At 61.1% G+C, this 230,686-nt stretch carries 207 protein-coding genes and 1 pseudogene (1 of these 208 cut by a window edge); 80 read left to right on the top strand and 128 right to left on the bottom strand.

The window, feature by feature from the left end; all coding sequences use genetic code 11:
* The 16 genes from N8H74_RS14730 to N8H74_RS14655 all read right to left on the bottom strand — a co-directional run.
* Nucleotides 1-296, bottom strand: the 5' portion of a protein-coding gene (locus N8H74_RS14730) for a phage tail protein (protein ID WP_262148398.1). 88 nt of this gene lie to the left of the window's left edge; only the first 296 of its 384 coding nucleotides appear in the window; its start codon is at nt 294-296; its stop codon lies beyond the left edge, outside the window.
* Complete coding sequence (locus tag N8H74_RS14725) at nt 293-2,746, bottom strand: phage tail tape measure protein (RefSeq protein WP_262148395.1); 2,454 nt, start codon at nt 2,744-2,746, stop codon at nt 293-295. The genes N8H74_RS14730 and N8H74_RS14725 overlap by 4 nt, the downstream gene beginning before the upstream one ends.
* Nucleotides 2,747-2,874: 128 nt before the next feature.
* Nucleotides 2,875-3,456, bottom strand: a complete 582-nt coding sequence (locus tag N8H74_RS14720; RefSeq protein WP_217832603.1) for a phage tail assembly protein — start codon at nt 3,454-3,456, stop codon at nt 2,875-2,877.
* A gap of 179 nt (nt 3,457-3,635) precedes the next feature.
* Nucleotides 3,636-4,142, bottom strand: coding sequence for a phage major tail tube protein (locus tag N8H74_RS14715; protein ID WP_262148392.1), 507 nt, complete (start codon nt 4,140-4,142; stop codon nt 3,636-3,638).
* The gene (locus tag N8H74_RS14710; protein ID WP_217832605.1) at nt 4,142-5,308 is read right to left on the bottom strand and encodes a phage tail protein; all 1,167 of its coding nucleotides are present in this window, start codon (nt 5,306-5,308) and stop codon (nt 4,142-4,144) included. The genes N8H74_RS14715 and N8H74_RS14710 overlap by 1 nt, the downstream gene beginning before the upstream one ends.
* Nucleotides 5,309-5,310: 2 nt before the next feature.
* Complete coding sequence (locus N8H74_RS14705) at nt 5,311-5,493, bottom strand: hypothetical protein (protein WP_217832606.1); 183 nt, start codon at nt 5,491-5,493, stop codon at nt 5,311-5,313.
* Nucleotides 5,494-5,590: 97 nt separating this feature from the next.
* The gene (locus N8H74_RS14700; protein ID WP_262148390.1) at nt 5,591-6,013 is read right to left on the bottom strand and encodes a phage tail protein; all 423 of its coding nucleotides are present in this window, start codon (nt 6,011-6,013) and stop codon (nt 5,591-5,593) included.
* 73 nt (nt 6,014-6,086) lie between these two features.
* The gene (locus N8H74_RS14695) at nt 6,087-6,602 is read right to left on the bottom strand and encodes a DUF4376 domain-containing protein (protein WP_262148389.1); all 516 of its coding nucleotides are present in this window, start codon (nt 6,600-6,602) and stop codon (nt 6,087-6,089) included.
* A 30-nt stretch (nt 6,603-6,632) separates the two neighbouring features.
* Nucleotides 6,633-9,437, bottom strand: coding sequence for a phage tail protein (locus N8H74_RS14690; RefSeq protein ID WP_262148387.1), 2,805 nt, complete (start codon nt 9,435-9,437; stop codon nt 6,633-6,635).
* Complete coding sequence (locus N8H74_RS14685; protein WP_262148385.1) at nt 9,437-10,072, bottom strand: phage tail protein I; 636 nt, start codon at nt 10,070-10,072, stop codon at nt 9,437-9,439. The genes N8H74_RS14690 and N8H74_RS14685 overlap by 1 nt, the downstream gene beginning before the upstream one ends.
* Nucleotides 10,069-11,064 carry a baseplate J/gp47 family protein gene (locus tag N8H74_RS14680; RefSeq protein WP_262148383.1) on the bottom strand — a complete coding sequence of 332 codons (996 nt, stop codon included), beginning with the start codon at nt 11,062-11,064 and terminating at the stop codon, nt 10,069-10,071. The genes N8H74_RS14685 and N8H74_RS14680 overlap by 4 nt, the downstream gene beginning before the upstream one ends.
* Complete coding sequence (locus tag N8H74_RS14675) at nt 11,061-11,393, bottom strand: phage baseplate protein (RefSeq protein ID WP_217832611.1); 333 nt, start codon at nt 11,391-11,393, stop codon at nt 11,061-11,063. Before N8H74_RS14675 ends, N8H74_RS14680 begins: the two co-directional genes overlap by 4 nt.
* Before the next feature lie 15 nt (nt 11,394-11,408).
* A complete protein-coding gene (locus N8H74_RS14670) occupies nt 11,409-12,017 on the bottom strand; it encodes a phage baseplate assembly protein V (protein ID WP_262148381.1) in 609 nt (202 codons plus the stop codon).
* Nucleotides 12,018-12,020: 3 nt separating this feature from the next.
* Nucleotides 12,021-12,542, bottom strand: a complete 522-nt coding sequence (locus N8H74_RS14665; RefSeq protein WP_217832613.1) for a hypothetical protein — start codon at nt 12,540-12,542, stop codon at nt 12,021-12,023.
* A 72-nt stretch (nt 12,543-12,614) separates the two neighbouring features.
* On the bottom strand, nt 12,615-12,953 hold the full coding sequence (locus N8H74_RS14660; RefSeq protein ID WP_217832614.1) for a phage holin family protein: 339 nt from the start codon (nt 12,951-12,953) through the stop codon (nt 12,615-12,617).
* A gap of 525 nt (nt 12,954-13,478) precedes the next feature.
* On the bottom strand, nt 13,479-14,213 hold the full coding sequence (locus N8H74_RS14655) for an XRE family transcriptional regulator (RefSeq protein WP_262148534.1): 735 nt from the start codon (nt 14,211-14,213) through the stop codon (nt 13,479-13,481).
* Between the two features lie 210 nt (nt 14,214-14,423).
* Here N8H74_RS14655 and mutS point away from each other — a divergent pair, with 210 nt between their 5' ends.
* Both mutS and fdxA read left to right on the top strand, forming a co-directional pair.
* Nucleotides 14,424-17,003: a DNA mismatch repair protein MutS gene (gene mutS / locus N8H74_RS14650; protein WP_262148379.1), complete on the top strand. Its 2,580-nt coding sequence runs from the start codon at nt 14,424-14,426 to the stop codon at nt 17,001-17,003.
* 141 nt (nt 17,004-17,144) lie between these two features.
* On the top strand, nt 17,145-17,468 hold the full coding sequence (fdxA, locus tag N8H74_RS14645; protein ID WP_007908827.1) for a ferredoxin FdxA: 324 nt from the start codon (nt 17,145-17,147) through the stop codon (nt 17,466-17,468).
* 484 nt (nt 17,469-17,952) lie between these two features.
* Here the strand turns inward: fdxA and rpoS are convergent, their stop codons facing one another.
* The 8 genes from rpoS to N8H74_RS14605 form a co-directional block, all read right to left on the bottom strand.
* A complete protein-coding gene (rpoS, locus tag N8H74_RS14640; protein WP_217832616.1) occupies nt 17,953-18,960 on the bottom strand; it encodes an RNA polymerase sigma factor RpoS in 1,008 nt (335 codons plus the stop codon).
* Nucleotides 18,961-19,066: 106 nt separating this feature from the next.
* The gene (locus tag N8H74_RS14635) at nt 19,067-19,936 is read right to left on the bottom strand and encodes a peptidoglycan DD-metalloendopeptidase family protein (protein ID WP_217832617.1); all 870 of its coding nucleotides are present in this window, start codon (nt 19,934-19,936) and stop codon (nt 19,067-19,069) included.
* A 210-nt stretch (nt 19,937-20,146) separates the two neighbouring features.
* Nucleotides 20,147-20,782: a protein-L-isoaspartate(D-aspartate) O-methyltransferase gene (locus N8H74_RS14630; protein ID WP_177327338.1), complete on the bottom strand. Its 636-nt coding sequence runs from the start codon at nt 20,780-20,782 to the stop codon at nt 20,147-20,149.
* Nucleotides 20,783-20,823: 41 nt separating this feature from the next.
* The gene (gene surE, locus N8H74_RS14625; RefSeq protein WP_217832618.1) at nt 20,824-21,573 is read right to left on the bottom strand and encodes a 5'/3'-nucleotidase SurE; all 750 of its coding nucleotides are present in this window, start codon (nt 21,571-21,573) and stop codon (nt 20,824-20,826) included.
* Nucleotides 21,561-22,619 (bottom strand): tRNA pseudouridine(13) synthase TruD, encoded by a 1,059-nt coding sequence (gene truD, locus N8H74_RS14620; RefSeq protein ID WP_262148377.1) that lies wholly within the window; start codon nt 22,617-22,619, stop codon nt 21,561-21,563. Before truD ends, surE begins: the two co-directional genes overlap by 13 nt.
* Nucleotides 22,616-23,089 carry a 2-C-methyl-D-erythritol 2,4-cyclodiphosphate synthase gene (ispF, locus tag N8H74_RS14615; protein ID WP_064593803.1) on the bottom strand — a complete coding sequence of 158 codons (474 nt, stop codon included), beginning with the start codon at nt 23,087-23,089 and terminating at the stop codon, nt 22,616-22,618. Before ispF ends, truD begins: the two co-directional genes overlap by 4 nt.
* A gap of 43 nt (nt 23,090-23,132) precedes the next feature.
* On the bottom strand, nt 23,133-23,978 hold the full coding sequence (gene fghA, locus N8H74_RS14610) for an S-formylglutathione hydrolase (protein WP_217832620.1): 846 nt from the start codon (nt 23,976-23,978) through the stop codon (nt 23,133-23,135).
* A 65-nt stretch (nt 23,979-24,043) separates the two neighbouring features.
* A complete protein-coding gene (locus tag N8H74_RS14605) occupies nt 24,044-25,156 on the bottom strand; it encodes an S-(hydroxymethyl)glutathione dehydrogenase/class III alcohol dehydrogenase (RefSeq protein WP_217832621.1) in 1,113 nt (370 codons plus the stop codon).
* A 116-nt stretch (nt 25,157-25,272) separates the two neighbouring features.
* On the opposite strand from N8H74_RS14605, the gene N8H74_RS14600 reads away from it, so the two are divergent.
* Nucleotides 25,273-26,169, top strand: a complete 897-nt coding sequence (locus N8H74_RS14600; protein ID WP_217832622.1) for a LysR substrate-binding domain-containing protein — start codon at nt 25,273-25,275, stop codon at nt 26,167-26,169.
* On the opposite strand, the gene ispD is transcribed toward N8H74_RS14600, so the two are convergent.
* The 23 genes from ispD to rpsB all read right to left on the bottom strand — a co-directional run bounded on the left by ispD (nt 26,166) and on the right by rpsB (nt 52,300).
* Nucleotides 26,166-26,873 carry a 2-C-methyl-D-erythritol 4-phosphate cytidylyltransferase gene (gene ispD / locus N8H74_RS14595; protein WP_217832623.1) on the bottom strand — a complete coding sequence of 236 codons (708 nt, stop codon included), beginning with the start codon at nt 26,871-26,873 and terminating at the stop codon, nt 26,166-26,168. The two genes, N8H74_RS14600 and ispD, sit on opposite strands and share 4 nt — an antisense overlap.
* The gene (ftsB, locus tag N8H74_RS14590; protein WP_003222158.1) at nt 26,870-27,148 is read right to left on the bottom strand and encodes a cell division protein FtsB; all 279 of its coding nucleotides are present in this window, start codon (nt 27,146-27,148) and stop codon (nt 26,870-26,872) included. Before ftsB ends, ispD begins: the two co-directional genes overlap by 4 nt.
* Nucleotides 27,149-27,318: 170 nt before the next feature.
* On the bottom strand, nt 27,319-28,608 hold the full coding sequence (gene eno / locus N8H74_RS14585; protein WP_007954808.1) for a phosphopyruvate hydratase: 1,290 nt from the start codon (nt 28,606-28,608) through the stop codon (nt 27,319-27,321).
* A gap of 156 nt (nt 28,609-28,764) precedes the next feature.
* Nucleotides 28,765-29,610 carry a 3-deoxy-8-phosphooctulonate synthase gene (kdsA, locus tag N8H74_RS14580; RefSeq protein WP_262148371.1) on the bottom strand — a complete coding sequence of 282 codons (846 nt, stop codon included), beginning with the start codon at nt 29,608-29,610 and terminating at the stop codon, nt 28,765-28,767.
* A gap of 4 nt (nt 29,611-29,614) precedes the next feature.
* Nucleotides 29,615-31,246: a CTP synthase gene (locus N8H74_RS14575; RefSeq protein ID WP_262148369.1), complete on the bottom strand. Its 1,632-nt coding sequence runs from the start codon at nt 31,244-31,246 to the stop codon at nt 29,615-29,617.
* 274 nt (nt 31,247-31,520) lie between these two features.
* Entirely contained in the window at nt 31,521-32,849 is a 1,329-nt protein-coding gene (gene tilS / locus N8H74_RS14570) for a tRNA lysidine(34) synthetase TilS (protein ID WP_262148367.1), read from the bottom strand.
* 133 nt (nt 32,850-32,982) lie between these two features.
* Nucleotides 32,983-33,930, bottom strand: coding sequence for an acetyl-CoA carboxylase carboxyltransferase subunit alpha (locus tag N8H74_RS14565; RefSeq protein WP_217832627.1), 948 nt, complete (start codon nt 33,928-33,930; stop codon nt 32,983-32,985).
* A gap of 139 nt (nt 33,931-34,069) precedes the next feature.
* Nucleotides 34,070-37,591, bottom strand: a complete 3,522-nt coding sequence (dnaE, locus tag N8H74_RS14560) for a DNA polymerase III subunit alpha (protein WP_262148364.1) — start codon at nt 37,589-37,591, stop codon at nt 34,070-34,072.
* A gap of 75 nt (nt 37,592-37,666) precedes the next feature.
* Nucleotides 37,667-38,293: a ribonuclease HII gene (gene rnhB / locus N8H74_RS14555; RefSeq protein ID WP_217832658.1), complete on the bottom strand. Its 627-nt coding sequence runs from the start codon at nt 38,291-38,293 to the stop codon at nt 37,667-37,669.
* An 11-nt stretch (nt 38,294-38,304) separates the two neighbouring features.
* Nucleotides 38,305-39,435, bottom strand: a complete 1,131-nt coding sequence (lpxB, locus tag N8H74_RS14550) for a lipid-A-disaccharide synthase (protein WP_262148362.1) — start codon at nt 39,433-39,435, stop codon at nt 38,305-38,307.
* A 2-nt stretch (nt 39,436-39,437) separates the two neighbouring features.
* Complete coding sequence (lpxA, locus tag N8H74_RS14545) at nt 39,438-40,214, bottom strand: acyl-ACP--UDP-N-acetylglucosamine O-acyltransferase (RefSeq protein ID WP_217832630.1); 777 nt, start codon at nt 40,212-40,214, stop codon at nt 39,438-39,440.
* The gene (fabZ, locus tag N8H74_RS14540; RefSeq protein ID WP_003222142.1) at nt 40,211-40,651 is read right to left on the bottom strand and encodes a 3-hydroxyacyl-ACP dehydratase FabZ; all 441 of its coding nucleotides are present in this window, start codon (nt 40,649-40,651) and stop codon (nt 40,211-40,213) included. Before fabZ ends, lpxA begins: the two co-directional genes overlap by 4 nt.
* 106 nt (nt 40,652-40,757) lie before the next feature.
* A complete protein-coding gene (gene lpxD, locus N8H74_RS14535) occupies nt 40,758-41,813 on the bottom strand; it encodes a UDP-3-O-(3-hydroxymyristoyl)glucosamine N-acyltransferase (RefSeq protein ID WP_217832631.1) in 1,056 nt (351 codons plus the stop codon).
* Nucleotides 41,814-41,816: 3 nt separating this feature from the next.
* A complete protein-coding gene (locus tag N8H74_RS14530; RefSeq protein ID WP_007990260.1) occupies nt 41,817-42,320 on the bottom strand; it encodes an OmpH family outer membrane protein in 504 nt (167 codons plus the stop codon).
* Nucleotides 42,321-42,365: 45 nt separating this feature from the next.
* On the bottom strand, nt 42,366-44,756 hold the full coding sequence (gene bamA / locus N8H74_RS14525) for an outer membrane protein assembly factor BamA (protein WP_262148359.1): 2,391 nt from the start codon (nt 44,754-44,756) through the stop codon (nt 42,366-42,368).
* Between the two features lie 74 nt (nt 44,757-44,830).
* Complete coding sequence (gene rseP, locus N8H74_RS14520) at nt 44,831-46,183, bottom strand: sigma E protease regulator RseP (protein WP_262148357.1); 1,353 nt, start codon at nt 46,181-46,183, stop codon at nt 44,831-44,833.
* A 54-nt stretch (nt 46,184-46,237) separates the two neighbouring features.
* A complete protein-coding gene (ispC, locus tag N8H74_RS14515) occupies nt 46,238-47,428 on the bottom strand; it encodes a 1-deoxy-D-xylulose-5-phosphate reductoisomerase (RefSeq protein ID WP_262148355.1) in 1,191 nt (396 codons plus the stop codon).
* Entirely contained in the window at nt 47,425-48,231 is an 807-nt protein-coding gene (locus N8H74_RS14510; RefSeq protein WP_217832635.1) for a phosphatidate cytidylyltransferase, read from the bottom strand. The genes ispC and N8H74_RS14510 overlap by 4 nt, the downstream gene beginning before the upstream one ends.
* On the bottom strand, nt 48,231-48,986 hold the full coding sequence (gene uppS, locus N8H74_RS14505) for a polyprenyl diphosphate synthase (RefSeq protein ID WP_217832636.1): 756 nt from the start codon (nt 48,984-48,986) through the stop codon (nt 48,231-48,233). The genes N8H74_RS14510 and uppS overlap by 1 nt, the downstream gene beginning before the upstream one ends.
* Before the next feature lie 14 nt (nt 48,987-49,000).
* Entirely contained in the window at nt 49,001-49,558 is a 558-nt protein-coding gene (frr, locus tag N8H74_RS14500) for a ribosome recycling factor (protein WP_217832637.1), read from the bottom strand.
* Entirely contained in the window at nt 49,555-50,298 is a 744-nt protein-coding gene (pyrH, locus tag N8H74_RS14495; protein WP_011332683.1) for a UMP kinase, read from the bottom strand. Before pyrH ends, frr begins: the two co-directional genes overlap by 4 nt.
* A gap of 210 nt (nt 50,299-50,508) precedes the next feature.
* On the bottom strand, nt 50,509-51,372 hold the full coding sequence (tsf, locus tag N8H74_RS14490) for a translation elongation factor Ts (protein WP_217832638.1): 864 nt from the start codon (nt 51,370-51,372) through the stop codon (nt 50,509-50,511).
* Between the two features lie 190 nt (nt 51,373-51,562).
* On the bottom strand, nt 51,563-52,300 hold the full coding sequence (rpsB, locus tag N8H74_RS14485) for a 30S ribosomal protein S2 (protein ID WP_217832639.1): 738 nt from the start codon (nt 52,298-52,300) through the stop codon (nt 51,563-51,565).
* Between the two features lie 373 nt (nt 52,301-52,673).
* Here rpsB and map point away from each other — a divergent pair, with 373 nt between their 5' ends.
* The 3 genes from map (at nt 52,674) to dapC (ending at nt 57,472) form a co-directional block, all read left to right on the top strand.
* Nucleotides 52,674-53,456: a type I methionyl aminopeptidase gene (gene map / locus N8H74_RS14480; protein ID WP_217832640.1), complete on the top strand. Its 783-nt coding sequence runs from the start codon at nt 52,674-52,676 to the stop codon at nt 53,454-53,456.
* A 41-nt stretch (nt 53,457-53,497) separates the two neighbouring features.
* Entirely contained in the window at nt 53,498-56,200 is a 2,703-nt protein-coding gene (locus N8H74_RS14475) for a [protein-PII] uridylyltransferase (protein ID WP_217832641.1), read from the top strand.
* A 72-nt stretch (nt 56,201-56,272) separates the two neighbouring features.
* Nucleotides 56,273-57,472 carry a succinyldiaminopimelate transaminase gene (dapC, locus tag N8H74_RS14470; RefSeq protein ID WP_217832642.1) on the top strand — a complete coding sequence of 400 codons (1,200 nt, stop codon included), beginning with the start codon at nt 56,273-56,275 and terminating at the stop codon, nt 57,470-57,472.
* Between the two features lie 58 nt (nt 57,473-57,530).
* Here the strand turns inward: dapC and N8H74_RS14465 are convergent, their stop codons facing one another.
* Complete coding sequence (locus tag N8H74_RS14465) at nt 57,531-59,162, bottom strand: Na+/H+ antiporter (RefSeq protein WP_262148349.1); 1,632 nt, start codon at nt 59,160-59,162, stop codon at nt 57,531-57,533.
* A gap of 217 nt (nt 59,163-59,379) precedes the next feature.
* Here N8H74_RS14465 and N8H74_RS14460 point away from each other — a divergent pair, with 217 nt between their 5' ends.
* The 4 genes from N8H74_RS14460 (at nt 59,380) to N8H74_RS14445 (ending at nt 62,523) form a co-directional block, all read left to right on the top strand.
* Nucleotides 59,380-59,742: an ArsC family reductase gene (locus N8H74_RS14460; protein ID WP_003222107.1), complete on the top strand. Its 363-nt coding sequence runs from the start codon at nt 59,380-59,382 to the stop codon at nt 59,740-59,742.
* A gap of 31 nt (nt 59,743-59,773) precedes the next feature.
* Nucleotides 59,774-60,808, top strand: a complete 1,035-nt coding sequence (gene dapD, locus N8H74_RS14455) for a 2,3,4,5-tetrahydropyridine-2,6-dicarboxylate N-succinyltransferase (protein WP_217832644.1) — start codon at nt 59,774-59,776, stop codon at nt 60,806-60,808.
* A 111-nt stretch (nt 60,809-60,919) separates the two neighbouring features.
* Nucleotides 60,920-62,125, top strand: a complete 1,206-nt coding sequence (locus N8H74_RS14450; protein WP_262148346.1) for a cysteine desulfurase — start codon at nt 60,920-60,922, stop codon at nt 62,123-62,125.
* The gene (locus N8H74_RS14445) at nt 62,122-62,523 is read left to right on the top strand and encodes a SufE family protein (RefSeq protein WP_262148344.1); all 402 of its coding nucleotides are present in this window, start codon (nt 62,122-62,124) and stop codon (nt 62,521-62,523) included. Before N8H74_RS14450 ends, N8H74_RS14445 begins: the two co-directional genes overlap by 4 nt.
* A 78-nt stretch (nt 62,524-62,601) precedes the next feature.
* Here the strand turns inward: N8H74_RS14445 and tcdA are convergent, their stop codons facing one another.
* The gene (gene tcdA / locus N8H74_RS14440; RefSeq protein WP_217832647.1) at nt 62,602-63,420 is read right to left on the bottom strand and encodes a tRNA cyclic N6-threonylcarbamoyladenosine(37) synthase TcdA; all 819 of its coding nucleotides are present in this window, start codon (nt 63,418-63,420) and stop codon (nt 62,602-62,604) included.
* A gap of 224 nt (nt 63,421-63,644) precedes the next feature.
* Here tcdA and N8H74_RS14435 point away from each other — a divergent pair, with 224 nt between their 5' ends.
* The 4 genes from N8H74_RS14435 (at nt 63,645) to N8H74_RS14420 (ending at nt 68,891) form a co-directional block, all read left to right on the top strand.
* A complete protein-coding gene (locus tag N8H74_RS14435; RefSeq protein ID WP_262148341.1) occupies nt 63,645-66,236 on the top strand; it encodes a glycosyltransferase in 2,592 nt (863 codons plus the stop codon).
* A gap of 239 nt (nt 66,237-66,475) precedes the next feature.
* The gene (dapE, locus tag N8H74_RS14430; protein ID WP_262148339.1) at nt 66,476-67,627 is read left to right on the top strand and encodes a succinyl-diaminopimelate desuccinylase; all 1,152 of its coding nucleotides are present in this window, start codon (nt 66,476-66,478) and stop codon (nt 67,625-67,627) included.
* Entirely contained in the window at nt 67,627-68,436 is an 810-nt protein-coding gene (locus tag N8H74_RS14425) for a putative RNA methyltransferase (protein ID WP_217832650.1), read from the top strand. Before dapE ends, N8H74_RS14425 begins: the two co-directional genes overlap by 1 nt.
* Nucleotides 68,437-68,513: 77 nt before the next feature.
* A complete protein-coding gene (locus N8H74_RS14420; protein WP_217832651.1) occupies nt 68,514-68,891 on the top strand; it encodes a hypothetical protein in 378 nt (125 codons plus the stop codon).
* A 57-nt stretch (nt 68,892-68,948) separates the two neighbouring features.
* Here the strand turns inward: N8H74_RS14420 and N8H74_RS14415 are convergent, their stop codons facing one another.
* Complete coding sequence (locus N8H74_RS14415) at nt 68,949-69,158, bottom strand: cold-shock protein (RefSeq protein WP_217832652.1); 210 nt, start codon at nt 69,156-69,158, stop codon at nt 68,949-68,951.
* 236 nt (nt 69,159-69,394) lie between these two features.
* Here N8H74_RS14415 and plsB point away from each other — a divergent pair, with 236 nt between their 5' ends.
* From plsB to N8H74_RS14395, 4 genes are all read left to right on the top strand, one after another.
* On the top strand, nt 69,395-71,893 hold the full coding sequence (gene plsB, locus N8H74_RS14410; protein ID WP_217832653.1) for a glycerol-3-phosphate 1-O-acyltransferase PlsB: 2,499 nt from the start codon (nt 69,395-69,397) through the stop codon (nt 71,891-71,893).
* Between the two features lie 97 nt (nt 71,894-71,990).
* The gene (locus tag N8H74_RS14405; protein WP_262148334.1) at nt 71,991-72,677 is read left to right on the top strand and encodes a YbaY family lipoprotein; all 687 of its coding nucleotides are present in this window, start codon (nt 71,991-71,993) and stop codon (nt 72,675-72,677) included.
* A gap of 50 nt (nt 72,678-72,727) precedes the next feature.
* The gene (locus N8H74_RS14400) at nt 72,728-73,126 is read left to right on the top strand and encodes a YbaY family lipoprotein (RefSeq protein WP_217832655.1); all 399 of its coding nucleotides are present in this window, start codon (nt 72,728-72,730) and stop codon (nt 73,124-73,126) included.
* 27 nt (nt 73,127-73,153) lie between these two features.
* On the top strand, nt 73,154-73,843 hold the full coding sequence (locus N8H74_RS14395) for a DUF4197 domain-containing protein (RefSeq protein WP_217832656.1): 690 nt from the start codon (nt 73,154-73,156) through the stop codon (nt 73,841-73,843).
* On the opposite strand, the pseudogene N8H74_RS14390 reads toward N8H74_RS14395, so the two are convergent.
* The 3 genes and pseudogenes from N8H74_RS14390 to N8H74_RS14380 all read right to left on the bottom strand — a co-directional run.
* Nucleotides 73,840-74,274 (bottom strand): annotated as a pseudogene (locus N8H74_RS14390) (Fic family protein); the annotation flags it as partial. The gene N8H74_RS14395 and the pseudogene N8H74_RS14390 sit on opposite strands and share 4 nt — an antisense overlap.
* A 620-nt stretch (nt 74,275-74,894) precedes the next feature.
* Nucleotides 74,895-77,963 carry an efflux RND transporter permease subunit gene (locus N8H74_RS14385; protein ID WP_262148332.1) on the bottom strand — a complete coding sequence of 1,023 codons (3,069 nt, stop codon included), beginning with the start codon at nt 77,961-77,963 and terminating at the stop codon, nt 74,895-74,897.
* Nucleotides 77,964-77,969: 6 nt separating this feature from the next.
* Nucleotides 77,970-79,070, bottom strand: a complete 1,101-nt coding sequence (locus N8H74_RS14380; RefSeq protein ID WP_217832408.1) for an efflux RND transporter periplasmic adaptor subunit — start codon at nt 79,068-79,070, stop codon at nt 77,970-77,972.
* 94 nt (nt 79,071-79,164) lie between these two features.
* Between N8H74_RS14380 and N8H74_RS14375 the strand changes: the two genes are divergently transcribed.
* Nucleotides 79,165-79,800 (top strand): TetR/AcrR family transcriptional regulator, encoded by a 636-nt coding sequence (locus N8H74_RS14375; protein WP_262148329.1) that lies wholly within the window; start codon nt 79,165-79,167, stop codon nt 79,798-79,800.
* A 115-nt stretch (nt 79,801-79,915) separates the two neighbouring features.
* On the opposite strand, the gene N8H74_RS14370 is transcribed toward N8H74_RS14375, so the two are convergent.
* On the bottom strand, nt 79,916-80,695 hold the full coding sequence (locus N8H74_RS14370; RefSeq protein WP_262148531.1) for a class I SAM-dependent methyltransferase: 780 nt from the start codon (nt 80,693-80,695) through the stop codon (nt 79,916-79,918).
* Nucleotides 80,696-80,790: 95 nt separating this feature from the next.
* On the opposite strand from N8H74_RS14370, the gene N8H74_RS14365 reads away from it, so the two are divergent.
* On the top strand, nt 80,791-81,411 hold the full coding sequence (locus N8H74_RS14365; RefSeq protein WP_262148327.1) for an energy transducer TonB: 621 nt from the start codon (nt 80,791-80,793) through the stop codon (nt 81,409-81,411).
* Nucleotides 81,412-81,427: 16 nt separating this feature from the next.
* On the opposite strand, the gene N8H74_RS14360 is transcribed toward N8H74_RS14365, so the two are convergent.
* From N8H74_RS14360 to ppc, 6 genes are all read right to left on the bottom strand, one after another.
* A complete protein-coding gene (locus tag N8H74_RS14360; RefSeq protein WP_262148325.1) occupies nt 81,428-82,249 on the bottom strand; it encodes an isocitrate lyase/phosphoenolpyruvate mutase family protein in 822 nt (273 codons plus the stop codon).
* Nucleotides 82,250-82,281: 32 nt separating this feature from the next.
* A complete protein-coding gene (locus tag N8H74_RS14355) occupies nt 82,282-83,142 on the bottom strand; it encodes a DUF72 domain-containing protein (protein WP_262148323.1) in 861 nt (286 codons plus the stop codon).
* Nucleotides 83,142-83,450, bottom strand: coding sequence for a hypothetical protein (locus N8H74_RS14350; protein WP_217832403.1), 309 nt, complete (start codon nt 83,448-83,450; stop codon nt 83,142-83,144). Before N8H74_RS14350 ends, N8H74_RS14355 begins: the two co-directional genes overlap by 1 nt.
* 254 nt (nt 83,451-83,704) lie before the next feature.
* A complete protein-coding gene (gene tsaB, locus N8H74_RS14345) occupies nt 83,705-84,379 on the bottom strand; it encodes a tRNA (adenosine(37)-N6)-threonylcarbamoyltransferase complex dimerization subunit type 1 TsaB (protein ID WP_262148321.1) in 675 nt (224 codons plus the stop codon).
* Nucleotides 84,380-84,475: 96 nt separating this feature from the next.
* Entirely contained in the window at nt 84,476-85,126 is a 651-nt protein-coding gene (gene adk / locus N8H74_RS14340) for an adenylate kinase (RefSeq protein WP_217832401.1), read from the bottom strand.
* A 299-nt stretch (nt 85,127-85,425) separates the two neighbouring features.
* Entirely contained in the window at nt 85,426-88,056 is a 2,631-nt protein-coding gene (gene ppc, locus N8H74_RS14335) for a phosphoenolpyruvate carboxylase (RefSeq protein WP_262148319.1), read from the bottom strand.
* Nucleotides 88,057-88,270: 214 nt separating this feature from the next.
* On the opposite strand from ppc, the gene N8H74_RS14330 reads away from it, so the two are divergent.
* The 3 genes from N8H74_RS14330 (at nt 88,271) to N8H74_RS14320 (ending at nt 90,208) form a co-directional block, all read left to right on the top strand.
* Complete coding sequence (locus N8H74_RS14330) at nt 88,271-88,615, top strand: pilin assembly protein (RefSeq protein ID WP_262148317.1); 345 nt, start codon at nt 88,271-88,273, stop codon at nt 88,613-88,615.
* Between the two features lie 341 nt (nt 88,616-88,956).
* Nucleotides 88,957-89,361, top strand: a complete 405-nt coding sequence (locus tag N8H74_RS14325) for a DUF4398 domain-containing protein (protein WP_217832398.1) — start codon at nt 88,957-88,959, stop codon at nt 89,359-89,361.
* Nucleotides 89,362-89,416: 55 nt separating this feature from the next.
* Nucleotides 89,417-90,208: an OmpA family protein gene (locus N8H74_RS14320; RefSeq protein WP_217832397.1), complete on the top strand. Its 792-nt coding sequence runs from the start codon at nt 89,417-89,419 to the stop codon at nt 90,206-90,208.
* A 264-nt stretch (nt 90,209-90,472) separates the two neighbouring features.
* Here N8H74_RS14320 and N8H74_RS14315 read toward each other — a convergent pair whose 3' ends face one another.
* The 15 genes from N8H74_RS14315 to N8H74_RS14245 all read right to left on the bottom strand — a co-directional run bounded on the left by N8H74_RS14315 (nt 90,473) and on the right by N8H74_RS14245 (nt 107,061).
* The gene (locus N8H74_RS14315) at nt 90,473-90,802 is read right to left on the bottom strand and encodes a hypothetical protein (RefSeq protein WP_217832396.1); all 330 of its coding nucleotides are present in this window, start codon (nt 90,800-90,802) and stop codon (nt 90,473-90,475) included.
* A complete protein-coding gene (locus tag N8H74_RS14310; protein ID WP_217832395.1) occupies nt 90,799-91,713 on the bottom strand; it encodes an alpha/beta hydrolase in 915 nt (304 codons plus the stop codon). The genes N8H74_RS14315 and N8H74_RS14310 overlap by 4 nt, the downstream gene beginning before the upstream one ends.
* 146 nt (nt 91,714-91,859) lie before the next feature.
* Nucleotides 91,860-93,137 carry a flavohemoglobin expression-modulating QEGLA motif protein gene (locus tag N8H74_RS14305; RefSeq protein ID WP_217832394.1) on the bottom strand — a complete coding sequence of 426 codons (1,278 nt, stop codon included), beginning with the start codon at nt 93,135-93,137 and terminating at the stop codon, nt 91,860-91,862.
* Nucleotides 93,138-93,170: 33 nt separating this feature from the next.
* Nucleotides 93,171-93,725: a hypothetical protein gene (locus N8H74_RS14300; protein WP_217832393.1), complete on the bottom strand. Its 555-nt coding sequence runs from the start codon at nt 93,723-93,725 to the stop codon at nt 93,171-93,173.
* 103 nt (nt 93,726-93,828) lie between these two features.
* Complete coding sequence (locus tag N8H74_RS14295) at nt 93,829-94,542, bottom strand: TetR family transcriptional regulator (protein WP_217832392.1); 714 nt, start codon at nt 94,540-94,542, stop codon at nt 93,829-93,831.
* A 106-nt stretch (nt 94,543-94,648) separates the two neighbouring features.
* Complete coding sequence (lysS, locus tag N8H74_RS14290; RefSeq protein WP_262148313.1) at nt 94,649-96,151, bottom strand: lysine--tRNA ligase; 1,503 nt, start codon at nt 96,149-96,151, stop codon at nt 94,649-94,651.
* Between the two features lie 70 nt (nt 96,152-96,221).
* Nucleotides 96,222-97,317 (bottom strand): peptide chain release factor 2 gene (gene prfB / locus N8H74_RS14285; RefSeq protein WP_217832390.1). Its coding sequence is split into 2 segments (ribosomal slippage): nt 96,222-97,244 and nt 97,246-97,317, totalling 1,095 coding nucleotides; the frame shifts between segments, so codons are not numbered across the junction.
* A gap of 282 nt (nt 97,318-97,599) precedes the next feature.
* Nucleotides 97,600-98,601, bottom strand: coding sequence for a PleD family two-component system response regulator (locus N8H74_RS14280; protein WP_262148311.1), 1,002 nt, complete (start codon nt 98,599-98,601; stop codon nt 97,600-97,602).
* Between the two features lie 48 nt (nt 98,602-98,649).
* The gene (locus N8H74_RS14275; protein WP_217832388.1) at nt 98,650-99,660 is read right to left on the bottom strand and encodes a chemotaxis response regulator protein-glutamate methylesterase; all 1,011 of its coding nucleotides are present in this window, start codon (nt 99,658-99,660) and stop codon (nt 98,650-98,652) included.
* Nucleotides 99,657-101,966, bottom strand: coding sequence for a hybrid sensor histidine kinase/response regulator (locus N8H74_RS14270; protein WP_262148308.1), 2,310 nt, complete (start codon nt 101,964-101,966; stop codon nt 99,657-99,659). Before N8H74_RS14270 ends, N8H74_RS14275 begins: the two co-directional genes overlap by 4 nt.
* Nucleotides 101,963-102,646 carry a chemotaxis protein CheW gene (locus tag N8H74_RS14265; protein ID WP_262148306.1) on the bottom strand — a complete coding sequence of 228 codons (684 nt, stop codon included), beginning with the start codon at nt 102,644-102,646 and terminating at the stop codon, nt 101,963-101,965. The genes N8H74_RS14270 and N8H74_RS14265 overlap by 4 nt, the downstream gene beginning before the upstream one ends.
* The gene (locus tag N8H74_RS14260) at nt 102,643-103,935 is read right to left on the bottom strand and encodes a CheR family methyltransferase (protein WP_262148304.1); all 1,293 of its coding nucleotides are present in this window, start codon (nt 103,933-103,935) and stop codon (nt 102,643-102,645) included. The genes N8H74_RS14265 and N8H74_RS14260 overlap by 4 nt, the downstream gene beginning before the upstream one ends.
* On the bottom strand, nt 103,932-104,468 hold the full coding sequence (locus N8H74_RS14255) for a chemotaxis protein CheW (protein ID WP_262148302.1): 537 nt from the start codon (nt 104,466-104,468) through the stop codon (nt 103,932-103,934). Before N8H74_RS14255 ends, N8H74_RS14260 begins: the two co-directional genes overlap by 4 nt.
* Nucleotides 104,468-106,090: a methyl-accepting chemotaxis protein gene (locus tag N8H74_RS14250; RefSeq protein WP_262148300.1), complete on the bottom strand. Its 1,623-nt coding sequence runs from the start codon at nt 106,088-106,090 to the stop codon at nt 104,468-104,470. The genes N8H74_RS14255 and N8H74_RS14250 overlap by 1 nt, the downstream gene beginning before the upstream one ends.
* Before the next feature lie 248 nt (nt 106,091-106,338).
* Nucleotides 106,339-107,061, bottom strand: a complete 723-nt coding sequence (locus N8H74_RS14245; RefSeq protein ID WP_262148298.1) for a tellurite resistance TerB family protein — start codon at nt 107,059-107,061, stop codon at nt 106,339-106,341.
* A gap of 197 nt (nt 107,062-107,258) precedes the next feature.
* Between N8H74_RS14245 and N8H74_RS14240 the strand changes: the two genes are divergently transcribed.
* The 8 genes from N8H74_RS14240 (at nt 107,259) to N8H74_RS14205 (ending at nt 117,083) form a co-directional block, all read left to right on the top strand.
* Nucleotides 107,259-108,173 (top strand): LysR family transcriptional regulator, encoded by a 915-nt coding sequence (locus N8H74_RS14240; RefSeq protein WP_262148297.1) that lies wholly within the window; start codon nt 107,259-107,261, stop codon nt 108,171-108,173.
* Nucleotides 108,174-108,304: 131 nt separating this feature from the next.
* Nucleotides 108,305-109,762, top strand: a complete 1,458-nt coding sequence (locus N8H74_RS14235) for a gamma-aminobutyraldehyde dehydrogenase (RefSeq protein WP_262148295.1) — start codon at nt 108,305-108,307, stop codon at nt 109,760-109,762.
* An 83-nt stretch (nt 109,763-109,845) separates the two neighbouring features.
* Nucleotides 109,846-110,997 carry a putative ABC transporter substrate-binding protein YdcS gene (gene ydcS / locus N8H74_RS14230; RefSeq protein ID WP_262148293.1) on the top strand — a complete coding sequence of 384 codons (1,152 nt, stop codon included), beginning with the start codon at nt 109,846-109,848 and terminating at the stop codon, nt 110,995-110,997.
* Between the two features lie 151 nt (nt 110,998-111,148).
* Nucleotides 111,149-112,186 (top strand): ABC transporter ATP-binding protein, encoded by a 1,038-nt coding sequence (locus N8H74_RS14225; protein WP_262148291.1) that lies wholly within the window; start codon nt 111,149-111,151, stop codon nt 112,184-112,186.
* Between the two features lies 1 nt (nt 112,187).
* Nucleotides 112,188-113,123, top strand: a complete 936-nt coding sequence (locus N8H74_RS14220) for an ABC transporter permease (protein WP_217832377.1) — start codon at nt 112,188-112,190, stop codon at nt 113,121-113,123.
* Nucleotides 113,113-113,922: an ABC transporter permease gene (locus N8H74_RS14215; RefSeq protein WP_262148289.1), complete on the top strand. Its 810-nt coding sequence runs from the start codon at nt 113,113-113,115 to the stop codon at nt 113,920-113,922. Before N8H74_RS14220 ends, N8H74_RS14215 begins: the two co-directional genes overlap by 11 nt.
* 78 nt (nt 113,923-114,000) lie before the next feature.
* A complete protein-coding gene (locus tag N8H74_RS14210) occupies nt 114,001-115,425 on the top strand; it encodes a gamma-aminobutyraldehyde dehydrogenase (RefSeq protein ID WP_262148287.1) in 1,425 nt (474 codons plus the stop codon).
* Nucleotides 115,426-115,598: 173 nt separating this feature from the next.
* Entirely contained in the window at nt 115,599-117,083 is a 1,485-nt protein-coding gene (locus tag N8H74_RS14205) for an amino acid permease (protein WP_262148285.1), read from the top strand.
* 40 nt (nt 117,084-117,123) lie between these two features.
* On the opposite strand, the gene N8H74_RS14200 is transcribed toward N8H74_RS14205, so the two are convergent.
* Nucleotides 117,124-117,750, bottom strand: coding sequence for an RloB family protein (locus tag N8H74_RS14200; RefSeq protein ID WP_262148283.1), 627 nt, complete (start codon nt 117,748-117,750; stop codon nt 117,124-117,126).
* 2 nt (nt 117,751-117,752) lie between these two features.
* Nucleotides 117,753-119,006, bottom strand: a complete 1,254-nt coding sequence (locus tag N8H74_RS14195; protein ID WP_262148282.1) for an ATP-binding protein — start codon at nt 119,004-119,006, stop codon at nt 117,753-117,755.
* Between the two features lie 442 nt (nt 119,007-119,448).
* On the opposite strand from N8H74_RS14195, the gene N8H74_RS14190 reads away from it, so the two are divergent.
* Nucleotides 119,449-119,955 (top strand): Bro-N domain-containing protein, encoded by a 507-nt coding sequence (locus tag N8H74_RS14190; RefSeq protein WP_262148529.1) that lies wholly within the window; start codon nt 119,449-119,451, stop codon nt 119,953-119,955.
* Between the two features lie 101 nt (nt 119,956-120,056).
* Entirely contained in the window at nt 120,057-120,260 is a 204-nt protein-coding gene (locus N8H74_RS14185) for a hypothetical protein (RefSeq protein WP_217832370.1), read from the top strand.
* A 7-nt stretch (nt 120,261-120,267) separates the two neighbouring features.
* Here the strand turns inward: N8H74_RS14185 and N8H74_RS14180 are convergent, their stop codons facing one another.
* Nucleotides 120,268-120,453 (bottom strand): hypothetical protein, encoded by a 186-nt coding sequence (locus N8H74_RS14180; RefSeq protein WP_217832369.1) that lies wholly within the window; start codon nt 120,451-120,453, stop codon nt 120,268-120,270.
* Nucleotides 120,454-120,857: 404 nt separating this feature from the next.
* On the opposite strand from N8H74_RS14180, the gene N8H74_RS14175 reads away from it, so the two are divergent.
* Complete coding sequence (locus N8H74_RS14175) at nt 120,858-122,486, top strand: glucan biosynthesis protein D (protein ID WP_262148279.1); 1,629 nt, start codon at nt 120,858-120,860, stop codon at nt 122,484-122,486.
* 91 nt (nt 122,487-122,577) lie between these two features.
* Here the strand turns inward: N8H74_RS14175 and N8H74_RS14170 are convergent, their stop codons facing one another.
* From N8H74_RS14170 to N8H74_RS14160, 3 genes are all read right to left on the bottom strand, one after another.
* Nucleotides 122,578-123,684 carry an NADH:flavin oxidoreductase/NADH oxidase gene (locus tag N8H74_RS14170; protein WP_217832367.1) on the bottom strand — a complete coding sequence of 369 codons (1,107 nt, stop codon included), beginning with the start codon at nt 123,682-123,684 and terminating at the stop codon, nt 122,578-122,580.
* A gap of 268 nt (nt 123,685-123,952) precedes the next feature.
* A complete protein-coding gene (recJ, locus tag N8H74_RS14165) occupies nt 123,953-125,662 on the bottom strand; it encodes a single-stranded-DNA-specific exonuclease RecJ (RefSeq protein WP_217832366.1) in 1,710 nt (569 codons plus the stop codon).
* Between the two features lie 55 nt (nt 125,663-125,717).
* Nucleotides 125,718-126,260, bottom strand: coding sequence for a YaeQ family protein (locus N8H74_RS14160; RefSeq protein WP_217832365.1), 543 nt, complete (start codon nt 126,258-126,260; stop codon nt 125,718-125,720).
* A 146-nt stretch (nt 126,261-126,406) separates the two neighbouring features.
* On the opposite strand from N8H74_RS14160, the gene N8H74_RS14155 reads away from it, so the two are divergent.
* Nucleotides 126,407-127,606 carry a CaiB/BaiF CoA-transferase family protein gene (locus N8H74_RS14155; protein WP_217832364.1) on the top strand — a complete coding sequence of 400 codons (1,200 nt, stop codon included), beginning with the start codon at nt 126,407-126,409 and terminating at the stop codon, nt 127,604-127,606.
* A complete protein-coding gene (locus tag N8H74_RS14150) occupies nt 127,533-128,513 on the top strand; it encodes a TIGR02285 family protein (RefSeq protein WP_217832410.1) in 981 nt (326 codons plus the stop codon). Before N8H74_RS14155 ends, N8H74_RS14150 begins: the two co-directional genes overlap by 74 nt.
* A 174-nt stretch (nt 128,514-128,687) precedes the next feature.
* Here N8H74_RS14150 and N8H74_RS14145 read toward each other — a convergent pair whose 3' ends face one another.
* From N8H74_RS14145 to ffh, 12 genes are all read right to left on the bottom strand, one after another.
* Nucleotides 128,688-128,972, bottom strand: coding sequence for a DUF3509 domain-containing protein (locus tag N8H74_RS14145; protein ID WP_217832363.1), 285 nt, complete (start codon nt 128,970-128,972; stop codon nt 128,688-128,690).
* Between the two features lie 162 nt (nt 128,973-129,134).
* Nucleotides 129,135-129,542 (bottom strand): response regulator, encoded by a 408-nt coding sequence (locus N8H74_RS14140; protein WP_217832362.1) that lies wholly within the window; start codon nt 129,540-129,542, stop codon nt 129,135-129,137.
* A gap of 116 nt (nt 129,543-129,658) precedes the next feature.
* A complete protein-coding gene (locus N8H74_RS14135; RefSeq protein WP_262148273.1) occupies nt 129,659-131,029 on the bottom strand; it encodes a transporter substrate-binding domain-containing protein in 1,371 nt (456 codons plus the stop codon).
* Nucleotides 131,030-131,148: 119 nt separating this feature from the next.
* Nucleotides 131,149-132,558, bottom strand: coding sequence for a threonine synthase (gene thrC / locus N8H74_RS14130; RefSeq protein WP_217832360.1), 1,410 nt, complete (start codon nt 132,556-132,558; stop codon nt 131,149-131,151).
* Nucleotides 132,559-132,621: 63 nt separating this feature from the next.
* Nucleotides 132,622-133,926, bottom strand: a complete 1,305-nt coding sequence (locus tag N8H74_RS14125) for a homoserine dehydrogenase (protein WP_217832359.1) — start codon at nt 133,924-133,926, stop codon at nt 132,622-132,624.
* A 132-nt stretch (nt 133,927-134,058) separates the two neighbouring features.
* Nucleotides 134,059-134,790, bottom strand: a complete 732-nt coding sequence (gene dsbC, locus N8H74_RS14120; protein ID WP_217832358.1) for a bifunctional protein-disulfide isomerase/oxidoreductase DsbC — start codon at nt 134,788-134,790, stop codon at nt 134,059-134,061.
* A 149-nt stretch (nt 134,791-134,939) separates the two neighbouring features.
* Complete coding sequence (gene xerD / locus N8H74_RS14115) at nt 134,940-135,836, bottom strand: site-specific tyrosine recombinase XerD (RefSeq protein ID WP_262148270.1); 897 nt, start codon at nt 135,834-135,836, stop codon at nt 134,940-134,942.
* A 219-nt stretch (nt 135,837-136,055) separates the two neighbouring features.
* A complete protein-coding gene (gene rplS / locus N8H74_RS14110; RefSeq protein ID WP_217832356.1) occupies nt 136,056-136,406 on the bottom strand; it encodes a 50S ribosomal protein L19 in 351 nt (116 codons plus the stop codon).
* 45 nt (nt 136,407-136,451) lie between these two features.
* Entirely contained in the window at nt 136,452-137,204 is a 753-nt protein-coding gene (gene trmD, locus N8H74_RS14105; protein WP_217832355.1) for a tRNA (guanosine(37)-N1)-methyltransferase TrmD, read from the bottom strand.
* A gap of 3 nt (nt 137,205-137,207) precedes the next feature.
* The gene (gene rimM / locus N8H74_RS14100; RefSeq protein WP_217832354.1) at nt 137,208-137,744 is read right to left on the bottom strand and encodes a ribosome maturation factor RimM; all 537 of its coding nucleotides are present in this window, start codon (nt 137,742-137,744) and stop codon (nt 137,208-137,210) included.
* A gap of 5 nt (nt 137,745-137,749) precedes the next feature.
* On the bottom strand, nt 137,750-138,001 hold the full coding sequence (gene rpsP / locus N8H74_RS14095) for a 30S ribosomal protein S16 (RefSeq protein WP_065259645.1): 252 nt from the start codon (nt 137,999-138,001) through the stop codon (nt 137,750-137,752).
* 249 nt (nt 138,002-138,250) lie between these two features.
* The gene (ffh, locus tag N8H74_RS14090) at nt 138,251-139,627 is read right to left on the bottom strand and encodes a signal recognition particle protein (RefSeq protein ID WP_217832353.1); all 1,377 of its coding nucleotides are present in this window, start codon (nt 139,625-139,627) and stop codon (nt 138,251-138,253) included.
* A 210-nt stretch (nt 139,628-139,837) separates the two neighbouring features.
* On the opposite strand from ffh, the gene ccsA reads away from it, so the two are divergent.
* From ccsA to N8H74_RS14070, 4 genes are all read left to right on the top strand, one after another.
* Nucleotides 139,838-140,650: a cytochrome c biogenesis protein CcsA gene (gene ccsA, locus N8H74_RS14085; protein ID WP_217832352.1), complete on the top strand. Its 813-nt coding sequence runs from the start codon at nt 139,838-139,840 to the stop codon at nt 140,648-140,650.
* Nucleotides 140,651-140,662: 12 nt separating this feature from the next.
* Nucleotides 140,663-141,907 carry a transporter associated domain-containing protein gene (locus tag N8H74_RS14080; RefSeq protein WP_262148265.1) on the top strand — a complete coding sequence of 415 codons (1,245 nt, stop codon included), beginning with the start codon at nt 140,663-140,665 and terminating at the stop codon, nt 141,905-141,907.
* Between the two features lie 1,149 nt (nt 141,908-143,056).
* Nucleotides 143,057-144,763 carry a group II intron reverse transcriptase/maturase gene (ltrA, locus tag N8H74_RS14075; RefSeq protein WP_262148263.1) on the top strand — a complete coding sequence of 569 codons (1,707 nt, stop codon included), beginning with the start codon at nt 143,057-143,059 and terminating at the stop codon, nt 144,761-144,763.
* Nucleotides 144,764-145,023: 260 nt separating this feature from the next.
* On the top strand, nt 145,024-146,337 hold the full coding sequence (locus N8H74_RS14070; RefSeq protein ID WP_262148261.1) for an MFS transporter: 1,314 nt from the start codon (nt 145,024-145,026) through the stop codon (nt 146,335-146,337).
* Between the two features lie 89 nt (nt 146,338-146,426).
* On the opposite strand, the gene purT is transcribed toward N8H74_RS14070, so the two are convergent.
* From purT to N8H74_RS14045, 5 genes are all read right to left on the bottom strand, one after another.
* On the bottom strand, nt 146,427-147,608 hold the full coding sequence (purT, locus tag N8H74_RS14065) for a formate-dependent phosphoribosylglycinamide formyltransferase (RefSeq protein WP_262148260.1): 1,182 nt from the start codon (nt 147,606-147,608) through the stop codon (nt 146,427-146,429).
* Between the two features lie 100 nt (nt 147,609-147,708).
* Nucleotides 147,709-148,176 carry a preQ0 transporter gene (locus N8H74_RS14060; protein ID WP_217832348.1) on the bottom strand — a complete coding sequence of 156 codons (468 nt, stop codon included), beginning with the start codon at nt 148,174-148,176 and terminating at the stop codon, nt 147,709-147,711.
* A gap of 108 nt (nt 148,177-148,284) precedes the next feature.
* Nucleotides 148,285-148,494 carry a DUF1289 domain-containing protein gene (locus tag N8H74_RS14055; protein ID WP_217832347.1) on the bottom strand — a complete coding sequence of 70 codons (210 nt, stop codon included), beginning with the start codon at nt 148,492-148,494 and terminating at the stop codon, nt 148,285-148,287.
* Nucleotides 148,491-149,015: a gamma carbonic anhydrase family protein gene (locus N8H74_RS14050; RefSeq protein WP_262148258.1), complete on the bottom strand. Its 525-nt coding sequence runs from the start codon at nt 149,013-149,015 to the stop codon at nt 148,491-148,493. The genes N8H74_RS14055 and N8H74_RS14050 overlap by 4 nt, the downstream gene beginning before the upstream one ends.
* Before the next feature lie 46 nt (nt 149,016-149,061).
* Complete coding sequence (locus N8H74_RS14045) at nt 149,062-149,661, bottom strand: CoA pyrophosphatase (RefSeq protein WP_262148256.1); 600 nt, start codon at nt 149,659-149,661, stop codon at nt 149,062-149,064.
* A gap of 146 nt (nt 149,662-149,807) precedes the next feature.
* Between N8H74_RS14045 and N8H74_RS14040 the strand changes: the two genes are divergently transcribed.
* The 7 genes from N8H74_RS14040 to nagE all read left to right on the top strand — a co-directional run bounded on the left by N8H74_RS14040 (nt 149,808) and on the right by nagE (nt 158,362).
* Entirely contained in the window at nt 149,808-150,359 is a 552-nt protein-coding gene (locus tag N8H74_RS14040; RefSeq protein ID WP_217832345.1) for an NUDIX hydrolase, read from the top strand.
* Nucleotides 150,360-150,407: 48 nt separating this feature from the next.
* Entirely contained in the window at nt 150,408-150,914 is a 507-nt protein-coding gene (locus N8H74_RS14035; protein WP_262148254.1) for a L,D-transpeptidase family protein, read from the top strand.
* Between the two features lie 283 nt (nt 150,915-151,197).
* Nucleotides 151,198-151,938 carry a GntR family transcriptional regulator gene (locus tag N8H74_RS14030; protein ID WP_262148527.1) on the top strand — a complete coding sequence of 247 codons (741 nt, stop codon included), beginning with the start codon at nt 151,198-151,200 and terminating at the stop codon, nt 151,936-151,938.
* Between the two features lie 28 nt (nt 151,939-151,966).
* On the top strand, nt 151,967-153,073 hold the full coding sequence (nagA, locus tag N8H74_RS14025; RefSeq protein WP_217832342.1) for an N-acetylglucosamine-6-phosphate deacetylase: 1,107 nt from the start codon (nt 151,967-151,969) through the stop codon (nt 153,071-153,073).
* A complete protein-coding gene (locus tag N8H74_RS14020; protein ID WP_262148252.1) occupies nt 153,054-154,076 on the top strand; it encodes an SIS domain-containing protein in 1,023 nt (340 codons plus the stop codon). The genes nagA and N8H74_RS14020 overlap by 20 nt, the downstream gene beginning before the upstream one ends.
* A 33-nt stretch (nt 154,077-154,109) precedes the next feature.
* A complete protein-coding gene (gene ptsP, locus N8H74_RS14015) occupies nt 154,110-156,623 on the top strand; it encodes a phosphoenolpyruvate--protein phosphotransferase (RefSeq protein WP_262148250.1) in 2,514 nt (837 codons plus the stop codon).
* 23 nt (nt 156,624-156,646) lie between these two features.
* On the top strand, nt 156,647-158,362 hold the full coding sequence (gene nagE, locus N8H74_RS14010) for an N-acetylglucosamine-specific PTS transporter subunit IIBC (protein ID WP_262148248.1): 1,716 nt from the start codon (nt 156,647-156,649) through the stop codon (nt 158,360-158,362).
* 689 nt (nt 158,363-159,051) lie between these two features.
* On the opposite strand, the gene N8H74_RS14005 is transcribed toward nagE, so the two are convergent.
* Together N8H74_RS14005 and purL are read right to left on the bottom strand one after the other, a co-directional pair.
* Complete coding sequence (locus N8H74_RS14005; RefSeq protein ID WP_262148246.1) at nt 159,052-159,363, bottom strand: YqfO family protein; 312 nt, start codon at nt 159,361-159,363, stop codon at nt 159,052-159,054.
* Between the two features lie 5 nt (nt 159,364-159,368).
* Entirely contained in the window at nt 159,369-163,265 is a 3,897-nt protein-coding gene (gene purL / locus N8H74_RS14000) for a phosphoribosylformylglycinamidine synthase (RefSeq protein WP_262148244.1), read from the bottom strand.
* 285 nt (nt 163,266-163,550) lie between these two features.
* Here purL and mltF point away from each other — a divergent pair, with 285 nt between their 5' ends.
* Nucleotides 163,551-165,011: a membrane-bound lytic murein transglycosylase MltF gene (gene mltF, locus N8H74_RS13995; protein ID WP_217832336.1), complete on the top strand. Its 1,461-nt coding sequence runs from the start codon at nt 163,551-163,553 to the stop codon at nt 165,009-165,011.
* Nucleotides 165,012-165,139: 128 nt separating this feature from the next.
* Here the strand turns inward: mltF and pdxJ are convergent, their stop codons facing one another.
* The 8 genes from pdxJ to lptF form a co-directional block, all read right to left on the bottom strand.
* Nucleotides 165,140-165,883 carry a pyridoxine 5'-phosphate synthase gene (gene pdxJ / locus N8H74_RS13990; RefSeq protein ID WP_217832335.1) on the bottom strand — a complete coding sequence of 248 codons (744 nt, stop codon included), beginning with the start codon at nt 165,881-165,883 and terminating at the stop codon, nt 165,140-165,142.
* A gap of 46 nt (nt 165,884-165,929) precedes the next feature.
* A complete protein-coding gene (recO, locus tag N8H74_RS13985; RefSeq protein ID WP_262148242.1) occupies nt 165,930-166,619 on the bottom strand; it encodes a DNA repair protein RecO in 690 nt (229 codons plus the stop codon).
* 173 nt (nt 166,620-166,792) lie between these two features.
* Nucleotides 166,793-167,695 carry a GTPase Era gene (era, locus tag N8H74_RS13980; RefSeq protein WP_217832333.1) on the bottom strand — a complete coding sequence of 301 codons (903 nt, stop codon included), beginning with the start codon at nt 167,693-167,695 and terminating at the stop codon, nt 166,793-166,795.
* Complete coding sequence (gene rnc / locus N8H74_RS13975; RefSeq protein ID WP_217832332.1) at nt 167,688-168,377, bottom strand: ribonuclease III; 690 nt, start codon at nt 168,375-168,377, stop codon at nt 167,688-167,690. The genes era and rnc overlap by 8 nt, the downstream gene beginning before the upstream one ends.
* A 184-nt stretch (nt 168,378-168,561) precedes the next feature.
* Complete coding sequence (lepB, locus tag N8H74_RS13970) at nt 168,562-169,416, bottom strand: signal peptidase I (protein ID WP_217832331.1); 855 nt, start codon at nt 169,414-169,416, stop codon at nt 168,562-168,564.
* Between the two features lie 9 nt (nt 169,417-169,425).
* Complete coding sequence (lepA, locus tag N8H74_RS13965) at nt 169,426-171,222, bottom strand: translation elongation factor 4 (protein ID WP_262148240.1); 1,797 nt, start codon at nt 171,220-171,222, stop codon at nt 169,426-169,428.
* 172 nt (nt 171,223-171,394) lie between these two features.
* Complete coding sequence (gene lptG / locus N8H74_RS13960) at nt 171,395-172,456, bottom strand: LPS export ABC transporter permease LptG (RefSeq protein WP_217832329.1); 1,062 nt, start codon at nt 172,454-172,456, stop codon at nt 171,395-171,397.
* A complete protein-coding gene (gene lptF / locus N8H74_RS13955) occupies nt 172,449-173,570 on the bottom strand; it encodes an LPS export ABC transporter permease LptF (protein ID WP_217832328.1) in 1,122 nt (373 codons plus the stop codon). The genes lptG and lptF overlap by 8 nt, the downstream gene beginning before the upstream one ends.
* A 308-nt stretch (nt 173,571-173,878) precedes the next feature.
* Here lptF and N8H74_RS13950 point away from each other — a divergent pair, with 308 nt between their 5' ends.
* The 5 genes from N8H74_RS13950 (at nt 173,879) to rlmF (ending at nt 180,432) form a co-directional block, all read left to right on the top strand.
* A complete protein-coding gene (locus tag N8H74_RS13950) occupies nt 173,879-175,369 on the top strand; it encodes a leucyl aminopeptidase (protein WP_262148237.1) in 1,491 nt (496 codons plus the stop codon).
* A 60-nt stretch (nt 175,370-175,429) separates the two neighbouring features.
* Nucleotides 175,430-175,858, top strand: coding sequence for a DNA polymerase III subunit chi (locus tag N8H74_RS13945; RefSeq protein WP_217832326.1), 429 nt, complete (start codon nt 175,430-175,432; stop codon nt 175,856-175,858).
* Between the two features lie 8 nt (nt 175,859-175,866).
* Nucleotides 175,867-176,268 (top strand): DNA polymerase III subunit chi, encoded by a 402-nt coding sequence (locus N8H74_RS13940; RefSeq protein WP_217832325.1) that lies wholly within the window; start codon nt 175,867-175,869, stop codon nt 176,266-176,268.
* A 158-nt stretch (nt 176,269-176,426) separates the two neighbouring features.
* Nucleotides 176,427-179,273, top strand: a complete 2,847-nt coding sequence (locus N8H74_RS13935; RefSeq protein WP_262148233.1) for a valine--tRNA ligase — start codon at nt 176,427-176,429, stop codon at nt 179,271-179,273.
* Between the two features lie 127 nt (nt 179,274-179,400).
* Nucleotides 179,401-180,432 carry a 23S rRNA (adenine(1618)-N(6))-methyltransferase RlmF gene (gene rlmF, locus N8H74_RS13930; RefSeq protein WP_262148231.1) on the top strand — a complete coding sequence of 344 codons (1,032 nt, stop codon included), beginning with the start codon at nt 179,401-179,403 and terminating at the stop codon, nt 180,430-180,432.
* A 66-nt stretch (nt 180,433-180,498) separates the two neighbouring features.
* On the opposite strand, the gene N8H74_RS13925 is transcribed toward rlmF, so the two are convergent.
* The gene (locus tag N8H74_RS13925; RefSeq protein WP_217832322.1) at nt 180,499-180,780 is read right to left on the bottom strand and encodes an HU family DNA-binding protein; all 282 of its coding nucleotides are present in this window, start codon (nt 180,778-180,780) and stop codon (nt 180,499-180,501) included.
* 396 nt (nt 180,781-181,176) lie between these two features.
* Between N8H74_RS13925 and yejK the strand changes: the two genes are divergently transcribed.
* Together yejK and N8H74_RS13915 are read left to right on the top strand one after the other, a co-directional pair.
* Entirely contained in the window at nt 181,177-182,181 is a 1,005-nt protein-coding gene (yejK, locus tag N8H74_RS13920) for a nucleoid-associated protein YejK (protein ID WP_262148228.1), read from the top strand.
* Nucleotides 182,181-182,531, top strand: coding sequence for a glutaredoxin family protein (locus N8H74_RS13915; protein ID WP_262148226.1), 351 nt, complete (start codon nt 182,181-182,183; stop codon nt 182,529-182,531). The genes yejK and N8H74_RS13915 overlap by 1 nt, the downstream gene beginning before the upstream one ends.
* A gap of 43 nt (nt 182,532-182,574) precedes the next feature.
* Here the strand turns inward: N8H74_RS13915 and N8H74_RS13910 are convergent, their stop codons facing one another.
* The 5 genes from N8H74_RS13910 to N8H74_RS13890 form a co-directional block, all read right to left on the bottom strand.
* Nucleotides 182,575-183,510 (bottom strand): glutathione S-transferase family protein, encoded by a 936-nt coding sequence (locus N8H74_RS13910; protein WP_262148224.1) that lies wholly within the window; start codon nt 183,508-183,510, stop codon nt 182,575-182,577.
* 84 nt (nt 183,511-183,594) lie between these two features.
* Entirely contained in the window at nt 183,595-183,897 is a 303-nt protein-coding gene (locus N8H74_RS13905) for a GIY-YIG nuclease family protein (RefSeq protein ID WP_262148222.1), read from the bottom strand.
* A gap of 39 nt (nt 183,898-183,936) precedes the next feature.
* Nucleotides 183,937-184,407: a nuclear transport factor 2 family protein gene (locus tag N8H74_RS13900; protein WP_077571232.1), complete on the bottom strand. Its 471-nt coding sequence runs from the start codon at nt 184,405-184,407 to the stop codon at nt 183,937-183,939.
* A 120-nt stretch (nt 184,408-184,527) separates the two neighbouring features.
* Entirely contained in the window at nt 184,528-185,832 is a 1,305-nt protein-coding gene (locus tag N8H74_RS13895) for a CynX/NimT family MFS transporter (protein ID WP_262148219.1), read from the bottom strand.
* Complete coding sequence (locus tag N8H74_RS13890) at nt 185,822-186,481, bottom strand: FadR/GntR family transcriptional regulator (RefSeq protein ID WP_262148217.1); 660 nt, start codon at nt 186,479-186,481, stop codon at nt 185,822-185,824. The genes N8H74_RS13895 and N8H74_RS13890 overlap by 11 nt, the downstream gene beginning before the upstream one ends.
* A gap of 164 nt (nt 186,482-186,645) precedes the next feature.
* Here N8H74_RS13890 and N8H74_RS13885 point away from each other — a divergent pair, with 164 nt between their 5' ends.
* Both N8H74_RS13885 and N8H74_RS13880 read left to right on the top strand, forming a co-directional pair.
* Nucleotides 186,646-186,957 carry a type II toxin-antitoxin system MqsR family toxin gene (locus tag N8H74_RS13885; protein ID WP_217832315.1) on the top strand — a complete coding sequence of 104 codons (312 nt, stop codon included), beginning with the start codon at nt 186,646-186,648 and terminating at the stop codon, nt 186,955-186,957.
* Nucleotides 186,954-187,436, top strand: a complete 483-nt coding sequence (locus N8H74_RS13880; RefSeq protein WP_262148215.1) for a type II toxin-antitoxin system MqsA family antitoxin — start codon at nt 186,954-186,956, stop codon at nt 187,434-187,436. Before N8H74_RS13885 ends, N8H74_RS13880 begins: the two co-directional genes overlap by 4 nt.
* 64 nt (nt 187,437-187,500) lie before the next feature.
* Here N8H74_RS13880 and N8H74_RS13875 read toward each other — a convergent pair whose 3' ends face one another.
* The 4 genes from N8H74_RS13875 to N8H74_RS13860 all read right to left on the bottom strand — a co-directional run bounded on the left by N8H74_RS13875 (nt 187,501) and on the right by N8H74_RS13860 (nt 191,664).
* Nucleotides 187,501-188,265, bottom strand: coding sequence for an amino acid ABC transporter ATP-binding protein (locus tag N8H74_RS13875; protein ID WP_003221897.1), 765 nt, complete (start codon nt 188,263-188,265; stop codon nt 187,501-187,503).
* A gap of 12 nt (nt 188,266-188,277) precedes the next feature.
* Nucleotides 188,278-189,375: an amino acid ABC transporter permease gene (locus tag N8H74_RS13870; RefSeq protein WP_217832313.1), complete on the bottom strand. Its 1,098-nt coding sequence runs from the start codon at nt 189,373-189,375 to the stop codon at nt 188,278-188,280.
* A gap of 10 nt (nt 189,376-189,385) precedes the next feature.
* Entirely contained in the window at nt 189,386-190,567 is a 1,182-nt protein-coding gene (locus tag N8H74_RS13865; protein WP_217832312.1) for an amino acid ABC transporter permease, read from the bottom strand.
* A 65-nt stretch (nt 190,568-190,632) separates the two neighbouring features.
* Nucleotides 190,633-191,664, bottom strand: coding sequence for an amino acid ABC transporter substrate-binding protein (locus tag N8H74_RS13860; protein WP_217832311.1), 1,032 nt, complete (start codon nt 191,662-191,664; stop codon nt 190,633-190,635).
* A 467-nt stretch (nt 191,665-192,131) separates the two neighbouring features.
* On the opposite strand from N8H74_RS13860, the gene N8H74_RS13855 reads away from it, so the two are divergent.
* The 5 genes from N8H74_RS13855 to N8H74_RS13835 all read left to right on the top strand — a co-directional run bounded on the left by N8H74_RS13855 (nt 192,132) and on the right by N8H74_RS13835 (nt 197,368).
* Complete coding sequence (locus N8H74_RS13855) at nt 192,132-192,788, top strand: alpha/beta fold hydrolase (protein ID WP_217832310.1); 657 nt, start codon at nt 192,132-192,134, stop codon at nt 192,786-192,788.
* 137 nt (nt 192,789-192,925) lie between these two features.
* Nucleotides 192,926-194,377, top strand: coding sequence for an ATP-dependent RNA helicase RhlB (gene rhlB, locus N8H74_RS13850; RefSeq protein ID WP_262148526.1), 1,452 nt, complete (start codon nt 192,926-192,928; stop codon nt 194,375-194,377).
* Between the two features lie 124 nt (nt 194,378-194,501).
* On the top strand, nt 194,502-195,446 hold the full coding sequence (locus tag N8H74_RS13845; RefSeq protein WP_262148212.1) for an ornithine cyclodeaminase family protein: 945 nt from the start codon (nt 194,502-194,504) through the stop codon (nt 195,444-195,446).
* Between the two features lie 59 nt (nt 195,447-195,505).
* Nucleotides 195,506-196,633, top strand: a complete 1,128-nt coding sequence (locus tag N8H74_RS13840; protein ID WP_262148210.1) for an FAD-binding oxidoreductase — start codon at nt 195,506-195,508, stop codon at nt 196,631-196,633.
* Nucleotides 196,634-196,726: 93 nt separating this feature from the next.
* Nucleotides 196,727-197,368: a PAS domain-containing protein gene (locus N8H74_RS13835; protein WP_217832306.1), complete on the top strand. Its 642-nt coding sequence runs from the start codon at nt 196,727-196,729 to the stop codon at nt 197,366-197,368.
* 81 nt (nt 197,369-197,449) lie between these two features.
* Here the strand turns inward: N8H74_RS13835 and N8H74_RS13830 are convergent, their stop codons facing one another.
* The 6 genes from N8H74_RS13830 to N8H74_RS13805 form a co-directional block, all read right to left on the bottom strand.
* Nucleotides 197,450-198,226 carry an ABC transporter substrate-binding protein gene (locus tag N8H74_RS13830; protein ID WP_262148207.1) on the bottom strand — a complete coding sequence of 259 codons (777 nt, stop codon included), beginning with the start codon at nt 198,224-198,226 and terminating at the stop codon, nt 197,450-197,452.
* A gap of 278 nt (nt 198,227-198,504) precedes the next feature.
* Entirely contained in the window at nt 198,505-198,957 is a 453-nt protein-coding gene (moaE, locus tag N8H74_RS13825; RefSeq protein ID WP_262148206.1) for a molybdopterin synthase catalytic subunit MoaE, read from the bottom strand.
* Between the two features lie 3 nt (nt 198,958-198,960).
* Nucleotides 198,961-199,203 (bottom strand): molybdopterin converting factor subunit 1, encoded by a 243-nt coding sequence (gene moaD / locus N8H74_RS13820; protein WP_262148204.1) that lies wholly within the window; start codon nt 199,201-199,203, stop codon nt 198,961-198,963.
* Complete coding sequence (gene moaC / locus N8H74_RS13815) at nt 199,200-199,673, bottom strand: cyclic pyranopterin monophosphate synthase MoaC (protein ID WP_217832302.1); 474 nt, start codon at nt 199,671-199,673, stop codon at nt 199,200-199,202. Before moaC ends, moaD begins: the two co-directional genes overlap by 4 nt.
* Nucleotides 199,674-199,812: 139 nt before the next feature.
* Nucleotides 199,813-201,207, bottom strand: a complete 1,395-nt coding sequence (locus tag N8H74_RS13810) for a PhoH family protein (RefSeq protein ID WP_217832301.1) — start codon at nt 201,205-201,207, stop codon at nt 199,813-199,815.
* A 348-nt stretch (nt 201,208-201,555) separates the two neighbouring features.
* Nucleotides 201,556-202,680, bottom strand: a complete 1,125-nt coding sequence (locus N8H74_RS13805) for a polysaccharide deacetylase family protein (protein WP_262148202.1) — start codon at nt 202,678-202,680, stop codon at nt 201,556-201,558.
* Nucleotides 202,681-202,856: 176 nt separating this feature from the next.
* On the opposite strand from N8H74_RS13805, the gene yaaA reads away from it, so the two are divergent.
* From yaaA to N8H74_RS13725, 16 genes are all read left to right on the top strand, one after another.
* On the top strand, nt 202,857-203,636 hold the full coding sequence (yaaA, locus tag N8H74_RS13800; RefSeq protein WP_262148200.1) for a peroxide stress protein YaaA: 780 nt from the start codon (nt 202,857-202,859) through the stop codon (nt 203,634-203,636).
* A gap of 808 nt (nt 203,637-204,444) precedes the next feature.
* A complete protein-coding gene (locus N8H74_RS13795) occupies nt 204,445-205,761 on the top strand; it encodes a UDP-glucose/GDP-mannose dehydrogenase family protein (protein WP_217832298.1) in 1,317 nt (438 codons plus the stop codon).
* Between the two features lie 94 nt (nt 205,762-205,855).
* Nucleotides 205,856-207,337, top strand: coding sequence for a mannuronan synthase (alg8, locus tag N8H74_RS13790; RefSeq protein WP_217832297.1), 1,482 nt, complete (start codon nt 205,856-205,858; stop codon nt 207,335-207,337).
* Between the two features lie 35 nt (nt 207,338-207,372).
* On the top strand, nt 207,373-208,542 hold the full coding sequence (locus tag N8H74_RS13785) for an alginate biosynthesis protein Alg44 (protein ID WP_217832296.1): 1,170 nt from the start codon (nt 207,373-207,375) through the stop codon (nt 208,540-208,542).
* Between the two features lie 18 nt (nt 208,543-208,560).
* A complete protein-coding gene (algK, locus tag N8H74_RS13780; RefSeq protein WP_217832295.1) occupies nt 208,561-209,964 on the top strand; it encodes an alginate biosynthesis TPR repeat lipoprotein AlgK in 1,404 nt (467 codons plus the stop codon).
* Nucleotides 209,961-211,442 carry an alginate export family protein gene (locus N8H74_RS13775; RefSeq protein ID WP_262148195.1) on the top strand — a complete coding sequence of 494 codons (1,482 nt, stop codon included), beginning with the start codon at nt 209,961-209,963 and terminating at the stop codon, nt 211,440-211,442. The genes algK and N8H74_RS13775 overlap by 4 nt, the downstream gene beginning before the upstream one ends.
* Nucleotides 211,443-211,468: 26 nt before the next feature.
* Nucleotides 211,469-213,055, top strand: coding sequence for a mannuronan 5-epimerase AlgG (gene algG, locus N8H74_RS13770; protein ID WP_262148194.1), 1,587 nt, complete (start codon nt 211,469-211,471; stop codon nt 213,053-213,055).
* A gap of 10 nt (nt 213,056-213,065) precedes the next feature.
* Nucleotides 213,066-214,517, top strand: coding sequence for an alginate O-acetyltransferase (locus tag N8H74_RS13765; RefSeq protein WP_262148192.1), 1,452 nt, complete (start codon nt 213,066-213,068; stop codon nt 214,515-214,517).
* Nucleotides 214,518-214,525: 8 nt separating this feature from the next.
* Complete coding sequence (locus tag N8H74_RS13760; protein ID WP_262148190.1) at nt 214,526-215,650, top strand: mannuronate-specific alginate lyase; 1,125 nt, start codon at nt 214,526-214,528, stop codon at nt 215,648-215,650.
* A 132-nt stretch (nt 215,651-215,782) separates the two neighbouring features.
* A complete protein-coding gene (locus N8H74_RS13755; RefSeq protein WP_262148189.1) occupies nt 215,783-217,348 on the top strand; it encodes an MBOAT family protein in 1,566 nt (521 codons plus the stop codon).
* 10 nt (nt 217,349-217,358) lie between these two features.
* Nucleotides 217,359-218,534, top strand: a complete 1,176-nt coding sequence (locus N8H74_RS13750) for an alginate O-acetyltransferase (RefSeq protein WP_217832289.1) — start codon at nt 217,359-217,361, stop codon at nt 218,532-218,534.
* Nucleotides 218,535-218,548: 14 nt separating this feature from the next.
* Complete coding sequence (locus N8H74_RS13745) at nt 218,549-219,205, top strand: alginate O-acetyltransferase AlgF (protein ID WP_262148187.1); 657 nt, start codon at nt 218,549-218,551, stop codon at nt 219,203-219,205.
* Nucleotides 219,206-219,310: 105 nt separating this feature from the next.
* A complete protein-coding gene (locus tag N8H74_RS13740) occupies nt 219,311-220,762 on the top strand; it encodes a mannose-1-phosphate guanylyltransferase/mannose-6-phosphate isomerase (protein ID WP_262148185.1) in 1,452 nt (483 codons plus the stop codon).
* Nucleotides 220,763-221,003: 241 nt separating this feature from the next.
* On the top strand, nt 221,004-221,468 hold the full coding sequence (locus tag N8H74_RS13735; RefSeq protein ID WP_217832286.1) for a multidrug transporter: 465 nt from the start codon (nt 221,004-221,006) through the stop codon (nt 221,466-221,468).
* Between the two features lie 35 nt (nt 221,469-221,503).
* Nucleotides 221,504-222,328: an SDR family oxidoreductase gene (locus N8H74_RS13730; protein WP_262148184.1), complete on the top strand. Its 825-nt coding sequence runs from the start codon at nt 221,504-221,506 to the stop codon at nt 222,326-222,328.
* A 249-nt stretch (nt 222,329-222,577) separates the two neighbouring features.
* Nucleotides 222,578-223,858: a hypothetical protein gene (locus N8H74_RS13725; RefSeq protein ID WP_262148182.1), complete on the top strand. Its 1,281-nt coding sequence runs from the start codon at nt 222,578-222,580 to the stop codon at nt 223,856-223,858.
* Here N8H74_RS13725 and N8H74_RS13720 read toward each other — a convergent pair.
* The 4 genes from N8H74_RS13720 to N8H74_RS13705 are packed head-to-tail and all read right to left on the bottom strand — an operon-like array spanning nt 223,846 to nt 228,630.
* Nucleotides 223,846-224,703 (bottom strand): HlyD family secretion protein, encoded by an 858-nt coding sequence (locus tag N8H74_RS13720; RefSeq protein WP_262148180.1) that lies wholly within the window; start codon nt 224,701-224,703, stop codon nt 223,846-223,848. The genes N8H74_RS13725 and N8H74_RS13720 overlap by 13 nt on opposite strands.
* Nucleotides 224,704-224,713: 10 nt before the next feature.
* The gene (locus N8H74_RS13715; RefSeq protein WP_015096751.1) at nt 224,714-224,914 is read right to left on the bottom strand and encodes a DUF1656 domain-containing protein; all 201 of its coding nucleotides are present in this window, start codon (nt 224,912-224,914) and stop codon (nt 224,714-224,716) included.
* Entirely contained in the window at nt 224,904-227,096 is a 2,193-nt protein-coding gene (locus N8H74_RS13710; protein ID WP_262148178.1) for an FUSC family protein, read from the bottom strand. Before N8H74_RS13710 ends, N8H74_RS13715 begins: the two co-directional genes overlap by 11 nt.
* A 34-nt stretch (nt 227,097-227,130) precedes the next feature.
* Nucleotides 227,131-228,630 (bottom strand): efflux transporter outer membrane subunit, encoded by a 1,500-nt coding sequence (locus N8H74_RS13705; protein WP_262148176.1) that lies wholly within the window; start codon nt 228,628-228,630, stop codon nt 227,131-227,133.
* Nucleotides 228,631-228,902: 272 nt separating this feature from the next.
* On the opposite strand from N8H74_RS13705, the gene N8H74_RS13700 reads away from it, so the two are divergent.
* The gene (locus N8H74_RS13700; RefSeq protein ID WP_217832279.1) at nt 228,903-229,871 is read left to right on the top strand and encodes a LysR family transcriptional regulator; all 969 of its coding nucleotides are present in this window, start codon (nt 228,903-228,905) and stop codon (nt 229,869-229,871) included.
* Nucleotides 229,872-230,066: 195 nt separating this feature from the next.
* Nucleotides 230,067-230,537 (top strand): hypothetical protein, encoded by a 471-nt coding sequence (locus tag N8H74_RS13695; RefSeq protein WP_262148173.1) that lies wholly within the window; start codon nt 230,067-230,069, stop codon nt 230,535-230,537.
* Nucleotides 230,538-230,686: the final 149 nt, after the last annotated feature.

Below are 230,686 nucleotides of genomic sequence, written 5' to 3'. Positions count from 1 at the left end.
ATGTTGTTGATCCGCCACAGGCCCCAGTTGCGACCGATGCCGTCAATTAATGGCAGCGGTGTGCGCTGGGCCTGCAACGCGCGCAACTCATCGAGCCGGGCCATTGCTACGGCGTACATCGACTTGCCGGTGATGGTCAGGGTTTCCGCTTTCTGGCCGAGTTGGTGGGACTTGGGTTTGCTGTTGAGTATCTGCAATTCGATCCAGCCGCCCTCGGACTTGCGCCCCAGCGTGCTGTAGGCGAAATCCCGGGACAGGCCGAAGATGAAACTGCCCAGTGCCATTTGTTGTTTCATGTGGCGACTCCGTCGGTGAGGGCTGCGTCGCGGCGGGTGGCGAGGGCGTTGGTTGGCATGACCTGCCCCAATTGCGCCATCGTCGTTTGTACGACCAGATTCGCCAGGGCCTGGGCACTCGCCAGATCCTGCCCCTGGATCTGAATCGTCGAGTTGAACGTGACCGGCTGGCTGTTGGCTTGCGAGGAAACAGGCGTCGGGCTTGAGGTGGCGATCAGGTCTTTGCTGACCTGTGCAGGCGAGCTGAGTCGGTCAACCTGATTTCCCAGTTTGTCGCCCAGTGATGCACCGATCTCCCCTCCGGCCATGCTCCCGAGCCAGCCACCGATCATGGTGCCCACACCCGGCAGAATTAAGGTGCCCAACGCGGCCCCGATAGCGGCACCGGCGGAGGATCCGGCCAGCGAAGCGCCGGATGACACAACCGAGCGGGTATCGCCCTGCATGACGCCAGTGACCATTTCATAACCGGCGCTGAGCAGGCGCAGCGGCGGCGCCTTTTTGGCCAGCAACGCGCCAGCCTTGGCGACGGAGCCGGACAACGGTGCTGCGGGCGGCGAACTGACGCGCGATGATCCGGCAAATGCCGTCATGGTCGCGGGCCACTCAAACGGCTCGCTGACAACGGGGCTCTGCGCGACGACATCAGCACGATCACTCCGGGGCAGACGGGCACGCCTGCGTCTGGACCCGGACTTGATATCGACCCAACGCGGTTTCAGCCTTGCCCCCTTCTGTTCGGAAGACGGTTTCTGGCCGGACGTCTTCCTGGAAGGTTTGGCAGACGTCGGATCTTCAGGAGTCGTGCCAGCATCGCTTTTTGGAGGATCATCCTCTGTGATCCACTTGCCGAGTCCCCTCGGCAATTTAGCCGCTGCCGACTTCACCAGCCTGCCAGCGAAGTTATCGAATGCCTTGCCAAGCACGGCCGTCACGATCGCCATGAGCCCAGCCGCCGCAACGGCCAGCCCCGCTGATGTCTTGGGGTTGGACTCGGCCATTTCGGCCATTCCATTGACAGCCCCGGCCAGCGAATCCACAGCGCCGGTCGGATCCGGCATCAGTGCGGTTATCAGCCGATTGATGCTTGCGTCGAGCACATTCCAGCTTCGCTGAGGATCATTGGCTGCAGTGTTGGCGGCGCGATCAATCGACCCGCTGTAGGCGGGTGTCAACGGGTCCATTGCGGCTGAAGGCTTGAGCAGCGACAACGGTTTCTGTGGATCTTCGGCCTTCTCCAGCCACTGTCTTCCCCCGCCATCACCGCTGACCAGCGACTTGAGGTTACGCCGTGCTGATTCTCCGGGTACCGGCGTCGACGAGCCCTCGAGCTTGCCGACGCCCACCAGCGAAAACGCTTTCTTCAGATCGTCGGGCTTGTCCAGCAGCTTGCGTACACCCTCATCACCGTTGAACAGTGTCTTGATGAGGGCGGACTGTCGTTCTACCGGTTGCTGCTTGAGTGCCTCCAGCGCCTTGACCAGGTTGTCCGGCACGTTTTCAGTCAACTTGCCGGGATCAAGTCCCAGCGACTTCCAGGCCGACTGCTCGGCAGTCGAGCCATTTGTGCCTTTGGCCAGTGCCCCGCTGATATTCTTTACCGTGGCACCGGCACCGGACTTGTCCATGTCGGCATTGAGTAATGCGGCCGAAAGGGCTGCGGTCTGCTCAGGTGCAATACCGGCTGCCTTCGCAGATTCGCCGGATTGCTGAACCACGGAGCCGATATCCGCTGCCGTCGCTTTAAGACCGCTGTTGCCCAGAAGATAAGTAGCGTCCGCCAGGTGCTGGCCCTGGTTGCGGTCCAGCTTCAGCGAAGTTCGCCAGGCGGTCAGCATTTCCGCCGAAGCCTTCAGGCCAATCCCGAAGGCCGAGGCATTGATGGCCGCGTCACGGGCAAAATCCAGCAGCGCCTGTTGCTGGTCTTTCTCCTTGAGACCAGCACCGATACCGGATGTGGCCGCCGAATATTCGACTTGCGCCAGATCCACGGCCGTTGCCCCACTCTTGGCGACTCGCTTGTCAGTGGCCATTTGCAGGTTGGCGACCGACATGGCGTTGAGATCGCTGCCCAGACCCGGGATTTGCCGCAACTGCGACATCGCCGAGTCCAGCGCCATGCGCGACTGTAAGTAACCGGGAGGGGGCCGTTGCTCGACTTCGGCCGTAAGTTTCGACTTCGGCTCACTGACCGGTGCGGCGACGGAGGCCGGTACCGGTGCGCCGGACCTGAAAAGCGACTGCTGGGATGCCAATACCTCGCGAAGCTTGACCTGTTCCTTGATCAGCAGACGGATGTCCTGGCTAGTGGTCACCAGCGTCAGCGTCAACTCCGCCAGCGGCTTTGCGAGTACGTCGGCCCCTGACAGTCCACCGACCAGGCCAGTGTCGCTGAATCCGGCGCTGCCGCTCATGGTGCTCAGCATGAGCCCATACTTTGTCTCTGCCATGCCGCTCTACTCCTTTTTCACGCCAAGGCGAGTGATCGCTATGTCGTAGCGGCGCAACGCCTTTTCGGCGTCCCATTCCAGAATTTCCGCCTCACTTACCGGGTAAATGAGCGGCACGATATCGAGGATTACTTCGATGTCGCGTTCCGAAAGTAGGCCGCCGGCTGGTTTAAAAAATCGTCGATGCGCACCTGTAGCTGGGTCCAGTCCGGGACGCTCAACAGGGCCAGATCGGGGATCATCAGGCCGGTGCAGTGGGCGGTGATGAACTCGGCGCGTTCCTTGGCCGTTTTCAGTTTCTTCATCACTTTGGTGGCACGCAGCACCGGCATTTCCAGGCTCAGCGAAGTGAGCGTGCGACCGGTCACGGCGAGCGGCTGCAGCAGTTGCACCTGATCGGGATCGTCCGAACGCTCTGCGTCTTCAACCTGCTCGAGAAAGTAAGACGCCGGACGAGTCGACATTTCGTGTACGTATTGAGCGATGCTCACGTAGTCCGGGCGTTTGAGCTGGTCGAGTTCCTTGACCGACAGCCCGGTGGCGAGCAGCGCCAGTTCGAAGAACTGATCGTCCTCGTCATCGCCCGCGCGATCCAGCGCGTCTTTCTGGGCGGCGTAGAACAGCGGCTTGAGCTGGATCTGTTCGATCTGCGAACCGTCGTCACCGGTGATCGGCGACAACAGATCATGCTTGGGTGGCATCCACGACATGAATGAATTCCTTGGTAATTCCTGGGGGGTGTTGCTAAACATCGGCCAGTCACACTGGCCCGATGTGAGAGCGGACTTGCTCACGAAGGCGGCATGTCAGATGGATGAGTTTCGACTGCTACACCGCTTTTGCGGGCAGCCCGCTCCCACAGGGTCAAGTGTCTGGCTTGCCTGCAGCGTTACGGCATCAGCACCGCGCGGCGGGCATCGCCGAGGATATCGACGCCGTTGAGGACGAACTTCTGGGTACGCACATCGATGTCAATCACTGGCACGCCGTTTTCCAGGCGGTTGTAGGTGCGGCAGGACAGTTCCAGGTTGGTCTTGGGTTTCTCACCCATTTTCAACGCGGTTTCTTCCAGGGATTTCAGCTTGCCGCCGACGGTGTGATAGGTGAACCAGGTGTTGCCGTCCTGATCCTGACCGGCTTCACGTACGTTCAGCAGAATGTCGTCGCCGAGCTTCACACCCAGTGCGAGCATGACTTCTGCGCCCAGACCTTGCAGGGTCAGCTTGGCGCCGAGGGCTTTGCCGCCCTTGGCCATCTCTTCGACGATGAAACGGCCACCACGCATCTCTTCCATATCGAATTCGATTTTCGGCGGAGTGAATTCTTCCACGGTCGCCGACAACGGCAGGCCTTGCAGGGTGGCCGCGATGGCCTGTCTTACGCAGTTGGTAAACATTAGAGAACGTCCTCCAGGAACTGCTCGATGATTTCATCGCGGGCGTTGAGTTGATAAACCATGTGTTCGTTCGGCGCGTAACGGCCGTAGTCGATGACCACGTACCAGGTGCCGTTCTTGTACTTCTCGACGCTGTTCAGTTCCGGGTGCAGGTACACGCTGCCGCCAGGAATGGTTTCGTCGGCGACCAGGGTTTGCAGCCAGTCGTTGATGCGCTTGACCTCCTGATCCATGAAGGACTTGGTCAGGTTCTTGGCCATGGCTTTCTGGCCGGCCTTGACCAGCTTGCGGCTGATCGCGTCTTCGAGGCCGACGTAGCTGATGAACTTGCCGGTGATCGAGCGGTTACCTAGCAGCGAGAAGCCGCCCAGCACGGTGCGGGCGTAGTAGCTGACGCCGTAGCGGTTGAGCAGGTCGCCCTCGGTGGAGGTGTCGAGAATGTTGTATTCAACGACCCGCGAGACGTCCTCGGCGTAGGTCACCTGGTTGCCCGGGCTCTCCCATTGCTTGACCTTGGCCAGCGCGGCAATCGCCAGGCTGGACGGCGACAGGAAGACGTTTTTCTTCGCCGCTTTGGAGTACACGGCCGGCATGTTGTGCACCACCAGGCAACGGTCAAAACCGAGGTCGGCACCGCCCAGTTCCTGACTGTAGGTCACCTGATCGGCGACCGAGGCGTCCTTGCCGTCCAGCACCACACGGGCCTTGATACGCTTGCCGAACGAAGCGAACTCGCTGGCCACCGCTTTAGTGCCGGTGAAACCCGGCGCGCCGATGATGGTCAGGTCTTCCGGGACGCTGCCCAGTGCGGCCAGACCGAGCTTGCGGCCAGTGGCCGGCTCAATGCCGCCGATCACGTTGTTGACGGTATCGGCCGGGGTCGCGCCCGCCTCGACGATCACCACGTACACCGGCACCTTGACCACTTTGAGGATCTGGTAGACCGCGTGATACAGGGTGCCTTCCTCGGCGCCGGTCGGATCCAGCAGCGCGTGGGTGGTGAAGCTGTTGATGCGGAACGGTGCGTTGCGCGGAATCAGCGGATCGGCTTTCGGCGCGGTGCCGACCAGCCCGATGACGTTGTCACCCAGGCCACCCATGGCCTCGGGGGATTCAGTGGCATTGACGGTAATGCCGTTGTGCTCGAAGTTCAGAACCTCAGCCATGTTCAGTCAGCCTTCTTGGCAGCGGCCTTTTTGGCCTGGGTGGATGTTTTCAATTCAAGTCGACCGGCGCTGTGCAAGGCACTGGCCTCGACATCGAGCAGATCGAGTTCCTGGCCGACGCTCGACCAGTGACCACCCCCGGTGGGGAATGGAACGAGCACGGTGTAGGTTTGGCGGGTTGCCATTTGGGTTTCTCCAGAGACGAAAAAGCCCCATGTTTTGAGGACGGGGCTAAGTGACTGATCAGCGGTTAAGAAAACGCCCCGACGATGCGGGGCGCTTTTATTCGGGCAGGCTTGCGAACCATTCCGGCGCAGCCGGCCGGTGTTCGCTCAAGGGCAGCTCCCCGCCCACAGGCCAGATACGAAGTACGCGTCGGTACGTCTGCAACTCGATGTATTGCGCCGGGGTCAGCAGAGTGGGCCAACGCTCCACCTCATCACGGTAACGGGCCACAGCACTATCGGTGGCTGCAAGTTGCATGTTGCGCCAGGAGCGCTCATACATCTCCAGTTCGGCAGGCGTTGGTCCCGGCCGGTCAACCAGCACCGGATAGCCCTCTTCATTCATGACAATCATCTTGCCGACAGACAGTCCGTTCAATAGCTCAAGCCAATACTCACGCGAGATTTCAACTACATCGCTGGGCATTTCTGTATGGATGGAGGGGTCGTAAAAACCGCCAGTGGATGGTGAATAAAACATATGTTCTTCCTTGTTTGATACAAACCACCCGCTGGGGTGGCTAGATATGAAAACGCCCCACGGTGTGGGGCGTTTATTGATGCGCTGTAATCGGTTTGATCGGGGGCGAGGCCGGCCAACCTACAGTGAGCATTTCATCTAGATACGTTCCCGCCTCAAGGGCTAGGAGCAAATCCAGTTCGCGATCGAAGCAGGCTTGGACATGGCTGCGCACAGCAGTGGCGATTTCGAGAATGCGAGTCGCATCAATTTCGACAAAGCCATTGGCTGTCTTGAAATTGCAGCGATATTCAGGATCAACGACTGCCGACAACCCCATTCCGGCGATCAATGTTTGACTGTCGCGAGTTGTTTCGATGGGTATTGATCCGACAACGATGCCGAGCCCCTCTCGACGATATCTCTCGGATGCAATTACTTGCGAAGGGGTCAATTGCGGATCGGCCGAAGTCGACTCCAACATATAGTTCAAATAGCGTTGATCCTGCGGATCAACCACTCCGAGATTTGCGTAATGTCGTTCATCTTGAGGACAAGAGAACACCGCGATGATCTTCGTTTGCTCCTCGTCAGAAAACATGACGTTCATGCGTGATATTTCTTCCACTCGGCTCACCACTTAAAATCTGTAACTATTCGTCGTAATAGCAAAGGCACTAAAGGTTCCAGCGCTGGTTAGTCGATAAAACAGCGTTTGCGGCGACAACAATGGAACGTCCAGAAATGAGCCACCGCCCGCCCCTGAAAAATTCACAATGAAGGTCTGAAGGCCTATCGCTGCGGATGAGCCGGCAAGCGCCAGGCTGTATCCGTTAGCCGACACCGAACCTTGGAAGTTTCCGGAAACCGACTTGGCATTCAATGGGACAGCAGTAGAAATCGATAACCCCGTCAGGCTCGTAACCTGCGCTGTTGTCGAAAACACTTGTGCGCCATAAAACACCTGACGATCAACCTGCTCCGCTACTGCAAACTGACCACTGGCATTAGTCGGCAAAATGCTGATAAGCGCGGAAAATGTATATCCATCAGGAGCGACGCCCGCCAGCAGCTTCGGAACGATTGCAGTGGTGGCATTGACGGCGATAATGCCGGTGGATTTGGAGACAGGATTGTAAAGCGCGTACATCGCAACAAATCCACTGACCGGTGCTGCTCCAGCATCCATCGCCCCCAATCCCTTGACCGGAGCTACCAGGTTGATGGTCTGGTTGAAGTTGGAGATAACGACCTTTTTCCCGTTCACATCTCCGAGAACCATCCCGGAAGCTGTAAACCTCGCGTCAGGGGCCGCAACCGGAATCGAGACCCGAGCGTTTCGAATATCCCCTGCAATGGATCCATTCAAAGAAAGCTGTTGCAGCTGTTCAGAGAGCGCAGCGATATCGATGTTTCCCTGATTGATCGGCGCGTTCCAGGCCTTGATGCACCACATGACGGCAATGTTTCGAGGCCTCGACCGCATGAAGTCGACCCCCACATAAGCGGTTCCAGGCGTTTGTACACCGTCCATCGTCAATTGGGTCGTCGTGGCAGTGGCCGTCACATAGGCTGTTACCGGCTCGACGACCGCCGGTGCGGTGTCATAATCAAGTCCAAGAATCCTTACATGATTGAGATTGTTCAGGTTGGGAATTGGCAGATTGACACCGTCGCCATCACCGTAAGTTGCGGTACCTACTTGCCAGCTACCAATCGCCCGGCCTGAGTCAGTGCCGCGCCCATGATCCCAACCTCGAAGGAATTCACCCCGCGAGTCTGGCAGGCGGAAGTTACCTGCCCCCTCATCGCCCTTGTTATAGACAGTACCAAGAAACGCCGCCAGATCCGGATACGTCGCAATGCTCTGCACACTGCCATCCAGCTCCAGAAAACCGGGTGGAACGATACCGGTTGGAAACGCCATGACAGCGCCCACCGGAACGGCGGATCCAAGCCGTTGCACTTCCTTGACCAGAGCGGCCACATCGATGTTTCCCTGATTGACCGGGGCGTTCCAGGCCTTGATGCACCACATGACGGCGATGTTGCGCGGACGGGTTTCCGTCGACGTCCGCGCTACTCTAGAAGCATCAAAAGAAACAGCGTGATAGGCCTCCTTCTGAGCAACCTGGTTGGGTGAGAAGTTCTTATTGCCCTTCGCAAAGACACCATCAGTCGAGGTGACGTCAAGATAGCCATCAAAGATGCCGGTGATGTTCTGCAAGCTATCGAGTTGAGAGCTACCAGCGGCACGCCCGGCATCCACCCCACGTCCATGATCCCAACCTCGCAAGAATTCCCCACGCGCTTCCGGCAAGCGGAAGTTGCCCGCACCCTCATCCCCTTTGTTGAACTTGCCAGCCAAATAGGCGCTCAAGTCCGGGTAGGTCGCGCTGCTTTTGACGCTGTTATCCAGCTCGAGAAAACCCGGCGGCGGCGTGTCGACAGGGAACGCGACAATCGACCCCACCGGCAACGCCGAAGCCTTGGCGATCAGCGCCTCGACTTCAGCCTTGGTGTAGGAATCCTTGATGCCGAAACCGGCCAGGGTGTCGGGATTCGCCCCCGCCGTGGCCCGGCCATATTCGTCAACGGTCAGGCTCTTGTAAGAACCGGCGGCAATCCCGGTACGCCCGGCCAGCATCTTGAACGTCAGCGCAGTGGTGCCGAGGGTGATCGGCGCATTGGTGGTCAGGTGCCAGAGCGAATCACCGTTCGCCGTACCCTCCTCCACCATCACCGTCAGGCCAGGGGTGACCTTGGCGCTGACGTTGGCATCGTTGGCACGCAGCCAGCCGCCATTGGCAACGACCCACAGGCCGTTGTCCTTGGCCAGGGTCTGGTTCGGCAGCAGGACGCGGTCGCCGGCAATCACTGCCACACCGTCGATCTGCTGGGCACCGTTCAATACGACGTTGCTGGTAGCAGCAACGCGAACCGATTGCTTGCCATCGAGTTTGCCGAGCTCTTCGGCGAGATAACTCATGACCCAGGCGCGGGTGGCTTTCACGACGGTGTCGTCGATCAGCAAGGTCACCAACGAAGCATTGCTGGTCTCGAAAATCGAGCGAATATAAAACTCTTTGCCCGACCCCGACGTCGCCAGCACCGGCTTGAACGACTCCGGGTATTTGACGATGGCGTAGAGAATCCCGGTGTCGGTCCACAGCCCCGCTTCACGCACATACCAGCCGCCGACATCCGGCGGAATGGTCACTTCAGCGAGCAGCCAGCTCGGGTTTTTCTCGTCCTGGAACAGTGCATTGAGCGGGCCGCGCCAGACTTCGCGCTTGAGCGCGGTGGCGGTGGCCGCCGGGTTGTAGACTGCGTCGTCGCCATCGCCGACGGAAATCTGCGTCAGCTTGATCGGCACGCCCGCCGCCTTGCAGGCGGTTTCGTAGGCAATCCCTGCGTTGGTGAGCAGGGTGTAGTAGTCAGCCATTAGGCCCCCTGAGGATAAATAGTGGATGTTTCGACGGTGTACAGACCGGCCGCCATGAACGCTTCGCCCGAGGTTTCGAGCCCTTCGATGGCCACCGGATAAATCGTGGTCAGCTCACCGCAGACTGTCGCGGCGCCGATGACGTGACTGCCGAAAGCGCTGAGGCCGACCGACACCGAGAGAATGTCGCGCTCGCTTTTGGCGTCGGCCAGGCGACGGTCGAGACGGGCATCGATGAGTTCGCTGTAGGGCAGATCGGTGAACGCGCGCACGGAAAAGCTGTAAGGCGCGCCGGGCGGTGTCTGTTCGTACCAGGCACGGATTTCCGGGCGCAGTTGCAAACCCTTGGCCGCGTTTTCCAGTGCCTTGCGAGTGCCGGCCTGGCGCGCGGTGGGCCAGGCCAGTTCGACGGTCAGGCGTTTTTCCGTTTCCGGCGCGTCGCTGCTCCATTCGGCAACGCCGCGATCCGCCGCGAGATACGGCAGAAACGCGACCGGAGTTTGCTGCGGGTTCATCAGCTCGGGAAACGGCGGCGCGATGCGATCGAGCAACGCGCCGAAACCCAGATCGAGTCCTCGCTCCAGTGCCGAGCTGTTGGCCGGCAATAAGGTCGGACGCTGTGCCTGATCACTCATAGCGTCTGCACCTCGACCTCGACCGCCGTGCAATACGGCGCCTGGAACGCGCTGGTGACGATCGGCTCCAACGGCTCGAGAATCTGCAATTGCACGGCGCCGGCGCTGTGCAGGGTGTAATCGATCCAGCTCGGGTCGACCCGACCTTCCAGGCGATGGCAACTGTCGGCGTAGGCCTGCAAATGCTGCTGCGCGGCGACTTTGGTCAGGCCCGAATCGGGGCCGGAATTGATCTTCGCCACCACGCGGATCTTGTAGCGCTGAATCTCCGCGCCCTGCACGGTGACCAGATCGGTTTCCGGTCGCACATCCGGTCGGGCGAAGTGCTGACGGACGCCGTCGAGCAGCGCGGCGGACGGCGTACCGTCGGCCTCTCGCGAGAGCACGGTGACCCGCACTTCGCCGGGCGCCGTGCGGCGACCGTTGCCGTCCTTGACCTGCGCGGCTAGGCCGTCCGGGTCAAAGGTGTAGGTGACATTCACCACGCCGGCGTCGGTGGATTCGACTTTCACCGTCGGACGTTCGCCAAGGGTGAAGATCTCGCGGCGATACTGCATACGCGAACCCGCCGCCGGTGCGTGGGGTGCCAGGTAATAGCGCAGCCGCGCGTCATCGTCGCTTTCGTAGATGGCGGGTACAGGCGGGAACGCTGCCGGATCACCGGGATCGAGCAACTGCCGTTCCAGGCCCATGTCCGCCAGCCGCGCATCAAGATTGCTGCCGGTCGCCCACCACGCCAGCATCTGCTTGATCCGGGCGTTGTATTTGCGTTCGTGGGTTTGCAGCCGCACACAGAAAGCCTCGAGCGCCAGCGTCAGCAGTTCGCTCTCGCTTTCCAGGCTGGTCTGCAATTTCGCCGCGTTTTGCGGTGAGCGGGCACCGACGTATTCGACGACGAAGGTCTTGAATTCGGCGAGCAGGTCTTCGAACGCTTCGACGGTAATCAGCGCAGGCTCAGCCAACTGATTCTGGCCGGGGATCAACATGCTCATGTCACTACCTCGAAAGTCTGTTGACGGTTTTTCCAGGTGCCGGCGAAACGCAGCAGCAGACCGGCACCCTGGCGGGTGGCGACGATCACCTGCGGCAGGAAATCGTCGATGCCGTTTTGCGGGTTGTAGAACGCCTGCGCCGCATGGCTTTGAGCCAGGATCAGCAGGTCATCGCCCAGGTTCTGCCCCAACAGCGTAGGGATCAGCGAGCCATACAAGGGGCGTTTCTGCCGGGTGCCCAGCGGTGTGGTCAGGGCGTGGGTCGCGCGCTGCACGAACTGCAGCCAGTCGTCGACCGTGGCCCCGGTGTCTCTATCGATTCCGATCATGGGAAGGCTCTTGAATCAGGGGCTGATGACGCGGCCCTGGTGATCCACCAACGGGCCGCTGAAGTGGACGCCCGAGGCGTCGATCGTCAGGCCGACCGCGCCCAGTTGCAGGCTGATCGCCTGCGGGGTCATTGCCAGTCGCGCCGGGCCGATGCTCAGTTCCAGCGCCTGGCGCGAACCGCTGAACGCCGCCGGACCGTTCTGCCAGTGCAGAATGTGCGTGGCGTCGTCGTAGCCGCTTTCGCTGCCGTCCTGATGAACCCGACGGGTCAGCGTCGGTATCGTTGAAGCCGGAGGAAAACGATCGCTGTTCAAACCGAACAGCGCCACGCTCTGCGCGCCGCTTTCGCCGCTGCCGTAGTTGAGCAGCAGGCATTGCTCACCCGCCGTCGGGATTCGCGACTCGCTCTGGGCACCGGCGCTCGGGTTGAAGAACTTGATGGACGGCGTGAGCAATCCACCATGGCTGACCTTGCAGGTGTTGGTCGCGGGGTCGACCTCCTGACAAATGCCGATGCGACAGAAACTCTCGGCGCGGCGGTGCAGGTCCTCGATCTCCGCTTCCATCTCGGCGAGCCGTTCGATGATCGGTCCCAGTTGCATCTGGATAAGCGAATCGAACACGGTTCAACCCTCCAGCGGGGTGTATTGATCGGGATCGTCGATGTCGCTGACCTCCCAGGTACGGGCAAATTTCGGGATGCCGAGCGGGTCGTCGAGCAAGGTCGGGCCAAGATAGAGGGTCTGGTCGAACGTCAGGGTCCAGGCCTTGTACGACTGGTCTGCGCGCAGAAATACTGATGGCAGACCGTCAAGGTTCATCGGCAAATCGCATTGATCGCCGGCCAGCCCCCAGCGGTTGTCGGTGACCAGATTCTTCAGGGCCGCAATCAGGTCGCAGGCCGCGAACGCCGTGGCAGCAACCGCCGGAATCACTTGCAGTGACACCGTCAGCACATGGGCAATTCGTCCATCGGCGGCGCGTGCGCCCTGGGCATTACGATCAAAGTCGATCAACACCCAGGCCTGATTGCCGGGTGCCGAAAAGTCATCGTGGTTGCCAACCTGCACGTTCAGGGCGGCGGTGTTGCGCAAGGTTGTCGCCATCGCCGTGAACAGCTGCGAAGGCTGCTGGATCGGTGCGGGCATGCTTGACCTCCTTTTCAGATGTCCACGCACAGCCCCGCTGCCGAGGTTGCAGCGAGGCTGGAAAATGTCGGGTTAGGGTTGATCGTGGGGTGGCAGTTCGCTAACGCCGATGCGCTTGGCAGCCCAGCGTTCGTATAGGCCGATGGCCACGTCGGCGCCGGCCATCGCGGTCAGGCAGCCGAAAGCGCCGGCCGCCCAGATCGACATGCCGGCGGCGTACAACAGCATGATGGCCGAGACGCCGCAGATCATGCAGGCGCCGGAGCGCAGCGCCAGACGCCGCAACAGCGGCCAGCCCCGGGCGCCTTCCTTGTCGGCGCGCCACATTTCGCCGGACACCCCGCCCACTACCGCGAGGAGGATGACCAACCAGATCGGCATGTCCGCCAACGCTTGTTGCTCGTTTGTCATGTCACGCCTCCTGGGGGTGATTGATGAGTGATGGATGATGGGTTCAATCGGTTTCTCTTGAGGTAGGCATTCCAAAAAGCCCGGCTGAGAAACCGGGCTTTTCAGTAATGCGCTCCTTCGCCTTCCTTTCATCCTTTAAACCGAAAGGAAGCTGACTTTTCGGCGCTACTGGCGCGGTACGAGTCCATTCAAATTGTTTTTCCGACCGCGGTCCCTGCCCGCCGGATAACTGCTCTCGGTGCTTTACGCTGCACACCCGGGTCAGTTGCCAACCCTCTGAACCGTTGAGGCCGGTTCATCGCTGCCTGTTCTTGTGGAACTAAAGAGCTTTCTTGCCAGCCGCTTTGTCGAGCGGCTTGGCGGCAAGAATATGCATGGATGCATATACAGTCAATGCATAAATGCATTTATTTATGCATGACAAATGCACGAGCGCATGGAAGGCCCGCCAATCAAGGCGTCGAGGATTTTCGCCAGGCGAAAAAAAACCCGCCGGTGGGCGGGTTTTGTCTGAAAGCGGTGGGGTTATCGGGCGTACATGCCCCACCAGAAGACGTGACCGAGGATGACGATCTGCTCTTCCTGGATTTCCTGGAAGCTGTAGTCCTCGTCCGGATGCTCATCGCGATTGAAACTGCGCAGGCGAATGCCGGTGGGCAGGCGATAGAGTTGCTTCACCCGCAGCTGACCGTTGTGGTTGATCGCATAAAGGTCGCCATCGACGATGTCGCCAATCCCGCACTTGCCGGCATTGACACCAACCGTGGCACCGTCACGCAGGACCGGCAACATGCTGTTGCCGCGCACGGTGACGCATTTGGCCTGGTCGAACTGCACCCCGTTGTGGCGCAGGCTGCGCTTGCCAAAGCGCAGGCTAGAGCGTTCGCTCTCTTCGATAACGAATCTTCCTGATCCAGCAGCCAATTCAACCTCACGAAGAAAGGGCACCGACACCTCGTCGTCATCGACAGGCGTGTCGTCGTCCCACAGGCTTATGTCCTTGAGTTCGGCATGCACATCATCACGCCCGGCACCGGCCGCTTGCGCAACATCCGCGCGCCCGCGCAACTGATCGGTGCTCACGGCGAAATACTCGGCGATCTTCGAGATGTGCTTGTCCGAAGGATCGACGATCTTCCCGCTGAGAATCCGCGAAAGTGTGGATTGAGGCACGCCGGTGCGACGGTGAAGCTCCGTAGGGGAGATCCCGTGCTGGTCGAGCAGCGCTCTTAATACGGTAGATACGTTGCGTTTTTGCATAACGCGCATAGTGCTTGAAGTTTTTTCGGAAGACAAATGCTGATTTGCATAAAGCGTGCATAAATACGCATTTTGCAGCAGAAACATGTCAACCGACCACGATGCCTGCGTCCAACAGACCGCCCATGGTAATCTTGCGCCCATCGCGGAAATGCCCGGCCACTGCCGCGCTTTTGCCCCACACCTTTCAACGAGTTTCCTGACAAGCCGATGAATAAAGCCGTCTCCGATCTGTCCTCCCACACTCCGATGATGCAGCAATACTGGCGCCTGAAGAATCAGCACCCGGATCAGCTGATGTTCTACCGCATGGGCGACTTCTACGAGATCTTCTATGAAGACGCGAAGAAAGCGGCCAAGTTGCTGGACATCACCCTGACCGCTCGCGGGCAGTCGGCGGGGCAGGCGATTCCGATGTGCGGGATTCCGTATCACGCGGCGGAAGGTTATCTGGCGAAGCTGGTCAAGCTTGGCGAGTCGGTGGTGATCTGCGAGCAGGTCGGCGACCCGGCCACCAGCAAAGGGCCGGTGGAACGTCAGGTGGTGCGGATCATCACCCCGGGCACGGTCAGCGACGAGGCGCTGCTCGACGAGCGTCGCGACAACCTGATCGCGGCGGTGCTGGGCGATGAGCGTCTGTTCGGTCTGGCGGTGCTGGACATCACCAGCGGCAACTTCATCGTGCTCGAGATCAAGGGCTGGGAGAACCTGCTGGCGGAACTGGAGCGGGTCAACCCGGTGGAACTGCTGATCCCGGATGACTGGCCAAAGGATCTGCCGGCGGAAAAACGCCGTGGGGTACGTCGTCGTGCGCCGTGGGATTTCGAACGCGACTCGGCGCTGAAAAGTCTCTGCCAGCAGTTTTCCACCCAGGACCTGAAAGGTTTCGGCTGCGAGACCCTGACCCTGGCCATCGGCGCCGCCGGTTGCCTGCTGGCCTACGCCAAGGAAACCCAGCGCACCGCCCTGCCCCATTTGCGCAGCCTGCGCCACGAGCGCCTGGACGACACCGTGGTGCTGGACGGCGCGAGCCGCCGCAACCTGGAACTCGATACCAACCTGGCGGGCGGTCGCGACAACACCCTGCAATCGGTAGTCGATCGCTGCCAGACCGCCATGGGCAGCCGTTTGCTGACCCGCTGGCTGAACCGTCCGCTACGTGACCTGACCGTTTTGCTGGCACGCCAGACATCGATCAGTTGCCTGCTTGACCGCTATCGCTTCGAAAGTCTGCAGCCGCAGCTCAAGGAAATCGGCGATATCGAACGGATCCTCGCGCGAATCGGCCTGCGCAATGCCCGCCCGCGCGACCTCGCTCGCCTGCGTGACGCACTGGGCGCCCTGCCTGAGCTGCAAGTGGCAATGGCCGACCTGGAAGCGCCGCACCTGACCCGACTGGCGACGACCACCAGCACCTACCCGGAACTGGCTGCGCTGCTGGAAAAAGCCATCATCGACAACCCGCCAGCGGTGATCCGCGACGGCGGCGTGCTGAAGACCGGTTACGACAGCGAACTCGACGAGCTGCAATCGCTGAGCGAAAACGCCGGCCAGTTCCTCATCGACCTGGAAGCCCGGGAAAAGGCCCGCACCGGCCTTGCCAACCTGAAGGTCGGCTACAACCGAATTCACGGCTACTTCATTGAACTGCCGAGCAAGCAGGCCGAGTCGGCTCCGGCCGACTACATTCGGCGCCAGACCCTCAAGGGCGCGGAGCGCTTCATCACGCCGGAACTCAAAGAGTTCGAAGACAAGGCGCTGTCGGCCAAGAGCCGCGCGCTGGCCCGCGAGAAGATGCTGTACGAGGCGCTGCTGGAAGATCTGATCAGCCAGTTGCCACCGCTGCAGGACACCGCCTCGGCGCTGGCCGAGCTGGACGTGCTGAGCAACCTGGCCGAGCGTGCGCTGAATCTCGACCTGAACTGCCCGACGTTCGTCAGCGAGCCGTGCATGCGCATCACCCAGGGTCGCCACCCGGTGGTCGAGCAGGTGCTGACCACGCCGTTCGTGGCCAACGACCTGAGCCTCGACGACAACACGCGAATGCTGGTGATCACCGGTCCGAACATGGGCGGTAAATCCACTTACATGCGGCAAACCGCGCTGATCGTGTTGCTGGCCCATATTGGCAGCTTCGTACCGGCGGCCAGTTGCGAACTGTCGCTGGTGGACCGGATCTTCACCCGTATCGGTTCCAGCGACGACCTGGCCGGCGGACGTTCGACCTTCATGGTGGAAATGAGCGAAACCGCCAACATTCTGCACAACGCCACCGAACGCAGCCTGGTGCTGATGGACGAAGTCGGGCGCGGCACCAGCACCTTCGACGGTCTGTCGCTGGCCTGGGCGGCGGCCGAGCGCCTGGCGCATCTGCGCGCCTATACGCTGTTTGCCACTCACTATTTCGAGCTGACCGTGCTGCCCGAAGCCGAGCCGCTGGTAGCCAACGTGCATCTCAATGCAACCGAGCACAACGAGCGCATTGTGTTCCTGCACCATGTACTGCCGGGGCCTGCGAGCCAGAGCTATGGCCTGGCGGTGGCGCAGTTGGCCGGCGTGCCGAGCGAAGTGATTGTGCGTGCCCGCGAGCATCTGAGTCGTCTGGAAGACACCGCCCTGCCCCACGAGGCGCCGAAACCGGTCAAGGGCAAACCGGCCGCACCACAGCAGAGCGACATGTTCGCCAGCCTGCCGCATCCGGTACTGGATGAACTGGCCAAGCTCGATCTGGATGACATGACCCCACGTCGTGCGCTCGAAATGCTCTATACACTAAAGACACGGATCTAACGCATACGGCTTCAAGCTGTTAGAATCTCGCGCGGTTTGGGTGCTGCAGGCTAATAGCCTGGCCTGCAGACATCACTCCCGAACCTGGCGACCCCAACCGTGAAGGGGCTCCGCTGCCGCCGCCTGAGGAGAAAATTAGAAATGACCTTCGTCGTCACCGACAACTGCATCAAGTGCAAGTACACCGACTGCGTAGAAGTCTGTCCGGTGGACTGCTTTTACGAAGGCCCGAACTTCCTGGTGATTCACCCGGATGAGTGCATTGACTGCGCCCTGTGCGAACCAGAATGCCCGGCCGTTGCGATTTTCTCCGAGGACGAAGTCCCGGAAGAGATGCAGGAGTTCATCCAGCTGAACGTCGAGCTGGCCGAGATCTGGCCGAACATCACCGAGAAGAAAGAATCGTTGCCCGATGCCGAAGAGTGGGATGGCGTCAAAGGCAAGATCAAAGACCTCGAACGCTGATTCGTCCGCCGTTCTCGAAAAGGCCCCTTGCGGGCCTTTTTGCTTTTCTGCAGGCAAAAAAAAGGGGCGGTTTGACCCGCCCACATTTTTCCCTATTCCCTGTGTTCCTTTTCATCGTCCTGATGAATCGCCTCCTGCGATGTCCATTCCCCTCATCCTTGAAGGGCGTGTCTGTCCGTCGACACAACCCAGATACTAAAGAGTTCCCTGCCGGGAGCAACGGGCCAAATCCACCGAAGTGCACCGTCACAAGGGCTTAACATTAAAAAATAATCATATAAATCAAATAATTACAAAGAAGCACATGCTTCAATGGACGTCTGCCGCAGTGTAAAAATAGCGAACACTTACGAAAGAGTAAGCCAGGGCTTACAACGCGAGACTACAACGCGGCGACCGTAAAAAATCCGCTTGCCACCCATCCAGGCGCAACAAAAAAGCCCCGAACCAGTCGGGGCTTTTTGTGGGCGGTCATTTGAGGCGCTTACTGGAACAGCGACTCGCTCGACAGGCCATTCTTCTCGAGAATTTCCCGAAGGCGCTTGAGGCCTTCCACCTGGATCTGTCTCACCCGTTCCCGGGTCAGGCCAATCTCCAGACCTACATCCTCCAGCGTGCTGCTCTCGTGGCCGCGCAGGCCGAAGCGGCGCACCACCACCTCGCGCTGCTTGTCGGTCAGCTCCGACAGCCATTGATCGATGCTCTGCGACAGATCGTCATCCTGAAGCAGTTCGCACGGATCGGTAGGACGATCATCCGTGAGGGTGTCCAGCAGGGTTTTATCCGAGTCCGGACCCAGCGAGACGTCGACCGAAGAAACCCGCTCGTTCAGGCCCAGCATGCGCTTGACCTCGCCTACCGGTTTTTCCAGCAGGTTGGCGATTTCTTCGGGTGAAGGTTCGTGATCGAGCTTTTGTGTCAGCTCCCGCGCAGCCCGCAGATACACGTTGAGCTCCTTGACCACATGGATCGGCAGCCGGATGGTCCGGGTCTGATTCATGATCGCGCGCTCGATGGTCTGACGAATCCACCAGGTCGCGTAGGTCGAGAAACGGAAACCGCGCTCGGGATCGAACTTTTCCACCGCCCGGATCAGCCCGAGGTTGCCCTCTTCGATCAGATCCAGCAGCGACAGCCCCCGATTGACGTAACGCCGGGCGATTTTGACCACCAGCCGCAGGTTACTTTCAATCATGCGCTTGCGCCCGGCGGGATCGCCACTTTGCGACAGACGCGCAAAATGAACTTCTTCCTCCGGGGAGAGCAATGGGGAAAAGCCGATTTCGTTGAGATACAACTGCGTGGCATCGAGTGCCCGCGTGTAGTCGATGTACTTGTGTTGTTTAAGTGAAGCGGAGTGTTTGGATTTGGAACGAACGGAAGGTGAAGGAACCCCTTCATCATTCGACATCGAATCCGAAGCGAAGTCGGTCTCCATAAGGAGAACCTCATCGTCGATGTCAAACTCCGGCACTTCTTTACTGAGAGCCATTGTTATAGTCCTTTGGTGAGTTCGACCCCAAGCTCAAGCGACGCCTTTATCCTTGGCAACGCTGGAGCCTGTCCCCTCTACGCGACGGAACAGGCTGGCCTTCAAATCAACGTCTTGGCAGGAACTGCAGCGGATCTACAGGTTTACCTTGTCGGCGAATCTCAAAATGCAGTTTCACCCGGTCTGTACCCGTTGACCCCATTTCGGCAATTGTCTGTCCGACCTTGACCTGCTGCCCCTCCCGTACCAACAGCCGACGGTTGTGTCCGTAAGCACTGACGTAGGTTTCGCTGTGTTTGATGATGACCAATTCGCCGTAGCCCCTTAAGCCACTCCCGGCGTAAACCACCGTCCCATCAGACGCAGCTAAAACAGGCTGTCCCAAATCTCCGGCGATATCAATTCCTTTATTCAAACTACCGTTTGAAGAGAATTTACCAATCAGAATGCCATTAGATGGCCATCCCCAGCCGGTCGGGGCCGGGCCTGGTGGAGGCAATGGAGCGGGTGCCGGCTTGTTGGCGACGGACGGTACAACCGCCGCAGAACCGGTGGTTGTGGTGGTTGTCGTGCCATTCGCCTGGCGCCGGATTACCGTGGTTTTACTGGACGAAGACGGCGAGGAACTGGTGCTACTCACCACGGCAGCCGGCGTTGAATCGGTGCGACCGTCGAAGCGAATTGTCTGACCCGGATGGATCGTATACGGCGTAGGAATATTGTTCCGGGCAGCGAGGGCTTTGTAGTCCCAGCCGTAGCGAAACGCGATCGAAAACAACGTATCGCCCTTACGGACTACATACTGCCCGGTCGTCACCGTAGGACGCTGGGCCACCGCGTTGTTGCGATCGACCACGCGCACGTTACTCGATTTGGTGCTGGAGCAACCGACCAGCAAGGTGCTCAAGACAAGGCCAGTCACCAGGCGCTGAAAGCTCGTGTTACCCATACGCTGCGCAATGACTGTGAGACTCACCCGCCGCTCCCTTTGTGGTGGCTGAAAATTGTGAAATGCCGCAATCGGGCATGCAGTGTTGCAAGTATAACCGGCCAGACCAGCTTCACCTTTAATGAAGCCTTTTCCTTCGCCGCACACGTTTGCTCTATATAGATGAACTGTTTAAGCAAACTTCGCCGCTGTAAGACAAAGGCACTCGAAAGGAATTCAGCGCCCTTGAATAAATGCTCAGGCCAGCGGCCCGTTGAGCAATGGAACGAAGCGCACCGCTCCCAGAACGTGTCGGGAAAAACCGTGCTCTTCGCGCACGATCAGCATCAACTGTTGCACTTCACCGGAGCCCACCGGAATCACCAGGCGCCCGCCCGGTGCCAACTGGTCAAGCAAGGCCTGAGGCACATCGGTAGCCACTGCGGTCACGATGATGCCGTTGTACGGCGCCAGCGCCGGCCAGCCTTCCCAGCCATCGCCCCAACGGAAGACTACATTGCGCAGGTTCAGCTCGACCAGGCGCTCCTTGGCGCGATCCTGCAGCACCTTGATCCGCTCCACCGAAAACACCCGCTCGACCAACTGCGACAACACGGCAGTCTGGTAACCGGAGCCAGTGCCGATTTCCAGCACCTTGTCCAGCGGCCCGGCCTCGAGCAACAACTCGCTCATGCGCGCGACCATATAAGGCTGGGAGATGGTCTGGTTATGGCCGATCGGCAAGGCCGTGTCTTCATAGGCACGGTGCGCCAGCGCTTCATCGACGAACAGATGACGCGGCGTGCGACGAATCACCTCCAGCACCTTGGCGTTGGACAGGCCTTCTTCATACAGACGCTGGATCAGGCGCTCGCGCGTACGCTGGGAGGTCATCCCGATGCCGCTGCGCAGCCTGTCGTCTTGTTCACGAGCCATTAGTTGAGGCCCTCCAGCCAGCCGTCGAGCGTTCTGAAGGCATCATTGAAGGTGCGATCGAGCTGCAACGGAGTGATGGAAACGTAGCCCTGCATCACCGCGTGGAAGTCTGTGCCCGGACCGCCATCTTCGGCATCGCCGGCGGCAGCAATCCAGTAACCGGCCTTGCCGCGCGGATCGACCACTTTCATCGGCGCTGCCGCGCGGGCGCGGTGACCGAGACGCGTCAGGGCAATGCCGCGAATGTGATCGATCGGCAGATTGGGAATGTTCACGTTCAGCACCGTGCGCGGTGGCAGATCGAGCCCGGCGTGGGCCTCGACCAGTTTGCGCGCAAAGTGGGCGGCGGTGGGCAGATTGTCGACCTGACGCGAAACCAGCGAGAAGGCAAACGAAGGACGCTCGAGGAAGCGTCCTTCGAGGGCGGCGGCCACGGTCCCGGAATACAGCACGTCGTCGCCCAGATTGGCTCCGAGGTTGATCCCGGAAACCACCATGTCCGGTTCGCGCTCCAGCAAACCGTTAAGCCCCAGGTGCACACAATCGGTCGGCGTGCCATTGAGGCTGATGAAGCCGTTGGCCAGGTATTGCGGGTGCAGCGGACGATCGAGCGTCAGCGAACTGCTGGCACCGCTCTTGTCCTGTTCCGGGGCGATAACCACGCACTCGGTGTAATCCGCCAGCGCAGCATAAAGCGCGGCAAGACCGGGTGCGGTTACCCCATCGTCGTTAGAAATCAGAATACGCATGGGCTGTCCGTCTGCCCCACCGGCACCAGATCAACGAGTTCGCGCACCAGTACGGTGGCGAAGCATCCAGCCGGGAGGACGAATTCCAGTTGCAGAATGTCAGGCTCGGGATAATGCCACGTCAACCCGCCAATGGGCAGACGCAGGATGCGACGTTCGTGGCTCATACCGGCATTAATCAACCAATCGCGCAGATCCGCCTCGCGTGCGGCAATTTCCTGCTCCAGATCATGGACAACCCCGGTCGCCGGCGAGTCACCTTCGCCCCACTGAGGACCGGTCGGATGCAGGTCGAGAATCGCCAGGCGCGGGTCGCTGCACTCGGCTTCACCGGCAGGAAAAAAGCTGCGGCTGTCAGTGAATGCCAATAGATCGCCAACCTGCGCACGTTGCCAGGTGCCATCGGCGACACGCGCGGCCAGCACCTGATTGAACAGAAAACTGCGCGCCGTCGACAGCAGGCGCGAGCGCACATTGCGCTGCTCCGGCAACGCTTTGCGCGCCGCCCACGAACGGGCGTCGACCACGTTGCCGCCGTCATGACCAAAACGCTGGGCGCCGAAATAATTCGGGATGCCTTGTTTGCGGATCAGTTGCAGACGCTCTTCGATCGCGGCCTTGTCGCCCGCGAACTGGGTCAGACGCAAAGTGAAGCCGTTGGCCGAGTGCGCACCGCGTTGCAGTTTGCGCTTGTGGCGAGTGGTCTTGAGGATCTTCAGCGTGTCGTTTTCCGCCGCCGACAGATCCGGATCCGCCTTGCCCGGCAGTTGCACGCTGAACCATTGCCGGGTCAGCGCCTGGCGATCCTTGAGCCCGGCGTAACTGACCGTGCGCAGCGGCACGCCGGCAGCCCTGGCGATCCGGCGCGCGGCCTCTTCAGTATTCAGGCCGCGTTTTTCCACCCAGATCCACAGATGCTCGCCATCGCCGCTGAACGGGATATCAAGCACTTCATCGACCTGGAAATCTTCGGCGATGGCTTTCAGTACCGCTGTGCCGAGCGCGTCACCATAGGCCCGGGGGCCAAGCAATTGCAGTTCATTCATGCGCGTAGCAACAAGGCAACGGAATGTACGGCGATGCCTTCTTCGCGACCGACGAAACCGAGTTTTTCGGTGGTGGTGGCTTTGACGTTCACTTGATCCGGTTCAACTTGCAGATCGGCGGCGATCAGCGCGCGCATCGATTCGATATGCGGGGCCATTTTCGGCGCCTGGGCAACAATGGTGTTGTCGACATTGCCGACTTTCCAGCCCTTGGCGTGAATCAGGCTGACGACGTGGCGCAACAGCACACGACTGTCGGCGCCCTTGAATTGCGGGTCGGTGTCCGGGAAGTGCTTGCCGATATCACCCAGCGCCGCCGCGCCGAGCAAGGCATCGCTCAAGGCGTGCAGCAGGACGTCACCGTCGGAGTGAGCGAGCAGCCCGAAGCCGTGTGCGATACGCACACCACCCAGAGTAATGAAATCGCCTTCAGCGAAACGGTGCACATCATAGCCGTGGCCAATACGCATAAAAAAACGCCCCGATTTTTGTCAGGGCGTGATTCTACCTGCATTAGCCCCGAAGGGCTTGTGCGTGATGCTGCAAGTGGTCGTCAATGAAGCTCGATATGAAGAAATAGCTGTGGTCGTAGCCCGGTTGCAGGCGCAATGTCAGCGGATGACCCGCCTGTTTGGCCGCCTGTTGCAGGGCTTCGGGCTTGAGCTGGGTGGCGAGGAAATCGTCGCGATCACCCTGATCGACCAGCAATGGCAACTTTTCGTTCGCCTCGGCGATCAACGCGCAGGCATCCCATTCGCGCCACTTCGAACGGTCTTCGCCCAGGTAGCGGGAGAATGCCTTTTGGCCCCACGGGCAATCCATCGGGTTGTTGATCGGCGAAAACGCCGACACCGACTGGTAACGCCCCGGATTGCGCAAGGCGCAGACCAGTGCACCGTGCCCACCCATGGAGTGCCCGCTGATGCTGCGTTTGTCCGATGCGGGAAAATGCGCCTCAACCAGTGAAGGCAATTCCTGCACGACATAGTCATGCATCCGATAGTGCCGCGACCAAGGCTCCTGCGTGGCGTTCAAATAGAAGCCGGCACCCAGGCCAAAGTCCCAGGCACCGTCCGGATCACCCGGCACGTCGGCGCCGCGCGGGCTGGTGTCGGGCGCTACGATCATCAGCCCAAGCTCAGCAGCCATGCGCATGGCGCCGGCCTTCTGCATGAAGTTTTCGTCAGTGCAGGTCAGGCCCGACAGCCAGTACAACACCGGCAGCTTGCCACCCTGCTCCGCCTGCGGCGGCAGGTACACGGCGAAAACCATGTCACAACCCAGCACGTCGGAACGATGACGATAACGCTTGTGCCAGCCGCCGAAACTTTTCTGACAGGAGATGTTTTCCAGACTCATGTAAAGACTCCTACGCGACCGCGGCAACAGGCCTACAAAGCCTGCCGCCATGGAGACGCGATTGATCAGAAATGAATGACGGTACGGATGCTCTTGCCTTCGTGCATCAGGTCGAATGCCTTGTTGATATCTTCCAGGCCCATGGTGTGGGTGATGAAAGTATCCAGCGGGATTTCGCCGCTCTGGGCCATGTCGACGTAGCTTGGCAATTCGCTGCGACCCCGCACGCCGCCGAATGCCGAACCGCGCCAGACGCGGCCGGTCACCAACTGGAATGGACGGGTGGCGATTTCCTGGCCGGCACCGGCCACACCGATGATGACCGACTCGCCCCAACCCTTGTGGCAGCATTCGAGGGCGGCGCGCATCAATTGCACATTGCCGATGCACTCGAAAGAGAAGTCGACGCCGCCGTCAGTCATGTCCACGATCACTTCCTGGATCGGACGATCGAAGTCTTTCGGGTTTACACAATCGGTGGCACCCAATTGCCTGGCGATCTCGAACTTGGCCGGGTTGATGTCGATGGCGATGATCCGCGCAGCCTTGGCTTTTACCGCGCCGATCACTGCCGACAGACCGATGCCGCCCAGACCGAAGATGGCTACGGTATCACCCGGCTTGACCTTGGCCGTGTTGATCACCGCACCGATGCCGGTGGTCACGCCGCAACCGAGCAGGCAGACCTTTTCCAGCGGTGCGTCCTTGGAAATCTTCGCCACGGAGATTTCCGGCAGTACGGTGTACTCGGAGAAGGTCGAAGTCCCCATGTAGTGGAAAATCGTTTCGCCCTTGTAGGAAAAACGCGAAGTACCGTCCGGCATCAAACCTTTGCCCTGGGTCGCGCGAATCGCCTGACACAGGTTGGTCTTGCCCGACTTACAGAATTTGCATTGGCCGCATTCCGGGGTGTACAGCGGGATAACATGATCACCGACAGCTACCGAGGTCACGCCTTCGCCAATGGCTTCGACGATTGCACCGCCCTCATGGCCGAGGATCGACGGGAAAATCCCTTCCGGATCCGCGCCGGACAGGGTGTAGGCGTCCGTGTGGCAAACCCCGGAAGCCACCACACGCAGCAACACTTCACCGGCCTTGGGCATGGCGACATCGACTTCTACGATTTCCAGCGGCTTCTTGGCCTCGAAGGCAACGGCGGCGCGCGACTTGATCATGCTGACTCTCCAGTGAATCCATTGAATAAAAAACCAGACAGGGAGTGTAGTCCAGCGCTGCCTGGTGAATAATCCGGACAAAAGCAAAACATTATTGCCATACAGGGATAATCTCGATGTCCGAAAATCGCTGGGAAGGCATCGACGAATTCGTCGCCGTCGCCGAATGCAGCCAGTTCACCGCCGCCGCCGAACGACTTGGGGTTTCTTCCTCGCACATCAGTCGCCAAATCGTACGACTGGAAGAGCGCTTGCAGACACGACTCCTGTATCGCAGCACCCGGCGAGTCACGCTGACCGAGGCCGGCCAAACGTTTCTGCAACATTGCCAGCGCTTGCAGGATGGGCGCGAAGAAGCGTTGCGCGCGGTCGGCGACCTGACCAGCGAACCGAAAGGCATGCTGCGCATGACCTGCGCCGTGGCCTATGGCGAACGTTTCATCGTGCCGCTGGTGACCCGGTTCATGGGGCATTACCCGCAACTGCGCATTGATATCGAGCTGACCAACCGGCAACTGGATCTGGTGCATGAAGGCCTGGATCTGGCGATTCGCCTGGGACGATTGCAGGACTCACGGCTGGTGGCGACCCGATTGGCACCGCGACGGATGTACTTGTGTGCGTCGCCTTCCTACCTTGAACGGTACGGGCGCCCACACAGTTTGTCGGAGCTGAGTCGGCACAACTGCCTCATCGGCAGTTCGGACCTCTGGCAACTGGAACAGAACGGGCGGGAATTTTCCCAGCGCGTCCAGGGAAACTGGCGCTGCAACAGTGGGCAAGCGGTGCTCGACGCGGCGTTGCAAGGCGTCGGGTTGTGCCAGTTGCCGGACTATTACGTGCTGGAGCATTTGCACAGCGGTGCGTTGATTTCCTTGCTTGAGGCGCATCAACCGCCGAACACGGCGGTGTGGGCGCTGTATCCGCAACAACGCCATCTGTCACCGAAGGTGCGCAAACTGGTGGACTTCTTGAAGGAAGGATTGGCTGAGCGGCCGGAATACCGGATCTAGCGGCGATTCGCCCAGCGCTGGCGCAACCACTCCAGATCCTCAGGACGGGTGACCTTGAGGTTATCCGCCCGCCCCTCGATCAGACGCGGCGCCATGCCGGCCCACTCCATCGCCGAGGCTTCATCGGTGATCACGGCATCGGCCACCAGACTGTCCGCCAGCGCCCGGTGCAACGCACCGAGGCGGAACATCTGCGGGGTATAGGCCTGCCAGATCACACTCCGGTCAACGGTTTCGACCACTCGACCGTGCTTGTCGACCCGTTTCAGGGTGTCTCGCGCCGGCACGGCCAGCAGGCCTCCGACCGGATCGTCGGCGAGTTCGGCCAGCAGCCTGTCGAGATCATCGCGGCTCAGGTTGGGACGGGCCGCATCGTGCACCAGCACCCAATCGTCATCGTCGGCACCTTGGGCATGCAGATGCAGCAAGGCGTTGAGCACCGAGGCAGAACGTTCGGCACCACCTTCGACCCGCTGAATACGTGGATCGCTGACGCAAGCCAGGTTCGGCCAGTAGGGATCGTCAGCGGCAAGACTGACCACCAGGCCCTTGAGGCTCGGGTGATCGAGGAAACAGCCGAGGCTGTGTTCAAGAATTGTGCGCCCGCCCAGTTGCAGATATTGCTTGGGACGGTCCGCGGCCATACGGGCACCGACGCCCGCGGCAGGAATCACGGCCCAGAAGGCCGGCAGGGAATCGATCATTGGGCCAACTGGTAAAGGGTTTCACCGTCCTTGACCATGCCCAGCTCATGGCGAGCCCGTTCTTCGACGGTCTCCATGCCCTTCTTCAACTCGCTGACTTCAGCGTCCATCACCCGGTTGCGCTCCAGCAGGGCTTCGTTCTCGGCGTGCTGATCGGCGATCTGCTGATTCAGCTCGGCGACTTGCGCCAGACTGCCATTGCCCACCCACAGGCGGTATTGCAGACCGGCCAGCAGCAAGAGCAAAACGAGAAACAACCAGTAAGGACTGCGCATCGAATATCAGGTATCCAGTGAAAAAAGACAGCCACGCAAAACTTTGAAACGTCTGATAGCACGAAGCCTGGAAGATCCAGGCTTGTGCATATAAGGCATCAGATTAGTGGCAAATCCATCGCTGTCACGACTTTTCCGACACAATCCGGTGTCTTTTTACCATTTACAACTTAGCCGCGGAACTCGCTGCGACCGTTGTACTTGGCCTTGCCATTCAACTGCTCTTCGATACGCAGCAGTTGGTTGTACTTGGAAACGCGGTCGGAACGGCACAGCGAACCGGTCTTGATCTGGCCAGCCGAAGTGCCCACGGCCAGGTCGGCAATGGTCGAATCTTCGGTTTCGCCGGAACGGTGCGAGATCACGGCGGTGTAACCGGCAGCCTTGGCCATCTGGATGGCTTCCAGGGTTTCGGTCAGGGTGCCGATCTGGTTGAACTTGATCAGGATCGAGTTGGCGATCTTCTTGTCGATGCCTTCTTTCAGGATCTTGGTGTTGGTCACGAACAGGTCGTCGCCCACCAGTTGGGTCTTCTCGCCGATCTTGTCGGTGAGGATCTTCCAGCCAGCCCAGTCGGACTCGTCCAGACCGTCTTCGATGGAGATGATCGGGTAACGCTCGGTCAGGCCTTTGAGGTAGTCGGCGAAACCTTCAGCGGTGAACACCTGGCCTTCGCCGGACAGGTTGTACTTGCCGTCTTCGAAGAACTCGCTGGCTGCGCAGTCCAGCGCCAGGGTCACGTCGGTGCCCAGCTTGTAACCGGCGTTGGCCACCGCTTCGGAGATCACTTTCAGCGCGTCTTCGTTGGAAGCCAGGTTCGGCGCGAAACCACCTTCGTCACCGACGGCAGTGCTCAGGCCACGGGCCTTCAGCACGGCTTTGAGGTGATGGAAAATCTCGGTGCCCATGCGCAGACCTTCCGAGAAAGACTTGGCGCCCACCGGCTGAACCATGAATTCCTGGATGTCTACGTTGTTATCGGCGTGCTCGCCACCGTTGATGATGTTCATCATCGGAACCGGCATCGAGTAGACACCCGGGGTGCCGTTCAGATTGGCGATGTGTGCGTACAGCGGCAGGTCCTGGTCCTGTGCAGCAGCCTTGGCGGCAGCCAGGGACACGGCGAGGATGGCGTTGGCACCCAGGGTCGCCTTGTTTTCAGTACCGTCGAGCTTGATCATCGCGTGATCCAGGGCTTTCTGGTCGCTTGGGTCGGTGCCCAGCAGCAGATCGCGGATCGGACCGTTGATGTTGGCTACCGCCTTGAGCACGCCCTTGCCCAGGTAACGGCTCTTGTCGCCATCACGCAGCTCCAGCGCTTCGCGCGAGCCAGTGGAAGCACCGGACGGCGCGCAAGCGCTGCCGATGATGCCGTTATCGAGAAGCACGTCCGCTTCCACGGTGGGATTGCCACGGGAGTCGAGGACTTCACGACCTTTGATGTCGACGATTTTTGCCATTGTTGTAAACACTCCAAAGTTGACGAAAACGACGCAGCTAGAGGAAATCTTTTTGCCGTCGGCAAGAGGTGTGCAGCGGGCAGCTTGCAGACGACAACGCTCATGCCCGAGGGCATGAGCGACAAATCGTGCGGTACTTTACCGGAGAAATGAGGTTTACGCGGTCTCTACCGTCGGAAAACTCTTCACCAGTTCGTCCAAAGCCTTGAGCTGGGCCAGGAATGGCTCCAGTTTGTCCAGACGCAAGGCGCAAGGGCCATCGCATTTGGCGTTGTCCGGATCCGGATGCGCTTCGAGGAACAGCCCTGCCAGCGACTGGCTCATGCCAGCCTTGGCCAGATCGGTGACCTGGGCGCGACGGCCGCCGGCGGAGTCGGAACGACCGCCTGGCATCTGCAGCGCGTGGGTCACGTCGAAGAACACCGGGTATTCGAACTGCTTCATGATGCCGAAGCCGAGCATGTCGACCACGAGGTTGTTGTAGCCAAAGCTCGAACCACGCTCGCAGAGGATCAGCTGATCGTTACCCGCTTCCACGCACTTGTTCAGGATGTGTTTCATTTCCTGAGGCGCGAGGAACTGGGCTTTCTTGATATTGATCACCGCGCCGGTCTTCGCCATCGCCACGACCAGATCGGTCTGACGCGACAGGAAAGCCGGCAGCTGGATGATGTCGCAGACTTCAGCGACGGGCTGAGCCTGTTCCGGCTCGTGGACGTCGGTGATGATCGGCACGCCGAAGGCTTGTTTGATGTCCTGGAAGATGCGCAGGCCTTCTTCCAGGCCAGGACCGCGATAGGAGGTCACAGAAGAACGGTTGGCCTTGTCGAAACTGGCCTTGAACACGTAAGGGATACCGAGTTTCTCGGTGACCTTCACGTACTCTTCGCAAACCTGCATGGCCATGTCGCGGCTTTCCAGCACGTTCATGCCGCCGAACAGCACCATGGGTTTGTCGTTGGCAATCTCGATATCGCCGACGCGGATGATCTTCTGTGCCATCGGGTTACGCCTTCTTCTGGTGTTGAGCCAATGCTGCCTTGACGAAACCGCTGAACAGCGGATGGCCGTCACGCGGAGTCGAGGTGAACTCTGGGTGGAACTGGCAAGCGACGAACCATGGATGATCCGCAGCCTCGACCACTTCAACCAGTGCGGCGTCAGCCGAGCGACCGGAGATTTTCAGGCCGGCTTCGATCAGTTGTGGCAGCAGGTTGTTGTTCACTTCGTAACGATGACGATGACGCTCGACGATCACGTCCTTGGCGTAGCAGTCATGCACCTTGGAACCGGCTTCAAGCAGGCATTCCTGAGCGCCGAGACGCATGGTGCCGCCCAGATCGGAGGCTTCGGTACGGGTTTCGACGGCACCGGTGGCATCTGCCCACTCGGTGATCAGACCCACGACCGGGTGGCCGCTGGCGCGGTCGAACTCGGTGGAGTTGGCGTCTTTCCAGCCCATCACGTTACGGGCGAATTCGATAACCGCCACTTGCATGCCCAGGCAGATACCCAGGTAGGGAACCTTGTTCTCGCGAGCATATTGGACGGCAGTGATCTTGCCTTCCACGCCACGCAGACCGAAGCCGCCCGGCACCAGAATCGCGTCGACACCTTCCAGCAGAGCGGTGCCCTGGTTTTCGATGTCTTCAGAGTCGATGTAGCGCAGGTTGACCTTGGTGCGGTTGGTGATGCCGGCGTGACTCATCGCTTCGATCAGCGACTTGTAGGCGTCCAGCAGCTCCATGTACTTGCCGACCATCGCGATGGTGACTTCGTGCTCCGGGTTCAGCTTGGCATCGACGACCTTTTCCCACTCGGACAGGTCGGCGCCATTGCATTGCAGGCCGAAACGCTCGACGACGAAATCGTCCAGACCCTGTGCGTGCAGCACGGCCGGGATCTTGTAGATGGTGTCGACGTCTTCCAGAGAGATCACCGCACGCTCTTCAACGTTGGTGAACAGAGCGATCTTGCGACGCGAGGACACATCCACCGGATGGTCGGAGCGGCAGATCAGCACGTCTGGCTGCAGGCCGATCGAACGCAGCTCTTTAACCGAGTGCTGGGTCGGCTTGGTCTTGGTCTCGCCAGCGGTGGCGATGTACGGAACCAGGGTCAGGTGCATCAGCATCGCGCGCTTGGAACCGACTTCCACGCGCAGTTGGCGGATGGCTTCGAGGAACGGTTGCGATTCGATGTCGCCGACCGTACCGCCGATTTCCACCAGGGCCACGTCGGCATCGCCGGCACCCTTGATGATGCGACGCTTGATTTCGTCGGTGATGTGCGGGATCACCTGGATGGTTGCGCCCAGGTAGTCACCACGGCGCTCTTTGCGCAGCACGTGCTCGTAGACACGGCCGGTGGTGAAGTTGTTGTTCTGGGTCATGGTCGTGCGGATGAACCGCTCGTAGTGGCCCAGGTCCAGGTCGGTCTCGGCGCCGTCGTGGGTGACGAACACTTCACCGTGCTGGAACGGGCTCATGGTGCCCGGGTCGACGTTGATGTACGGATCCAGCTTGAGCATGGTGACCTTAAGCCCCCGCGCCTCCAGGATGGCCGCCAATGAAGCCGAGGCAATGCCTTTCCCCAATGAAGAAACAACACCGCCCGTGACGAATATGTAGCGCGTCATGAAAAACCCTAGAAGTCTGCGTTAAAGCGGTCAGTGCCGCCGGGGAAAGCGAAGGAAGGCCGAAGCCCCCGATCACCTGCATTAATCACAGTGCACCTTTCAAAAAAACCGCCGCGTTGGGACAGACCGGAAGTGAAAACACCGGTACGTTGCTCGCTACACATTTTTTGGAATCGCCCAGCAAAGACTGCTTGGTAATCGGCAACTCCTGCAATTCAGGCGAATCCACAGAAGTTGTATCAAGAAGGGAGCGTAGTCTACCGGAATGCCCCTTTCATCTCAAACCTTGATCTTCACCTGTTGGCTGCCAATGCAATTTCCAGCCGTCCTGCGCAGAGCCGTCGAGCCCCGGCAGGTTCGCCACGGCAAGCAATTCCTCGCCACGAAACAGCAGCGGCAATCTGCCACGGACAAACGCCGGCACCGCGCGCTCATTGAGCAGGCGCTTGAGGTCACGATGACCACGGCCCGCCAGCTCCAGCACTTCACCGCCCTGTCGATAGCCGATGTGCAGCGGCCCGGCAGGAGTCTGACCGCTGAACATGACATGTCCGTTATCCGGCAGATGCAACGGCTGTGAAGGATCGCGCCATTCGTCGTGAATCTGCGGTGTCCGCAACCAGTGACCGCTGAGCCACCACACCCGACCGGCGCCTCGGTGCAACTCGCCATCGGCCAGCCGCCACACCGGCGCGGCATCGCTCGCGGCAGCGACGAGATCAGTCCAGCCCGACCAGTGGTCGGTGTCCGGCAATCGGGTCAGCGGTTCCAGCCAGTGACTCAGCGCGTTGCGTTGACGGGCAGCGGACAATCCGGCGAGCGCTGCAAGTTCCAGGGAGGGCACCCCGAGCCAGGCGAACCCACTCGGCGTGACGCAGCGGGCCAGGTCGATCTGCGCCAGCTCATCGAGCAGCTCTTGCGCCTCCCGCAGATGCGCGGCGCTGCGGGCCATGCTCGCCTGCGCCTGCGGCCAGCGCCCCGTCAGCGATGGCATCACCTGATGGCGCAGGTAATTGCGGGAAAACTGCCGATCCTGATTCGACGGATCCTCGATCCAGTGCAATTGATGGAACTGCGCATACGCTGCCAGCTTGGCGCGGGTGACGTCGAGCAAGGGCCGAACCAGACTGCCCTGCCCCAGCGCGCGCTGCGCCGGCATGCCGGACAGTCCCCGCACCCCGGCACCGCGCAACAGGCGAAACAGCAGGGTTTCCGCCTGATCGTCGCGATGCTGGCCGGTCAGCAGCACGTCATCGGCTTGCGTCAGCGAACTGAACGCGGCGTACCGGGCGTCCCGTGCGGCCCGCTCCAGACTGGCCCCCGCCTGCACCTGCACACGCACAACGTGCAGCGGCACTCGCAGCGCATCGCACACCGCCTGGCAATGCGCCGGCCACGCGTCGGCCGCCGCCTGGAGGCCATGATGGACATGGATGGCACTCAGCGCCGGCAGGGCGTGTGTTTGGGCGAGGTGGGCGAGCAGATGCAGCAGGACGGTGGAATCGAGCCCCCCAGAGAAGGCGACACGCCAATGCGTGGCGTTGCGCCAGGGCTTGAGATTCAGCAAGAGCCGGGAAGGCAGATCAATCGGGGACTGAGCCATATCTATCTCTTTGCCCAAATCAAATGTGGGAGCGGGCCTGCTCGCGAAGGCGTTTCAACATTCGACACATCGGTCGACTGTTATACCGCTTTCGCGAGCAAACCCGCTCCCACATTGGGTGTTGCGCGTTCGATCAGAGACCGTAGCTCATCAGACGCTCGTAACGACGGGCCAGCAGCGCGTCATTGTCGAACTTCTTCAGCATCGCCAGTTGCGCGCTCAGCTCGGCGCGGATCAGAGCGGCAGCAGCCGCCGGGTCGCGGTGAGCGCCGCCCAGTGGCTCGTCGATCACTTTGTCGACGATGCCCAGGCCTTTCAGGCGCTCGGCGGTGATGCCCATGGCTTCAGCGGCATCCGGCGCTTTTTCTGCGGTTTTCCACAGAATCGACGCGCAACCTTCCGGCGAGATCACCGCGTAGGTCGAATACTGCAGCATGTTCAACTGATCGCACACGCCGATGGCCAGTGCACCGCCGGAACCACCTTCACCGATCACGGTGGCGATGATCGGGGTTTTCAGGCGCGCCATGACACGCAGGTTCCAGGCGATCGCTTCGCTCTGGTTGCGCTCTTCAGCGTCGATGCCCGGGTAGGCGCCCGGGGTGTCGATGAAGGTCAGGATCGGCATCTTGAACCGCTCGGCCATCTCCATCAGACGGCAGGCCTTGCGATAGCCTTCCGGACGCGGCATGCCGAAGTTGCGGCGTACCTTCTCACGCACTTCACGGCCCTTCTGGTGACCGATCACCATCACTGGCTGGTCGTCGAGACGGGCGATGCCGCCAACGATCGCAGCATCGTCGGAGAAGTGACGATCACCGTGCAGTTCGTCGAACTCGGTGAAGATGTGGTCGATGTAGTCCAGGGTGTAGGGACGTTTCGGGTGACGTGCCAGACGTGCGATCTGCCAGCTGGTCAGCTTGCCGAAGATGTCTTCGGTCAGCGTCTTGCTCTTGTCCTGCAGGCGGGAAATCTCATCGCCGATATTCAGCGAATTGTCATTACCGACCAAGCGCAACTCTTCGATCTTGGATTGCAGGTCGGCGATCGGCTGTTCGAAATCTAGAAAATTCGGGTTCATAGGCGTCCGTCTTGGGTCGTGTCCCAAGTGAGCTTGGGCCGGCCGGTTGTCTATTCGCGCCCTACCTTAAGGGAGAGGCGCGCTGAGGTCGAGATTAAAAATTCAGGTTGCGGGCAGGCGAATTGATATCGCCTCCCGGTCAACGGTATTGGAGGAAGACGTTGTCTCTCCCGAACTGGTCACGCAAGGCTTGAATCAAGGTATCCGCCGGGTCTATCCGCCAGCCCTCGCCAAACTGCAGCAAGGTCTTGGCGTCCGGGCTGGTGTATTCCATGGTGACCGGGCATGCCCCGCGATGACGCTTGAGCAAATCACCCAACCAGCGTAGCTGATCGCCTTTCAGATCCTGGGTCTGCAACTTCAGACGCAGGCTCTCGGCCAGATTGGTGCGCGCATCTTCCATGCTCATCACCCGCTTGACCCGCAGGCGCAGGCCGCCGGAGAAGTCATCGTTGCTGACTTCGCCCTCGACCACCACCATCGCATCGGTCTGCAACAGCGATTGCGCGGAATGGAACGCATCGGCGAACAGCGACGCCTCGATCCGTCCGGAGCGGTCGTCGAGGGTGATGAACCCCATCTTGTCGCCCTTTTTGTTCTTCATTACCCGCAGGGCGATGATCATCCCCGCCACGGTCTGGGTATCCCGGGCCGGTTTCAGGTCGATGATGCGCTGGCGGGCGAAACGGCGGATTTCACCCTCGTATTCGTCAATCGGGTGACCGGTCAGGTACAGGCCCAGGGTGTCTTTTTCACCCTTGAGACGCTCCTTGAGGGTCATCTCCTTGGCCTTGCGGTGCGTGGCATAGACGTCGGCGTCTTCCTCGACAAACAATCCGCCGAACAGGTCGGCATGGCCGCTGTCGTGGGTGCGGGCAGTCTGTTCCGCCGACTTGATCGCCTCCTCCATCGCTGCCAGCAGCACGGCGCGGTTGCGGTCGATATTGGCCTGATAGGCTTTTTGCTCGTCATGGAAATACGGGCCGAGACGATCCAGCGCACCGCTGCGAATCAGACCGTCGAGCGTACGCTTGTTGATCCGCTTGAGGTCGACACGCGCGCAGAAGTCGAACAGATCCTTGAACGGACCGTCCTGACGCGCCTCGGTGATCGCTTCCACCGGGCCTTCGCCGACGCCTTTGATCGCGCCCAGGCCATAAACGATGCGGCCTTCGTCGTTCACCGTGAACTTGAACTCCGAAGTGTTCACGTCCGGCGCGTCGAGGCGCAGCTTCATGGTGCGCACTTCCTCGATCAAGGTCACGACCTTGTCGGTGTTGTGCATATCCGCCGACAGTACCGCCGCCATGAACGGCGCCGGATAGTGGGCTTTCAGCCAGGCGGTCTGGTACGAGACCAGGCCATAGGCGGCGGAGTGGGATTTGTTGAAGCCGTAACCGGCGAACTTTTCCACCAGGTCGAAAATGTTACCGGCGAGGTCCGCATCGATATTGTTCGACGCACACCCCTCGATGAAACCGCCGCGCTGCTTGGCCATTTCCTCGGGTTTCTTCTTACCCATCGCCCGACGCAGCATGTCCGCGCCGCCGAGGGTGTAACCGGCCATGACCTGGGCGATCTGCATCACCTGTTCCTGATACAGGATGATGCCGTAGGTCGGTGCCAGTACCGGCTGCAGGCCATCGTACTGGTAGTCCGGATGCGGATACGCCAGCTCGGCGCGCCCGTGCTTGCGGTTGATGAAGTCGTCCACCATGCCCGATTGCAGCGGGCCAGGACGGAACAGCGCCACCAGTGCGATAAGGTCTTCGAGGCAGTCGGGCTTGAGCTTTTTGATCAGCTCTTTCATGCCCCGGGATTCAAGCTGGAACACCGCCGTGGTTTCAGCCTTTTGCAGCAGGCTGTAGGTCGGTTTGTCGTCGAGCGGGATCAGCGCGATGTCCAGCGGCGCCTCGTTGACCTTGGCGCGATCGCGGTTGATCGTTTTCAGCGCCCAGTCGATGATCGTCAGGGTTCGCAGACCGAGGAAGTCGAACTTCACCAGGCCGGCGGCTTCAACGTCGTCCTTGTCGAACTGGGTCACCAGGCCGTCGCCGGCCTCGTCGCAATAGATCGGCGAGAAGTCGGTCAGCTTGGTCGGCGCGATCACCACACCACCGGCGTGTTTACCGACGTTACGCACCACGCCCTCGAGCTTGCGCGCCATTTCCCAGATTTCCGCAGCCTCTTCATCGACCTTGATGAAGTCGCGCAGGATTTCTTCCTGCTCGTAGGCCTTTTCCAGGGTCATGCCGACTTCGAACGGGATCATCTTCGACAGACGATCCGCCAGCCCGAACGACTTGCCCTGCGCCCGCGCCACGTCACGCACCACAGCCTTCGCGGCCATGGAACCGAACGTGATGATCTGGCTCACCGCATTGCGGCCGTACTTGTCGGCCACGTAGTCGATCACCCGGTCGCGACCGTCCATGCAGAAGTCGACGTCGAAGTCGGGCATGGAAACCCGTTCCGGGTTGAGGAAACGTTCGAACAGCAGGTCGTATTCCAGCGGATCGAGGTCAGTGATCTTCTGCACATAGGCCACCAGCGACCCGGCACCCGACCCCCGGCCAGGGCCGACCGGCACGCCGTTGTTCTTGGCCCACTGGATAAAGTCCATCACGATCAGGAAGTAACCGGGGAACCCCATCTGGATGATGATATCCAGCTCGAAATTCAGCCGGTCGATATAGACCTGACGCTTGGCGTCGTAATCCTCGGTGGTGTCCTTGGGCAGCAATATCTCAAGGCGTTCGTCGAGGCCATCGAACGACACCTTGCGAAAGTATTCGTCGATGGTCATGCCATCGGGGATCGGATAGTCGGGCAGGAAGTGCTTGCCCAACTTCACGTCGATGTTGCAACGCTTGGCGATTTCGACGGTGTTTTCCAGCGCGTCCGGCAGATCACTGAACAGCTCAGCCATTTCTTCGGCGCTTTTCAGGTACTGCTGATCGCTGTAGTTCTTCGAACGGCGCGGATCGTCCAGCGCCCGACCTTCACCGATGCACACGCGGGTTTCGTGGGCTTCGAAATCTTCCTGCTTGATGAAGCGCACATCGTTGGTCGCCACCAGCGGCGCGCCGAGTTTGTCGGCCAGGGCCACGGCACCGTGCAATTGCTCTTCGTCATTGACGCGGCTGGTGCGCTGGATTTCCAGATAGAAACGATCCGGGAACACTGCCATCCATTCGCGCGTCAGGGTCTCGGCCTCGCCGGGGTTACCGGCGATCAGGGCCATGCCGATCTCGCCTTCTTTGGCGGCGGACAGCATGATCAGGCCTTCGCTGGCCTCGGCCACCCATTCGCGCTCGATGATGATCATGCCGTTGCGCTGACCATCCATGAAACCGCGAGAGATCAGCTCGGTGAGGTTGCGATAACCCAGGGCATTCATCACCAGCAGGCTGATCCGGCTCAGCGGCGCATCCGGATCCTTGTTCGACAGCCACAGGTCGGCGCCGCAGATCGGCTTGATCCCCGCACCCATGCTGGTTTTATAGAATTTGACCAGGGAACACATGTTGTTCTGGTCGGTGACCGCGACGGCCGGCATGTTCATACCGGCCAGGGCCTTGACCAACGGCTTGATCCGCACCAGCCCGTCGACCAGGGAGTATTCAGTGTGCAGGCGTAGATGAACGAATGAAGCCGGCATAGTGATCCTGTCCAGTTACATAGAGACAACAAGGCCCGGATTGTACCGGGCCTCGAACAAAACATCAGCCTGCCGCTAAACCGGCGTCAGACCTTCCAGCGCTTCGTAAGCCTGACGCACCGGGGCGAACGAACGCCGGTGAATCGGCGTCGGGCCAAGTCGCGTCAGGGCTTCCAGATGAACGGGGGTCGGATAGCCTTTGTGGCCGCCGATGCCGTAACCCGGATAGATCAATTCGAACGCGGCCATCTCGCGATCACGGCTGACCTTGGCCAGAATCGATGCCGCAGCGATCGCCGGCACCTTGCTGTCGCCCTTGACCACCGCTTCGGAACGCATCGGCAGTTTCGGGCAGCGGTTGCCGTCGATCATCGCCAGCTTCGGCTGGATGTGCAGGCCGGCCACCGCGCGCTGCATCGCCAGCATGGTCGCGTGCAGGATATTCAGCTCGTCGATTTCTTCGACCTCTGCGCGGGCGATGCACCAGCTCAGGGCTTTTTCGCAGATTTCGTCGTAGAGTTTTTCGCGCCGGGCTTCGGTGAGTTTCTTCGAATCGTTGAGGCCGAGGATCGGCCGGTTCGGATCGAGGATCACTGCCGCCGTTACCACTGCACCGCACAACGGGCCGCGACCGACTTCATCGACGCCGGCCACCAGCTCTTCGACTTCGGCGACCAGGGTGAAATCCAGGCCCATCTGCATGCTTGTTTTGCTCATCGTGTTTGACCGATCAGGTTCAGGACGGCATCCGCCGCCTGATTGGAGGCGTCGAGGCGCAAGGTGCGGTGAATCTCGTCGAAGCCACGGGTCTGCTCCTCGCCCCCCTCGATCAGCGGCGAAAGCGTCTGGGCCAGCGCTTCGACCGTCGCATCATCCTGCAACAATTCCGGCACCAGCAGACGCTGGGCCAGCAGGTTCGGCAGCGACACGTACGGACTCTTGACCATGCGTTTGAGAATCCAGAACGTCAACGGTGCCAGACGGTACGCCACCACCATCGGTCGCTTGTACAGCAGCGCTTCGAGGGTGGCCGTCCCGGAGGCAATCAGCACCGCATCACAGGCCGCGAGAGCCAGATGGGATTTGCCGTCGAGCAGGGTCACCGGCAGATCGCGACCGGCCAGCAACGCTTCCAGTTGCGCACGACGCTCAGGATTGGCGCAAGGCATCACGAAACGCACACCGGGACGCATGGCCCGCAGGCGCTGGGCGGTATCGAGGAACAAAGCACCGAGACGACCGACTTCACCGCCACGGCTACCCGGCATCAGTGCCACCAGCGGCCCGTCGGAAAGACCCAGCTCGGCGCGTGCCGCACTGCGATCGGCTTCCAGCGGAATGGTATCGGCCAACGAATGCCCGACGAACCGCACCGGCACGCCCTTCTCTTCGTAGAATTTTGCTTCGAACGGGAACAGCGTCAGCATCAGATCGCAGCCTTCGCGGATCTTCAGCACACGCTTCTGCCGCCAGGCCCAGACCGACGGACTGACGTAATGCACCGTCTTGATCCCGGCCTGACGCAGCTTGAGTTCGATATTGAGGTTGAAATCCGGGGCATCGATGCCGATGAACGCGTCCGGCTTCTCGGCAATCAGCGTGGCGATCAGCTCTTTACGTCGCTTGAGCAGCTCGCGCAGCCGCCCGAGCACTTCCACCAGGCCCATGACCGACAGGCGCTCCATGGGAAAGTAGGAGGTCAGGCCTTCGGCCTGCATCAGCGGGCCGCCGACACCAATGAACTCGACCGCCGGGTGCTGTGCCTTGAGCGCCCGCATGATGCCGGCGCCCAGGATGTCGCCGGAAGCTTCACCCGCCACCAGCGCAATACGCAGATTGGCCATGATCAGCGGGTGATGCCGCGAGTCGACGACTGGATGGAGTCACGGAACACCGCGACTTCCGGGAACTGCGCGGCAGGTTCGGCCAGTTCCGCCAACGCCTGCTCCACCGTCAGACCCTGACGGTAAACGGTCTTGTAGGCGCGGCGCAGGGCATGGATCGCATCTTCGCTGAAACCGCGACGGCGCATGCCTTCGAAATTCATGCTGCGCGCCTCGGCCGGGTTGCCGAATACGGTGACGAACGCCGGAACGTCCTTGCCGATCGCCGTGCCCATGCCGGAAAAGCTGTGGGCGCCGATATGGCAATACTGGTGAACCAGGGTGAAACCGGACAGGATCGCCCAGTCTTCAACGTGTACATGCCCGGCCAGCGCTGTGTTGTTGACCAGGATGCAGTGGTTGCCAATCACGCTGTCGTGACCGATGTGGGCGTAGGCCATGATCAGGTTGTGGTCGCCCAGGGTGGTTTCCGAGCGGTCCTGAATCGTGCCACGGTGAATCGTCACACCTTCGCGGATCACGTTGTGATCGCCGATCACCAGGCGGGTTTCTTCGCCCTTGTACTTCAGATCGGGGGTGTCTTCGCCTACCGAGGAAAACTGATAGATACGGTTGTGCTTGCCAATGCGGGTCGGGCCTTTGAGGACCACATGCGGCCCGATCACGGTTCCCTCGCCGATTTCCACACCTGCGCCGATGATCGACCACGGGCCGACCTCGACACCCTCTGCCAGGACGGCCGACGGGTCGATGATTGCGCGAGGGTCAATCAAACTCATAGCTTGCGTTCCGCACAGATGATTTCAGCGGAGCAGACCGGCTTGCCATCGACCGAAGCCTGGCATTCGAATTTCCAGATCTGACGCTTGCAGCTGATGAACTTGGCTTCAAGGATCAACTGGTCGCCCGGCAATACCGGCTGGCGGAAGCGCAGCTTGTCGGAGCCGACGAAGTAATACAGGGTGCCGTCGGCCGGCTTCACGTCGAGCATTTTGAAACCGAGGATCCCGGCAGCCTGAGCCATCGCCTCGATGATCAGCACGCCCGGCATGATTGGATGCGCCGGGAAGTGACCATTGAAGAACGGTTCGTTGATGCTGACATTCTTGTAGGCGCGAATGCGCTTGCCTTCGGTGTCCAGCTCCACTACCCGGTCCACCAGCAGGAACGGGTAACGGTGAGGCAGGTATTCGCGAATCTCGTTGATGTCCATCATTTCGGGGGGAAGCCTATGTAAAGATTGGGAGCGCGACTGACGCGCACTCCTCTAGCAAATCAAGGAGGCAGTCCAGAGGCTGTGCACACTTGATATGGAAATGGTATCAGCCATCAGATGAAGCATTACCGCCAGGGGTCACTTCCCCTGCCTGCTTTTCCAGCTGTCGCAGACGTCGCGCGATGTCATCGAGCTGACGGATGCGTGCCGCGCTTTTGCGCCACTCGGCAGCCGGTTGCATGGCTGTGCCGGAGGAATAGGCGCCCGGCTCGGTAATCGAGTGGGTCACCATGGTCATCCCGGTCAGGAAAACGTTGTCGCAAATATCGATGTGCCCTACCAGGCCGACACCACCGGCGAGCATGCAGTGCTTGCCGATTTTGGTGCTGCCGGAAATCCCCACGCACGCGGCCATGGCGGTGTGGTCACCGACCTGGACGTTGTGGGCGATCTGGATCTGGTTGTCGAGCTTCACGCCATTGCCGATCACGGTATCCGCCAGGGCGCCGCGGTCGATGGCGGTGTTCACGCCGATCTCGACATCGTCGCCGATGGTCACGCCGCCAATCTGGGCGATCTTCTGCCAGACACCCTTCTCGTTGGCGAAGCCGAAGCCTTCCCCACCAAGCACGGCGCCGGACTGGATCACCACACGCTTGCCGATGCGAACGTCGTGATACAGCGTCACTCGGGGAGCCAGCCAGCCACCCTCGCCGACTTCACTGCGGGCACCGATAACGCAATGTGCACCGAGCGTCACGCCCGCGCCGATGCGGGCACCGGCCTCGATCACCACGAAGGGACCAATGCTGGCAGTCGGATCGACCACCGCGTCCGCTGCGATCACAGCGCTCGGATGGATACCGGCAGCGGATTTCGGTTTCGGATCGAACAGGTGGGAAATGCGTGCGTAAGCCAGATAGGGATCCGGCACCACCAGCGCATTACCGGCATAGCCTTCGGCATCCGCAGCCTTGAGCAGCAGCGCTGCCGCCTGCGAGCCCGCCAGGTATTTACGGTATTGAGGGTTTGCCAGAAAGCTCAACTGAGCTGGGCCAGCCTCCTGCAAGGTGGCCAGCCCAGTGATTTGCTGCTCGGGATCGCCACTCAGGGTGGCGCCGAGGAACTCGGCCAACTGGCCGAGCTTGATAGTCACGGTCATGGGTTACTTCAGCTGATTCATGCGCTCGATAACCTGGCGCGTGATGTCGTACTGAGGTTTGACATCGATCACTGCGCCACGCTCGAACACCAGGTCAAAAGCACCTTTCTTGATGACTTCTTCCACTGCGCTATCCAGTTTCGGCTTCAGTTGCTTGAGCATTTCGCGGTCGGCAACGGCTTTGGCTTCGTTCAGTTCCTTGGACTGGAACTGGAAGTCACGGGCCTTTTGCTTGAATTCCAGCTCCAGACGCTCACGCTCGCCTTGCTGCATCTTGTCGCCGCCCGCCATCAGACGGTCCTGAATGCCCTTGGCGCTGCTTTCCAGCGTCTTGAGCTTGGTCAGTTGCGGGCCGAACTTCTTCTCGGCATCCACGGCGTATTTCTTGGCCGCGTCGGACTCCAGCAGTGCCATCTGATAGTTCAGGACAGCGATTTTCATGTCGGCAAATGCCGGGCCTGCCACCAGTACGGAGGCCAGGAGAACCAATTGAGTCAACTTACGCACGATGTACTCCTACAAAATCCATTGTCGTTATCTTGGGTCCGACGCTTAGAACGTCTGACCGAGGGAGAATTGGAACACTTGAGTCTCAGCGTTATCCGGTTTCTTGATCGGTGTAGCCAACGCGAAGCTCAAAGGACCCAGTGCGGTGACCCAGGTCACGCCGACACCGACGGAGCTGGCCATGTTGCTGAAGCTGACGTCGTTGCACTGCGTATTGGACTTGGTGACACCGTTGGTGTTGAGAGTCTGTTCGCACTTGGAGTCAAACACGTTACCGACGTCCCAGAACACGGAGGTGCGCAGCGAGCGCTGATCCTTGACGAACGGCAGTGGGAACAACAGCTCCGCACCACCTTGAATCAGTACGTTGCCACCAAACGGCAGTGCGTCCTGATCCGGGTCGTTGATCGTACCGGCGTTACCTGTCGCAGCCTGGCCACGGCTAGGTGTACTGCGCGGACCCAGGGTGCTGTCCTTGAAGCCACGAACCGAGTTGAAACCACCAGCATAGTAGTTTTCATAGAACGGCAAGCCATCGGTCGAACCGAAGCCGTCGCCATAACCCAGTTCGGTATGCAGACGCAGGGTGTAGTTTTCGCTCAAAGGCGCGAACAACTGACCACGGTAGTCGACCTTGTAGAACGACAGGTCGCTGCCCGGAATGGTGGTTTCCAGAGTCAGGCTCTGGGAACGGCCACGGGTCGGCAGTACGCCTTTGTTCAGGGTCGACTCGGACCAGCCGGCCGAAGCCTTGAAGTTCAGGTACTGATCGCCTTCGCGGTTCACGAAGTCGAAGATCTCGTCGACGGTGTACTGACCGGTCTTGATCTTGTCCTGCTGAGCGGACAGACCGAAGGTCAGACGCGAAGTCTCGCTGATCGGGTAGCCCACGTTCACGCCGGCACCCAGGCTGTCCACCGCATAGCTTGCTACGTCGACGTCGAGGTCTTTGTAGTCGGTGGTGCGATAGAACGCGTTGTAACCCAGGCTCACGCCATCGGCGGTCCAGTAGGGGTCAACGTAGCCGAAGTTGTAGCGGCTCTGGTATTCACTGCGGGTCAGACCGACGCTGACGCGGTTACCGGTACCCAGGAAGTTGTTCTGGGTGATCGAACCACCGAGGATCAGACCGGCGCTCTGGGCAAAACCGACGCTGGCGGTGATCGAACCGGACGCTTGTTCTTCAACGGCGTAGTTCACATCGACCTGGTCGTCGACACCCGGTACAGCCGGCGTCTCGACGTTGACTTCCTTGAAGAAGCCCAGACGCTCAAGGCGGGTCTTGGACTGGTCGATCAGGTAGGTCGAAGCCCAGCCACCTTCCATCTGACGCATTTCGCGACGCAGCACTTCGTCCTCGGACTTGGTGTTGCCACGGAAGTTGATGCGGTTGACGTAGGCGCGCTTGCCCGGATCGACAGCAAACAGGATGTCGACGGTGTGATCGTCATCGTGTGGCTGAGGCACGCCGTTGACGTTGGCGAAGGTGTAGCCTTCGTTACCCAGTCGACGGGTGATCAGCTCGGAAGTGGTGGTCATCAGCTTGCGCGAGAACACCTGGCCTTTCTCTACCAGCAGCAGGGACTTGACCTGATCCTCAGGAACCTTCAGGTCGCCGCTGAGCTTGACGTCACGAACGGTGTACTTCTCGCCTTCGTTGACGTTGACGGTGATGTAGACGTGCTTCTTGTCCGGGGTGATGGACACCTGGGTCGAAGCGATATCCATGTTGATATAGCCGCGGTCCAGATAATAGGAACGCAGACGCTCCAGATCACCGGAAAGCTTTTCACGGGCGTACTTGTCATCGTTCTTGAAGAACGACAGCCAGTTGGTGGTTTTCAGCTCGAACAGGTCGACCAGGTCTTCCTCGGGGAAAACCGTGTTGCCCACTACGTTGATGTGCTGAATGGCCGCAACGGTACCTTCGTTGATCTTCACTTTCAGACCGACGCGGTTACGCGGCTGCGATACCACTTCGGTATCGACGGTAGCCGAATAGCGACCTTGTGCAACGTACTGGCGTTGCAGCTCGTTACGCACGCCTTCAAGCGTCGCGCGCTGGAAAATCTCGCCCTCGGCCAGACCGGATTGCTTGAGACCTTTCATCAGGTCTTCAGTGGAGATGGCCTTGTTGCCTTCGATCTCGATACTGGCAACCGACGGACGCTCGACGACCGTGATGACCAGAACGTTGCCTTCGCGGCCCAGCTGGATATCTTGAAAGAAACCGGTTTTGAACAACGCACGCGTGGACTCCACCAGGCGACGATCATCCGCCTGCTCGCCGACGTTCAACGGCAACGCACCAAAGACGCTACCCGCGGAAACCCGCTGGAGGCCGTTGACGCGAATATCAGAGATGGTGAAGGACTCGGCGTGAACTTCGGCGATCATCAATGCGGTAATAACCGCAGTTAGCAGCAGACGTTTCATGAAGTCCTTTCTTATTCCAACTGGCAATAAACAAACTGCCGCAAAATGCGGCAGATTCGCAATTCAGCGAAGCGTTACAGTCGACCCAGATCGTTGACCAGAGCAAGCAACATCACTCCGACCACCAAACTGATACCGATCTGTATCCCCCAACCTTGCACCCGATCCGACAAGGGACGACCACGCGCCCACTCGATCAGATAAAACAACAGATGCCCCCCATCCAGTACAGGAATGGGCAGCAAGTTCAGAACCCCCAGGCTAATACTCAGATAAGCAAGGAAATTCAGGAAATCAGCAACGCCCGACTGGGCAGAAGCGCCCGCCACTTTAGCAATGGTTATCGGTCCACTCAAGTTTTTTACCGAGAGCTCGCCGAACAGCATTTTCTTCAGTGAATCCAGCGTCAGGACGCTCATGGTCCAGGTACGACGCGCACCCTCGCCAATCGCCGCCAGAGGACCGTAACTGACCTCGCGGATCATTTCCGGTGGCCAGTCGACAGCCTTCACGCCCGCCCCCAGGTAACCGCTTGGCGACTTGCTTTCGCCGCGCGCCGCCAGCGTCACCGGGACGTCGATTTGAGCACCGTCGCGCTCGATGCGCAGCATGATTTTGGTATCAGGACGCGTACGAACGGCATCAACCACCTGTTGCCAGTCGTCCAGCGCCTTGCCGTCGAGGGACAACAGACGATCACCGGTTTTCAGCCCGGCCGCCTGGGCCGGCCCTTTCGGGTCGAGTTCGGCCAGTACCGGCGGCAATGCCGGACGCCATGGGCGAATCCCCAGAGAGCGAATCGGATCCGGTTCATCCGCGCCCTTGAGCCAGTGATCCAGCGCCAGCTCACGCGAAGAATCCGCCGTGGAGCCCTGCTCACGCACCAGCAATTGCAGGGAGCCGCTCTCACCCAGACGCCGTACCAGTTGCAGATTGACCGCAGCCCAGCCCGAAGTCGGTTCGCCGTCGATGGCGATGATTTCCTGGCCCGCGCTCAGGCCTGCCTTGGCCGCCATACTGCCGGATTCGACCGCACCGATGACCGGGCGTATCTGCTCGCTGCCGAGCATGGCCAGCACCCAGAAGAACACCAGGGCCAGCAGGAAGTTGGCAACAGGGCCAGCCGCGACAATGGCGATGCGCTGGCGGACGGACTTGCGGTTGAACGAAAGATGAAGCTGGTCGCTTGGCACTTCGCCTTCGCGCTCATCGAGCATCTTGACGTAGCCGCCCAGTGGAATGGCCGCGACAACGAACTCGGTGCCTTGCTTGTCGTGCCAGCGCAGCAGCGGCATGCCGAAGCCTACGGAAAAGCGCAGAACCTTGACCCCACAACGACGCGCGACCCAAAAGTGGCCGAACTCGTGAAAGGTGACCAACACACCCAAGGCGATCAGGGTGCCGGCAATCATATAGAGCGCGCTCATCTACTTTCTCCGCAAACCCGTTCAGTACCGCATGGAGCCAATGTATTGCAAAATCTATCGGCCGTTACGCTGCAACCATCGTTCAGCCAGCGACCGTGCTTTCGCATCCGCCGTGAACACGGCATCGAGATCACCCAGCGCGACCACTGGCTCGAGATTCAAGACTTCCTCGATGATACTCGCGATTTCAAGGTAGCGAACCCGTCCGTCGAGAAACGCCTCCACCGCCACTTCGTTGGCTGCATTCAACATCGCCGGTGCGCTGTCGCCCGCTTCGGCTGCCTGACGCGCCAGACGCAGGCACGGGAAACGATCCTCGTCCGGCGCTTCGAAATCCAGACGCGCAATCGCGAACAGATCCAGCGGCGCCACTCCGGAATCGATACGCTCCGGCCAGGCCAGGGCATTGGCAATCGGTGTACGCATGTCGGGATTGCCCAACTGCGCCAGTACCGAACCGTCCACATAGTCGACCAGCGAATGAATGACGCTTTGCGGATGAATGACCACTTCGACCTGGGATGGCTTGGCGTCGAACAGCCAACAGGCCTCGATCAACTCGAGCCCCTTGTTCATCATGCTGGCCGAATCCACCGAAATCTTGCGGCCCATGGACCAGTTCGGGTGCGCGCACGCCTGCTCAGGGGAAACATTGGCCAGTTCGGCCAACGGTGTCTGCCGGAAGGGGCCACCAGAGGCTGTCAGTAAAATCCGACGCACACCGACGGCGCCCAGACCTCGGGAAAAATCCTGAGGCATGCACTGGAAAATCGCGTTGTGTTCACTGTCGATGGGCAGCAGCACCGAACCGCTTTTGCGCACCGCCTGCATGAACAGGGCGCCGGACATCACCAGCGCTTCCTTGTTGGCCAGGAGGATTTTCTTCCCCGCCTCGACCGCTGCCAGGGTTGGACGCAAGCCAGCAGCGCCGACGATCGCGGCCATTACCGCATCGACCTCAGGCGCAGAAGCCACCTGACACAGCCCCTCTTCGCCCACCAGCACACGCGTCGACAGGCCCGCGGCCCGCAAGTCGTCCTGCAAACCGCGAGCGGCAGCGACTTGTGGCACCACCGCGAACTGCGGCACATGGCGCACGCAGAGGGCGAACAGCTCACTCAGGCGAGTGAAGCCGCTCAGGGCAAAAACCTGATAACGCTCCGGATGACGCGCGATGACATCGAGAGTGCTCAGACCGATCGAACCGGTCGCCCCCAGAACGGTGATCTGTTGCGGACGGCTCACGGTGCGGCCATCCACAGCAGGACGGCAAACAGCGGAACGGCCGCTGTCAGGCTGTCGATACGATCCAGCACGCCGCCATGACCGGGCAGCAGATTGCTGCTGTCCTTGATACCCGACTGACGCTTGAACATGCTTTCAGTGAGGTCGCCCACGACCGAAACGAACACAATCAATGCGGCACCCAGCAGGCCCTTGAACAATTGCGCCACCGTCCAGTCGCGGAACAGCGCGACCAGCGTGGTGATCACCAGGCTCAACGCCAGTCCGCCATACACGCCTTCCCAGCTCTTGCCGGGACTGACCAGTGGCGCCAGCTTGCGCTTGCCGAACGCGCGACCGGAGAAATAGGCACCGATATCTGCGCCCCAGACCAGCACCATCACCGCCATGATCAGCCAGTTACCCAACGGGTACTGTTTGATCTGCACCAGACCTTGCCAGGCCGGCAACAGGATCAACAGGCCAATGACCAGTTTGCTTGCCGCGCTGGACCAGCGTTCGCTGGAGCCCGGATACGTCAGCACCAGCCAGGTCGCCACCGCCCACCAGAGCACCGAAGCGCCCAGCACCCAAGGGGCGAGTCCGGGCAGGATGTACATGACGAACAGCATCAGGGCGACCACGGCGGCGTAACCGACGCGGAACGACTGGGCGGCGAACCCGGCCAGGCGCGCCCATTCCCAGGCACCCAGGGTCACGACCAGCCCGATGAACAACGCAAAACCGGAGCCTTCGAGCAGGAAAAACCCGCACAAGGCAATCGGCAGCAGGATCAGCGCGGTGATGATTCGTTGTTTAAGCATTAAACCCGGGCTCCAGCCTCGACCTGCTCGCTCGTTTTACCGAAGCGGCGCTGGCGCGAAGCGAAATCGGCCAGCGCATTGCGCATGGCATCGTGTTTGAAGTCCGGCCAGAACAGGTCGGAGAAATACAACTCGGCGTACGCCAGCTGCCACAACAGGAAGTTGCTGATGCGGTGCTCGCCACCGGTGCGGATGCATAGGTCGGGCAACGGCAGGTCGCCCGTCGCCAGACAGGTCTGCAGCAGGTCCGGGGTAATGTCTTCCGGACGCAGGTGCCCGGCCTGAACCTCACGAGCCAGGCGTTGTGCAGCCTGGGCGATGTCCCACTGACCACCGTAGTTGGCGGCGATCTGCAGGACAAAACGGTTGGCACCGGCGGTCATGGCTTCGGCCTCACGCATCGCGGCCTGCAACTCCGGATGGAAACGCGAGCGATCACCGATGATCCGCAGGCTGATGTTGTTGTCGTTGAGGCGCTTGGCCTCGCGACGCAACGCCTTGAAAAACAGGTCCATCAAGGCACTGACTTCATCGGCCGGACGCTGCCAGTTTTCACTGGAAAAGGCGAACAGGGTCAGCACCTCGACCTTGGCCTCGGCGCACACCTCGATCACCGCCCGCACAGCATCCACACCCGCTTTATGCCCGGCGACACCCGGCATAAAGCGTTTTTTCGCCCAGCGATTGTTGCCATCCATGATGATCGCGACATGGCGCGGCACCGCGGACGGCGCAGTCTGCTTGGTCTTGTCCATTAAAAGCTCGACCCTTATACGGCCATCAGGTCCTTTTCTTTTTCGTCGGTCGCCTTGGTGATCTGACCTTCGGCGTCCTTGATCAGCTTGTCGATCTCGGCACTGGCACGACGCTCTTCGTCCTCGCTGATTTCCTTGCCTTTGGACAGCTTTTTCAGCTTGTCCATGGCATCACGACGAATGTTGCGCACGGCCACGCGAGCGTCTTCAGCAGCGGCACGAGCCTGCTTGGTGAAGCCCTTGCGGGTCTCCTCGGTCAGCGGCGCCATGGTGATCAGCAGCAACTCGCCCAGGTTGGTCGGGTTCAGGTTGAGACCGGCGCTGCCAATGGCCTTGTCGATGGCGCCGAGCATGTTGCGCTCGAACGCGACGACTTGCAGAGTCTGGTTGTCCTTCACGGTAACGTTGGCGACACCGCTCAAAGGCGTGTCAACACCGTAGTAAGGCACCATTACGCTGCCCAGAATGCTTGGGTGCGCCTTGCCAGTACGGATCTGGCCGAAAGCGTGTTGCAGCGATTCCAGCGACTTGTCCATGCGCTGTTTAGCATCTTTCTTGATTTCGTTGATCATTGCTGGACTTCCTCGATCAGAGTGCCTTCAGCGCCGCCATGCACGATGTTCAGCAGGGCGCCGGGCTTGTTCATGTTGAATACGCGCAGCGGCATCTTGTGGTCGCGGCACAGACAAATGGCTGTCAGGTCCATCACACCCAGCTTGCGATCCAGCACTTCATCGTAGGTCAGATGATCGAACTTCTCGGCATGCGGGTCTTTGAACGGGTCAGCAGTGTAGACGCCATCGACCTTGGTCGCCTTGAGCACGACGTCGGCGTCGATTTCGATGGCACGCAGGCAAGCCGCCGAATCGGTGGTGAAGAACGGGTTGCCAGTACCGGCCGCGAAAATCACCACATCTTTGGAGTTCAGGTGGCGCATGGCCTTGCGACGATCATAGTGATCGGTCACGCCTACCATGGAAATGGCCGACATCACGATGGCGGAGATATTGGCACGTTCCAGCGCATCGCGCATGGCCAGGGCGTTCATCACAGTGGCCAGCATGCCCATGTGGTCGCCCGTGACGCGGTCCATACCGGCCTTGCTCAGCGCTTCGCCGCGGAACAGGTTGCCGCCGCCGATCACCAGACCGACCTGAACACCGATGCCAACCAGCTGGCCAACTTCCAGAGCCATGCGATCCAGCACTTTCGGATCGATCCCGAACTCTTCGGAGCCCATCAGGGCCTCGCCGCTAAGCTTGAGTAGAATGCGTTTATAGCGAGCCTGATAACCACTGCCCTGCTGAGCCATTGCGAATCTCTCCTGCGGCGTATTTTAAAAATTCTTTGCGAGCTGTTTTCAGCTGCGTTCACTCTAGCGTGGCGCTGCTTCAGCGCCATCGGAACATGGCTTTGTAAGTCAGTTCCAAGTGGAAACCAATTAAAAATTGGTAACCCTATCTGAAAAGAGGCTGCGCGCGTGAGCGGGCAGCCTCTTTCGGGCGACAGTTGAAAAACCGTCTTATTGCTTGGCGGCAGCCAGCTGGGCAGCAACTTCTTCAGCGAAGTTGTCGACCGGCTTCTCGATGCCTTCGCCTACTTTGAAGTAGGTGAAGGAAACGATTTCAGCGCCGCCTTTCTTGGCCAGCTCGCCGACCTTGATTTCAGGGTTCTTGACGAACGCCTGCTCAACCAGGCTTGCTTCAGCCAGGAACTTGGCGATACGGCCTTTGACCATGTTTTCAACGATGTTTTCAGGCTTGCCTTTGATCTTGTCTTCGTTCAGCTGCATGAACACGGCTTTCTCGCGCTCGATGGCTTCAGCCGAAACCTGCGAAGGCAGCAGGAACTCAGGGTTGCTTGCCGCTACGTGCATCGCGATGTCTTTGGCCAGCTCGACGTCGCCGCCTTTCAGAGCCACGACCACACCGATCTTGTTGCCGTGCAGGTACGAACCTACAACGTCACCTTCGATGCGGGTCAGACGACGGATGTTGACGTTTTCGCCTACTTTGGCAACCAGGGCTTCGCGAGCAGCTTCCTGAGATGCGATCAGCGGAGCAGCGTCGGTCAGCTTCTCAGCGAATGCTTTTTCAACGCTGGCAGCGACGAAGTTCTTGAAGTCGTCCTGCAGAGCCAGGAAGTCGGTCTGCGAGTTCACTTCCAGGATCACGGCGGACTTGTCGTCAGCCTTGATGGCGATAGCGCCTTCAGCGGCAACGTTGCCAGCCTTCTTGGCTGCCTTGATGGCGCCGGAAGCACGCATGTCATCAATGGCTTTTTCGATGTCGCCGCCAGCCTTTTCCAGGGCTTTCTTGCAATCCATCATGCCTTCGCCGGTACGCTCGCGCAGTTCTTTGACCAGCGCTGCAGTAATTGCTGCCATTTTCAAATTCCTCTTGGATAGGTTTTCAACCATTCCACCCGATCGAACGGGCGTTCAATTCTTCCCGAAACACCTTGTAGCTGCTGCACGTTACAGATGCTGTAGCTGCGCCGCCGACAAACGGTTTTCGAGGTGGCAAAAAGGGGGCCAAGCCCCCTTTTTGCTTACTGAGTCAACGCCAAAGCGTCAATTACTCAGCTGCAGCCTGAGTTTCTTCAGCTGCGAACTCTACGGTGCCGCCAGCAACATTGTTGCGACCACGGATCACGGCGTCAGCCATGGCACCCATGTACAGCTCGATAGCGCGGATGGCGTCATCGTTACCTGGGATGATGTAGTCAACGCCTTCCGGGCTGCTGTTGGTATCGACAACGCCGATGACCGGGATGCCCAGCTTGTTGGCTTCGGTGATCGCGATGCGCTCGTGGTCAACGTCGATCACGAACAGTGCGTCTGGCAGACCGCCCATGTCCTTGATGCCGCCCAGGGAGCGTTCCAGCTTCTCAAGATCACGGGAGCGCATCAGCGCTTCTTTCTTGGTCAGCTTGGCGAAAGTACCGTCTTCGGCTTGTACTTCAAGGTCACGCAGACGCTTGATGGAAGCACGGATGGTTTTGAAGTTGGTCAGCATGCCGCCCAACCAGCGGTGATCGACGTACGGCGAAGCGCAACGTGCTGCTTGTTCAGCAACGATCTTGCCAGCGGAACGCTTGGTGCCGACGAACAGAATCTTGTTTTTGCCCTGGGCCAGGCGCTCTACGAACGACAGAGCGTCGTTGAACATTGGCAGGGTTTTTTCAAGGTTGATGATGTGAATCTTGTTACGCGCGCCGAAAATGTACTTGCCCATTTTCGGATTCCAGTAACGGGTTTGGTGACCGAAGTGCACACCGGCCTTCAGCATATCGCGCATGTTGACTTGGGACATGATAGTTCCTTGATAAGTCGGGTTGGGCCTCCACGTATCCCAATGACCAACCATTGATCCGAGAATCAACGGCACCCAGGCCATCGTGTCGACACGTGTGTGGGTTAGTGCTCTCGGGGCTATCCCCGGAAAGCGGCGCATTTTATACCACAGCGAGGGCGCAAACGGAACCCGGAATCTGCAATCGCGTCAGGGACATGCGCGCCAGCGCCCTGGAACAGCCCCCTGCCCCGGCTTCATATAGACAGAAGCCATGCACGCAGGCGCGGATTTGCTCCTTCGGTCTGTTAGAATCGCGTTTTTCTCGGGTCGCAAAACGTACCGACGACCCTACCCGTATCAGCAAGCGCCGCCGAGCGCAGAGAGAGCCTGTATGACCGTCACCCTCAAAACTCCCGAGGACATCGCCGGAATGCGTGTCGCCGGTAAACTGGCCGCCGACGTGCTGGAAATGATCGCCGAGCACGTCAAGCCGGGCGTGACCACCGATGAGCTGAACCAGATCTGCCACGACTACATTGTCAACGAGCAACAGGCCATCCCTGCCCCGCTCAACTACAAAGGCTTCCCGAAGTCGATCTGCACCTCGATCAACCATGTGGTCTGCCACGGTATCCCGAACGACAAGCCGCTGAAAAACGGCGACACCTTGAACATCGACGTCACCGTGATCAAGGATGGCTACCACGGCGACACCAGCCGCATGTTCCACGTCGGCACTGTGCCGGTCTGGGCCGAGCGCCTGTCGCAGATCACCCAGGAATGCATGTACAAGGCGATCGAGATCGTCAAACCCGGCTGCCGCCTCGGCGACATCGGTGAAGTCATCCAGAAGCACGCGGAAAAGAACGGCTTCTCGGTGGTACGCGAGTTTTGCGGGCACGGGATCGGCAAGGTGTTCCACGAAGAGCCGCAAATTCTCCACTACGGCCGTGCTGGCACCGGCATGGAGCTGAAAGCGGGCATGACCTTCACCATCGAGCCGATGATCAACCAGGGCAAGGCCGACACCAAGGTACTGGGCGACGGCTGGACCGCGATCACCAAGGATCGCAAGCTCTCGGCGCAGTGGGAACATACCTTGCTTGTCACCGACACCGGTTACGAAATCTTCACCCTGCGCAGCGACGACACGATCCCGCGCGTATCGGCCTGATCCCGGAACCCGCTCCCAGCCTATAGAAGGAAAGCCAATCGATGCCGCAGGTGGATCCCGAACTCTTCGACCGTGGCCAGTTCCAGGCTGAACTGGCCCTGAAAGCGAGCCCCATCGCCGCCTTCAAGAAGGCGATCCGCCAGGCCGGCGAAGTGCTCGACGCGCGGTTTCGCAACGGCCGCGACATCCGCCGGCTGATCGAGGACCGCGCCTGGTTCGTCGACAACATCCTGCAAAAGGCCTGGGAGCAGTTCAACTGGAGCGAAGACGCGGATATCGCGCTGGTCGCAGTCGGCGGCTACGGTCGCGGCGAGCTGCATCCCTACTCCGACATTGACCTGCTGATCCTGCTGGACAGCGCCGACCACGAAATCTTCCGCGACTCCATCGAACGTTTTCTGACGCTGCTGTGGGACATCGGCCTGGAAGTCGGTCAGAGCGTTCGCTCGGTCGACGAATGCGCCGAAGAGGCCCGCGCCGACCTGACCGTGGTCACCAACCTGATGGAAAGCCGCACCATTTGCGGCCCCGAGCGTCTGCGCCAGCGCATGCTCGACGTCACCAGCACCGAACACATGTGGCCAAGCAGGGAGTTTTTCCTGGCCAAGCGCTCCGAGCAGAAGGCCCGCCACCACAAGTACAACGACACCGAATACAACCTGGAACCCAACGTCAAAGGCTCACCCGGCGGACTACGGGACATCCAGACGATTCTGTGGGTTGCCCGTCGTCAGTACGGCACCCTGAACCTGCGCGCCCTGGCCGGCGAAGGCTTTCTGGTCGAAAGCGAAAACGCCCTGCTCGCCTCCTCCCAGGAATTCCTGTGGAAAGTGCGCTATGCCCTGCACATGCTGGCCGGCCGCTCCGAAGACCGCTTGCTGTTCGATCATCAACGCACCATTGCCGGGCTGCTGGGGTTTGAAGGCGACGACGCCAAGCAGGCCGTCGAAAACTTCATGCAACAGTATTTCCGCGTGGTGATGAGCATTGCCCAGCTCAGCGACCTGATCATCCAGCACTTCGAAGAAGTCATCCTCGCCCCGGAAGACGAAGCGCCGCCACAGCCGATCAACTCGCGTTTCCAGTTGCACGACGGCTATATCGAGGCACGCAACGACAACGTGTTCCGCCGCACGCCGTTCGCCATGCTGGAAATTTTCGTGCTGATGGCCCAGCAGCCGGACATCAAGGGCGTGCGCGCCGATACGATCCGCCTGCTGCGGGAAAACCGCCATCTGATCGACGACGATTTCCGCAACGACATTCGCAACACCAGCCTGTTCATCGAACTGTTCAAGTGCAAGATCGGTATCCATCGCAATCTGCGGCGGATGAACCGCTACGGCATTCTCGGGCGTTATCTGCCGGAGTTCGGCTTTATCGTCGGGCAGATGCAGCACGACCTGTTCCACATCTATACGGTCGACGCGCACACGCTGAACCTGATCAAGCACCTGCGCAAATTGCAGTACACCCAGGTGTCGGAAAAATTCCCGCTGGCCAGCAAGCTCATGGGCAAGCTGCCCAAGCCCGAGCTGATCTACCTCGCCGGCCTGTATCACGATATCGGCAAGGGCCGGCATGGTGATCACTCGGACATCGGTGCGGTCGACGCCGAGGCCTTCTGCCAGCGCCATCAGTTACCGGTGTGGGACAGCCGACTGATTGTATGGCTGGTGCAAAACCATCTGGTCATGTCGACCACCGCCCAGCGCAAGGACTTGTCCGACCCGCAGGTGATCCATGATTTCGCCCAGATCGTCGGCGATGAAACCCGTCTCGATTACCTGTACGTGCTGACTGTGGCGGACATCAACGCGACCAACCCGACCCTGTGGAACTCCTGGCGCGCCAGCCTGCTGCGCCAGCTCTACACCGAAACCAAGCGTGCCCTGCGTCGCGGCCTGGAAAATCCGGTGGATCGCGAGGAGCAGATCCGCCAGACCCAGAGTGCGGCGCTCGACATCCTGGTGCGCGGCGGCACCGATCCGGACGATGTCGAGCAGTTGTGGGCGCAGCTGGGAGATGACTACTTCCTGCGTCACACCGCCGGCGACGTGGCCTGGCACAGCGACGCGATCCTCCAGCAGCCGGCCGACGGCGGGCCGCTGGTGCTGATCAAGGAAACCACCCAGCGCGAATTCGAGGGCGGCACGCAGATCTTCATCTACGCCCCGGATCAGCACGATTTCTTCGCTGTGACCGTGGCCGCGATGGATCAGCTCAATCTGAACATTCACGACGCCCGGGTCATCACCTCGAGCAGCCAGTTCACCCTCGACACCTACATCGTGCTCGACACCGATGGCGACTCGATCGGCGACAACCCGGCGCGGGTCAAGCAGATCCGCGACGGCCTGACCGAAGCCCTGCGCAACCCGGACGACTACCCGACAATCATCCAGCGTCGCGTGCCGCGCCAGCTCAAGCATTTCGCGTTCGCCCCACAAGTGACGATCCACAACGACGCCCAGCGTCCGGTGACGGTGCTGGAACTGACGGCGCCCGACCGTCCTGGTCTACTGGCGCGGATCGGCGGAATCTTCCTCGAGTTCGACCTGTCGCTGCAGAATGCCAAGATCGCCACACTGGGCGAGCGGGTGGAAGACGTGTTCTTCATCACCGACGCCCACAATCAGCCGCTGTCCGATCCGTTGCTGTGCAGCCGCCTGCAGGACGCCATCGTCGAGCAACTGAGCGTCAATCAGGAACCCGATATCAAGCTGTCGCGCTTAAGCATTTGAATTCACTCATTGACCCCTGCGGGAGTGGCCGGCCACGACGTGCGCCGGCTCCCCGCATTGAACGAGGCCCCCATGAATAACGCTCTGAACCAGTTGCAGCCCTACCCGTTCGAAAAGCTCCGCGCCCTGCTCGGCAGCGTCACGCCGAATCCGGACAAGCGCCCGATCGCGCTGTCCATCGGCGAGCCGAAACACCGCTCGCCAAGCTTTGTCGCCGAGGCCCTGGCGAGCAACCTGGAGCAGATGGCGGTGTACCCGACCACCCTCGGCATTCCGGCCCTGCGCGAAGCCATCGCCGCCTGGTGCGAACGCCGCTTCAATGTGCCGGGCGGCTGGATCGATCCGGCGCGCAACGTCCTGCCAGTCAACGGCACCCGTGAAGCGCTGTTCGCCTTCACTCAGACCGTGGTCAATCGTGGCGATGACGCCCTGGTGGTCAGCCCGAACCCGTTCTACCAGATCTATGAAGGTGCAGCGTTTCTCGCTGGCGCCAAGCCGCATTACCTGCCGTGCCTGGATGAAAACGGCTTCAACCCGGACTTCGACGCCGTATCGCCGGACATCTGGAAGCGCTGCCAGATTCTGTTCCTGTGCTCGCCGGGCAACCCGACCGGGGCGTTGATCCCTCTCGACACCCTGAAAAAACTCATCGCCCTGGCCGACGAACACGATTTCGTGATTGCCGCCGACGAGTGCTACAGCGAACTGTACTTCGATGAACAGACCCCGCCGCCGGGCCTGCTCAGCGCCTGCGCCGAACTGGGCCGCAAGGATTTCAAGCGTTGCGTGGTGTTCCACAGCCTGTCCAAGCGCTCGAACCTGCCGGGCCTGCGTTCCGGTTTCGTCGCGGGTGATGCCGAGATCCTCAAGGGTTTCCTGCTGTACCGCACTTACCACGGTTGCGCGATGCCGGTTCAGACCCAACTGGCCAGCGTCGCCGCGTGGAACGACGAAGTGCATGTACGCGCCAACCGCGCGCTGTACCGCGAGAAGTTTGACGCGGTACTGGAAATCCTCAGCCCGGTCATGGATGTGCAGCGTCCTGACGGCAGCTTCTACCTGTGGCCGAACGTGCAAGGCGACGATGCGGCGTTCTGCCGTGATCTGTTCGCCGAAGAACATGTGACCGTGGTGCCGGGTTCCTACCTGTCCCGCGATGTCGATGGCACCAACCCGGGCGCCGGGCGCGTGCGCATGGCCCTGGTCGCACCGTTGGCCGAATGCGTTGAGGCCGCCGAGCGCATCCGCGACTTCGTGATTCGTCGCAAGTAACCCCTGAGCGTTCCGTGCCGGGCAATCCGGCACGGAACAAAACAGCTCGCCAGATCATTCATTTGACCTGGCCCAGATTTGCCTCGCTCAGATCCAGTTCTCCCAGCACTTCACGCAACACGTCGTCACCGATCTGGTGCTGACGGCTGAGGCTGTACAACTCTAGGCGTTGCGCGCGCAGCGCCTTGAGCCGCAAGCGGCGCTCCAGCAGATCCATCTGGAAGGCCAACGCCTGGGCCTCGGCCGAGTCGTTGAACACCTCCAGTTGATGGCGGTATTCGGACATGATCCGCGCCTTCAACTCCGCCGCCAGTGCGGCTTGGGCGGCGTCTTGCGGGGTGAGTTCTTCGGTTTCCAGGGCATGGATCGCCGCTTCGGCTGTCTTGCGCCAGGCGTCGCGAATTTCCTGGCGACGCTGGTCGTCCGGGCTTTTCTGGATGCCGCGCAAGAGCAACGGTAAGGCAATGCAGGCCGCCACCAGCGACAGCAGAATCACCCCGGCGGCGATGAAGATCAGCAGGTCACGCTCGGGAAACGCTTCTCCCCCCATCAGCATCGGCACCGACATCACGCCCGCCAGCGTCACCGCCCCGCGCACCCCGCCGACGGTCAGCAGCCAGCAGGATCGGGCGGTCGGCACCCGAGTCAGCTCGCCCTTGCCGCGCACCCGGCGCAGCAACACCGACAGGCGCCAGATGCTCTGCACCCAGACAAACCGCAGCATCACCAGCGCCAGGAAAATCGCCACCACATCGAGACAGCGGTACAGCAGCGTCGGCCACAGCGACGGCTCATGGCTGACCACCGCCTTGATGATGTCCGGCAGTTGCAGACCGAGGAGCAGAAAAATCAGCCCGTTGAAGGCGAACTCCAGCAGCGACCAGACACTGCGATTGAGCAGGCGGGTGCTGGTCTGGCGTGGCAGCAGATCGAGCCAGCTCTGCATCATCCCCGCCGCCACCGCCGAGAGAATGCCCGAGGCGCCCAAGCGCTCGGCCAGCACATAAGCGGCGAATGGCAGCAGCAACATGAACACCACATGGGTCGCCGGATCGTCCCAGCCCCGAGCGATCATCCAGGCGCGCAAGCGGCCGACCAGCCAGCTCAGCGCGACCCCGACCGCCAATCCACCGACGGCCACCAGCACAAAGGTCAGGCTCGCGTTGGCCAGGGAGAAGACGCCAGTCACCGCCGCGACCAGCGCAAACTTGAAGGTCACCAGGCCCGAGGCGTCGTTCATCAGCGCCTCGCCTTGCAGCATGTGCATCAGGGGCGTCGGCAAGCGGTTCTGGGCAATCGCCGACACAGCCACGGCGTCGGTCGGCGACAGCACCGCCGCCAGCGCGAAGGCCACTGGCAGCGGGATCGTCGGCAGCAGCCAGTGAATGAAGTACCCGGCACCGACCACCGTGAACAGCACCAGCCCCACCGCGAGGGTCAGGATTGGCCCGCGCAGTTTCCAGAACTCACGTTTGGGCATGCGCCAGCCGTCGGAGAACAGCAGCGGCGGCAGGAACAGAAACAGGAACAGTTCGGGATCCAGCGCCACATGCAGGCCGAGGGTCGGCCAGGCCAGCAACGCGCCGGCGGCGATCTGCACCAGAGGCAGCGGCAGCGGGATGACCCGGCCAACCAGCCGCGAGACGCTGACCAGCATCAACAGGATCAGGACGGTGTAAGCGGTTTGCATAAAGCGGAAATCTCAGACAATCGACAGCGTTGAACTGCCATATTAGCGACTTAGGCTGAGCATGACCGTTGCACCTATGTCGCACGTTCTGAAACACCCCTCCCGCAAACACTCGCCGGTTAAAAGGAGGCAATTGAACCAGTGGCGCCGCGAAACCGTCCGGTCATGGCATAATCCGACACCTTTTTTCTCCAGCACCTGTAAAGGGGGCGATTCCTTGACCGTTTCAAGCAAAACGTTGCACCTTTTCGGCATCAAAGCCTGCGACACCATGAAGAAGGCGCGCACCTGGCTCGATGAACACGCTGTCAGCTACGACTTCCATGATTACAAGACTGCCGGCATCGACCGTGAGCACCTGACCCAATGGTGCGATGAACATGGCTGGCAAACCGTGTTGAACCGCGCGGGCACGACCTTTCGCAAACTCGATGACGAACGCAAAGCCGATCTCGACCAGTCGAAAGCCATCGAACTGATGCTCGCTCAACCCTCGATGATCAAGCGCCCGGTGCTCGATCTCGGTGACCGAACCCTGATTGGCTTCAAGCCAGATATCTACGCGGCCGCGCTCAAGTAAGCAGCCCGTCACCCTTTGTAGAGGTATTCACATGTCCAAATCCCTGTTCAGCCTGGCCTTCGGTGTCGGCACTCAAAACCGTCAAGGCGCGTGGCTGGAAGTGTTCTACGCTCAGCCGCTGCTCAACCCGTCCGCCGAACTGGTTGCCGCCGTGGCACCGATCCTCGGTTACAGCGAAGGCAACCAGGCCATCGCGTTCACCACCGCACAAGCCGCTCAACTGGCTGAAGCCGTGAAGGGCGTTGATGCCGAACAAGCCAAACTGCTGACCCGCCTGGCCGAAAGCCACAAGCCGCTGGTCGCCACCCTGCTGGCCGAAGACGCACAACTGACCTCGACGCCTGAGGCTTACCTCAAGCTGCACCTGCTGTCCCATCGTCTGGTCAAGCCGCACGGCGTAAGCCTGGCCGGGATCTTCCCGCTGCTGCCAAACGTGGCCTGGACCAGCCAGGGCGCCGTCGACCTGAGCGAACTGGCCGAGCTGCAACTCGAAGCGCGCCTGCGCGGCGAGCTGCTGGAAGTGTTCTCGGTGGACAAGTTCCCGAAAATGACCGACTACGTGGTTCCGGCCGGCGTGCGTATCGCTGACGCCGCGCGTCTGCGTCTGGGCGCATACGTGGGAGAAGGCACCACCGTGATGCACGAAGGCTTCATCAACTTCAACGCCGGCACCGAAGGCCCGGGCATGATCGAAGGCCGCGTCTCCGCTGGCGTGTTCGTCGGCAAGGGTTCGGACCTGGGCGGCGGTTGCTCGACAATGGGCACCCTGTCGGGCGGCGGCAACATCGTGATCAAGGTCGGCGAAGGCTGCCTGATCGGCGCCAACGCCGGTATCGGCATTCCGCTGGGTGACCGCAACACCGTCGAGTCGGGCCTGTACGTGACCGCCGGCACCAAAGTCGCGCTGCTGGACGAGAACAATCAACTGGTCAAAGTGGTCAAGGCCCGTGACCTGGCCGGCCAGACCGACCTGCTGTTCCGTCGTAATTCGGAAACCGGTGCCGTGGAGTGCAAAACCCACAAGTCGGCGATCGAACTGAACGAAGCGCTGCACGCTCACAACTAAGCAGCCTTGCACGACACCCGTGGGAGCGGGTTTACTCGCGAAGCCATCAAAAGCTTCGCGGGCAAGCCCGGCTTCCACAGGGTTCGGCGTCACCCACCGGGGCCTGACAGCATGATGATTCTCTCCCCCTGGCGCGCCGATTTTCCGGCCATCGCCGCCCTGCAACGGCAAGACCAGACTTATCTGGACAACGCCGCCACCACGCAAAAACCCCAGGCCCTGCTCGACGCGCTGGCGCACTACTACGCCAACGGCGCGGCCAACGTGCATCGTGCCCAGCATCTTCCCGGCGCCCACGCCACCCAGGCCTTCGAGGACAGTCGGCTGAAGGTCGGCCAATGGCTGAATGCCGATGACAGCGGGCAAATCATCTTCACCCATGGCGCTACCAGTGCGCTGAATCTCCTGGCCTATGGCCTGGAACACCTATTCAATCCGGGCGATGAAATTGTCATCAGCGCCCTGGAGCATCACGCCAACCTGCTGCCGTGGCAGCAACTGGCGCAACGCCGCAACCTGAAGCTGGTGATCCTGCCGCTGGATAGCGACGGCGTGATCGACCTCGCCGCCGCCCTGCGCCTGATAACCCCGCGCACGCGCCTGCTGGCAGTCAGTCAGTTGTCCAACGTGCTCGGCGCGTGGCAACCGTTGCCGGCGCTGCTGGCGATGGCCAAGGCGCAAAACGCGCTGACGGTGGTCGACGGCGCGCAAGGCGTAGTGCATGGCCGCCACGATGTGCAGGCCCTCGGCTGCGACTTCTATGTATTTTCCAGCCACAAGCTCTACGGTCCCGATGGCCTCGGCGTGCTGTTCGGGCGCAACGCGGCGCTGGAGCAACTGCGTCCATGGCAGTTCGGCGGCGAAATGGTGCTGGACGCCAATTACCACGACGCGCGCTTCCGTCCGGCGCCACTGGGTTTCGAAGCGGGAACGCCACCGATTGCCAGCGTGATCGGGCTCGGCGCAACCCTCGATTACTTGTCGGGCCTGGATCAGGACGCGGTGTCCGCCCACGAAGCGGCGCTGCATGACTGCCTGCTGCGCGGCCTCGCCGCCCGCGACGGCATTCGCCTGCTGGGCAAGCCGCAACTGGCGCTGGCGAGTTTTGTCGTCGAAGGTGTGCATAACGCCGATCTGGCGCATCTGCTGACCGAGCAGGGCATCGCCGTGCGCGCCGGGCATCACTGCGCCATGCCGTTGCTCAAGCGTTTCGAACTGGCCGGGGCGATTCGTGTGTCGCTGGCGCTGTACAACGATTCCGAGGATCTGGAGCGGTTCTTCGCCGCACTGGATCAGGCCCTGGAGTTGTTGCGATGAGCCTGCCGGTCGCCGCCCAAGCGCTGCAAACCTTTCAGGACGCCTCCGGCTGGGAACAGCGGGCGCGGTTGTTGATGCAGTTTGGCGATCGTCTGCCGGCGTTGAACGACGCGGACAAGTGCGACGCCAACCGCGTGCATGGCTGTGAAAGCCAGGTGTGGCTGGTGGGCGAACTGCACGACGGTCACTGGCAATTCAGCGCCGCCAGCGATGCGCGGATGATTCGCGGCCTGGTGGCGTTGCTGCTGGCGCGGGTCAACGGGCTGAGCGCCGCCGAGTTGCAACAGGTGGATTTGCCGGACTGGTTCAATCAGTTGGGGCTTTCCCGGCAGTTGTCGCCATCGCGCAGCAATGGCTTGAATGCGGTGCTGCAGCGGATGAAGGCGCTGGCTGGCTGACCGCCTTCGCGAGCAAGTCCATTGCCATGAGACTCCCGGGGGAGCGGGCTGGCTCGCGAAGGAGACTGAGCCGACCGCTCAAGCCTGAGGCTTGACCCGATCTGCTGGCCGCCGCACACCCGCCACCAGTTTATCCACAGCCTTGGTCGCCGCGACCATGCCGAACGTCGCCGTCACCATCATCACCGCACCGAACCCGCCGGCGCAGTCGAGCTTCACGCCATCGCCGACAAAACTCTTCTGCAAACAAATGCTGCCGTCCGGCTTCGGATAACGCAGTTGTTCGGTGGAGAACACGCACGGCACGCTGTAATGGCGGGTCACGGTGCGTGAGAAGCCGTAGTCACGACGCAGCGTGGAGCGCACTTTCGAGGCCAGCGGATCGTTGAAGGTGCGGTTCAGGTCGCAAACCTGAATCAGCGTCGGATCGATCTGCCCGCCTGCGCCGCCGGTGGTGATGATCTGGATCTTGCGGCGCTTGCACCAGGCGATCAGCGCCGCCTTGGCGTTGACGGCATCGATGCAATCGATCACGCAGTCGATGTTCGGCGTGATGTACTCGGCCATGGTTTCGCGGGTAACGAAATCCGCCACCGCATGCACGGTGCAATCCGGGTTGATCCCGCGCAGACGCTCGGCCATCACCTCGACCTTGGGTTTGCCGACGGTGCTGTCCAGCGCATGCAACTGGCGGTTGGCATTGCTGACGCAGACGTCGTCGAGGTCGAACAGCGAGATCTCGCCGACCCCGCAACGGGCAATGGCTTCCGCCGCCCAGGAACCGACGCCACCGACGCCGACAATCGCCACATGGGCGGCGCGCAGGCGCTCCAGGCCCTCGATGCCATACAAACGGGCGACGCCTGCAAACCGTGGATCTTCTGTACTCATGACCATTACCCCAAAAACCGGCGCGCATTATGGACGAGCCGGCGACAAGTTTTAAGCTTCAAACGACAAGTGTAAGAACTTAAGTCAAAGCGGATTGCCCAATGTCGGGCGTTTCCCTGTTCGGTGTACGACCAGTGAACCGCCGGTGTAGGATTCGCGCCCTTTGCATCTGTAACAGCCGTCCTGCCAACCGAACCTTCGTTCCACAGACTCCGGAACCCGAAACAGCTATGTCATCGCGTAAATTTGGTCTCAACCTGGTGGTGGTTCTGGCAATCGCCGCCCTGTTCACCGGTTTCTGGGCGCTGATCAATCGCCCGGTCTCCGCGCCGAACTGGCCGGAGCAAATCTCCGGTTTCTCCTATTCGCCATTCCAGCAGGGCCAGTTCCCACAGAAGGATCAGTATCCGACTGACGACGAAATGCGCCGCGACCTGGAGATCATGAGCAAGCTGACGGACAACATCCGCATCTACTCGGTCGATGGCACCCTGCAGGACATTCCGAAACTCGCCGAAGAGTTCGGCCTGCGCGTGACCCTGGGGATCTGGATCAGCCCGGACCAGGAACGCAACGAACGGGAAATCACCCGCGCCATCGAACTGGCCAACACCTCGCGCAGCGTGGTTCGCGTGGTGGTCGGCAACGAGGCGATCTTCCGCAAGGAAATCACCGCCAAGGAACTCAGCGTCCTGCTCGACCGCGTGCGCGCAGCGGTGAAAGTACCGGTGACCACCTCCGAACAATGGCACGTCTGGGAAGAACACCCGGAACTGGCCAAGCACGTCGACCTGATCGCCGCCCACGTTCTGCCCTACTGGGAGTTCATCCCGGTGGACAAGGCCGGTCAGTTCGTTTTCGACCGCGCCCGCGACCTGAAAAAGATGTTCCCGAAAAAACCGTTGCTGCTGTCCGAAGTCGGCTGGCCGAGCAACGGCCGCATGCGCGGTGGTGCCGATGCGTCGCCGGCGGATCAGGCGATCTACCTGCGCACGCTGGTCAACAAGCTCAACCGTCAGGGTTTCAACTACTTCGTGATCGAAGCCTTCGACCAGCCGTGGAAGGCCAGCGACGAAGGTTCGGTCGGCGCCTACTGGGGCGTGTTCAACGCCGCGCGCCAGCAGAAATTCAACTTTGAAGGCCCGGTGGTGGCGATCCCGCAATGGCGGGTGCTGGCGATCGGCTCGGTGGTGCTGGCGCTGCTGTCGCTGACCCTGCTGATGATCGACGGTTCGGCCCTGCGTCAGCGTGGCCGTACGTTCCTGACCTTTATCGCGTTCCTGTGTGGTTCGGTGCTGGTGTGGATCGGTTACGACTACAGCCAGCAATACAGCACGTGGTTCAGCCTGACGGTGGGTTTCCTGCTGGCGCTTGGTGCGCTCGGGGTGTTCATCGTGCTGCTGACCGAGGCCCACGAACTGGCCGAAGCGGTGTGGATCCACAAGCGCCGCCGGGAATTCCTGCCGGTGGTCGGCGACTCGGACTACCGCCCGAAAGTCTCGATCCATGTGCCGTGCTACAACGAGCCGCCGGAGATGGTCAAACAGACCCTCAACGCCCTGGCCAACCTCGACTATCCGGACTTCGAAGTCCTGATCATCGACAACAACACCAAGGACCCGGCGGTCTGGGAACCGGTACGTGACTATTGCGCGACCCTCGGCCCGCGCTTCAAGTTCTTCCACGTCTCGCCACTGGCCGGGTTCAAGGGTGGTGCGCTGAACTACCTGATTCCGCACACCGCCAAGGATGCCGAAGTGATTGCGGTGATCGACTCCGATTACTGCGTGCATCCGAACTGGCTCAAGCACATGGTGCCGCACTTCGCCGACCCGAAAATCGCTGTGGTGCAGTCGCCGCAGGATTACCGCGACCAGAACGAAAGCACCTTCAAGAAGCTCTGCTACGCCGAATACAAAGGCTTCTTCCACATCGGCATGGTCACCCGCAACGACCGCGACGCGATCATCCAGCACGGCACCATGACCATGACCCGTCGCTCGGTACTCGAAGAGCTGGGCTGGGCCGACTGGTGCATCTGCGAAGACGCCGAACTGGGCCTGCGGGTATTCGAAAAAGGCCTGTCGGCGGCGTATTACCACGACAGCTACGGCAAGGGTCTGATGCCGGATACCTTCATCGACTTCAAGAAGCAGCGCTTCCGCTGGGCCTACGGCGCGATCCAGATCATCAAGCGCCACACCCGCAGCCTGCTGCGCGGCAAGGACACCGAACTGACCCGTGGCCAGCGTTACCACTTCCTCGCGGGCTGGCTGCCGTGGGTCGCGGACGGCATGAACATCTTCTTCACCGTCGGCGCGCTGTTGTGGTCGGCGGCGATGATTATCGTGCCGCAACGGGTCGACCCGCCGCTGCTGATCTTCGCGATCCCGCCGCTGGCGCTGTTCGTGTTCAAGGTCGGCAAGATCATCTTCCTGTACCGCCGCGCCGTCGGCGTGAACCTGAAAGATGCATTCTGCGCCGCGCTGGCAGGACTGGCGTTGTCGCACACCATCGCCAAAGCGGTGCTGTACGGCTTCTTCACCAGCAGCATTCCGTTCTTCCGCACCCCGAAAAACGCCGACAACCATGGTTTCTGGGTGGCGATTTCCGAGGCTCGGGAAGAGTTGTTCATCATGCTGCTGTTGTGGGGCGCGGCGCTGGGGATCTTCCTGGTGCAGGGCATTCCGAGCAATGACATGCGCTTCTGGGTCGCCATGCTGCTGGTGCAGTCGCTGCCGTACGTGGCCGCGCTGATCATGGCGTTCCTGTCGTCGCTGCCAAAACCGGCTGCGGCGCCTGAACCGGCACCGGCGGTCTAAATCCTCACCGATGCACTAAACGGCGGCCAATGGTCGCCGTTTTGCTTTAAGATAACCGCCATTTTGCAGGGCTTGGCGTGATACACGGTCTTACTGACCGGACGGTATCCCTGCGGGAGCGGGCTTGCTCGCGAAGGCTTTGTAACATTCAACATCTATGTTGGCTGATTGAACGCTTTCGCAAGCAAGCCCGCTCCCGCATTAGTCCGCGCCCACATTCATGATTTCCGGAGTTTTCCATGACGGCCCACGCCGACCTTTCGCCGACCCTCCAACTCGCCATCGACCTGATCCGCCGTCCGTCCGTGACGCCGGTCGACGCCGATTGCCAGAAGCAGATGATGCAGCGCCTGGGCGATGCCGGGTTCAACCTGGAGCCGATGCGCATCGAGGATGTGGATAACTTCTGGGCGACCCACGGCCAGGGCGACGGCCCAGTGCTGTGCTTCGCCGGCCACACCGATGTGGTGCCGACCGGCCCGGTGACCGCCTGGCAGATCGACCCGTTCAACGCGGTGATTGATGAACACGGCATGCTCTGCGGCCGTGGTGCGGCGGACATGAAAGGCAGCCTGGCGTCGATGACCGTGGCGGCCGAGCGCTTCGTCGCCGACTACCCGAACCACAAAGGCAAGGTCGCGTTCCTGATCACCAGCGACGAAGAAGGCCCGGCGCACCACGGCACCAAGGCTGTGGTTGAACGCCTTGTCGCACGCAACGAGCGCCTGGACTGGTGCATCGTCGGCGAGCCGTCCAGCACCACCCTGGTCGGCGACGTGGTGAAAAACGGTCGTCGCGGCTCCCTCGGCGCCAAGCTGACCCTGCGCGGTGTGCAGGGCCATGTGGCGTATCCGCACCTGGCGAAGAACCCGATCCACCTCGCCGCCCCGGCCCTGGCGGAACTGGCCGCCGAGCACTGGGATCACGGCAACGACTTCTTCCCGCCGACCAGTTTCCAGATTTCCAACGTCAACTCCGGCACCGGCGCGACCAACGTGATTCCAGGCGATCTGGTGGCGTTGTTCAACTTCCGTTTCTCCACCGAATCCACCGTCGAAGGCTTGCAGAAGCGCGTCGCCGACATTCTCGACAAGCACAATCTGGACTGGCACATCGACTGGGCGCTGTCCGGCCTGCCATTCCTCACCGAACCGGGCGCGCTGCTCGACGCGGTGTCGTCGAGCATCAAGCAGATCACCGGTCGCGAAACCAAGGCGTCCACCAGCGGCGGCACCTCCGATGGTCGCTTCATCGCCACCATGGGTACTCAGGTGGTTGAACTGGGGCCGGTCAACGCGACCATCCACCAGGTCAACGAGCGCGTGCTGGCGGCCGATCTCGACGTGCTGACCGAGATCTACTACCAGACCCTGATCAAGTTGCTCGCCTGATGCTCGCGTGCCCGATCTGCAGTGAACCGCTCAACGCGGTGGACAACGGCGTGGCCTGCCCCGCCGGGCATCGGTTCGACCGTGCGCGCCAGGGTTACCTGAACCTGCTGCCGGTGCAACACAAGAACAGCCGCGACCCTGGCGACAACCAGGCGATGGTCGAAGCCCGTCGTGACTTTCTGAATGCCGGTCATTACGCGCCGGTGGCCAGGCGTCTGGCGGAACTGGCGGCGAGTTACGCACCGGCCCGCTGGGTCGACATCGGTTGTGGCGAGGGTTACTACACCGCGCAGATCGCCGAGGCCCTGCCGGATGCCGATGGCTACGCGCTGGACATTTCCCGCGAGGCGGTGAAGCGCGCCTGCAAACGCAACCCGCAATTGACCTGGTTGATCGCCAGTATGGCCCGGGTGCCGCTGGCGTCCGCCAGTTGCCAGTTTCTCGCCAGTGTTTTCAGCCCGCTGGACTGGGCAGAGGCCAAGCGCCTGCTCAGCGTCGGCGGCGGCCTGATGAAAGTCGGGCCGACCAGCGGCCATCTGATGGAACTGCGCGAACGCCTGTACGACGAAGTGCGCGAGTACACCGACGACAAGCATCTGGCGCTGGTGCCCGAAGGCATGGCGCTGGCACACAGCGAAACCCTGGAGTTCAAGCTGACGCTGGACAAGCCAGCGGATCGCGCCAACCTGCTGGCAATGACGCCCCACGGCTGGCGCGCCAGTGCCGAACGCCGTGCAGCGGTGATCGAGCAGGCCGAGCCGTTCGAGACCACCGTCTCGATGCGCTACGATTATTTCGTTCTTCAATAAACTTTTGGACTCGGGCGAGCAGCCCGGGACCGGCTAAATCCGCGAATGGATTTTTCAGACCCGCAGTGAGGACATCCATGCGCCAACCGGACATCGAGATTTACCTGAAAGACGCCGACGTCGACCACAAGGCCATTTCGGCCTGGCTCGACTCAGCACTGGGCGAGTGCAGCGAATGGGTGCAGAAAGGCCAGACCTGGAAGTGCAAGGCCGGCAACATCCCCGTGACCTGGCTGCCAAAAGCCGTGGGCAAGTGGAACAGCCTGTACCTGGAAAGCGACGAGACCCCATGGGACGACGACATCGCCTGCGCCCGCGCCGCGTTCGCCGCGCTGAACGTCGAAGTGCGCTGCGCACCGGGCACCTGGGTCGAGGAAGAAGGCGAGGAATCGGCCGATCGCTGGATTCGCATCAGCGCCGATGGTGAAGAAGAAATCACCTGGCGTACGAGCTGATTTCAGCCTCAAACAAAACCAATGCGGGAGCAAGCCTGCTCCCACATTGGTTTTGTGTTACAGGCCTACTACATCCTCGGCCTGCAAGCCTTTCTGCCCCTCCACCACCGCATACTCGACCCGCTGACCTTCAGTCAGCGAACGGTGGCCTTCGCCACGGATCGCGCGGTAATGCACGAAAACGTCCAGCCCGTCTTCGCGCTGAATGAAGCCGTAGCCTTTGGCATCGTTGAACCACTTCACGTTGCCGGTTTCACGTGTTGCCATCTGTTCATACTCCTTTTTTATTATTGAACGGGCTTTTCGCAGGAAAGCCTTGAGGAACGTCAGCCTGCGTCCGACGTCCATACAAGGGCCTCGGCGACAGACCGCCGAGTATATGACAGGCACGAAAAGTCTCAACAGGAGATTACTTCGCTGCTTTTTTGCCGATTTTCCATGAATCCGGCACACTATCGACCGCCCGAGCAAACGCTCGGTTTATCAACTCACGCAGAAGCCGTATGACCCGTTCCCCGTTCCGCCGTCTTGTGTTTGGCACCTTGCGCCGACTGTTGTATCTCTGGGTTCGCTCCGAGACGATCAACCAGTCGTCGTTCACCCTCAACCTCGACCGCAGTCGTCCGGTGTTCTACGTCCTGCAAAACCCTTCGCTCACGGATCTGGCGGTGGTCGACACCGAATGCACCAAGGCCGGCCTGCCGCGCCCGGTGCTGCCGGTATCGGTGGGCTCGCTGGTCGAACCGGCGGCGTTCTTCTACCTGACGCCGGATCCCGACTGGCTCGGCCGTCAGGACAAACGTGGCGCGCCGCCAACCCTGACCCGACTGGTCAGCGCCCTCAGCCAAAACGCCGCCGAAGACGCGCAGATCATCCCGGTCAGCGTGTTCTGGGGCCAGTCGCCGGACAGCGAATCGAGCCCGTGGAAACTGCTGTTCGCCGATAGCTGGGCGGTCACCGGGCGTTTGCGTCGGCTGCTGAGCATCATGATTCTGGGGCGCAAGACCCGCGTGCAGTTCTCGGCGCCGATTCACCTGCGCGAGCTGATCGAGCACAACAAGGGCCACGAGCGCACCGTGCGCATGGCCCAGCGGATCCTGCGGGTGCATTTCCGCAACCTGAAAACGGCGGTGATCGGCCCGGACATTTCCCACCGGCGCAATCTGGTCAAAGGCCTGCTCAATCAGCCGCTGGTCAAGCAAGCGATCCTCGATGAGGCCGAACGCGAAAACATCTCCGCCGAAAAAGCCAAGGCCCAGGCCCTGCGCTACGGCAACGAGATCGCCTCGGACTACACCTACACCGCCATCCGCTTCCTCGAAGTGGTGCTGAGCTGGTTCTGGAACAAGATCTACGACGGGATCAAGGTCAACCACATCGAAGGCGTGCAGAAGATCGCCCCCGGCCACGAAGTGATCTACGTGCCCTGCCATCGCAGCCACATCGACTACCTGTTGCTGTCCTACTTGCTGTTTCGCAATGGCCTGACCCCGCCGCATATCGCCGCCGGGATCAACCTGAACATGCCGGTGATCGGCAGCCTGTTGCGCCGTGGTGGCGCGTTCTTCATGCGCCGCACGTTCAAGGGCAATCCGCTGTACACCTCGGTGTTCAACGAATACCTCCATACCCTGTTCACCAAAGGCTTCCCGGTCGAATATTTCGTCGAAGGCGGCCGCTCGCGCACCGGGCGCATGCTGCAACCGAAAACCGGGATGCTGGCGATCACGATGCGCAGCTTCCTGCGCTCGTCGCGGATGCCGATCGTGTTTGTGCCGGTGTACATCGGTTACGAGCGCGTCCTTGAAGGACGTACTTACCTCGGCGAACTGCGGGGTGCGAGCAAGAAGAAAGAGTCGATCTTCGACATCTTCAAAGTCATTGGCGCGCTCAAGCAGCGTTTCGGCCAGGTAGCGGTCAACTTCGGCGAACCGATCAAACTGGCGGAATTCCTCGACAGCGAACAGCCGGACTGGCGCCAACAGGAGCTCGGCCCGCAGTTCAAACCGGCGTGGCTCAACGAAACCACCAACCGCCTGGGCGAAAAAGTCGCCCGGCACTTGAACGAAGCGGCGGCGATCAACCCGGTCAACCTGGTGGCCCTGGCGCTGCTGTCGACCACCCGCCTGGCGCTGGACGACCGCGCCATGGCGCGGGTGCTGGACCTGTACCTGGCGCTGCTGCGCAAAGTGCCATATTCGCCGCACACCACCTTGCCGGAGGGTGACGGACGGGCGCTGATCGAGCATGTGAAGAGCATGGATCTGCTGTCCGAGCAGAACGATGCGCTGGGCAAGATCCTCTATCTGGACGAGCAGAACGCCGTCCTGATGACCTACTACCGCAACAACGTGCTGCACATCTTCGCCCTGCCGGCGCTGCTGGCGAGCTTCTTCCAGAGCACTTCGCGCATGAGCCGCGAACAGATCCTGCGCTATACCCGCGCGCTGTATCCGTACCTGCAATCGGAGCTGTTCATCCGCTGGAGCCTGGACGAACTGGACGCGGTGATCGACCAGTGGCTGGAGGCGTTCGTCGAACAGGGCCTGCTGCGCTTCGAGAACGACGTGTACCTGCGCCCGGCGCCGAGTTCGCGGCATTTCGTGCTGCTGACCCTGCTGTCCAAGAGCATCGCCCAGACGCTGCAGCGCTTCTACATGACCGTCTCGCTGCTGCTCAACAGCGGCCAGAACAGCATCAGCGCCGAAGAGCTGGAAGACCTGTGTACGGTCATGGCCCAGCGCCTGTCGATCCTGCATGGCCTGAACGCGCCGGAGTTCTTCGACAAGAGCCTGTTCCGTCACTTCATCCAGACCCTGCTCGACCTCGACGTGCTGCGTCGCGACGAAGCAGGCAAATTGAGTTACCACGAACTGCTCGGCGAGCTGGCCGAAGGCGCGGCGAAACGGGTGCTGCCGGCGGATATCCGGCTGTCGATCCGTCAGGTGGCGCTGCATCGCAGCGAAGATGCGGCGGAAACAGCGAGTACGCCCGCCGTCTGAAACTTGCAGACAACTAACAGGGGAATACGCTTGTTCCCCTGTTAGTTGATTCATGAATTAATGGGCGCATTCAATTAATCGCGATAGGGATATCGAGATGAGCCTGTTAAATACACAGCCCTCCTCTGTAACTTTAAACTTCAGTTTGCCCCCGGAGTTTCAACCACCGTTCGACGGTAATAATGAAACGGTCGTCAGCGTCAAAGCCATCAATAGCAAATCCGTGGTCGCCGTTGATGAGTGGCGCCGCCCCAGACTCTTTGAGGCAGGCTGGAAGTTCCAATTCGTGCATCCTTACGACGATATCGGCGTCCGCTATCAAATCAACGTGCAGATGTTCCACAATCAACACCCCCTGTTGATCGAACAAGACTATTTCGTGATCGTCAATCAGGCGCCCTACCGCCAGACCATCCATCTGAGTCCAATCGGACTGTTATATGTAGAAGTGCAACAACCCGATACTTTTGCGACCGAAGAGGCCGTCACAGTCAGTTTGCATGAAGTCGCAGACCCCACTGTCGAACTGATACGGGTCATGCACGATGAACAAACGGCCAGCTCGTTTTATCTCAAGTACGATCCGCAAAAAATAACACCGGGAAAACGCTACGCACTGACCGGCATCGAAAGCCGCTACCACCAACAGATCACGGTCTCTCCGGGGCACGTCGAACTGGCGCCCGTTTCCCTCGGACAACCCGGAAGGCTGACGCAGAAACTCTCGCAATGGGCGCAAGCGCCCTTACGTTTGTTCACTGACGCTACGGCCAAAATCCGCTAGATTCGTGTTTGCGCCGGGACTCTTCCGGCGCAAACGTCTTTGAGGTCCCGATGAAAAAACTCACCCTTCTCGCCGCCGCCACACTGTTGAGCGCCTGCCAATCGACCACCCCTGCTGGCAAGGTCGGCCTCGACGGCGAAGTGTTCTACCTGCAACGCATCGCTTTGCCACCGAGCGCGACCTTGAGCGTGAGCCTGCAGGACGTATCCTTGGCGGACGCACCCGCCGTGGTGCTGGATGAGCAGAAAGGCCCGGTCAAAGGCCAGGTGCCGCTGCCGTTCCACTTGAGCTACGATCCCGCTCAGGTCAAGCCGGGCCACCGTTATTCGGTCAGCGCACGCATCGAAGTCAACGGCGAACTGATGTTCATCACCACCGAACACCACGCCGTACAACTCGATGGCAAGGATCCCCAGCCGCTGAAAGTCCGCGTCGACGCCGCCCGTTAATTCACACTCTGGAACAAGGAAGCCACCATGCTTCGCCCTACCCTTCGCTTCGCCGGCCTGTGCGCGGGCCTGATGATCTCCGCCAGCGCCCTGGCCCTGTCACTCAGCGACCTGTCACAAAACGACGCCACCGGCGGCCTCAAGGACGCCCTGACCCAGGGTGCACAACTGGCCGTCAAACAACTCGGCACCCCGGGCGGTTTCAGCAACAACCCTGACGTGAAGATCGAACTGCCGGGCAAACTCGGCAAAGTCGCCGGCAAGATGAAAGCCTTCGGCATGGGCGCCCAGGTCGACGAACTGGAAACAGCCATGAACAAAGCGGCGGAAACCGCTGTGACCCAGGCCCAGCCGATCCTGGTCGATGCGGTGAAAAAAATGAGCGTGGAAGATGCCAAGGGCATCCTCAGCGGCGGCAACGACTCCGCCACCCAATACCTGGACAAGAGCAGCCGCGAACAGATCCGCGCCAAGTTCCTGCCGATCGTCAAACAAGCCACCGACAAAGTCGGCGTGGCACAAAAGTACAACTCGTTTGCAGGCCAGGCCGCGACGTTCGGTGTTGTGGATGCCAAGAGCGCCAACATCGAAAGCTACGTGACCGAACAGGCGCTGAACGGCTTGTTCGAAATGATCGGCAAACAGGAAGAAACCATCCGCAAGAACCCGGCCGCTGCGGCGACGAGTCTGGCGAAGAAGGTCTTCGGGACGCTTTAAGCCGAAATGGCACGGAAGCGGGCTCTCTCGCTTCCGTTCTGTAAGCCGGTGGCCGAAGGGGCACGCAAGAAAAATACCCACTCGCGCCCCATCTTTCTCTTCTCGAAAATCTGCAACTCTACCAAACCGTTCAGGCTCGACACCGCCGTGTTGTAGCCGCAACCAAGATGCTCCCGCACATTGCTCGCCGTAAACTCCTTTGCCACCCCGCTCTTGGCAACCCGATGAACCGCACGCTGTTTTTCCGTCAGGCAATCAAAAAAGCCCGAACTCGTCAGCCATCGCTCAAAGTCTTCGGTGTACGCCAGACTTTTGCGGTAGACGTCAGCAAAACCACTCACCGCCCGCAAAATCACCGAGCACTGGAAGTCGATGAAATACGTCAGATCCAGTCCATCGGCCCCGCTATGCAGGTATGAAGATCCTTGCCGGGATTGCTGGTTGTCAGGTTGGCTTCATGGATTCCTGGTAGTTGTCCAGCAGACTTTAGATCGCTGCCCTCACCCTGGCCCTCCCGAAACGTCGGACCGCCCAGAGGGAGAGGGAACTGACCACAGCGGCAGTAAAGAATATGTACCCCCACCAAAACCCGGTCGGCTCGTAGGCCGCCTTAGTGGGCAAGCCCACTCCCAAAAGCAAAAGAAGCCTGAGAAACCCGCATCCGCTTCTCACCACTCAACACAATGAGCGTTAGCTCGAGTACCGCTTTTGATCTTGCCGTGCCGGCCCCTTCGGCAGGCTGAGTGGAGGGATTTATCCGGGGGTGGGAGCGCAGCGACCGTTTGGCGCAGCCAAACACATCGAGAGGAGGTGCAGCGAAGCAAACCGTAGGCGATGCCCCCGGATGGATCCCGGAACGAAGGAACTCCGAGCCTAGGCGAGGGGCCGAACGCCGCGGCCAAGCCTTTTGGGTTACCTTTTTGGCGTCTGAAAAAGGTGACTCGCCGTAAGGGCGAAACCGCCATCAGCACCACCCGAAGCAACGGATATGTACACTAAACACCCAAAGGCTGGTCGGCCCAGAGGCCGCCAAGCCCAAGCCCAAACCCATTCAAGAATCCCGACGAACCCTGAACCAAGCCGCATAAAGCGCCGGCAAAAACAACAACGTCAACGCCGTAGCAACAATCAACCCGCCCATGATCGCCACCGCCATCGGCCCGAAAAACACACTGCGCGACAGCGGAATCATTGCCAGCACCGCCGCCAGCGCCGTCAGCACAATCGGCCGGAACCTGCGCACCGTCGCCTCGATGATCGCTTGCCAGGGCTTCAAGCCAGCCGCGATGTCCTGCTCGATCTGATCCACCAGAATCACCGAGTTGCGCATGATCATCCCCGACAGTGCAATCGTTCCCAGCATCGCCACAAACCCGAACGGCTGACGGAACACCATCAGGAACAGCGTCACCCCGATCAACCCCAGCGGCGCCGTCAGAAATACCATCGCCGTGCGTGAGAAACTGCGCAGTTGCACCATCAGCAACGTCAGCACCACGACAATGAACATCGGCACGCCGGCATTCACCGACTTCTGCCCACGTTCGGAGTCTTCCACCGTACCGCCCACGTCCAGCAGATAACCGTCCGGCAGTTCGGCACGGATCGGATCAAGGGTCGGCATGATCTGTTTGACCAGCGTCGCCGGCTGCTCCTTGCCATAAATGTCGGCCCGCACGGTCACGTTCGGCAGACGATTGCGGTGCCAGATGATGCCCTCTTCGAAGCCATATTCCAGCGTGGCGATCTGCGACAGCGCCACGCTGCGACCGTTGTCGGTCGGCACCGCCAGGCTCGGCAGCAGCGACAGTTCGGTGCGTTCATGCACGGTGCCGCGCAGGAGGATCTCGATCAGCTCGTTGTCTTCGCGATACTGGCTGACGCTGGAACCGGTCAGCGAACTCTGGAGAAATTTCGCCAGATTCGCGGTACTCACGCCAAGGGCGCGGGCACGGTCCTGATCAATGTTCAGGTAGACGACCTTGCTCGGCTCTTCCCAGTCCAGATGCACGTTCGCCACATGCGGGTTCTCGCGCACCTTGGCCGCAACCTTGCGCGCCAGGGCGCGGACTTCCTCGATGTGTTCGCCAGTGATCCGGAACTGCACCGGATAGCCGACCGGCGGCCCGTTCTCCAGGCGCGTGACCCGCGAACGCAGGGCCGGGAATTGCTCGTTGAGCGTATCGATCAACCAGCTGCGCAGGGCTTCGCGCTCCTCGATGGTTTTCGCCAGCACCACGAACTGGGCGAAGCTGGCGGCCGGCAGTTGCTGATCCAGTGGCAGGTAGAAACGCGGCGATCCGGTGCCGACATAAGCCACGTAGTTATCGATGCCGGCGTGATCCTTGAGCATCGCCTCCAGTCGCTTGACTTCGGCAGTGGTATTGGCCAGCGAAGCCCCTTCCGCCAGTTTCAGATCGACCATCAATTCGAGTCGGTTGGAGGCCGGGAAGAATTGCTGCGGCACGAAGCGGAACAGCATCACCGAAGCAACGAACAACCCCACGGTCAGCAGGATCACGGTTTTGCGCCGCCGTACACACCACTCCACCAGACGGCGAACCCGCTGATAGAACGGTGTGCCATAAGGGTCCGGTTGGCCGTCGCCGGTGCCATGTTTGGCTGCATGAATTTTCGCCAGATCCGGCAGGAGCTTTTCCCCCAGATACGGCACAAACACCACCGCCGCCACCCAGGACGCGAGCAGCGCGATGGTCACCACCTGGAAGATCGAGCGGGTGTATTCGCCGGTGCCGGACTGCGCGGTGGCGATCGGCAGGAAACCGGCGGCAGTGATCAGCGTGCCGGTGAGCATCGGGAACGCGGTGCTGGTCCAGGCGTAACTGGCCGCCTTGATCCGGTCGAAGCCCTGCTCCATTTTGATCGCCATCATTTCCACGGCGATGATTGCGTCGTCCACCAGCAGACCCAGCGCCAGCACCAGCGCGCCGAGGGATATCTTGTGCAGGCCGATGCCGAGGTAATACATGCAGGCGAAGGTCATCGCCAACACCAGCGGAATGGTCAGTGCCACCACCATGCCGGTGCGCACGCCAAGAGAGAAGAAGCTCACCAGCAACACGATCGCCAGCGCTTCGACCAGCACCTGGACGAACTCGCCAACACCGGTTTTCACCGCCGCCGGCTGATCGGAGACCTTGCGCAACTGCATGCCGGCCGGAAGGTTTTTCTGGATGCGGGCGAATTCGATTTCCAGCGCCTTGCCCAACACCAGAATGTCGCCGCCGTCCTTCATCGCCACCGCAAGACCGATGGCATCTTCGCCCATGAAACGCATGCGTGGCGCCGGCGGATCGTTGAAACCGCGTCGAACGTCGGCGACATCGGAGATGCGGAAGGTGCGGTCACCCACCCGGATCGGGAAGTTGCGGATCTCGTCAACTGTCTGAAAATTCCCTGAAACCCGTAGCTGCAATCGCTCGCTGCCGGTTTCGAAGAACCCGGCGGTGGACACCGCGTTCTGCTCTTCCAGCGCCTGCTGCACCGCCGCCAGGGGCAGGCCGAGGGTGGCGAGTTTGACGTTGGATAATTCGACCCAGATTTTCTCGTCCTGCAAGCCCAGCAGGTCGACCTTGCCCACGTCCTTGACCCGTTGCAACTGGATCTGGATACGGTCGGCGTAATCCTTGAGCACCGCGTAGTCGAAACCGTCGCCGGTCAGGGCATAGATGTTGCCGAAAGTGGTGCCGAATTCATCGTTGAAAAACGGCCCCTGAATGCCCGGCGGCAGGGTCTGGCGAATGTCGCCGACCTTCTTGCGCACCTGATACCAGAGGTCGGGGATTTCCACCGAATGCATCGAGTCGCGGGCAATGAACGTGACCTGGGATTCGCCGGGGCGGGAGAACGACACGATGCGTTCGTATTCGCCGGTTTCCATCAGTTTCTTTTCGATGCGTTCGGTGACCTGGCGCGAGACCTCCTGCGCGGTCGCACCCGGCCAGCGGGTCTGGATCACCATGGCCTTGAAGGTGAACGGCGGGTCTTCGCTCTGCCCCAGCTTGGTGTAGGACAACGCACCGACGATCGCCAGCAGAAGCATCAGGAACAGTACGATCTGGCGATTACGCAACGCCCATTCGGAAAGGTTGAAGCGCATCGGGACTTACTCCTTGTCCGCCAGATTGACCACACGGTTGGAGCGATCCACGGGGCGTACCTGCTGCCCCTCGAGCAACACATGAACACCGGCCGCCACTACCCAGTCGCTGGCGTTCAGGCCTTCGAGCACCGGCACGGTTTTTTCACCGAACGGGCCGATGCGCACCGGGGTCTTCTTCAACGTATTGTTGGCGCTGACCACCCAGACGTAGGTCGCGCCGTTTTCCGCCGTCAGCGCCGAGAGCGGCACCGACAGCGGGACGACATCAGCGGTCTGCACGAACACCCGCGCGCTCTGGCCGAGTTCGACCGGCACCTTGCCGCTGGCGAAGGTGATGCGCGCGGCGAAGGTGCGGGATTTCGGATCGGCTGCCGGCGACAGCTCACGAATCTGCCCGGCAAAGCGCTGGTTCTGCTGCGTCCACAACTCGACGGAAACCGCCTGGCCGACCTTAAACCGGCCGAAGCTCTGCTCCGGCAGGCTGATCAGCACTTCCCGCTCGCCATCGGTGGCGAGGGTGAACACGGTTTGCCCGGCGGCCACCACTTGCCCGACTTCGACCGAGCGCTTGGCGACCACGCCATCCTGCGGCGCACGCAGCACGGCGTAGCTGGCCTGGTTGGTCGAGACGTTGAATTCGGCCTTGATCTGCTTGAGGCGGGCCTCGCCGGAGCGATACAGATTCTCCGCGTTGTCGTAGGCCGAGCGGCTGACCATCTGCCGCTCCATGAGGGTCTTGTAGCGATCGCGTTCGGCGCGCACCAGATTCAGATTGGCTTCGGCGGCGGCGACCTGGGCACGGGTGGCTTCCAGTTGCAGACGCACGTCCTGGGGATCGAGTTCGGCGAGCGGCTGATCGGCCTTCACTCGCTGGCCTTCTTCGACCAGTCGTCGGCTGACCTTGCCGCCGATGCGGAACGCCAGATCGGGCTCGTAGCGGGCGCGAACCTCGCCCGGATAACTTTCCATCGCCTGGGCCGAAGGCTCTGGCTGCACCACCATGGCCGGTCGCACGGCGACTTGCGTCACCTCTTCCTGACCGCATGCCGACAATAAAAACGCCAGACCGACTGGCAACGTAAAGGACAACGCATGGCGGAACATGGTGACAGACCTTTCGCTAATGGTGCTTGGAATAATTATACTGACCGGTATGTTATTAATAGCAAACTCACCAGTCCAGTATTAAAAGCGAAGAATGTCGAACAATCTTTCAGCTCCAAACGGCCCCGGCCGTCCGAAGGATCTGGTCAAGCGCCAGGCGATTCTCGATGCGGCCAAATCCCTGTTTCTGACTCAGGGTTACGCCAACACCAGCATGGACGCGGTGGCCACCGCGGCCGGCGTTTCCAAACTGACGGTCTACAGCCATTTCAACGACAAGGAGACGCTGTTTTCCGCTGCCGTGATGGCCAAATGCGAAGAACAATTGCCGCCGCTGTTCTTCGAATTGCCGGACGGCTTTGCCGTGGAAAATGTGTTGCTGAACATTGCCAGAGGCTTCCAGCAACTGATCAACAGCGATGAGTCGGTGAACCTGCATCGCCTGATGATGGCGCTGGGCAGCCAGGATCCGAAGCTGTCGCAGGTGTTCTTCGAGGCCGGCCCACAGCGCATGCTGTCGGAGATGGGGCAACTGCTGCAGCGCATCCATGACTCGGGCGTGTTGAACATCGACAAACCGCACAATGCCGCCGAGCACTTCTTCTGCCTGATCAAGGGCGCGGCGAATTTCCGGGTATTGCTGGGTTGTGGCGAGCCACCGACCGCTGAGGCGGCGGAGAGTCATGTCCAGGAAGTGGTGGGACTGTTCATGCGGGCGTATCGGCCCTAGAAGTCTCGCGGTGTTTTGCCGGACGCCTGCGCAAGCACGCCCGCCCGCCCCCCCCCCACGAGGATCTGTCTACATCACACATCCCCTGTGAGAACGGGCGTGCTCGCGAAGGGTCTCAGGCCTTCAGCGCCTTTTTCGGATAGATGTCGTACCGGCTGGATTTGCCGTCCAGCGCATGGCTCGGCTTCGGCCCTTCGATGCACGGCGCCTTGCGCGGACGCTTGACCACCACGCGATGACTCGCCAGCGCCAACGCGGCTTCCAGCAAGGCCGGCGCATCCGGATCATCCCCTACCAGTGGCCGGAACAGACGCATTTCCTTCTTCACCAGCGCCGTTTTCTCACGATGCGGGAACATCGGGTCGAGGTAGATCACCTGTGGCGGCTCGCCTTGCCAGTTGCGCATCACCTCGATGGAGTTGCCCTTGAGCAGCGTCATCCGCGCGACGATCGGCGCCACCTCGAAATCTTCCGCCGCCCGCGCCAGACCGTCCTCCAGCAGCGCACCGATCAGCGGCTGGCGCTCGATCAGGCTCATCTCGCAACCCAGGCTGGCCAGCACGAACGCGTCCTTGCCCAGCCCCGCCGTGGCATCCAGCACCCGTGGGCGTACGCCCTGGGCAATGCCGACAGCCTTGGCGATCATTTGCCCGCTGCCTCCGCCATACAACCGGCGATGGGCCGCGCCGCCCTCGACGAAATCGACCCGCACCGGCCCCGGTGCGTCAGGCCCCAGCTGTTGCAGTTGCAAACCCTGCTCGCCGACCTGCAAGGCAAACTCGCCGTCGGCCACCTGCAAAGGCAGATTCAGGCGTTCGGCCCACTGCTCGGCCTGCGCTGCGAACGTCGGAGCGAGGGCCTCGACATGGATGCGGCAGGCCGCAGGTTGCTCAATCATGGAAAACACGCTCAAAAAGTTAAGGATCGGCGAAAGCGGCCGATAACCCAATCAACGCGCATTTTGCCAGAGCTGAGCGTCGACCGAAAAAAATGTCAGGCATTCTCCCCACATCGATTGGCTACATCTCGCCCCATGGCGATTTCAGCCGTCAAAACACTCAAGCACTGAGCGGCGTCAGTCATCTGTGGCAGGATTTCTTTGCCCAGGCGATGGCCGAGCAGTCGAGTGATGTGGTTCCGGCCTGTGGCACGTTTCCGCCGGTCGATCTGGAAAGCCCTGAAGAACCGACCGTCGGCAGCGACCTGCACGCGCACATCGTCAGCCAGCGCGAGTGCGACGTGGTCGAAACCCAGGTGCGTCCGCCGGAGCCGTTGTTCCTGCCGATCGCCGAGTTCGAAATGGAGCTGGCCGACAAGCCGTTCCCGCCGTTCCCGCCGGAAGAGATCCGCGCCCAGCAAAAGCAGCAGGACTTCGACAGTGGCTGGGTTCGCCCGATCGTCCTGACCAACGGCCAGCCGGTTCCGGAGCCAGGCGCCGCGCCGCAGAAACGTCCGTTGTACCTGCCGATCGCCGAGTTCGACCTCGACCTGATGGAAAAACCCTTCCCGCCGTTCTCGCCGGAAGAAATCGCCGAGCAGCAGAAGGCTCTGGATTTCGACAATGGCTGGGTACGCCCGATCGTTCAGCAGAACCTGCGCATCGCCGCCTGAGCCTCGCAAACATCACTCAGCCTTTGAAAAACTGATTGGCCCGGGCGTACGGCATCGAACGCGAAGTGAAGCCGAACGTGCCCGACTGCTGGATTTCTTCCGCCGCGCGGAAAAACTCGCCGTAAGCCGCCAGGGCCAGCGCCGAGCCAGTGCTGACCCGCCGCACGCCCATTTCCGCCAGTTGCTGCACGGTCAGCTTCAACCCGCCGGACATCAGCACATTGACCGGTTTCGGCGCCACCGCGCGCACCACTGCCAACACTTCCTCCGCGGTTCGCAAACCCGGCGCGTAAAGCACATCGGCGCCCGCTTCGGCGAAGGCCTGCAAGCGGCGGATGGTGTCGTTGATATCAGGATTGCCGTGCAGGTAGTTTTCCGCGCGGGCGGTCAGCATGAAGGGAAACGGCAGTGTGCGCACGGCGGCGACAGCGGCTTCGATCCGCGCCACGGCATGCTCGAAGCAGTAGATCGGCGTCTCCTCCCGGCCCGTGGCGTCCTCGATGGAACCACCCACCGCACCAGCCTGGGCGGCGCGAATCAGGCTTTGCGCCGATTCCGCCGGTGCATCGGCAAAGCCGTTTTCCAGATCCACCGCCACCGGCAGATCCGTGGCCGCGACAATCGCCCGAACGTTGTCCAGGGTTTCATCGAGGCTCAGGCCACCATCGGGTTTGCTTTGGGAGAACGCGTAGCCGGCGCTGGTGGTGGCCAACGCCTGATAGCCGAGACTGGCGAGCATCTTCGCCGAACCGGCGTCCCACGGGTTGGGGATGACGAAAATCTCGCTGCGGTCGTGCAGGGCTTTGAAGGCTTCGGCTTTACGGGTTTGCGCGTCCATTGGCAGGCTCCTGAGCGGGAAACGACTCCGCGTCAGAGCAAGCCAAGTTGCTCGGCGGCGGGTTCTCTGTATAGCTCAGGCAGAGGCGCCAGGCCAGGCAAACGTTGCATCAGTTGTGCGTGAAAACGTTGCGCCAGTTTCGCCGCCAGCAGATTGTCGGCGGTGTGCAGGAAGATGTATGGCGTGCGACCGTCTTCGATCCACTCGGCGATTTTCGCCACCCAGGGCACCAGGAACGGGTCGTTGGCTTCCAGCTCCGGATGGCCGATGAAACGCACTTGAGGATGCCGGGTGAACGCCGCCGGACGAGTCGGGACACGGGGCTTTTTCGATTGCGCGTGAATCACCGAAGAGTCGGTGGACAGGCAACTGAACAATGCACGCGGATCCAGACAGATGCGCTCCACCCCGCGATCGAGCAGCAGGCGATTGAGCAGGCGTTCACTTTCACCTTTGGCGAAGAACTGGTCGTGGCGCACCTCCACCGCCAGCGGCCGATCAAGGGCATCGATGAACGCCGCCAGTTCCGGAAGACGCTGCGGGGTGAAGCTCTTCGACAGTTGCAGCCACAGCGGTGATACCCGCTCACCCAGCGGGCTGAGCAACTGGACGAAGGTTTCGGCGGCGGTCAGCTGATCGCGCAGGTCGCCACCGTGACTGATGTCACCGGGAAACTTGGCAGTGAAGCGAAAGTGTTCGGGCATGACTTCCGCCCAGCGCTGCACAGTGGCCGGCGACGGGCTGGCGTAGAAGGTCGTGTTGCCTTCCACGGCATTGAATACTTGAGAGTAGAGACCGAGGAAATCGGAAGTCCTGGCATCAGCCGGATAGAGGTACTCGCGCCAGGCGTTTTCGCTCCAGGACGGACAGCCGAGGTAGTAAGGCAAATCCATCAGATGTACAGATCGAGGCCCAGCACGTCTGCATCCCAATCGACAAAACCGGCGGTGCTCAGGTAGCTGGCGAGCGCCATGGCGACGCTTTTCTTCATCGCGCGGTGGTAGATCATGTCTTGTTGGCGGGCGGGCAGATTGCTCAGGCGTTGCGCCGTAGCCTTGGCGGCACGGGCAGCCAGTTGCTCCTCGGTGGGGAATTCCAGCTCGCCGTCGATATCGTCGACGGACTCATCCAGCGCCACATTGCCTTTGCGAGGCTTGCGCTTGATGGGATACGAATGAGTGGAAACGCCGTCTATACGCATAAAGTCATGCTCGGTATCGATGATGGCAATTTAGCGGCACCTGACCGACTTAGCAAATCGCCGAGTGATAACTAGAACACATAAAAGACAAAAGGTTTAAAGCGCGGGGTTAGAAACTGACGATTGGCAGGGCTTCAGCACTGGATCGCCCTGTGGGAGCGGGTCTGCTCGCGAAGGCGTCATTCCAGCCGCCATTGTGGGCGACTGATCAACCGTTTTCGCGAGCAAGCCCGCTCCCACTGGAGCAGGGGGAATCAGCGGGCCTTGGGGGTGGCGACCTTGTCACGCAGGTAAACCGGCTGGGCATCGTCCGCCGGAATCGCTTCACCGCGCGCCCAGGCGAAACGCGCCAGGGTCAGCAGGTCTTCGGCGTGGGGCAGCATGCCGGCATCCGAACCGGTCAGCGTCACGGCGAGGCGCTCGCCATAACCCCAACCCGTGCCCGCGCCGAACCAGTCGCCGTCGGCGTCGTCCGGCAATGCCGCGACTTCCGGGGGCAGCACCGCCTCGGCGCCCACCAGACGCATCTCCCCGGCCGTCTCGCGGTAGCAGCCCCAATACACTTCGTCCATGCGTGCGTCGATGGCCGCCGCGACCTGGCGTGCGCCATGCTCGCGATAGGCCCGTTGCGCCAACACCGCCAGGTTCGACACCGGCAGCACCGGCCGATCCAGGGCGAACGCCAGACCCTGCACCACGCCAATGGCGATCCGCACACCGGTGAATGCGCCCGGGCCGCGACCGAAAGCGATGGCATCCACCGCCTGCAGCGTGGTGCCGGCGTCGGCCAGCAGTTGCTGGATCATCGGCAGCAGTTTCTGCGCGTGCAGGCGCGGGATCACCTCGTAATGGCTCGTGACCTTGCCGTCATGCAGCAAGGCAACGGAGCAAGCTTCAGTCGCGGTGTCCAGGGCCAGCAAGGTGCTCATCGATGTGTCCGTAAATCAGGAAGGGAAAAAGTGCGCCAGTATAAACAACTACGGCCCGCAAGCGGGCCGTGGATGATGCAGCGGATCAGGTGTTTTTCAGCTCAGGGCTTCAAGCACCTTGGCGGTGATTGCTTCAACCGAACCGACACCCGGGATGTGGCTGTACTTCGGCTTGCCCGCGTGGCTGGCGGACAGCTTCTGGTAGAACTCCACCAGCGGCTTGGTCTGCGAGTGGTAGACCGACAGGCGATGACGCACGGTTTCTTCGGTGTCGTCCTTGCGCTGCACCAGCTCTTCACCGGTGATGTCGTCCTTGCCGGCGATTTTCGGCGGGTTGTAGACAACGTGGTACACGCGGCCGCTGGCCTCGTGAACGCGACGACCGGCGATGCGCTGGACGATTTCCTCGTCTTCAACAGCGATTTCGACCACGGCATCCAGCTCGACACCGGCAGTCACCAGGGCTTCAGCCTGAGGAATGGTGCGAGGGAAACCGTCGAACAGGAAACCCTTGGCGCAATCCGCTTGAGCGATACGATCCTTGACCAGCGCGATGATCAGGTCATCCGACACCAGACCGCCGGCATCCATGATGCTCTTGGCCTTGATGCCCAGCTCGGTGCCGGCCTTGACCGCCGCACGCAGCATGTCGCCGGTGGAGATTTGCGGAATGCCGAATTTCTCGGTGATGAACTTAGCCTGAGTACCTTTACCGGCCCCGGGAGCTCCCAGCAGAATGACGCGCATTAGATGTGCTCCTCAATTTTTTTATAGAAAGCTTTTACAAAACAAAGGATTCGCCACATCGGGCGAATCCTGGAAAACGGGTCGTGGCCGCCCAAACGGCCAAAGGCTGATCAAGATACACAGCAGGCTGCGCCCACACAAGACGCCAAAAGTCGGAGAAACCGGCGCCTGCCGCGACCTTGCGACGGGGTGACCCAAGTCGCAACCCCATCATTAACTGTCGCCTGACCGCACTTTTCCGACACCGATTAAACGGCACCCGCCGCTCATCGCGGATGCCGCGTCCCGGCCAGAAAACCTTAGCCGGTATTTCGCAAACCGGCGGCAATCCCCGCCACAGACACCAGCAACGCCTGTTCCACCGGGCTGCCCTGTGCGACATCCTGCTGTCGCGAACGGGCCAGCAACTCGGCCTGCAATAGATGCAGCGGGTCGAGATAGGTGTTGCGCAGACGGATGAATTCCAGGGTGTCAGGGCTATGTGCCAGCAGTTGCGACTGGCCAGTCAGGCCAAGGACGACGGAACATGCCTGCGACAATAGGTCGCGTAAATGCACACCCAAAGGTAACAAGTCCGACTCCACCAGTCGTTCGTCGTAGGACAGCGCAATGTCGGCGTCAGCCTTGGCCAGGACCATTTCCAGCATGTCGATGCGGGTGCGGAAGAACGGCCATTGCTCGCGCATCTGCCCCAGCAGTTCGCCCTCGCCGCGCTCCAGTGCCTTGCTCAGCGCGGTTTCCCAGCCGAGCCACGCCGGCAGCATCAGCCGCGTCTGGGTCCAGCCGAAGATCCACGGAATCGCCCGCAGACTCTCGATGCCGCCGGCACGGCGTTTGGCCGGGCGGCTGCCCAGAGGCAGGCGTCCCAGTTCCTGCTCCGGCGTCGACTGGCGGAAATACTCCACGAACTGCGGATTTTCCCGCACCACCGCGCGGTAGGCGCTGACACCGTCGGCGGCCAGTTCGTCCATCAAGTGTCGCCACTCGGGCGTGGGTGGCGGCGGTGGCAGCAGCGTTGCTTCGAGTACCGCCGCCAGGTACAGATTGAGGTTCTGCTCGGCGATGTCCGGCAGGCCGAATTTGAATCGAATCATTTCCCCCTGCTCGGTGGTGCGGAAGCGCCCCGCCACCGATCCCGGCGGTTGCGACAGAATCGCCGCGTGAGCCGGGCCACCGCCACGGCCGACCGTGCCACCACGACCGTGGAACAGCAGCAATTCGACTTGCTGCTCGCGGCAGATTTCCACCAGCCGCTCCTGCGCGCGGTATTGCGCCCAGGCAGCGGCGGTGGTGCCGGCGTCCTTGGCCGAGTCGGAGTAGCCGATCATCACTTCCTGCGGGCCTTGCAGGCGTGCGCGGTAACCCGGCAGCAGCAACAGCCGCTCGATCACCGGCCCGGCATTGTCGAGATCGGCCAGGGTCTCGAACAACGGCACCACGCGCATCGGGCGCAGCACGCCGGACTCTTTGAGCAGCAGTTGCACGGCAAGCACATCAGATGCGGCGCCGGCCATGGAGATCACGTAAGAGCCCAGCGAAGCCCCCGGCGCGGCGGCGATCTCCTTGCAGGTGGCCAGCACCTCGGCAGTGTCCGCCGAAGGTTTGAAGTGCGCCGGCAACAAGGGCCGGCGATTGTTCAGCTCACGGGTGAGGAAGCTGATGCGCTGTTCTTCGTCCCAATCCTCGTAGCGACCGAGGCCGAGGTAATCGGTGATTTCGGTCATCGCCGCGCTGTGCCGCGAGGAGTCCTGACGCACATCGAGACGCACCAGGAACAGGCCGAAGGTCACGGCCCGACGCAGGCAATCGAGCAGCGGGCCGTCAGCGATCACACCCATGCCGCACTCGTGCAGCGAGTGATAACACAGCTCCAGTGGCTCCAGCAGGTCGCGGTTGTTGTGCAGCACGTCGGCCGGAGCCGCCGTGGTTTGCGCCAGGGACGCATGCGCCCAGTTGCGCGTGGCACGCAAGCGTTCGCGCAGTTGCTTGAGCACGGCGCGATAAGGCTCGGCGCTGTCGCCGGCCTTGGCCTTGAGGGGATCGCTGGCCTGCTGCATCGACAGTTCGGCCGCCAGGTGGTCGACGTCACGCAGGTACAGATCGGCGGCCATCCAGCGCGCCAGCAGCAGCACTTCGCGCGTGACCGCTGCCGTTACATTCGGGTTGCCATCACGGTCACCGCCCATCCACGAGGCAAAGCGAATCGGCGCCGCCTCCAGCGGCAGACGCATACCTGTGGCGGCGAACAAGGCCTGATCGGCCTTGCGCATGTGATTGGGAATGGCCTGCCACAGCGAATGCTCGATCACCGCGAACCCCCACTTGGCCTCGTCCACCGGGGTCGGCCGGGTGCGGCGGATTTCTTCGGTGTGCCAGGCTTCGGCGATCAGCCGTTGCAGGGTGTTATGAATCTGCTCGCGCTCGGCGCTGGTCAGGTCGCGGTGATCCTGAGCGGCCAGTTGCGCGGCGATCGCGTCGTACTTCTGGATCAGCGTACGCCGCGCCACTTCGGTGGGATGCGCGGTCAGCACCAGTTCGATTTCCAGCCGCGCCAGTTGCCGGGCCAGGGCGTCGGCGCTGTGCCCTTCGTTGCGCAATCGGGCGAGCAATTCCGGCAGCACGCGGGACTCGAACGGCGCGGCCTGTGATTCTTCGCGGCGGTGGATCAACTGGTATTGCTCGGCGATGTTCGCCAGGTTGAGAAACTGGTTGAACGCCCGCGCCACCGGAAGCAATTCAGCTTCACTCAACTGATTGAGGCTGGCGCTGAGCTCGGCGTCCATCGAACCGCGCCGGTCGGCCTTGGCGCCCTTGCGGATCTGCTCGATCTTGGCGAGAAATCCCTCACCGTACTGGTCACGAATGGTATTGCCCAACAGCTCACCGAGCAGGTGAACGTCCTCGCGCAAGCGTGCATCAATATCGGTCATCAGCATTTCTCCAGCAGTCAATCCGGATGGCTTGAAACTCGGTGCATGGACCAGAGAGTGCCGCTCTACGGCGCTTCTTACAAGCAGACGACGAAGGGACTTTAAACCTTGTGGCAGAGAGCTAGTCTCAACAGTAAGCCGCACAACGGCTTGCCGCCGGCTCCGCCGGACACTCACCAAGGCCTGCCACCCGCAGGCGCGACATGAGGTCTTTATGAAAATCCGTGAACTCGCCCAGCATTGGGAAGAAAACGCCAAAGGTCGCCTGACCGACACCGGCTACACGATTCATCTGGATGTGGAAGCCGCCGCCCGCCTGGCGGCGATTGCCGAGATGTACCCCAAACGCCACCCCGAAGAACTGCTCGGCGAACTGATCGGCGCCGCCCTCGAAGAGTTCGAGGCGAGCCTGCCGTATGTGCAAGGTTCGACCGTGGTCGCCACCGATGAAGAAGGCGATCCGCTGTACGAAGACGTCGGCCCGACCCCGCGCTTTCTCGCCCTGTCGCGGCGTCATCTGCATGACTTGTCGGCCACTGAAGGCAAGCAGAAACACTGATCCAACCTGGATCGATCGTGGGAGCGGGCTTGCTCGCGAATGCGCTGTGTCAGCCACAATTTTGCGGGCTGACACTGGGTTTTCGCGAGCAAGCCCGCTCCCACACACGCCTCCTTAATCGCCCGCGCATACCGCTTCTCCCCGCCAAAGTTCCCGTTTTAGAGCCTTGTCCGTTCGGTCAAATTTTTTTGGGCGATGGGCCATCTTTTCTGAACTTTTGAAAAATGCCTTCGGTCGGAACAGGTAACCACGCCTGGAACGAGCGTTTCAAAAACGCGCTTACACATGACGCTTGCGGCTCCTCGACCAGGATGGATGCAGAAGTTTTCAGGAGATGCCTAATGGAGTTGAAGACCATGAAAAACCAAACCTCGTTCTCTCACCTGCGCGGTCTGAAACTGGCCGCACTGGCCATCGGCACCAGCTTCGTGCTGGCCGGTTGCGCCGGCAATCCACCGACCGAGCAGTACGCCGTGACCCAATCGGCGGTCAACAGCGCCGTCAGCGCCGGTGGTACTGAATTCGCGGCGGTGGAAATGAAGCAGGCGCAGGACAAGTTGAAAGAAGCCGAAATCGCCATGCACGACAAGAAGTATGACCAGGCTCGCCTCCTCGCCGAACAGGCTGAGTGGGACGCCCGCGTCGCGGAACGCAAGGCTCAGGCCATGAAAGCCGAACAGGCTGTGAAGGATTCCCAGAAAGGTGTTCAGGAACTGCGTCAGGAAAGTCAGCGCACCGTGCAATAAGCGCGCATCCCGACCGCAAGGCTGAAACTCTTATCGATAGAAAGGACGAACGAACATGCGTAAACAATTGATGATTCCCGCTCTTCTGGCCGCAAGCGTTGCCCTGGCTGCCTGCTCCACCCCGCCTAACGCGAATCTGGAACAGGCACGCACCAACTACGCCGGCCTGCAAGCCAACCCGCAGGCCAGCAAGGTCGCGGCCCTGGAAACCAAAGACGCCAGCGATTACCTGGACAAGGCCGACAAGGCTTATCTGGACAAGGAAGATCAGGCCAAGGTCGATCAACTGGCTTACCTGACCAACCAGCGCGTGGAAGTGGCCAAACAGACCATCGCCCTGCGCACCGCCGAAAACAACCTGAAAAACGCCGCCGCCCAGCGTGCCCAGGCGCGCCTGGATGCTCGCGATCAACAGATCAAGCAGTTGCAGGACAGCCTCAATGCCAAGCAGACCGATCGCGGGACGCTGGTGACCTTCGGTGACGTGCTGTTCGCCACCAACAAGGCTGACCTGAAATCCAGCGGTCTGGTGAACATCAACAAACTGGCGCAGTTCCTCCAGCAAAACCCTGACCGCAAGGTGATCGTCGAGGGTTACACCGACAGCACCGGTGCGGCCAACTACAACCAGTCGCTGTCCGAGCGTCGCGCGACTTCGGTGCAGGTGGCGCTGATCAAGATGGGCGTCGATCCGTCGCGCATCGTGACCCAGGGTTACGGCAAGGAATACCCGGTCGCGGACAACGGCAGCGTTTCGGGCCGTGCCATGAACCGTCGGGTGGAAGTGACGATTTCCAACGACAACCAGCCGGTGATGCCGCGTTCGGCGGTGAGTTCGGCGCAGTAATTCGCTGAGCCGGTAAACGAAAAAGCCCCGCCTGGGTTTTCAGGCGGGGCTTTTGTATTTGTAGGGTGAAGTGATCGGCTGGATTCTTGCGGTTCGTTGGCGACCGCAGCCCCTCTCCCAGCCCTCTCCCGAGGGAGAGGGAGCCGACCGATATACTTTTCAAAATCTGCATTCGACCTGCTCTTTCAGGTCGTCATATCCGTCACAAACAACCCGGTCAGTCCCCTCTCCCTCTGGGAGAGGCTTAGGGTGAGGCCAGCAGAGTTACGGTTGCAGCTTCTGCGGCGTCTCCTGCCCCATGCACCGCACAGCTTTCTTCTGCGCGTTGATCAGCACGCCAGTCAGGCCTTTCTGTTCGGTGTCGAACAGCACCAGCACGCCATCGATGCATTGGGCGACTTGCGGGGCCGGGTCCAGGGAGACTTTGTAGTCTTCGCCCGGGATGGTCTTGAGCATGGTGAATTCGTTGAGCAGCAGCGCATCCTCGGGTTTGGCGAAGTGCAGGTAGCCGTAGTACCACAGGGCGCCGACGGTGCCGAGGATGCTGCAGATGCCGGTGATGATCATCGGGATGGCGTTACGTTCTTCACTCATTGCGGGCTCTCTGGTGGTTCGTCTTCAGAATTCGGGGGTGACGGGTAATTGGGAATTTCGCCCAGGCGACGCAGGCCGTTGAAGTGTTCGGGGTCGTCGAGATAGCGCAGCATCACCTGGCGCCAGACCGGGTCGCCGAAGGTCTGCACATGGCCGCCACGGGTCAGTTGTAGCACGCGCGGTGGCGGCGCAGCTTGATACAGACGGATGCCGTTGGAAAGGGGCACGAGGGGGTCGTCGAGGCTGTGGAAGATCAGCTTCGGCACGCCGTTGAGCTGCGGCATCGCGTTGATCGCGCTGTCGCCGTCCGGCACCAGCCACGACAGCGGCACCTGAAACGGCCAGGTAAACCATGCCGTGCTCAACGCATATTGGCCGACGCTGCGGTAACTGGCGGGCACGCCGTCGAGCACCAGGGCCTTGAGCTGCTTCTGCCGTTCGGGATGTTGCACCAGCCAATGCACCGCCATCGCCCCACCGAGGCTCTGGCCCAGCAGAACCAGCGGCTTGCCTTTGACTTCCGGGGCCTGATCCAGCCAGGCGAACGCGGCGTCGATGTCCTGATAGATCGCCGGCAGCGACGGTTCGCCCTCGGACAGGCCATAGCCGCGATAATCCACCAGCAACACCTGATAACCCTGCTTGGGCAGCCACCAACTGCCGCCGAGATGCATCGGCAGATTGCCGCCGTTGCCATGCAGGTGCAGCACCGTGCCCTTGACCTCGACGCCGGGTCTGGCCGGCAGCCACCAGGCGTGCAGCCTCAGGCCGTCGGCGGTGGTCAGGGTCACGTCGCGATACTCGAGTCTGGCTTTTTCCGGGGTGAACAACTGGCCGGGCTCGGGGTAGAACAACAGCGAACTGCAACCGCCGAGGGTCAGGAGCAGGCAGACGATGCCGAGGATTCTCATCCGGTGAAACCTCGCAGATGGGGTTAAACACAGTCCACAAATGTGGGAGCGGGCTTGCTCGCGAAAAGCGGTGTCTCAGTCACCTTGAAGGGTGGAGGTCAGAACGCATTCGCGAGCAAGCCCGTTCCCGCAGGACGGTAAGTGGTTTACAGAATGTTGGAGTAATCCGCCTCGATCCGGTCCAGGCTCAAATGGTTGAGGAAGTTGGAGAAGCACATCCACGCCGACAGTGCGTTCAAGTCACGGAACTGGTCCGGCAGGTATTTGGGCGGCACGACCAGGCCTTCGTCCACCAGTTGTCGCAGGGTTCGCATGTCCTCCAGCGTAGTCTTGCCACAGAACAACAGCGGTATCTGCTCGAGCTTGCCCTTGCGCACGGCCAACTGAATGTAGTTGTAAACCATGATGAAGCCCTTGAGGTAGGACAAGTCTTTGGTAAATGGCAGACCGGTCGGCGTCGAACCACGGAAAACCCGACTGGCGTTGCCGTAGCTTTCCGCCATTTCGAAGCCCTGCTCGCGGAAGAACTCGAATACCTGCAAAAAGTCTGCGCCCTCCTCGACCATATGAATGGCGCGGGTGCGGTTGGTCAGCTTGCGCAGACGGCTCGGGTAGGAAGCGAAGGTGATGATTTCCATCAGGATCGCCAGGCCTTCCTGGGTCACCGTCGACGAGGGCGGGCCTTTGGACAGGAAGGTGCAGATGGGCTGATTGAGGCCGTTGAGCGTGGTGCCAACGTGTACCAGGCCTTCGTGGACTTCCAGCGCCCGCACGTCACGGTCGTTGAACATCGCGTCGGTGCGGATCTTGATGTAGTCGGCGCCCGCCGCCGCGTCCGCGACGATGCCATCGGACTCGAACACCCGAATGGTTTCCTCGGCCTCGCCGAACACCCGGTTCAGGCGGGTTTGCAACAGATGCACGGCGTCCTTGGCGGTGAGGATTTTCGGCTCGTCCTTCAGGTCACCACGGCCATCGATGTTATTCAGGTAATCGGACATCATCAGGCCAAGGTCGGCCAGGGTCGGATCACCAGCGTGGAACGCGTCGGACGCGGCGCCGTACAGTTCCTGGGAAATCAGGCCAAAGTCTTCGGTGCCGCGCGCTTCGAGCATGCGCACCACCATGCGGTATTCCTTGCACATGCGGCGCATGATCTGCCCGACCGGGTTGAACTGGCCGAGCTGGCGAGTGATGTCGCGTTCGATGTTCTGGAATTCCAGCTTGACCTTGCTCGAGTCGAAACTCAGCGGCCGGTTGAGGTAGTAATCGCGGTCCACCGCCGGCATTTCCTTGCCTTTGGCCTTGAGGAAGCCCTTGCGGATGCTCTCGTCCCACTTCACCGCATCCAGGACGCGGATCGGTGTCTGCGCCAGCACAATGCGATCGGACAGCGTGCGTATCGTCTGCTGGTAATCGTCCACCCGAAACTCCTGTAGAAAACGTGACGTACTGAATTATTTGGCGTTGGCCTGGCGCTGGTAACGCGCGGCTTCAACAAAGACATCGGAATTGGCCGGATCGTCGAGGTAAGCAAAGACCTTCTCGAGGCTGCTGTCGACCTGCACGCCGTCGCCATCGTCGGTCTGGAAGCCTTGGCCGTCGAGGGTTTTCTGGGCGATCGCCTGAGTGATCTGTTCGAGATCGAGGTTGTAGATCACCAGTTCGCGCTTATCGGTCAGCTCGAAACCGGCAATGATGAATTGCCCGCCAAAACGCGCCGGCACCTTGGCCGACAAGTACCAGCGGTTGCCATGCCGGGAAACCGTGAAGGGATAGGCCTCGCGCTCACGGGGCTTGGCGCGGAAATAGGTGACGGCCTGATAGCGGTCGTTGCCGATGCGGGCCAGTTCCAGGTTCATCGGCTCGCCCCAGGCATTGGTGCTCGCCCATTTGCCGAGCAGGCCCTTGGGCGCCGGGTCACTGGCGGCCAGCGGCTCCTTGAAGGTCACCAGGCAGCCACTGAGCAGCAGGAACGACAAGGCGATCAGCACGCCACGCCAGGCTTTCATTCGACACTCCCTATGATCAGTGGGAGTTGGCTTGCCCGCGAAAGCGGTGGAGTAGCCAACATCCATGCTGAAGCCTGCGCCCACCGAGGATATCCGTCCGTTATCAGACCGACGCCAGCACCAGATGCATGTAGCGCGTCAGAATGCCGAGCAGGTCCTGCTCGGTCACAGGTTCGGCGTCGTTGAGCAGGCCCTGATATTCCATCCGTCCGATAATCGCCGTCAACACTTTGGCATCCTGCTGCGGTTCCCGCGAGCCCAGAACCTGGAACAACTGGCAGGTGCCGTGGAGCAGAATCTGCTGGTGGGAACGCACCAGTACCGCCAGGCGCGGGTTAAGCAGCGCTTCCTGACGGAACGCCTGCTCGGCCATCAGATGTTCGCGCCGGGTGAGCAATTGCCGGTGGACATAATCGGCCATCAGCCGAGCGATGTCGTCTGCCAGTTGCGAGCGCGACTCCGGACTGCCATCGGCGCTGACCACCATCTCGCGCAGCAGGCCTTCGTTGTTGACCCACAGCTTGGCCATGTACTCCGCGCTGCGCTCGACGTATTGGGCGAAGGTATCGGTGAGCAAGTCATCGATGTCCTTGAAGTAATACGTGGTGGCCGACAATGGCACGCCGGCCTCGGCCGCCACCGCCCGATGACGCACGGCGCGCACGCCATCGCGCACGACAATACGCATCGCCGCATCGAGAATGTCCTGTCGACGCTGTTCGCTGCCCTGTCGGCTGGCCTTGCGGCCCTGGTACTGAACACTTTCAGCGACCGCAGTGGCGATACCCGCTGCACCTTCTTGAGCTATTGCACCCATCACGACAGGAATTCCTCTGTTTATTTCAAAATTAACCATTTGATACGTTTGTACCAGACAGGCAATAAAAAACCGCCTGTTGGAGGCGGTTTTTTTACTGAAACGCTTACGCTTGCGGTCGCATGTGCGGGAACAGGATCACATCGCGGATCGACGGCGAGTTGGTCAGCAACATCACCAGACGGTCGATACCGATCCCCTCACCCGCCGTCGGCGGCATGCCGTACTCCAGCGCGCGAACGAAGTCGGCGTCGTAGTGCATGGCTTCGTCGTCGCCGGCGTCCTTGTCGGCCACCTGCGCCATGAAGCGCTCGGCCTGGTCTTCCGCGTCGTTGAGCTCGGAGTAGGCGTTGGCGATTTCACGGCCGCCGATGAACAGCTCGAAGCGGTCGGTGACGTTCGGGTTGTCATCATTGCGACGCGCCAGCGGCGACACTTCGAACGGGTATTGGGTGATGAAGTGCGGCTGCTCCAGCTTGTGCTCGACCAGTTCTTCGAAAATCATCACTTGCAGCTTGCCCAGGCCTTCGAAGCCCAGCACCTTGGCACCGGCCTTCTTGGCGATGGCGCGAGCCTTGTCGATGTCGTTCAGGTCATCGGCGGTCAGCTCGGGGTTGTACTTGAGGATCGAGTCGAACACCGACAGGCGCACGAACGGCTCGCCGAAGTGGAACACCTTGTCGCCGTAAGGCACGTCGGTGCTGCCCAGAACCAGCTGCGCCAGCTCACGGAACAGTTCTTCGGTCAGGTCCATGTTGTCTTCGTAGTCGGCGTAAGCCTGGTAGAACTCCAACATGGTGAATTCAGGGTTGTGACGAGTCGAAACGCCTTCGTTGCGGAAGTTGCGGTTGATCTCGAACACTTTCTCGAAACCACCGACCACCAGGCGCTTGAGGTACAGCTCCGGGGCGATACGCAGGAACATTTCCATGTCCAGCGCGTTGTGGTGGGTTTCGAACGGCTTGGCCGCCGCACCGCCAGGAATGGTCTGCAGCATCGGCGTTTCGACTTCGAGGAAGTCACGGCTCATCAGGAAGCTGCGGATGTGGGCGATGACTTGCGAACGCACGCGGAAGGTGTCGCGCACTTCTTCATTGACGATCAGGTCAACGTAACGCTGACGATAGCGCTGTTCGGTGTCGGTCAGGCCATGGTGCTTGTCCGGCAGCGGGCGCAGGGATTTGGTCAGCAGGCGCACGGTGGTCATTTCCACGTACAGGTCGCCCTTGCCGGAACGGGCCAGGGTGCCTTCGGCGGCAATGATGTCGCCCATGTCCCAGGTCTTCACGGCGGCCAGGGTTTCTTCGGACAGGGTTTTACGGTTGACGTAAACCTGAATCCGCCCGGTCATGTCCTGAATCACCATGAACGAACCACGGTTGAGCATGATGCGACCTGCAACCTTGACCGGAATCGCCGCCTCGGCCAGCTCTTCCTTGGTCTTGTCCGCGTACTGTTTCTGCAGTGCGTCGCAGTAGTTGTCGCGGCGGAAGTCGTTGGGGAAGGCATTGCCCTTGGCGCGCTCGGCAGCAAGCTTTTCCTTGCGCAGGGCGATCAGGGAGTTTTCTTCCTGTTGCAGGGCTTGCGGATCGAGTTGTTGGTCGCTCATGTCTTTAAATTTTCCATCACAGGTTCGTTGCCCCCGCTACCGGCGGGGGACTTGAGGTCGGGCTGACGGCTTACAGCCCCGATTTCAGGCTGGCTTCCAGGTATTCGTCGATATCACCGTCGAGCACCTTGTCGCAGTCGCTGCGTTCGATGTTGGTCCGCAGATCCTTGATGCGCGAGGCATCCAGTACATAGGAGCGGATCTGGTGACCCCAGCCGATGTCGGACTTGCTGTCTTCCAGGGCCTGGGACGCGGCATTGCGCTTCTGCATTTCCAGCTCGTACAACTTGGCCCGCAGCATTTTCATGGCGGTGTCCTTGTTGGCGTGCTGGGAACGTTCGTTCTGGCAGCTCACCACGGTGTTGGTCGGTACGTGGGTGATACGTACGGCCGAGTCGGTGGTGTTTACGTGCTGACCACCGGCACCGGAGGAACGATAGGTGTCGATCCGCAGGTCTGCCGGGTTGATTTCGATTTCGACACGGTCGTCGATCTCTGGCGAGACGAACACCGCCGAGAACGAGGTGTGGCGACGGTTGCCGGAGTCGAACGGGCTCTTGCGCACCAGGCGGTGTACACCGATCTCGGTCCGCAGCCAGCCAAAGGCGTATTCGCCCTTGATGTGCACGGTGGCACCCTTGATCCCGGCGACTTCGCCGGCCGACAGCTCCATGATGGTCGCGTCGAAACCGCGTTTGTCGGCCCAGCGCAGGTACATGCGCAGCAGGATGTTGGCCCAGTCCTGGGCTTCGGTGCCGCCGGAACCGGCCTGGATGTCCAGGTAGGCGTTGTTCGGGTCCATTTCATGGCTGAACATGCGGCGGAATTCGAGCTTGGCGAGGTTTTCCTCGAGACGTTCAAGCTCGGCGACAACATCACCGACGGCGCCTTCGTCGTTTTCTTCGACGGCCATGTCCAGCAGGTCGCGGCAATCGCCCAGACCGCCGTTCAGTTCGTCGAGCGTCTCGACGATCTGCGCCAGCGCGGCACGCTCGCGGCCCAGTTCCTGGGCGTATTCAGGTTTGTTCCAGACACTCGGATCTTCAAGCTCGCGATTGACCTCGGTCAGACGCTCATGCTTTTGATCGTAGTCAAAGATACCCCCGAATAGTTTCGGAGCGCTCGGACAGGTCCTTGATGGTGTTCAGGATCGGGTTGATTTCCATGACAGGCAGCACTCGTTGGCGAACTTTTGAAAGCCGGCGAGTATAACGTAATCACGCTGTCACGGCAGCCCGTCTGGCGGTGAATGAGCCGAGATTGCAGCCCTCACCCCAGCCCTCTCCCGGAGGTAGAGGGAACCGATCGGGGGATATTCAAGCGTTGCGCCGACCTGAAATGGCTTTACCGAATCCATAATCGCCAAAATCTTTCAGGTCTCTGTTTGCCAAAAGACACTCCGCTCACCCCCTCTCCCTCCGGGAAAGAGCCGGGGTGAGGGATGGCCGTTACTCGATCCCGACCTGATTACGCCCATTGTTCTTGGCCTGATACAACCCGCGATCCGCCGCCGAGATCAGCAGCCGGCAATCGCTGCCCGCCTCCGGCACCATGGTCGCCAGGCCGATGCTGATGGTCAGGCTCGAACCTTCACCCGGGGTGTTGTGCGGGATTTTCAGCGCCGCCACGGTCTGGCGCAGTTTCTCCGCCACCAGCCGCGCGCCGCCCGGCGAGGTGTTGGGCAACACCAGGGCGAACTCCTCGCCGCCATAGCGGGCCGGCAGGTCCGAGGGGCGGGCGCTGGCGTCACGGATCGCGGTGGCGACCTTGCGCAAGGCCTCGTCACCTTCGACGTGGCCGAAGCTGTCGTTGTAGGACTTGAAGTAATCGACGTCGATCATCAGCAGCGACAACTGGCTCTGATCGCGCAGCGAACGGCGCCACTCCAGTTCCAGGTACTCATCGAAGTGCCGACGGTTGGACAGCCCGGTCAGGCCGTCGGAGTTCATCAGGCGCTGCAGCACCAGGTTGGTGTCGAGCAACTGCTGCTGGCTGACCCGCAACGCGCGGTAGGCCGCGTCCCGTTGCAGCAGGGTCATGTAGGAGCGCGAGTGATAGCGGATCCGGGCCACCAATTCGATGTTGTCCGGCAGTTTCACCAGATAATCGTTGGCGCCAGCCGAGAACGCCGCGCTCTTGATCAGCGGATCTTCCTTGGTCGACAGGACGATGATCGGGATGTCCTTGGTCGCCGGATGATTACGGTACTCGCGCACCAGGCTCAGGCCGTCGAGCCCGGGCATCACCAGATCCTGCAGGATCACCGTCGGTTTGATCCGCACGGCATGGGCAATGGCCTGTTGCGGGTCGGAGCAAAAGTGGAAGTCGATGTTCTCTTCGTTCGCCAGGCCGCGACGCACGGCCTCGCCGATCATCGCCTGATCGTCCACCAACAACACCATGGCGGCATTTTCGTCGGTTTTGATGTCATCGATCTGTAAGTCATTCATGGACGGTCACCTGAGTACTGCGGGGGCCAGGATTGCGGATATTTGCGTTCATTTGGGGAAAACCTCCAGCAATCGTGGCGCTATCTTTTCCAGTGGACGGATTTCTACGGCCGCGTCAATCGCTGCGGCGGCCTTGGGCATGCCGTACACCGCACTGCTTTGCTGATCCTGCGCGATGGTCAGATAACCCTGTTGGCGCATGAGCTTAAGCCCTTGTGCCCCGTCGCGTCCCATCCCGGTCAATAAAACCCCCACTGCGTCACCGTTCCAGTAACTGGCGACACTTTCGAAAAACACGTCGATGGAGGGACGGTAGATCTCGTTGACCGGCTCGGCGGTGTAGGCCAGCGTGCCGTTTTTCAGCAAACGGATATGGTGGTTGGTGCCGGCCAGCAGCACCGCGCCGCATTGCGGCGGCTCGCCCTCACGGGCCAGGCGCACATCGAGACCGCTGGCGCTGGCCAGCCATTCGGCCATGCCCGCAGCAAAGACCTGGTCGACGTGCTGCACCAGCACGATTGCCGCAGAAAAGTTGCGCGGCAGGCCCTTGAGCAGCACTTCCAGCGCTGCCGGGCCGCCGGCCGACGAGCCGATCGCCACCAGCCGCTGGCGCGAAGCGGAACTGCGCGGCGGATTGGGCACCGGGCGCGAACGGGCGGTCTTCTCGCCGATCAGCCAGCCGATGTTGAGAATCTTGCGCAGCAGCGGCGCGGCCGCTTCCTGGGCATTGCCGGCACCGATGGCCGGGGTGTCGACCACATCCAGCGCGCCGTGGCCCATGGCCTCGAACACCCGATGCACGTTCTGTTGGCGGTCGACCGTGACAATGACGATGGCGCACGGGGTTTCGGCCATGATCCGCCGGGTCGCCTCGACGCCGTCCATCACCGGCATGATCAGGTCCATCAGGATCAGGTCCGGGGTGTTTTCCGCGCACAGCCGCACCGCCTCGGCGCCGTTGCCGGCAACCCACACCACCTGATGCGCCGGCTCGAAGGCCAGCGCCCGGCGCAAGGCTTCCACCGCCATGGGCATGTCGTTGACGATTGCGATCTTCATGCCCGCGCTCCTCCGATGAGCTCGACCACTGCGTCGAGCAGGGCGTCGTCATGAAAACTGGCCTTGGCTAGATAATAGTCGGCTCCGGCGTCCAGTCCACGGCGCCGGTCTTCCTCGCGATCCTTGTAGGACACCACCATCACTGGCAGCGATTGCAGACGGTTGTCGCGGCGCAGCAACGTCACCAGTTCGATGCCGTCCATGCGCGGCATGTCGATGTCGGTGATCAGCAGGTCGAAATCCTCGGAACGTAGCGCGTTCCAGCCGTCCATGCCGTCCACCGCCACGGCCACGTCGTAGCCGCGATTGAGCAGCAGCTTGCGTTGCAGTTCGCGTACGGTCAGCGAGTCGTCGACCACCAGCACCCGTTTGCGCGCCGCTTCCGCCGCCTGATTGCCGTGGCGGGCAATACGTTCCAGGCGCCCGGTGTTGAGCAGTTTGTCCACCGAACGCAGCATGTCTTCGACGTCGACGATCAGCACCACCGAACCGTCGTCGAGCAAGGCCCCGGCGGAAATGTCCTGGACCTTGCCCAGACGCTCGTCCAGCGGCAGCACCACCAGCGTGCGCTCGCCGATGAAACGCTCGACCGCCACGCCGTAGATCGCATCGCGCTCGCGGATCACCACAACCTTCAGGGTCTCGCCACTGCTCTGGCTCGCCGGGCGTTGCAGCAACTGGCTGGCGGCGACCAGACCGACATGCCGGCCCTCGTGCCAGAAATGCTGACGACCTTCGACCTGGACGATGTCATCCGGTGCCAGATCGCACATGCGCTCGATGTGTGCCAGCGGGAACGCGTAGGCCTCGTCGCCGACTTCCACCACCAGACTGCGCACCACCGACAGGGTCAGCGGCACTTCCAGATGGAAGCGGCTGCCCTCGCCCGCCGTCTGCTCCAGCACCACTGCGCCACGCAACTGGCGGACCATGTGCTGCACCGCGTCAAGGCCGACACCACGCCCGGAGACTTCGGTGACCTTGTCGCGCAGGCTGAAACCCGGCAGGAACAGAAACGTCAGCAGTTCTTCTTCACTCAGTTGCGCAGCGGTTTCGGCCGGGGACAACTGCCGCTCGACAATACTGCGACGCACCTTTTCCAGGTCCACGCCGTTGCCGTCATCGCTCAGTTCCAATATCAGCAACCCGGCCTGATGCGAGGCGCGCAGACGGATCAGGCCTTCCTCGGGCTTGCCCTTGAGCAAGCGCTCTTGCGGGGTTTCGATGCCGTGATCGACCGCATTGCGCAGCAAGTGCGTGAGCGGTGCTTCGAGTTTTTCCAGCACATCGCGGTCGACCTGGGTTTTCTCGCCCTCGATCTCCAGCCGTACCTGCTTGCCGAGGCTGCGTCCCAGATCGCGGACCATCCGCACCTGGCCGGACAACACATCGGCGAACGGTCGCATGCGGCAGGCCAGCGCCGTGTCATACAGCACCTGGGCACGCTGGCTGGCTTGCCAGGCGAACTCATCGAGCTCGGCGTTTTTCTCCGCCAGCAACTGTTGCGACTCCGAAAGCAGGCGCCGGGCATCTTCCAGCGCCTCTTGGGCTTCCAGGCTCAGCGCGTGCTCGGTGAGATGGACGTTGAGACTTTCCAGGGCGCGCAGGCCGTTGTCCTGCATGCGTTTGAGGCGTTGCATGGTGGCCAGGTGCGGCTTGAGTCGCTGGGTTTCCACCAGGGATTTGCTCGACAGATCGAGCAGGCTGTTCAAGCGCTCGGCGGTGACCCGCAGCACCCGCTCGCCACCCTCGGTGGTGCGTTTGTTTTTGCGCGGCGCGGGCTCCGGTTCCGGCTCTGGCGGCCTCTCGATAATGGCTTCAACAGCCGGCGCCGGCTCAACAACGAGCGGTGGCGCCTGCAGTTGTAATTCGGCCATTGGCGGCGCACTCGGCACGGCAGGCACGCCCGGCGCCCCGGCCGGATCGAGCAAGCCGCCCATCAACGCCACATAAGCCTCGATGTCCGCCGCTTGCGGGCCATTGGCCGGGGTGGCGATGCGCATCAGCAGGTCGGTGCCTTGCAGCAGGGCATCGATATGTTCCGGACGCAGGAACAGCCGCCCTTCCTGGGCGCTGACCAGACAATCCTCCATCACATGGGCGACGCTGACGCCGCTGTCGATACCGACGATCCGCGCCGCGCCCTTGAGCGAGTGAGCGGCACGCATGCACGATTCCAGTTGATCGGCCTGGGTCGGGTTGCGCTCCAGCGCCAGCAGCCCGGCGCTGAGCACCTGGGTCTGGGCTTCGGCTTCGAGGCTGAAAAGCTCGAGCAGCGAGGCGTCGCGCATTTGCTCGGGGGTCATGTCAGGCTCCGGGTCACGGCGGACAGCAACTGTTCTTCATCCAGCCAGCGCAGGCTGCGACCTTTGAACGGTAAGACGCCACGGGTGTATTTGGCACTGGCCTGCGCGCCCGACCGGGAAGCTGCATCCAGAATCCGCTCGTCGATGGCGTGAATGCCGTCCACCTCGTCCACCGGCACCACCACCGGCCCGCCCTGGGCGGCGATGATCAGCATGCGCGGCATGATCCGTGCGCCCGTGGCCGGCGCGGCATTGCCATCAAGGTCGAGCAGTTCGACCAGCGAAAGACAGGCCACCAACGCACCACGCACATTCGCCACGCCCAGCAGCGCCCGCGAGCGCTGGTGCGGCAGCGAGTGAATCGCTTGCAACGGTGCGACTTCCACCAGACTGCGGGTCGCCAGACCGAGCCATTCTTCGCCGAGGCGGAACATCAGCAGCGAGCGAGTCTTCAGCTCGGTTTCGACGCTGGTCGCCACCGGGTCGCGCTCGTCCTGTTGCAACGCGTAACGGTCGAGCAGACGCGTGGCGGCGGCGGAATACACCGAGCAATTGCGGCAATGAATGTGGTCTTCCAGCAGCGGGCAGGACTTGTCGCCATGGATGCCGATACGGTTCCAGCAATCGTCGATGGCCCGGGCGTCTTCATGGGTGACGTTCAAGGTGTCGGACGGGATCATCGTTTACGCTCACTGTCGGCGGTGCGGCCGCTGCGGGCGGCGCGTTCCTGCAATCGTCTGGCACCCGCCGCGTCGCCCTGGGCCTGCAACAGCACGGCCAGATGCATCAACGCTTCGGGATGTTGCGGTTCAAGGTACAGGGCTTTGCGGTAGTAACCCTGGGCTTCGAGGACGCTGCCGGCAACGTCGCTCAACAAGCCAAGCCAATAGAACACCTGGGCCACCGGCTCATGGCTGCGCAGATACTGTTCGCAAGCAGCGCGCGCCTCGGCGCTTTTGCCTTCGTTGGCGAGTGCAGCGATGTTGGCCAGCAGCGTCGCGGCGTCCGGGTCCGGGTCCGGGCTTTTGCTGGTCGCCGGCAATGGCGTCACGGCGGCAAACGGACGACTGCGCACCGGTGCCGGCGGCGCGCTCGGTATCGGTTGGCGCAGAGGCAGCGGGGTTGGCGCCGGCATCGACGTCGCGGCAAAGGCCGGCATCGGCGGCGCAGGCTCGCTGTGACGACTGAAGGCGAACGACTGCGGGATACCGATTGAGCGCATGCCCAGGCGCCCCAGCAGACTGCCCTCGGCCGGGCCGATAAACAGCACACCGTCGACATGGGTCAGGCGCTTGAGCAGCTCGAAGACTTGTTGCTGGGTCGGTTGATCGAAATAGATCAGCAGGTTGCGGCAGAACACGAAATCGAATGGCGGTTCGTTGCCGAGCAAGGCCGGATCGAGCACATTGCCCACCATCCAGCGCACCTGCTCACGCACGCTGTCGTTGACCCGGTAACCGTCCTCCTGCGGCAGGAAATGCCGTTCGCGATACTCCAGATCCTGACCGCGAAATGAGTTCTTGCCGTACAGCGCCCGCCGCGCCTTGTCCACCGACAACGGGCTGACATCCATGGCATCGACCTTGAACTGATGGGGCTTGAGCCCGGCATCGAGCAGCGCCATGGCAATCGAATAGGGTTCCTCGCCGGTGGAGCACGGCAGGCTGAGAATGCGCAACGCGCGCATGTTGTTCAGCTCGGTCAGACGCTGGCGCGCCAGTTTGCCGAGGGTCGCGAAAGACTCCGGATAGCGGAAAAACCAGGTTTCCGGAACGATCACGGCCTCGATCAAGGCCTGCTGTTCATCCCGCGAGCCTTGCAGCAACTGCCAGTAATCATTGCCATTGACGCTCTGCGAGAGGGTGATGCGTTGGCGCACGGCACGCTCGATGATCGCCGGCCCCACCGACGTCACGTCGAGGCCGATGCGTACCTTGAGAAAATCGAAAAACCGCTGGTCGTCGCTCATGGCCGGGCCTCAAGCTGCGCCGGATCCAGCGGCGGCACCGGGAACAACAGCGCGCGCACAGCCTCATCCAGCAAGTCGTTGACCCGCACCCATTGCACCAGGCCTTGGGCGTCTTCGCGCACCGGCCCCAGGTACGGCGCCTGGCGGTTGTCGAGGCCATAGGGCTGAAACTCTTGCGGGTCGCAGCGCAGGGTATCGGTGGCCTGTTCGAGGATCAGCCCGAGCCGTTGTTCCGGCAGCGATTCGTCCGGGCGGTAATGCACCAGCACCAGTCGCGTGCTGGTGCGCGCCTCCGCCGACTGGCCGAATGTCAGGGCGCTGAGGTCGATCACCGGCACCACCGTGCCACGATAGGCGAACACCCCGGCGACCCAGGCCGGTGCCCGGGCAATCGGTTTGAGCGGCAGGCGCGGCAGCACCTCCGCCACTTCCGTGGCGCGCAAGGCATAGCGTTCGCTGCCGATGCGAAACAGCAGGAACAACGCCTTCTTCGCCACTGGCGCGACGTTGCGCTTGACGGTGATTTCGCTCATCAGACTTTGAATCGCGAAACGCCGCTGCGCAGGCCGACGGCCACCTGGCTCAGTTCGTCGATGGCGAAACTGGCCTGACGCAACGACTCGACCGTCTGGCTGCTGGCATCGCCGAGCTGCACCAGGGCGTGGTTGATCTGCTCGGCACCGGTGGCCTGGGCCTGCATGCCTTCGTTGACCATCAGCACGCGCGGCGCCAGCGCCTGCACCTGATGGATGATCTGCGACAACTGCTCGCCGACCTGCTGCACCTCGGCCATGCCCCGGCGCACTTCTTCGGAAAACTTGTCCATGCCCATCACGCCGGCGGACACCGCCGACTGAATCTCGCGCACCATCTGTTCGATGTCATAAGTGGCGACCGCCGTCTGATCCGCCAGACGCCGCACTTCGGTGGCGACCACGGCAAAACCGCGGCCGTATTCACCGGCCTTCTCTGCTTCGATCGCGGCGTTCAGGGACAGCAGGTTGGTCTGGTCGGCGACCTTGACGATGGTCACCACCACCTGGTTGATGTTGCCGGCCTTCTCGTTGAGGATCGCCAGTTTGGCGTTGACCAGATCCGCCGCGCCCATCACCGAATGCATGGTGTCTTCCATCCGCGCCAGGCCTTGCTGGCCGGAACCGGCAAGTACCGAGGCCTGATCGGCGGCGGTGGACACTTCGGTCATGGTGCGCACCAGATCCCGCGAGGTCGCGGCAATTTCACGCGAGGTCGCGCCGATTTCCGTGGTGGTGGCGGCGGTTTCAGTGGCGGTGGCCTGTTGCTGCTTGGAGGTCGCGGCGATCTCGGTCACCGAGGTGGTCACCTGCACCGACGAGCGCTGGGCCTGGGACACCAGCGCCGTCAACTCGGTCATCATGTCGTTGAAGCCGGTTTCCACGGCGTTGAACTCGTCCTTGCGGCCCAGGTTCAGGCGTGAACTCAAGTCACCGGTGCGCATGATGTCGAGAATCCGTACCAGCAGGTTCATCGGCGCCATGATCGCGCGCATCAGCAACAAGCCGCACAGACCCGCCGCGAGCACCGCCACCAGCAGCGAAACGAACATGCTGACTTTGGCCGCTGCCACGGCATCGTCGATCGCGTTCATGGCCTGATCGGCGACTTTCTTGTTCTCGCCAATGATGTCGTTGAGCTTCATGCGGCCGCTGATCCAGGCCGGCGTCAACTTGTCGTTGAACATTTTGAGCGCATCGGCTTCCTGATTGCGCTTGTGCAGGTCCAGAACGGCATCCTGAATCTGCATGTAAGTGTCGTGATCCTTCTCGAACGCCGCGAACTCGATGCGGTCCTCGTCGGTGGTCACCGTACTGCGGTAGTTGCCCATGTGCTCCTGGAGCCGGGCCTCGAACGTCTTGTAATCCGCCGCATCTTCGGCGCTGACGCCCTGGCCTTCCTTGAGCCCCAGCAGTTCCTGGGTCTGCAAATAGCTGTCGACCCAGGCGCCACGGATCATCGAGCTGTAATAGACCCCGGGAATCGCGTCGTCACGCACGCTGTTCTCACTGGCCTCGATCTTCAACAACCGCGAATACGAGACGACCACCATCAGCAGCATGATGGCGATAATCACCGCAAAGCTCGCCAAAATGCGTTGGCGCAACGTCCAGTTCTTCACAGTCATTCCTCGGGCACAGGTCGAAATGCGGGGGAGTATAGCTGAGGGCGGTGTTTCATTTATAAGACGTGTTGCCGCTCCTCACCTTCCCGACACAAGCGCCGGCAAGGCTCTGGGAGGGGACTGTCGGGCATGACGGGGAACGCTTGCCAGCGACGCAATGGCAAAAAGGGGCGATGTATTGGCCATCATCGGCCTCTCGGCTGCGCGGTGGCGGGCGCGTTGGCGTCCCGCCACGACGATGCAGGTCACGCAGAAGCCACTCGTACCTGCTTTTCCAGCTCGAGCTTCAACCCCGGCTCCAGCTTCAATTGCCGCGCCAGTTCGTCCAGATAGGACTTTTCCATGAAGTTCTCCTCGTCCACCAGCATCACGCTGGCGACGTACATCTCCGCCGCCATTTCCGGGGTGCTGGCGGCGCGGGCGACATCGGCTGGATCGAGGGGTTTGTTGAGTTCGGCGTGCAACCAGTGTTGCAGTTCCTGATCGTTGTCGAGCCGGGTGAACTCGCCTTCGATCAACTGACGCTCACGGTCGTCGATGTGGCCATCGGCTTTCGCTGCCGCGACCAGAGCCTTGAGAATCGCCTGGCTGTGTTGCTCGGCCTGCGCGGGCGGCAGGCGATCCAGGGTCTGCGGTTCGGTTTGCGGCGCGGTGCCTTTCTGGGCGTTCCAGTTGCCGTAGGCCTTGTAGGCAATCACCCCCAACGCCGCGAGGCCGCCATAGATCGCGACCTTGCCACCCACCTTGCGCGCCTTCTTGCTCCCCAGCAGCAGGCCCATGGCCCCGGCCGCCAGCGCGCCGCCACCGGCGCCGGAGAGCAGACTGCCGAGCCCGCCACTGCCGGAAGCCCCGCCGAGCAAACCGCCCAGGCCACCGGCAGCCGGTTTGTTCTGCGCCCCGCCAGCCTTGTCCTTCAACAGTTCCTGGCCAGACTTGAGCAATTGATCGAGCAATCCACGGGTGTTCATGTTCCGCCTCCAAACAGGGGTTATCCGGATCAACAAGGCCCTCAGACTAGTCCGAAAGTGCCCTCCCCCCACTTGTGAGTGTGCTTCCAGATGTTGCTCCAGCGGGTACTCGCAGCCTGCCGCTGAAAGCTCCCCACTCAAAAAACCGATATACACTCGCAGCAATCTATAAAAACCGCCCACCGGGTATTCCCTCCATGATGACCTTGCGTCAGATCCGTCACTTCATCGCCGTGGCCGAGACCGGTTCGATTTCCGCCGCCGCGCAAACCGCGTTCATTTCCCAATCGACCCTGACCCTGGCGATCCAGCAACTGGAAGAGGAAATCGGCGTCAGCCTGTTCAACCGCCACGCCAAGGGCATGACCCTGACGCACCAGGGACATCAATTCCTGCGCCAGGCGCACTTGATTCTGGCGACCGTGGACAACGCCAAACGCAGCCTGCAACAAAGCACCGATCAGGTTGCCGGGCAGTTGATCGTCGGCGTGACCAGCCTGGTGGCGGGTTACTACCTGGCGGACTTGCTCACGCGATTCCAGCGCGCCTATCCCAATGTCGAAATCCGGGTCATGGAGGACGAGCGCCCGTACATCGAGCACTTGCTGGTCAGCGGCGAAATCGATGTCGGGGTATTGATCCTGTCCAACCTCGAAGACCGCCATGCCTTGCAGACCGAAGTCCTGACCCATTCACCGCACCGTTTGTGGCTGCCGGCCCAGCATCCACTGCTGGAACACGACAGCATCAACCTCGCCGACGTCGCCCGCGAGCCATTGATTCAACTGAATGTCGACGAGATGGATCGCAACGCTCAACGACTGTGGCGTGGCGCTGGCCTGCAACCAAAAATCACTTTGCGAACCGCGTCCACCGAGGCTGTGCGCAGCCTGGTAGCGGCGGGTCTCGGCGTTTCGATTCAGCCGGACATGACCTACCGCCCGTGGTCGCTGGAAGGCGACATCATCGAAGCGCGGCCGATTGCCGACCTCAGCCAGACCCTCGATGTCGGTCTGGCCTGGCGTCGTGGCACCGCCCGGCCGGCGTTGGTCGATCCGTTCCTGACCGTCGCCCGCGAGCAGCCCAACGGCGGACGCAAGCCATCTATTTAATCGAATGCCACCTTCAGTATTTAGAATTTGTCGACCCCGCAGGCGCGCACTAGTCTTGCTGCATCTCATAAGACGGTCGGCTTCCGGGGCACGGGAGCCACATGACCACACAAGAAAAGAGAACACGGAAAATGGCTGGCGCGCAGACCCCGATGTGTACCGCGTTATTGATCGACGGCGAACTGGTCGCCGGCCAGGGTTTTGTCGAGCCGATCCTCAACCCGGCCACCGGTGAAGTCCTGACTCACATTGCCGAAGCCAGTACCGAACAAGTCGAAGCCGCGATCCTCGCCGCCCACCGGGCCTTTGCCGAATGGTCGCGCACCACCCCGCAACAACGCTCCAACCTGCTGCTGGATATTGCCGGCGCCGTGGAAAAACACGCCGATCACCTCGCCCGTCTCGAAGCGCTGAACTGTGGCAAGCCACTGCACCTGGCGCGTCAGGATGACCTGAGCGCCACGGTCGATGTGTTTCGGTTCTTCGCCGGTGCCGTGCGCTGCCAGACCGGCCAGTTGAGCGGCGAATACCTGCCGGGCTACACCAGCATGGTGCGCCGCGACCCGATTGGCGTGGTGGCATCCATCGCGCCGTGGAACTACCCGATCATGATGGCCGCGTGGAAGATCGCCCCGGCCCTGGCCGCCGGCAACACGCTGGTGTTCAAACCGTCGGAACACACGCCGCTGTCGATTCTGGCGCTGGCGCCAGCATTGGCCGAAATCCTGCCGCGCGGGGTGATCAACATCATCTGCGGTGGTGGCGAAGGGGTCGGCAGCCATCTGGTCGGCCACCCGAAAGTGCGCATGGTGTCGCTGACCGGCGATATCGTCACCGGCCAGAAAATCCTCCAGGCCGCCGCGAAAACCCTCAAACGCACTCATCTGGAACTCGGCGGCAAGGCCCCGGTGATCGTCTGCAACGATGCCGACCTGCAAGCCGTGGTCGAAGGCGTGCGCACCTACGGCTATTACAACGCGGGCCAGGACTGCACGGCGGCGTGCCGGATCTACGCCCAGTCCGGCATCCACGACAAACTGGTCGCCGAACTGGGCGCGGCGGTCAGCAGCCTGCGCTTCGCCGGCAAGCGCGACGCCGACAACGAAATCGGCCCGCTGATCAGCACTCGCCAGCGCGACCGCGTGGCCAGTTTCGTCGAACGCGCCCTCGGCCAGCCGCACATCGAACGGGTGACCGGCGCGGCGGTGCATTCCGGCGCCGGGTTCTTCTATCAACCGACATTGCTGGCCGGTTGCAAACAGAGCGACGAAATCGTCCAGCGCGAAGTGTTCGGGCCAGTGGTCACCGTGACCCGTTTCGATGAGCTGTCCCAAGCCGTGGACTGGGCCAACGACTCGGAATACGGCCTCGCTTCGTCGGTGTGGACGCAGAATCTGGACAAGGCGATGCAGGTTGCCGCGCGGCTGCAATACGGCTGCACCTGGATCAACAGCCACTTCATGCTGGTCAGCGAAATGCCCCACGGCGGCCTGAAACGCTCCGGTTACGGCAAAGACTTATCCAGCGATTCGCTACATGACTACAGTGTGGTGCGGCACATCATGGCCCGCCATGGCCAGCATCTCTGACTACGCTAATAACAAGCCGCTCACGGCATGCTTCACCGCGTTCACAACTGCCCCGACCATAATTTAAAGAAGAGGGATCAACCATGTTCGTGCACAAGACCGCACTTTTCAGTGCAATCACCACGGCCCTGCTGGCCAGCGTCAGCGTGCAGGCCGCCGAGCCGTTGAAGGCTGTCGGCGCTGGCGAGGGGCAACTGGATATCGTCGCCTGGCCGGGCTACATCGAACGCGGTGAAAGCGACAAGGCCTACGACTGGGTGACCGGTTTCGAGAAGGAAACCGGCTGCAAGGTCAACGTGAAAACCGCCGCCACCTCCGATGAAATGGTCAGCCTGATGGCCAAGGGCGGTTACGACCTGGTGACCGCGTCCGGCGACGCCTCGCTGCGGTTGATCGTCGGCAAGCGTGTGCAGCCGATCAACACCGCGCTGATCCCGAACTGGAAGAACCTCGACCCACGCCTGAAAGACGCGCCGTGGTACGTGGTCAACAAGCAGACCTACGGCAGCCCGTACCAGTGGGGTCCGAACGTGTTGATGTACAACACCAACGTGTTCAAGACCGCGCCGACCAGCTGGAGCGTCGTCTTCACCGAACAGAACCTGCCTGACGGCAAGCCGAACAAGGGCCGCGTGCAGGCCTACGACGGCCCGATCTACATCGCCGACGCGGCGCTGTACCTCAAGAGCACCAAGCCTGAGCTGGGGATCAAGGACCCGTATCAACTGACCGAGGAACAGTACAAGGCTGTGCTCGATCTGCTGCGCGCCCAGCAGCCGCTGATCCACCGCTACTGGCACGACGCGACCGTGCAGATGAGCGACTTCAAGAACGAAGGCGTAGCGGCGTCCAGCTCCTGGCCGTATCAGGTCAACGGGCTGACCACCGACAAGCAACCGATCGCCTCGACCATCCCGAAAGAAGGCGCCACCGGCTGGGCCGACACCACCATGCTGCACGCCGAAGCCAAGCACCCGAACTGCGCCTACAAGTGGATGGACTGGTCGCTGCAACCGAAAATCCAGGGTGATGTCGCGGCGTGGTTCGGTTCGCTGCCGGCGGTTCCGGCGGCGTGCAAGGAAAGCGAACTGCTCGGCGCCGAAGGCTGCAAGACCAACGGCTTCGATCAATTCGACAAGATCGCCTTCTGGAAAACCCCACAGGCCGAGGGCGGCAAATTCGTGCCGTACAGCCGCTGGACTCAGGACTATATCGCGATCATGGGCGGCAGGTAGTTCTCGAAAATAACGCGATCGGCTCCCTCTCCCCTCACCCGGAGGGAGAGGGAGCTAAAAGCGGAATGTCCGGCCCAACCCGGTCAGCTCCCTTTCCCCCTCGCCCCCTCCTGTCCACTATCGAACACGCGCTTCACCGGAGCACCGCACCATGACGCTTGCAGTCCAGTTCACTAACGTTTCCCGGCAGTTCGGCGAGGTGAAGGCCGTTGACCGGGTTTCCATCGATATCCAGGACGGCGAGTTCTTTTCCATGCTCGGCCCTTCCGGCTCGGGCAAGACCACCTGCCTGCGCCTGATCGCCGGGTTCGAACAACCGAGCGCCGGCTCGATCCGCATTCACGGCGCCGAAGCGGCCGGTCTGCCGCCCTATCAGCGTGACGTCAACACCGTGTTCCAGGATTACGCGCTGTTCCCGCACATGAACGTGCTGGACAACGTTGCCTATGGCCTGAAGGTCAAGGGCGTGAGCAAGACCGAGCGCCACAAGCGCGCCGAGGAAGCCCTCGACATGGTCGCCCTCGGCGGCTACGGCACGCGCAAACCGGTGCAATTGTCCGGTGGTCAGCGCCAGCGCGTGGCCCTCGCCCGCGCACTGGTCAATCGCCCGCGCGTGTTGCTCCTCGACGAACCGCTGGGCGCGCTCGATCTGAAACTGCGCGAGCAAATGCAGAGCGAATTGAAAAAACTGCAACGCCAGCTCGGCATCACGTTCATCTTCGTCACCCACGATCAGACCGAAGCACTGTCGATGTCCGACCGCGTGGCTGTGTTCAACAAGGGTCGCATCGAGCAGGTCGACACCCCGCGCAATCTGTACATGAAACCGACCACCACGTTCGTCGCCGAATTCGTCGGCACCTCGAACGTGATTCGTGGCGATCTGGCGCGCCAGCTCAGCGGCCACGAGCAACCGTTTTCGATTCGCCCGGAACACGTGCGTTTCGCCGCTGGCCCGCTATCCGAACATGAAATCGAAGTCAGCGGCCTGCTCCACGACATCCAGTACCAGGGCAGCGCCACGCGCTATGAACTGAAGCTGGAAAACGGCCAGACCCTGAGCATCAGCCAGGCCAACAACCAGTGGATCGACAGCAGCGCGCAACACCAGACCGGCCAGCGCCTCACCGCACGCTGGGCGCGGGAAGCAATGATCCCGCTGCACGACACCGTCCCGGGCGGGGTGTGACATGAGCACGCTCGCGATGACTCAATCGCCGCCGTTGCGCAGGTTTTCCAACCTGCTCTACCGCAAACCGAACCTGTACCTGTCGCTGCTGCTGGTGCCGCCGCTGCTGTGGTTCGGCGCGATCTATCTCGGCTCGCTGCTGGTGCTGTTGTGGCAGGGTTTCTACACCTTCGACGACTTCACCATGGCGGTCACACCGGACCTGACCCTGGCCAATTTCGCCGCGCTGTTCCAGCCGTCGAACTTCGACATCATCCTGCGCACCCTGAGCATGGCCGTGGTCGTGTCGATCGCCAGCGCCATCGTCGCGTTCCCGATCGCCTACTACATGGCCCGCTACACCACCGGTAAAACCAAGGCGTTTTTCTACATCGCGGTGATGATGCCGATGTGGGCCAGCTACATCGTCAAGGCCTACGCCTGGACGCTGCTGCTGGCCAAGGGCGGCGTGGCGCAGTGGTTCGTTCAGCACCTGGGACTGGAGCCGGTCCTGCAATTCATTCTGGGGATTCCCGGCGTGGGCGGCAGCACCTTGTCGACCTCGCATCTGGGGCGGTTCATGGTGTTCGTCTACATCTGGCTGCCGTTCATGATCCTGCCGATCCAGGCCTCGCTGGAACGCTTGCCGCCGTCGCTGCTGCAGGCCTCCGCCGACCTCGGCGCGAAACCGCGCCAGACCTTCATGCAGGTGATTCTGCCGCTGTCGGTGCCAGGCATCGCGGCTGGCTCGATCTTCACCTTCTCGCTGACCCTGGGCGATTTCATCGTGCCGCAACTGGTCGGCCCGCCGGGCTACTTCGTCGGCAGCATGGTTTATGCGCAGCAAGGGGCGATTGGCAATATGCCGATGGCCGCAGCGTTCACTTTGGTGCCGATTGTGTTGATCGCGGTTTACCTGTCCATCGTCAAACGCCTGGGGGCCTTCGATGCACTCTGAGAAAGCTTCTTCAGGCCTGAAAATCGCCGCCTGGGGCGGGTTGGTGTTCCTGCACTTCCCGATCCTGATCATCTTCCTCTACGCCTTCAACACCGAAGACGCCGCGTTCAGCTTTCCACCCAAGGGCTTCACGCTGCACTGGTTCAGCGTGGCGTTCGGACGTCCGGACGTGCTGGAAGCAATCAAGCTGTCGCTGCAAATCGCGGCCATCGCCACGCTGATCGCCATGGTGCTGGGCACCCTCGCGTCGGCGGCGTTGTACCGACGGGACTTCTTCGGCAAGCAGGGCATTTCGCTGATGCTGATCCTGCCCATCGCCCTGCCGGGGATCATCACCGGTATCGCGCTGCTGGCGACGTTCAAGTCGCTGGGGATCGAGCCGGGAATGTTCACCATCATCGTCGGCCACGCGACCTTCTGTGTGGTGATCGTCTACAACAACGTCATCGCCCGTTTGCGCCGCACCTCCCACAGTCTGATCGAGGCCTCGATGGACCTCGGCGCCGACGGCTGGCAGACCTTCCGCTACATCATCCTGCCCAATCTCGGCTCGGCGCTGCTGGCCGGCGGCATGCTGGCGTTTGCGCTGTCATTCGACGAAATCATCGTCACCACCTTCACCGCCGGGCATGAACGCACCCTGCCGCTGTGGCTGCTCAACCAACTGAGCCGCCCACGGGACGTGCCGGTGACCAACGTCGTCGCGATGATGGTGATGCTGGTGACGATGCTGCCGATCCTCGGCGCCTACTACCTGACCCGGGGTGGTGAGAGCGTGGCCGGCAGCGGCGGCAAATGAACACCTGACTAACACCGCCATCATCCCTTGCGGGATTCGGTTTCAGCAGAAAAATAAAAGTGCCAGTGAGGACAAACCATGCAAACCCAACTCTTGATCAACGGCCAATTGGTCAACGGCGAAGGCCCGGCGCAACCGGTGCTCAACCCGGCGCTCGGCGAAGTGCTGGTGGAAATCAACGAAGCCAGCGAGGCCCAGGTCGACGCCGCCGTGCGCGCCGCTGACAGCGCGTTCGCCGAGTGGTCGCAGACCGCACCGAAAGACCGCTCTCTGTTGCTGCTCAAACTGGCCGACGCCATCGAAGCCCATGGCGAGGAACTGGCGAAACTGGAGTCGGACAACTGCGGCAAGCCCTACAGCGCCGCGCTGAACGACGAGATCCCGGCCATCGCCGACGTGTTCCGCTTCTTCGCTGGCGCCAGCCGTTGCATGAGCGGTTCGGCCGGCGGCGAATACCTGCCCGGTCACACCTCGATGATCCGCCGCGATCCGGTCGGCGTGATCGCCTCCATCGCGCCGTGGAACTACCCGCTGATGATGGTCGCCTGGAAAATCGCCCCGGCCCTCGCCGCCGGTAATACCGTGGTGCTCAAGCCCTCGGAACAAACCCCGCTGACCGCGTTGCGTCTGGTTGAACTGGCGTCGGAAATTTTCCCGGCCGGCGTACTCAATCTGGTGTTTGGCCGTGGGCCATCGGTGGGCAGCCCGTTGGTGACCCACCCGAAGGTGCGCATGGTGTCGCTCACCGGCTCGATCGCCACCGGCTCGAACATCATTTCCAGTACCGCCGACAGCGTCAAACGCATGCACATGGAACTGGGCGGCAAGGCACCGGTGATCATCTTCGACGATGCCGACATCGATGCCGCCGTCGAAGGCATCCGCACCTTCGGTTTTTACAACGCCGGCCAGGACTGCACCGCCGCTTGCCGGATCTACGCCCAGCAAGGCATCTATGACAAGTTCGTCGAGAAGCTCGGCGCAGCGGTCAGCAGCATCAAGTACGGCGTGCAGAATGATCCCTCCACCGAACTCGGGCCGCTGATTACCGCGCAACACCGTGACCGCGTCGCCGGGTTCGTCGAACGCGCCGTGGCGCAGCCGCACATTCGCTTGATTACCGGCGGCAAGGCAGTTGAGGGCAACGGGTTCTTCTTTGAGCCCACCGTGCTGGCCGACGCTCAGCAGGACGACGAAATCGTCCGCCGCGAGGTGTTCGGGCCCGTGGTGTCGGTAACCAAATTCAACGACGAAGCGCAGGCGCTGGAGTGGGCCAACGATTCGGACTACGGCCTGGCGTCCTCGGTGTGGACGGCGGATGTCGGACGCGCCCATCGGATGTCGGCGCGCTTGCAGTACGGCTGCACCTGGGTGAATACCCACTTCATGCTTGTCAGCGAAATGCCTCACGGCGGTCAGAAACTGTCCGGCTATGGCAAGGACATGTCCATGTATGGGTTGGAGGACTACACCACGGTTCGGCATGTGATGTTCAAGCACTGAATCTTTAGCAGCTTCGCGGGCAAGCCCGCTAGGGCATCACCTCGGTTTCAAGGCAGAAACCGTCACCACGCATCACCAGGCATTCAAAACAATAACCACCGATCCGGGCGGCGCCTTTGCGCCCCGCCACGGTTTCGGCTATCCGAAATCTGCCGATTTCACGGAGCAACCCCATGAGTGCATCACCCGATCTCTCGAGCGCTGTCGCCGACAGCGATGCCGAACAACTGCGTCAACTGGGCTACACCTCCAACTTCAACCGCAGCATGAGCCTGTGGGAAAACTTCGCTTTGGGCTTCACTTATCTGTCACCGGTCGTAGGGGTTTATACCCTGTTCGGCCTGTGCCTGGCGGCGGGTGGCCCACCGATGTTCTGGGCCTACTTGCTGGTCGGTTGCGGCCAGTTGCTGGTGTGCCTGATCTTCGGCGAAGTGGTTTCGCAGTTCCCGATTTCCGGCGGCGTTTATCCGTGGGCACGCCGTCTGGTGGGCAAAAAATGGGCGTGGATGGTCGGCTGGATCTACTCCATCGCACTCTGCGTGACGATTGCTGCCGTTGCGGTCGGCGCCGGCCCGTACCTGGCCGCGATGATGGGTTTTGAACCGAGCAACAACACCAACATCGTCATCGCCCTGCTGTTGACCTTGTTCGCCACGCTGGTCAACCTCAGCGGCACCAAGACCCTGGCGCGGATCGCCATGTTCGGCTTCCTCTGCGAACTGGTCGGCGCGGTGATCGTCGGCGTGTACCTGCTGATCTTCGAGCGTCATCAACCCATCAGCGTGCTGTTCAACACCTTCGACATCAGCGTCGACGGCTCCTACCTGCCGGCATTCCTCACCGCCTCGCTGGCGGGAATGTTCCTCTACTACGGCTTCGAGGCCTGTGGCGACGTCGCCGAAGAAACCCCGAACCCGAGCAAGAAAATCCCGGTGGCCATGCGCATGACCATCTACATCGGCGGCATCGCAGCGATGTTCGCCTGCCTGGCGCTGATCCTCGCCGTGCCGGACATGCAAGCGGTCATCAACGGCACCGACAAGGACCCGGTCACCACCATCCTCAACAACGCCTTCGGCCCGGTCGGTTCGAAACTGGTGATGGGCGTGGTGATGATTTCCTTCATCTCCTGCGTCATCAGCCTGCAAGCAGCGGCGAGTCGTCTGCTGTACTCCTACGCCCGGGACGAAATGGTCATCGGCAGCCGACTGCTGAAAAAGATTTCTCCTACGACACAAGTGCCGGTTGCCGCGCTGTTCGTGTCCGGCGTCCTGCCGGCCCTGATCATCGCCCTCGGCTTCTTCCTGCAAGACGCCGTGGCGACCATCGTCAGCTTCGCCGCCATCGGCATCTACCTCGCGTTCCAGATGATCGTCCTGGCGGCTCTGTACGCTCGCAGCAAAGGCTGGAAACCGAGTGGCAAATTCACCCTCGGCGCCTGGGGCTGGCCGGTGAACATCGGCGCGCTGGTGTACGGCGTCGGCGCAATCATCAACATGGCCTGGCCCCGCACGCCGGATGCAGCGTGGTACATCAACTACGCGATGGTGCTGAGTACGGTAATCGTAATTGGGCTGGGGTTGGTATACATGTGGATTGGCAAGCCGTATGACCATGGGAAGGCGCCGGCTGGGGATGCTTGGAAAGTCGGGCGTTAAATAAAGTAACTGCCCGCAAGGATGCGGGCAGCGTTTGTGGCTAGATCAGTTGAGGCCTGGAAAGTGTTTCGAACTCATCCATCAATAGATGAATTTCGGTACTTGGATTGGGTTCGCCACTCAGAACGACATCCTCAAGCACTTTCGGCGCCTGAGCCCTCGCCACTCGAAATGGCTCACCCAGCAGTTGAGTGAAGTAGCTTGTGTTCCTGCCTTTTTCATATTTTTCCATATTCGGTTTTGCCCTCAGGCTCTTGGTAACCAATTCGCCCGGCGAGTTTTTCCCAACAGCTCGGAAAGGCTTGCGACTGAAACCAAAGTGCAGCAGAAGCCAGAACTCGAAACATGGATACGATGCGATGACCTTGATTCTTGGATGCGACTTCACCGCGTTCAAAGCACGCTCGAAACATGGGTGAGTATCGCGATCCAATACGCAGAAGACTTTGTCGAAACAGTCTTGGCGCACAATCGCCCGCTCAACGATTCCGCTCGGATGTGTAACACCGCAATGCACAATTTCAACCTGCGCTCTGGCCCGGAAGTAAAACGCAGCCTCCTCCAGATAGCGCTTCCCGGACTGGCTGTCTTCACACAACACCAACACCCGGGGTTGCGCCTTGAAACGGGACGCCTTGCGTTCAAACGACTTGCTCGAACTTCCCATCTTCAACCTCGCCTGAGCAGCGGTAACCCGCGATAACGACCTTCGAAATAGCGCTTCTCCACATCCTCGCTTTCCCGGCCTTCAAAGTCGTGAACGGAAAACAGACTCGTCGCGCCATGAGCATCACGCTCCGTTATCCAGAACTGATCCCGGCGAAGAATCTTTTCATTCATCAAGTGCGTGTCATGTGTGGTGAAGATCAGTTGCGTTTGCAGACCACTGTCGAGGTGTTTACCGATCAAGTCCGCGACGATTTCGGGGTGGAGACTGCTGTCCAGTTCATCGACACACAGAATCCCGCTGCCACCGGCCTGATTCATCATGAACCAGGGCAACCAGAAGCCGATCAGGTTCTTTGTGCCGCATGATTCTTCCGAAAAGTCGAATTGCGCAGCGCCCGAGACCGTGGAATGCGTAAGAGTCACTTTGTCCTTTTGCGCAGCTGCAAAAAACTCTTTCAAAGTCAGTTTTCTATTGTCCGGGCACACTGCTGCATCCTCTGAACTGAGGTGAATGGCCGATACCGGAATATCCAGTGCACTTAGAAAATCACGCAGATCGCCTGTGTGGTTTTTGACCATTTGCAGAAACCGAATCGAGGCTGTTGATAACCCCGGCATGTTGTTTTGTTCAATCACCAACAGACCCGATTGAAACCAGCCAAATGGTGCCCGCAACTGGTTCAGTTCTTCACTGCTGTTTGCCACGGCCTGCGCAATAAACAGCATTTTCGGATTGGTCAGCCGGCGCCAGGCGTTATGCACCTCCTTGCCACCTTCAAGGGTTTTACCAAAGATGTAATGGTCGCCATGCTCATCAAACTGGCGGTGATACAGAAGCGTTTCCTTGCCCTTGGGGTAGACGAGCAACTGCTCCTGAACAATTCGTCGCGCATTCAAACCGAGCACGAACCGATAACGCATCCCGTCCTGGATGAAGTCGTATTCAAAGACGCTGGGGGCCTCTTTAAGCGTGTCATCGAAGCGAAAGGCAGAAGCGGGAAGCACCTCGTCATTGGAACCGGCGGCAGTCGCCAGCAAGCGTCCCACGACACCCATCGCCCGGATCAAGGATGACTTGCCCGAAGCGTTAGGACCGTAGATGGCGGCGACCTTCAATAAGTCGGGAAGCTTTTCCGCGTGGACGGGTGATTTGAACGTGTTGCGCGTTTTGCTCAAACGGGGGCTCGCCGTCATGGACAAGGTTTGCCTGTCTCGGAACGAGCGGTAATTGGAAACTGAAAATTCGATCAGCATGGAGAAAACCTGCAGTTCATTCCTTGGATTCGAATAAATAAAGGAAAAAATGCGGCTCAGGTGCAGTCTCTCTGCGGGACATGCAAAAACAGGAAATTCCTACAGACGCCACCTTCGTGACAAACCATCAATTCCTACGAACTGCGTCGACAGAGTAGACTTGGCGCCGCTAGCGCCTGACCGATAGGCTTTATCCCGTCGCTGCCCAATCAGCGGCCCGGGGTCGAAGCCGGTACATCATCAATATGGCGCAACTGCGTCCTCCATAGAAACCGAGGCTTTTTGCCTTTCAGTTTCGCGTTATGGCGGACCGTGTGGCGCGGGCCTCTCGGCTTCCATGTTGATCGAGAATGTTCCGACTTCGAACGCCGCACGGTTCGCCACCCAAATCTTTCGAAGGATTAGTGGCGGCTCTCATTTCAACATGGAGTAGAAATTGACTATGCACGCGCCAAACTCACCAGCAACCCAGACGCACTTTATCCCTACTGTTTTCACCCGCCACAACCGCTTCCTCCACACTCTCCTGCTCGATCACCAAGCCTGGTTCTGCGCTCAGGATCTGGGCCGCATGATGGGCCATCCCTTGAACCCACGTGTCACCCTGAAACTCGACCCCGACCAACGCTGCACCGTCCAGCTGCGCAAGGACGGCGAAGTTGTAGAAACACCGATGGTCAGCGAATCCGGCGTTTACGCGCTTCTGGTCCACCATTTCATCCCGGAAAACCGCAACCTGCGCGAATGGCTGAGCAATGAAGTCATTCCGATGTTGCGAGAAACCGGCTCAACACCTGAGCAGAACGGCCCGAGTCTGAGTTCAGTGCATTGGGCCGGCGTCACCGTCCCGCTGTTGCACTGGCAACAACAGGCCTGGGTGAAATGGCGTGATATGCCTGAGTTGATACTCGGCCAGCAGCCATATCAGGCATCGGGGACGTGCAGCTGACGGCCTCACTTGGGCCAATGAAAAAGGGGGCGAACTCCAGAGTCCGCCCCCTTCAATGTTCACCCTCTACCTCGACCAATTTCTGACCGAGTCCCGAACAGATGCACAACGCCATCCCTGCACTACCGCCCATTCTCGAAATCATCCCGAGCGACGAGGGTTTTGCTGAAGACTACCTGCAAAAATTCCTCAAACAATGCGCGGTTGCCGAGCATCTGCACGCAATCAATGTCGGCCTCGCCGATGCTGATGCGGGTAAGTTGATTGATCTGGTTACCGTGAAAGCCAAATGGCTTTCACGGTAACCCTCTCTCAAAACCGCGAAACACTCCGCATCGCATCCACCAGATACCGCATCGCGATCCGGTCGCTTTCCGACAACTCCCGATACCGCTCCACCAGTTTCAGTTCATCAGGACTGAGCCGGCGCCTTCGCCGCACGTTTGAAAGGCAAGGAAAGATGCCCAGCATTTCGGTGATGCCTTGTACTTTTGCCATGGACGATGTCCTTCTCTGATACGTCAAGAATGTCTGGAAAACCGCATCGCCCTGCTCCTTTTCAGCAGCGATTTGAGCCCTACCGGCTGGATAAGTCGAACCGGTGATGCCCATAGGATAGAAATTAAATCGACGCTGAAAAGTGGTTTTTAGAGTAATTAGTCGAGAAAAGCAGAAATGCCCTCTAAATCAGAAAACCCTGTCGGATGTTTAACCGTAACGTCTTGTTTCATTGAGACACTTCGGCTTTGCTATCTACGAATTTTGCAAAGCCGGCGAACGGATTAAGCTAGCGGGCATCTGTGTATAGTCCATAGCGTTTGGCCGAAGGCTTGTCCGAACCGTAATTTCTGATCCAGTACGTGCCAGGAACGGCGCGGGATTGCTCACGACAGGTTGTATTTATGCACCGCAGGAATTTGCTCAAAGCGTCGATGGCCATTGCGGCTTACACCGGCCTCTCGGCCTCCGGCCTGCTCGCCGCCCGTGCCTGGGCCGCCGAGGGCGGTGCCGCCGACGGTGAAGCCCAGGCGTTCGATTTCGAAGCGCTCAAGCGCCAGGCCAAGCAACTGGCCGGCACGGCTTATCAGGACACCAAACAGGTGTTGCCGCCGACCCTGGCGACCATGACCCCGCAGAACTTCAACGCGATCCGCTACGACGGCGAGCATTCACTCTGGAAGGAAAACAAGGGTCAGCTCGACGTGCAGTTTTTCCACGTCGGCATGGGTTTCCGCCAGCCGGTGCGCATGTACAGCGTCGATCCCAAGACCCGCACCGCGCGTGAAGTGCACTTCCGCCCGAAACTGTTCAACTACGAAAACACTTCGGTCGACACCCAGCAGCTCAAGGGCGACCTGGGGTTTGCCGGCTTCAAGCTGTTCAAGGCGCCGGAGCTGGATCGCCATGACGTGGTGTCGTTCCTCGGCGCGAGCTACTTCCGCGCGGTGGACGCCACTGGCCAATATGGCCTCTCGGCGCGCGGTCTGGCCGTCGATACCTACGCCAAGAAGCGCGAGGAATTCCCTGACTTCACCAAGTTCTGGTTCGAGACCCCGGATCAGAATGCCACCCGTTTCGTGGTCTACGCCCTGCTCGACTCGCCGAGCGCCACCGGTGCCTATCGTTTCGACATCGATTGCCAGGCCGAGCGCGTGGTGATGGAAATCGACGCCCACATCAATGCGCGCACCGCCATCGAACAACTGGGCATCGCGCCGATGACCAGCATGTTCAGTTGCGGCACGCACGAACGCCGCATGTGCGACACCATCCACCCGCAAATCCACGACTCCGACCGCCTGGCCATGTGGCGCGGCAACGGCGAGTGGATCTGCCGCCCGCTGAACAACCCGGCGACCCTGCAATTCAACGCCTTCGCCGACAAGGATCCGAAGGGGTTCGGCCTGGTGCAGACTGACCACGAATTCGCCAACTATCAGGACACCGTCGACTGGTACAGCCGGCGCCCGAGCCTGTGGGTAGAACCTACGACCGCCTGGGGCGAAGGCTCCGTCGATCTGCTGGAAATTCCGACAACCGGCGAGACGCTGGATAACATCGTCGCGTTCTGGACACCGAAAAAACCGGTGGCCGCCGGCGACTCGCTGAACTACGGCTACAAGCTCTACTGGAGCGCCTTGCCACCGGTCGGCACGCCGCTGGCGCGGGTACACGCGACCCGTTCCGGCATGGGCGGGTTCACCGAAGGCTGGGCACCGGGCGAGCATTACCCGCCGGTCTGGGCGCGGCGTTTTGCCGTGGACTTCACCGGCGGCGGTCTGGAGCGCTTGCCGCAGGGCACCGGGATCGAGCCGGTGGTGACTTGCTCCAACGGCAAGGTGCAGGACTTCAGCGTGCTGGTGCTGGACGAGATCAAGGGTTACCGGATTCTGTTCGACTGGTATCCAACCAACGACAGCACGGATCCGGTGGAGCTGCGGCTGTTCATCCGCACCAACGACCGCACGCTGAGCGAAACCTGGCTGTACCAGTATTTCCCGCCGGCGCCGGACAAGCGCAAATACCCGTAAGGGTCTGAGACGCCGAGACGGCGTCGCTGCCTCCATCAAGCAAAAAGCCCCAACCATCACTGGCTGGGGCTTTTTGCTGTCTGGCGTTCACTCAATCGCGCAAATCAGACTCATGAATCGGCTGATCGCGATGGGTCGCCCGTTGATACTGAGCCGGCCAGGTCGCCTTGCGCCCGCCCAGGTCGTCATCGGCGTGCAGCGGCCAGTACGGATCGCGCAGCAGTTCGCGGGCGAGGAAGATGATGTCGGCCTGGCAGGTACGCAGAATGTGTTCGGCCTGCGCCGGCTCGGTAATCATGCCCACGGTGCCAGTGGCGACACCTGACTCCTTGCGCACCCGTTCGGCGAAGCGTGTCTGGTAACCCGGTCCGACCGGAATTTCCGCGTTCGCCGCCGTGCCGCCGGACGAGACGTCGATCAGGTCGGTCCCCAAGGCTTTCAGGCGTCGCGCCAGCTCTACGGTTTCATCCGGGTTCCAGCCGTCCTCGACCCAATCGGTGGCCGACACCCGCACGAACACCGGCAATTCCTCCGGCCATACCGCGCGCACGGCTTCGGTGACTTGCAGCACCAGGCGGATGCGATTTTCAAAGGACCCGCCGTACTGATCACGGCGCTGATTACTCAAGGGCGAAAGAAACTGGTGCAACAGATAACCGTGCGCCGCATGGACTTCCACGACTTTGAAACCGGCGGTCAACGCGCGTTTGGCGGCATCGACAAAGGCCTGGATGACCTCGGCGATCTGCCCCTCATCCAGTTGTTTCGGTTGTGTGTGTTGCGGATCGAAGGCAATCGGCGATGGCCCGACCGGGGTCCAGCCGCCATCGTCCGGTTTGACGCTGCCATGCTTGCCGATCCACGGGCGATGGGTGCTGGCCTTGCGCCCGGCGTGGGCCAGTTGAATGCCGGCCACCGCGCCCTGGGCGGTGATGAAACGGGTGATGCGTTGCAGCGGTGCGATCTGTTCGTCGTTCCACAAGCCAAGGTCTTCGGCGGTGATCCGCCCGTCGGCGGTAACCGCCGTGGCTTCCGTGAACACCAGGCCGGCACCGCCCACCGCGCGGCTGCCGAGATGTACCAGATGCCAGTCGTTGGCCAGGCCGTCGACGCTGGAATACTGGCACATGGGCGAGACGGCGATGCGGTTGGACAGGGTCAGTTGGCGAAGGGTAAAGGGTTCAAGCAGCAGACTCATGGGGCACCTCTCGAATCAGTGGGCAGGCTCCAGGGTTCTGTTTGAATAGTCGACGAGTGACAGGAAAAAGGTGCAGCACCCGCCCCCGCGGGCAAAAAATTCGACAAGACGTCACAAGGCCAATCAAGCAGTGCTTAGAGCCTAGTCGACATCCGGGGATGACGGAGGGTTCCGAGTGATTCGGTGTCTGAAATGCCGCTTTGGCAGGCAAGCCCACTCCCACCCGGCCGGTACATGACCTGTGGGAGCGGGCCTGCTCACGAAGGACTCAACGCGGTTCGATGTGGGCAATCATCAGTTGCACGGTTTCATTGCCGCGAAACTCGTTGAGATCGAGTTTGTAGGCCAGTTCCACCCATTTGATCGTCGGATTCGGCCAGATGTCGCGGTCGATGCCGAAGGCAATACCGTCGAGCTTCACCGAACCACACTCGCTCTTCAGCACCACTTTCAGGTGCCGCTCGCCGACCACCCGCTGCTCCACCAACTGGAACACGCCGTGAAACAGCGGCTCCGGGAAATGCTGGCCCCAGGGACCGGCGTGACGCAGGGCGCGGGCCAGTTCGAGGTGAAACTCCTCGACTGCCAGGGTGCCGTCCGACAGCAGGCGTCCGGTGAGGTCTTCTTCGCGAAGTTGCCTACGCACTTCGGCGTCGAATGCCTCGGCGAACAACGGAAAATTCTCCTGCGGCAAGGTCAGACCGGCCGCCATCGCGTGGCCGCCGTACTTGCTGATCAACTCCGGGTGCTGCGCCGCCACCACGCTCAACGCATCGCGAATATGGAAGCCCTGCACCGAGCGTCCCGAGCCCTTGAGCAGGCCGTCGCCAGCATCGGCAAAGGCGATGGTCGGGCGGTGATAACGCTCTTTCATCCGCGAGGCGAGGATGCCGATGACGCCCTGGTGCCATTCCGGATCGAACAGGCACAGGCCGAATGGCATCGACTCGACCGGCAAGTCCTTGAGCTGAGCCAGCGCCTCACGCTGCATGCCCTGCTCGATGGATTTGCGGTCCTGGTTCATGCCGTCCAGTTGCGCGGCCATTTCCCGCGCCAGCGTGGCGTCATGGGTCAGCAGGCATTCGATGCCCAGGCTCATGTCATCCAGGCGTCCGGCGGCGTTCAGGCGCGGGCCGACGATGAACCCCAGGTCGGTGGAAGTGATGCGCGAGGCGTCACGCTTGGCGACTTCGAGGATGGCCTTGATCCCCGGCCGCGCGCGCCCGGCGCGAATCCGTTCCAGCCCCTGATGCACCAGAATCCGGTTGTTGGCGTCCAGCGGCACCACGTCGGCGACGCTGCCCAGCGCCACCAGATCCAGCAGTTCGCCGATGTTCGGTTGCGGTTTGCTCTCGTACCAGCCGAGGCTGCGCAGACGCGCGCGCAACGCCATCAACACATAGAAAATCACCCCGACCCCGGCCAACGCCTTGCTCGGAAATTCGCAACCCGGCTGGTTCGGATTGACCAGCGCATCCGCCTGCGGCAGTTCATCGCCGGGCAAGTGGTGGTCAGTGATCAGAACCTTGAGCCCGGCACGTCTGGCGGCGGCCACGCCGTCGACGCTGGAAATGCCGTTGTCGACCGTGATCAGCAACTGCGGCTCGCGGGTCAGCGCGACTTCGACGATTTCCGGGGTCAGACCGTAACCGTATTCAAAGCGGTTCGGCACCAGATAGTCGACATGCGCCGCGCCCAGCAGGCGCAAACCGAGCATGCCCACGGTACTCGCCGTGGCGCCGTCGGCGTCGAAATCGCCAACGATCAGGATGCGCTGGCGCTGCTCCAGCGCCGTCACCAGCAGATCCACCGCCGCATCGATGCCCTTGAGCTGCTGGAACGGGATCAGCCGCGCCAGGCTCTTGTCCAGCTCCACCTCGGACTGCACGCCCCGCGCCGCGTACAGGCGGGTCAGCAGCGGTGGCAGGTCACCGAGAAATGGCAGGGTGGCGGGCAACTGGCGAGGTTCGATACGCATGGTGTGACAGGAGCTTCTCTAAAATATGTGGGATTTTTCCGGGAGTGATGCAGCCTCAGCCGCGCTCGCCCTGCAACCATTCCAGCTGCACTTCGTGCTGACCACGATCGTCGGTGACGAAGATCGTCCCTTCGCTAATCATCACGTCCCACTTGATGACGCGGGGCATGTCCTTGGCCAGGGTCTCCAGCACTTCCTGAGGAACAGCGGCGATGTTGACGTTCTTCAAGGTCTTGATCGCCGGGATCACCTTGCCTTCCCAGACCCGCAGGCTGCCGTAGGCCAGCAGGCTGGTGCGCTCGGTGCGACGCGAGCACCAGGTCAGGCGATCGGCGTCCGGCTGGCCGACTTCGATCCAGTGCAGGACACGGTCGTCCAGGCTCTTTTCCCACAATGCAGGTTCATCCACGTCCGACAGACCACGGCCAAACGACAGCAGTTCGTTGTACCAGAGGGCGTAGGCCAGCAGTCGCACGGTCATGCGCTCTTCGGTTTCCGAAGGGTGACGGGCGATGGTCTGCTTCACGGTCTCGTAGACGCCACGGTCGAGGTCGGTGAGGTTCAGTTCGTATTTGTAGGTGGTGGACGGCTGGGCCATGAACGGGCTTCTTGAGACGGGGAAAGTCGGCAAGTCTAACCGATGCCGTAGGCAATCAACGAATTGATGGCGATCAACCTTGCGCGACTGACAGCCGGCTATGTTAAAACGCTCTATCCGATCAGCCTTGTCCTACAGGATTTCCCATGCCGTTCGCCAACAAACCGCTCAGTGGTCTGAAAGTCATTGAACTGGGTACATTGATTGCCGGGCCGTTTGCCTCGCGCATCTGCGGCGAGTTCGGCGCCGAAGTGATCAAGATCGAGTCGCCGGACGGCGGCGATCCACTGCGCAAGTGGCGCAAATTGTATGAGGGCACCTCGCTGTGGTGGTTCGTCCAGGCACGCAACAAAAAATCCCTGACCCTGAACCTGAAACACCCCGACGGTTTGGCGATCCTGAAAAAGCTGTTGGGCGAAGCCGACATCCTGATCGAGAACTTCCGCCCCGGTGTACTGGAAAAGCTCGGCCTGAGCTGGGAAACCCTGCACGCACTGAATCCGAAACTGGTCATGGTGCGCCTCTCCGGCTTCGGCCAGACCGGGCCGATGAAGGATCAACCCGGTTTCGGCGCGGTCGGCGAATCCATGGGCGGGCTACGCTACATCACCGGGTTCGACGACCGCCCGCCGGTGCGCACCGGGATTTCCATCGGCGACTCGATCGCCGCGCTGTGGGGCGTGATCGGTGCCTTGATGGCTCTGCGTCATCGTGAGGTCAATGGCGGTCTCGGCCAGGTCGTCGATGTGGCGCTGTACGAAGCCATCTTCGCCATGATGGAAAGCATGGTCCCGGAGTTCGACGTGTTCGGTTTCATCCGCGAGCGCACCGGTAACATCATGCCCGGCATCACGCCCTCGTCGATCCACACCAGCGCCGACGGAAAGCATGTGCAGATCGGCGCCAACGGCGATGCGATCTTCAAGCGCTTCATGCTGATTATCGGCCGCGAAGACCTGGCCAACGACCCGGCCCTGGCGAGCAACGACGGGCGCGATGCCCGCCGCGACGAGCTGTACGGGGTGATCGACCGCTGGGTCAATTCGCTGCCGCTGCAGAGCGTGCTCGATCTGTTGAACCAGGCCGATGTGCCGGCCAGCCGGATCTTCAGCGCCGAAGACATGTTCAACGATCCACAATACCTGGCGCGGGAAATGTTCCTCCACGCCAGGCTACCGGACGGCAAACCCTTCAAGATGCCGGGCATTGTGCCGAAACTCTCTGAGACACCCGGCTCGTCCGAATGGGTCGGCCCCACGCTCGGTGAACACAATGCGCAGGTACTCCACGATCTTGGCTACGACGAGAAGCAGATCGCCCGGCTGCGCGAAGACGGAGCCATTTAAGCTGAAGCACCGGCAGCCCTCCGCCAGCAACCGCGCCCACCACTGGTGGACGTGGCGGTCGTTCGGCCTGCTTTTTCTGTTGATCCTGCCGGCCTGGGCCGAGGCTAAACCGACGCTGATCTGGCTGTTGCGCGACCTCCCGCCACTGACGATTTTCGAAGGCCCGAAAAAAGGCCAGGGGGTCGTCGATCAATTGCTGCCGATGCTGATTGCCGGCATGCCGCAGTACGAACATACCCTGATGCGGGTCAACCGCGCTCGCGGCATGCAGATGCTGCACGAAAACCCCTTCGCCTGTGACCCCTCGCTGCTGTGGAACAAGGAACGGGCGCAATGGATGGTCTTTTCCATTCCGGCGTTTCGCGCTGTCAGCAATGGTCTGGTGGTTCGTCAGAAAGATCGCGCAGTGCTGGAGCCGTTTCTCGTTGATGGCGAAGTCGACCTGAAGGCCTTTCTGGCAAACGGCGAGAGAAAAGTCGGCGTGGTGGCTGAACGCAGTTATGGCGGTTATCTGGATGAACTGCTGAAACAGGCACCCAGCGGTTCACTGACCCCACACTACGGAAATGACGCATTGCGCAATCTGCTGTCGATGCAACATCTGGGGCGCCTGCAGGTGGTCCTGGGCTACTGGCCGGAGATTCGCTATCAGGCGCTGCAGGCCGATATTGACGAAAACGGGCTGGTGTTCTTTCCGGTTCAGGGCACGGGCAAATACCTGTCGACCCACATCGCATGCACCGACACCACCCAGGGACGGCAGGCGATCCATGAAATCAACCACCTGCTGCGCACGCTGCCCCACGAGCCGGTGGATCAAAGCTATGCCGAATGGCTGGACCCGGACATGCGCACGGATTACCTGGAGCAGTCGCGGATATTCTTCGAACAACAGGCCGCGCAGTGAAATCCGGGCAAAAAGAAACCCCGAGAAGTGGGGAGACGACTCGGGGTTAAACGTGGCCTGTATCAAAGACCCGTAGCAGCAAGCGACAAGCACCGGAGCACAATGCTTGATCCTGCTGTTATGGGGTCTGACTGACCGGGATGCAGGAAGGTTCCCACAAAATACAAATCCGTTTCAGACAACCAGTGGTTGCTTGTCCCCGGCGGCGTTGCGCAGCGCTGCGATCACACAAGGCTCAAGCCGGCCTTCGGCAATCAGCACGTCTCGGTGCAGACCATCGACCACATCGGTCAGCTGGCGTTTGTCGCTCAACTGCGCTTGATTGAATTCGCGTTCCACCGCAATGGCACCGCTGCCGTTCCTCAAGGTGACCAGGCATTCGCCATGGGCACCGCAAGGGGTCAACGTCACCTGATACGGGCTTAGAGCCTCACCGAGCAATAGACTGATACTTTCCATCTCGATCTCCACTCATTAGTCCGAAAACAAAGTGCCTGGGGCGTGCTCACAGTAAATGACCACCGGCCCGAGAAGAAAGTTCTGATCGTCGGGCTGCACCCTGGAAAGACACCGTCCTGTCAGAGCATGCCGAGTGAAGATGACAGAAAAACAACCACGCCCTCAGACGCCGACGACCTGCACTCGTTGCTGCAGGTAAGTGTCCAGCAGCGCCCTCATCAGGACCGCCGACACCGGCGTATGCAACCAACCCAGCAAGTGCAGTTGATGATCCTGCAACAGCCTGCGCAGGTCACTGAGCAGGCTCGGCGCCACGTTGCCCAGCAGGATCACCGACTGCGTCGCCCGCTCCAGCGCCACATGGCGAATCAACGCCATGCCTTCCCCGCCCTTCAATTGCGGATCGCAAATCACGATGTCGACCGCCCCGCGCCGCTCCAGCGAGGTTAGCGCCGAGGTCAGGGTCGGCGCCGTCAGCACGTCATAAATGCCGATTGCATTGAGCATCTGATGCAGGGCCATCAACTGGAAGGGATTGGGTTCGAGAATCAGGACTTTAAGCGAGCGCATGGCGACCTCTGCAACGGCAAACGCGGCGTCTCACCGCAATTGGCGATCACTGTAGGGCAGCCAATCCGGGCCTCCCATCGGAAAAGGAGGTGCTTTGCATAGGAATTTTCTGATTTTCAAAGCAGACACTGACAACCGCTTTCCGCCCTGCGCTGGGTGATATCCGTCCAGCCTCCCACCAGCCCGCGTAACTCGCCGTCGGCACTGAAAAACGGCACCGTCCACTGATAGACCTCATGCACGCCGCTCTTGAACAGCAACTGGCGCGTGCTGAAACGCGTCTTGCGCGTGCGCAGCTGGATCATGAATTCACCGTGCAGCATTCGCGCGGTCGACTCCGGCAACGCGTCGACCTCGATCAACAGGCGTCCCTGCACCTGATCGAAACGAACCGACAACGCCTCCTCGTAACTTCTGTTGCACAGGATCAGACGCCCCTGCAAATCCCGCACGAACACCGGGTCCGGCATGGCGTCGATCAACGCGCGCTGAAATGCCAACTGGTCACTCAGGTTGCGCTCCACGTCACAGCGCTGCTTGACCTCGGCGGTCAGCCGACGGTTCCACAGCAACGACAACACCCCGAACACGCTGACCACCAGCATGCCCCAACAGCCCCATTGCGTAAGGCGTTGCCAGAGCGTCGGCACAGCAGCAGGCACGACGCCGCTCAGCCATTTCATGCGGATCGCGCGCAGTTCGCTGGCGTGGAACGCCTCCAGCGCCTTGTTAAGGATACTCAGCAGCTCGGGCTGGCCCTTACGCACGGCCAGGTGATCGGCCTCCCACTTGCCCTCGACCAGGGCACCGACCTTGAGCAGACCCGATGGATAGAGTTGGGCGCCCGTCTCGTTCTCAATGGTGGCGTAAGCCTCACCGCTTTCGACCAGCGCCCGGGCTTCGGCATAGGTCTTTACCGAACGGACTTCGATGGCGGGGTAATCGCGACGTATGGAATCTTCCAGTGCATGCCTGGCCGGAAGCACCAGTACCCGCTTGGCCAGTTGCTCCAGGGCGTTCACCTCGGGTGCCCCCCGGCGCCCGACGAACACCCAGCCAGCCCCGCCAAAGGCATGACTGAAATCCAGGAACGCCTTGCGCTGATCGTTCATCGCCAGGGTCGTGCTGATGTCCGCCGCTCCGCTCTCCAGGCGTTCGAGCATCTGATCGGTGGAAAACGATTCCTGATAGACGAATCGCAGGCCGGTCATGGCGCTGATGCGCCGCAGGACATCGTTGTTCAGACCGCTCCAGTGACCGTGTTCATCCAGGAACAGATACAGCGGGTATTGCACCGCCGCGACAGTCACCTCGGGGTGATCCCGAATCCACTGGTACTCCGCCTCATCCAGTTCGATCGGAGCGACGTTGAGTGGCTCCTGATCATGCAGCGCCAGTTGCGCGGCCTCGCTCCCGGGTGTTGCCCCCAACACCAGCACCAGACACAACCGGCCAAGCGTCGATTTCATTGCTCTTTCAAACAGCATTGCCACTTCCTTCGTGATGGAGTCACCCGTCCTTCAAGGGTGAAAACCCGAGCAGTGTGGCAGCAGAAACAAAAAAGCCCGTCAGGAGACGGGCTTCAAAATGTGACAGCTTTTCGGGCTTAAAGCGGCTTGCCGCGATTGCCATGCTGGCTGACAAAGGCCTGCACGGCTTTCAGCTCATTTGCCAGAACGGTGCAGCGCTCTTCTCTCTCAAACAAATCAGAAAGATGTGCAGGGAGTTCGAGAGCTTTTCCTACACCGGCCTTTTCCACCGCGTCAGGGAATTTGACCGGGTGGGCCGTTCCCAGAATCACCATCGGGATGTCCAGGCTGCGACGGCATTCACGCGCGGCCTTCACGCCGATGGCGGTGTGCGGATCCAGCACTTCACCGGTCTGGGCAAAGACTTCGGCGATGGTTTCGCAGGTTTGCGCATCGTCCACGGCCAGGGAGTCGAACAGCTTGCGTGCTTCGGTCCAGCGTTCCTGTTCGACGCTGAAGCCGCCGCCCTGCTTGAACGAGTCCATCAGCCCGGCAATCGCCGCGCCGTTGCGACCGTGCAGGTCGAACAGCAGGCGTTCGAAGTTCGACGACACCATGATGTCCATCGACGGCGACAGGGTGGCGTGCAGGGTTTCCTTGACGTACTGGTTGCCGCTCATGAAGCGGTGCAGGATGTCATTGCGGTTGGTGGCGACGATCAACTGGTTGATCGGCAGACCCATGTTGCGTGCCAGGTAGCCGGCGAAGATGTCGCCGAAGTTGCCGGTCGGCACCGAGAACGACACCGAACGCGCCGGGCCGCCCAATTGCAGCGCTGCGTGGAAGTAGTAAACGATCTGGGCCATGATCCGCGCCCAGTTGATCGAGTTCACCGCGACCAGACGCGTGCCCTTGAGGAAGCTCTGGTCGGCGAAACTCGCCTTGACCATTTCCTGGCAGTCGTCGAAGTTGCCTTCGATGGCGATGTTGTGGATGTTTTCACCGAGGATGGTGGTCATCTGCCGGCGCTGCACTTCGGACACACGGTTGTGCGGGTGCAGGATGAAGATGTCGACGTTTTCGCAGTGCTTGCAACCTTCGATGGCCGCCGAGCCGGTATCACCGGAGGTGGCACCGACGATCACCACGCGCTCGCCGCGCTTTTCCAGCACGTAGTCGAGCAGGCGACCGAGCAGTTGCAGGGCGAAGTCCTTGAACGCCAGGGTCGGGCCGTGGAACAGCTCCATCACCCATTCGTTGCCGTTCAGTTGGCGCAACGGCGCGACGGCGTTGTGCGAGAACACACCGTAGGTTTCTTCAAGGATCTTTTTGAAATCGGCATCCGGGATGCTGCCGGTCACGAACGGACGCATCACCCGGAAGGCCAGTTCGTGGTACGGCAGGCCCGCCCAGGAAGCGATTTCTTCCTGGGTGAAGCGTGGCAGGTTTTCCGGGACGTACAGACCACCGTCGGTGGCAAGGCCAGCCAGCAGGACGTCTTCGAAATTCAGGGCCGGTGCCTGGCCGCGGGTACTGATGTAACGCATGACTGACTCCAATGGACAGTGTTCGCAGCACCGGGCCACGCGGACCCGGTGCTCGATAACGGCTTAGTTCAGGGACTCGACACGGATCCGCACAACCGGACCGACCACACCCGCCAGCGCTTCGAGGGCGGCGATGGCGTCGTTGATGTGCTGCTCCAGCACACGATGGGTCAGCAGGATCATCGGCACCAGGCCATCGTGCTCCTCGACTTCCTTCTGCATGATCGACTCGATGTTGATGCCACGCTCCGACAGGATGCTCGCCACCTGGGCCAGAACGCCCGGATGGTCCTTGGCCTGGATGCGCAGGTAGTAAGCGCTTTCGCAGGCTTCGATCGGCAGGATCGGATGGGCCGACAGCGAATCCGGCTGGAAGGCCAGGTGCGGAACGCGGTTTTCCGGGTCGGAGGTCATGGCGCGAACCACGTCCACCAGGTCGGCGATCACCGACGAAGCGGTCGGCTCCATGCCGGCGCCAGCGCCGTAGAACAGGGTCGAACCGGCAGCGTCGCCGTTGACCATCACCGCGTTCATCACGCCGTTGACGTTGGCGATCAGACGATCGGCCGGGATCAGCGTCGGGTGGACGCGCAACTCGATGCCGGCAGCCGTGCTGCGGGCCACGCCGAGGTGCTTGATGCGGTAGCCCAGGGCTTCGGCGTAGTTCACGTCGGCGGTGGTCAGCTTGGTGATGCCTTCGGTGTAAGCCTTGTCGAATTGCAGCGGAATGCCGAACGCGATCGAGGCCAGGATCGTCAGCTTATGCGCGGCGTCGATGCCTTCAACGTCGAAGGTCGGATCGGCTTCGGCATAACCCAGCGCCTGGGCTTCGGCCAGCACGTCTTCGAAGGTGCGACCCTTCTCGCGCATTTCGGTGAGGATGAAGTTGCCGGTGCCGTTGATGATCCCGGCCACCCAGTTGATACGGTTGGCGGACAGGCCTTCGCGGATCGCCTTGATCACCGGAATGCCACCGGCCACGGCCGCTTCGAACGCCACGATGACGCCTTTCTCACGTGCCTTGGCGAAAATTTCATTACCGTGAACGGCAATCAGAGCCTTGTTCGCGGTGACCACATGCTTGCCATTCTCGATGGCCTTGAGTACCAGCTCGCGGGCAACGGTATAGCCGCCCATCAGCTCTATGACGATGTCGATCTCAGGGTTCGTGGCCACTTCGAAGACATCGTTGGTAATCGCAATACCGGTCGTCTGGAACTGAGGCTTTGGCGTGCGCATGGCAATTTGTGCCACTTCGATTCCACGCCCGGCACGACGAGCAATTTCCTCGGCGTTGCGCTGAAGTACGTTGAAGGTTCCGCCACCGACGGTCCCTAACCCACAGATGCCTACTTTGACCGGTTTCACTGTGAACTCCCCATAAAACGGCCGACACGAGGCCGGCCGTGAAAACAACCGCAGGTTCGCGGCTCTCATTGATGGCCCGGCAATGCTGCCACCGGACCACGCTCGTCAACGGCTGCCCGTGACGATGCGAATTTACTTCGCGCCCAGCGCCAGTTTGGCGACTTGTGGCGCAGGCTGGTAGCCCGGGATGACTTGTCCGTCAGCCAAAACGATGGCCGGCGTGCCGTTCACACCGATCGACTGACCGAGGGCGAACTGCTTGGAAACCGGGTTATCGCACTTGGCGGCCTTGATTTCCTTGCCGTCGACCATTTTGTCCATGGCCGACTTCTTGTCTTTGGAGCACCACACCGCTTGCAGTTGCTCGTCACCCGGCGAACCCAGGCCCTGGCGCGGGAACGCGACATAACGCACTTCGATGCCGCGCTTGTTCAGCTCCGGCACTTCGGCATGCAGCTTGTGGCAGTACGGGCACGTGGTGTCGGTGAACACGGTGATGTGGGACTTGGTTTCGCCCACGGCCGGATAGACCACGGTTTCGGCCACCGGGATCGCATTGATCAGTTTGGAAATGCCCAGGCGCTCGGTCTTCTCGGTCAGGTTGACCGGTTTACCGTCCTTGAGCTGGAACATGTAGCCCTGAACGATGTACTGGCCGTCGGCGCTGGCGTAGAGCACGCGGCTGCCCTTGAGCTTGACTTCGTACAGGCCCGGCAGCGGGCTGGCGGTGATGGTGTCCACCGGCACGTCGAGCTGGAGGTTTTCCAGGCTCTGGCGGATGGCTTTGTCGGCCGCATCATCGGCGACGGCAAAGGTGCTGACCAACGCAATGGCTGCGGCGGCGAAAATCTGGGTCAGACGCATGAGAACTCCTGAAGGCGGACAAATGGAACGATCAGAACGCCCGTGCCGGAACACCGGGTCATAACCGCCCATCGTGCAAACCGGCAAAGCCTAACACATAAGGCCTGCATGGCCGAATGCGCCTGTCGCAAGACTTCCGGCTTCCTGGTTCAGCCACGCGGGTGATGTTTGGCATGCAGGTCCTGCAACCGTGCCCGGGCGACATGGGTGTAAATCTGCGTGGTCGACAGATCGCTGTGCCCCAGCAGCATCTGCACCACCCGCAAGTCCGCACCGTGGTTGAGCAAGTGAGTGGCGAAGGCGTGGCGCAACGTGTGCGGCGACAGGGACTTGCCGATCCCGGCGACCTTGGCCTGATGCTTGATGCGGTGCCAGAAGGTCTGCCGGGTCATCTGCTCGCCGCGCAGGCTGGGGAACAGCACATCGCTGGGGCGCCCGCCGAGCAGTTCGCTGCGACCATCGCGCAGGTATCGCTCGACCCAGACAATCGCCTCCTCGCCCATCGGCACCAGGCGCTCCTTGCTGCCCTTGCCCATGACGCGCAGCACACCCTGGCGCAGGTTGACCTGCTCCAGCGTCAGGCTCACCAGCTCAGTCACCCGCAAGCCACAGGCGTACAGCACTTCGAGCATGGCGCGATCGCGCTGGCCGATGGCTTCGCTCAGATCCGGTGCCGCGAGCAGCGCTTCGACATCGGCCTCCGACAGGGATTTGGGCAGTGGTCGGCCCATTTGCGGCATGTCCACGCGCAAAGTCGGGTCGACCGAGATCAATTTTTCTCGCAGCAGATAGCGATAAAAGCCACGAACACCGGAGAGAAATCGCGCGGTGGAGCGGGGTTTGTAATTCTGCTCCAGACGCCAGGCCAGGTGATCGAGGATCAGCTCGCGACCGGCGTTGATCAGTTCCAGGTGTTTTTCCTGCAACCAGCCGTTGAACAGTGCCAGATCACTGCGATAGGCATCGCGGGTGTTATCGGACAGGCCTTTTTCCAGCCACAGGGCGTCGAGAAACTGGTCAATCAGCGGATGGTCGATGGCAGGCATGGGCACGCAAATAACGAGTGAACGGAAAATGGCGGTCAGTCTTTCACAGCGCGTCAATTCAAGGAACCGTTCTGTGTTGTCCGGGCCATCGATTCCCAACCCCACAGCCATCGAACGCAGTGACCCGATTCCGCATCATCCCGCGAAACCGGGATGAATAAATCGCAGGCAACAAAAAAGCAGCCCGTAGGCTGCTTTTTTCTGCATCGGAGACTGGGATTAAACCAGTTTTTCCTTGATGCGAGCTGCTTTACCCGACAGGTCGCGCAGGTAGTACAGCTTGGCTTTACGTACGTCACCGCGACGCTTGACAGCCATGCTGTCGATTTGCGGGGAGTAGGTCTGGAAAGTACGTTCTACGCCAACACCGTTGGAGATTTTACGAACGGTGAACGCACTGTTCACGCCGCGGTTACGCTTGGCGATTACAACGCCTTCGAACGCTTGCAGACGGGAACGATCGCCTTCCTTCACTTTCACCTGAACGACAATGGTGTCGCCCGGGGCAAAGGCAGGGATTTCTTTGCTCATCTGCTCTGCTTCGAGTGCAAGGATGATTTTGTTGGTCATGCTGTGCTCCTAAGGTAAATCGTCGGATCTACCATCGATACGTTGTTAACTATCGTCCCGCTCGCGGATGTATTCCTCGAGCAGCTTCTTCTCTTCTCCAGAAAGCGAGCGGCTTTCCAGAAGATCGGCGCGTCGTTCATAGGTCCGACCAAGGGACTGCTGTAAACGCCAACGCCGGATGTGCGCGTGGTTGCCACTCAGCAACACGTCGGGTACACGCTGATCCGCATACACCTCAGGTCGGGTGTAGTGCGGGCAATCCAGCAGACCATCCGTAAAGGAATCTTCCTCGGCGGAGTCCGCATGCCCTAAAGCTCCAGGCAGCAGTCGTGTAACCGCATCGATCAGGACCATGGCCGGCAGCTCGCCGCCAGACAATACATAGTCGCCAATCGACCACTCTTCATCGACATGAGCCTCAATAAAACGCTCGTCAATGCCTTCATAGCGGCCGGCAATCAGGATCAATGCATCCGATGTTGCCAACTCGCGTACCGCCGACTGATTCAGTTGACGGCCTTGGGGGGACAGGTAAATCACCTTCGCCGCCTCCCCGGCTGCTGCCTTGGCCTGAACCAGAGCATCTTCCAGGGGCTTGATCTTCATCACCATGCCCGGACCACCGCCAAACGGGCGATCGTCCACAGTGTGATGTCGATCCGTCGTGTAATCTCGCGGATTCCAACAGGTCAGCTGCAAGAGCTCCTGTTTGACCGCACGACTGGTAATGCCGTACTCACTGATGGCCGAGAACATCTCGGGGAACAACGTGATGACTTCTATGCGCAGGCTGGCCATTGCTTAGAAATCCGCGTCCCATTCCACCCTCATTTCGCCTGCCTCCAGGTCGATTGCCAGCACGCATTGCTCCGTGTAGGGCAACAACCGCTCGCGATCATCCAGGCTGCCTGCGCAGGGCTTGACCACCAATACATCGTTCGCGCCGGTCTCCAACAGGTGATCAACCTTGCCGAACAATTGCTCGTCCTGGTTGATGACTTTCAGACCAACCAACTCGTACCAGTAGTACTCGTCGTCGGTCAGGTCGGGCAAAAGGCTTCGCGAGATGCAAATCTCGTAACCGCTCAGAAGACGGGCTTCATCACGATCGTCGAGGCCTTTGAGCTTGGCGACCAGATCCTTTTGAGTGGAACGGCCACTGACCAGCTCGACCTGTTTGACCACGCCTTCGCGCCGAAGCGTCCAGTTGCGGTAATCCAACAGGTTTTCTATCGGATCGGTAAAGGAAAAGACCTTCACCTCGCCGCGAACGCCGTGAACCGAAAAAATCTTGCCGACAACGATCAGGTCATCAGCTTTTTCTGGCGTCGCGCTCATATTGCTCAGGCTGCAGCCTTGGCTTTTTCCTTCAGCAACTGAGCAACACGCTCAGATGGCTGCGCGCCAACGCTCAACCAGTAGTTCAGACGCTCGTCGTTTACGGACAGACGAACTTCCTGACCACGGGCAACCGGGTTGAAGAAGCCGATTTGTTCCTTGTGGGAACCGTCACGCGGGTTGCGGGAGTCGGTTACGGTCAGGTGGTAAAACGGGCGCTTTTTGGAGCCGCCAAGGGCAAGACGGATTGTTAGCATGTGAACATCGTTCCTGTAGTCGGTGCTGCAAATCTAAATGCACAGCGGGCATGGGTGCCCGAAAGGCCGCATATTCTAAGGAATATCCGGACTTTTGCAAATGACTTTTTCCGGCGCCTGTGGCATGCCGTGCAGATTTGCGATAGAGCCGTCGATGAAAACGGCCGGTCAGCTCCCGCCGGGTGCGGGTTTGCTGTGGATCCCGCATCCTTGCGGGGCCTGCGCCGGTACGACGACCGGCGAGTTCTTTTACATTTTCGGCATGCCGCCGCCGGGCAACATACCGCCCATGCCGCGCATCATTTTCGCCATTCCGCCCTTGGCGGAGAATTTCTTCATCATCTTCTGCATCTGCTTGTGCTGCTTGATCAAGCGACCGATGTCCTGCACCTGGGTGCCGGAACCCAGGGCAATACGGCGCTTGCGCGAACCGCTGATCAGCTCAGGGTCACGGCGCTCGGCCGGGGTCATGGAGTTGATGATGGCTTCCATCTGCTTGAACTGCTTTTCCGCCGCATTCTGGGCATTGCCCATCTGCGACAGGTTGACGCCACCGATGTTCGGCAGCTTGTCCATGAGCCCGCCGAGGCCGCCCATGTTCTTCATCTGTTGCAGCTGATCGCGGAAGTCTTCGAGATCGAAGCCTTTGCCCTTTTTCAGCTTCTTGGCCAGCTTGTCGGCCTTTTCCTTGTCGAGGGTCTGCTCGGCCTGCTCGATCAGGCTGAGCACGTCACCCATGCCGAGGATCCGCGACGCGATACGCTCAGGGTGGAACGGCTCGAGCGCTTCGGTCTTCTCGCCCATACCGATGAACTTGATCGGCTTGCCAGTGATTGCACGCACGGACAGCGCGGCACCGCCACGGGCGTCGCCGTCGACCTTGGTCAGGATCACACCGGTCAGCGGCAGCGCATCGCCGAAGGCCTTGGCCGTGTTGGCGGCGTCCTGGCCGGTCATGGCGTCGACCACGAACAGGGTTTCGACCGGGTTGATCGCGGCGTGCAGCGCCTTGATCTCGCCCATCATCTCTTCGTCGATGTGGAGACGGCCGGCGGTGTCGACGATGACCACGTCGATGAATTTCAGTTTTGCTTCTTTAATAGCCGCGTTGGCGATGTCGACCGGTTTCTGGCTCAGGTCGGACGGGAAGAACGTCACGCCGATGTCGCTGGCCAGGGTTTCCAGCTGCTTGATCGCCGCCGGACGGTAGATGTCCGCCGACACCACCATGACCGACTTCTTCTTGCGCTCTTTAAGGAAGCGCGCCAGTTTGCCGGCGGTGGTGGTTTTACCGGCACCCTGCAGACCGGCCATCAGTACGACGGCAGGTGGCACGGCACTCAGGTTCAAATCTTCGTTGGCCGCGCCCATCAGGCTTTCGAGCTGGGCCTGGACGATCTTCACGAACGCCTGGCCTGGCGTCAGGCTGCGCGACACCTCGGTGCCGACGGCGCGTTCCTTGACCGAACTGACGAAGTCCTTGACCACCGGCAGGGCGACGTCGGCTTCGAGCAACGCCATGCGCACTTCGCGCAGGGTGTCTTTGATGTTGTCCTCGGTCAGCTTCGCCTTGCCGGTGACATGGCGCAGCGTCTGCGAGAGACGGTCGGTTAAGTTTTCAAACATTGCGCGATCCTTTCAGGCCCTGTGTAGACCGGGATAATGGCGGCCCAGACCGGAATCAACATGTGCTCGGCGAGCCTGCGGCGTGGGCAGGTCGCGGATTATAGCGAAGACTGCGTCTGGCGGACACCTCGCCGTCAGGTCATGTGGTCTTTCGTGCCGTGACCGTTCTATGCCAAACTCAGCGCCTTTCGGGCTTGCCTAACAGGACTTATGCTCCCCTTGTCACCGAGTTTGCTGACCACCCTCGCCGCCGCCCTCCTATATGCCGCTGCGACCCTTTATCAGGGCACCCGCCTGGCCACCGGCGCCAAGGCCAACAAGCGCCTGCTGGTTACGCTTGGCGTCTTCGCCGTGCTGGCCCACAGCGCCAGCCTGCTGACCCATCTTCTGACCCCGATCGGCCTGGGCCTGGATTTTTTCAGTGCCTCGAGCCTGATCGCGGCGGCAGTCATCGCCCTGACCCTGCTGGCCTGTTCGCGCATCCCGGTGGAAAACCTGCTGGTGCTGCTGTTCCCGCTGGGAGCGATCACGGTGTTGCTGGCGCAGTTCGCGCCCACCGGCACGGTTCAGATCATCGATGAAGAGCCCGGCATCCTCGCCCACATCCTGCTGTCGATCCTCGCCTACGGCATGTTCACCATCGCAGTGTTCCAGGCCTTGCTGCTGCTGGTGCAGGATCACCAGCTCAAGCACAAGCATCCGTCCGGGCTGATCCGCAACTTCCCGCCGCTGCAAACCATGGAAAGCCTGCTGTTCGGTTTCCTCTGGGCCGGCTGGACCTTGTTGTCGCTGTCGCTGATTTCCGGCTGGCTGTTCGTCGAGAACCTGTTTGCCCAGCATCTGGTGCACAAGACCCTGCTGGCCTGTCTGGCCTGGGTGGTGTTCAGCGTGCTGTTGTGGGGTCGCAACCGCCTCGGCTGGCGCGGCCACAAAGCGATTCGCTGGACCCTCGCCGGTTTCTGCCTGCTGATGTTGGCGTACTTCGGCAGCAAACTGGTCCGTGAATACATCCTGCACATCTGACGGGCGGCATAAATGGACGGTTTGCCCATAGGGCCGATGCTCGCGGTATTTGTCCTGCTGATTTTGTGGTCGGGGCTGTTTACCGCCGTCGAAGTCGCGCAGCAGTACCTGCTGGCGCAACGCACCGCCTCGCGCGCCAGCGACAAACCGCTGGCGCAACTGAGCTTCCCCCTCGACAGCCTGATTCTCTGCAATACCCTGTGCCGCGCCCTGGCCGTGGTGCTTGCCACGCTGCTGGCGATTTTCCTGTGTGAAGAAAAGGGACCCTGGGTCGCCTGCCTCGGTGTCGGCGCGATCCTGCTGGTGTTCGCCGACTACTTCCCGCGCACCCTCGCCCAGCGTTATCCGGATGCGGTGCTGGCCTTCGGCAACACGTTGCTGGCGGTGCCGCTGAAAATCATCTATCCCGCCGCCTGGCTGCTCAGTGGCAGCAGCCGCCTGTTGCTGCGCCCGTTCGCGCGCAAGGTCCAGGTCGTGCAACAGAGCGAGGACGACCTGCCTGACGAGCACGATGACGACCTTGAGCACCCGGCCAGCCGCCTGCACCCGGTTTCGGGCATCCATGCGCTGGACAACATTACGGTCAACGACATCCTGGTGCCGCGCAGCGATGTCGACGGCGTCAATCTCGACGACCCGCTCGAAGAGATCGTCGAGCAACTGCGCCGCAACAAACGCACACGCCTGCCGGTGTTCCACAGCGACATCAACCAGGTTGAAGCAGTGCTCAACACCCGGCAGATCCGCCACTTGCTGGACACCGACAACCTGACCCGCGAAGCGCTGCTGGCCGCCAGTTACGAGCCGTACTTCGTGCCGGAAAGCACCCCGCTGCAATTGCAGTTGCTGAACTTCCACAAACAGCAACGCCGCCTGGGCATGGTGGTGGACGAATACGGCGAGGTGCTGGGGATCGTCACGCTGGAAGACATTCTCGAAGAGATCGTCGGCGAATTCGAAAGCGAGCACAGCCTCGACAATCCGCATATTCATCCGCAAGCCGACGGCCGCATGGTGATCGACGGCGCCGCCTCGATCCGCGAATTGAACAAATGCCTGGGCTGGCACCTGCCCAGCGACGGCCCGAAAACCCTCAATGGCCTGGTGACCGAAGCGCTGGAAACCATTCCGGAAAGCGCGGTATGCCTGAAGATCGGGCGTTATCGGCTGGAAATCCTCGAGACCGAGGAGAACCGGGTCAGCAAGGTGTTGATCTGGCATACCAGCGCTGCGCCCGTCCTGGCGCCTATCCGATAAAAAATCAAAAGATCGCAGCCCTTCGTCGGCGGCGATCTTTGCTCTTGTTCGATCGTTAGCCCCCTTTCTATAATCAAGCCGCTTGTGCGACACGCTGAGCGTGTCTTCCCACTTCGAGGTGTCTGGTCATCTTGAAGGGTTGTTTGATTACAACCAAAGCTGAGGCACCCAACCCTCAGAACCAAAATCCGGCCCAGAAGTCCATCGCCTTCAAGGACTTACCGTTGCGGCGGGGCATGCCCTTGGTCGATCAGCATTCATGAGTTCGACCCCAGAAAGGATCTTTTTCTTTCTCGAATGCACCTTAAATCTTCGGTTCTTACAGAACCACACCCAAGCGGGAGAGAATCCCCCGCAAGGGTCTTCTCCTGCTTTCGAAACAGGAGGAAACAATTCTCAGAGCATGCTGCCTATGCAGTTCCTGCTCACATCCATCCGAAGACGCGAGCGAAAGCTCTGTCTGTCATTGTCCATCTAGTTTGTTCTCAAGCTAGCAGCGGACTCGTTGTGCGACCAACGATAGCCTAGGAAAACATGCGTCATCGGCAACGGTGGGGTGTGAAGCTTTTCCAACAACGTAGCCCCTGAAAAGGTCTGCTATCTCCGCGAGGGATGCAGAGATGCTCGGAGCAGAACCGGGTTGAGGCGCCAGGCTGGTTGGCATGGGCAACATATGTGAACTGCTGATAAACATCGTAATGATTGACAAGCCAAAACTGCTGTCAGGCTTGAACCAAAAAGGTACGTGATCGGATGTCCCTCTAAGCTATGGGGACACGTCGCCACTTGATCACCGGTGAATAGGCAGGCCCTAAACCAATCGTGTGACAGGCAGGGAACGTGGTAAGCCCGTATCGCCGCCTTCGGGCAGGTGAACCGCAAGGTGATCTGTTGGCGGTGCGGGTATGGGATCGCAGAGAAAGCGAATGCCGGGCTGTAACGGCTCGGACAGGGGTTGAAACATCATCCCACGGGAAACCGGGCAGACTTCTGCGTGGTCCTTAAGCGCATGAACTCTGAGTGAACCTGTCTCAATGATCCAAGAGGCCAGTTGTAATGGTCTCCCATTAATCCAACCCTGACGGGAGCGTCCATTCCCGTCAGGGGATGCGTACGTCTTCAGCTCGGGGAATTTGAGAGGAAGGCTGCATGCTAGTACACAGCCCTAAAGCCGTGTCTGCGCCATCCGACGTTCCGCAACGTTGGCATGACATCGATTGGTGTCGCGTCCAGCGGAATGTTCGGGCGATACAGGTACGGATTGCGAAGGCTTGTCGGGAAGGCAACCAGCGGCGGGTGAAAACCCTGCAACGGATGCTGACCCGCTCTCGTTCGGCCAGATACTTGGCCGTTCGAAGAGTCACTGAAAACCAGGGCAAGCGCACGGCGGGAGTCGATCGCGTGCTCTGGGACACACCCGATGCCAAATGGAAAGCGGTAGATGGACTAAAGCGCCACGGATATAAACCACGGCCTCTACGGCGTGTTTTCATTCCGAAATCGAATGGGGAAGAACGCCCTCTGGGCATTCCAACCATGACTGACAGGGCCATGCAAGCGCTGTATTTGCTGGCTTTGGCACCCATCGCAGAAACCACAGGTGATCCGAACAGCTATGGCTTTAGGATTGAACGTTCGACGGCGGATGCGATGGGACAGCTGTTCATCTCTCTCTCCCAAAAAGGCTCTGCCCGCTGGGTATTGGAGGCGGACATCAAAGGCTGCTTTGATCACATCAATCATGATTGGCTGATCGCCAACATCCCTACGGACAAAGCGATCCTTCGGAAATGGTTGAAGGCTGGCGTAGTTCACAAAGGCCAGCTTCAAGCAACCAATGCTGGTACGCCACAGGGCGGAATTATTTCGCCTACCTTGGCAAATATGGTGCTGGACGGTCTGGAAGCACAGCTCAGGCAACATCTGGGCGTGACGAAAGCCAAAAAGCTGAAAATCAATGTGGTGCGTTACGCGGACGATTTTGTGATTACCGGAGAATCGAAAGAGATGCTGGAAAACCAAATCAAACCTTGGGTTGAGCGGTTCCTTGATGTGCGAGGACTGCAGCTGTCACCCGAGAAAACCCGTGTGGTTCACATTGACGAAGGCTTCGACTTTCTGGGATGGAATTTCCGCAAGTACACGGGAAAGCTCCTGATCAAGCCGAGCAAGAAAAACGTTCAAGCGTTCTATCGCAAGGTGAAGGAAGTCATCAGCAGCAATAAAACGGTTAGGCAAGAGGATCTTATCCGACGGTTGAACCCTATGTTGCGAGGCTGGGCGTTGTATCACCAGCCGGTAGTTGCCAAGCAAACGTACAGCCTCATGGACAGCTTGATATTCAGAGCGATCTGGCGATGGAGCAAAAGGCGACACCCAAACAAAAACGCCCTATGGGTTAGAAAGAAGTATTTTCAAACTCATGGGCAACGAAATTGGGTATTCGCAACAGAAGTGATGAACAGGAAAGGGGAGTTTACTTCCCTACGACTCTACTCAACGGCCGAAACAGTCATCGAGCGACACATAAAGGTGATCGGCAAGTACAACCCATACGATCCCTCAATGGAGGAGATTGGCGAAAAATTGCGTATGGCACGAATGCTCAAAAAGCTGAAGTATCAGAAACAAATCGTCAGTCTATTCAAGCAACAAAAAGGAAGGTGTGCGTCGTGCGGTAACGCGGTGACCAGAGAGACGGGATGGCATGACCATCACATCATTTACCGCTCCCAAGGCGGTGACGACACTCTAGGCAATCGAGTATTGTTACATCCAGTTTGTCACCAACAGCTCCATGCAAAGGGTTTGACAGTGACCAAACCGGCCTCCGATCGAGGCTTAATAAGGGCTTGAGCCGTATGCGTTGAAAGACGCAAGTACGGTTCTTAGGGGGCCCCAATCCAGTAATGGGTTGGGGCTACCCGACACCCAAGCCCCGCCGGGCCGCGTGCTTACCCCGCACCAGACAGGTTCCGGCCCGATCATCGACGTTTTCCGCACCACACCGACGACTGTTCCTACCTGAAACAGCGCTCGTGCCCTACCCCACATCCCTGGGTGCTCGACCATAATAATTCGCTCCACCGGAGCTCATGACTGTCAGGGATCACCGCATGACGACCCGTACCGCCTACAGCGACACCGCTGCCCCACCGACGAACTCCGCCACCCGCGTGGCCACGGCGAGCTTCATCGGCACCGCCATCGAGTTCTACGATTTCTATGTCTACGCCACGGCCGCCGCGCTGGTGATCGGGCCGGTGTTCTTTCCACAGACCTCCGGCACGGCGCAGATGCTGTCGGCGTTTCTGACCTTCGGCATCGCATTCCTCGCCCGGCCGCTGGGTTCGGCGCTGTTCGGCCACTTCGGCGACCGGATCGGGCGCAAGTCGACGCTGGTCGCCTCGCTGCTGCTGATGGGTGTCTGCACCACGCTGATCGGCGTACTGCCGGGTTACGCCAGCATCGGAGCCTGGGCGCCGATCCTGCTCTGCGTACTGCGCTTCGGCCAAGGCCTGGGGCTGGGCGGCGAATGGGGTGGTGCCGCACTGCTGGCGACGGAAAACGCGCCGAAAGGCAAACGAGCGTGGTTCGGCATGTTTCCGCAGCTCGGCCCTTCGATCGGCTTCCTCGCCGCCAACGGCCTGTTTCTGACCATGGCCATGACCCTCAGTGACGAACAGTTCCGCAGTTGGGGCTGGCGGATTCCGTTCCTGCTCAGCGCCGCGCTGGTGATGGTCGGCCTGTACGTGCGCCTCAAGCTCCACGAAACACCGATATTCGCCAACGCCATCGCCCGTCAGGAACGGGTGAAAGTGCCATTGGTCGAGCTGTTCAGCCAATACTGGGCACCGACGCTGCTGGGCGCTGCGGCGATGGTGGTGTGTTACGCGCTGTTCTATATCTCGACGGTGTTTTCCCTGAGCTACGGGGTGTCCACCCTCGGTTACAGCCGCGAAACGTTCCTTGGCCTGCTGTGCTTCGCGGTGCTGTTCATGGCCGCCGCGACGCCATTGTCCGCCTGGGCCAGCGACCGCTACGGGCGTAAACCGGTGCTGCTCATCGGCGGCGTGCTGGCGATTCTTTCCGGGTTTCTGATGGAGCCGTTGCTGACCCAAGGCTCGACCTGGGGCGTCGCCCTGTTCCTGTGCATCGAGCTGTTCCTGATGGGCGTGACCTTCGCACCGATGGGGGCGCTGCTGCCGGAGCTGTTTCCGACCCACGTGCGCTACACGGGCGCCTCGGCGGCGTACAACCTTGGCGGCATCGTCGGGGCCTCGGCGGCGCCGTTCTTCGCGCAGAAACTGGTGGCGATGGGTGGTTTGAGTTACGTCGGCGGGTATGTATCGGGGGCGGCGGTGCTGAGCTTGATCGCCGTGCTGTGCCTGAAGGAAACGCGTAATAACGATCTGAATCAGATTGCCTGACAGAAGAGCAAGCCCGCTCCCACACTGGATCTGAATACTCCGATGATCCTTTGTGGAAGCGGGCTCGCCCGCGAACGACGCGTCTGGGCTTACAGCTCTACAACAACCGCCTGAGACGCGCGGGTTGCTTTCGCACGGGCCGCTTCGATCGACTCATCGCGAGCCAGTGCCACGCCCATGCGGCGCTGACCATTGACCTCCGGCTTGCCGAACAGGCGCAGCGCGGTATCCGGCTCGCTCAGCGCGGCGCCGAGGTTGGCGAAGGCGGTCTGGGTCGACTGACCTTCTACCAGGATCACCGCCGAGGCCGATGGACCGAACTGACGAATCAGCGGCACCGGCAGGCCGAGAATGGCCCGGGCATGCAGGGCGAACTGCGACAGGTCCTGGGAAATCAGGGTCACCAGACCGGTGTCATGCGGGCGCGGCGACACTTCGCTGAACCACACCTGGTCACCCTTGATGAACAGCTCGACGCCGAACAGACCACGGCCACCCAAGGCTTCGGTCACGGCTTTGGCAACGCGCTCGGACTCTGCCAGTGCTACCGGGCTCATTGCCTGCGGCTGCCAGGACTCCTGATAGTCGCCCTTCTCCTGACGGTGGCCGACCGGCGCACAGAACGTGGTGCCGCCGATGTGACGCACGGTCAGCAGGGTGATTTCGTAGTCGAAATCGATGAAACCTTCGATGATCACCCGACCCTTGCCGGCGCGACCGCCCTCCTGGGCATATTCCCAGGCCTTCTGCACGTCGTCGGCACTGCGCAGCAGACTCTGGCCTTTGCCCGACGAGCTCATCACCGGTTTCACGACGCATGGGAAACCCAGGTCCTGAACGGCTTTGCTGTAGTCCTCGAAGGTGTCGGCGAAGTGGTACGGCGAGGTCGGCAGATCCAGCTCTTCGGCGGCCAGACGACGGATGCCTTCGCGGTTCATGGTCAGTTGCGCGGCGCGGGCGGTCGGGATCACGGTGAAGCCTTCGGCTTCCAGCTCGACCAGCGTGGCAGTGGCGATGGCTTCGATTTCCGGCACGATGAAGTGCGGTTTCTCGGCTTCGATCACCGCCCGCAGGGCAGCGCCGTCGAGCATGTTGATCACATGACTGCGGTGGGCAACCTGCATGGCCGGGGCATTGGCGTAACGGTCAACGGCGATCACTTCAACGCCCAGGCGTTGCAGCTCGATCACCACTTCCTTGCCCAACTCACCACAGCCACACAGCAATACGCGGGTCGCGGTCGGCGACAATGGAGTTCCGATACGGGTCATCTCAGGTCCTCAAAGAAGCGGATCATCGAGGGATGCAGTGCCTGGCACGCTTCCCATGGGGAGAAAGCGCGGCATTTTACATGAACCAGAGGGTTTGGCTTCAGCCGGCGACAGCCTGTTTGCGCTCACGCCAGGCCATGATCAGCCAGACAGCGGTAACACCGGCGAACTTCGAGGCCAGGGCCGTGATGATCACTGCTGGCGTCATCAGGTCGATCATGCCGAAGAAGATGAAGGTATCGAGGGGAATGCTCAGCGCCGAACTGATCCACAGACGATCGCGCAACGGACGCTTGGTGACGCTGAACACCAGCCAGTCGATGCACTCGGACACCGCGAACGCCGTGGCGCTGGCCAGTGCGATGGACGGATCGGACGTCACGTAGGACAGCACCAGCGCCGCCAGCATCGCCACGATCGCGCCATGACCGAAACGGGTTTGCACCATGTCGCGCAACACGAACACCAGCCCGCCCCAGGCCGACCAGATGACGTCCAGGTGCGGCGCGGTGGAGAACGCGAAGTTGATGAGAACAACGCTGCTGATGTAGGCGATGAGGAAAATCATGGGGGCGACCTGTGGAATTGGCGCACAGGTTACTGGAGCGCAAGATCAAGAGCCACCCCGGTCAGTCCTGTCGTCCCGGGGAGAGGGAGAAGGCATTCGCGATGCCAATCACGACTTCGACGGCAGCATCCAGATCAACCCGCTCGCCTTCGCCCGCTCATGGCACAACCCCAGCACCACCCGCCGCTCGTCATTGGTCATGCGACTCCAGCGGGTAATCTCCTCGACCGTGCGCTGGCAGCCGGTACAAATGTCGTCATTGTCCAGCGCACAAATACTCACGCAGGGCGATGCCACCGGTCTTTCAGGCGTGTTCATTCGTCTTGCTCGACCAGATCGCGAGCGTAACGCTGCGAGTTATGCACATAGTGCGCGGCGCTGGCTTCAAGCATTTTCTTCTGTTGCTCGGTCAGTTCCCGCACCACCTTGCCCGGTGATCCCATCACCAGCGAACCGTCAGGAATTTCCTTGCCCTCGCCGATCAGCGAGTTGGCGCCGATGATGCAGTTCTTGCCGATCTTCGCGCCGTTGAGGATGACCGCATTGATGCCAATCAGGCTGTAGTCGCCGACCGTGCAGCCGTGGAGCATGGCGTTGTGGCCGATGGTCACGCCGGTGCCGATGGTCAACGGGTAGCCCATGTCGGTGTGCATCACCGTGCCGTCCTGCACGTTGCTGTTCTTGCCGATCAGGATCAGTTCGTTATCACCGCGCAGCACGGCGTTGAACCAGACGTTGGCGCCCTCTTCCAGCTTGACCTTGCCCACCAGCACGGCGTTGGGGGCGACCCAACTCTGTGGGTGAGTCTCGACGCGGGCGTCGCCCAGGCGATATTTCATCTTGTTTTCCTCAGGGCTCACGATGGCGGCCATTCGAGCGATGGCTTCAGGTATTGATAAAACTTTTCGGGGGATGGTGCAGGCTGATTTTCGCGTCATAGATCAGGTTGATCAACTCGACGATCATGATCGCCGTCAGCCCCCAGATCTTGTATTCGCCGAACCGATAGCTCGGCACGTACCAACTGCGGCCCTGGTAGTCGATGCGATGGGTGTGCTCGCGCGGGTCCTTGCGGAAGAACTCCAGTGGAACGCTGAACACGGCAGCAATCTCCGCGTCGTTGGCCTGATACTCGACAAAGTCCGGGATCACGCCGACATAGGGTGTGACCTTGATGCCATGCAGCGAGATCAACGGGCTGAGCGGGCCGATCACCTCGACCAGGCCCGGTGGCAGGCCGATTTCCTCTTCGGCTTCACGCAGGGCGGTGAATACCAGATCTGGATCCTCCGGGTCGCGGCGCCCGCCCGGGAAGGCGACTTCGCCACCATGGGTCGAGAGGCCGCTGGCGCGCAAGGTGAGGACAAGTTCCGGTTCGTCACTGCGAGTAATCGGCACCAGGACGGCGGCCTCGGGAAAACGCTTGTCGGTCTCCAGCGTGCGCGGCGTGTGATTGCTTACCCGGTGCAGTAGCTCGTCCAGCATAAATATTCTCGATCTGTGCCTTGCCCTGCATCATGCACCAATCAAAGCGACCGCCCAACCCCCGGACGGCGCCATGTCGCGAAACGACAACTTGCCGAGTGCCACCGCTGCACGCCAAGATAGGCGCAGCATTCAGGAACCCCAGCATGAAATTTTGCAGCCAGTGCGGCAACCCGGTGACCCAGCGCATTCCCGAAGGCGATTCGCGGCTGCGATTTGTCTGTGACAGCTGTCAGACCATTCACTACCAGAACCCCAACATCGTCGCCGGTTGTGTGCCGACCTGGGGCACCAAGGTGTTGCTGTGCCGCCGTGCCATCGAGCCGCGCCTCGGCTACTGGACGCTGCCGGCCGGTTTCATGGAAAACGGCGAGACCATCGAACAGGCCGCGATTCGCGAAACCGCCGAGGAAGCCTGCGCCCGGGTACGCAACCTGAGCATCTACACGCTGATCGACGTGCCGCACATCAGTCAGGTGCATGTGTTCTTCCGTGCGGAACTGGCGGACCTGGACTTCGCCGCCGGCCCCGAAAGCCTCGAAGTGCAGCTGTTCGATGAAGCCGACATCCCGTGGGACGAGCTGGCTTTCCGCACGGTGGGCCGTACCTTAGAATGCTTCTTCGCTGACCGGCGCGCCGAAGTCTATCCCGTTCGCTCGGAGTCGATTCCGCCGCTCGCTCAGCCTGCCATCACCTGAAAACATCTATAAATAAAATATCTGCGTCACTCCTGGGGAATCGTTTCAATGCGCTGGTTGCTTGCCCTGTTTTGCCTGTCGTTCGTTGCGGTGTCCCAGGCTTCGGCTGTGGGAACCCTGGACGGCAAAGTCATCGAGAAAGTCCTGGTTCTCAAATCCGCCCACCAGTTGCAGTTGATCAACGACGGCAAGCCGCTCAAGACCTATCGCATCTCCCTGGGCCGGGGCGCGAAGAAAGGCCCGAAGCTGATAGAGGGCGATAAAAAGACCCCTGAAGGCTTCTATTGGCTGGACTGGCGCAAGACCAGCGACAAATTCAATCTGTCGATGCACATCTCCTACCCGAACATCAGCGATTCGGCCCGCGCCCGGCGTGAAGGCGTCGAGCCTGGCGGGATGATCATGATCCACGGCACACCGGACTCCGAAGAGAACCCGGAAAACCTGTTCCACACCCTGGACTGGACCGACGGCTGCATCGCCATGCGTAACGTCGACATGCGCGAAGTGTGGAACCTGGTGCCGGACGGCACGATGATCGAAATCCGCCCGTAACCCCTCCCCCGTGGCGACCATTGGTCGCCCGCCAAAAATAATTCAAAAAAATCGCAACCTGCGACGGCGCCTGCGCGGTGATACCACTCTCACCGGCAGGCATTGTCGCAGGCGGCGATTTTTTGCTTTCAGCGTTCCACCGCTAATACCACTTGCGACCACCCCCTCTAAATCGCCCGGTTTTCAAGGGCTACAGGCAATTTCGACTCGTTGACATGGTATGCAAGTGGTATTAGGTTTCGCCGCACAACCGAGCGACAACAATCCTATATCAGCGCCGGAAATGACCTACATGAACGACCTCCACGCCCTACGTCCCGACGACTCCCAGCCGACGCCGCTGTACCTGCAACTGGCGCGTAACCTGGAAGCGGCGATTCATGCCGGCCAGTGGAAAGCCGAACAGGCGATGCCCTCGGAGCGCAACCTCAGCGAACTGCTGGGCATCTCCCGGGTCACCGCGCGCAAAGCCCTGGAAGTGTTGCTCGACCAGGGGCTGATCCGTCGTTTGCAAGGTTCCGGCACATTCATCACTCCGCGCCTGGAACAACCGCTGTCACGCCTTTCCGGGTTCAGCGAAATGCTCCGCCTCAAGGGGTTTGTGCCCAGTTCACAATGGCTGGAGCGGGAAATCACCCTGCCGACCCACGAAGAACTGATCCGCCTCAGCCTGTCGCCGAACGACAAGGTGGCGCGCCTCAAGCGCCTGCGCAAAGCCGATGACACGGTGATGGCGATCGAAATGAGCACCCTGCCCGCCTCGATCATGCCCAAGCCGCAAGCGGTGGGCGATTCGCTGTACGAATTCCTCGACGGCCTGGGCAAGCCCATCGTCCGCGCCTTGCAGCACATTCAGGCGATCAACGCCTCCGACGAGTTCGCCGCGCTGGTCGGCATCGCCCCCGGCACGGCGATGCTGCTGATGACCCGGGTCGGCTACCTCGAAGACAACACCCCGATCGAAGTCACCGACACCTATTGCCGCAACGATTACTACGACTTTGTTGCAGAGCTGCGCCGCTGAAACAGCGCGGCCAAAAGCGAGAGCCAAAATGTCCGAAGACAACATCCTCACTGCCAACGGCTGGGTACGCGGCCGGCTGATCCACGAACACGGCAAGGTCGTGTCCATCGAGGGCGTACCCTGCGATCCGGCCGACAACGACCTGCCTTATCTGCTGCCGGGTTTCATCGACCTGCACGTCCACGGCGGTGGCGGCAAAGACATCATGGAAGGCGCCAGCGCCTTCGATACCATCACCCGGACCCATGTGCGTTTCGGCACCACCTCGCTGCTGGCCACCACGATGACCGCGCCAAGTGCCGAAATCGCCAGCGTCCTGAAACAGGTCGGCGAATTCTGCGAACAGCGTAAGAAAGGTGCCGCCCGGATACTCGGCGTGCATCTCGAAGGGCCGTACATCAACCCCGGCAAACTCGGCGCGCAACCGAACTTCGCCCACACCGCGTTAATGGCCGAAGTCGAGGAATACCTGACGCTGGCGCCGATCCGGGTGATCACCATCGCCCCGGAAATCGCCGGTCATGACGCCTTGATCCGCGCCCTCAGCGCCCGTGGCATCCGTATGCAGATCGGTCACACCCTCGGCAGTTACGAGGAAGGCGTGGCCGCGCTGGAAGCCGGCGCCAGCAGTTTCACCCACCTGTACAACGCCATGAGCCCGCTGCATCACCGCGAGCCGGGGATCGTCGGCGCGGCGCTGGCCCATGCGAAATTCGCCGAGCTGATTCCGGACTTGCTGCACGTCCACCCCGGCGCGATCCGCGTGGCCCTGCGCTCGATCCCGTGCCTGTACTGCGTCACCGATTCGACCGCCGCAGCCGGCATGCCCGACGGCGAATACAAGCTCGGCAGCCACACCGTGACCAAATGCCTGGGCGGCGTGCGCCTGCCGGACGGCACGCTGGCCGGCAGCACCCTGACCATGGATCAGGCCCTGCGCAATCTGGTGAAGATCGGCCTGCCGATCGCCGAAGCCTCGCAGCGCCTGTCGCAATTTCCCGCCGACTACCTCGGCATCACTGAACGCGGGCGCCTGCAACCCGGTGCCTGGGCCGACTGCGTGCGGCTGGATCGCGCACTCACACTGACCGCCGTCATGGTCGAAGGAGAAGACATTGACTTCAAAAATGCTTGAAGAGGCGCTGTCCTCGTTCGAGGCCGTGCAAGCCCAACTGCAACAGCTCGAAGCGCCGATGATCGAGATCGCCGGGCGCCTGCGCCGTCAGCCGCCGCAAGTGGTGATGACCGTCGCCCGTGGCAGCTCCGATCACGCCGCGAGCTATTTCGCCTACCTGACCATGCAGCAACTGGGGATTCCGGTGGCGTCGCTGCCGATGTCAGTGGTGACCATGCAACAGGCGCCGTTGAAGGTCAGCGGTCAGGTGGCTTTCGCCTTTTCCCAGTCGGGGCAGAGCCCGGACCTGGTCAACAGTCTGCGCCTGCTGCGCAAACGCGGCGCCCTGAGCATTGCCATGGTCAACGCCGAAGCCTCGCCACTGGAAGCCGCGTGTGAGTTCAGCGTGCCGCTGCTCGCCGGGACCGAAAGCAGCGTCGCCGCGACCAAGAGTTTTATCGCCACCCTCAGTGCCAGCGCCCGTTTGATCGGCCACTGGAAGGACGATCCGGAACTGCTGCAGGCTCACGATGCCCTGCCCGAAGGTCTGCGCGAAGCCGCGCAACAGGACTGGAGTCCGGCCATCGATGCGCTGCGCGATTGCCAGCGGCTGATGGTGATCGGCCGTGGCGCCGGTTTCGCCATCGCCCAGGAAGCGGCGCTGAAATTCAAGGAAACCTCGGCGATCCAGGCCGAAGCCTTCAGCAGCGCCGAAGTCCGCCACGGCCCGATGGCCCTGATCGATGAAAACTATCCGCTGCTGGTGTTCGCCCCGCGCGGTGCCGAGCAGGCCGGTCTGCTCAGCCTGGCCGCCGACATGCGCCAGCGCGGCGCCCGGGTGTGGCTGGCCGCGCCGGACGACGTACTCGAACGCGATCTGACGTTGACCCGCGCCCAGCATCCGGCCCTCGACCCGATTCTGGCGATCCAGAGTTTCTATGTGATGGCGGCCGGTCTTGCAGTGGCCCGAGGCATGGACCCGGATCAGCCACGGCACCTGAGCAAAGTCACCCGAACCCATTGATTGCGCCCAACCGATTCCCGATGAGACCGAGCCATGCACAACAACAATAAAGAGCTGACCCTAAGCGCCCCGCTCAGCGGCCCGGTGCTGACCCTCGCCAAAGTCCCGGACGCGGTGTTCGCCAGCGGCGCGATGGGCGACGGGATCGCCATCGATCCGTTGAACGACACCCTGTATTCGCCGTGTGCCGGGGTGGTGATCCATGTCGCCCGCACCGGCCATGCGCTGACCGTGCGCGCCGACAACGGTGCGGAGATCCTCCTGCACCTGGGGCTGGATACGGTCGAGTTGCAGGGTGAAGGTTTCTCGATGCTGGTCAAGGAAGGTGTGCGGGTCAGCGCCGGCCAACCGTTGTTGCGCTATGACCTGGACAAGGTCGGCCGCCAGTGCAAAAGCCTCGTCAGTCTGTTGATCCTGACCAACAGCTCGGACTTCCAGGCTCGCCCCATCACGCTGAAAAACGTCAAGGTCGGCGAACCGTTGCTGCACATCGTCGCCCGGCAAAACACGGCGGTGAATGCCAATGAGCAGACCGGCCCCGAGGTTCACGGCCATGTGCGTGTCGCCCATCGCGGCGGTCTGCATGCGCGTCCGGCGGCGCTGATCCGCCAGACCGCACAAGGATTCAAGAGCCAGTCGCAGTTGCACTTCGCCGGCAAGACCGCGCCGTGCAACAGCCTGATCGGCCTGATGGGGCTGGCGGTGGGCGAGCAGGATGAGGTGCAGGTCAGCTGTCAGGGCGTGGATGCGCAAGCAGCGTTGCAAGCATTGCTCGCGGCCTTGTCCACCGCCCTGCCGGAAGATCATCATGTCGCCGCGCCCGTTGTGATTGCGCCGCGCAACCGCCCCGCCGAGGCAGGCGTGCTGCACGGAGTCTGCGCAGCACCCGGGTTGGTCGGCGGGCCGCTGTTTCGTTTGAATGCGATCAGCCTGCCAGCCGACTCCGGCGACCATGACCCCGCCCGACAACAGCAAGCCCTCGACACGGCACTCGATCAAGTGCGCCGCGAAATCGACGGCACCCTCGCCCAGGCCCGCAAGCAGCGCAACAACGACGAAGAAGCGATCTTCGCCGCGCACCTGGCCTTGCTGGAAGATCCGGCCCTGCTCGACGCCGCGCAGCAATCGATCGCCCGAGGCTGCGCCGCGACCCATGCCTGGAGCCAGTCCATCGACGTGCAATGCGAGGTGCTGCAACACACCGGCAGCGCCTTGCTGGCCGAGCGCGCCAACGATCTGCGCGATCTCCGGCAACGGGTGCTGCGCGCCCTGCTCGGCGAGGCCTGGCAGTACGAAGTGCCGACCGGCGCCATCGTCGCCGCCCATGAACTGACACCCTCGGACCTGCTGCAACTGAGCGCTCAAGGGGTCGCCGGGTTGTGCATGGCCGAAGGGGGCGCGACCTCTCACGTAGCGATTCTGGCGCGGGGCAAAGGCCTGCCATGCCTGGTCGCAGTGGGCTCGACGCTGCTCGATCAGGCGCAAGGCCTGGCAGTGGTGCTCGACGCCGATGGCGGGCGCCTCGAACTGAAGCCCGCTGCCGAACGCTTGGCCGACGTGCGCCAGATTCAACTCGAACGCCAGCAACGCCGCGAAGCGCAGCAAGCCCAGGCTCATCTGCCAGCGCACACCCGCGATGGCGTGTCGATTGAAGTGGCCGCCAATGTCGCCTCCAGCCCCGAAGCGGCGGACGCCCTTGCCAACGGCGCCGACGGCGTCGGCCTGCTGCGCACCGAATTCCTCTTCGTCGACCGCCAGACCGCGCCCGACGAGGCAGAACAGCGCAGTGCCTATCAAGCCGTACTCGATGCCATGGGCGACAAATCGGTGATCATCCGCACCATCGACGTCGGTGGCGACAAACAACTCGATTACCTGCCCCTGCCGGCCGAAGCCAACCCGGTGCTCGGCTTGCGCGGCATTCGCCTGGCCCAGGCCCGTCCGGAAATCCTCGACCAGCAACTGCGCGCGCTGCTGCAAACCCAACCGCTGCACCGTTGCCGGATCCTGTTGCCGATGGTCACGGAAGTCGATGAGTTGCTGCACATCCGCCAACGGGTCGATGCCCTGTGCATCGAACTGGGCATCGCGCAGCGCCCGGAAGTCGGCGTGATGATCGAAGTCCCGGCCGCCGCCCTGCTGGCCGAACAACTGGCCGAACACGCCGACTTCCTGTCGATCGGCACCAACGATCTGTCGCAATACACCCTGGCCATGGACCGCGACCACGCCGGCCTCGCCGCGCGGGTCGACGCGTTGCATCCGGCGCTGCTGCGGTTGATCGCCCAGACCTGCGCAGGCGCGGCGGTGCACAAACGCTGGGTCGGCGTCTGCGGCGCCCTGGCCTCGGACCCGTTGGCAACGCCGGTGCTGATCGGCCTGGGTGTCAGCGAACTGTCGGTGAGCCCGGTGCAGATCGGTGAAATCAAGGATCGCGTACGCCAGCTCGACCAGGCCGAATGCCAGCGCCAGAGCCGCGAACTGCTCAAGCTCGGCAGCGCCTCGGCGGTGCGCCACGCCTGCCATCAACACTGGCCCCTGCGCTAATAACAACAAGAAGGAGAACCGCCATGTACCAACTCTTCATCGAAGGCCTGCAACGCCTGGGCCGCGCACTGATGCTGCCGATCGCGATCCTGCCGATCGCCGGCCTGCTGCTGCGCCTGGGCGACACCGATCTTTTGAACATTGCGATCATTCACGATGCCGGCCAGGTGATCTTCGCCAACCTGGCGATGATCTTCGCCATCGGCATCGCGGTCGGCTTCGCCCGGGACAACAACGGCACGGCAGGCCTGGCCGGAGTGATCGGCTATCTGGTGATGATCTCGACCCTCAAGGTGCTCGACGCCAGCATCAACATGGGCATGCTCGCCGGGATTGTCAGCGGCCTGATGGCCGGCGCGCTGTACAACCGTTTCAAGGACATCAAACTGCCGGAATACCTGGCGTTCTTCGGCGGCCGGCGCTTCGTGCCGATCGTCACCGGATTCGCCGCCGTCAGCCTGGGCGTGGTGTTCGGCTACATCTGGCCGCCGATCCAGCACGCCATCAACAGCTTCGGCAGCCTGATGATGGAAAGCGGCAGCTTCGGTGCGTTCGTCTTCGGCGTGTTCAACCGCCTGCTGATCGTCACCGGCCTGCACCACATCCTCAACAACATGGCGTGGTTCGTGTTCGGCAACTTCACCGACCCGACCACGGGTGCGCTGGTCACCGGCGACCTGTCGCGCTACTTCGCCGGCGATCCGAAGGGCGGCCAGTTCATGACCGGCATGTTCCCGATGATGATCTTCGGCCTGCCCGCCGCTTGCCTGGCGATGTACCGCAACGCCCTGCCGGAACGGCGCAAGGTGATGGGCGGGATCTTCCTGTCGATGGCCCTGACCTCGTTCCTGACCGGCGTCACCGAACCCATCGAATTCGCCTTCATGTTCCTCGCCCCGCTGCTGTACCTGGTGCATGCGCTGCTGACCGGCCTGTCGATGGCAATCACCAACGCATTGAACATTCACCTGGGCTTCACCTTCTCCGGCGGCTTTATCGACATGGTGCTGGGTTGGGGACGTTCCACCAACGGCTGGCTGGTGGTGCCGGTAGGCCTGGCGTATGCCGTGATCTACTACGCGGTGTTCGATTTCTGCATCCGCCGCTTCAACCTGAAAACCCCGGGACGCGAAGACATCGCCACCGCCGACAAAGCGGTCCTGACCGAAAACGAACGCGCCGGGGCTTACATCAAGGCACTCGGCGGCGCGGAAAATCTGGTCACCGTCGGCGCATGCACCACGCGACTGCGACTGGAAATGGTCGATCGCAACAAAGCCTCCGATGCGGACTTGAAAGCGTTGGGCGCAATGGCCGTGGTACGTCCGGGCAAGGGCGGCAGTCTGCAGGTGGTGGTCGGGCCGATGGCCGACAGCATTGCCGACGAAATCCGCCTGGCGATGCCCGCATTGGGCCGAGTCGCAGCGACTGCTCCTGTCACGATCATCGAAACCAGCCAGCCCGTCGCAGTCTCCACACCCCAGGCCCAGCAATGGCTGACCGCCCTGGGCGGCAGCGACAACGTGCTGCAACTCGACTGCATCGCCATGAGCCGGATTCGCCTGCAACTGGCCGATGGCAAGGTGCTCTCGGAAAGCCGATTGAAAGAGCTTGGATGTTTGGGTGTCAGCGCGCTGGAAGATGGCGTGTGGCATCTGTTGGTGGGAGAACGGGCGCAGAGTTTGAGTGCGGCGCTGGAGGGGTTGGTTAATCGGAGTGAGGTGAGTGCCAAGGTTTAGGGCGACCTCTGAATCGATGGGTGGGGGTGATTTGACGAATCTTGGTGCGGACTCAGAATCTCCCCTCACCCTAACCCTCTCCCGGAGGGAGAGGGGACTGACCGAGTTGTTTGGGGGAGGTACGCCGACGTGAAAAACCGAGGTGAACTCGGGGTATGAAATGCATGCAACTCGAATCGTGCTTCCTCTGCTTCCTCTGCTTCCTTTGCTTCCTCCCCTTCTTCTGCTCCTTGCTCCTGCTCCTGCTCCTGCTCCTGCTTCAGCTTCTGCTTCTGCTTTCGCTCCCCACCACTCAACACGATGAGCGTTAGCTCGAGTAAAGCTTTTGACGTGCTGGCCCCATCGGAAGGCTGAGTGGAGGGATTTATCCGGGGGTGGGAGCGCAGCGACCGTGCGGCGAAGCCGCATGCATCGAGAGGAGGTGCAGCGAAGCAAACCGTAGGCGATGCCCCCGGATGAATTCCGGAACGAAGGAACACCGAGCCACAGCGAGGTGCCGTACGCCGTGGCCTAGCCTTTTGGGTTACCTTTTTGGCGTTTGAAAAAGGTGACTCGCCGTAAGGGCGAAACCGCCATCAGCAACACCCGCAGCAACGGATATTCACTCAATCCCAACCCCAAACCCCAGAAACCAAAAAACCCGCTGAAATCACTCTCAGCGGGTTTCCCGTTTCAGCAGCCAAGGAAGATCAAAAATCCTCCAACCGCCACACCTCATAAGCCGGCGTCTCGTAAGGATGGCTGGCCTTCAGAGCCGCCACCACTTCACGGATCAACTCATCGCAGACAACAAGCTCGACCTTCCATTCCTCGACCCACTCAACCTGCCCCGCCTGACCAATGAACGGCTGACTGCCGTCCAACGGTCGAAACTGGCCCAGACCCAGCACCTGCCACGCGCAGTGGTCATAGTCTCCGATCCGCCCGCCACCGGCAGCGAACACGGCGCTTTTGACCACCTCGACATGGCTATCGGGAACAAAAAACGCGAGCTTGTACACAGCGCTTAGTTCACCCACACACGAGCGTTACGGAACATGCGCATCCAAGGAGCGTCTTCGTTCCAGTCCTCCGAACGCCACGAGTTCTGCACGGCACGGAATACACGCTCCGGGTGCGGCATCATGATCGTTACGCGACCGTCACGGCTGGTGAGGCCGGTGATCCCGCGCGGCGAGCCGTTCGGGTTGGCCGGGTAGGCTTCGGTGACCTTGCCATGGTTGTCGACGAAACGCATCGCCACGCAACCGGACAGATCGGCTTCGAGCAGTGCCTCTTCGCTTTCGAATTCGGCATGGCCTTCACCGTGGGCGATGGCGATCGGCATGCGCGAACCGGCCATGCCCTGCAGGAAGATCGAGTTCGACTCCTGGATCTGCACCATTGCCACGCGCGCTTCGAACTGCTCGGAGCGGTTGCGCACGAAGTGCGGCCAGAATTCGCTGCCCGGAATCAGCTCGTGCAGGTTGGACATCATCTGGCAACCGTTGCACACGCCGAGGGTGAAGCTGTCGTTACGTTCGAAGAAGCCTTGGAACGCATCGCGGGCACGGCTGTTGAACAGTGCGGACTTGGCCCAGCCTTCACCGGCGCCGAGTACGTCGCCGTAGGAGAAACCACCGCAGGCCACCAGGCCCTTGAACTCGTTCAGGTCGACGCGGCCGGCCAGAATGTCGCTCATGTGGACGTCGATCGCGTTGAAACCGGCGCGGTCGAACGCCGCCGCCATTTCCACCTGACCGTTGACGCCCTGCTCACGCAACACGGCTACCTGTGGACGGATACCTTTCTTGATGTAAGGCGCGGCGATGTCCTGGTTGACGTCGTAGCTCAGCTTGACGCTCAGGCCCGGGTTGTCTTCTTCCAGCAGGGCGTCGAACTCTTGCTCGGCGCAGTCGGCGTTGTCACGCAGACGCTGGATCTGGTAGCTGGTCTCGGCCCACTGGCGTTGCAGCAGACGACGCTGGCCATCGAACACGGTTTCGCCGTTGAAGGTGATGATGATCTGGCCGTTGTTGATCGGCTGGCCGATCACCGACACGCAGTCACCCAGACCGGCAGCGCTGAACTGCGCGAGGATGTCCGGGGTGGCGTCCTGGCGAACCTGGATCACCGCACCCAGCTCTTCGTTGAACAGGATCGCGGCGAGTTCAGCGGAGCTTTCGGCGACGCTGTCCAGGTTCAGGCTCAGACCGCAGTGGCCGGCGAAGGCCATTTCCACCACGGAGGTCAGCAGACCACCGTCGGAACGGTCGTGGTAAGCCAGCAGGTGACCGTCGGCATTGAGGCCCTGGATCACCGCGAAGAAGGCTTTCAGGTCTTCGGCGTCGTCGACGTCCGGCGCCTGGCTGCCGAGCTTGCCGTGAACCTGAGCGAGGATCGAGGCGCCCATGCGGTTCTGGCCGCGACCGAGGTCGATCAGGATCAGGTCGGTGGTGCCTTTGTCCATGCGCAGTTCCGGGGTCAGGGTCTGACGGATGTCAGCCACTGGCGCGAAACCGGTCACGATCAGGGACATCGGCGAGGTGACGGTCTTGTCTTCGCCCTTGTCGTTCCAGCGGGTGGCCATGGACATCGAGTCCTTGCCCACCGGAATGGTCAGGCCCAGCTCAGGGCACAGCTCCATGCCGACCGCTTTCACGGTGTCGTACAGACGCGCGTCTTCGCCCGGGTGACCGGCGGCCGACATCCAGTTCGCCGACAGTTTGATGTCGGAGAGCTTGTTGATGCGCGAGGCAGCGATGTTGGTCAGGGTCTCGCCGATGGCCATGCGGCCCGACGCCGGAGCGTCCAGCAGTGCCAGCGGCGTGCGTTCGCCCATGGCCATGGCTTCGCCGGTGTAGACGTCGAAACTGGTGGCGGTGACGGCAACGTCGGCCACCGGAACCTGCCAAGGGCCGACCATCTGGTCACGGGCCACGAGGCCGGTAATGGTGCGGTCGCCGATGGTGATCAGGAAGCTCTTGCTGGCGACGGCCGGGTGATGCAGAACACGCTCGATGCTTTCGCCGATGTCGAGAGTGCTCGGGTCGAAGTCGTCGCCCAGCTCGGCTTCGCGGACCACCGAACGGTGCATGCGCGGCGCCTTGCCCAGCAACACTTCCAGCGGCATGTCCACCGGGTTGTTGCCGAAATGGCTGTCGGTGACGGTCAGTTGCGGCTCGGCAGTGGCTTCACCGACCACGGCAAACGGGCAACGCTCACGTTCGCAGATCGCCTTGAAGCGCTCGAAGTCGGCAGGGCCGACGGCCAGCACGTAACGTTCCTGGGATTCGTTGCTCCAGATTTCGTGCGGGGCCATGCCCGGCTCGTCGTTTGGAATGTTGCGCAGTTCGAAACGGCCACCACGGTCGCCGTCGTTGACCAGTTCCGGGAAGGCGTTGGACAGACCGCCCGCGCCGACGTCGTGGATGAAGCTGATCGGGTTCTTGTCGCCGAGCTGCCAGCAACGGTCGATGACTTCCTGGCAACGACGCTCCATCTCAGGGTTTTCACGCTGCACGGAAGCGAAGTCCAGGTCCGCCGAGCTGGTGCCGGTGGCCATGGACGAGGCTGCGCCGCCACCGAGGCCGATCAGCATCGCCGGGCCGCCCAGCACGATCAGCTTGGAGCCGACGACGATCTCGCCTTTCTTGACGTGCTCTTCACGGATGTTACCCATGCCGCCAGCCAGCATGATCGGCTTGTGGTAGCCGCGAACTTCGTCACCGTGCGCGGTGGTGATCGATTGTTCGAAGGTACGGAAGTAGCCGGTCAGGGCCGGACGACCGAATTCGTTGTTGAACGCGGCGCCGCCCAACGGGCCTTCGATCATGATGTCGAGGGCGTTGACGATGCGCTCAGGCTTGCCGTACGGCACTTCCCATGGCTGTTCGAAGCCCGGGATCTGCAGGTTGGACACGGTGAAACCGGTCAGGCCGGCCTTCGGCTTGGCGCCACGACCGGTTGCGCCTTCGTCGCGGATCTCGCCACCGGAACCGGTGGACGCGCCCGGGAACGGGGCGATCGCGGTCGGGTGGTTGTGGGTTTCAACCTTCATCAGAATGTGTACCGGCTCCTGCACCGCGCCGTACTGGCGGGTTTCCGGATCCGGGAAGAAACGGCCGGCGACGTTGCCGACGATCACCGAGGCGTTGTCCTTGTAAGCCGACAGAACGCCTTCGCTGTGCATCTGATAGGTGTTCTTGATCATGCCGAACAGGCTTTTTTCCTGGCTCTCGCCGTCAATATCCCAACTGGCGTTGAAAATCTTGTGGCGGCAGTGCTCGGAGTTGGCCTGGGCGAACATCATCAGTTCGATGTCGTGCGGGTTGCGCTTCAGACCGTTGAAGGCGTTGACCAGGTAGTCGATCTCGTCTTCGGCCAGGGCCAGGCCCAGCTCGGTGTTGGCCTTTTCCAGCGCGGCGCGACCGCCGCCGAGGATGTCGATCGCAGTCAGCGGCTTCGGCTCGGCGTGGCTGAACAGACCGGCAGCCTGCTCGAGGTTGCCGAGAACGATCTGGGTCATGCGGTCATGCAGCACGTCTGCAATCTGTTGCGCTTCGGTTTCGCTGAACTGGCCGGCCACGTAGAACGCGATACCGCGCTCCAGGCGCTGGATCTTGCCCAGACCGCAGTTGCGGGCGATGTCGCTGGCCTTGCTCGACCATGGCGAAATGGTGCCAAACCGTGGCAGCACCAGGAACAGACGACCGGTCGGCTCTTGAACCGGAACGCTTGGACCGTACTTCAGAAGGCGCGCGAGCACCTGCTGTTCGTCGCCGGTCAGGACGCCGGTAACTTCGGCGAAGTGAGCGAATTCAGCATACAAGCCACTGACAGCCGGAACCTTCTGGCTCAGTTGCTCAAGGAGTTTGCTGTGGCGAAAGGCAGAAAGGGCAGGAGCGCCGCGCAGGATCAACATCTTCGGGACAGCCTCGGGAAGGGGTGTGCTTTGAGGCCGTGCATTCTAGCCTAAACCGCCCTCAACATCACCCGAAACGCTACGCACGGTTGCACCCGGATGTCGGCCGTTGTTCCTGCCTCGAAGGTCAAATTCCGGGGGTGCGGGACAGCGGCTTATTTTTTCTGTCACAAATCAGCGCTAGAGCCCGTTCCTGCGGGCTCGCGAGGGGTTTTCCAGCCTCTAGCAGACAACCCTTTCACTGTCGAGATATGGCGCTCACGGTCCTTTGCGTATACTGCGCACATGTTTTCCCCAACGGCTTTGCGTCCGCGATACGCCAAATGGCTGATCGCTACCGGACTCTTCCTGATGCTCAGTGGCTGTGTTGATAAACCCAACACACTCGAGCGCGTAAAGGAGGATGGCGTGCTGCGGGTGGTCACCCGCAACAGTCCCGCCACCTACTTTCAGGATCGCAGCGGTGAAACCGGCTTCGAATACGAGCTGGTGAAGCGCTTCGCCGACGATTTGGGGGTCGAGCTGAAAATCGAGACTGCCGACAACCTCGACGATCTGTTCGACCAGATCGGCAAGCCGAACGGCCCGGTCCTCGCCGCCGCCGGTCTGGTCAGCAGCGAGCAGCGCAAGCAGCAGGTGCGCTTCTCCCACTCCTACCTCGAAGTCACCCCGCAGGTCATCTACCGCAACGGCCAGTCACGGCCGACCGATGCCGGGGATCTGGTGGGCAAGAAGATCATGGTGCTCAAGGGCAGCACCCACGCCGAGCAACTGGCAGAGCTGAAAAAGAAATTTCCCGGCATCGAATACGAAGAGTCCGACGCAGTTGAAGTGGTCGACCTGTTGCGCATGGTCGACGAAGGGCAGATCGACCTGACCCTGGTCGATTCCAACGAAGTGGCGATGAACCAGGTGTACTTCACCAACATCCGCGTCGCCTTCGACCTCGGCGACGCACGCAACCAGAGCTGGGCGGTGGCCGCTGGCGAAGACAACAGCCTGCTCAACGAGATCAACAGCTACCTGGACAAGGTGCAGAAGAACGGCACCCTGCAGCGCCTGAAGGATCGCTACTACGGTCACGTCGACGTACTCGGCTATATGGGCGCAACGACCTTCGCCCAGCACTTGCAGCAGCGCCTGCCCAAGTACGAACAGCACTTCAAGACCTACGCCAAGAAAGAGAAAGTCGACTGGCGCCTGCTGGCCGCCATCGGTTATCAGGAATCGCTGTGGCAACCGGCTGTCACCTCGAAGACCGGCGTACGCGGCCTGATGATGCTGACCCAGAACACCGCCCAGGCCATGGGCGTGTCCAACCGCCTCGATCCGAAGCAGAGCATCATGGGCGGCGCCAAGTACCTGGCCTACATGAAGGATCAGCTCGACGATTCGATTCAGGAGCCGGACCGCACATGGTTCGCCCTCGCCGCCTACAACGTCGGCAGCGGCCATCTGGATGACGCGCGCAAACTGGCGTCCCGGGAAGGTTTGAACCCCGACAAGTGGCTGGACGTGAAGAAGATGCTCCCGCGCCTGTCGCAGAAACAGTGGTACAGCAAGACCCGCTACGGTTACGCCCGTGGCGGCGAACCCGTGCATTTCGTGGCGAACATCCGTCGCTACTACGACATCCTGACCTGGGTGACCCAGCCGCAGCTTGAGGGCGACCAGGTCGCCGAGGGCAATCTGCATGTGCCGGGGATCGACAAGTCCAAGCCGGCCCAGGAAACCCCGCCGCTCTAACCTCGCCCCAAAAACAAATGTGGGAGCGGACTTGCTCGCGAAGGCTTGGTGTCAGTCGACCAATTCTCCGACTGATGCACCGCATTCGCGAGCAAACCCGCTCCCACATGAGTGTTTCGTGTTGATGATCAGGCTTTGGCGGCAGCCAGGATCAGCGCTTTCATCTCCGACACCGCCGACTTGAAGCCCACGAACAGCGCATGCGCCACCAGCGCATGGCCGATGTTCAGTTCGTTGATGCCCTTGATCGCCGCCACCGCCTCGACGTTGTGGTAGTGCAGGCCATGACCGGCGTTGACGATCAGGCCCTGGGCCAGACCAAACGCCACCCCGTCGGCCACGCGCTTGAGTTCTTCAGCCACTTCCGTCGGGGTTTCGGCATCGGCGTAGCGCCCGGTGTGCAATTCGATGGCCGGCGCGCCGACACGCTTCGATGCCGCGATCTGGCGCTCGTCAGCGTCGATGAACAGCGACACTTCGCTGCCGATTTTCGACAGACGCTCAACGGCAGCCTTGATCCGCGCCTCCTGCCCCGCCACATCCAGACCGCCTTCGGTGGTCAGCTCCTGACGGGTTTCCGGCACCAGGCAAATGTGCGCCGGACGAATGCGCTCGGCGAACGCCATCATTTCTTCGGTGACACCCATTTCGAAGTTCATGCGAGTTTGCAGCACGTCCTTAAGCAGCAACACGTCGCGCTCCTGAATGTGCCGACGGTCTTCACGCAGATGCACGGTGATACCATCGGCACCCGCCTCTTCCGCGTCCAGCGCAGCCTTGACCGGATCCGGGTAGCGCGTGCCACGGGCCTGACGCAGGGTGGCGACGTGGTCGATGTTCACGCCAAGAAGAATGCGATTGCTGGTGGTCACGGATGCGCTCCTGAATGGAAAGATTCGGCGCACAGCATACACGGGGCTACGGTTTGCGAAACAGCTCGCGACTGACAAGAGGCCGACCACCAAGATGAACAGCCAATGCCTGACGCATCAGGCGCTTGGCGGCGGACAACGCGCCGGGGGCCGACCAGTCGGCGTCGGCCATGGCCAGCAGTTCAGTGCCGTTGAACAGGCCCGGCTGCAGCAGAAAGACCCGCTCTAGCCCGGCATCCACCTGCAAGCGATAAAGGCCATCCGCCGCGACAGGTTCGCCGTGGATATCGCTGTTCAAGGCAAAGCCGTAGCCCAGATCATCGAGCAGCCGCCACTCGAAAGATCGCAGCAATGGCTCCAGCGGCCGTCCTTCAGCCAGTGCCAGCAAGGTCGCGGCATAGTGATCGAACACCGCCGGATGCGGGTCTTCGGCGGGCAGCAAACGGATCAACAGCTCGTTTAGATAGAGACCACTGAACAGCGCCTCACCATTGAGCCAGGCCGCCGTGCCAACGCCTTCCATGCGCCCGACATTCTTCAGTTCGCCGCGCCCGCGAAACTCGACCTCCAGCGGCACGAAGGGTCGCGCCAATGTCCCGGCCTTGCCCCGGGCACTGCGCAACACCGCCCGCAGCCGACCTTGCGGCGTCAGGAAGTCCACCAACGCGCTGGTCTCGCGGTAGGCGCGCGAATGCAGAACGTAGGCGAGTTGGGCAGGTGGCGGCGTTTGCGACATGACGGTCAGGGTTCTCGAAAGGAATCACGATCCTGTAAACAGCCTGAAACCAATGTGGGAGCGGGCTTGCTCGCGAGAGCGGTGTGTCATTCGACATGAACATTGAATGTTCAACCGCACTCGCGGGCAAGCCCGCTCCCACAAGAGGTTTCCGGCGTATCGGAAACCTGCCTTTACAGGTCGCCGTAACCCAGCGAACGCAAGGCACGCTCGTCGTCGGACCAGCCGCCCTTCACCTTGACCCACAGGTTGAGCATGATCTTGGAGTCGAACAGCAACTCCATGTCCTTGCGTGCCTCGGTGCCGATGCGCTTGATGCGCTCGCCCTTGTCGCCAATGATGATTTTCTTCTGACCGTCACGTTCGACGAGGATCAGCGCGTGGATGTGCAGGGTCTTGCCCTGCTGCTTGAACTCTTCGATCTCCACGGTGATCTGGTACGGCAGCTCGGCGCCCAGCTGACGCATGATCTTCTCGCGCACCAGTTCGGCGGCGAGGAAGCGGCTGCTGCGATCGGTGATCTGGTCTTCCGGGAAGAAGTGATCGTTCTCCGGCAGATGCTCGGCGATCACGCGCTCCAGCGCATCGAGGTTGTGCCCGTGCTGCGCCGAAATCGGGATGATCTGTGCGTTCGGCAACTGTTCCTGCAACCAGGTCAGGTGCGGCATCAGTTCGGCCTTGTCTTCGATGCGGTCGGTCTTGTTCAGCGCGACGATCAGCGGACCGGTCACGTACTGCACGCGCTCCAGCACCATCTGGTCCTCTTCGGTCCATTTGGTGCGATCGACCACGAAGATCACCACGTCGACGTCTTTCAACGCCGCCGAAGCGGTCTTGTTCATGTAGCGGTTGAGTGCCTTTTCGCCGCCCTTGTGCATGCCGGGGGTATCGACGTAGATCGCCTGCACATCGCCTTCGGTCTTGATCCCGAGCATGTTGTGGCGGGTGGTCTGCGGCTTGCGCGAGGTGATCGCCAGCTTCTGACCCAGGATGTGGTTCAGCAGCGTGGACTTGCCCACGTTGGGACGGCCGACGATGGCAACATAGCCACAGCGCGTTGCGTTTGTATCAGTCATTGCCATTCTCCACACCCAGGGCAATCAGTGCTGCGGCGGCCGCTACCTGTTCGGCAATGCGACGGCTTACACCCTGACCTCGGCTTTTTTCGTTCAGTAATACCACTTCGCACTCGACGAAGAAGGTTCGGCAGTGCGGCTCACCCTGGATGTCCACGACCTCGTAACGCGGCAGTTCGCAACTGCGCGATTGCAGGAATTCCTGCAGGCGGGTCTTGGGATCCTTGTTGGTGTCGACCAGTGTCAGGCCTTCGAATTCGCCGGCCAGCCAGGCCAGCACACGCTCGCGGGCCACTTCCATGCCGGCGTCGAGGTAGATCGCACCGATCAGCGCTTCGAGGGCGTCGGCCAGGATCGACTCGCGACGGAAACCGCCACTTTTCAACTCGCCGGACCCCAGGCGCAGGTAGTCGCCCAGATCAAAACCACGGGCCAGCACTGCCAGGGTCTCACCCTTCACCAGCCGGGCGCGCAAACGCGACAACTGGCCTTCGCGGGCCAGCGGGAAGCGTTCGAACAACGCTTCACCAGCGACAAAGTTGAGGATCGCGTCGCCAAGAAATTCCAGACGCTCGTTGTTGCGCCCGGCAAAACTGCGGTGCGTAAGGGCCAGGACCATCAGTTCCTGATCCTTGAAGGTGTAGCCGAGCTGACGCTCGAGACGGCTTAGAGAAACGCTCACGGTTTGACCACGCTGAGTTCGTGGCTGGTTTCCACTGCCATCGCCGGGATACGACGCAGGCCTGGGACAATTAACGCTGTGTTCAAAAATAACGTCCTGAATTTCGTTGGCTTCATGCGCACGGAGCCGATTGTGCCGGTTCCAGAAATGCATTCGGCGCTGTGGTCAACAGCGCCGTGTGTGATTACTTGATCAGGCCGACCCGCGAGAAGTTCGGCAGGTGGCTGAGTTTCGGCTCCGGCCAGCTCATCCAGACCGCGAAGGCCTTGCCGACGATATTGCGGTCGGGAACCATGCCCAGCAGGTCCTTGGGAATGTTCGGATCATCCCAGTAGCGACTGTCGTTCGAGTTGTCGCGGTTGTCGCCCATCATGAAGTAGTGCCCGGCCGGCACGGTCCAGCTATGGTCCGGGGTGGCGCGGTAACGGCTCATTTCCTTGCGGATCAGGTGCTCGGCTTCGCCGAGTTTTTCCTTGTACAGCTCCGCGCTGCCCAGGGTGCCCGGCTCGGAACCGACCAACTGCTCGGCAATCGACTCGCCATTGACGAACAGGCGCTTGTCGGCGGTGTAGCGCACCGTATCGCCCGGCAGGCCGACCACACGCTTGATGTAGTTGACGTTCGGATCGCTCGGGTAGCGGAACACCATCACATCACCGCGTTGCGGGTTACCGACTTCGATGACTTTCTTGTCGATCACCGGCAGGCGGATCCCGTAAGAAAACTTGTTCACCAGAATGAAATCGCCGACATCCAGGGTCGGTTTCATCGAGCCGGACGGAATCTGGAACGGCTCGACCAGAAACGAACGCAGCACCAGCACGATGAACAACACCGGGAAGAACGACTTGCCGTATTCGACCAGCAGCGGTTCCTTGTTCAGCTTTTCCACCACCAGCACATCAGGCTGGCTGACGCTGCCCTGATACGAAGCGATGGCGGAACGCCGACGCGGTGCCAGGATCAACAGATCGAGCAACGCCAACAGGCCGCAGACGAACACGGCGATAACCAGCAACAGCGGGAAATTTAGTGACATAGGACCTGACTATTCCAACCTGAGCACGGCGAGGAAGGCTTCTTGTGGAATTTCCACGTTGCCCACCTGTTTCATGCGTTTCTTACCGGCCTTCTGCTTTTCAAGCAGCTTTTTCTTACGGCTCACGTCGCCGCCGTAGCATTTGGCCAATACGTTCTTTCTGAGCGCCTTGACGGTTGTCCGGGCGACGATCTGACCGCCGATGGCGGCCTGGATGGCCACGTCGAACATCTGACGAGGAATCAGTTCTTTCATCTTCTCGGTCAGCTGGCGACCTTTGAAGTGAGAGTTGTCGCGGTGCACGATCAACGCCAGGGCGTCGACCTTGTCACCGTTGATCAGCACGTCCAGCTTCACCAGATTAGCCGATTGGTAACGATCGAAATGGTAGTCCAGCGAAGCATAGCCGCGACTGGTGGATTTCAGGCGGTCGAAGAAGTCGAGAACCACTTCGTTCATCGGCAAATCGTAGGTGACCTGCACCTGATTGCCGAGGAACAGCATGTCGACCTGTACGCCACGCTTCTCGATGCACAGGGTAATGACGTTGCCCAGGTGCTCCTGCGGCACCAGGATGTTGGCGCGCACGATAGGCTCGCGCATGTCTTCGATGGCCGAAACGTCCGGCAGCTTCGACGGGTTATCGACGTAAATCGTTTCACCGGTTTTCAGCACCAGCTCGAAGATTACCGTCGGCGCCGTGGTGATCAGGTCCAGGTCGTACTCGCGCTCGAGACGTTCCTGGATGATTTCCATGTGCAGCATGCCGAGGAAGCCGCAACGGAAGCCGAAGCCCAGGGCGTCGGAGCTTTCCGGGGTGTACTGCAGCGACGAGTCGTTCAGGGTCAGTTTCTGCAACGCTTCGCGGAAGTCCTCGAAGTCGTCGGAGCTGACCGGGAACAGACCGGCGTAAACCTGTGGCTGGATGCGTTTGAAGCCTGGCAGCACTTCAACGTCCGGGGTGGAGCTGAGGGTCAGGGTGTCACCGACCGGCGCACCATGAATGTCCTTGATGCTGGCAATGATGAAGCCCACTTCGCCAGCCTTCAGATCGGCGGTGTTGGTGTGCTTGGGCGTGAACACGCCGACGCTGTCGACCAGATGCACCTTGCCGGTGGATTTCACCAGGATCTTGTCGCCCTTCTTCACGCGGCCTTGACGCACGCGCACCAGGGAAACAACGCCCAGGTAGTTGTCGAACCAGGAATCGATGATCAGCGCTTGCAGTGGCGCGTCGATTTCGCCTGTCGGCGCAGGAATGGTGGCAACCAGACGCTCCAGAACCTCGTCGACACCCAGGCCGGTCTTGGCGCTGCAAGTGACGGCGTCGGTGGCGTCGATGCCGATGATCTTCTCGATCTCGTCCTTGACGCGATCAGGCTCAGCCTGTGGCAGGTCGATCTTGTTCAGCACCGGCATGACCTCAAGGCCCTGCTCGATGGCGGTGTAGCAGTTGGCTACGGACTGGGCTTCAACGCCCTGACCGGCGTCGACCACCAGCAAGGCACCTTCACAGGCCGCCAGGGAACGGCTGACTTCGTAGGTGAAGTCGACGTGGCCCGGGGTGTCAATGAAGTTCAGCTGGTAGTTGATGCCGTCTTTGGCTTTGTAATAAAGGGTGACGCTGTGGGCCTTGATGGTGATCCCGCGTTCACGTTCCAGCTCCATGGAGTCCAGTACCTGGGCTTCCATTTCACGATCGGCCAGGCCGCCGCACATCTGGATGAAGCGGTCAGCCAGCGTCGACTTGCCATGGTCAATGTGGGCGATGATGGAGAAATTGCGGATATGACTCAAATCACTCACGGATCAACACTCAAAAAGGCTGCAGGCTTGGCCCGCCGAAAAATAGCCGGGGATTGTACCTGATGCACGGCGCAAGCGTCACGTTCGCCTGTCACCCGGATTGCATGCAAAAACGCCCCGATCTGTCGACCGGGGCGTTTTCAAGGTTAAAGCCTGGGTGAAACCTTGTTCATCAACCGGCTCGACGCAGCAACCAGACCCCCGCCAGCGCACAGACACCGGCCGGCACCAGCACCGCGAACAGCGGCGAGAAGCCGAACACCAGGCTGGACGGGCCAAGCAGGTCCTGGACGATGCGGAAGGTGAAACCCACCAGTACGCCGGTGAACACGCGCTGACCGAGGGTCACCGAACGCAACGGGCCGAAGATGAAGGAAATCGCCATCAGCACCAGCGCGGCGGTCACCAGCGGCTGCAAGACCTTGACCCAGAACGCCAGCCAGTAACGGCCGTTGCTCAGCCCCTGATCGGCCAGATAGTGGATATAACCCCACAAGCCCGAGATCGACAGCGATTCCGGCGCCATCACCACGGTGCTCAGCAACTGCGGGCTCAGCGACACGTCCCAACGCTCGCTTGGCGCATTGACCACTTCGGTGCTGCGCTCATGGAACAGCGTGGTGGTGATGTCGGTGAGCTGCCAGTGGCTGCCGTCGAACTCGGCGCGCTTGGCAAAGCTGGAGCTCAGCAGGTGGCGTTCCTTGTCGAAGTGATAGCGGGTCACGCCATACAACAGACCGTTAGGCTGCACGGCGTTGATATGGATGAACTCATCGCCCTGACGGTGCCACATACCGTGCTTGGCGCTTTGCGCGTCGCCGCTGCCTTGCGCCAGCGAGCGATTGGCCTGCGCCATGCTTTCGGTGGCCGGGGCCACGTACTCGCCGATCAGCACGCCGGCCAGCATCAGCACCAGCATCGGCTTCATCACCGCCCAGACGATGCGCCCGATCGACACGCCAGCCGCTCGCATCACGGTCAGCTCGCTGCTGCTCGCCAGACTGCCGAGGCCGATCAGGCAACCGATCAGCGCCGCCATCGGCAGCATTTCGTAGAGTCGGCGCGGCGCGGTGAGCAGTACGAAGCTCAGGACATCGACCAGGGTGTAGGTATCGCTGGCATCGCCCATCTCGTCGATGAAGGCAAACAGGGTCGCCAGGCCAAGAATGATCGCCAGCACGGCGATGATCGCCATGAACACGCTGCTGCCGATGTAGCGGTCGAGTTTAACCACGGGCCACCTCCAGCGCGGCGCTGCGACGGGCCGCCAGCTTCAGGCGCAGCGGTTCCCAGTACAACAGGACAAGGCCGATGGCGAGGAAGATCGCATGCACCCACCACAGGCCGAGGGCCGGTGGAATCTTGCCCTTTTCCAGGGCGCCGCGGGCGGCAATCAGGATGGTCAGGTAAGCCATATAAAGAAGAATCGCCGGCAGCAGCTTGAGGAAACGCCCCTGGCGCGGGTTGACGCGCGACAGCGGCACCGCCATCAGGGTCACGATGAACACCAGCAATGGCAGAGAAAGGCGCCATTGCAGTTCAGTCTTGGAGCGGATGTCGTCACTGCCCAGCAGGGTCGAGGTCGGCATCGCGTCACGGTCGGTGACCTCCTCGCTGACGTCGGGCTTGGGCAGCAGCACGCCATAGGTTTCGTAATGAATGGCCCGGTAATCGGCCTGGCCCGGACTGCCATCGTAACGGTAGCCATTGGCAAGAATCAGGTAACGGTTGCCATCGGGACGGATTTCCTGACGACCCTTTTCGGCCACCAGCACCGAGATTCCGCGATCTTTCTGGTTGGCACCCAGGTTCTTCTGCGAAATGAATACGCTGCCCAGGTTGACCCGGTCGTCGCTCAGGGTTTCGGTGTAAGTCACCCGGGTCCCGTCGCGCAGCGCCTGGAAGCGACCCGGCTCAAGGGTGTCGAACTCGGTCAGGGCGTCCTGCTTGTTCAGCAGCAACTGGAACTGGTTGGCGCCTTGCGGGGCCAGGCTCAGGCTCAGCCACGCGACGACCAGAGCGACCAGAGTGGCCGGGAACAAGGTGATGCGGAACAGGCGCTGCTGGCTCATGCCGGTCGCCGACAGCACCGTCATTTCGCTTTCCAGGTACAACCGGCCATACGCCAGCAGAATCCCGAGGAACAGGCCCAGCGGCAGGATCAGTTGCATGAAGCCCGGCAGGCGGAAGCCCATGATCAGGAACAGCGATCCCGGATCGAGCTGGCCCGCAGCGGCCTGGGCAAGGTATTTGATGAAGCGACCGCTCATGATGATGACCAACAGCACGGCGCTCACGGCGCTCAGGGTCAACAGGACTTCGCGGGACAGATAACGGAAGACGATCAAACCAGACACTCCAGGGTTGTCAGGCTAAGGCGGCCAAACAAGCAAACGTATCAGCCGGCCCGCAAGGCAGAGCCGCCGAAAAAAGATGCGGCATTATCCTGTGATTGGGCCCGCCTGTCACTGCGCACACTCATGCAAGCGTGCAATCCGTTGAAGATCGTACAACCGAGGGTTGTCAGGCGCGGTGGGCGAGGTTCACACTGCCGCCTCTGTCGCAGGCGCTGGCCTGCGCTTCTTCTATCTATAAGCAGGCGATTGCGCACATCGCCGAACGCCTGCGTGTTGACCATTCATTCAGGGATCCGGACATGGAACTGGTTGTAAAAAGCGTTAGCCCAGAAACGTTGAAAACCGCCACCCTGGTGGTTGCCGTCGGCGAAGGCCGCAAACTCGGCGTTGCGGCCAGACTGGTCGACGAACTGAGCGGTGGCGCCATCAGCGCCGTACTCAAGCGTGGCGACCTGGCCGGCAAGGTCGGCCAGAGCCTGTTGCTGCACAGCCTGCCGAACCTCAAGGCCGAGCGCGTATTGCTGGTGGGTGTGGGCAAGGACGAAGAGCTGGGCGACCGCCCGTTCCGCAAGATCGTTGCCGGCATCCTCAACACCCTCAAAGGCCTGGGCGGCAGCGATGCCGTGCTGGCGCTGGATGAAATTATTGTTAAAAACCGCGACAGCTACGGCAAAACCCGTCTGCTGGCCGAATCGCTGGTCGATGGCGAATACACGTTCGATCAGTTCAAGAGTCAGAAAGCCGAACCGCGCGCCCTGAAGAAAATCACCCTGCTGACCATCAAGGCCGCCCAGGCCGAAGTGCAGCGCGCCGTGACCCACGCCACTGCGATCGCCAACGGCATGGCGTTCACCCGTAACCTGGGCAACCTGCCGCCGAACATCTGCCACCCGACCTTCCTGGGCGAACAGGCCAAGAACCTCGGCAAAGAGTTCAAGGACCTGAAAGTCGAAGTCCTCGACGAGAAGAAGATCAAAGCGCTGGGCATGGGTTCGTTCTACGCCGTCGGCCAGGGCAGCGCCCAGCCGCCGCGCCTGATCGTCATGCAATACAACGGCGGCAAGAAATCCGAGAAGCCGTACGCCCTGGTGGGTAAAGGCATCACCTTCGACACCGGCGGCATCAGCCTCAAGCCGGGCGCCGGCATGGACGAGATGAAGTACGACATGGGCGGCGCCGCCAGCGTGTTCGGCACCCTGCGTGCCGTGCTCGAGCTGAAACTGCCGATCAACCTAGTGTGCATCCTGGCCTGCGCCGAGAACATGCCAAGCGGCACTGCTTCGCGTCCGGGCGACATCGTCACCACCATGAGCGGCCAGACCGTGGAAATCCTCAACACCGACGCCGAAGGCCGTCTGGTGCTGTGCGATGCCCTGACCTACTCCGAGCGCTTCAAGCCGCAAGCGGTGATCGACATCGCCACCCTGACCGGTGCCTGCGTGGTCGCGCTGGGTGCGCACACCTCGGGCCTGCTGGGTAACAACGACGAACTGATCGGCCAACTACTGAGCGCCGGCCAGACGGCCGACGACCGCGCCTGGCAACTGCCGCTGTTCGACGAGTACCAGGAGCAACTGGACAGCCCGTTCGCCGACATCGCCAACATCGGCGGACCGAAGGCCGGCACCATCACCGCCGCGTGCTTCCTGTCGCGCTTCACCAAGAACCTCAACTGGGCGCACCTGGACATCGCCGGCACTGCCTGGACCAGCGGCGGCAAGGACAAGGGCGCCACTGGCCGTCCGGTTCCCCTGCTGACCCAGTACCTGCTGGACCGCGCCAAAGCCTGAAACCGATGACTTGCGCCGGCGTCACCTTCGGGTGGCGCCGTTTGCAGCTCAGGAACCGCAATGACCAAAGTCGACTTCTATATCCTGCCCAGCGCCGATCCTTCGGCCCGCCTGGACTTCGCCTGCAAGCTCACCGAGAAAGCCTGGCGCATGGGCCACCGCATCTACCTGCATTGCAGCGATGCCGCCCAGCGTGACGAACTCGACGCGCGCCTGTGGTCCTTCAAGGGCGAGAGTTTCGTCCCCCACGGCCCGGCCGACAGCGAACCGGACGGTTTGATCGTACTGGGATTGGGTGATGACTGCGGTCAGCATCAGGATCTTCTGGTCAACCTCGACCTGAAAGTCCCGCCCTTCGCCAGCCAGTTCGCCCGCGTGGCGGAAGTGGTGGTCGAAGACCCGGCAATCCGTCAGGCCGCCCGGGACAGTTTCCGTTTCTATCGGGAACAGGGCTATCCTCTGCAAGACCACCGTTTACAGCGACTCTGAGTACGCCGATGGACACTCCAAAACCGCTGCAAAAGCCTGTGCACCTGCTGGACGACCTGGAGTCGATCCGCCAGCTGCTCGGCGATGACAACCTGCAACCGCCCCTGCTGACCGACACGGTCGATGATGGCGAACAGGAACAGATTCCCATGCTGTTCGAAGCCGTCGACAACGAGTCGCCAAGCGTCGAACCGCAGTCCACTCCTGCTCCCGCTCCAGCACCTGCCGCGCAGCCCGCCGCCCCTGTGGATAAAGGCCCGGACGCCCTGCTGCACCTGGACAGCGAACTGCGCGCCGCCGCGCAATTGATCATGCAAGACGTGATCGACGACTTCGCCCCGCATATCGAAACCGAAATCAAGCGCCGCCTCGAGGCGCGGATGGAGCGGCTGCTCGGCCAATACGAGTAATCCCCCGATCTCCTTACGGGAACGGGCTTGCCCGCTCCCACATTGAATGTACACCGCATCTGAAGCTGCACATTGTCCTCCCCCGCTCGCCCTGCGCCCCATGCCCCGCTATACTTCCCGGCTTTTCCTGAATAAATGCCAATAGGGTCCCGCCGCGCATGGATAAGACCTACCAGCCGCACGCCATTGAAACTTCCTGGTACAACACCTGGGAGTCCGAGAACTACTTCGCCCCGCAAGGCGCGGGCGACTCCTACACCATCATGATCCCGCCGCCGAACGTCACCGGCAGCCTGCACATGGGTCACGGTTTCAACAACGCGATCATGGACGCCCTGATCCGTTTCCGCCGCATGCAGGGTCGCGACACCCTGTGGCAGCCGGGCACCGACCACGCCGGTATCGCCACTCAGATGCTGGTAGAGCGCCAGCTCGAAGCCCAGGGCCAGAATCGCCACGACCTGGGCCGGGAAAAATTCCTCGAGAAAGTCTGGGAGTGGAAAGAGCAGTCCGGCGGCAACATCAGCCGTCAGATCCGCCGCCTCGGCTCGTCCGTGGACTGGAGCCGCGAGCGCTTCACCATGGATGACGGCCTCTCGGAAGCCGTAAAAGAAGCGTTCGTGCGCCTGCACGAAGACGGCCTGATCTATCGCGGCAAGCGTCTGGTCAACTGGGACACCAAGCTGCACACGGCGATTTCCGACCTCGAAGTGGAAAACCACGACGAGAAAGGTTTCCTGTGGAACCTCAAGTACCCGCTGGCCGACGGTGCGAAAACCGCCGAAGGCAACGACTTCCTGATCGTCGCCACCACCCGTCCGGAAACCATGCTCGGCGACTCCGCCGTGGCTGTTAACCCGAACGACGAGCGCTACAAGGCCCTGATCGGCAAGTTCGTCGAGCTGCCGCTGGTCGGCCGCCGCATCCCGATCATCGCCGACGATTACTGCGATCCTGAATTCGGCACCGGCTGCGTGAAAATCACCCCGGCCCACGATTTCAACGACTACGAAGTCGGCAAGCGCCACAACCTGCCGCTGCTGAACATCTTCGACAAGAATGCCAACGTGCTGCCGGCAGCGCAGGTGTTCAACCTCGACGGCACGCTGAACGACAGCATCGACGGCCAGATCCCGGCCGAGTACGCCGGTCTCGAGCGTTTCGAAGCGCGCAAGCAGATCGTTGCCGCCTTCGACGCCGCCGGCCTGCTGGTCAGCGTCGACGACCACAACCTGAAAGTGCCGAAAGGCGACCGCTCCGGCACCGTCATCGAGCCGTGGCTGACTGACCAGTGGTACGTGTCCACCAAGCCTTTGGCCGAGCCTGCGATCGCTGCCGTTGAAGACGGCCGTATTCAGTTCGTGCCCAAGCAATACGAAAACATGTACTTCTCGTGGATGCGCGACATCCAGGACTGGTGCATCAGCCGTCAGCTGTGGTGGGGCCACCGGATTCCGGCCTGGTACGACGAGTCGGGCAAGGTCTACGTCGGTCGCGACGAAGCGGAAATCCGCGCCAAGCACAACCTCGGCGCCGACGTGACGCTGCAACAGGACAACGACGTTCTCGACACCTGGTTCAGTTCCGGTCTGTGGACGTTCTCCACCCTGGGCTGGCCGGAAAAAACCGAATTTCTGAAGAAGTTCCACTCCACCGACGTGCTGGTCACCGGTTTCGACATCATTTTCTTCTGGGTCGCCCGGATGATCATGCTGACGATGCACCTGATCAAGAACGAGGACGGCACCCCGCAGGTTCCGTTCAAGACCGTTTACGTACACGGTCTGGTGCGTGATGGTCAGGGCCAGAAAATGTCCAAGTCCAAGGGCAACGTCCTGGACCCGCTGGACATCATCGACGGCATCGAGCTGGAAACCCTGGTGCAGAAACGCACTTCCGGCCTGATGCAGCCGAAACTGGCGAAGAAGATCGAGAAAGCCACCCGCGACGAATTCGCCGACGGCATCGCCAGCTATGGCACCGACGCCCTGCGCTTCACCTTCTGCTCGCTGGCGTCCACCGGTCGCGACATCAAGTTCGACATGGGCCGCGTCGAAGGCTATCGCAACTTCTGCAACAAGATCTGGAACGCTGCGCGTTACGTTCTGGACAAGGGCGAAGACTGCGGCCAGAACGGCGAAGCCTACGAACTGTCGCTGGCCGATCGCTGGATCATCTCGCAACTGCAACGCACCGAAGCCGAAGTGACCCGGCAACTGGATCAGTTCCGTTTCGACCTGGCGGCGCAGGCGCTGTACGAGTTCATCTGGAACCAGTACTGCGACTGGTATCTGGAACTGTCCAAGCCCGTGCTGTGGGACGAAAACGCGCCGGTCGAGCGCCAGCGCGGTACCCGTCGCACCCTGGTGCGCGTACTGGAAGTGGCGCTGCGCCTGGCGCATCCGTTCATGCCGTTCATCACTGAAGAAATCTGGCAGCGCATCGCGCCGCTGGCTGGCATTCAGGGCAAGACGATCATGCTGCAAGCCTGGCCAGTGGCCAACGAAGAACGCATTGATCCGGCGGCCGAAGACGACATTGAATGGCTCAAGGGCCTGATGCTCGGCACCCGCAACATCCGTGGCGAAATGAACATCGGCCCGGGCAAACCGCTGCCGATCTATCTGAAGAACGTCAGCGCCGAAGATCAGCGTCGCCTGACCGAGAACGAAGCGCTGCTGAAGAAACTGGCACGCCTGGAATCGATCACGGTCCTGGCCGCTGGCGAAGAAGCGCCGCTGTCCGCCACCGCACTGGTCGGCGAGATGGAAGTGCTGGTGCCAATGGCCGGCCTGATCGACAAGGATGCGGAACTGGCACGTCTGGACAAGGAAATCCTGCGTCTGCAGGGTGAAGTCCAACGCGTCGGCGGCAAACTGTCCAACGCTGGTTTCGTTGACAAGGCTCCGGCCGAAGTCATCGACAAGGAACGCGCCAAACTGGCCGAGGCCGAACAGGCACTGGCCAAGCTGGCTGAGCAGCACGCGCGGATTGCCAGCCTGTAACGGCAAATCGCACGGAAAAAGGGAGGCCCGCAACGGCCTCCCTTTTTCATGCCTGTCAAATCACCCGCCCTGTTCAGATGTGGGACAATGCCCGCCACTTTCAGCCTTACCCGAATCGACCTCGCCCATGACCGCTCCACGCCCACCCAAACCCGCGCGCAAGAAGCCTGAAGCCAAGACCCCGGCCGCCAACGGCGCACCTAAGGAAAAGGCCAGCCTGCACCCGCGCAACCGCCATCAGGGCCGTTACGACTTCCCGGCGCTGATCAAGCGCACGCCGGAACTGGCGAAGTTCGTGATCATCAACCCCTATGACAAGGAAAGCATCGACTTCGCCAGTCCCGAGGCTGTGCGTGTGTTCAACCGGGCGCTGCTCAAGGCGTTCTACGGCATCGCCCATTGGGACATTCCCGCCGATTACCTGTGCCCACCGGTGCCGGGGCGTGCGGACTACATACACTTTCTCGCCGACCTGCTGGCCAGTCATAACGACGGCGTGATCCCGCGCGGGGCGGCGGTCAAGGTGCTGGACGTGGGCATGGGCGCGAACTGCGTCTATCCGCTGATTGGCCATAGCGATTATCGCTGGCAGTTCCTCGGCTCGGACATCGACGCCACGGCCATCGCCGCCGCCAGGGCCATCGTCCAGGCCAACGGCTTGAACAAGGCGATCCAGATCCGCCAGCAAGGCAATCGCAAGCACATCCTGCTTGGCCTGCTGGAAGCCACCGAACGCTTCGAATTGACGATGTGCAACCCGCCGTTCCACGCCTCCCTCGAAGAAGCTACTCGGGGCAGTACCCGCAAATGGCGCGCGCTGGGCAAGGCCGATCCGAAACGCAAGCTGCCGGTGCTGAACTTCGGCGGGCAGGCGGCGGAGTTGTGGTGCGAGGGCGGTGAGGTGCGCTTCGTCACCCAATTGGTCAGCGAGAGCGCGCAGGTGGCGCAGCAGGTGTTGTGGTTCAGCACGCTGGTATCGAAAGCGTCGAACCTGCCGGCGATCCAGACCGCGCTGAACAAGGCTGGCGCCCTGCAAAGCCAGGTCGTGGAGATGGGCCAGGGTCAGAAGCAGAGCCGTTTCGTCGCCTGGACCTTCCAGACCCCGGAACAGCAACAGGCCTGGCGTCAGGCTCGCTGGAGCAAGGCCTCAGCGCAGTAAGCACTTTTCTGCGGACACAAAAAAACCGTGCCCGGATCGCTCCAGTGCACGGTTTTTCATGCTGTCTTACTTGTTGATGCCGTCGGTCAGCGCTTTGGCTGGAACGAACTTGACAACTTTCTTGGCAGCGATTTCGATGGCAGCGCCAGTCGATGGGTTACGGCCGGTACGGGCAGGACGCTCGGTCACTTTCAGCTTGCCGATACCTGGCAGAGTGATTTCGGCACCGTTTTCCAGCTGATCGGCAACGATTTGACCCAGTTGCTCCAGAGCGTTGCGCGCGGTGGTTTTCGGCGCGTCGATAGCTTCAGCGATGTCGGCGATCAGTTGGTCTTTAGTAAGAGCCATGTAGTGTTCCTTCCCTATCAAATTCATATGGATTGCAGAGTGCAGTGTCAGCCATCGAGCCCGATCTTCTGGATCTGGCACCCTCGGCGATAACCACGACGAGTCGGGGTTATAGATGCCGAAATCAAGGTTTGGTTCGACCTGACAAAAGCTGAATGCATGCTTGTCGCGGTGACTTCGCGCAAGACCGGGCAAAACTAGCACAGAGACAAGGAAATATCCGCCTCTAGCTAGCCAAATGGTCAGGTTTATTGCGCTAAAGCGGTAAATAAATGCATAAGGGCCGACCCGTGACCCTGAATTGCCCCTCAACCCGCGCCAAAACCAATGGTTGCGGTACACTGGGCGCTTTTTCGGGGGAGCCTGCCCTCCTCCCTTCCACCAGCCGAGAAGCCTATGCCGATCCGTCATTGCATCGTCCACCTGATCGACAAAAAACCCGACGGCACACCCGCAGTTCTGCACGCCCGCGACTCTGAACTGGCTGAGTCCGCGGCCATCGAGAACATGCTCGCCGACCTCAATGAAAGCTATAACGCCAAACAGGGCAAAGCCTGGGGCCTGTTTCATCCGGAGTCCGGCGCATTTCCGTTCAGCGGCTGGCTGAAGGAATACCTCGACGGCGGGCAGGATTTCACCGCGTTCAGCCGGGTGGCGGTCGAGCATCTGCAAAAGCTGATGGAAGAATCGAACCTGTCGGTGGGCGGCCACGTACTCTTTGCCCACTACCAGCAAGGCATGACCGATTACCTGGCGATCGCCCTGCTGCACCACAGCGAAGGCGTGGCGGTGACCGATCAATTGGACGTGACCCCGTCGCGTCATCTCGATCTCGGCCAGTTGCACCTGGCGGCGCGGATCAACGTCTCCGAGTGGCAGAACAACAAGCAGTCCAAGCAGTACATCTCGTTCATCAAGGGCAAGAACGGCAAAAAGGTCTCGGAGTATTTCCGCGACTTCATCGGCTGTCAGGAAGGCGTCGACGGCCCGGGCGAGACCCGTACCCTGCTCAAGGCCTTCAGCGACTTCGTCGAAAGCGAAGACCTGCCGGAAGACTCTGCCCGCGAGAAGACCAAGACTCTGGTCGACTACGCCAGCAGCCAGGCCAAACTCGGCGAGCCGATGGGCCTGGAAGAACTCTCGGAACTGATCGATGAAGAACGCCCGAAGGCCTTCTACGATCACATCCGCAACAAGGATTACGGCCTGTCGCCGGAGATTCCGGCGGATAAGCGCACGCTCAACCAGTTCCGCCGCTTCACCGGTCGCGCCGAAGGCCTGTCGATCAGCTTTGAAGCGCACCTGCTGGGCTCGAAGATCGAGTACGACGAAGAAGCCGGCACCCTGGTCATCAAGGGCCTGCCGACCTCGCTGACCGATCAGCTGAAGCGCCGCAACTGATGCTCGGCAATGTGCTGAAAAAGGTTCTGCTGGTACTGCTGGTGGTCGTGGTCTATCAGAACTGGGGCAAGATCGAGCGGGTGTTCAATCCGTCGCAAATGGTGTCCGAGCAGACGCGAGCGCAGGCCAGCGTCACGCTCTACGCCACCGACTGGTGCGGCTACTGCAAGCAGACCAAGCGTTTTCTCGACAGCAAGGGCATTCCGTTCAAGGAGTTCGATATCGAGAAGGACGCCGAGGCGCGCAAGGCTTATGAAGCGCTGGGCGGGCGCGGGATTCCACTGATCGACGTCAACGGTACGTTGATTCGCGGGTTCGACCCGGACGAAATACTCGCCGCCCTGAAATAGAACGCATTGTGGGAGCGTGCTTGCCCGCTCCCACAGTGGCGTTTCAGCGGGCCTCGATGCGGAAGCCGAATCGCGGGAAGTGTACATGCACCACCCCGCCACGCGCGTCCTCGCGGCGCAGGATCAACTCTTCGCGCCCGGCAAACACCAATTCCCCGGCCACCGGATCAACGCCGTAATCCGTCGCCGCAATCGCTACCTGCTGGCCCGCCGTGAATCCATTCGGATCGACAAACTGCTCATCCGGCAGTGCCGCCGGGGTGGCATTGCGCGCAACTTCCAGTGCTTCCTCGGAGCTCATTTCACTCGCCGCGCCATGCCCGAAGCCCAGCACGCGCCCCAGCCAAGCCGACACCGCCGGATAAGCGTCCACCAGTGGCGCAGTCACGTGGGTCGCCTTGAGGAACCACAGCGGATGGGCCATGGCGAAGTCGGCAATTGACGGATCGCCGAACAGAAAGTCGCCCTGCTCGCGCTGCAACTGCTGCTCCAGGCGCGCCATGATCGTCGGCCATTGATGCTTGGCCTGCTCGGCGGACAGCCGGGTCGCGCTGCCACCGCTGAACAGCCCCGCGCGATCGGCCAGGAAGGCTTTGATCGCTTCCGGCGGCAATTTGCCGAAACGCACCGCAACGGACTCCGGCTGAAACACCAGACTCACCGCATGCTGAAACACCACCGAATCCGCCCAGGTGGCGAAACTGGCGGCGATCATTTCCTGACCTTCCGGGAAGAACGCCGGCTGAGCCTTTTCTTGCTCCAGGCGACGACCGATCAAGGCGGTATCGCAATAGATATCGGCGCCGACCTGCAGCACCGGGGTCTTGCGATAGCCACCGGTCAAGGCCGTCAGATCGGGCTTGGGCATCACCGGCGAGATATTCACCGAACGCCAGGACAAACCTTTGAACCCCAACAGCAGCCGGGCCTTTTCGGCGAATGGAGAGGCTGGGTAGTGGTGAAGAATAAGCTCGGACATGCTCGGCTCCGCCGCACAGAAAGTGAATCAGCAGCTTAGCGTGCAATTGGATCGCGGCCTACGGATGTGGCTGATGGGAACCCATCAGTCAGGTTGATACCCCGCCACCAGACACTCCTTCGCACTCTTCCTCAACTTCTTGATCAGCCGCTCCTGGCGCAGCGCATCGCCCTTGTCGCGGCAGCGCTCGGTGTAGACCAGTGCCATGGCCGGGCTTGAGAGGAAAAACCGTGCACCCTTGCCGCTCTGGTGTTTGGCAAAGCGGCGCACGGGATCATCGCTGATCCCGCAGTAGAGCGAGCCGTTGGCGGCGCGCACGAGATAGACGAACCAGGACTTGCTCGTCGGGACGTCGGCATCGACAGGATTTTCGCTGAGGGTGGTCACGTAACGGTCAGGGCGTGTAGGAAACAGGCCGCGATCTTATCAGCGCCCGGCCTGAAATGCCTTCAGCCCTTTCAACGCCTGGGCGCGAACGGCGTTGCGTACCAGCGGCGTCCAGCCCAGCAGCAGACCTTTGAAGCCGAGGGCCTGACGCGACCAGCGCCACAGGTCAAAGTGGTCGTGGTGTTCGCAGATCTTGCCGTCGCGGAAGACGAAACGCGCCTGGATGTCGTTGATCACGATGTTGCCGGTCTGGCTGAACAGATAGGTCGCCACCCAATGGGCGCCGCCGCTGCGCTCGTCGGCACGCACGTTGTCGAAGGTCAGCGAAAAGTCCTTGGCACGGGTGGTGAGCATGCGCCACATGTCGCCGGCATCACGGCCCCGCAGTTCGCCGAAGGCCGGATCGCTGAACACCACATCATCGGTGTAACAGGCGGCCATCGCCTCGGCATCGAGGCGCTGGAAGGCTTGGTAGAACCGGGTAATCAGGGCGGCGTGGGCTTCACTCATGGGCAATCTCCAAAGAATGTACAGATTGCCAGCACGATAATCTGCAATCGCCGGAAACACTATCGGCATTCGTGATTCGAATGGCGGCGGTGCGGATTAAAACGGTGGAACTGGCGAGCCTCAGATCTTTTCGCTCTGCACCTGCACATACAACGCTCGCCCGGCCCCAAGCCCGGCAAGGATCGCACCGAAGCCGATGATGCCGAAGATCCAGCCCACGGCATTCCAGCCGCCAGTCCAGTCGTGCACCACGCCGACCGCGAACGGCCCCATCGAAGCGAGGGTGTAGCCGAAACCCTGGGACATGCTCGACAGGTTTGCAGCGACGTGGGCGTCGCGCGAGCGCAGAACGATCAGGGTCAGCGCCAGGCTGAACGTGCCGCCCTGCCCCAGGCCAAGCAGGATCGCCCAGCCCCACAGCCCTTCGATCGGTGCATAGAGGCAGCCGAACAGACCACCTAGGGTCAACGCCATCACTACCACGATCGCCAGGCGTTGATCCTTGCCACGGGTAGCCAGCCACGGCGCCGCCAGGGAACTGGCAAGCTGGATGATCACCGAGCCGGACAGCACCAGACCCGCCTGGGTCGGCGTCAGCCCGCGCCCGATCAGGATCGACGGCAGCCAGCCGAACACGATATAGGCCAGCGACGACTGCAGCCCCATGTACAACGTCACCTGCCAGGCCAGCGGATCGCGCAGCAGCCCGCGCACCCGATAGGCGACATTGTGCGCGCCGTGTTTCTGCCCCACCTGAGGCAGCCAGAACAGCGCCGCCACCAGCGCCGGAATCACCCAGAAGCCCAGGCCCATCGCCCAACTGTGGTCGAAATGCTCGCTCAACGGCACGCTCGAACCCGCCGCCATCGCCGCGCCAAGGCACAGGGCCATGGTATAGACACCGGTCATGGTGCCCGCGTGTTTGGCGAAGTCGCGTTTGACGATGCCCGGCAACAACACACCGATGATGCCGATGCTGGCACCGCCCAGCACACTGCCGGCGAACAGACCGATCTCACCGAAGTTGCTGCGCAGGATAATGCCGCCGGACAGCGTCAAAAGAATTCCCAGCACGACTCGCTCGGCGCCGAAGCGCCGCGCCAGCATCGGTGCCAGCGGGGCGAACAGCCCCAGGCAGAGGACCGGCAATGTGGTCAGCAGCCCCGCCTGGGCGGCCGACAACCCAAGGCTTTTCGACACGTCGCTGAGCAGCGGCGCCATGCTGGACAGCGCCGGGCGCAAGTTCAGTGCCACCAGGATCAACCCCAACAGCAATAGCCAGGGACGGCGTACCAGCGGATGGCTCTGCTGCACCTGCTCATCATTGGCCTCGGCGTCGATCAGCAACTCTTCGATCTCGGTCGAGTGTTTGGCGGCTGTGGACAACTCACTGCGGGACATGGACTTCTCGGTTTCAAGGTTCATTGATCAACTGCCTGGATAAAGCTTTGGCCCGCTCCGGATCGCGTTGTTCAACCGCGTCGAGCAGCGCGACATGCAGGTCGAACACCTCCTGGCGGCGCGGGACGATGTTCAGGGTCTGGCGCAATTGCGCGCCGACAATGCTGGAGAAATAGCGATACAGCTCGCTGAGGGTCGGGTTGTGCGCGGCATCCACCAGTCGGCGGTGGAACACCAGATCGCAGGCGATGTAAGTGTCGAGGTCACCGTGGTAGTGGCAACCGCTGACCCCGAGTGCATCGCGCAATGCCACCAGATCCTCATCGGTACGGCGCAGGGCCGCCAGCCCGATGGCCTCGACTTCGAGAATGTGCCGGGTCTCCCGGGCCTGATCCAGTGAGCACCGGGACAACGCCTTGAGGGTGTCCATCGGGTCGACCACCGCGCGCAGATAACTGCCGTCGCCCTGACGGATTTCGATCAACCCGGAAAACGCCAGGACGCGCATGGCTTCACGCACGGTGTTGCGGCTGATGCCGAGTTCCGCGCAGAGCTCGGGCTCGGTGGGCAGACGCTGGCCGACCTGCCAGGTGCCGTCGGTGATGCGCTGGCGCAACTGGTCCAGCGCCTGATCGACCAGTGACCGCTTAATGAGCAAAGAATTTTCTGACATGGGATTCGTCCTTTCATCCAATCATGGGATGAATTTTCTGACATGTTAATCAGCTCCGTGTAGGACGGCAACCGCCTACGGTCAGAGAGAGGGAATGGAGCGGGATTTTCGATTGGTCAAAATTACCCTTTAAGGGTAATTTCAGGGACGGGACTCAGGTTTTTATGGAGAAAAACACACCCCACTACAACTTGGCGGTGATCAAGGAGGATGTCAGGAGACTGGGTAGAGAAGCGTTCACCCGAACTGCCCGAAATACCGGCAGGGACTTGGGTCTGAGCCTCAATGAAATGCAACAGGTCGTTTTCGAACTCAACAGCCGGATGCTTTACAAATCGATGACCACCTACAGCGATCATCGAGTCTGGCAAGACGTCTATCACACGACCTGGAACGATTTGGAGATATACATCAAGGTCACTTACTGCACAGGTAGTGAACCTCCGGTGATCTCCTTCAAGGAGAAAAATCCATGAACACAAAGCAATGTTTCAGCTGTGGTGCCCCCGAGGGGATGCGGCACTTCAAGGGTCGCGGCGAAACCATGAGCGTCAAGGGCATGGAGCGGCGGCTCGATGACTTATCCGGTTGGGAGTGCCAGGCCTGCGCAGAGGTCATCTTCGACCCAGGTAGCGCAGAGCGTTATTCGGATGCCTGCGACGAACTGGTCATCGCCGGCAGGCAAATGATCGGCAATGAGATGAAGCGCATTCGCCGCAAACTCCATCTATCTCAGAAAGACGCAGTGCAACTGCTCTCGGGCGGCGGGCACAACGCGTTTTCACGCTATGAACGTGGTGAAACGTTGCCTCCCAAGGCGTTGATGGTATTGATGCGCCTGCTCGATCGTTATCCGCATTTGCTCGCCGACGCTCGCGTGCTGGGGGAAGGCGCGGACTTGCGGGGGTTCAAGGACACTGTTCACACGGAACGCGAAACCCTCCCCGCCTCCTGAACAGGTTTCCCGCAAAAAACAAACCCGGCACAAGGCCGGGTCTGTTTCAGAAATCACCTCTGCATCAATGCAGAATCTGACTCAGGAACAACTTCGTCCGATCATTCTGCGGATTGTCGAAGAAGTCGTTCGGCGCCGCCTGTTCGACGATCTCGCCCTTGTCCATGAAGATCACCCGGTTGGCCACGGTGCGGGCGAAGCCCATTTCGTGGGTTACGCAGAGCATGGTCATGCCGTCTTCGGCCAGGCCGATCATGGTGTCCAGAACCTCTTTCACCATCTCTGGGTCGAGTGCCGAAGTCGGTTCGTCGAACAGCATGATTTTCGGCTTCATGCACAACGCGCGGGCGATCGCCACACGTTGTTGCTGACCACCGGACAGTTGCCCCGGGAACTTGTGCGCCTGCTCCGGAATGCGTACGCGCTCCAGGTAATGCATGGCGATTTCCTCGGCCTTGCGCTTGGGCATCTTGCGCACCCACATCGGCGCCAGCGTGCAGTTCTGCAGGATGGTCAGATGCGGGAACAGGTTGAAGTGCTGGAACACCATGCCGACTTCACGGCGGATCGCTTCGATCTGCTTGAGGTCGTTGGTCAGCTCTACGCCGTCGACCACGATGCGGCCCTGCTGGTGCTCTTCCAGACGATTCAGGCAGCGAATGGTCGTGGACTTGCCGGAGCCCGACGGGCCGCACAGCACGATACGCTCGCCCTGTTTGACATTGAGGTTGATGTCTTTCAGAACGTGGAACTGGCCGTACCACTTGTTGACGCCTTGCATCTGGATGATGCCTTCAGGCCCCACTGGCTTTTTGATTGCTTCGCTCATTACAGAGAACTCCTAACGCTTGTGGCCAGTGTCGAGCTTGCGTTCCAGATGCATGGAATAGCGCGACATACCAAAACAGAAAATCCAGAACACCAGGGCGGCGAACACGTAGCCTTCGGTGGCCATGCCCAGCCATTTCGGATCGGCGGCGGCTTGCTTGACGCTGTTGAGCAGGTCGAAGAGGCCGATGATGATCACAAGGCTGGTGTCCTTGAACAGCGCGATAAAGGTATTGACGATGCCCGGGATCACCAGCTTCAGGGCTTGCGGCAGAATCACCAGGCCCATGGCGCGCCAGTAACCGAGGCCCATCGCAGCGGCGGCTTCGTACTGACCTTTGGGGATCGCTTGCAGACCGCCACGCACCACCTCGGCGACATAGGCCGACTGGAACAGGATCACGCCGATCAGCGCCCGCAACAGCTTGTCGAAGTTCATGCCTTCGGGCAGGAACAGCGGCAGCATCACTGAGGACATGAACAGCACCGTGATCAACGGCACGCCGCGCCAGAACTCGATGAAGGTCACGCAGACCACGCGAATCGCTGGCAGGTTCGAGCGACGCCCCAGCGCCAGGAGAATCCCCAGCGGCAGCGCACCGGCGATCCCGACGGTGGCAATCACCAGGGTCAGCATCAGGCCGCCCCACTGGCTGGTCGCCACGGTGGTCAGGCCGAACACACCGCCGTGAAGCAGGCAGTAGGCAACGATCGGGTAGATCACCAGGAAGCTCAGCCCGTACACCGCTTTACGCGGGAAGCGCGAGATGAACAGCGGTGCCACGCCGATGACCGCCAGCCACACGGTCAGGTCCACGCGCCAGCGCAGGTCGGTCGGGTAGTAGCCGTACATGAACTGGCCGAAACGCTGCTGGATGAATACCCAGCAGGCGCCGTCCTTGGTGCAGTCGGCGCGGGTGGTGCCGACCCAGTTGGCATCGAGGATCGCCCAGCTGAGAATCGGTGGGACCACGAGGTAGATCAGGTAGAACGCAAACAGGGTCAGCAGGGTATTGAGCCAACTGGAGAACATGTTCGCGCGCATCCACGCCACTACGCCGATGCTGCTGCTCGGTGGGGGCATGTCAGGTTTGAAAGTATGGGATGTCATGCGCGTTTCCTCACCGCTCGATCAGCGCAATGCGCTTGTTGTACCAGTTCATCAGCAGGGAAATGCTGATACTGATCGCCAGGTACACGCTCATGGTGATGGCAATGACTTCGATGGCCTGACCGGTCTGGTTGAGCACGGTGCCGGCGAACAGCGAAACCATTTCCGGATAACCGATACCGGCGGCCAGGGACGAGTTCTTCGCCAGGTTCAGGTATTGGCTGGTCAGCGGCGGAATGATGACCCGCAGCGCTTGCGGAATGATCACCTTGCGCAGGGTCGGGCCGTTGCGCAGACCGAGAGAACGGGCCGCTTCGGTCTGACCATGGCTGACCGACTTGATCCCCGAACGCACGATCTCGGCGATGAATGCTGCGGTGTACACGGTCAGGGCCAGGGTCAACGCCAGCAGTTCCGGGATCAACACCCAGCCGCCGACGAAGTTGAAACCTTTGAGCTGCGGCAGTTCCCAATGCAGCGGAGCGCCGAAGATCAACGCACACAAGGCCGGAACCACCAGCAGGATGGCCAGGCCGACCCAGAACTTGTGGAACGGCTCGCCGGTTTCTTCAAAGCGTCTGGTCGCCCAGCGGCTCATGAACACGATGGCGACGATGGCCACCACGATGCTCACCACGAACGCCCAGAAGCCATCGGCCATTTGCGCGGCCGGCATGTTCAGGCCACGGCTGCTGACGAAGAAGGTGTCGCCGAAATTGTGACTGTTGCGCGGCCCCGGCATGGTCAGGAATACCGCGAAATACCAGAACAGGATTTGCAGCAGCGGCGGAATGTTGCGGAACACTTCCACATACACGGTCGCCAGTTTGCTGATGATCCAGTTCGGCGAGAGACGCGCCACACCGATGATGAAGCCCAGCAGGGTCGCCAGGATCACGCCGATGAATGTCACCAGCAGGGTGTTGAGCAGGCCGATCACAAAGACGCGGGCATAACTGTCCGCTTCGGTGTAGTCGATCAGGTGTTGAGCGATACCGAACCCGGCACTGCGCTCCAGGAAGCCGAAACCGGAGGTGATGCCCCGGTGTTGCAGGTTGGTCTGGGTGTTATCGAACAGATACCAGCCCATCGAGACCACCGCCACGACGGTGATGATCTGAAACAGCCACGCACGCACACGCGGATCGCTGAGGCTGAACCTCTGCTTTGGTGCGCCGATTGAATTTTGCATGAAGTGCCCCGGAAGAAATCGAACAGAACATCACCCGGCGGTTGGCCCGCCGGGTGATAGAACAATCAGCGCACTGGTGGTGCGTACTGAATGCCGCCGTTGTTCCACAGCGCGTTCATGCCACGGTCGATTTCCAGCGGAGTGGTCTTGCCGAGGTTTTTCTCGAAGATTTCGCCGTAGTTACCCACCTGGGAAACGATCTTGACGACCCAGTCCTTCGGCAGTTTCAGGTCCTTGCCGTATTCGCCGTCGCCACCCAGCAGACGGGCAACGTCCGGGTTCTTGGTGGACTTGGCTTCTTCAACAACGTTTTTCGAAGTGATACCGGCTTCTTCGCTGTTGAGCAGCGCGTAGCCGACCCAACGTACGATGGCCAGCCACTCGTCGTCGCCGTTACGCACGACCGGGCCCAGAGGTTCCTTGGAAATGGTTTCCGGCAGAACCACGTAGTCCTTCGGCGAAGCCAGCTTGCTGCGCTGGGCGAACAGCTGGGACTTGTCGGAGGTCAGCACGTCGCAACGACCGGACTCCAGCGACTTGGCGCTTTCATCGGAGGTGTCGAAAGTGATCGGGGTGTACTTCAGGCCGTTGGCGCGGAAGTAGTCGGACACGTTCAGTTCGGTAGTGGTACCGGCCTGGATGCAGATGGTCGCACCGTCCAGTTCCTTGGCACTTTTCACGCCCAGCTTGTTGTTGGCCAGGAAGCCCACACCGTCGTAGTAAGTGATGAAGCCAGGGAATTTCAGGCCCATGCCCGCGTCACGGGAACTGGTCATGGTGGTGTTGCGCGACAGGATGTCGATTTCGCCGGACTGCAGCGCGGTGAAGCGCTCCTTGGCGTTCAGCTGGCTGAATTTGACCTTGGTCGCATCGCCGAACACGGCAGCGGCCACGGCACGGCAGACATCAGCGTCGATACCGATGATCTTGCCGGTCGAATCCGGTACGGAGAAGCCTGGCAGACCGTCGCTCACGCCACACTGCACGAAACCTTTCTTCTGTACCGCATCCAGGGTTGCACCCGCCTGAGCGAACCCGCTGACGCCGAGAACTGCAGCAGCAGTCACGACCGCCAGAGTGGATTTCAACATCTTCATTCAAACCTCCAGTTTTGCTCTTGTTGTGTCGGAGCTTGAGTCCAGTCGCACCCTTTTGAGGCGTAGTTGACCCGTGTTGGCTTCTTATGGGGTCAACCGACGTAAGACCTTAGCTATGAGTCTAGTAGGAGAAAATCCACATAATGGACAACTCACTTCTCACCAGTCGGCCGAACGGGCTGTAGCCCTTTCACGTTCGCGATGCCCGTAGCGGCCATTGGCGAACATCCATCACCGGATTCTTTGCTATCCCGTCGCCGGGCGTTCACTGATAGTGTTACCGCCAGGCCCGAGATCGATTGCACAACCACCTCATAGCAAAGCCCGTACCAGACCGGTCGCAGAAGCAGATGAGGAAGAGGTCAATAGCAAAACTTTCAGCCTTGCGACATCTTCTTAACGGATAAACCAGGCGCGCACTCGAATCACGCACTTAATGAGAGCGCCCGCACACAATTGGAGCAGCCATGACCGAGCCCTTGATTCTTCAGCCTGTTAAGACCGCGGACGCCTGCGTAATCTGGCTGCACGGCCTCGGCGCCGATCGCTACGACTTCCTGCCGGTGGCCGAGGCGTTGCAGGAAACCCTGTTGAGCACGCGTTTCGTCCTGCCTCAGGCACCCACCCGCCCGGTCACGATAAATGGCGGATATGCCATGCCGAGCTGGTACGACATCAAGGCCATGAGCCCGGCGCGGGCGATCGACCGCGACGAACTGGAAGCGTCCGCCGACCGCATCATCGAACTGATCGAAGAGCAGCGCGCCAGCGGAATAGACGCTTCGCGGATTTTTCTCGCGGGTTTTTCCCAGGGCGGCGCAGTAGTTCTACACACCGCTTTCCTGAAATGGCAGGGACCCTTGGGTGGCGTGCTGGCGCTGTCGACCTACGCACCGACATTCAGCGATGCGCTGGAGCTGTCCGCCAGCCAGCAACGGATCCCGGTGCTGTCGCTTCACGGCCAGTTCGACAACGTGGTGCAGAACTCCATGGGCCGCACCGCCTATGAGTATCTGAAGGCCAATGGTGTCACCGTGACATGGCAGGAATACCCAATGGAGCACGAAGTGTTACCCGAAGAAATTCGCGACATTGGTCAATGGCTGGGCGAACGCCTGCGCTGATCGCGCCTCAGGGGTTTTTCCTACAGACGGCCCCCTTTGATCATCCCACTACGCCGCGCCCGTTTCTTGCATTACACTGGCCGGCGTACATTCCTTAACCAATTGATGAGACGACCGTGCTCAAAGCACTCAAGAAAATGTTCGGTAAAAGCGAGGCTGAGCCGCTCGCGCCAGCGCCCACTGCGCCGTCCCCCGCCCCCGGTCATCGCAACGATGCCAAACCGGCCGACCGCCAGCCTCGCCCAGCGGCACCGAAACCAGAGCCGAAACCGGCCTCCGCCGCTACCAACGTTGCCGAACCTGCCCGCAGCGAAGCACCGAAACCGCCCAGACCGCGCCGCGAACCGAAGCCCAAGGCGCCGGTGATTCCCTGGAAACTCGAAGATTTCGTCGTCGAACCCCAGGAAGGCAAAACCCGCTTCCACGATTTCAAACTCGCTCCGGAACTGATGCACGCCATCCAGGACCTGGGCTTCCCGTACTGCACGCCGATCCAGGCCCAGGTGCTGGGTTTCACCCTCGCCGGCAAAGACGCCATCGGCCGCGCCCAGACCGGCACCGGCAAGACTGCCGCGTTCCTGATCTCGATCATCACCCAACTGCTGCAGACGCCGCCGCCGAAAGAGCGCTACATGGGCGAGCCACGGGCACTGATTATCGCGCCGACCCGCGAACTGGTGGTGCAGATCGCCAAGGACGCCGCCGACCTGACCAAGTACACCGGCCTCAACGTCATGACCTTCGTGGGCGGCATGGACTTCGACAAGCAGCTCAAGCACCTCGAAGCGCGCCACTGCGACATCCTCGTCGCCACGCCGGGCCGCCTGCTGGACTTCAACCAGCGCGGCGACGTGCACCTGGACATGGTTGAAGTGATGGCGCTGGACGAAGCCGACCGCATGCTCGACATGGGCTTCATTCCACAGGTTCGCCAGATCATTCGCCAGACCCCGCCGAAAAGCGAACGCCAGACCCTGCTGTTCTCCGCGACCTTCACCGATGACGTGATGAACCTGGCCAAGCAATGGACCACCGACCCCGCCATCGTCGAAATCGAAGTCACCAACGTGGCCAACGAGAACGTCGAACAGCACATCTATGCCGTGGCCGGTGCCGACAAATACAAGCTGCTCTACAACCTGGTCAACGACAACGGCTGGGAGCGGGTGATCGTGTTCGCCAACCGCAAGGATGAAGTGCGACGCATCGAAGAACGCCTGGTGCGTGACGGTATCAACGCCGCGCAACTGTCCGGTGACGTGCCGCAGCACAAACGCATCAAGACCCTGGAAGGTTTCCGCGAAGGCAAGATCCGTGTGCTGGTCGCCACTGACGTGGCCGGTCGCGGTATCCACATCGACGGTATCAGCCATGTGATCAACTTCACCCTGCCGGAAGTCCCGGACGACTACGTACACCGCATCGGCCGTACCGGTCGGGCAGGCGCCGATGGCGTGTCGATCAGCTTCGCCGGTGAGGACGACTCGTATCAGCTACCGTCCATCGAGGAACTGCTGGGTCGCAAGATCAGCTGCGAAATGCCACCAACCCATCTGCTACGGGCGGTTGAGCGCAAGCGTCCTCAGTAAGCGACGCGGTAAAAAAAGGCGCAGCCGGTAACGGGCTGCGCTTTTTTTTCGCCTGGATATTGCTGGATTAAACTAAAAGTCCATAATGGACAAATTAGTTTAATTTCAATCCCCGGAGTCCGCCATGTCCAGCACGCCGTATGTGATCGATCAAACCCAGGCCCGCGACCTGCTGGCCCGTATCGATGTGCCGCAGATCATGCGCAAGCTGTTTCGCGATCTGGCGACCGGGCATGCGGTGCAACCGGCGCAACAACTGGTGGAATTCCCCCAGGGTGCCGGCGACTTCATCAACTACCTCGGAGTGCTGGCCGAAGATGGCGTGTACGGGGTCAAGACTTCGCCGTACATCGTCCGCGAGCAAGGTCCGCTGGTCACCGCGTGGACGCTGCTGATGTCGATGCAGACCGGCCAGCCGCTGCTGCTGTGCGACGCCGGCGAACTGACCACCGCGCGCACGGCCGCGACCACCGCCGTCGCGGTCGACGCCCTCGCCCCGCACGCGGCCGAACGGCTGGCGATCATCGGCAGCGGCAAAGTGGCCCAGGCGCATCTGCATTACGTCAAAACCCTGCGCGACTGGCAAAGCATCAGCCTGTACGCCCCGAACCTCGGCGAAGATCCGGCCACCGCGAGCCTGCTGAAAAGCATCGAGCCGCGTCTGAACATCGCCGCCAGTCGCGAAGCCGCCATCGCCGATGCCGACGTCATCATGCTCTGCACGTCGTCCGCCGGCCCTGTGATCGACCCGGCCACCCTGAGCAAACCGGCGCTGATCACCTCGATCAGCACCAACGCCCCGCGCGCCCATGAAGTGCCGCCGAACAGCCTCAATGGCATGCAGGTGTTCTGCGACTATCGTCTGACCACGCCGGGCTCGGCGGGGGAAATGCTGATTGCCGCCGAGCAGCACGGCTGGAACAAGGACGCGATCGTTGGCGACCTGGCGGATCTGCTCGGCAAAAAAGTGCCGCGCCCCGCTTACGACCGTCACGTATTTTTCCGCTCCATCGGCCTGGGCCTGGAAGACATCGCCGTCGCCAACGCGGTGTACCGCCTCCAATCCTGATACCCGCTCCCACGAGGCAATCAACCAATTTCTCGATATCGCGCCCACTGGAGATCTCAATGAGCCAGGCAGACTTCATCATCATCGGCGGCGGCATTGCCGGCGCTTCCACCGGTTTCTGGCTGTCGCCCCACGGCAAGGTCATTGTGCTGGAGCGCGAGTCGCACCCGGCCTATCACTCCACCGGGCGCTCCGCCGCACTGTTCACCGCCGCCTATGGCACCGCGCAAGTGCGGGCGTTGACCCAGGCCAGTCGGGCTTTTTTTGACGCGCCGCCGCCTGGTTTCTGCGAGCATCCGTTGCTGACACCGCGCGGCGAAATGACCGTGGACTTCACCGGTGATGCCGCCGAACTGAACAATCAGTACCTCAGCGCCAAGGCCACGGTGCCGGAGATGCAACTGCTCAGCGCCGAGCAAGCCTGTGCACGGCTGCCGATCCTGCGCCGGGAAAAAGTCCACGGCGCGATCTACGATCCCTCGGCCAGCGACATCGACACCGACGCCCTGCACCAGGGCTATCTGCGCGGCATTCGGCGTAACAACGGTGAAGTCCATACCGACTGCGAAGTGCTGGGCCTGAGCCGCGACGCCGGTGGCCAGTGGCAGGTGCAGACCAACGGCCAGACCTTCAGTGCACCCATCGTGATCAACGCCGCAGGCGCCTGGGCCGATCAGATCGGCGCGCTGGCCGGCGCGCAAACACTCGGGCTGCAACCGAAACGCCGTGCCGCGTTCATCTTCGCCGGCCCCGAAGGCGTGGACATTCACCACTGGCCGATGCTGGTCAGTCTCGACGAATCGTTCTACATGAAGCCCGACGCCGGAATGTTTCTCGGCTCGCCAGCCAATGCCGATCCGGTCGAACCCCACGACGTACAGCCGGAAGAACTGGACATCGCCATGGGCATCTACCAGATCGAAGAAGCCACGACCCTGACAATCCGCCGCCCGACCCGAACCTGGGCCGGCCTGCGCAGTTTCGTCGCGGACGGCGACTTGCTGGCCGGTTTCGATCTGCAGGTTCCGGGGCTGTTCTGGGTGGCGGCCCAGGGTGGCTATGGCATCCAGACGTCGCCGGCCATGGGCCAGGCCAGCGCGGCGCTGGTGCGGGGTGAGCCGCTGCCCGAACATCTCAAGCAGTTCGGCCTGAGCGCCGACATGCTCTCCCCCGCTCGCCTGGGTTGACCGCTTGCCCGGATGACGCGCCCAACGGATTGCGGCACACTCGTCTTGCCCCCGGAATACGGGGGCATTGACGCTGCCTGGAGCTCCACTGCTATGACCGCCCCCGAACCGACACCCGAGCTGCATGACGCCGCGCTGGATAACTTCCATGCCATCGCCGACGCCATCGCCACGCTGTTCTTCCCCCACGCCGAAGTGGTGCTGCACGACCTGCGCACGCAGAAAGTCGACTACATCGCCAACAACCTGTCGAAGCGGGAAATCGGAGATGAGTCGTCGCTGGAGGACATGCTCAGCGAGGACGTCAGCGAACGGAACATCGGCCCGTACGAAAAGCTCAACTGGGACGGCCAGAAGATTCGCAGCCTCAGCACCGTGCTGCGCGACAGCGACGGTCATCCGCTGGCGGTGCTGTGCATCAACCTGAACATTTCGCTGTTCGAGAATGCCAAGGCTGCGCTGGATCTGTTCCTCTCGCCGAGCAAACTGATCCCGCAACCGGACTCACTGTTTCGCGATGACTGGCAGGAGCGCATCAACACCTTCCTGCACAACTGGCTGCGCGAGCGGCAACTGAGCCTGAACCTGCTGACCCGCGATCACAAACGCGAACTGGTGCTCGCGCTGCATGCCGAAGGCGCGTTCAAGGGCAAGAGCGCCTCGAACTATGTGGCCAATGTGCTGAACATGGGGCGGGCGACGGTGTACAAGCATTTGAAGGAATTGAAAGGCTAGGAGCCGAGCGATCCGGCCCCTTCGCAAGCCAGCCCGCACCCACGACATTGTGGGAGCGGGCTGACTCGCGAAGGCGGTCGATCAGTCGCCGTAGATATCAGACTTGAAGTACTTCTCGGAAATCTTCTGGTATTCGCCACTCGCGCGAATCCCGTCAATGGCCGTGTTCAACTGGCTGACCAGCTCGGTATTACCCTTGCGCACCGCGATCCCGGCGCCCTCGCCCACGTACTTCGGATCCTTCAGTTCCGGCCCGACAAACGCGTACCCCTTGCCCCGTGGCATGCCCAGGAAATCCGTCAGGGGAATGGTGTCGGCAAAGATCGCATCGAGGCGTCCGGCCGCCAGGTCCATGTAGATTTCTTCGTTGTTGCCGTAGCGCTTGACGGTAATGCCCTTGGGCTCGAACACCTCGGTGGCGTAACGGTCGGTGGTGGTGGCGCGCTGCACGCCGACGGTCTTGCCCTTGAGGCTGGCGTATTGATCGTCGACCGTCGCACCTTCCTTCATGACCAGTCGCGACGAGGTGAAATAGTACTTGTGGGTGAAGTCCACCGACTTCTTGCGGTCGTCATTGATGGTCATGGACGACAGCGCCATGTCGATTTTCTTCACTTTCAGGGAAGGAATCAGACCGTCGAATTCGCCCTCGACCCACACGCACTTGACCTGCATCTGCGCGCACAGCGCATTGCCGATGTCGTAGTCGAAACCGACGATTTCACCGGAGTCGGTCTTGGACGCGAACGGCGGATAGGCGGCTTCGATGCCGATGCGCAAGGTTTTCTCGGCGGCGAACACGCTGCTGGCAGCCAACAGGCTCAGCGCCAGACCGGTGATGAGGGGAAGCTTCTTCATGTTCGTTCTCTCGCGGGTTGTTGTAGGTTTGGCAAGACAGAAGAAAGAGCTGGAGCGGGGACGGCTTTTTTTGTACTTGGAAATCCATACTGGACTTTTATGTATATTCCGTCAATCGGGCAGAAGGGATTGCGCCCGGCCGGTGGTCGGGTGATGAATCAGAGGGTTATCCAGCAGAACTGAAGACCTGTTCGCCAGCAAGCCCGCTCCCACCGGATCGGTGAAATCCTGTGGGAGCGGGCTTGCTGGCGAAGGCAGACGGGACGACGACGCAGACTTTACTTCTGCCAGCGATCCGCCGCCGCATGATCGCTGTCGCGCCCTTCGACCCAACGCGGGCCGTCGCTGGTGTTCTCTTTCTTCCAGAACGGCGCGCGGGTTTTCAGATAATCCATGACAAAGGCGCAGGCGTCGAACGCCGCCTGGCGATGGGCGCTGGCAGCGCCGACGAAGACGATCGGCTCGCCCGGTTCCAGCGCGCCGATGCGGTGCAACACTTCCAGCTTCAGCAACGGCCAGCGCTGCTGCGCCTCGTCGGCAATCTTGCCCAGGGCTTTTTCGGTCATGCCCGGATAGTGTTCGAGAAACATCCCGGCCACGTCCAGGCCATCGTTGAAATCACGCACGTAGCCGACAAAACTCACCACCGCGCCGACGCCGACGTTCGCCGCATGCATCGCATTGACTTCAAGGCCCGGATCGAACGGCGTGGTCTGCACGCGAATCGCCATGGCTCAGCCTCCGGTCACGGTCGGGAAAAACGCCACTTCATCGCCGTCGGCCACCAGCTCGTCGAGCTGACACAAATCTTCGTTGCGGGCGCACATCAGGTTCTGTTCGCTCAGCACTTCGGCGCCGGCACGCTGCGCCAGCAGTGCGCGCACGTCATCGACGGTGCGGAAATCGCCCTCGACCTTGATCGAGTCCACACCCAGCGCTTCCCGGTAACGGGCAAAAAACTTCACGGTCAGGTTCATGCTTGCTCCGCGCGAAAGTGTCCGCTCTTGCCGCCGAGTTTCTCCAGCAGGCGCACGCTTTCGATGGTCATGCCGCGATCCACGGCCTTGCACATGTCATAAATGGTCAGGGCGGCGACGCTGGCGGCGGTCAGCGCTTCCATCTCGACGCCGGTCTGCCCGGACAGCTTGCAGCAGGCGGTGATGCGCACGGTATCGTCGCCTTCGGCACTGAGTTCGACCTTGACGCCCGTCAACATCAGCGGGTGGCACAGAGGAATCAGATCACTGGTTTTCTTCGCTGCCTGGATGCCGGCAATGCGCGCCACGGCGAACACGTCGCCCTTGGGATGGCCACCATTGACGATCATCTGCAGGGTTTCGGGCAGCATGCGCACCAGCGCTTGGGCCGTCGCTTCACGGAACGTCACGTTTTTTTCAGTGACGTCGACCATATGGGCGCGACCTTGGGAATCGAGATGAGTCAGCACGAGATTACTCCTGATCAGGAGCATCGATTGTAAACCTGTGGGTCAAGACTGCGCACCTTTGATTACCGCCCCCTGCCACCGGTTTTGTACGCATGAAAAACCGGGCGGCTTTTACGCCGCCCGGTTTTGGTGTTGCGGATTACAGATGCGATTCGGCGTATTCGGCCAGGATCGAACGAGGCACCCCTTGCAGGGTGATGTGGACACCGTTGGGGAAATCCTTGAAGCGTTCAGTCAGGTAGGTCAGCCCGGAACTGGTCGCGGACAGGTAAGGGGTGTCGATCTGTGCCAGGTTGCCCAGGCACACCACTTTGGAACCGGCGCCGGCCCGGGTGATGATGGTTTTCATCTGGTGCGGCGTCAGGTTCTGGCATTCGTCGATCAGGATCAGGCTCTGCTGGAAGCTGCGACCGCGAATGTAGTTGAGCGATTTGAACTGCAACGGCACTTTGCTGAGGATGTAGTCGACGCTGCCATGGGTGTTTTCGTCATCCATGTGCAAGGCTTCGAGGTTGTCGGTGATGGCGCCGAGCCAAGGCTCCATTTTTTCCGCTTCGGTGCCCGGCAGGAAGCCGATTTCCTGGTCCAGCCCCTGCACGCTGCGGGTGGCGATGATGCGCCGGTAGCGCTTGCTGACCATGGTCTGCTCGATCGCCGCCGCCAGGGCCAGAATGGTTTTACCCGAGCCGGCGGCACCGGACAGGTTGACCAGATGGATATCCGGGTCGAGCAGCGCGTACAGCGCCAGGCTCTGATAGATGTCGCGCGGCTTGAGGCCCCACGCTTCCTGATGCAGCAGCGGTTCCTGGTGCAGATCGAGAATCAGCAGACGGTCCTCGTCGATCTCTTTGATCCAGCCGACGAAGCCTTGCTCGTCGATGATGAACTCGTTGATGTGCACCGCCGGCAGGTTGTCGATCAGTTGCACTTGATGCCAGGTGCGGCCGTGATCCTGACGGGTTTCGACCTTGCTCACGCGGTCCCAGAAGGAGCCGGTCATTTCGTGGTAGCCGTTGGGCAGCAGGGAGACGTCGTCGACCAGTTGGTCGGTGCTGTAGTCCTCGGCCGCGATCCCGCAGGCGCGCGCCTTGAGGCGCATGTTGATGTCTTTGGTGACCAGCACCACCGGTTTCTTCGGCTCGCGGGTGTGCAGGTCGATCAGCTGGTTGATGATTTTGTTGTCGTTCAGGTGCTCGGGCAGAATCAGGTTCGACTCGGCCTGTTTGCTCATCAGAATCGACAGCAAGCCCTTGGGTCCGCTCTTGCCGCGCTGGATCGGCACGCCCAGCTCGACATCTTCGGGAGACGCGTCGCCCAGCGTCTTGTCGATCAGCCGGATGGCCTGGCGGCATTCGGCGGCCACGCTGTGATGCCCGCTCTTGAGCTTGTCCAGCTCTTCAAGCACGGTCATCGGGATCGCGACGTGGTGTTCTTCGAAATTCAGCAGGGCGTTTGGATCGTGAATCAGTACGTTGGTATCGAGTACATAAAGGATTGGCTGGTTGGAAGAAGGGCTACGTCCGTGATCATCCATACTCGGTCACCTTTGTGGGAGCCATTCGACGCAATACCTGGGCGGTGCTGCGCCTCGAAGTGACTGCCGAATCCATCTGCGCGGGCTCGTTCGAGGGCCAGACGGATTGCACACAAAGTGGGTCTTGGGAGACGCCACCTGTGTCGCAGGTTTCGGCGGTCTGACTTCGTAATACTCCAAAACCCATGACAGAAAAAAGCACTTTGACGCTTTTTTGAAGTTTATTTTGCAAAGTGACGAAAAGCCCTTGGCGGACCGCCCTGCCCCCGTTAGAGTCGGAAGTCCGCCTGCTTCAAAATCTGCGTAAAATTTTTCCCAGGCCTAATGTTTCCGGGCTTCTGCCGTTTCTCAGCGAAACGCATCCTGACAATCTTCCCAGCCGATGCCGCTTTGCGCGGTTTGCGTGATCAGCCACGGCAACGCGGTCTTCACCGCATCCTGTTTCATGTTGAAATTGATCACTCCGTGACGCCACAGCAGCATCAGGGTCAGCACCCGTTGCGCGCTCGGATTGCCCTTGAGTTTGCCCGCGCCGTCCTGGGCATCGATGTCCCACAGCGCCACTTGCAGCCCCTGATTGTTGAAGAAGCCCTGGGCGTCGCTACGACGCTGGCCATCCGGCGGACGGAACAGCGGCACGTAGTTTTCCGGCAGCTTGTTCTTGACCAGATCGGCGCTGCGGCGCACCGAGTCCTGCCAGTCCTGCCAGTGGCTGTGGGAACGGAATTCCCAGCCCTGGACACCCACGCACTGGCGGGAAAACGCCGCTTGCAGATTGCTGACCGAACGCTCGGCCAGACGCGCCTGAATGTCCTTGCCCAACATGAAGAACGTGCCGCTCAGGTTCGACTTGCGCAAGTACTCGGTGAGCCAGTCGGTGTTGTCCGGCTGCAGGTTGGCGGCGCTGTCGAAACTCAACAGAAACAGGCGATCGTGCATGTCGTCGCCGTTACGCTCGTAGTCGCCGAAATGATCGACTTCGCTACTGGTCTGCGGCGACAGCGCAGCCTTGCGCAACAGCTCGTCCAGATATTGCAAATGGAAGATCCGGCTCGGCTCGGCCCACTTGGTGTAATAACTCTCGTCACTGACCACGAACTTGGCAGCCTGCTCGCGCAGGGTCGGCAGGTCTTCGACGAGGAAGCAGAACGAGGCGTCCTGATCACAGCTTTGCTGGGCAAAGTTGTAGCTGGTCAGCAGCCGCTGCCACAGGCGCTCGCGCAAGCTGTTGATCGCGTCGATGTTGACCGTGCGCAGCCCCAGGCGCTGGGCCAGCGCGGTGGGCTCCAGCGCTTCGCTGCCCAGCAGGCCTCGGGCGAACATCAGGATTTCCGCCCGCGAGGCCACGTCGAACAGGGTCGGGTTGCTCAACTTTTCCGGCCAGGTGCTGCGATCCAGCGTCGCGATATCGCCCGGCGCCGCCACGGCACCGAAGCTCAACAGCCACGCGGTGAATAAAAGAACGGTACGCAAAGGGATGTCTCCATAACAAAACCCGCGCGGCACTATAGCTGATCCAGTACCAATCCCAGCAGCAACGACACTCCCACAAGAATCAGGTGATGCCGTCGATCACCTATGACCCTGATAGCTGGAGTCGACACGCTCAACCCCCTAGAATCGCCCCCACGATTAAAGGAGACGACTTCATGCTGATGGTGATTTCCCCCGCCAAGACCCTCGATTACGAAACACCGCCGGCGACCTCGCGCTTCACCCAGCCGCAATACCTCGACCATTCCCAGGAGCTGATCCAGCAATTGCGCGAGCTGACACCGGCGCAGATCAGCGAGCTGATGCATGTCTCCGACAAGATCGGCGGCCTCAACGCCGCGCGGTTCGGTAGCTGGACACCGGCGTTCACCCCGGCCAACGCCAAGCAAGCACTGCTGGCCTTCAAGGGCGACGTCTACACCGGGCTCGACGCACAATCCTTCAGCGAAGCGGATTTCGACTACGCGCAACAGCATCTGCGCATGCTCTCCGGGCTCTACGGCCTGCTGCGTCCGCTGGATCTGATGCAAGCCTATCGCCTGGAAATGGGCACCAGACTGGCCAACGCCCGGGGCAAGGATCTGTACGCCTTCTGGGGCACGCGCATCAGCGAATGGCTGAACGAAGCGCTGGCCGACCAGGGCGATGACGTGCTGCTCAACCTGGCCTCCAACGAGTATTTCTCGGCGGTCAAGCGCACGGCCCTGAACGCGCGGATCATCAACACCGAATTCAAGGACCTGAAGAACGGCCAGTACAAGATCATCAGCTTCTACGCGAAGAAGGCCCGAGGCCTGATGAGCCGTTTCGTGATCCAGGAACGCATCAACGATCCCGCCGCCCTCAAACAGTTCGACGTGCAGGGTTATCGCTTCAGCGCCGAGCAATCGAAACCGGACAATCTGGTGTTTCTGCGCGACCACGCCCCGGAATAAAGCATGCTCATTGCACGACTCTTTAATAGAAGAGTCGTGCAGCTCGCACGACGTCAAAAATCCCCCGCCATATTTCGCCAATTAACCGGCGCCAATAAAACACCTCGCCAATTCCTAACGTTTGTTTCACTCGACAGGTGTCATTTTTTTCAGTAGTGGCACGTAATTTTTTTCACGGTAGTGGCATAAAACCATCCGCGCCGATTATCTCCCTATTAATAAAGGGCGAAATCAAAAGTGCTATCAATTTGCTCTCAGTGCCATCTTTTACAATATTTCAAGAAATTTCAGATTTCGCGATGAGCGGGCTGGAACTATGTCCAAATGCATTGCTCATACCACCGGTAACGATTCTCGGCGAATTTGTACGAGATAACTTACGCAGAGATAAAACCCATGTAACCAAGTTGTCACAGCAACTTGTCTAGATGGAATAACGCCTCTGGACAACTAAAAGGGACCGGAGATACGCACCATGACGATCGCCGGCAAGGCCTGGGCCATCCCCCTATAACGTGCTCGCCTGAGCACCGAACCGCTTGATCCACGGGCCTTTCGTCCGATATCGAGCGCGCAGAAAGAATGCACGAACATCCTCAAGATTGAGGATCGGCTGCATGACAGGGCAAGTCACAAGAACAAGTCCTGGTTGCGCACAACTTGAGTGCACTTATTTAGACACTCGAAACTTAGTATGCCTGCACACGGCATTGCGGCGCCTGTAAGCCGCACTTTCGAGTGCACTATGACCGCTGAACACCATTAACTCCGGCCATCTAACGGCCTGATATATACAGAGGTAATTGCGATGCGCATCAGCATATTTGGTTTGGGTTACGTCGGCGCAGTATGTGCCGGTTGCCTGTCTGCACGGGGCCATGACGTGGTTGGCGTCGATGTTGCCAAAGACAAGATCGATATGATCAACGCTGGCAAATCCCCCATTGTGGAACCGGGCCTGGGCGAGCTGCTGGCGCAAGGTATCGAGACCGGTCGTCTGCGCGGTACGACCAACTTCGCCGAGGCGATTCGCGACACCGATCTGTCGATGATCTGCGTCGGTACGCCGAGCAAGAAGAACGGCGACCTGGAGCTGAACTACATCGAAGCGGTATGCCGCGAGATCGGTTTCGTTCTGCGGGAAAAAACCACCCGCCACACCATCGTCGTCCGCAGCACCGTGCTGCCGGGCACCGTCGCCAACGTGGTGATCCCGATTCTCGAAGACTGCTCCGGCAAGAAGGCCGGCGTCGATTTCGGCGTTGCGGTCAACCCGGAATTCCTGCGTGAGTCCACCGCGATCGCCGACTACGACCTGCCACCGATGACCGTCATCGGCGAGTTCGACAAGGCTTCGGGCGATGTCCTGCAATCGCTGTACGAAGAGCTCGACGCACCGATCATCCGCAAGGACATCGCCGTCGCCGAGATGATCAAGTACACCTGCAACGTCTGGCACGCGACCAAAGTGACCTTCGCCAACGAGATCGGCAACATCGCCAAGGCGGTCGGCGTCGATGGCCGTGAAGTGATGGAAGTGGTCTGCCAGGACAAGACCCTCAACCTGTCCCAGTACTACATGCGTCCGGGCTTCGCTTTCGGTGGCTCGTGCCTGCCGAAGGATGTACGCGCCCTGACCTACCGCGCCGGCTCCCTGGACGTGGAAGCGCCGCTGCTCAACTCGCTGATGCGCAGCAACGAATCGCAAGTGCAGAACGCCTTCGACATCGTCGAAAGCCACGACAAACGCAAAGTCGCCCTGCTCGGCCTGAGCTTCAAGGCCGGCACCGACGACCTGCGCGAAAGTCCGCTGGTGGAACTGGCCGAGATGCTGATCGGTAAGGGCTACGACCTGAGCATCTACGACAGCAACGTCGAGTACGCCCGTGTCCACGGCGCGAACAAGGACTACATCGAGTCGAAGATTCCTCACGTGTCGTCCCTGCTCAACGCGGACTTCGAGTCGGTGATTGATAACTCCGACGTGATCATCCTCGGCAACCGCGACGAGAAGTTCCGCGCCCTGGCCCAGGAAGTACCGCACGGCAAACAAGTCATCGACCTGGTGGGCTTCATGTCCAAGGCCACCAGCGCCGGTAGCCGTACCGAAGGGATCTGCTGGTAAAGCAGCCCTGAGCGGCAAGCGTCGGGCGGCAAGTCGTTGCACTTGCAGCCCGACGCTTGTGGCTCGAAGCCTCCTTCACCTTCGGAAGACGGTCATGTCCAAGCTCAAACATTTTTTTCTGCAAGCTGCCGGCTGGCTTTTGTTCCTGAGCCTGCTGATGGGCCTGGCCCTGATGCTGCCCGTGTCCACATTCGACTCAGAGTCGAAGGACTTCATTTTCCTGATTGGCGCCGTGGGTATCTGGCGCTACTCGATGGGTGCCACGCACTTCGTGCGCGGCATGATTTTTCTCTACATCGTCTACCCGCACCTGCGCCGCAAACTGCGCAAGCTGGGTAAAGCGGCAGATCCGTCGCATGTGTACCTGATGGTCACCAGTTTCCGTATCGACGCGCTGACCACCGCGCAGGTCTACAGCTCGGTGATCCGTGAAGCCATCGACTGCGAACTGCCGACCACCGTGGTCTGCTCGATCGTCGAAATGTCCGATGAGCTGCTGGTGAAAAGCCTGTGGGCGCGGATGAATCCGCCGGATCGGGTCAAGCTCGACTTCGTGCGCATTCCCGGCACCGGCAAGCGCGATGGCCTGGCGTATGGTTTCCGCGCGATCTCCCGTCACCTGCCGGACGACCGTGCCGTGGTGGCCGTGATCGACGGCGACACGGTGCTCGGCGAAGGCACCGTGCGCAAGACCGTGCCGTGGTTCCAGCTGTTCGGCAATGTCGGCGGCCTGACCACCAACGAGTTCTGCGAAGTGCGCGGCGGCTACATCATGAGCGAATGGCACAAGCTGCGTTTCGCCCAGCGTCACATCAACATGTGCTCGATGGCCCTGTCCAAGCGTGTGCTGACCATGACCGGGCGGATGTCGGTGTTCCGCGCCACCGTGGTCACCAACCCGGAATTCATCGCCGACGTCGAAAGCGACTCGCTGCAACACTGGCGCCTGGGCCGCTTCAAGTTCCTCACCGGCGACGACAAGTCGAGCTGGTTCAGCCTGATGCGCCTGGGTTACGACACCTTCTACGTGCCGGACGCGGCGATCAACACCGTTGAACATCCGCCGGAAAAAAGCTTCATCAAGGCCAGTCGCAAACTGATGTTCCGCTGGTACGGCAACAACCTGCGGCAGAACTCCCGGGCGCTGGGGCTGGGTGTGAAGCGCCTTGGCGTCTTCACCTCGGTGGTGCTGTTCGACCAGCGCGTGTCGATGTGGACGTCGCTGCTCGGCCTGACCGTGGCGATCATCGCCAGTTTCAAGTACGGCACCGCGTTCATCCTCGTGTACCTGCTGTGGATCGGCATCACCCGCCTGATCCTGACCTTGCTGCTGTCCTGTTCCGGTCACCGGATCGGCCCGGCCTACCCGGCGATTCTCTATTACAACCAGATCGTCGGCGCGCTGGTGAAGATCTACGTGTTCTTCCGCCTCGACCAGCAATCCTGGACGCGCCAGCCCACATCGCTGTCCCGTGATCTCGCCAGCTTTCAACGTTGGTTCAACACCTGGTCGTCTCGGACCATGACCTTCTCCGCCGGCAGCATTTTCGTCGCCGTGCTGCTGATGATGGTCTGAACCGCCCCTCTTGAATTAACAAGGAAACCGCCCCTATGAATACCGCCGTCAACGTCAACGTAGTCCATGAATCCGAAGCCCAGCGTCAGCACGCGCGGGTGAAAATCCCGGCCAAGCTGCGGTTCTTCGGCCCTGACCGGACGCCGGTTGAAGCGCGGGTCATCGACCTGTCCGCCGGTGGCCTGGCGTTCAACGCCGGGCAGCTGCCACTCAAGACCGGCGACGTATACAAGGCCCGTCTGCAATTCGTCATCGACAACCTCGGTCTGGCGATGGACGTCGAGTTGCAGGTCCGCTCCTACGACCGCCAGACCGGCCGCGCCGGCTGCCAGTTCCAGAACCTCGAGCCGCAGGATATTTCCACCCTGCGCCACCTGATCACCTCGCACCTGGCCGGCGACATCGTCAGCATCGGCGAAGTGCTCGCGACCCTGCAGCGCGACAATTTCACCAAGGCGCGCAAGGTCAAGGACGGCGGCCACGGCATGACCGCCTTCGGCCGTCTGAAAGCGGTGACCTTCAGCGCCGGTGTGTTCATCGTCGGCCTGGCGGCGTTCGGTTTCATTTTCAAATCGGTGTACGGCATGTACTTCGTCAGCCACGCCCAGGCCGGTCTGGTCAGCGTGCCGGCGATGAACATCACCATGCCTCGCGACGGCACCGTGCAGAGTCTGATCAAGTCCGACGGCGTCGCCGCCAAGGGCGCACCGCTGGCGACCTTCAGCACCAGCATGCTCGACGTGCTCAAGGGCCATCTGGACGAAGACCAGTTGCAGCCGGCCAAGGTCGAGGAACTGTTCGGCAAGCAAATGACCGGCACCCTGACTTCGCCGTGCGACTGCACCGTGGCCCGACAATTGGTGGCCGACGGTCAATACGCGAGCAAGGGTGACGTGATTTTCGAACTGGTGCCGCGCAATACCCAGGCCACCGTCGATGCACGCTTCTCCTATCGCCAGTTCGGCGACGTGCGTCCGGGCACTCCGGTCAGCTTCCAGATCGCCGGCGACGACAAGACCCGCACCGGCAAGATCGTCAGCAGTTCCAGCCTGAAAAGCGAAGACCTGTCTTCCGATATCCGCGTGCAGATCCAGCCTGACGAGCCGCTGGACAGCACCTTCGCCGGTCGCCCGGTGGAAGTGAACAGCGACCGTGGTCCGAACCTCAACTGGCTGATCGACAAAGCCATGGCTGCCGGTCTTTAAGTCGAGGACATGCCTGTGATGATTTCACCCATCCTCAGAACCCCGCAGACCCTGTGCGCAGTGGCATTGGCGGTAAGTCTGGCCGGTTGCGCCGGCCTGCCGGACCAGCGTCTGGCCAACGAAGCGCTCAAGCGCGGGGACACCGCCACGGCCGCGCAGAACTACCGCGCGCTGGCCGATCTGGGCTACAGCGAAGCGCAAGTGGGCCTGGCCGACATTCAGGTCGACAGCCGTGACCCGGCGCAGATCAAACAGGCCGAAGCCACCTACCGTGCCGCCGCCAGCGTTTCGCCCCGCGCCCAGGCGCGTCTCGGGCGCCTGCTGGTGGCCAAGCCCGGCGCCACCGAAGCCGAACATCAGGAGGCCGAAAGCCTGCTGAAAAAGGCTGGCGCCAATGGCGAAGGCAATACGCTGATCCCGCTGGCGATGCTCTATCTGCAATACCCGCACAGCTTCCCGAACATCAACGCCCAGCAGCAGATCGACCAGTGGCGCAAGGCGGGTAACCCGGAGGCGGGTCTGGCGCAGGTGCTGCTGTATCGCACTCAGGGCAGCTACGACCAGCACCTGGATGACGTGGAAAAAATCTGCAAGGCCGCGCTGCACACCACCGATATCTGCTACGTCGAACTGGCCACCGTTTACCAGAAACGCGCGCAACCGGAACAGCAGGCCGAACTGCTCAAGCAGATGCAGGCAGGTTTCAGCCGTGGCGCCGTGACCGCGCAACGGGTCGACAGTGTGGCCCGTGTGCTCGCCGATTCGACCCTGGGCAAGACCGACGAAAAAACCGCGCAGGCGTTGCTCGAACCGATCGCCCCCGGCTACCCGGCCTCGTGGGTGACCCTCGCGCAATTGCTCTACGACTTCCCGGAACTGGGCGATATCGACCAGATGATGAAGTACCTGGACAACGGCCGCGCCGCCGACCAGCCGCGCGCCGAGCTGTTGCTGGGCAAGCTTTACTACGAAGGGAAAATGGTCCCGGCCGACGCCAAGGTCGCCGAGGAACACTTCCAGAAAGCCGTCGGCCGCGAAGTCGCCGCCGATTACTACCTCGGTCAGATCTACCGCCGTGGCTACCTGGGCAAGGTCTACCCGCAGAAGGCCCTCGATCACCTGCTGACGGCGGCGCGCAACGGCCAGAACAGCGCCGACTTCGCCATTGCCCAACTGTTCTCCCAAGGCAAAGGCACCAAGCCTGACCCGCTCAACGCCTACGTGTTCAGCCAGTTGGCGAAGGCGCAAAACACCCCGCAAGCGGATGAGCTGGCGACCACCCTCGCCGCACAACTGCCGCCCGAACGCCTGGCCGAAGCCCAGCGCTTGCTGCAACAGGAGCAGGCCAGCCGTGGCGCCCTGAACCAGAACACGCTGCAACTGCACGCCCTGCAAGAAGAAGACGGCGAGGAATCCCTATGAAGCTGAATCCATTCGTCAAGGCCGGCATCGGCCTGACCTTCGCGCTGATCTGGTCTTGCCCGACACTGGCCGCGATGACTGAAACCAAGAACTTCGGTCTCGAAGTGAAAATCACCGGCCAGTCCGAAGACGACCGCGACCTCGGCACCGCCAGCGGTGGCGACGTCAACGGCGTCGGCCTCGACCTGCGTCCGTGGGTCTACGGCGAGAGCGGCGCGTGGAGCGCCTACGCCATGGGTCAGGCCGTGACTTCGACCGACATCATCGAGACCGACACCCTGCAACAGTCCGACGGTGCGCAAACCACCGACAGCGGCGACCGCAAGACCAAGAAAAACTACCTGGCGATGCGCGAGTTCTGGGTCGGCTACAGCGGCCTGACGCCCTATCCCGGCGAGATGCTCAAGTTCGGTCGCCAGCGCCTGCGCAACGACGACGGCCAATGGCGCGACACCAACATCGAGGCGCTGAACTGGACCTTCGACACCACCCTGCTGCGCGCCAACGCCGGTGTCGCCGAACGTTTCAGCGAATACCGCACCGACCTCAAGGAACTGGCGCCCAAAGACAAGGATCGCCTGCACGCCTACGCCGACGCCGCTTACCAGTGGACGCCGGGCAACTGGGTCGGCATTCGCGGCCATCACACCCACGATGACGGCAAGCTCGACTACGCCGAACCGGGCGTGCCCCGCGACACCCTCGACAAGACCGAAAACGGCGACATCAGCTGGCTCGGCCTGACCGCCGACAGCGACGCCTACAACTGGCGCAACACCAACACCGTCAACTACTGGGGCAGCATCACCGGCATGAGCGGCGACCGCGACACGGTCAACCCGCTGAACGCCGATGGCAGCCGTCCGGCCCAGGCCAAGCGCAGCGACAACGTCGACGGCTGGGCCACCGATGTCGGCGTGCGCCTGCGCCTCGATCCGCAATGGCAGGTCGGTGCCGCCTATGCCCGTGCCAGTGCCGATTACGAACAGAACGGCCTGGAAAGCAACCGCTCGACCTACACCGGCACCCGCTCGCGAGTTCACCGTTTCGGCGAGGCCTTCCGTGGCGAAATGAACAACATGCAGAGCGCCGCCCTGTTCGGTTCCTGGATGCTCAACGACCAGTACGACGCCAGTCTGATCTACCACAAGTTCTGGCGCGTGGACGGCAACAAACCGGTGGGCAGCAACGGCATCAACGCCGTGGAAAACAACACCGACGACGTGACCGGCGCGATCCTCTCCAGCACCTCTTTGCCATTGCAGGACGGCAACAAGGACCTGGGCCAGGAAATGGATCTGGTGGTCACCAAGTACTTCAAGCAGGGCCTGTTGCCGGCGGCGCTGAGCCAGTCGATCGACGAGCCGTCGGCGCTGGTGCGTTTCCGTGGCGGCGTGTTCAAGCCGGGTGATGCCTACGGCAGCCAGGTCGATTCGTACATGCACCGTGCGTTCATCGACGTGATCTGGCGCTTCTGATGCAGACCGCCAAGGGAGTGCCCGACATGCACAGCAACCGCACAGCCACGTTGAGCCTGCTGGCCGGCGCGATGCTGCTGGCCTCGGCCGGCGCGTTCGCCAACGTGGAACCGGCGGCGCCGTCACCCGGCAAACCGGTGACCGTCGCCAAGGAACTGCAACAGGCCAAGACCTACACCGTCAGCAGCGCACCGACCGAGGCGCTGGAACTGGCGAAACCGAAACTGCCCGACCTCTCCGGCTACACCGCCGAAGCCGCCGCCGCGAAGATCGTGCGCAGCAAACCGGGCAAGCTCAGCGTACGCCGGATGATGCAGGAAGACGCCCTGAAGGACTTCATCGGCGGCGACAACAAGATGGCCGAATGGGTGGTGCGCCAGCACGGCATCCCCCAGGCGATCTTCGTCGACGACGGCTACATGAACCTCAAGGAACTGGCGCAGAAACTGCCCAAGCAGTATTTCAGCGAAACCTCGCCGGGGGTGTATCTGGCGAAGTTGCCGATCGTGGTCGGCCGCAAGGGCATCCTCGAAATCGACGGCCAGACCCAGGAGTTGCGCCTGTCCCAGGAGGCCGGTTCGTTCCTGGTCAACGACGGCCAGTTGTTCGTGCGCGATACCAAAGTCACTGGCTGGCGCGAGAAGGAAAACGGCCCGGCGACCTTCCGCTCACCGAAGGAATTCCGTCCGTTCCTGCTGGCCTGGGGCGGCACCGAGACTTACATCGTCAACAGCAAAATGGCCAGCTTCGGCTACGCCAACAGTAAGTCCTACGGCGTGAGCATTTCCCAGTACACGCCGAACATGGCCAAGGTCCTCAAGCGACCCGAGCCGACCGGCTGGATCGTCGGTTCCGAATTCTCCGACATGTGGTACGGCTTCTACTGCTACGAGACCCGCGACTTCGTGGTCAAGGGCAACACCTACAAGGACAACATCGTCTACGGCATCGACCCGCACGACCGTTCCCACGGTCTGATCATCGCCGAGAACACCGTGTACGGGACGAAGAAGAAGCACGGAATCATCATTTCCCGTGAGGTCAACGACAGCTTCATCTTCAACAACAAAAGCTACGACAACCACCTCTCGGGCCTGGTGATCGACCGTAACAGCGTGAACAACCTGGTCGCCTACAACGAGATCTACCGCAACCACACCGACGGCATCACCCTCTACGAGTCCGCCGACAACCTGCTGTGGGGCAACAAGGTCATCAGCAACAAGCGCCACGGCATCCGCATTCGTAACAGCGTGAACATTCGCCTCTACGAAAACGTCGCCATGGCCAACGGTCTCACCGGCGTCTACGGGCACATCAAGGACCTGACCGACACCGACCGCGACATCAAGCTCGACCCGTTCGACGCACAGGTGTCGCTGATCGTGGTCGGCGGCGAGCTGGCGGCCAATGGCAGCGGCCCGCTGTCGATCGACTCGCCGTTGAGTGTCGAGTTGTACCGCGTGTCGATGCTGGCGCCGACCAAATCCAGCGGCATCAGCTTCAACGGCATCCTCGGCGAGCGCCAGGATGAAATTCTCGACCTGCTGGTGCGCCAGCAGAAAGCCGTGCTGATCGACCCCGTCGAACGCCAGACCGAAATGCAGGACTGAGGATAATTTTATGCACCCACACCTGATCAGATTACTCAGCCTGTCGGCCCTGACCGTGGGCATTCTCGCGGCCAGCACTGGCGCCCGTGCCGATGAAGTCAAAGCACCGTCGTTCAGCGCCGAACCGTGCTGCAGCCTGTGCCCTGCCGCCCACGATGCGAAGAACTACACCACCCGTTATCAGCAGAACTTCACCACGCTGGTGCAGGCGCAGGGCGACTGGCTGTTCCGGACCCAGGAAGACCTGCGCACCGAATTCGATACCACCCCGGCCGGCTACAAGCGCCTGCAACAGTTGCACGATGCGTTCAAGAGCAAGGGCGTGGAACTGGTGATCGTCTATCAGCCGACCCGTGGCCTGGTGAATCGCAACAAGCTCAACCCGCAAGAGAAAGCCGCCTTCGATTACGAGAAAGCACTGGGCAACTACAAGACCATGCTCGGCCGTTTCGCCAGGATGGGTTACGTGGTGCCGGACCTCTCGCCGCTGACCAACGAATCGCTGCCCGACACCTTGCCGGCCCACGATTTCTACTTCCGTGGCGACCAGCACTGGACCCCTTACGGCGCCCAGCGCACGGCGAAAATCGTCGCCGAAAAGGTCAGGCAGATCCCGGCCTTCGCCGACATTCCCAAGCGTGAATTCGAAACCAAGCGCTCCGGGCGCATGGGCAAGACCGGCACCCTGCACAACATGGCCGGGCAACTGTGCGGCACCAGTTACGCGATCCAGTACATGGACCAGTTCACCACCGAGCCGAAGGGCGAGGCCGGTGACGGCGATCTGTTCGGCGATTCCGGCAATCCGCAGATCACCCTGGTCGGCACCTCCCACAGCGGCAAGAACTACAACTTCGCCGGGTTCCTCGAAGAAGCCATCGGCGCCGACATCCTCAACGTCGCCTTCCCTGGCGGCGGTCTGGAAGGTTCGATGTTGCAGTACCTGGGCAGCGACGAATTCCAGAAGACCCCGCCGAAAATTCTCATCTGGGAATTCTCGCCGCTGTATCGCCTCGACCAGGAATCCATTTACCGCCAGATGATGGCGCTGCTGGACAACGGCTGCGAAGGCAAGGAAGCGCAGATGACCGGCAGCGGTACGGTCAAGCCGAACGGCAAGACCGAACTGCTGGTCAACAGCAAGAACCTGAACCTGCAGAACAGCAGCCACCAGGTCGACATCCGCTTCGCCGACACCTCGGTGAAAACCCTGCAAGCCACCCTCTGGTACATGAACGGTCGCCACGAGGACATCAAGATCGAAAAACCGGAAACCTCCGACACCGACGGGCGTTTCGCCTTTGAACTGCGCACCGACGAAGACTGGGCCTCGCAAAACCTGCTGGCCGTCGAAGTCCATGGCCCGGAAACGGGCGGCACGCCACAGAAGGTCGAAGCGAAAATCTGCAAACGCAACGTATTCCCCGGCGCCGGTCAACAAACCGCGCAGCTCGGGCAATGAGGTCTGCCATGCACAACCGAACGATCAAACACTGGCTCGCGCCGTCCCTGCTGACCCTGGCGATGTTCGCCGGAGCGACCCAGGCCGCCGCGCCATTGCGTCCACCCCAGGGCTACTTCGCGCCTGTGGATAAATTCAAATCCGCCGACAAGAGCGACGGTTGCGATGCGATGCCGGCGCCGTACACCGGCCCGCTGCAATTTCGCAGCAAGTACGAAGGCTCGGACAAGGCCCGCGCGACCCTCAACGTGCAGTCGGAAAAGGCTTTCCGCGACACCACCAAGGACATCACCACCCTGGAGCGCGGCACCGCCAAGCGGGTGATGCAGTTCATGCGCGACGGGCGTCCTGAGCAACTCGATTGCACGTTGAACTGGCTCACGAGCTGGGCCAAGGCAGATGCCTTGATGTCCAGGGACTTCAACCACACCGGCAAGTCGATGCGCAAATGGGCGCTGGGCAGCATGGCGTCTTCGTACATTCGCCTGAAGTTTTCCGACTCCCATCCGCTGGCCGAGCATCAGCAGGAAGCGCAGTTGATCGAGGCCTGGTTCAGCAAGATGGCCGACCAGGTGGTGAGCGACTGGGACAACCTGCCGCTGGATAAAACCAACAACCACTCGTACTGGGCGGCCTGGTCGGTGATGGCGACGTCGATCGCCACCAACCGCCGTGACCTGTTCGACTGGGCGGTGAAGGAATACAAGGTCGGCGCCAATCAGATCGACGCCGACGGCTACCTGCCGAACGAACTCAAGCGCCAGCAACGCGCCCTCGCCTACCACAACTACGCCCTGCCGCCGCTGGCGATGATCGCCAGTTTCGCCCAGGTCAACGGCGTGGACCTGCGTCAGGAAAACAATGGTGCGCTGAAGCGTCTGGGTGATCGGGTACTGGCCGGGGTGAAAGACCCGGAGCAGTTCGAGAAGAAGAACGGCAAGGAACAGGACATGACCGACCTGAAAGAGGACATGAAATTCGCCTGGCTCGAGCCGTTCTGCACCCTCTACACCTGCTCGCCGGACGTGCTGGAGAAGAAGCACGGGATGCAGCCGTTCAAGACGTTCCGGCTGGGTGGAGACCTGACCAAGGTCTACGACCCATCGCATGAAAAGGGCAACAAAGGCTCGTAAGACGAATGCAATCCCCCTGTGGGAGCGAGCAAGTCCGCTCCCGCAGCGAAGTGATGTCGCCCACCGGAATTTCACGGGGGGTTTGGGGGGGCTTTGGCCCTTGACTGTTGGTTCAAACATGGAGAGATCGGGATGGTATTTTCATCCAACGTGTTCCTGTTTCTGTTCTTGCCGATCTTTCTCGGCTTGTACTACCTGAGCGGGCAACGCTATCGCAATCTGCTGCTGCTGATCGCCAGCTACGTGTTCTACGCCTGGTGGCGGGTGGACTTCCTTGCGCTGTTCGCAGCCGTCACATTGTGGAACTACTGGATCGGCCTGAAAGTCGGTGCCGCCGGCGTGCGCAGCAAACCGGCCCAACGCTGGCTGCTGCTCGGCGTGGCGGTGGATCTGTGCATCCTCGGCTATTTCAAGTACGCCAACTTCGGCGTCGACAGCATCAACGCGATGATGACGTCGGTAGGCCTTGAGCCGTTCATCCTGACTCACGTGCTGTTGCCGATCGGCATCTCGTTCTACATCTTCGAGTCGATCAGCTACATCATCGACGTGTATCGCGGCGATACCCCGGCCACCCGCAACCTGATCGACTTCGCGGCGTTCGTGGCGATCTTCCCGCACCTGATCGCCGGCCCGGTTTTGCGTTTCCGCGACCTCGCCGATCAGTTCAACAACCGTACCCACACCCTCGACAAGTTCTCCGAGGGCTGCACGCGGTTCATGCAGGGTTTCATCAAGAAGGTGTTCATCGCCGACACCCTGGCGGTAGTCGCCGACCACTGCTTCGCCCTGCAACACCCGACCACCGGCGATGCCTGGCTCGGTGCGCTGGCCTACACCGCGCAGCTGTATTTCGACTTCTCCGGCTACAGCGACATGGCGATTGGTCTGGGCTTGATGATGGGTTTCCGCTTCATGGAAAACTTCAAGCAGCCCTACATCAGCCAGTCGATCACCGAGTTCTGGCGGCGCTGGCACATCAGCCTGTCGACCTGGCTGCGCGACTACCTCTACATCACCCTGGGCGGCAACCGCAAAGGCACGCTGATGACCTATCGCAACCTGTTCCTGACCATGCTCCTGGGCGGTCTGTGGCACGGCGCGAACATCACCTACATCGTCTGGGGTGCGTGGCACGGCATGTGGCTGGCGATCGAAAAAATGCTCGGCCTCAACACCTCACCGCGCAGCCTCAACCCGATCCGCTGGGCGCTGACCTTCCTGCTGGTGGTGATGGGCTGGGTGATCTTCCGCGCCGAGAATCTGCACGTGGCCGGGCGTATGTACGGCGCGATGTTCAGCTTCGGCGACTGGTCGCTGTCGGAACTCAACCGCGCCAGCCTCACCGGTCTGCAAGTGGCGACGCTGGTGGTGGCGTACCTGACCCTGGCGTTCTTCGGCCTGCGCGATCTGTACACCAGCAAGCCACCGGTCAAGACCAAGCCTGAAGTGAACGTGGAAAGCGACGGCCCTGCCGCTGCTCAGCCGGGCGTGATCAAGGCCGCCCCGGGCGAAAACCCGGCGAGCATCCACGAGCCTGGCTACACCGTCGGCGTCGAAGCCCAGGTGCAACCGGCCTACTGGACCGCCGACTGGCCGCGCTATGTGATGCGCGGGCTGATCCTGCTGCTGTTCATCGCCTCGATTCTCAAACTCTCGGCGCAAAGCTTCTCGCCGTTCCTTTACTTCCAGTTCTGAGGGATCTGACATGACCCGCTCATTACGCATGTTCTACATCGCGCTGTTTCTGCTGACCTTGCTGGTGCTCGGTCTGTGGTCGATGCGCAGCTTCTTCGGCTTCAGCACCAACGCCGACGCGACGGTACTCAACGGGCGCTGGACCAAGGCTGTGGAAACCCACTACGACGATGAGTTTCCGATCAAGCGCCTGGGCACCAATCTCTGGGCCGCGCTGGATTTCAAACTGTTCAACGAGGGCCGTCCGGGCGTGGTGCTCGGTCGCGATCAGTGGCTGTACAGCGACGAGGAATTCAATCCGATCGTCAACGAAGAGCTGAACCTGCAAGGCAACTACGCGCTGGTCGAAGGCGTGCGCCAGACCCTGAAAGCCAAAGGCGTGAAACTGGTGATGGCGATCGTCCCGGCCAAGGTGCGCCTGTACCCGGAACACCTGGGTGAAGTGAAACCGGCGAGCATCCACGCCAATCTCTATCAGGACTTCCACGCCCGCGTTGCGGCAGACAAGATCCTCGCTCCCGACCTGCTCAAGCCGTTGCAACAGGCCAAGCAGAACGGCCAGCAAGTGTTCCTGCGCACCGACACCCACTGGACCCCGGAAGGCGCCGAGATCGCCGCCAACACCCTGGCGAAAACCATCGCCGACAAGTTCCCGCTCAGCGGCGAGCCGCAACGCTTCGTCACCACGCCAGCGGAGAAAGTCACGCACAAGGGCGACCTGCGCCTGTTCCTGCCGCTGGATCCGCTGTTCGAAAACCTGATGCCGGCCCAGGAGCCGCTGCAAAAACGCAACACCGTGGCCGCCGCCGAGCAGCCTGCCGGTGACGATGCGCTGTTCGCCAACAGCGAAGTGCCGGTCGCGCTGATCGGCACCAGCTACAGCGCCAACCCCAACTGGAACTTCGTCGGTGCACTCAAGCAAGCGCTGCACAGCGACGTGGTCAATTACGCCGAAGACGGCCACGGCCCGATTCTGCCGATGCTCAGCTACCTGAAAAGCGATGACTTCAAGAACAGCCCGCCACAGGTGCTGATCTGGGAGTTTCCTGAACGATATCTGCCTGTGAACAACGAAATCGGCGACGCCGACCCGCAGTGGGTCGCAGAGCTCAAACAAGCCGGCGCCCGCCAACAAAACGTAGCCATCAACACTAAATCCGAGACGCCCGATCGGGCGCAAAACTGAAAGAGAGGTACACCATGACTTTCACTACAACTCCTCGTCGTCTCGCTAAACGCTTCGCGCTGGTTGCCGGTCTGAGCGTGCTGTCGGTCCAGGCATTTGCCGGTGGCGACGCTGCGCTGTACGGCCCGACTGCACCGAAAGGCTCGACCTTCGTGCGGGTCTACAACGCGAGCAACGCCGAAGTCAGCGCCACCGTCGGCAGCACCAGCCTGAGCGACGTCGCGCCGCTGGCCAGCAGCGACTTCAGCTTCATGCCCGGCGGCGACTACAGCGCCAAGGTCGGCAGCCAGACCTTGCCGGTGAAACTCGCCGGCGACCATTACTACACCCTGGTCAACAACGCTTCCGGGGCGCCGCAACTGATCGAAGAGCCGCCGTTCAAGAACAAGCAGAAATCCCTGGTGCGCGTGCAGAACCTCAGCGACAAGCCGCTGACCCTGAAGACCGCCGACGGCAAGACCGAGGTGGTGCCGAACGTGGCCGCCAAGGGCCGTGGCGAGCGTGAAATCAATCCGGTGAAAGTCAGCCTGGCGCTGTACGAGGGCGACAAGAAAGTCGGCGACGTGAAGCCGGTCGCCCTGGAACGCGGCGAAGCGGCGGTGCTGTACGTCACCGGCACTGGCAGCAGCCTGTCGCCGGTGTGGGTGAAACGCCCGGTGTCGACCCGCTAAGCCTATGAAACCGGGCAGCCATCGCTGCCCGGCACGGAACAACAACAAGAGTGAAACGACACAACGTTCGTGCCTCTAACCAATCGATTCTCAAGGAGTAACAACATGATTCCGGTGATCTTGTCAGGTGGTAGCGGTTCACGTCTCTGGCCGCTTTCGCGCAAGCAATTCCCCAAGCAATTCCTCGCCCTTACCGGCGAACACACGCTGTTCCAGCAAACCCTGGAGCGCCTGGTGTTCGAAGGCATGGACACCCCGATCGTGGTCTGCAACAAGGATCACCGTTTCATCGTCAACGAGCAGTTGACCAACCGTAATCTGGAAACCCAGCGCATCCTCATGGAACCGTTCGGCCGCAACACCGCGCCGGCGGTGGCACTGACCGCGATGATGCTGGTCAACGAAGGTCGCGACGAACTGATGCTGGTGCTGCCGGCCGACCACGTCCTTGAAGATCAGAAAGCCCTGCAACGCGCGCTGGCCCTGGCCACCGTGGCGGCAGAAAACGGTGAGATGGTGCTGTTCGGCGTACCGGCGACCAAACCGGAAACCGGTTACGGCTACATCAAGTCGGTCAACGACTCGCTGCTGCCCGAAGGCGTCAGCCGTGTCTCGCATTTCGTCGAAAAACCCGACGTCAAACGCGCCACCGAATACGTCGAGTCCGGCGGTTATTACTGGAACAGCGGCATGTTCCTGTTCCGCGCCAGCCGCTTCCTCGAAGAGCTGAAAAAACACGATCCGGACATCTACGACACCTGCCTGCTGACCCTGGAACGCAGCGAGCAGGATGTTGACACCATCACTTTCGACGAAGCCACTTTCGCCTGCTGCCCGGACAACTCCATCGACTACTCGGTGATGGAAAAGACCCAGCGTGCCTGCGTGGTGCCGCTGACCGCCGGCTGGAGCGACGTCGGTTGCTGGTCATCGTTGTGGGAAGTCAACGAGAAGGACGCCAACGGCAACGTCAGCAAGGGCGACGTGGTGATCCAGGACAGCAAGAACTGCATGATCCACGGCAACGGCAAACTGGTGTCGGTGATCGGTCTGGAAAACATCGTGGTGGTCGAAACCAAGGACGCCATGATGATCGCCCACAAGGACAAGGTTCAGGGCGTCAAGCAGATGGTCAACACGCTCAACGAGCAGGGCCGCAGCGAAACCCAGAACCATTGCGAAGTCTATCGTCCGTGGGGCTCCTACGACTCGGTGGACATGGGCGGGCGTTTCCAGGTCAAGCACATCTCGGTCAAGCCGGGCGCGTGCCTGTCGCTGCAGATGCACCACCACCGCGCGGAACACTGGATCGTGGTCAGCGGCACCGCCGAAGTGACCTGCGACGAGAACGTGTTCCTGCTCTGCGAGAACCAGTCGACCTACATCCCGATCGCCTCGGTGCATCGCCTGCGCAACCCGGGCAAGATCCCATTGGAGATCATTGAAGTGCAATCGGGCAGCTACCTGGGTGAAGACGACATCGAGCGTTTCGAAGACATCTATGGTCGCTCCACGCCGATCGAACGTGGCGTGTCGGTGAAAACCATCGCCCAGTGATCGCGCTGTGTTAAAGCCCCCGGCCCCGCCGCTGCGTCCCCTATCCGCAGTGGTGGGTCCGGGGGCTTTTTTTATCCGGACGGCCTCTTCGCGGGCAAGCCCGACTCCCACAGACACCTCCCCCGTGGGAGCAGGGCTTGCCCGCGAAGGCGTCTTGACAGACACCTCCGAAGCACAGCCCATCGCCAACCTCACCTACGCTTAGGTAGGATGCCCCTCTATCCCTGCGAGGTTGTGCGAAATGTTCATCGGCGTCTTGCTGGTCATCACCTGGCTGATCCTGTTGCTGCGCTATCCGGCCAAGGCCTTGCCGGTGTCGATGGCTGCCGCTGTCGGCCTCGGGCTGGTAGCGATGTGGGTGGTGTGGCTGGACAACCGCGAGATCAAGCAACTGGCGCGTCTTGAACTGCGCATCACCTACGCTCCCGAACAGTGCCCGGCGGATCGTCCGCTGTTGCTGAAGATGAATAACGGCAACGATGTGCCGCTGACTGAACTGCGCTGGCGCATCGCGGCCTACGCGCCCGGCGACACGGTCAATCTGGCCGACAATCAATACGCCGCGCCACGCTATCGCGGCCCGGGCGAATTGCAGGCCGGTGGCAACTGGGACGACTGTTTGCCCCTGCCGCCGCTGCGCCCCGGCTACCGTCCGCAAACCCTGGAGTTTCGCGCCGAGCGATTGCAGGGTAGTTTCTCCGACTGATCCTTTTCCCCACTCTTTTGCACAAGGAATGCGCCATGCCCGTTGCGTTGATTACCGGTTGTTCCAGCGGCATTGGCCGCGCCCTGGCCGACGCGTTCAAGGTTGCCGGTTATTCGGTCTGGGCCACGGCGCGCAAGCCTGACGACGTCGCCATGCTGGCGTCCGCCGGCTTCACCGCCGTGCAACTCGACGTCAACGACGCCGGGGGACTGGAACAGCTCGCCGAGCGCATCAACCAGCAACATGGCGGCCTCGATGTGCTGATCAACAACGCCGGTTACGGCGCCATGGGGCCGCTGCTCGATGGCGGCGTCTCGGCCATGCAGCGCCAGTTCGAAACCAACGTGTTCTCGATCGTCGGCGTGACTCGCGCCATGTTTGCGGTGCTGCGCCGGGCCAAGGGACTGGTGGTGAATGTCGGCAGCGTGTCGGGGGTTCTGGTCACACCGTTCGCCGGCGCCTACTGCGCCTCGAAAGCGGCGGTGCATGCCTTGAGCGATGCGTTGCGCATGGAACTGGCACCGTTCGGCATCCGGGTGATGGAAGTACAGCCCGGCGCGATTCAGTCGAGCTTCGCCAAGAATGCCGGAGCCGAGGCCGAGCAACTGATCACCGAACAATCGCCGTGGTTTCCACTGCGCGAAGGCATCCGCGCACGGGCCAAGGCCTCCCAGGACAAACCGACACCGGCCAGCGAGTTCGCCGCCGAACTGCTCAAAGCCGTGCAACAGAGCAAGCCGCCACGGCTGATCCGCATCGGCAACGGCAGCCGCGCGCTGCCGCTGCTGGCGACACTGCTGCCAAAAGGCTTGCTGGAATCGACGTTGATGAAGCGCTTCGGCTTGCGCGGGCAACTCTAAGACCGCGTTATCGTTCTTCGCGGGCAAGCACGGCTCCCAACAGGATCGCGTCGCCCGCTTCCACTATCTCATTGCATCTCCGGCCGCCGGTACTCCCCTCGACTCGCCTGTGTCAACTGTCAGAGTTGTCAGTTATGGCCGGGGGGGCCAAGGCGTAGAGTCGGTCGCGCGAGGGATCGGCACCGGGCGGTCCTCGGCTGGCCGATTTCACTTCATCTCCCGGCGACCACTCCTTGAGGGGAAACGGACATGAAGACTGATACGTTGACGGGTGCACCCGGTAGTCGTGATGAACATTGGGGGCCGAACAAAGACGGACGAATATTCATAAAAGACGTGTTTGATGATGGTCAGTCCGACGCTCGTCAGGCCCAGGGTGCCTTGATACTTGACGATGGCAGTACGTTGATTGCCACCACGATGATGGAAGCCGGCTTGCCACATTTCTCTATCGCCAAACTCAACGCTCTCGGAGAACTGGATGAGCGCTTTGGGCGAAAAGGATTTCTCACAGAACTCTTCGCGCCCGATCTTTCTGCGAAAGCTGGCGAGATGGTTCAGGGAGCGGATGGGCGCATCTATATGTTCGGCGGCTCAAAAGCACCAGATTCTCTGGATACCGAAATGGCGGTTTTATGCTTCGACGAGACAGGCAAGCGCATCGAAGACTTCGGGACCAACGGGCAAATCATCATAGAAAAAAAGGTCAATGATCGCGTTTTCCATGGGCATTTACCGGGTCGCATCCGGGTCCTGCCAGATGGCAGTCTGCTTGTCGTCGCCAACGGTGCTATTGGCCCGTCTCGCGTCACAAGGGGTTACCTGATGAAGTTCGATGCCCGTGGCCGGCCCGTGACGTCTTTCGGTAACAATGGCGTTGTCGACATAAACCTGCCCTACGAAGCAGTCACTACCTTGAAGGACGTGTGCGTCTTGAGCGACGGTCGAATTCTTCTGGCAGGCTACGCTCACGCCAAATCATCCCGGTTCTCTGGCGGTTTACTCTCCATGCTGAACCAGAACGGTTCGACCAATCTGATCTTTGGCGGCGACCCAAATACCCCCGGCTTTCGACTATTCGCCAAGGCAGACAGCAACGTCAGTCTGAACGCCGTCACTGAGCGCGAACCTGGCAAATACCTGGCGGCGGGCAGCATTGGCGGAGTCGGGGCAACTGACGCCATCGGTCTGTTGCTGGGCTTCGACAACCAGGGCAAAAACGATCCCGAATTCAATGCCGGCGTTGCGCTGGAGGGGGCCGTCAGCCCAAGTCATACGACCGGCTGGGACGCACTGTTCACTCACGGCCCAAATATTTACGCAGCCGGTGGCTACGACCTCCTGCTCGCGTCACTGACGCCTGACGGTAAACTCAATCCCAGGTTTGGCACGGGTGGCGTTGTTGGAGAGTTCATGTCAGGCGCTGCTAACGCACTCCTGCCGTATTCATCAGACCGGTTGCTCTATGTATGCAACGTCATTGGATTAGGTGGAGTCTCTGGGGTTTTTTATCGCTACTACCGAGCCTGACCGACCACCACCGTACACGTAATCCCCGCCGCCAGTACGACACCTTCCGGCACCTCATCGATGTGAATCCGCACCGGCACGCGCTGGGCCAGGCGTACCCAGTTGAAGGTCGGGTTCACATCGGCGATCAGCTCGCGGCTTTCCGGGTTGTCGCGGTCGTAGATGCCGCGCGAGATGCTTTCGACATGGCCCTTGAGGGTTTCGCCGCTCATCAGCTGCATGTCGGCCTGGTCGCCCACACGCACGTGGGGCAGTTTGGTTTCTTCGAAGAAGCCGTAGACCCAGAACGAGTTCATGTCGACCACGGCCATTTTCGCTTCGCCGATGCGCGCGTAGTCGCCGCGATGGACGTTGAGGTTGGTCACATAGCCGTCCACCGCCGCGCGCACTTCGGTGCGCTTGAGGTTGAGTTCGGCGGCTTCCAGTTGCGCCTGGGCCTGTTGGTAATCGGCCAGCGCCGAGTCGGCGATGTTACTGGCGTCGTCGCGGTTTTCCTTGGAGATCACCAGGTTGTCGAGGTCGGCGCGGCGATGGGCGTTGACCTTGCGCATCTCCCAGGTGGCCTTGCGTGAAGCCACCAGCGACTGCGCCTGTTTCACCGCCAGACGATAGTGCTCAGGGTCGATCTGCATCAGCAGGTCACCCTTCTTCACCAACTGGTTGTCGCGTACCGGTACGTCGACCACTTCCCCGGTAACGTCGGCGGCGACGTTGATGATGTCGGCCCGGACCCGCCCATCACGGGTCCACGGCGTGTTCATGTAATGCTCCCACAAGGTCCGGCCGATCCACAGCGCCAGGGCCAGCACCAGCAGGGTCGCGAGCAGGCTGAAAAACTTTTTCATCGGAACGTTCTCAACGGTAGACAGTCAGCGCCATCGCGCCGAACAGACAGGTAAACAGGCTCAGGCGCAGCAGCGCCGGGTGCCAGAAGAAGCGGTACAGATCGAACCCGGACAGGAACCGGTCCAGCGCCCAGGCCAGCGCCGCAGCGATGAAAAACATCAGGGTCATGGTCGGCATGTACACGCCGTGGAAAGCGATCTCACGAGGCATGGGCAAGTCCTTCGGGTTTGGCGACAACGTAGGCGGACAGCGGCGATTGCGGGTCGAGCAGTGAGGTACGGATGAAGTGCAGGTAGCTCTTCACCCGGCGCAACGCCGAGGTGTCGAAGTGCGGCGCGAACGGCTCGTCGGTGGCCTGCACCCGGCTGATGGCGTGATCGACGGCGACCAGCGCGCGTTCCAGATTGCTCGCGTTCGGTTGCAGGAACAGCCGCACCAGCGCCCGGCCCATGACGCGGATTGCCTGACGCCACGGCTGCGATTCGGCGTACGCCGGATGCACCGGCAGGATCGCCTGTTCCTTGCGCAATTCGATGATCGCGTGACCGATCTCCAGCACCACGAACATCCAGCGCAGCAGGTTTTTCTGCACCAGCGGCTGACCGGCCGCCAGGCCATAGGCCTGGTGCAGCAAGTCGCGGGTACGACTCTCGAAACTCGACGCCAGGCCCTTGAGCTTGCCGCTGATCGCGTACACCACTTGCCCGCGCAGATCCTGCTCCAGACGCTTCCACAACCAGCGGCTGTTCGGCGGCAGAATGATCGCCCCCGCCGCCGCGCAGACCAGCATGCCCATGACCATGGCGATGTAGTCATTGATGAAGTTGTAAGGGTTGTAGATGGTCAGGTTGTCCGGCACCGAACCGGTACTGAAAAAGATCAACAGGCCGAGGCCGACCCCGGCGTATTGCGGACGCGAAGCGAGGAACGAGCCGAGCACGATCACCGGCGCGAGCATCACGCACAACAGTGGAAAACCATCGATCCACGGGAAGATGAAAAACATCTCGACGAAGCCGATCAGCGCCCCGAGAAACGTCCCGCACGCCATCTGGAACGCCATGCGTTTCGGGTTCGGCGTCGCAGCGGAAAGGCCTACGGTAGCGGCGGCAATCAGGGTCATGGTCGCGCCGCTCGGCCATGCGGTCGCCACCCAGTAACTGCCGAGCACGATGAGAATGAAAGACGCGCGAATCCCCGAAGCGGCGGCAGCCCACCAGTTGGTCTGCGGAGTGAACGGCTCGTCCCAGCGCTCGCGCTCGTGGCGGTGATCGGCCAGAGAGGCGTGGGTCTGCGCATAACCGTGCAGGTCATCGACGAAGCGATAGAGCAGCTCATACGCGGTGTGAAAATCCAGCAGCTCGGCATCGCTCGGCGCACGTTCCTGGAAGGTCGCCCGCAGGCTGCGCACCCGCGCCGGCAGGCCTTCCTTGTAGGCCGTCAACGCCACCACCAGTCGTGCCGCATCCGGGCTGGTCAGGGCGCGACCGCTGAAGCCGTCGAGCACTTCGGCCAGGTCCTGCAAGCCCGGTCTGATCGCCGTCTCCACCTGCTCGGCGCCGTTGCGGCGCAGGCGTTCGAGCAACTGATGCAAGGCGTTGAAACGGGTGGTGATGCCCATGAATTCGCTGTTCAAACGGCTGAGCCGACCATTGCGCCGGCGCATGTGCGGGTCTTCGAACACGGTCACGCTGCGCAGCCCTTCCAGCCCTACCGCTTCAGCGATGAAGCGCACGTTGCTGGCTTCGAACGACTCCGCTTTGCTGCGCCCGCGCAGACCATCGGTGACGAACAGCGCGAACACACCGAAGCGCTGATACAAGGCGTTGCGCATCGCCGCACTGGCGGTCTGCGGCAGGATCGCGGCGCTGACCAGGGTCGAGCAGAGAATCCCCAGAGAGATTTCCAGCACCCGCCACACCGCCGCCATGAACGCGCCGTCAGGATGCGCCAGCGCCGGCAGGCCGACCATCGCCGCCGTATACCCGGCCAGCACAAAACCATAGGCGCGAAAGTTGCGACAGCGCGCGGCACCGGCCGAGCAGATACCGACCCAGATCGCCAGCGAACCGAGGAACAGTTCGGTGTTCTGCGCGAACAGCGAAATCAGCGTGACCATCATCGCCGACCCGGCCAGGGTGCCGAGGAAACGATAGAAACTCTTGGCGAACACCTGACCGCTCTGCGGCTGCATGACGATGAACACGGTGATCATCGCCGTGCGCGGCTGCGGCAGTTCCAGGCGCATCGCCAGCCACAGGGTCAGGAACGCGGCAATCAACACCTTGAAGATGTAGACCCAGGTCACGCCATCGCTGCGTGCCCAGTCGAAGAAACCCCGGCGCCACTCCAGGGAGTAGAGCCAGCGCAGGGGGGCGGGCAAGGGAGTCATGAAGTTCTGCTCAGAAAAATCCGTGGGAGCGAGTTCACCGCAAGAGCGCCGGGGTTTTCGGGACGGCGGTCTGTTCGGTGGTCGGCACATCGTTACCGGCACCGAGGCCACCGCCGAGCGCGGTCACCAGTTCGGCATGGGCACTCAAGCGCGCGGCCTGTACCCGCTGCTGCACCTGCTGCTGCTTGAACAACAGGGTCTGGGCGTTGAGCACGTTGAGGTAGTCGGTGAGGCCGCGCTGATACGCGACCATCGCGATGTCGTAGGTTTTCTGCGCGGTCGCCACCGACTCGGCGGCGAATGTCTGTTGCTTGTCCATCGACTCGCGGCGGATCAACTGATCGGAGATGTTCTTCAACGCATTGACCAGGGTCTGGTTGTAATGCGCCACGGCGATGTCATAGCCGGCGGAGGCTTCACCGAGTTCAGCGCGCAAGCGGCCGCCGTCGAAGATCGGCAGGGAAATCGCCGGGCCGACGTTGTAGTTGAGCTTCTTGCCCGTCAGAAACTCCAGCGCTCCACCGCCGGTCGCCATGTAGCCGAGGCTGCCGACCAGATCGACGTTGGGATAGAACCCGGCATGCGCCACATCGATCCCGCGCGCCTGCGCCGCCACTTGCCAGCGGCTGGCGACCACGTCCGGACGCTGGCCGAGCAATTCGGCGGGCAGGGCTGACGGCAGTTTCAGCGCGGCCCCGAGGGACAGGGTCGGACGCTGCAACTGCGCGCCCTCCCCCGGCCCCTTGCCGGCCAGCGCCACAATCTGGTTGCGGCTCAGGGCAATTTCCTCGTCCAGCGCATCCAGTTGCCGATGGGTTTCCGGCAGCGGGGTTTCGGCCTGACTGACTTCGAAATGCGTGCCGATCCCGCCGTTCAGGCGCTTCTGCGCCAGGTCGAGAATCTGTTGCTGCTGCTTGAGCGTCGCGGCAACGATGTCGCGCTGGGCGTAATGCAACGACAGTTCGATGTAGGCGCGCACGATGTTGTTCTGCAATTCGAGCTGCGCCAGCCGCGCTTCAGCGGCGCTCATGTGCGCCAGATCGACCGCGCGCTCGCTGGCATTGCTCTCCCGGCCCCAGAGGTCGAGGGCATAACTGAAGCCCAGGGCGGCGTTGTTGTCCCAGGTGGTGGTGTTGGCCAACTCGCCAGGGCCGTAGAACTGATCGGTCGGCCAGTTGTGGCGCTTGAGGGTCGACTCGCCATTGATCTGCAACGACTCGGCGGCTTCGGCAACACCGGCCATGGCCCGGGCCTGACGCACCCGCGCGGCCGCCATCGCCATGGTCGGGCTGCCTTGCACGGCGAGGTCGATCCAGTGATTGAGCTGGGGGTCGCCGTAAGCCTGCCACCAGCGGGCGGTGGGCCAGTTTGCATCACGGGCGGCGTGGGCGATGGCGTCGTCGGTGGCCAGGGCGTTGGCCTCCAGGGCCTTGCCCTGCGGGGCAATTCCTCCGGTTCCGATGCAGCCGCCAAGACCCAGGGTAAAAGCCAGAACACTGAGCGGCAAAAGCGCTCTGTTGATGCGACGCGGCACAGCTGCGGATTCCTGAGAAAGGGATGGATCGAGACCCTGTGGGAGCGGGCTTGCTCGCGAAAGCGCTTTCGCATTCAACATTGATGTCGATCAATACGCGGCTTTCACAAATGGCCCGGCTCAACAACGGCGCAATTCTAGGGGGCGCCCCGAACCACGATAAGCTGGGATTTCTGCGAATCTTTGTTACGGTTAACGAGATAATCCTTAAGTCTGGGGTTCAGCCCCTGAAACTTCGTGTCACAATTTGCCATCTCCCTTGAGAGCACCCCATGGACACATTGCAAAACATGCGCGCCTTCAGTTGCGTGGCCGAAGCCGGCAGCTTCACTGCCGCCGCCGTGCAACTCGACACCACCACCGCCAACGTCTCGCGCGCGGTCTCCAATCTGGAAGCCCACCTGCAAACCCGCCTGCTCAACCGCACGACCCGGCGCATCGCCCTGACCGAGGCCGGCAAGCGCTACCTGCTGCGCTGCGAGCAGATCCTGGCCTACGTCGAAGAGGCCGAAGCCGAAGCCAGCGACGCCCACGCACGCCCGGCCGGGCAATTGAAAGTGCACACCATGACTGGCATCGGCCAGCACTTCGTCATCGACGCCATCGCCCGCTACCGCAAGACCCACCCGGACGTGACCTTCGACCTGACCCTGGCCAACCGCGTGCCGGACCTGCTCGACGAGGGCTACGACGTGTCCATCGTGCTCGCCAGCGAACTGCCGGATTCCGGCTTCGTCTCGCAGCGCCTGGGCATCACTTACAGCATCGTCTGCGCCTCCCCGGCTTACGTGAAAGCCAACGGCTGCGCGCAAAAACCCAGCGACCTGCTGAACCACGCCTGCCTGCGCTTGGTCAGCCCGGTGATCCCCCTGGAAAAATGGGCCTTCGACGGCCCGGAAGGCCAGGAAATGGTCACCATCAACAGCTCACCCTTCCTGGTGAACTCCGCCGATGCGATGAAAACCGCGATCATCAGCGGCATGGGCATTGGCGTGCTGCCGGTGTACGCCGCGATCGAAGCCCTGCGCAATGGCTCGCTGGTACGGGTCATGCCCAACTACCGCTCGCAGGAGCTGAACCTGTACGCGATCTACCCGTCGCGCCAGTACCTGGACGCCAAGATCAAGACCTGGGTCGAGTACCTGCGGGGCTCGCTGCCGGAGATTCTGGCGGCGCATCAGGCGGAACTGGCGGCTTATGAACTGAGCGGGAGCATGGGTGGGGTTCGGGTGGCGAACTGACTTTTGCTGGTTTGACTGAAGTGCTGATCTGCCAGCCGACAAGGGTCTGGCTGGCAGGCAATCAGCGCGAAGTCATTTGTTTTCAGGTGGCTGCAATAGCCAATCATTCTAAATGACCTGTCAGAACTGACAGTAGTTGCGACCGTGTTTGCGTGTCATGTTTGTCTCCTCACCCATCAGCTGAGATTACATAACATGACGAGTAAAGCATTGGACGCTTTCGATCAACCCCATCAACCCTCTGCATCCGGAGCGTTTGTTTTCTCTATCCCTGGTTACGGCAAGGAAAATTTCAATCTTGGCGTTCGAACTTTCTATCACCAGCGCGACATAGTCGTGGTAGTGGGTGAGGGAGAATATGACGCCCGCGCAAGACTCATATGCTCAATGGTTTTTCCCGACAGCATAGAAAATAAAAAATACTTCTTCGGACAAGCAGGAGCCGCCGAAGTACCAACCGTCTCGCGCCTGAGCGGCGGCACTCAGATGTACTACAACTCTTACCGCGATCAGGGATACATCACCATCATCAGGTTCGATCCTGTTAAGGGAGAGTTTGATGCTGAAGGTAACTTTACTTTTTACGACCATCACGACAGCAAGAGAGACTTTCAAGTCATTTTCAAAATCAGCACAGCGGGCATGATTGAAAGGCCGGGCGAGTAGTCTCAAATGTTTTTGAGCAGACCTGCAGACACCCTCTCACCAAAACCCGGTCGGCCCGAAGGCCGCCTCCATGGGCAAGCCCACTCCCACAAAAGCAAAAGCAAAAGCCGTCCACCTCCGCCCTTCACCACTCAACACAATGAGCGTTA

This window comes from Pseudomonas sp. B2M1-30 (assembly GCF_025447575.1).
GTDB classification, from domain to species: domain Bacteria; phylum Pseudomonadota; class Gammaproteobacteria; order Pseudomonadales; family Pseudomonadaceae; genus Aquipseudomonas; species Aquipseudomonas botevensis.
The sequence above is the reverse complement of the archived record's forward strand: the minus strand, read 5'-3'. Positions and strand labels throughout refer to the sequence as shown.

What these genes read in the sequence shown, in the direction of transcription:
- xerD (WP_262148270.1), bottom strand. Translation starts at nt 135,836, where the DNA reads ATGCCTGCCATCGACCATCCGCTGATTGACCAGTTTCTCGACGCCCTG.
- rlmF (WP_262148231.1), top strand. Translation starts at nt 179,401, where the DNA reads ATGACCGCTCCACGCCCACCCAAACCCGCGCGCAAGAAGCCTGAAGCC.
- N8H74_RS13940 (WP_217832325.1), top strand. Translation starts at nt 175,867, where the DNA reads ATGGACACTCCAAAACCGCTGCAAAAGCCTGTGCACCTGCTGGACGAC.
- rplS (WP_217832356.1), bottom strand. Translation starts at nt 136,406, where the DNA reads ATGACCAACAAAATCATCCTTGCACTCGAAGCAGAGCAGATGAGCAAA.
- N8H74_RS13895 (WP_262148219.1), bottom strand. Translation starts at nt 185,832, where the DNA reads ATGAACCTTGAAACCGAGAAGTCCATGTCCCGCAGTGAGTTGTCCACA.
- frr (WP_217832637.1), bottom strand. Translation starts at nt 49,558, where the DNA reads ATGATCAACGAAATCAAGAAAGATGCTAAACAGCGCATGGACAAGTCG.
- N8H74_RS14325 (WP_217832398.1), top strand. Translation starts at nt 88,957, where the DNA reads ATGGAGTTGAAGACCATGAAAAACCAAACCTCGTTCTCTCACCTGCGC.
- N8H74_RS13750 (WP_217832289.1), top strand. Translation starts at nt 217,359, where the DNA reads ATGACCCGCTCATTACGCATGTTCTACATCGCGCTGTTTCTGCTGACC.
- moaE (WP_262148206.1), bottom strand. Translation starts at nt 198,957, where the DNA reads ATGGCGATTCGCGTGCAGACCACGCCGTTCGATCCGGGCCTTGAAGTC.
- N8H74_RS14665 (WP_217832613.1), bottom strand. Translation starts at nt 12,542, where the DNA reads ATGCCCGCACCGATCCAGCAGCCTTCGCAGCTGTTCACGGCGATGGCG.
- N8H74_RS14510 (WP_217832635.1), bottom strand. Translation starts at nt 48,231, where the DNA reads ATGCTTAAACAACGAATCATCACCGCGCTGATCCTGCTGCCGATTGCC.
- N8H74_RS14205 (WP_262148285.1), top strand. Translation starts at nt 115,599, where the DNA reads ATGAGTGCATCACCCGATCTCTCGAGCGCTGTCGCCGACAGCGATGCC.
- N8H74_RS14060 (WP_217832348.1), bottom strand. Translation starts at nt 148,176, where the DNA reads ATGATTTTCCTCATCGCCTACATCAGCAGCGTTGTTCTCATCAACTTC.
- N8H74_RS14190 (WP_262148529.1), top strand. Translation starts at nt 119,449, where the DNA reads ATGCACGCGCCAAACTCACCAGCAACCCAGACGCACTTTATCCCTACT.
- ydcS (WP_262148293.1), top strand. Translation starts at nt 109,846, where the DNA reads ATGTTCGTGCACAAGACCGCACTTTTCAGTGCAATCACCACGGCCCTG.
- N8H74_RS14255 (WP_262148302.1), bottom strand. Translation starts at nt 104,468, where the DNA reads ATGAGCGAAATCACCGTCAAGCGCAACGTCGCGCCAGTGGCGAAGAAG.
- N8H74_RS13830 (WP_262148207.1), bottom strand. Translation starts at nt 198,226, where the DNA reads ATGAAGAAGCTTCCCCTCATCACCGGTCTGGCGCTGAGCCTGTTGGCT.
- truD (WP_262148377.1), bottom strand. Translation starts at nt 22,619, where the DNA reads ATGAATGAACTGCAATTGCTTGGCCCCCGGGCCTATGGTGACGCGCTC.
- N8H74_RS14365 (WP_262148327.1), top strand. Translation starts at nt 80,791, where the DNA reads ATGTCAGGCATTCTCCCCACATCGATTGGCTACATCTCGCCCCATGGC.
- N8H74_RS14260 (WP_262148304.1), bottom strand. Translation starts at nt 103,935, where the DNA reads ATGAGCGACGACCAGCGGTTTTTCGATTTTCTCAAGGTACGCATCGGC.
- tcdA (WP_217832647.1), bottom strand. Translation starts at nt 63,420, where the DNA reads ATGGTCATGAGTACAGAAGATCCACGGTTTGCAGGCGTCGCCCGTTTG.
- ppc (WP_262148319.1), bottom strand. Translation starts at nt 88,056, where the DNA reads ATGACCGATATTGATGCACGCTTGCGCGAGGACGTTCACCTGCTCGGT.
- N8H74_RS14675 (WP_217832611.1), bottom strand. Translation starts at nt 11,393, where the DNA reads ATGATCGGAATCGATAGAGACACCGGGGCCACGGTCGACGACTGGCTG.
- N8H74_RS14720 (WP_217832603.1), bottom strand. Translation starts at nt 3,456, where the DNA reads ATGTCGTGGATGCCACCCAAGCATGATCTGTTGTCGCCGATCACCGGT.
- N8H74_RS14700 (WP_262148390.1), bottom strand. Translation starts at nt 6,013, where the DNA reads ATGTTTTATTCACCATCCACTGGCGGTTTTTACGACCCCTCCATCCAT.
- algG (WP_262148194.1), top strand. Translation starts at nt 211,469, where the DNA reads ATGCACAGCAACCGCACAGCCACGTTGAGCCTGCTGGCCGGCGCGATG.
- N8H74_RS14710 (WP_217832605.1), bottom strand. Translation starts at nt 5,308, where the DNA reads ATGGCTGAGGTTCTGAACTTCGAGCACAACGGCATTACCGTCAATGCC.
- N8H74_RS14350 (WP_217832403.1), bottom strand. Translation starts at nt 83,450, where the DNA reads ATGCGTATAGACGGCGTTTCCACTCATTCGTATCCCATCAAGCGCAAG.
- N8H74_RS13880 (WP_262148215.1), top strand. Translation starts at nt 186,954, where the DNA reads ATGAACACAAAGCAATGTTTCAGCTGTGGTGCCCCCGAGGGGATGCGG.
- dapE (WP_262148339.1), top strand. Translation starts at nt 66,476, where the DNA reads ATGACGGCCCACGCCGACCTTTCGCCGACCCTCCAACTCGCCATCGAC.
- N8H74_RS13875 (WP_003221897.1), bottom strand. Translation starts at nt 188,265, where the DNA reads ATGAGCGAAGCAATCAAAAAGCCAGTGGGGCCTGAAGGCATCATCCAG.
- N8H74_RS14400 (WP_217832655.1), top strand. Translation starts at nt 72,728, where the DNA reads ATGAAAAAACTCACCCTTCTCGCCGCCGCCACACTGTTGAGCGCCTGC.
- N8H74_RS14050 (WP_262148258.1), bottom strand. Translation starts at nt 149,015, where the DNA reads ATGAAATATCGCCTGGGCGACGCCCGCGTCGAGACTCACCCACAGAGT.
- N8H74_RS14320 (WP_217832397.1), top strand. Translation starts at nt 89,417, where the DNA reads ATGCGTAAACAATTGATGATTCCCGCTCTTCTGGCCGCAAGCGTTGCC.
- N8H74_RS14275 (WP_217832388.1), bottom strand. Translation starts at nt 99,660, where the DNA reads ATGAAGATCGCAATCGTCAACGACATGCCCATGGCGGTGGAAGCCTTG.
- N8H74_RS13900 (WP_077571232.1), bottom strand. Translation starts at nt 184,407, where the DNA reads ATGAGTGAAGCCCACGCCGCCCTGATTACCCGGTTCTACCAAGCCTTC.
- fghA (WP_217832620.1), bottom strand. Translation starts at nt 23,978, where the DNA reads ATGAGTCTGGAAAACATCTCCTGTCAGAAAAGTTTCGGCGGCTGGCAC.
- N8H74_RS13915 (WP_262148226.1), top strand. Translation starts at nt 182,181, where the DNA reads ATGCTCGGCAATGTGCTGAAAAAGGTTCTGCTGGTACTGCTGGTGGTC.
- mltF (WP_217832336.1), top strand. Translation starts at nt 163,551, where the DNA reads ATGTTTTCCCCAACGGCTTTGCGTCCGCGATACGCCAAATGGCTGATC.
- thrC (WP_217832360.1), bottom strand. Translation starts at nt 132,558, where the DNA reads ATGCGTTACATCAGTACCCGCGGCCAGGCACCGGCCCTGAATTTCGAA.
- N8H74_RS14380 (WP_217832408.1), bottom strand. Translation starts at nt 79,070, where the DNA reads ATGTTCCGCCATGCGTTGTCCTTTACGTTGCCAGTCGGTCTGGCGTTT.
- N8H74_RS14655 (WP_262148534.1), bottom strand. Translation starts at nt 14,213, where the DNA reads ATGCAAAAACGCAACGTATCTACCGTATTAAGAGCGCTGCTCGACCAG.
- N8H74_RS14690 (WP_262148387.1), bottom strand. Translation starts at nt 9,437, where the DNA reads ATGGCTGACTACTACACCCTGCTCACCAACGCAGGGATTGCCTACGAA.
- algK (WP_217832295.1), top strand. Translation starts at nt 208,561, where the DNA reads ATGATTTCACCCATCCTCAGAACCCCGCAGACCCTGTGCGCAGTGGCA.
- N8H74_RS13740 (WP_262148185.1), top strand. Translation starts at nt 219,311, where the DNA reads ATGATTCCGGTGATCTTGTCAGGTGGTAGCGGTTCACGTCTCTGGCCG.
- N8H74_RS13925 (WP_217832322.1), bottom strand. Translation starts at nt 180,780, where the DNA reads ATGGCTCTTACTAAAGACCAACTGATCGCCGACATCGCTGAAGCTATC.
- N8H74_RS13775 (WP_262148195.1), top strand. Translation starts at nt 209,961, where the DNA reads ATGAAGCTGAATCCATTCGTCAAGGCCGGCATCGGCCTGACCTTCGCG.
- N8H74_RS13860 (WP_217832311.1), bottom strand. Translation starts at nt 191,664, where the DNA reads ATGAAGATGTTGAAATCCACTCTGGCGGTCGTGACTGCTGCTGCAGTT.
- N8H74_RS14685 (WP_262148385.1), bottom strand. Translation starts at nt 10,072, where the DNA reads ATGAGTGATCAGGCACAGCGTCCGACCTTATTGCCGGCCAACAGCTCG.
- N8H74_RS14475 (WP_217832641.1), top strand. Translation starts at nt 53,498, where the DNA reads ATGCCGCAGGTGGATCCCGAACTCTTCGACCGTGGCCAGTTCCAGGCT.
- N8H74_RS14245 (WP_262148298.1), bottom strand. Translation starts at nt 107,061, where the DNA reads ATGAACACCCGTGGATTGCTCGATCAATTGCTCAAGTCTGGCCAGGAA.
- tsaB (WP_262148321.1), bottom strand. Translation starts at nt 84,379, where the DNA reads ATGAGCACCTTGCTGGCCCTGGACACCGCGACTGAAGCTTGCTCCGTT.
- N8H74_RS14135 (WP_262148273.1), bottom strand. Translation starts at nt 131,029, where the DNA reads ATGCTGTTTGAAAGAGCAATGAAATCGACGCTTGGCCGGTTGTGTCTG.
- rpsB (WP_217832639.1), bottom strand. Translation starts at nt 52,300, where the DNA reads ATGTCCCAAGTCAACATGCGCGATATGCTGAAGGCCGGTGTGCACTTC.
- N8H74_RS13745 (WP_262148187.1), top strand. Translation starts at nt 218,549, where the DNA reads ATGACTTTCACTACAACTCCTCGTCGTCTCGCTAAACGCTTCGCGCTG.
- tilS (WP_262148367.1), bottom strand. Translation starts at nt 32,849, where the DNA reads ATGGCTCAGTCCCCGATTGATCTGCCTTCCCGGCTCTTGCTGAATCTC.
- N8H74_RS14600 (WP_217832622.1), top strand. Translation starts at nt 25,273, where the DNA reads ATGTCCGAAAATCGCTGGGAAGGCATCGACGAATTCGTCGCCGTCGCC.
- lepB (WP_217832331.1), bottom strand. Translation starts at nt 169,416, where the DNA reads ATGTCACTAAATTTCCCGCTGTTGCTGGTTATCGCCGTGTTCGTCTGC.
- N8H74_RS14315 (WP_217832396.1), bottom strand. Translation starts at nt 90,802, where the DNA reads ATGAGTGAAGAACGTAACGCCATCCCGATGATCATCACCGGCATCTGC.
- N8H74_RS14405 (WP_262148334.1), top strand. Translation starts at nt 71,991, where the DNA reads ATGAGCCTGTTAAATACACAGCCCTCCTCTGTAACTTTAAACTTCAGT.
- N8H74_RS13700 (WP_217832279.1), top strand. Translation starts at nt 228,903, where the DNA reads ATGGACACATTGCAAAACATGCGCGCCTTCAGTTGCGTGGCCGAAGCC.
- N8H74_RS13725 (WP_262148182.1), top strand. Translation starts at nt 222,578, where the DNA reads ATGAAGACTGATACGTTGACGGGTGCACCCGGTAGTCGTGATGAACAT.
- lpxD (WP_217832631.1), bottom strand. Translation starts at nt 41,813, where the DNA reads ATGACCGTGACTATCAAGCTCGGCCAGTTGGCCGAGTTCCTCGGCGCC.
- N8H74_RS14330 (WP_262148317.1), top strand. Translation starts at nt 88,271, where the DNA reads ATGAAAATCCGTGAACTCGCCCAGCATTGGGAAGAAAACGCCAAAGGT.
- N8H74_RS14145 (WP_217832363.1), bottom strand. Translation starts at nt 128,972, where the DNA reads ATGGAAAGTATCAGTCTATTGCTCGGTGAGGCTCTAAGCCCGTATCAG.
- N8H74_RS14030 (WP_262148527.1), top strand. Translation starts at nt 151,198, where the DNA reads ATGACCTACATGAACGACCTCCACGCCCTACGTCCCGACGACTCCCAG.
- fdxA (WP_007908827.1), top strand. Translation starts at nt 17,145, where the DNA reads ATGACCTTCGTCGTCACCGACAACTGCATCAAGTGCAAGTACACCGAC.
- N8H74_RS13785 (WP_217832296.1), top strand. Translation starts at nt 207,373, where the DNA reads ATGAATACCGCCGTCAACGTCAACGTAGTCCATGAATCCGAAGCCCAG.
- N8H74_RS13720 (WP_262148180.1), bottom strand. Translation starts at nt 224,703, where the DNA reads ATGAAAAAGTTTTTCAGCCTGCTCGCGACCCTGCTGGTGCTGGCCCTG.
- rpsP (WP_065259645.1), bottom strand. Translation starts at nt 138,001, where the DNA reads ATGCTAACAATCCGTCTTGCCCTTGGCGGCTCCAAAAAGCGCCCGTTT.
- map (WP_217832640.1), top strand. Translation starts at nt 52,674, where the DNA reads ATGACCGTCACCCTCAAAACTCCCGAGGACATCGCCGGAATGCGTGTC.
- N8H74_RS13890 (WP_262148217.1), bottom strand. Translation starts at nt 186,481, where the DNA reads ATGTCAGAAAATTCTTTGCTCATTAAGCGGTCACTGGTCGATCAGGCG.
- N8H74_RS13935 (WP_262148233.1), top strand. Translation starts at nt 176,427, where the DNA reads ATGGATAAGACCTACCAGCCGCACGCCATTGAAACTTCCTGGTACAAC.
- N8H74_RS14450 (WP_262148346.1), top strand. Translation starts at nt 60,920, where the DNA reads ATGATGATTCTCTCCCCCTGGCGCGCCGATTTTCCGGCCATCGCCGCC.
- N8H74_RS14225 (WP_262148291.1), top strand. Translation starts at nt 111,149, where the DNA reads ATGACGCTTGCAGTCCAGTTCACTAACGTTTCCCGGCAGTTCGGCGAG.
- N8H74_RS14170 (WP_217832367.1), bottom strand. Translation starts at nt 123,684, where the DNA reads ATGAGTCTGCTGCTTGAACCCTTTACCCTTCGCCAACTGACCCTGTCC.
- recO (WP_262148242.1), bottom strand. Translation starts at nt 166,619, where the DNA reads ATGTCGCAAACGCCGCCACCTGCCCAACTCGCCTACGTTCTGCATTCG.
- eno (WP_007954808.1), bottom strand. Translation starts at nt 28,608, where the DNA reads ATGGCAAAAATCGTCGACATCAAAGGTCGTGAAGTCCTCGACTCCCGT.
- N8H74_RS13755 (WP_262148189.1), top strand. Translation starts at nt 215,783, where the DNA reads ATGGTATTTTCATCCAACGTGTTCCTGTTTCTGTTCTTGCCGATCTTT.
- surE (WP_217832618.1), bottom strand. Translation starts at nt 21,573, where the DNA reads ATGCGTATTCTGATTTCTAACGACGATGGGGTAACCGCACCCGGTCTT.
- N8H74_RS13835 (WP_217832306.1), top strand. Translation starts at nt 196,727, where the DNA reads ATGACCGCCCCCGAACCGACACCCGAGCTGCATGACGCCGCGCTGGAT.
- N8H74_RS14070 (WP_262148261.1), top strand. Translation starts at nt 145,024, where the DNA reads ATGACGACCCGTACCGCCTACAGCGACACCGCTGCCCCACCGACGAAC.
- N8H74_RS14195 (WP_262148282.1), bottom strand. Translation starts at nt 119,006, where the DNA reads ATGCTGATCGAATTTTCAGTTTCCAATTACCGCTCGTTCCGAGACAGG.
- N8H74_RS14140 (WP_217832362.1), bottom strand. Translation starts at nt 129,542, where the DNA reads ATGCGCTCGCTTAAAGTCCTGATTCTCGAACCCAATCCCTTCCAGTTG.
- N8H74_RS13870 (WP_217832313.1), bottom strand. Translation starts at nt 189,375, where the DNA reads ATGACATCCCATACTTTCAAACCTGACATGCCCCCACCGAGCAGCAGC.
- ffh (WP_217832353.1), bottom strand. Translation starts at nt 139,627, where the DNA reads ATGTTTGAAAACTTAACCGACCGTCTCTCGCAGACGCTGCGCCATGTC.
- N8H74_RS14215 (WP_262148289.1), top strand. Translation starts at nt 113,113, where the DNA reads ATGCACTCTGAGAAAGCTTCTTCAGGCCTGAAAATCGCCGCCTGGGGC.
- N8H74_RS14445 (WP_262148344.1), top strand. Translation starts at nt 62,122, where the DNA reads ATGAGCCTGCCGGTCGCCGCCCAAGCGCTGCAAACCTTTCAGGACGCC.
- N8H74_RS14385 (WP_262148332.1), bottom strand. Translation starts at nt 77,963, where the DNA reads ATGCGCTTCAACCTTTCCGAATGGGCGTTGCGTAATCGCCAGATCGTA.
- N8H74_RS14040 (WP_217832345.1), top strand. Translation starts at nt 149,808, where the DNA reads ATGAAATTTTGCAGCCAGTGCGGCAACCCGGTGACCCAGCGCATTCCC.
- uppS (WP_217832636.1), bottom strand. Translation starts at nt 48,986, where the DNA reads ATGGACAAGACCAAGCAGACTGCGCCGTCCGCGGTGCCGCGCCATGTC.
- rimM (WP_217832354.1), bottom strand. Translation starts at nt 137,744, where the DNA reads ATGAGCGCGACGCCAGAAAAAGCTGATGACCTGATCGTTGTCGGCAAG.
- recJ (WP_217832366.1), bottom strand. Translation starts at nt 125,662, where the DNA reads ATGCGTATCGAACCTCGCCAGTTGCCCGCCACCCTGCCATTTCTCGGT.
- N8H74_RS14270 (WP_262148308.1), bottom strand. Translation starts at nt 101,966, where the DNA reads ATGACCCCCGAGCAAATGCGCGACGCCTCGCTGCTCGAGCTTTTCAGC.
- N8H74_RS14465 (WP_262148349.1), bottom strand. Translation starts at nt 59,162, where the DNA reads ATGCAAACCGCTTACACCGTCCTGATCCTGTTGATGCTGGTCAGCGTC.
- N8H74_RS14235 (WP_262148295.1), top strand. Translation starts at nt 108,305, where the DNA reads ATGGCTGGCGCGCAGACCCCGATGTGTACCGCGTTATTGATCGACGGC.
- ftsB (WP_003222158.1), bottom strand. Translation starts at nt 27,148, where the DNA reads ATGCGCAGTCCTTACTGGTTGTTTCTCGTTTTGCTCTTGCTGCTGGCC.
- N8H74_RS14220 (WP_217832377.1), top strand. Translation starts at nt 112,188, where the DNA reads ATGAGCACGCTCGCGATGACTCAATCGCCGCCGTTGCGCAGGTTTTCC.
- N8H74_RS14705 (WP_217832606.1), bottom strand. Translation starts at nt 5,493, where the DNA reads ATGGCAACCCGCCAAACCTACACCGTGCTCGTTCCATTCCCCACCGGG.
- bamA (WP_262148359.1), bottom strand. Translation starts at nt 44,756, where the DNA reads ATGAAACGTCTGCTGCTAACTGCGGTTATTACCGCATTGATGATCGCC.
- N8H74_RS13730 (WP_262148184.1), top strand. Translation starts at nt 221,504, where the DNA reads ATGCCCGTTGCGTTGATTACCGGTTGTTCCAGCGGCATTGGCCGCGCC.
- pyrH (WP_011332683.1), bottom strand. Translation starts at nt 50,298, where the DNA reads ATGGCTCAGCAGGGCAGTGGTTATCAGGCTCGCTATAAACGCATTCTA.
- N8H74_RS14355 (WP_262148323.1), bottom strand. Translation starts at nt 83,142, where the DNA reads ATGGATTTGCCTTACTACCTCGGCTGTCCGTCCTGGAGCGAAAACGCC.
- purT (WP_262148260.1), bottom strand. Translation starts at nt 147,608, where the DNA reads ATGACCCGTATCGGAACTCCATTGTCGCCGACCGCGACCCGCGTATTG.
- N8H74_RS14055 (WP_217832347.1), bottom strand. Translation starts at nt 148,494, where the DNA reads ATGAACACGCCTGAAAGACCGGTGGCATCGCCCTGCGTGAGTATTTGT.
- trmD (WP_217832355.1), bottom strand. Translation starts at nt 137,204, where the DNA reads ATGGCCAGCCTGCGCATAGAAGTCATCACGTTGTTCCCCGAGATGTTC.
- nagE (WP_262148248.1), top strand. Translation starts at nt 156,647, where the DNA reads ATGTACCAACTCTTCATCGAAGGCCTGCAACGCCTGGGCCGCGCACTG.
- N8H74_RS14630 (WP_177327338.1), bottom strand. Translation starts at nt 20,782, where the DNA reads ATGACCTCCCAGCGTACGCGCGAGCGCCTGATCCAGCGTCTGTATGAA.
- N8H74_RS14360 (WP_262148325.1), bottom strand. Translation starts at nt 82,249, where the DNA reads ATGGACGCGCAAACCCGTAAAGCCGAAGCCTTCAAAGCCCTGCACGAC.
- N8H74_RS14035 (WP_262148254.1), top strand. Translation starts at nt 150,408, where the DNA reads ATGCGCTGGTTGCTTGCCCTGTTTTGCCTGTCGTTCGTTGCGGTGTCC.
- N8H74_RS14660 (WP_217832614.1), bottom strand. Translation starts at nt 12,953, where the DNA reads ATGACAAACGAGCAACAAGCGTTGGCGGACATGCCGATCTGGTTGGTC.
- N8H74_RS14435 (WP_262148341.1), top strand. Translation starts at nt 63,645, where the DNA reads ATGTCATCGCGTAAATTTGGTCTCAACCTGGTGGTGGTTCTGGCAATC.
- N8H74_RS14310 (WP_217832395.1), bottom strand. Translation starts at nt 91,713, where the DNA reads ATGAGAATCCTCGGCATCGTCTGCCTGCTCCTGACCCTCGGCGGTTGC.
- ispF (WP_064593803.1), bottom strand. Translation starts at nt 23,089, where the DNA reads ATGCGTATTGGCCACGGCTATGATGTGCACCGTTTCGCTGAAGGCGAT.
- rhlB (WP_262148526.1), top strand. Translation starts at nt 192,926, where the DNA reads ATGTTCGGTAAAAGCGAGGCTGAGCCGCTCGCGCCAGCGCCCACTGCG.
- N8H74_RS13760 (WP_262148190.1), top strand. Translation starts at nt 214,526, where the DNA reads ATGCACAACCGAACGATCAAACACTGGCTCGCGCCGTCCCTGCTGACC.
- N8H74_RS14155 (WP_217832364.1), top strand. Translation starts at nt 126,407, where the DNA reads ATGCCGTTCGCCAACAAACCGCTCAGTGGTCTGAAAGTCATTGAACTG.
- N8H74_RS13840 (WP_262148210.1), top strand. Translation starts at nt 195,506, where the DNA reads ATGAGCCAGGCAGACTTCATCATCATCGGCGGCGGCATTGCCGGCGCT.
- moaD (WP_262148204.1), bottom strand. Translation starts at nt 199,203, where the DNA reads ATGAACCTGACCGTGAAGTTTTTTGCCCGTTACCGGGAAGCGCTGGGT.
- rseP (WP_262148357.1), bottom strand. Translation starts at nt 46,183, where the DNA reads ATGAGCGCGCTCTATATGATTGCCGGCACCCTGATCGCCTTGGGTGTG.
- N8H74_RS14295 (WP_217832392.1), bottom strand. Translation starts at nt 94,542, where the DNA reads ATGGGTGCAATAGCTCAAGAAGGTGCAGCGGGTATCGCCACTGCGGTC.
- N8H74_RS14045 (WP_262148256.1), bottom strand. Translation starts at nt 149,661, where the DNA reads ATGCTGGACGAGCTACTGCACCGGGTAAGCAATCACACGCCGCGCACG.
- N8H74_RS13795 (WP_217832298.1), top strand. Translation starts at nt 204,445, where the DNA reads ATGCGCATCAGCATATTTGGTTTGGGTTACGTCGGCGCAGTATGTGCC.
- N8H74_RS14160 (WP_217832365.1), bottom strand. Translation starts at nt 126,260, where the DNA reads ATGGCCCAGCCGTCCACCACCTACAAATACGAACTGAACCTCACCGAC.
- N8H74_RS14395 (WP_217832656.1), top strand. Translation starts at nt 73,154, where the DNA reads ATGCTTCGCCCTACCCTTCGCTTCGCCGGCCTGTGCGCGGGCCTGATG.
- yaaA (WP_262148200.1), top strand. Translation starts at nt 202,857, where the DNA reads ATGCTGATGGTGATTTCCCCCGCCAAGACCCTCGATTACGAAACACCG.
- N8H74_RS14180 (WP_217832369.1), bottom strand. Translation starts at nt 120,453, where the DNA reads ATGGCAAAAGTACAAGGCATCACCGAAATGCTGGGCATCTTTCCTTGC.
- yejK (WP_262148228.1), top strand. Translation starts at nt 181,177, where the DNA reads ATGCCGATCCGTCATTGCATCGTCCACCTGATCGACAAAAAACCCGAC.
- N8H74_RS13950 (WP_262148237.1), top strand. Translation starts at nt 173,879, where the DNA reads ATGGAACTGGTTGTAAAAAGCGTTAGCCCAGAAACGTTGAAAACCGCC.
- adk (WP_217832401.1), bottom strand. Translation starts at nt 85,126, where the DNA reads ATGCGCGTCATTCTGCTGGGAGCTCCCGGGGCCGGTAAAGGTACTCAG.
- N8H74_RS14575 (WP_262148369.1), bottom strand. Translation starts at nt 31,246, where the DNA reads ATGACGCGCTACATATTCGTCACGGGCGGTGTTGTTTCTTCATTGGGG.
- N8H74_RS13855 (WP_217832310.1), top strand. Translation starts at nt 192,132, where the DNA reads ATGACCGAGCCCTTGATTCTTCAGCCTGTTAAGACCGCGGACGCCTGC.
- ispD (WP_217832623.1), bottom strand. Translation starts at nt 26,873, where the DNA reads ATGATCGATTCCCTGCCGGCCTTCTGGGCCGTGATTCCTGCCGCGGGC.
- N8H74_RS14605 (WP_217832621.1), bottom strand. Translation starts at nt 25,156, where the DNA reads ATGATCAAGTCGCGCGCCGCCGTTGCCTTCGAGGCCAAGAAGCCGCTG.
- N8H74_RS13810 (WP_217832301.1), bottom strand. Translation starts at nt 201,207, where the DNA reads ATGGATGATCACGGACGTAGCCCTTCTTCCAACCAGCCAATCCTTTAT.
- purL (WP_262148244.1), bottom strand. Translation starts at nt 163,265, where the DNA reads ATGTTGATCCTGCGCGGCGCTCCTGCCCTTTCTGCCTTTCGCCACAGC.
- N8H74_RS14210 (WP_262148287.1), top strand. Translation starts at nt 114,001, where the DNA reads ATGCAAACCCAACTCTTGATCAACGGCCAATTGGTCAACGGCGAAGGC.
- N8H74_RS13710 (WP_262148178.1), bottom strand. Translation starts at nt 227,096, where the DNA reads ATGACTCCCTTGCCCGCCCCCCTGCGCTGGCTCTACTCCCTGGAGTGG.
- lpxA (WP_217832630.1), bottom strand. Translation starts at nt 40,214, where the DNA reads ATGAGTTTGATTGACCCTCGCGCAATCATCGACCCGTCGGCCGTCCTG.
- N8H74_RS14715 (WP_262148392.1), bottom strand. Translation starts at nt 4,142, where the DNA reads ATGTTTACCAACTGCGTAAGACAGGCCATCGCGGCCACCCTGCAAGGC.
- ptsP (WP_262148250.1), top strand. Translation starts at nt 154,110, where the DNA reads ATGCACAACAACAATAAAGAGCTGACCCTAAGCGCCCCGCTCAGCGGC.
- N8H74_RS14300 (WP_217832393.1), bottom strand. Translation starts at nt 93,725, where the DNA reads ATGAAAGCCTGGCGTGGCGTGCTGATCGCCTTGTCGTTCCTGCTGCTC.
- N8H74_RS13715 (WP_015096751.1), bottom strand. Translation starts at nt 224,914, where the DNA reads ATGCCTCGTGAGATCGCTTTCCACGGCGTGTACATGCCGACCATGACC.
- N8H74_RS14415 (WP_217832652.1), bottom strand. Translation starts at nt 69,158, where the DNA reads ATGGCAACACGTGAAACCGGCAACGTGAAGTGGTTCAACGATGCCAAA.
- N8H74_RS13765 (WP_262148192.1), top strand. Translation starts at nt 213,066, where the DNA reads ATGCACCCACACCTGATCAGATTACTCAGCCTGTCGGCCCTGACCGTG.
- N8H74_RS14565 (WP_217832627.1), bottom strand. Translation starts at nt 33,930, where the DNA reads ATGAACCCGAATTTTCTAGATTTCGAACAGCCGATCGCCGACCTGCAA.
- N8H74_RS13910 (WP_262148224.1), bottom strand. Translation starts at nt 183,510, where the DNA reads ATGTCCGAGCTTATTCTTCACCACTACCCAGCCTCTCCATTCGCCGAA.
- N8H74_RS14420 (WP_217832651.1), top strand. Translation starts at nt 68,514, where the DNA reads ATGCGCCAACCGGACATCGAGATTTACCTGAAAGACGCCGACGTCGAC.
- dapD (WP_217832644.1), top strand. Translation starts at nt 59,774, where the DNA reads ATGTCCAAATCCCTGTTCAGCCTGGCCTTCGGTGTCGGCACTCAAAAC.
- rnhB (WP_217832658.1), bottom strand. Translation starts at nt 38,293, where the DNA reads ATGCAGATGGGCCTGGATTTCACCCTGGTCGCCGAAGTCGAAGAGCTG.
- lysS (WP_262148313.1), bottom strand. Translation starts at nt 96,151, where the DNA reads ATGAGCGACCAACAACTCGATCCGCAAGCCCTGCAACAGGAAGAAAAC.
- N8H74_RS14080 (WP_262148265.1), top strand. Translation starts at nt 140,663, where the DNA reads ATGGACGGTTTGCCCATAGGGCCGATGCTCGCGGTATTTGTCCTGCTG.
- N8H74_RS13695 (WP_262148173.1), top strand. Translation starts at nt 230,067, where the DNA reads ATGACGAGTAAAGCATTGGACGCTTTCGATCAACCCCATCAACCCTCT.
- N8H74_RS14695 (WP_262148389.1), bottom strand. Translation starts at nt 6,602, where the DNA reads ATGAACGTCATGTTTTCTGACGAGGAGCAAACGAAGATCATCGCGGTG.
- N8H74_RS14680 (WP_262148383.1), bottom strand. Translation starts at nt 11,064, where the DNA reads ATGAGCATGTTGATCCCCGGCCAGAATCAGTTGGCTGAGCCTGCGCTG.
- N8H74_RS14375 (WP_262148329.1), top strand. Translation starts at nt 79,165, where the DNA reads ATGTCGAACAATCTTTCAGCTCCAAACGGCCCCGGCCGTCCGAAGGAT.
- N8H74_RS14150 (WP_217832410.1), top strand. Translation starts at nt 127,533, where the DNA reads ATGCGCAGGTACTCCACGATCTTGGCTACGACGAGAAGCAGATCGCCC.
- era (WP_217832333.1), bottom strand. Translation starts at nt 167,695, where the DNA reads ATGACTGATACAAACGCAACGCGCTGTGGCTATGTTGCCATCGTCGGC.
- plsB (WP_217832653.1), top strand. Translation starts at nt 69,395, where the DNA reads ATGACCCGTTCCCCGTTCCGCCGTCTTGTGTTTGGCACCTTGCGCCGA.
- lpxB (WP_262148362.1), bottom strand. Translation starts at nt 39,435, where the DNA reads ATGGCCAATCTGCGTATTGCGCTGGTGGCGGGTGAAGCTTCCGGCGAC.
- mutS (WP_262148379.1), top strand. Translation starts at nt 14,424, where the DNA reads ATGAATAAAGCCGTCTCCGATCTGTCCTCCCACACTCCGATGATGCAG.
- N8H74_RS14280 (WP_262148311.1), bottom strand. Translation starts at nt 98,601, where the DNA reads ATGAATGACTTACAGATCGATGACATCAAAACCGACGAAAATGCCGCC.
- dapC (WP_217832642.1), top strand. Translation starts at nt 56,273, where the DNA reads ATGAATAACGCTCTGAACCAGTTGCAGCCCTACCCGTTCGAAAAGCTC.
- alg8 (WP_217832297.1), top strand. Translation starts at nt 205,856, where the DNA reads ATGTCCAAGCTCAAACATTTTTTTCTGCAAGCTGCCGGCTGGCTTTTG.
- ccsA (WP_217832352.1), top strand. Translation starts at nt 139,838, where the DNA reads ATGCTCCCCTTGTCACCGAGTTTGCTGACCACCCTCGCCGCCGCCCTC.
- N8H74_RS14425 (WP_217832650.1), top strand. Translation starts at nt 67,627, where the DNA reads ATGCTCGCGTGCCCGATCTGCAGTGAACCGCTCAACGCGGTGGACAAC.
- N8H74_RS14200 (WP_262148283.1), bottom strand. Translation starts at nt 117,750, where the DNA reads ATGGGAAGTTCGAGCAAGTCGTTTGAACGCAAGGCGTCCCGTTTCAAG.
- nagA (WP_217832342.1), top strand. Translation starts at nt 151,967, where the DNA reads ATGTCCGAAGACAACATCCTCACTGCCAACGGCTGGGTACGCGGCCGG.
- dsbC (WP_217832358.1), bottom strand. Translation starts at nt 134,790, where the DNA reads ATGCGTCTGACCCAGATTTTCGCCGCCGCAGCCATTGCGTTGGTCAGC.
- N8H74_RS14185 (WP_217832370.1), top strand. Translation starts at nt 120,057, where the DNA reads ATGCACAACGCCATCCCTGCACTACCGCCCATTCTCGAAATCATCCCG.
- N8H74_RS14175 (WP_262148279.1), top strand. Translation starts at nt 120,858, where the DNA reads ATGCACCGCAGGAATTTGCTCAAAGCGTCGATGGCCATTGCGGCTTAC.
- N8H74_RS14725 (WP_262148395.1), bottom strand. Translation starts at nt 2,746, where the DNA reads ATGGCAGAGACAAAGTATGGGCTCATGCTGAGCACCATGAGCGGCAGC.
- N8H74_RS13865 (WP_217832312.1), bottom strand. Translation starts at nt 190,567, where the DNA reads ATGCAAAATTCAATCGGCGCACCAAAGCAGAGGTTCAGCCTCAGCGAT.
- N8H74_RS13735 (WP_217832286.1), top strand. Translation starts at nt 221,004, where the DNA reads ATGTTCATCGGCGTCTTGCTGGTCATCACCTGGCTGATCCTGTTGCTG.
- ltrA (WP_262148263.1), top strand. Translation starts at nt 143,057, where the DNA reads ATGCTAGTACACAGCCCTAAAGCCGTGTCTGCGCCATCCGACGTTCCG.
- N8H74_RS14265 (WP_262148306.1), bottom strand. Translation starts at nt 102,646, where the DNA reads ATGATCCCGTCCGACACCTTGAACGTCACCCATGAAGACGCCCGGGCC.
- kdsA (WP_262148371.1), bottom strand. Translation starts at nt 29,610, where the DNA reads ATGGCACAGAAGATCATCCGCGTCGGCGATATCGAGATTGCCAACGAC.
- N8H74_RS13945 (WP_217832326.1), top strand. Translation starts at nt 175,430, where the DNA reads ATGACCAAAGTCGACTTCTATATCCTGCCCAGCGCCGATCCTTCGGCC.
- dnaE (WP_262148364.1), bottom strand. Translation starts at nt 37,591, where the DNA reads ATGCCGGCTTCATTCGTTCATCTACGCCTGCACACTGAATACTCCCTG.
- N8H74_RS13845 (WP_262148212.1), top strand. Translation starts at nt 194,502, where the DNA reads ATGTCCAGCACGCCGTATGTGATCGATCAAACCCAGGCCCGCGACCTG.
- N8H74_RS13885 (WP_217832315.1), top strand. Translation starts at nt 186,646, where the DNA reads ATGGAGAAAAACACACCCCACTACAACTTGGCGGTGATCAAGGAGGAT.
- fabZ (WP_003222142.1), bottom strand. Translation starts at nt 40,651, where the DNA reads ATGATGGACATCAACGAGATTCGCGAATACCTGCCTCACCGTTACCCG.
- tsf (WP_217832638.1), bottom strand. Translation starts at nt 51,372, where the DNA reads ATGGCAGCAATTACTGCAGCGCTGGTCAAAGAACTGCGCGAGCGTACC.
- N8H74_RS14240 (WP_262148297.1), top strand. Translation starts at nt 107,259, where the DNA reads ATGATGACCTTGCGTCAGATCCGTCACTTCATCGCCGTGGCCGAGACC.
- rpoS (WP_217832616.1), bottom strand. Translation starts at nt 18,960, where the DNA reads ATGGCTCTCAGTAAAGAAGTGCCGGAGTTTGACATCGACGATGAGGTT.